236 protein-coding genes, 3 pseudogenes and 1 riboswitch (2 of these 240 cut by a window edge) are annotated in these 219,661 nt (G+C 61.1%); of the genes and pseudogenes, 123 read left to right on the top strand and 116 right to left on the bottom strand.

All coding sequences use genetic code 11. From position 1 onward, the window contains the following. Positions 1–591, top strand: the 3' portion of a protein-coding gene (locus tag AB8B33_RS13790; protein WP_439015817.1) for an agmatinase. It extends 321 nt beyond the left edge of the window; only the last 591 of its 912 coding nucleotides appear in the window; the start codon falls outside the window, past its left edge; the stop codon is at positions 589–591. A gap of 46 nt (positions 592–637) precedes the next feature. Here AB8B33_RS13790 and plsY read toward each other — a convergent pair whose 3' ends face one another. Further along, the gene (gene plsY / locus AB8B33_RS13785) at positions 638–1,297 is read right to left on the bottom strand and encodes a glycerol-3-phosphate 1-O-acyltransferase PlsY (RefSeq protein ID WP_439015816.1); all 660 of its coding nucleotides are present in this window, start codon (positions 1,295–1,297) and stop codon (positions 638–640) included. Positions 1,298–1,474: 177 nt separating this feature from the next. Here plsY and AB8B33_RS13780 point away from each other — a divergent pair, with 177 nt between their 5' ends. Beyond that, positions 1,475–2,983: a winged helix-turn-helix domain-containing tetratricopeptide repeat protein gene (locus AB8B33_RS13780; RefSeq protein WP_439015815.1), complete on the top strand. Its 1,509-nt coding sequence runs from the start codon at positions 1,475–1,477 to the stop codon at positions 2,981–2,983. A 136-nt stretch (positions 2,984–3,119) separates the two neighbouring features. Further along, on the top strand, positions 3,120–3,548 hold the full coding sequence (locus tag AB8B33_RS13775; protein ID WP_439015814.1) for a L,D-transpeptidase: 429 nt from the start codon (positions 3,120–3,122) through the stop codon (positions 3,546–3,548). A 5-nt stretch (positions 3,549–3,553) separates the two neighbouring features. Here AB8B33_RS13775 and AB8B33_RS13770 read toward each other — a convergent pair whose 3' ends face one another. Further along, positions 3,554–4,276, bottom strand: a complete 723-nt coding sequence (locus AB8B33_RS13770; RefSeq protein WP_439015813.1) for a Crp/Fnr family transcriptional regulator — start codon at positions 4,274–4,276, stop codon at positions 3,554–3,556. A 192-nt stretch (positions 4,277–4,468) separates the two neighbouring features. On the opposite strand from AB8B33_RS13770, the gene hemN reads away from it, so the two are divergent. The 8 genes from hemN (at position 4,469) to AB8B33_RS13730 (ending at position 12,244) form a co-directional block, all read left to right on the top strand. Next, positions 4,469–5,815 (top strand): oxygen-independent coproporphyrinogen III oxidase, encoded by a 1,347-nt coding sequence (gene hemN / locus AB8B33_RS13765; protein ID WP_439015812.1) that lies wholly within the window; start codon positions 4,469–4,471, stop codon positions 5,813–5,815. Positions 5,816–5,921: 106 nt separating this feature from the next. Next, complete coding sequence (locus AB8B33_RS13760; protein WP_007814022.1) at positions 5,922–6,200, top strand: acyl carrier protein; 279 nt, start codon at positions 5,922–5,924, stop codon at positions 6,198–6,200. Positions 6,201–6,315: 115 nt separating this feature from the next. After that, positions 6,316–6,813: a 3-hydroxyacyl-ACP dehydratase FabZ family protein gene (locus tag AB8B33_RS13755; RefSeq protein ID WP_113320665.1), complete on the top strand. Its 498-nt coding sequence runs from the start codon at positions 6,316–6,318 to the stop codon at positions 6,811–6,813. Continuing rightward, entirely contained in the window at positions 6,810–8,015 is a 1,206-nt protein-coding gene (locus AB8B33_RS13750) for a beta-ketoacyl-ACP synthase (RefSeq protein WP_439015811.1), read from the top strand. The genes AB8B33_RS13755 and AB8B33_RS13750 overlap by 4 nt, the downstream gene beginning before the upstream one ends. A 12-nt stretch (positions 8,016–8,027) precedes the next feature. Continuing rightward, on the top strand, positions 8,028–9,314 hold the full coding sequence (locus tag AB8B33_RS13745; protein WP_439015810.1) for a beta-ketoacyl-ACP synthase: 1,287 nt from the start codon (positions 8,028–8,030) through the stop codon (positions 9,312–9,314). Between the two features lie 57 nt (positions 9,315–9,371). Beyond that, positions 9,372–10,400 carry a zinc-binding dehydrogenase gene (locus tag AB8B33_RS13740; RefSeq protein WP_439015809.1) on the top strand — a complete coding sequence of 343 codons (1,029 nt, stop codon included), beginning with the start codon at positions 9,372–9,374 and terminating at the stop codon, positions 10,398–10,400. Between the two features lie 4 nt (positions 10,401–10,404). Then, a complete protein-coding gene (locus tag AB8B33_RS13735) occupies positions 10,405–11,340 on the top strand; it encodes a lipid A biosynthesis lauroyl acyltransferase (RefSeq protein WP_439015808.1) in 936 nt (311 codons plus the stop codon). 199 nt (positions 11,341–11,539) lie between these two features. Next, positions 11,540–12,244, top strand: a complete 705-nt coding sequence (locus AB8B33_RS13730; RefSeq protein ID WP_439015807.1) for a PAS domain-containing protein — start codon at positions 11,540–11,542, stop codon at positions 12,242–12,244. A gap of 2 nt (positions 12,245–12,246) precedes the next feature. On the opposite strand, the gene AB8B33_RS13725 is transcribed toward AB8B33_RS13730, so the two are convergent. From AB8B33_RS13725 to AB8B33_RS13715, 3 genes are all read right to left on the bottom strand, one after another. Beyond that, entirely contained in the window at positions 12,247–12,609 is a 363-nt protein-coding gene (locus AB8B33_RS13725; protein ID WP_439015806.1) for a VOC family protein, read from the bottom strand. A 1-nt stretch (position 12,610) separates the two neighbouring features. Further along, positions 12,611–13,009, bottom strand: coding sequence for an SRPBCC family protein (locus AB8B33_RS13720; RefSeq protein WP_113320658.1), 399 nt, complete (start codon positions 13,007–13,009; stop codon positions 12,611–12,613). A gap of 62 nt (positions 13,010–13,071) precedes the next feature. After that, complete coding sequence (locus AB8B33_RS13715; protein ID WP_439015805.1) at positions 13,072–13,857, bottom strand: DUF6597 domain-containing transcriptional factor; 786 nt, start codon at positions 13,855–13,857, stop codon at positions 13,072–13,074. A 155-nt stretch (positions 13,858–14,012) separates the two neighbouring features. Here AB8B33_RS13715 and gndA point away from each other — a divergent pair, with 155 nt between their 5' ends. The 3 genes from gndA to AB8B33_RS13700 all read left to right on the top strand — a co-directional run bounded on the left by gndA (position 14,013) and on the right by AB8B33_RS13700 (position 16,715). Then, positions 14,013–15,443, top strand: coding sequence for an NADP-dependent phosphogluconate dehydrogenase (gene gndA, locus AB8B33_RS13710; protein WP_439015804.1), 1,431 nt, complete (start codon positions 14,013–14,015; stop codon positions 15,441–15,443). Between the two features lie 84 nt (positions 15,444–15,527). Next, positions 15,528–15,926: a VOC family protein gene (locus AB8B33_RS13705; RefSeq protein ID WP_113320676.1), complete on the top strand. Its 399-nt coding sequence runs from the start codon at positions 15,528–15,530 to the stop codon at positions 15,924–15,926. Between the two features lie 324 nt (positions 15,927–16,250). Further along, complete coding sequence (locus tag AB8B33_RS13700) at positions 16,251–16,715, top strand: histidine kinase (protein ID WP_439015803.1); 465 nt, start codon at positions 16,251–16,253, stop codon at positions 16,713–16,715. Between the two features lie 206 nt (positions 16,716–16,921). Here AB8B33_RS13700 and AB8B33_RS13695 read toward each other — a convergent pair whose 3' ends face one another. After that, on the bottom strand, positions 16,922–18,784 hold the full coding sequence (locus AB8B33_RS13695) for a tetratricopeptide repeat protein (protein WP_439015802.1): 1,863 nt from the start codon (positions 18,782–18,784) through the stop codon (positions 16,922–16,924). Positions 18,785–19,067: 283 nt separating this feature from the next. Here AB8B33_RS13695 and AB8B33_RS13690 point away from each other — a divergent pair, with 283 nt between their 5' ends. Further along, positions 19,068–19,454: a hypothetical protein gene (locus AB8B33_RS13690; protein ID WP_439015801.1), complete on the top strand. Its 387-nt coding sequence runs from the start codon at positions 19,068–19,070 to the stop codon at positions 19,452–19,454. Positions 19,455–19,501: 47 nt separating this feature from the next. On the opposite strand, the gene AB8B33_RS13685 is transcribed toward AB8B33_RS13690, so the two are convergent. Beyond that, on the bottom strand, positions 19,502–20,542 hold the full coding sequence (locus AB8B33_RS13685) for a LacI family transcriptional regulator (protein ID WP_439015799.1): 1,041 nt from the start codon (positions 20,540–20,542) through the stop codon (positions 19,502–19,504). 455 nt (positions 20,543–20,997) lie between these two features. On the opposite strand from AB8B33_RS13685, the gene AB8B33_RS13680 reads away from it, so the two are divergent. The 11 genes from AB8B33_RS13680 to AB8B33_RS13630 all read left to right on the top strand — a co-directional run bounded on the left by AB8B33_RS13680 (position 20,998) and on the right by AB8B33_RS13630 (position 33,999). Beyond that, positions 20,998–22,233, top strand: a complete 1,236-nt coding sequence (locus AB8B33_RS13680; protein WP_037099253.1) for an ABC transporter substrate-binding protein — start codon at positions 20,998–21,000, stop codon at positions 22,231–22,233. A gap of 209 nt (positions 22,234–22,442) precedes the next feature. After that, positions 22,443–23,348 carry a carbohydrate ABC transporter permease gene (locus AB8B33_RS13675; protein WP_113320652.1) on the top strand — a complete coding sequence of 302 codons (906 nt, stop codon included), beginning with the start codon at positions 22,443–22,445 and terminating at the stop codon, positions 23,346–23,348. A 4-nt stretch (positions 23,349–23,352) separates the two neighbouring features. Further along, positions 23,353–24,285, top strand: a complete 933-nt coding sequence (locus AB8B33_RS13670; RefSeq protein WP_439017251.1) for a carbohydrate ABC transporter permease — start codon at positions 23,353–23,355, stop codon at positions 24,283–24,285. 4 nt (positions 24,286–24,289) lie between these two features. After that, the gene (locus AB8B33_RS13665) at positions 24,290–25,381 is read left to right on the top strand and encodes an ABC transporter ATP-binding protein (RefSeq protein WP_439015798.1); all 1,092 of its coding nucleotides are present in this window, start codon (positions 24,290–24,292) and stop codon (positions 25,379–25,381) included. A 126-nt stretch (positions 25,382–25,507) separates the two neighbouring features. Beyond that, on the top strand, positions 25,508–27,973 hold the full coding sequence (locus AB8B33_RS13660) for a beta-mannosidase (RefSeq protein WP_439015797.1): 2,466 nt from the start codon (positions 25,508–25,510) through the stop codon (positions 27,971–27,973). A gap of 39 nt (positions 27,974–28,012) precedes the next feature. Continuing rightward, positions 28,013–28,777, top strand: coding sequence for a sugar phosphate isomerase/epimerase family protein (locus AB8B33_RS13655; protein WP_439015796.1), 765 nt, complete (start codon positions 28,013–28,015; stop codon positions 28,775–28,777). A gap of 8 nt (positions 28,778–28,785) precedes the next feature. Beyond that, a complete protein-coding gene (locus AB8B33_RS13650; RefSeq protein ID WP_439015795.1) occupies positions 28,786–29,919 on the top strand; it encodes a Gfo/Idh/MocA family protein in 1,134 nt (377 codons plus the stop codon). A 288-nt stretch (positions 29,920–30,207) separates the two neighbouring features. After that, positions 30,208–31,239 carry an L-glyceraldehyde 3-phosphate reductase gene (gene mgrA / locus AB8B33_RS13645; protein ID WP_439015794.1) on the top strand — a complete coding sequence of 344 codons (1,032 nt, stop codon included), beginning with the start codon at positions 30,208–30,210 and terminating at the stop codon, positions 31,237–31,239. 90 nt (positions 31,240–31,329) lie between these two features. After that, positions 31,330–32,943: a glycoside hydrolase family 43 protein gene (locus AB8B33_RS13640; RefSeq protein ID WP_439015793.1), complete on the top strand. Its 1,614-nt coding sequence runs from the start codon at positions 31,330–31,332 to the stop codon at positions 32,941–32,943. Positions 32,944–32,951: 8 nt separating this feature from the next. Next, positions 32,952–33,452, top strand: coding sequence for a GNAT family N-acetyltransferase (locus AB8B33_RS13635; RefSeq protein WP_439015791.1), 501 nt, complete (start codon positions 32,952–32,954; stop codon positions 33,450–33,452). A gap of 214 nt (positions 33,453–33,666) precedes the next feature. Continuing rightward, positions 33,667–33,999, top strand: a complete 333-nt coding sequence (locus AB8B33_RS13630; protein WP_439015790.1) for an RcnB family protein — start codon at positions 33,667–33,669, stop codon at positions 33,997–33,999. An 88-nt stretch (positions 34,000–34,087) separates the two neighbouring features. On the opposite strand, the gene AB8B33_RS13625 is transcribed toward AB8B33_RS13630, so the two are convergent. The 3 genes from AB8B33_RS13625 to AB8B33_RS13615 form a co-directional block, all read right to left on the bottom strand. Then, positions 34,088–34,264 (bottom strand): hypothetical protein, encoded by a 177-nt coding sequence (locus AB8B33_RS13625; RefSeq protein ID WP_310387356.1) that lies wholly within the window; start codon positions 34,262–34,264, stop codon positions 34,088–34,090. Beyond that, positions 34,261–35,466 (bottom strand): zinc metallochaperone GTPase ZigA, encoded by a 1,206-nt coding sequence (gene zigA / locus AB8B33_RS13620; protein ID WP_439015789.1) that lies wholly within the window; start codon positions 35,464–35,466, stop codon positions 34,261–34,263. Before zigA ends, AB8B33_RS13625 begins: the two co-directional genes overlap by 4 nt. A gap of 243 nt (positions 35,467–35,709) precedes the next feature. Beyond that, on the bottom strand, positions 35,710–36,711 hold the full coding sequence (locus AB8B33_RS13615) for a zinc ABC transporter substrate-binding protein (protein WP_439015788.1): 1,002 nt from the start codon (positions 36,709–36,711) through the stop codon (positions 35,710–35,712). A gap of 102 nt (positions 36,712–36,813) precedes the next feature. On the opposite strand from AB8B33_RS13615, the gene znuC reads away from it, so the two are divergent. Genes znuC through AB8B33_RS13600 form a run of 3 tightly spaced genes read left to right on the top strand, consistent with a single transcriptional unit; the run spans position 36,814 to position 38,988 of the window. Next, entirely contained in the window at positions 36,814–37,785 is a 972-nt protein-coding gene (gene znuC / locus AB8B33_RS13610) for a zinc ABC transporter ATP-binding protein ZnuC (protein ID WP_439015787.1), read from the top strand. Further along, positions 37,778–38,593, top strand: a complete 816-nt coding sequence (gene znuB, locus AB8B33_RS13605; RefSeq protein ID WP_113320639.1) for a zinc ABC transporter permease subunit ZnuB — start codon at positions 37,778–37,780, stop codon at positions 38,591–38,593. The genes znuC and znuB overlap by 8 nt, the downstream gene beginning before the upstream one ends. Then, on the top strand, positions 38,590–38,988 hold the full coding sequence (locus tag AB8B33_RS13600) for a Fur family transcriptional regulator (RefSeq protein ID WP_007814087.1): 399 nt from the start codon (positions 38,590–38,592) through the stop codon (positions 38,986–38,988). The genes znuB and AB8B33_RS13600 overlap by 4 nt, the downstream gene beginning before the upstream one ends. A 33-nt stretch (positions 38,989–39,021) precedes the next feature. Here the strand turns inward: AB8B33_RS13600 and AB8B33_RS13595 are convergent, their stop codons facing one another. Both AB8B33_RS13595 and AB8B33_RS13590 read right to left on the bottom strand, forming a co-directional pair. Continuing rightward, positions 39,022–39,288: a hypothetical protein gene (locus AB8B33_RS13595; protein WP_439015786.1), complete on the bottom strand. Its 267-nt coding sequence runs from the start codon at positions 39,286–39,288 to the stop codon at positions 39,022–39,024. Between the two features lie 202 nt (positions 39,289–39,490). Further along, on the bottom strand, positions 39,491–40,237 hold the full coding sequence (locus tag AB8B33_RS13590; protein ID WP_439015785.1) for a phosphotransferase family protein: 747 nt from the start codon (positions 40,235–40,237) through the stop codon (positions 39,491–39,493). A 207-nt stretch (positions 40,238–40,444) separates the two neighbouring features. Here AB8B33_RS13590 and AB8B33_RS13585 point away from each other — a divergent pair, with 207 nt between their 5' ends. Then, entirely contained in the window at positions 40,445–41,185 is a 741-nt protein-coding gene (locus AB8B33_RS13585; protein ID WP_439015784.1) for a gamma-glutamylcyclotransferase, read from the top strand. Between the two features lie 82 nt (positions 41,186–41,267). Here AB8B33_RS13585 and AB8B33_RS13580 read toward each other — a convergent pair whose 3' ends face one another. Continuing rightward, positions 41,268–42,299 carry an aldo/keto reductase gene (locus tag AB8B33_RS13580; RefSeq protein WP_113323930.1) on the bottom strand — a complete coding sequence of 344 codons (1,032 nt, stop codon included), beginning with the start codon at positions 42,297–42,299 and terminating at the stop codon, positions 41,268–41,270. A gap of 152 nt (positions 42,300–42,451) precedes the next feature. Between AB8B33_RS13580 and AB8B33_RS13575 the strand changes: the two genes are divergently transcribed. Both AB8B33_RS13575 and AB8B33_RS13570 read left to right on the top strand, forming a co-directional pair. Next, on the top strand, positions 42,452–43,060 hold the full coding sequence (locus AB8B33_RS13575; protein ID WP_439017250.1) for a TetR/AcrR family transcriptional regulator: 609 nt from the start codon (positions 42,452–42,454) through the stop codon (positions 43,058–43,060). Between the two features lie 334 nt (positions 43,061–43,394). Beyond that, entirely contained in the window at positions 43,395–43,721 is a 327-nt protein-coding gene (locus AB8B33_RS13570; protein WP_439015783.1) for a hypothetical protein, read from the top strand. Positions 43,722–43,810: 89 nt separating this feature from the next. On the opposite strand, the gene AB8B33_RS13565 is transcribed toward AB8B33_RS13570, so the two are convergent. From AB8B33_RS13565 to AB8B33_RS13555, 3 genes are all read right to left on the bottom strand, one after another. Continuing rightward, positions 43,811–44,779, bottom strand: coding sequence for a DMT family transporter (locus AB8B33_RS13565; protein WP_439015782.1), 969 nt, complete (start codon positions 44,777–44,779; stop codon positions 43,811–43,813). A 110-nt stretch (positions 44,780–44,889) separates the two neighbouring features. Then, positions 44,890–46,377 carry a L,D-transpeptidase family protein gene (locus AB8B33_RS13560; RefSeq protein ID WP_439015781.1) on the bottom strand — a complete coding sequence of 496 codons (1,488 nt, stop codon included), beginning with the start codon at positions 46,375–46,377 and terminating at the stop codon, positions 44,890–44,892. A gap of 190 nt (positions 46,378–46,567) precedes the next feature. Beyond that, the gene (locus tag AB8B33_RS13555) at positions 46,568–47,509 is read right to left on the bottom strand and encodes a LysR family transcriptional regulator (RefSeq protein WP_439015780.1); all 942 of its coding nucleotides are present in this window, start codon (positions 47,507–47,509) and stop codon (positions 46,568–46,570) included. Between the two features lie 85 nt (positions 47,510–47,594). On the opposite strand from AB8B33_RS13555, the gene AB8B33_RS13550 reads away from it, so the two are divergent. Then, positions 47,595–48,308 carry an SDR family oxidoreductase gene (locus AB8B33_RS13550; RefSeq protein ID WP_439015779.1) on the top strand — a complete coding sequence of 238 codons (714 nt, stop codon included), beginning with the start codon at positions 47,595–47,597 and terminating at the stop codon, positions 48,306–48,308. A gap of 4 nt (positions 48,309–48,312) precedes the next feature. Next, a complete protein-coding gene (locus AB8B33_RS13545; protein ID WP_439015778.1) occupies positions 48,313–48,687 on the top strand; it encodes a VOC family protein in 375 nt (124 codons plus the stop codon). Between the two features lie 80 nt (positions 48,688–48,767). Here AB8B33_RS13545 and AB8B33_RS13540 read toward each other — a convergent pair whose 3' ends face one another. Further along, positions 48,768–49,418, bottom strand: a complete 651-nt coding sequence (locus AB8B33_RS13540; RefSeq protein ID WP_439015777.1) for a dihydrofolate reductase family protein — start codon at positions 49,416–49,418, stop codon at positions 48,768–48,770. Between the two features lie 213 nt (positions 49,419–49,631). On the opposite strand from AB8B33_RS13540, the gene AB8B33_RS13535 reads away from it, so the two are divergent. Beyond that, positions 49,632–50,390 carry an alpha/beta hydrolase family protein gene (locus tag AB8B33_RS13535; RefSeq protein ID WP_439015776.1) on the top strand — a complete coding sequence of 253 codons (759 nt, stop codon included), beginning with the start codon at positions 49,632–49,634 and terminating at the stop codon, positions 50,388–50,390. A gap of 21 nt (positions 50,391–50,411) precedes the next feature. Here the strand turns inward: AB8B33_RS13535 and AB8B33_RS13530 are convergent, their stop codons facing one another. Next, positions 50,412–51,038: a TetR family transcriptional regulator gene (locus tag AB8B33_RS13530; protein WP_113323904.1), complete on the bottom strand. Its 627-nt coding sequence runs from the start codon at positions 51,036–51,038 to the stop codon at positions 50,412–50,414. A 91-nt stretch (positions 51,039–51,129) separates the two neighbouring features. Here AB8B33_RS13530 and AB8B33_RS13525 point away from each other — a divergent pair, with 91 nt between their 5' ends. Beyond that, positions 51,130–51,786 carry an O-methyltransferase gene (locus AB8B33_RS13525; RefSeq protein ID WP_439015775.1) on the top strand — a complete coding sequence of 219 codons (657 nt, stop codon included), beginning with the start codon at positions 51,130–51,132 and terminating at the stop codon, positions 51,784–51,786. A gap of 78 nt (positions 51,787–51,864) precedes the next feature. After that, entirely contained in the window at positions 51,865–52,731 is an 867-nt protein-coding gene (locus AB8B33_RS13520; RefSeq protein ID WP_439015774.1) for an SDR family oxidoreductase, read from the top strand. 15 nt (positions 52,732–52,746) lie between these two features. Here the strand turns inward: AB8B33_RS13520 and AB8B33_RS13515 are convergent, their stop codons facing one another. From AB8B33_RS13515 to AB8B33_RS13500, 4 genes are all read right to left on the bottom strand, one after another. Then, positions 52,747–54,231, bottom strand: a complete 1,485-nt coding sequence (locus AB8B33_RS13515) for a DHA2 family efflux MFS transporter permease subunit (protein WP_439015773.1) — start codon at positions 54,229–54,231, stop codon at positions 52,747–52,749. Positions 54,232–54,489: 258 nt separating this feature from the next. Further along, positions 54,490–55,626 (bottom strand): hypothetical protein, encoded by a 1,137-nt coding sequence (locus tag AB8B33_RS13510; RefSeq protein ID WP_439015772.1) that lies wholly within the window; start codon positions 55,624–55,626, stop codon positions 54,490–54,492. A 123-nt stretch (positions 55,627–55,749) separates the two neighbouring features. Further along, positions 55,750–56,013 (bottom strand): DUF982 domain-containing protein, encoded by a 264-nt coding sequence (locus AB8B33_RS13505; protein ID WP_007817636.1) that lies wholly within the window; start codon positions 56,011–56,013, stop codon positions 55,750–55,752. Positions 56,014–56,679: 666 nt separating this feature from the next. Beyond that, on the bottom strand, positions 56,680–56,880 hold the full coding sequence (locus AB8B33_RS13500) for a hypothetical protein (protein ID WP_439015771.1): 201 nt from the start codon (positions 56,878–56,880) through the stop codon (positions 56,680–56,682). Positions 56,881–57,100: 220 nt separating this feature from the next. On the opposite strand from AB8B33_RS13500, the gene AB8B33_RS13495 reads away from it, so the two are divergent. Beyond that, positions 57,101–57,274, top strand: a complete 174-nt coding sequence (locus tag AB8B33_RS13495; RefSeq protein WP_310387318.1) for a hypothetical protein — start codon at positions 57,101–57,103, stop codon at positions 57,272–57,274. Between the two features lie 134 nt (positions 57,275–57,408). Further along, positions 57,409–57,639 (top strand): hypothetical protein, encoded by a 231-nt coding sequence (locus tag AB8B33_RS13490; RefSeq protein WP_113323897.1) that lies wholly within the window; start codon positions 57,409–57,411, stop codon positions 57,637–57,639. Between the two features lie 14 nt (positions 57,640–57,653). Here the strand turns inward: AB8B33_RS13490 and AB8B33_RS13485 are convergent, their stop codons facing one another. The 6 genes from AB8B33_RS13485 to AB8B33_RS13460 all read right to left on the bottom strand — a co-directional run bounded on the left by AB8B33_RS13485 (position 57,654) and on the right by AB8B33_RS13460 (position 61,653). Beyond that, a complete protein-coding gene (locus tag AB8B33_RS13485; RefSeq protein WP_439015770.1) occupies positions 57,654–58,289 on the bottom strand; it encodes an NrsF family protein in 636 nt (211 codons plus the stop codon). Further along, positions 58,276–58,842, bottom strand: a complete 567-nt coding sequence (locus tag AB8B33_RS13480; protein ID WP_439015769.1) for a sigma-70 family RNA polymerase sigma factor — start codon at positions 58,840–58,842, stop codon at positions 58,276–58,278. Before AB8B33_RS13480 ends, AB8B33_RS13485 begins: the two co-directional genes overlap by 14 nt. Positions 58,843–59,053: 211 nt before the next feature. Then, complete coding sequence (locus tag AB8B33_RS13475; RefSeq protein ID WP_439015768.1) at positions 59,054–59,581, bottom strand: DoxX family protein; 528 nt, start codon at positions 59,579–59,581, stop codon at positions 59,054–59,056. Continuing rightward, positions 59,574–60,395, bottom strand: a complete 822-nt coding sequence (locus AB8B33_RS13470) for an HvfC/BufC family peptide modification chaperone (protein WP_439015767.1) — start codon at positions 60,393–60,395, stop codon at positions 59,574–59,576. Before AB8B33_RS13470 ends, AB8B33_RS13475 begins: the two co-directional genes overlap by 8 nt. After that, positions 60,382–61,308 carry an MNIO family bufferin maturase gene (gene bufB / locus AB8B33_RS13465; protein ID WP_439015766.1) on the bottom strand — a complete coding sequence of 309 codons (927 nt, stop codon included), beginning with the start codon at positions 61,306–61,308 and terminating at the stop codon, positions 60,382–60,384. Before bufB ends, AB8B33_RS13470 begins: the two co-directional genes overlap by 14 nt. A gap of 30 nt (positions 61,309–61,338) precedes the next feature. Then, complete coding sequence (locus tag AB8B33_RS13460; RefSeq protein ID WP_018115181.1) at positions 61,339–61,653, bottom strand: BufA1 family periplasmic bufferin-type metallophore; 315 nt, start codon at positions 61,651–61,653, stop codon at positions 61,339–61,341. A gap of 634 nt (positions 61,654–62,287) precedes the next feature. Between AB8B33_RS13460 and AB8B33_RS13455 the strand changes: the two genes are divergently transcribed. Further along, positions 62,288–63,193 (top strand): LysR family transcriptional regulator, encoded by a 906-nt coding sequence (locus AB8B33_RS13455; protein ID WP_439015765.1) that lies wholly within the window; start codon positions 62,288–62,290, stop codon positions 63,191–63,193. Here AB8B33_RS13455 and AB8B33_RS13450 read toward each other — a convergent pair. After that, the gene (locus AB8B33_RS13450) at positions 63,182–64,132 is read right to left on the bottom strand and encodes an alpha/beta fold hydrolase (protein WP_439015764.1); all 951 of its coding nucleotides are present in this window, start codon (positions 64,130–64,132) and stop codon (positions 63,182–63,184) included. The two genes, AB8B33_RS13455 and AB8B33_RS13450, sit on opposite strands and share 12 nt — an antisense overlap. 232 nt (positions 64,133–64,364) lie before the next feature. On the opposite strand from AB8B33_RS13450, the gene AB8B33_RS13445 reads away from it, so the two are divergent. The 3 genes from AB8B33_RS13445 to AB8B33_RS13435 all read left to right on the top strand — a co-directional run bounded on the left by AB8B33_RS13445 (position 64,365) and on the right by AB8B33_RS13435 (position 67,063). Beyond that, a complete protein-coding gene (locus AB8B33_RS13445) occupies positions 64,365–64,805 on the top strand; it encodes a VOC family protein (RefSeq protein WP_113183435.1) in 441 nt (146 codons plus the stop codon). 83 nt (positions 64,806–64,888) lie between these two features. Continuing rightward, positions 64,889–66,202, top strand: coding sequence for an epoxide hydrolase family protein (locus AB8B33_RS13440; protein ID WP_439015763.1), 1,314 nt, complete (start codon positions 64,889–64,891; stop codon positions 66,200–66,202). An 84-nt stretch (positions 66,203–66,286) separates the two neighbouring features. Further along, positions 66,287–67,063, top strand: coding sequence for a hypothetical protein (locus AB8B33_RS13435; RefSeq protein WP_439015762.1), 777 nt, complete (start codon positions 66,287–66,289; stop codon positions 67,061–67,063). A 140-nt stretch (positions 67,064–67,203) separates the two neighbouring features. Here AB8B33_RS13435 and AB8B33_RS13430 read toward each other — a convergent pair whose 3' ends face one another. Genes AB8B33_RS13430 through AB8B33_RS13420 form a run of 3 tightly spaced genes read right to left on the bottom strand, consistent with a single transcriptional unit; the run spans position 67,204 to position 70,163 of the window. Beyond that, the gene (locus AB8B33_RS13430) at positions 67,204–67,956 is read right to left on the bottom strand and encodes an ABC transporter ATP-binding protein (RefSeq protein ID WP_439015761.1); all 753 of its coding nucleotides are present in this window, start codon (positions 67,954–67,956) and stop codon (positions 67,204–67,206) included. Next, entirely contained in the window at positions 67,950–69,020 is a 1,071-nt protein-coding gene (locus AB8B33_RS13425) for a FecCD family ABC transporter permease (RefSeq protein ID WP_439015760.1), read from the bottom strand. The genes AB8B33_RS13430 and AB8B33_RS13425 overlap by 7 nt, the downstream gene beginning before the upstream one ends. A 6-nt stretch (positions 69,021–69,026) precedes the next feature. Then, positions 69,027–70,163, bottom strand: coding sequence for an ABC transporter substrate-binding protein (locus AB8B33_RS13420; protein ID WP_113321306.1), 1,137 nt, complete (start codon positions 70,161–70,163; stop codon positions 69,027–69,029). A gap of 114 nt (positions 70,164–70,277) precedes the next feature. On the opposite strand from AB8B33_RS13420, the gene AB8B33_RS13415 reads away from it, so the two are divergent. Next, positions 70,278–71,063, top strand: a complete 786-nt coding sequence (locus AB8B33_RS13415) for a methyltransferase domain-containing protein (RefSeq protein ID WP_439015758.1) — start codon at positions 70,278–70,280, stop codon at positions 71,061–71,063. Between the two features lie 26 nt (positions 71,064–71,089). Here the strand turns inward: AB8B33_RS13415 and AB8B33_RS13410 are convergent, their stop codons facing one another. The 4 genes from AB8B33_RS13410 to AB8B33_RS13395 form a co-directional block, all read right to left on the bottom strand. Further along, a complete protein-coding gene (locus AB8B33_RS13410; protein ID WP_439015757.1) occupies positions 71,090–72,958 on the bottom strand; it encodes an ABC transporter ATP-binding protein in 1,869 nt (622 codons plus the stop codon). A 134-nt stretch (positions 72,959–73,092) separates the two neighbouring features. After that, on the bottom strand, positions 73,093–73,512 hold the full coding sequence (locus AB8B33_RS13405) for a GFA family protein (protein ID WP_439015756.1): 420 nt from the start codon (positions 73,510–73,512) through the stop codon (positions 73,093–73,095). Positions 73,513–73,796: 284 nt separating this feature from the next. Next, the gene (locus tag AB8B33_RS13400) at positions 73,797–74,270 is read right to left on the bottom strand and encodes a VOC family protein (protein WP_439015755.1); all 474 of its coding nucleotides are present in this window, start codon (positions 74,268–74,270) and stop codon (positions 73,797–73,799) included. A 96-nt stretch (positions 74,271–74,366) separates the two neighbouring features. After that, on the bottom strand, positions 74,367–74,576 hold the full coding sequence (locus tag AB8B33_RS13395) for a DUF1127 domain-containing protein (RefSeq protein ID WP_439015754.1): 210 nt from the start codon (positions 74,574–74,576) through the stop codon (positions 74,367–74,369). 99 nt (positions 74,577–74,675) lie between these two features. Here AB8B33_RS13395 and AB8B33_RS13390 point away from each other — a divergent pair, with 99 nt between their 5' ends. Continuing rightward, positions 74,676–75,548, top strand: a complete 873-nt coding sequence (locus tag AB8B33_RS13390) for a LysR family transcriptional regulator (protein WP_439015753.1) — start codon at positions 74,676–74,678, stop codon at positions 75,546–75,548. An 18-nt stretch (positions 75,549–75,566) separates the two neighbouring features. Here the strand turns inward: AB8B33_RS13390 and AB8B33_RS13385 are convergent, their stop codons facing one another. The 6 genes from AB8B33_RS13385 to AB8B33_RS13360 form a co-directional block, all read right to left on the bottom strand. Beyond that, positions 75,567–76,559, bottom strand: coding sequence for an SDR family oxidoreductase (locus tag AB8B33_RS13385; RefSeq protein ID WP_439015752.1), 993 nt, complete (start codon positions 76,557–76,559; stop codon positions 75,567–75,569). 136 nt (positions 76,560–76,695) lie between these two features. Further along, a complete protein-coding gene (locus tag AB8B33_RS13380) occupies positions 76,696–78,771 on the bottom strand; it encodes a PAS domain-containing protein (protein WP_439015751.1) in 2,076 nt (691 codons plus the stop codon). Next, a complete protein-coding gene (locus AB8B33_RS13375) occupies positions 78,737–80,245 on the bottom strand; it encodes an ATPase domain-containing protein (protein ID WP_439015750.1) in 1,509 nt (502 codons plus the stop codon). The genes AB8B33_RS13380 and AB8B33_RS13375 overlap by 35 nt, the downstream gene beginning before the upstream one ends. Before the next feature lie 142 nt (positions 80,246–80,387). Then, on the bottom strand, positions 80,388–81,548 hold the full coding sequence (locus AB8B33_RS13370; protein ID WP_439015749.1) for a M20 aminoacylase family protein: 1,161 nt from the start codon (positions 81,546–81,548) through the stop codon (positions 80,388–80,390). Positions 81,549–81,550: 2 nt separating this feature from the next. Continuing rightward, complete coding sequence (locus AB8B33_RS13365; RefSeq protein WP_439015748.1) at positions 81,551–82,786, bottom strand: Zn-dependent hydrolase; 1,236 nt, start codon at positions 82,784–82,786, stop codon at positions 81,551–81,553. Continuing rightward, positions 82,783–83,982, bottom strand: a complete 1,200-nt coding sequence (locus tag AB8B33_RS13360; RefSeq protein WP_439015747.1) for a diaminopropionate ammonia-lyase — start codon at positions 83,980–83,982, stop codon at positions 82,783–82,785. Before AB8B33_RS13360 ends, AB8B33_RS13365 begins: the two co-directional genes overlap by 4 nt. Positions 83,983–84,086: 104 nt before the next feature. Here AB8B33_RS13360 and AB8B33_RS13355 point away from each other — a divergent pair, with 104 nt between their 5' ends. Continuing rightward, positions 84,087–84,563, top strand: a complete 477-nt coding sequence (locus tag AB8B33_RS13355; protein WP_007818262.1) for an Lrp/AsnC family transcriptional regulator — start codon at positions 84,087–84,089, stop codon at positions 84,561–84,563. Positions 84,564–84,612: 49 nt separating this feature from the next. Here the strand turns inward: AB8B33_RS13355 and AB8B33_RS13350 are convergent, their stop codons facing one another. Further along, complete coding sequence (locus AB8B33_RS13350) at positions 84,613–85,449, bottom strand: hypothetical protein (RefSeq protein WP_310387263.1); 837 nt, start codon at positions 85,447–85,449, stop codon at positions 84,613–84,615. Between the two features lie 285 nt (positions 85,450–85,734). On the opposite strand from AB8B33_RS13350, the gene AB8B33_RS13345 reads away from it, so the two are divergent. Further along, positions 85,735–86,295 carry a winged helix-turn-helix transcriptional regulator gene (locus AB8B33_RS13345; RefSeq protein WP_439015746.1) on the top strand — a complete coding sequence of 187 codons (561 nt, stop codon included), beginning with the start codon at positions 85,735–85,737 and terminating at the stop codon, positions 86,293–86,295. Positions 86,296–86,325: 30 nt separating this feature from the next. Beyond that, positions 86,326–86,853 (top strand): AAA family ATPase, encoded by a 528-nt coding sequence (locus tag AB8B33_RS13340; RefSeq protein ID WP_439015744.1) that lies wholly within the window; start codon positions 86,326–86,328, stop codon positions 86,851–86,853. A gap of 54 nt (positions 86,854–86,907) precedes the next feature. On the opposite strand, the gene AB8B33_RS13335 is transcribed toward AB8B33_RS13340, so the two are convergent. Next, on the bottom strand, positions 86,908–87,498 hold the full coding sequence (locus AB8B33_RS13335) for an SMI1/KNR4 family protein (RefSeq protein ID WP_439015743.1): 591 nt from the start codon (positions 87,496–87,498) through the stop codon (positions 86,908–86,910). A 143-nt stretch (positions 87,499–87,641) separates the two neighbouring features. On the opposite strand from AB8B33_RS13335, the gene AB8B33_RS13330 reads away from it, so the two are divergent. After that, positions 87,642–88,451: a pirin family protein gene (locus AB8B33_RS13330; RefSeq protein ID WP_439015742.1), complete on the top strand. Its 810-nt coding sequence runs from the start codon at positions 87,642–87,644 to the stop codon at positions 88,449–88,451. Between the two features lie 15 nt (positions 88,452–88,466). Here AB8B33_RS13330 and AB8B33_RS13325 read toward each other — a convergent pair whose 3' ends face one another. Next, a complete protein-coding gene (locus AB8B33_RS13325) occupies positions 88,467–89,228 on the bottom strand; it encodes a sulfite exporter TauE/SafE family protein (RefSeq protein ID WP_439015741.1) in 762 nt (253 codons plus the stop codon). 291 nt (positions 89,229–89,519) lie between these two features. On the opposite strand from AB8B33_RS13325, the gene AB8B33_RS13320 reads away from it, so the two are divergent. Then, positions 89,520–90,149, top strand: a complete 630-nt coding sequence (locus tag AB8B33_RS13320; RefSeq protein WP_439015740.1) for a carbonic anhydrase — start codon at positions 89,520–89,522, stop codon at positions 90,147–90,149. A 57-nt stretch (positions 90,150–90,206) separates the two neighbouring features. Continuing rightward, on the top strand, positions 90,207–91,013 hold the full coding sequence (locus tag AB8B33_RS13315) for a class I SAM-dependent methyltransferase (protein ID WP_439015739.1): 807 nt from the start codon (positions 90,207–90,209) through the stop codon (positions 91,011–91,013). Positions 91,014–91,154: 141 nt separating this feature from the next. On the opposite strand, the gene AB8B33_RS13310 is transcribed toward AB8B33_RS13315, so the two are convergent. Next, complete coding sequence (locus AB8B33_RS13310) at positions 91,155–92,498, bottom strand: NAD(P)/FAD-dependent oxidoreductase (protein WP_439015738.1); 1,344 nt, start codon at positions 92,496–92,498, stop codon at positions 91,155–91,157. Positions 92,499–92,745: 247 nt separating this feature from the next. Between AB8B33_RS13310 and AB8B33_RS13305 the strand changes: the two genes are divergently transcribed. From AB8B33_RS13305 to AB8B33_RS13285, 5 genes are all read left to right on the top strand, one after another. Beyond that, complete coding sequence (locus AB8B33_RS13305) at positions 92,746–93,480, top strand: glycosyltransferase family 25 protein (RefSeq protein WP_310387245.1); 735 nt, start codon at positions 92,746–92,748, stop codon at positions 93,478–93,480. Between the two features lie 313 nt (positions 93,481–93,793). Next, complete coding sequence (locus tag AB8B33_RS13300) at positions 93,794–94,936, top strand: glycosyltransferase family 4 protein (protein WP_439015737.1); 1,143 nt, start codon at positions 93,794–93,796, stop codon at positions 94,934–94,936. Beyond that, entirely contained in the window at positions 94,914–95,846 is a 933-nt protein-coding gene (locus AB8B33_RS13295; RefSeq protein ID WP_439015736.1) for a glucosamine inositolphosphorylceramide transferase family protein, read from the top strand. Before AB8B33_RS13300 ends, AB8B33_RS13295 begins: the two co-directional genes overlap by 23 nt. A 123-nt stretch (positions 95,847–95,969) precedes the next feature. Next, positions 95,970–96,734: a sugar phosphate isomerase/epimerase family protein gene (locus AB8B33_RS13290; protein ID WP_439015735.1), complete on the top strand. Its 765-nt coding sequence runs from the start codon at positions 95,970–95,972 to the stop codon at positions 96,732–96,734. Positions 96,735–96,903: 169 nt separating this feature from the next. Further along, a complete protein-coding gene (locus AB8B33_RS13285) occupies positions 96,904–98,148 on the top strand; it encodes a glycosyltransferase (protein ID WP_439015734.1) in 1,245 nt (414 codons plus the stop codon). 14 nt (positions 98,149–98,162) lie between these two features. On the opposite strand, the gene AB8B33_RS13280 is transcribed toward AB8B33_RS13285, so the two are convergent. Further along, entirely contained in the window at positions 98,163–98,429 is a 267-nt protein-coding gene (locus AB8B33_RS13280) for a hypothetical protein (protein ID WP_439015733.1), read from the bottom strand. Continuing rightward, entirely contained in the window at positions 98,426–98,665 is a 240-nt protein-coding gene (locus AB8B33_RS13275; protein WP_439015732.1) for a hypothetical protein, read from the bottom strand. Before AB8B33_RS13275 ends, AB8B33_RS13280 begins: the two co-directional genes overlap by 4 nt. 217 nt (positions 98,666–98,882) lie before the next feature. On the opposite strand from AB8B33_RS13275, the gene AB8B33_RS13270 reads away from it, so the two are divergent. After that, entirely contained in the window at positions 98,883–99,284 is a 402-nt protein-coding gene (locus AB8B33_RS13270) for a GFA family protein (RefSeq protein ID WP_439015731.1), read from the top strand. 376 nt (positions 99,285–99,660) lie between these two features. Here AB8B33_RS13270 and AB8B33_RS13265 read toward each other — a convergent pair whose 3' ends face one another. Beyond that, the gene (locus AB8B33_RS13265) at positions 99,661–100,653 is read right to left on the bottom strand and encodes a calcium-binding protein (protein WP_439015730.1); all 993 of its coding nucleotides are present in this window, start codon (positions 100,651–100,653) and stop codon (positions 99,661–99,663) included. 870 nt (positions 100,654–101,523) lie between these two features. Here AB8B33_RS13265 and AB8B33_RS13260 point away from each other — a divergent pair. The 3 genes from AB8B33_RS13260 (at position 101,524) to AB8B33_RS13250 (ending at position 104,045) form a co-directional block, all read left to right on the top strand. Beyond that, complete coding sequence (locus tag AB8B33_RS13260; protein ID WP_162747951.1) at positions 101,524–101,700, top strand: hypothetical protein; 177 nt, start codon at positions 101,524–101,526, stop codon at positions 101,698–101,700. Between the two features lie 331 nt (positions 101,701–102,031). Beyond that, a complete protein-coding gene (locus AB8B33_RS13255; RefSeq protein WP_439015729.1) occupies positions 102,032–102,337 on the top strand; it encodes a UBP-type zinc finger domain-containing protein in 306 nt (101 codons plus the stop codon). A gap of 10 nt (positions 102,338–102,347) precedes the next feature. Beyond that, a complete protein-coding gene (locus AB8B33_RS13250; protein WP_439015728.1) occupies positions 102,348–104,045 on the top strand; it encodes an FAD-dependent oxidoreductase in 1,698 nt (565 codons plus the stop codon). On the opposite strand, the gene AB8B33_RS13245 is transcribed toward AB8B33_RS13250, so the two are convergent. After that, a complete protein-coding gene (locus tag AB8B33_RS13245; RefSeq protein ID WP_439015727.1) occupies positions 104,035–104,997 on the bottom strand; it encodes a LysR family transcriptional regulator in 963 nt (320 codons plus the stop codon). The two genes, AB8B33_RS13250 and AB8B33_RS13245, sit on opposite strands and share 11 nt — an antisense overlap. 221 nt (positions 104,998–105,218) lie before the next feature. Here AB8B33_RS13245 and AB8B33_RS13240 point away from each other — a divergent pair, with 221 nt between their 5' ends. After that, on the top strand, positions 105,219–106,382 hold the full coding sequence (locus tag AB8B33_RS13240) for a mandelate racemase/muconate lactonizing enzyme family protein (RefSeq protein WP_439015726.1): 1,164 nt from the start codon (positions 105,219–105,221) through the stop codon (positions 106,380–106,382). A 276-nt stretch (positions 106,383–106,658) separates the two neighbouring features. Continuing rightward, on the top strand, positions 106,659–109,868 hold the full coding sequence (locus AB8B33_RS13235) for a hypothetical protein (RefSeq protein ID WP_439015725.1): 3,210 nt from the start codon (positions 106,659–106,661) through the stop codon (positions 109,866–109,868). Between the two features lie 152 nt (positions 109,869–110,020). Here AB8B33_RS13235 and AB8B33_RS13230 read toward each other — a convergent pair whose 3' ends face one another. Next, positions 110,021–110,293, bottom strand: coding sequence for an alpha/beta fold hydrolase (locus tag AB8B33_RS13230; protein WP_439015724.1), 273 nt, complete (start codon positions 110,291–110,293; stop codon positions 110,021–110,023). A 479-nt stretch (positions 110,294–110,772) separates the two neighbouring features. On the opposite strand from AB8B33_RS13230, the gene AB8B33_RS13225 reads away from it, so the two are divergent. The 4 genes from AB8B33_RS13225 to AB8B33_RS13210 all read left to right on the top strand — a co-directional run bounded on the left by AB8B33_RS13225 (position 110,773) and on the right by AB8B33_RS13210 (position 114,294). Further along, complete coding sequence (locus tag AB8B33_RS13225) at positions 110,773–111,015, top strand: hypothetical protein (protein WP_439015723.1); 243 nt, start codon at positions 110,773–110,775, stop codon at positions 111,013–111,015. A 77-nt stretch (positions 111,016–111,092) separates the two neighbouring features. Further along, a complete protein-coding gene (locus AB8B33_RS13220; protein ID WP_439015722.1) occupies positions 111,093–111,683 on the top strand; it encodes a DUF1003 domain-containing protein in 591 nt (196 codons plus the stop codon). A 16-nt stretch (positions 111,684–111,699) separates the two neighbouring features. Beyond that, complete coding sequence (locus AB8B33_RS13215) at positions 111,700–112,143, top strand: pyridoxamine 5'-phosphate oxidase family protein (RefSeq protein WP_439015721.1); 444 nt, start codon at positions 111,700–111,702, stop codon at positions 112,141–112,143. A gap of 396 nt (positions 112,144–112,539) precedes the next feature. Continuing rightward, positions 112,540–114,294 carry an acetolactate synthase 3 large subunit gene (locus AB8B33_RS13210; RefSeq protein WP_439017249.1) on the top strand — a complete coding sequence of 585 codons (1,755 nt, stop codon included), beginning with the start codon at positions 112,540–112,542 and terminating at the stop codon, positions 114,292–114,294. Between the two features lie 42 nt (positions 114,295–114,336). Here the strand turns inward: AB8B33_RS13210 and AB8B33_RS13205 are convergent, their stop codons facing one another. Beyond that, entirely contained in the window at positions 114,337–114,993 is a 657-nt protein-coding gene (locus AB8B33_RS13205) for a glutathione S-transferase family protein (protein WP_439017248.1), read from the bottom strand. A gap of 21 nt (positions 114,994–115,014) precedes the next feature. Further along, positions 115,015–115,656 (bottom strand): dihydrofolate reductase family protein, encoded by a 642-nt coding sequence (locus AB8B33_RS13200; protein ID WP_439015720.1) that lies wholly within the window; start codon positions 115,654–115,656, stop codon positions 115,015–115,017. 90 nt (positions 115,657–115,746) lie between these two features. Between AB8B33_RS13200 and AB8B33_RS13195 the strand changes: the two genes are divergently transcribed. Further along, complete coding sequence (locus AB8B33_RS13195; protein WP_113321379.1) at positions 115,747–116,265, top strand: winged helix-turn-helix transcriptional regulator; 519 nt, start codon at positions 115,747–115,749, stop codon at positions 116,263–116,265. Positions 116,266–116,283: 18 nt separating this feature from the next. On the opposite strand, the gene AB8B33_RS13190 is transcribed toward AB8B33_RS13195, so the two are convergent. Next, entirely contained in the window at positions 116,284–116,874 is a 591-nt protein-coding gene (locus AB8B33_RS13190; RefSeq protein ID WP_439015719.1) for a TetR/AcrR family transcriptional regulator, read from the bottom strand. A gap of 158 nt (positions 116,875–117,032) precedes the next feature. Here AB8B33_RS13190 and AB8B33_RS13185 point away from each other — a divergent pair, with 158 nt between their 5' ends. After that, positions 117,033–117,791 carry an SDR family NAD(P)-dependent oxidoreductase gene (locus AB8B33_RS13185; RefSeq protein ID WP_439015718.1) on the top strand — a complete coding sequence of 253 codons (759 nt, stop codon included), beginning with the start codon at positions 117,033–117,035 and terminating at the stop codon, positions 117,789–117,791. 59 nt (positions 117,792–117,850) lie between these two features. Here the strand turns inward: AB8B33_RS13185 and AB8B33_RS13180 are convergent, their stop codons facing one another. Next, positions 117,851–118,750 carry an SDR family oxidoreductase gene (locus tag AB8B33_RS13180; protein ID WP_439015717.1) on the bottom strand — a complete coding sequence of 300 codons (900 nt, stop codon included), beginning with the start codon at positions 118,748–118,750 and terminating at the stop codon, positions 117,851–117,853. Between the two features lie 181 nt (positions 118,751–118,931). Between AB8B33_RS13180 and AB8B33_RS13175 the strand changes: the two genes are divergently transcribed. Then, positions 118,932–119,762, top strand: coding sequence for a helix-turn-helix transcriptional regulator (locus tag AB8B33_RS13175; protein ID WP_439015716.1), 831 nt, complete (start codon positions 118,932–118,934; stop codon positions 119,760–119,762). A gap of 16 nt (positions 119,763–119,778) precedes the next feature. Here the strand turns inward: AB8B33_RS13175 and AB8B33_RS13170 are convergent, their stop codons facing one another. Both AB8B33_RS13170 and gcvA read right to left on the bottom strand, forming a co-directional pair. After that, the gene (locus AB8B33_RS13170; RefSeq protein WP_439015715.1) at positions 119,779–120,900 is read right to left on the bottom strand and encodes a metallophosphoesterase; all 1,122 of its coding nucleotides are present in this window, start codon (positions 120,898–120,900) and stop codon (positions 119,779–119,781) included. 132 nt (positions 120,901–121,032) lie between these two features. After that, a complete protein-coding gene (gcvA, locus tag AB8B33_RS13165; protein WP_439015714.1) occupies positions 121,033–121,926 on the bottom strand; it encodes a transcriptional regulator GcvA in 894 nt (297 codons plus the stop codon). Between the two features lie 117 nt (positions 121,927–122,043). Between gcvA and AB8B33_RS13160 the strand changes: the two genes are divergently transcribed. From AB8B33_RS13160 to AB8B33_RS13150, 3 genes are all read left to right on the top strand, one after another. Beyond that, positions 122,044–122,748 (top strand): SDR family oxidoreductase, encoded by a 705-nt coding sequence (locus AB8B33_RS13160; RefSeq protein WP_439015713.1) that lies wholly within the window; start codon positions 122,044–122,046, stop codon positions 122,746–122,748. A gap of 339 nt (positions 122,749–123,087) precedes the next feature. Then, positions 123,088–123,873 (top strand): class I SAM-dependent methyltransferase, encoded by a 786-nt coding sequence (locus AB8B33_RS13155; protein WP_439015712.1) that lies wholly within the window; start codon positions 123,088–123,090, stop codon positions 123,871–123,873. Positions 123,874–124,355: 482 nt separating this feature from the next. Then, positions 124,356–124,571: a hypothetical protein gene (locus AB8B33_RS13150; protein ID WP_310387183.1), complete on the top strand. Its 216-nt coding sequence runs from the start codon at positions 124,356–124,358 to the stop codon at positions 124,569–124,571. 36 nt (positions 124,572–124,607) lie between these two features. Here AB8B33_RS13150 and AB8B33_RS13145 read toward each other — a convergent pair whose 3' ends face one another. The 4 genes and pseudogenes from AB8B33_RS13145 to AB8B33_RS13130 all read right to left on the bottom strand — a co-directional run bounded on the left by AB8B33_RS13145 (position 124,608) and on the right by AB8B33_RS13130 (position 128,212). Beyond that, on the bottom strand, positions 124,608–125,381 hold the full coding sequence (locus AB8B33_RS13145; protein ID WP_439015711.1) for a class I SAM-dependent methyltransferase: 774 nt from the start codon (positions 125,379–125,381) through the stop codon (positions 124,608–124,610). Positions 125,382–125,384: 3 nt separating this feature from the next. Beyond that, positions 125,385–126,147 (bottom strand): annotated as a pseudogene (locus AB8B33_RS13140) (ABC transporter ATP-binding protein). Continuing rightward, complete coding sequence (locus tag AB8B33_RS13135) at positions 126,144–127,169, bottom strand: FecCD family ABC transporter permease (RefSeq protein ID WP_439015710.1); 1,026 nt, start codon at positions 127,167–127,169, stop codon at positions 126,144–126,146. Before AB8B33_RS13135 ends, AB8B33_RS13140 begins: the two are co-directional and overlap by 4 nt. Before the next feature lie 11 nt (positions 127,170–127,180). After that, positions 127,181–128,212 carry an ABC transporter substrate-binding protein gene (locus AB8B33_RS13130; protein WP_439015709.1) on the bottom strand — a complete coding sequence of 344 codons (1,032 nt, stop codon included), beginning with the start codon at positions 128,210–128,212 and terminating at the stop codon, positions 127,181–127,183. Between the two features lie 177 nt (positions 128,213–128,389). Then, positions 128,390–128,659, bottom strand: a riboswitch (cobalamin riboswitch). 137 nt (positions 128,660–128,796) lie between these two features. Between AB8B33_RS13130 and AB8B33_RS13125 the strand changes: the two genes are divergently transcribed. Further along, entirely contained in the window at positions 128,797–129,141 is a 345-nt protein-coding gene (locus AB8B33_RS13125) for a YidB family protein (protein ID WP_439015707.1), read from the top strand. Between the two features lie 81 nt (positions 129,142–129,222). After that, entirely contained in the window at positions 129,223–129,681 is a 459-nt protein-coding gene (locus AB8B33_RS13120) for a hypothetical protein (RefSeq protein WP_113321362.1), read from the top strand. Positions 129,682–129,711: 30 nt separating this feature from the next. Here AB8B33_RS13120 and AB8B33_RS13115 read toward each other — a convergent pair whose 3' ends face one another. The 4 genes from AB8B33_RS13115 to AB8B33_RS13100 are packed head-to-tail and all read right to left on the bottom strand — an operon-like array spanning position 129,712 to position 131,674. Beyond that, entirely contained in the window at positions 129,712–130,332 is a 621-nt protein-coding gene (locus AB8B33_RS13115; RefSeq protein WP_113321363.1) for an ATP-dependent Clp protease proteolytic subunit, read from the bottom strand. 48 nt (positions 130,333–130,380) lie between these two features. After that, positions 130,381–130,749 (bottom strand): hypothetical protein, encoded by a 369-nt coding sequence (locus AB8B33_RS13110; RefSeq protein WP_113321364.1) that lies wholly within the window; start codon positions 130,747–130,749, stop codon positions 130,381–130,383. Beyond that, positions 130,746–131,060, bottom strand: coding sequence for an ArsR/SmtB family transcription factor (locus tag AB8B33_RS13105; RefSeq protein WP_439015706.1), 315 nt, complete (start codon positions 131,058–131,060; stop codon positions 130,746–130,748). The genes AB8B33_RS13110 and AB8B33_RS13105 overlap by 4 nt, the downstream gene beginning before the upstream one ends. A gap of 53 nt (positions 131,061–131,113) precedes the next feature. Further along, positions 131,114–131,674 (bottom strand): TetR/AcrR family transcriptional regulator, encoded by a 561-nt coding sequence (locus tag AB8B33_RS13100; RefSeq protein ID WP_439015705.1) that lies wholly within the window; start codon positions 131,672–131,674, stop codon positions 131,114–131,116. 155 nt (positions 131,675–131,829) lie between these two features. Here AB8B33_RS13100 and AB8B33_RS13095 point away from each other — a divergent pair, with 155 nt between their 5' ends. The 7 genes from AB8B33_RS13095 to copD all read left to right on the top strand — a co-directional run bounded on the left by AB8B33_RS13095 (position 131,830) and on the right by copD (position 137,757). Further along, positions 131,830–132,711 (top strand): NmrA family NAD(P)-binding protein, encoded by an 882-nt coding sequence (locus AB8B33_RS13095; RefSeq protein ID WP_439015704.1) that lies wholly within the window; start codon positions 131,830–131,832, stop codon positions 132,709–132,711. A gap of 242 nt (positions 132,712–132,953) precedes the next feature. Further along, a complete protein-coding gene (locus AB8B33_RS13090; protein ID WP_113321368.1) occupies positions 132,954–133,361 on the top strand; it encodes a hypothetical protein in 408 nt (135 codons plus the stop codon). A gap of 88 nt (positions 133,362–133,449) precedes the next feature. Continuing rightward, positions 133,450–134,823 carry a PepSY-associated TM helix domain-containing protein gene (locus AB8B33_RS13085; protein ID WP_439015703.1) on the top strand — a complete coding sequence of 458 codons (1,374 nt, stop codon included), beginning with the start codon at positions 133,450–133,452 and terminating at the stop codon, positions 134,821–134,823. A gap of 13 nt (positions 134,824–134,836) precedes the next feature. After that, complete coding sequence (locus tag AB8B33_RS13080; protein WP_439015702.1) at positions 134,837–135,772, top strand: copper uptake system-associated protein; 936 nt, start codon at positions 134,837–134,839, stop codon at positions 135,770–135,772. Beyond that, positions 135,769–136,365, top strand: a complete 597-nt coding sequence (locus tag AB8B33_RS13075; protein WP_439015701.1) for an SCO family protein — start codon at positions 135,769–135,771, stop codon at positions 136,363–136,365. The genes AB8B33_RS13080 and AB8B33_RS13075 overlap by 4 nt, the downstream gene beginning before the upstream one ends. 139 nt (positions 136,366–136,504) lie before the next feature. Beyond that, entirely contained in the window at positions 136,505–136,870 is a 366-nt protein-coding gene (gene copC / locus AB8B33_RS13070; protein WP_439015700.1) for a copper homeostasis periplasmic binding protein CopC, read from the top strand. Further along, positions 136,870–137,757, top strand: coding sequence for a copper homeostasis membrane protein CopD (gene copD / locus AB8B33_RS13065; protein ID WP_439015699.1), 888 nt, complete (start codon positions 136,870–136,872; stop codon positions 137,755–137,757). Before copC ends, copD begins: the two co-directional genes overlap by 1 nt. Positions 137,758–137,886: 129 nt before the next feature. On the opposite strand, the gene AB8B33_RS13060 is transcribed toward copD, so the two are convergent. Then, the gene (locus tag AB8B33_RS13060) at positions 137,887–138,075 is read right to left on the bottom strand and encodes a hypothetical protein (protein WP_439015698.1); all 189 of its coding nucleotides are present in this window, start codon (positions 138,073–138,075) and stop codon (positions 137,887–137,889) included. A 314-nt stretch (positions 138,076–138,389) separates the two neighbouring features. Here AB8B33_RS13060 and groES point away from each other — a divergent pair, with 314 nt between their 5' ends. The 4 genes from groES (at position 138,390) to AB8B33_RS13040 (ending at position 142,909) form a co-directional block, all read left to right on the top strand. Beyond that, positions 138,390–138,686, top strand: a complete 297-nt coding sequence (gene groES / locus AB8B33_RS13055) for a co-chaperone GroES (RefSeq protein WP_439015697.1) — start codon at positions 138,390–138,392, stop codon at positions 138,684–138,686. Between the two features lie 63 nt (positions 138,687–138,749). Then, a complete protein-coding gene (gene groL, locus AB8B33_RS13050; RefSeq protein WP_439015696.1) occupies positions 138,750–140,375 on the top strand; it encodes a chaperonin GroEL in 1,626 nt (541 codons plus the stop codon). 372 nt (positions 140,376–140,747) lie between these two features. Next, on the top strand, positions 140,748–141,572 hold the full coding sequence (locus tag AB8B33_RS13045; protein WP_439015695.1) for an arginase family protein: 825 nt from the start codon (positions 140,748–140,750) through the stop codon (positions 141,570–141,572). A 419-nt stretch (positions 141,573–141,991) separates the two neighbouring features. Further along, a complete protein-coding gene (locus AB8B33_RS13040) occupies positions 141,992–142,909 on the top strand; it encodes an MBL fold metallo-hydrolase (protein WP_310386708.1) in 918 nt (305 codons plus the stop codon). Between the two features lie 147 nt (positions 142,910–143,056). Here the strand turns inward: AB8B33_RS13040 and AB8B33_RS13035 are convergent, their stop codons facing one another. The 3 genes from AB8B33_RS13035 to AB8B33_RS13025 all read right to left on the bottom strand — a co-directional run bounded on the left by AB8B33_RS13035 (position 143,057) and on the right by AB8B33_RS13025 (position 144,815). Continuing rightward, positions 143,057–143,482: a GFA family protein gene (locus tag AB8B33_RS13035; RefSeq protein WP_439015694.1), complete on the bottom strand. Its 426-nt coding sequence runs from the start codon at positions 143,480–143,482 to the stop codon at positions 143,057–143,059. 32 nt (positions 143,483–143,514) lie between these two features. Next, on the bottom strand, positions 143,515–144,147 hold the full coding sequence (locus tag AB8B33_RS13030; RefSeq protein WP_439015693.1) for a DapH/DapD/GlmU-related protein: 633 nt from the start codon (positions 144,145–144,147) through the stop codon (positions 143,515–143,517). 176 nt (positions 144,148–144,323) lie between these two features. After that, entirely contained in the window at positions 144,324–144,815 is a 492-nt protein-coding gene (locus AB8B33_RS13025) for a hypothetical protein (protein ID WP_113323953.1), read from the bottom strand. Positions 144,816–145,210: 395 nt separating this feature from the next. On the opposite strand from AB8B33_RS13025, the gene AB8B33_RS13020 reads away from it, so the two are divergent. Next, positions 145,211–146,986, top strand: a complete 1,776-nt coding sequence (locus AB8B33_RS13020) for an adenylate/guanylate cyclase domain-containing protein (RefSeq protein WP_439015692.1) — start codon at positions 145,211–145,213, stop codon at positions 146,984–146,986. A 174-nt stretch (positions 146,987–147,160) separates the two neighbouring features. Then, entirely contained in the window at positions 147,161–148,090 is a 930-nt protein-coding gene (locus tag AB8B33_RS13015) for an alpha/beta hydrolase family esterase (RefSeq protein ID WP_439015691.1), read from the top strand. On the opposite strand, the gene AB8B33_RS13010 is transcribed toward AB8B33_RS13015, so the two are convergent. After that, positions 148,081–149,292, bottom strand: coding sequence for a TCR/Tet family MFS transporter (locus AB8B33_RS13010; RefSeq protein ID WP_439017247.1), 1,212 nt, complete (start codon positions 149,290–149,292; stop codon positions 148,081–148,083). The two genes, AB8B33_RS13015 and AB8B33_RS13010, sit on opposite strands and share 10 nt — an antisense overlap. A 23-nt stretch (positions 149,293–149,315) precedes the next feature. Next, positions 149,316–150,218, bottom strand: coding sequence for an NADP-dependent oxidoreductase (locus tag AB8B33_RS13005; RefSeq protein ID WP_439015690.1), 903 nt, complete (start codon positions 150,216–150,218; stop codon positions 149,316–149,318). A 205-nt stretch (positions 150,219–150,423) separates the two neighbouring features. Here AB8B33_RS13005 and AB8B33_RS13000 point away from each other — a divergent pair, with 205 nt between their 5' ends. From AB8B33_RS13000 to AB8B33_RS12985, 4 genes are all read left to right on the top strand, one after another. After that, a complete protein-coding gene (locus tag AB8B33_RS13000) occupies positions 150,424–151,116 on the top strand; it encodes a TetR/AcrR family transcriptional regulator (RefSeq protein WP_439015689.1) in 693 nt (230 codons plus the stop codon). A 203-nt stretch (positions 151,117–151,319) separates the two neighbouring features. After that, positions 151,320–151,646 (top strand): PadR family transcriptional regulator, encoded by a 327-nt coding sequence (locus AB8B33_RS12995; RefSeq protein WP_113323948.1) that lies wholly within the window; start codon positions 151,320–151,322, stop codon positions 151,644–151,646. Beyond that, positions 151,643–152,215, top strand: coding sequence for a DUF1700 domain-containing protein (locus tag AB8B33_RS12990; protein ID WP_439015688.1), 573 nt, complete (start codon positions 151,643–151,645; stop codon positions 152,213–152,215). The genes AB8B33_RS12995 and AB8B33_RS12990 overlap by 4 nt, the downstream gene beginning before the upstream one ends. A gap of 30 nt (positions 152,216–152,245) precedes the next feature. After that, positions 152,246–152,953, top strand: a complete 708-nt coding sequence (locus tag AB8B33_RS12985; RefSeq protein WP_439015687.1) for a GIN domain-containing protein — start codon at positions 152,246–152,248, stop codon at positions 152,951–152,953. A gap of 239 nt (positions 152,954–153,192) precedes the next feature. Here AB8B33_RS12985 and AB8B33_RS12980 read toward each other — a convergent pair whose 3' ends face one another. Together AB8B33_RS12980 and AB8B33_RS12975 are read right to left on the bottom strand one after the other, a co-directional pair. Continuing rightward, positions 153,193–153,837, bottom strand: a complete 645-nt coding sequence (locus tag AB8B33_RS12980) for a pyridoxine/pyridoxamine 5'-phosphate oxidase (RefSeq protein WP_439015686.1) — start codon at positions 153,835–153,837, stop codon at positions 153,193–153,195. 195 nt (positions 153,838–154,032) lie between these two features. Continuing rightward, entirely contained in the window at positions 154,033–154,551 is a 519-nt protein-coding gene (locus AB8B33_RS12975) for a DUF6428 family protein (RefSeq protein WP_439015685.1), read from the bottom strand. 42 nt (positions 154,552–154,593) lie between these two features. Between AB8B33_RS12975 and AB8B33_RS12970 the strand changes: the two genes are divergently transcribed. From AB8B33_RS12970 to AB8B33_RS12940, 7 genes are all read left to right on the top strand, one after another. After that, positions 154,594–154,950 (top strand): ArsR/SmtB family transcription factor, encoded by a 357-nt coding sequence (locus AB8B33_RS12970; protein ID WP_439015684.1) that lies wholly within the window; start codon positions 154,594–154,596, stop codon positions 154,948–154,950. Then, positions 154,947–155,477: an arsenate reductase ArsC gene (locus AB8B33_RS12965; protein ID WP_439015683.1), complete on the top strand. Its 531-nt coding sequence runs from the start codon at positions 154,947–154,949 to the stop codon at positions 155,475–155,477. Before AB8B33_RS12970 ends, AB8B33_RS12965 begins: the two co-directional genes overlap by 4 nt. Then, complete coding sequence (gene arsN2 / locus AB8B33_RS12960) at positions 155,477–155,920, top strand: arsenic resistance N-acetyltransferase ArsN2 (RefSeq protein ID WP_439015682.1); 444 nt, start codon at positions 155,477–155,479, stop codon at positions 155,918–155,920. The genes AB8B33_RS12965 and arsN2 overlap by 1 nt, the downstream gene beginning before the upstream one ends. Beyond that, the gene (locus AB8B33_RS12955; RefSeq protein ID WP_439015681.1) at positions 155,917–156,621 is read left to right on the top strand and encodes an aquaporin; all 705 of its coding nucleotides are present in this window, start codon (positions 155,917–155,919) and stop codon (positions 156,619–156,621) included. Before arsN2 ends, AB8B33_RS12955 begins: the two co-directional genes overlap by 4 nt. Continuing rightward, entirely contained in the window at positions 156,618–157,046 is a 429-nt protein-coding gene (gene arsC, locus AB8B33_RS12950; RefSeq protein ID WP_439015680.1) for an arsenate reductase (glutaredoxin), read from the top strand. The genes AB8B33_RS12955 and arsC overlap by 4 nt, the downstream gene beginning before the upstream one ends. After that, on the top strand, positions 157,021–158,214 hold the full coding sequence (arsK, locus tag AB8B33_RS12945; protein WP_439015679.1) for an arsenite efflux MFS transporter ArsK: 1,194 nt from the start codon (positions 157,021–157,023) through the stop codon (positions 158,212–158,214). The genes arsC and arsK overlap by 26 nt, the downstream gene beginning before the upstream one ends. A 219-nt stretch (positions 158,215–158,433) precedes the next feature. Then, positions 158,434–159,981 carry a DHA2 family efflux MFS transporter permease subunit gene (locus AB8B33_RS12940; protein WP_439015678.1) on the top strand — a complete coding sequence of 516 codons (1,548 nt, stop codon included), beginning with the start codon at positions 158,434–158,436 and terminating at the stop codon, positions 159,979–159,981. A 121-nt stretch (positions 159,982–160,102) separates the two neighbouring features. Here the strand turns inward: AB8B33_RS12940 and AB8B33_RS12935 are convergent, their stop codons facing one another. Further along, positions 160,103–160,582: a Rap1a/Tai family immunity protein gene (locus AB8B33_RS12935; protein ID WP_439015677.1), complete on the bottom strand. Its 480-nt coding sequence runs from the start codon at positions 160,580–160,582 to the stop codon at positions 160,103–160,105. 167 nt (positions 160,583–160,749) lie between these two features. Continuing rightward, positions 160,750–161,211 (bottom strand): MarR family winged helix-turn-helix transcriptional regulator, encoded by a 462-nt coding sequence (locus AB8B33_RS12930; protein ID WP_439015676.1) that lies wholly within the window; start codon positions 161,209–161,211, stop codon positions 160,750–160,752. Positions 161,212–161,325: 114 nt separating this feature from the next. Between AB8B33_RS12930 and AB8B33_RS12925 the strand changes: the two genes are divergently transcribed. Next, positions 161,326–161,703 carry a nuclear transport factor 2 family protein gene (locus AB8B33_RS12925; RefSeq protein WP_113323960.1) on the top strand — a complete coding sequence of 126 codons (378 nt, stop codon included), beginning with the start codon at positions 161,326–161,328 and terminating at the stop codon, positions 161,701–161,703. 82 nt (positions 161,704–161,785) lie between these two features. Here AB8B33_RS12925 and AB8B33_RS12920 read toward each other — a convergent pair whose 3' ends face one another. Next, positions 161,786–162,460, bottom strand: coding sequence for a TetR/AcrR family transcriptional regulator (locus AB8B33_RS12920; protein ID WP_439015675.1), 675 nt, complete (start codon positions 162,458–162,460; stop codon positions 161,786–161,788). Between the two features lie 136 nt (positions 162,461–162,596). On the opposite strand from AB8B33_RS12920, the gene AB8B33_RS12915 reads away from it, so the two are divergent. The 3 genes and pseudogenes from AB8B33_RS12915 to AB8B33_RS12905 all read left to right on the top strand — a co-directional run bounded on the left by AB8B33_RS12915 (position 162,597) and on the right by AB8B33_RS12905 (position 165,410). Beyond that, on the top strand, positions 162,597–163,337 hold the full coding sequence (locus tag AB8B33_RS12915) for an SDR family oxidoreductase (RefSeq protein WP_113323936.1): 741 nt from the start codon (positions 162,597–162,599) through the stop codon (positions 163,335–163,337). Between the two features lie 152 nt (positions 163,338–163,489). After that, positions 163,490–163,636: pseudogene (locus tag AB8B33_RS12910) on the top strand (nuclear transport factor 2 family protein); the annotation flags it as partial. Between the two features lie 250 nt (positions 163,637–163,886). Further along, complete coding sequence (locus AB8B33_RS12905) at positions 163,887–165,410, top strand: hypothetical protein (protein WP_439015674.1); 1,524 nt, start codon at positions 163,887–163,889, stop codon at positions 165,408–165,410. Between the two features lie 81 nt (positions 165,411–165,491). Here the strand turns inward: AB8B33_RS12905 and AB8B33_RS12900 are convergent, their stop codons facing one another. The 5 genes and pseudogenes from AB8B33_RS12900 to AB8B33_RS12880 all read right to left on the bottom strand — a co-directional run bounded on the left by AB8B33_RS12900 (position 165,492) and on the right by AB8B33_RS12880 (position 168,781). Next, positions 165,492–166,262 carry a glucose 1-dehydrogenase gene (locus AB8B33_RS12900; protein WP_113323959.1) on the bottom strand — a complete coding sequence of 257 codons (771 nt, stop codon included), beginning with the start codon at positions 166,260–166,262 and terminating at the stop codon, positions 165,492–165,494. A gap of 167 nt (positions 166,263–166,429) precedes the next feature. After that, positions 166,430–166,621 (bottom strand): annotated as a pseudogene (locus AB8B33_RS12895) (gamma carbonic anhydrase family protein); the annotation flags it as partial. 75 nt (positions 166,622–166,696) lie between these two features. After that, positions 166,697–166,969, bottom strand: coding sequence for a hypothetical protein (locus AB8B33_RS12890; protein ID WP_113323958.1), 273 nt, complete (start codon positions 166,967–166,969; stop codon positions 166,697–166,699). 178 nt (positions 166,970–167,147) lie between these two features. After that, complete coding sequence (locus AB8B33_RS12885) at positions 167,148–167,924, bottom strand: molybdopterin-binding protein (protein ID WP_439015673.1); 777 nt, start codon at positions 167,922–167,924, stop codon at positions 167,148–167,150. Continuing rightward, complete coding sequence (locus AB8B33_RS12880; RefSeq protein WP_113323933.1) at positions 167,921–168,781, bottom strand: cytochrome b/b6 domain-containing protein; 861 nt, start codon at positions 168,779–168,781, stop codon at positions 167,921–167,923. Before AB8B33_RS12880 ends, AB8B33_RS12885 begins: the two co-directional genes overlap by 4 nt. A gap of 235 nt (positions 168,782–169,016) precedes the next feature. On the opposite strand from AB8B33_RS12880, the gene AB8B33_RS12875 reads away from it, so the two are divergent. Further along, positions 169,017–169,715: a DUF1223 domain-containing protein gene (locus AB8B33_RS12875; protein ID WP_310386632.1), complete on the top strand. Its 699-nt coding sequence runs from the start codon at positions 169,017–169,019 to the stop codon at positions 169,713–169,715. Positions 169,716–169,795: 80 nt separating this feature from the next. Here the strand turns inward: AB8B33_RS12875 and AB8B33_RS12870 are convergent, their stop codons facing one another. The 4 genes from AB8B33_RS12870 to AB8B33_RS12855 all read right to left on the bottom strand — a co-directional run bounded on the left by AB8B33_RS12870 (position 169,796) and on the right by AB8B33_RS12855 (position 176,861). Beyond that, positions 169,796–170,326 (bottom strand): gamma carbonic anhydrase family protein, encoded by a 531-nt coding sequence (locus AB8B33_RS12870; RefSeq protein ID WP_439015672.1) that lies wholly within the window; start codon positions 170,324–170,326, stop codon positions 169,796–169,798. Between the two features lie 10 nt (positions 170,327–170,336). After that, positions 170,337–171,029, bottom strand: a complete 693-nt coding sequence (locus AB8B33_RS12865) for a fumarylacetoacetate hydrolase family protein (protein ID WP_439015671.1) — start codon at positions 171,027–171,029, stop codon at positions 170,337–170,339. A gap of 91 nt (positions 171,030–171,120) precedes the next feature. After that, entirely contained in the window at positions 171,121–173,145 is a 2,025-nt protein-coding gene (locus AB8B33_RS12860; RefSeq protein ID WP_439015670.1) for a CHASE2 domain-containing protein, read from the bottom strand. After that, positions 173,145–176,861, bottom strand: a complete 3,717-nt coding sequence (locus AB8B33_RS12855) for a FecR domain-containing protein (protein ID WP_439015669.1) — start codon at positions 176,859–176,861, stop codon at positions 173,145–173,147. The genes AB8B33_RS12860 and AB8B33_RS12855 overlap by 1 nt, the downstream gene beginning before the upstream one ends. 178 nt (positions 176,862–177,039) lie before the next feature. Here AB8B33_RS12855 and AB8B33_RS12850 point away from each other — a divergent pair, with 178 nt between their 5' ends. After that, positions 177,040–177,579, top strand: coding sequence for a Pycsar system effector family protein (locus AB8B33_RS12850; RefSeq protein WP_113325328.1), 540 nt, complete (start codon positions 177,040–177,042; stop codon positions 177,577–177,579). Positions 177,580–177,616: 37 nt separating this feature from the next. Here the strand turns inward: AB8B33_RS12850 and AB8B33_RS12845 are convergent, their stop codons facing one another. Continuing rightward, positions 177,617–178,453, bottom strand: coding sequence for an SDR family NAD(P)-dependent oxidoreductase (locus AB8B33_RS12845; RefSeq protein WP_439015668.1), 837 nt, complete (start codon positions 178,451–178,453; stop codon positions 177,617–177,619). Between the two features lie 265 nt (positions 178,454–178,718). Continuing rightward, positions 178,719–179,642 carry a LysR family transcriptional regulator gene (locus tag AB8B33_RS12840; protein ID WP_439015667.1) on the bottom strand — a complete coding sequence of 308 codons (924 nt, stop codon included), beginning with the start codon at positions 179,640–179,642 and terminating at the stop codon, positions 178,719–178,721. A 146-nt stretch (positions 179,643–179,788) separates the two neighbouring features. Between AB8B33_RS12840 and AB8B33_RS12835 the strand changes: the two genes are divergently transcribed. Then, positions 179,789–181,255 carry an MFS transporter gene (locus AB8B33_RS12835; RefSeq protein ID WP_439015666.1) on the top strand — a complete coding sequence of 489 codons (1,467 nt, stop codon included), beginning with the start codon at positions 179,789–179,791 and terminating at the stop codon, positions 181,253–181,255. A gap of 113 nt (positions 181,256–181,368) precedes the next feature. Here AB8B33_RS12835 and AB8B33_RS12830 read toward each other — a convergent pair whose 3' ends face one another. Continuing rightward, entirely contained in the window at positions 181,369–181,887 is a 519-nt protein-coding gene (locus tag AB8B33_RS12830) for a DUF992 domain-containing protein (RefSeq protein WP_439015665.1), read from the bottom strand. A 149-nt stretch (positions 181,888–182,036) separates the two neighbouring features. Next, positions 182,037–183,074 carry a tRNA dihydrouridine(20/20a) synthase DusA gene (gene dusA, locus AB8B33_RS12825; RefSeq protein WP_439015664.1) on the bottom strand — a complete coding sequence of 346 codons (1,038 nt, stop codon included), beginning with the start codon at positions 183,072–183,074 and terminating at the stop codon, positions 182,037–182,039. A 361-nt stretch (positions 183,075–183,435) separates the two neighbouring features. On the opposite strand from dusA, the gene AB8B33_RS12820 reads away from it, so the two are divergent. Beyond that, positions 183,436–183,639: a hypothetical protein gene (locus tag AB8B33_RS12820; protein ID WP_007818518.1), complete on the top strand. Its 204-nt coding sequence runs from the start codon at positions 183,436–183,438 to the stop codon at positions 183,637–183,639. 39 nt (positions 183,640–183,678) lie between these two features. Here AB8B33_RS12820 and AB8B33_RS12815 read toward each other — a convergent pair whose 3' ends face one another. Next, positions 183,679–183,891, bottom strand: coding sequence for a hypothetical protein (locus AB8B33_RS12815; RefSeq protein WP_439015663.1), 213 nt, complete (start codon positions 183,889–183,891; stop codon positions 183,679–183,681). Positions 183,892–184,086: 195 nt separating this feature from the next. Between AB8B33_RS12815 and AB8B33_RS12810 the strand changes: the two genes are divergently transcribed. The 3 genes from AB8B33_RS12810 to AB8B33_RS12800 all read left to right on the top strand — a co-directional run bounded on the left by AB8B33_RS12810 (position 184,087) and on the right by AB8B33_RS12800 (position 186,630). Beyond that, a complete protein-coding gene (locus AB8B33_RS12810; protein ID WP_007818517.1) occupies positions 184,087–184,281 on the top strand; it encodes a hypothetical protein in 195 nt (64 codons plus the stop codon). 201 nt (positions 184,282–184,482) lie between these two features. Then, positions 184,483–185,181, top strand: coding sequence for a hypothetical protein (locus AB8B33_RS12805; protein ID WP_439015662.1), 699 nt, complete (start codon positions 184,483–184,485; stop codon positions 185,179–185,181). Positions 185,182–185,286: 105 nt separating this feature from the next. Then, positions 185,287–186,630, top strand: coding sequence for a hypothetical protein (locus tag AB8B33_RS12800; protein WP_439015661.1), 1,344 nt, complete (start codon positions 185,287–185,289; stop codon positions 186,628–186,630). A gap of 133 nt (positions 186,631–186,763) precedes the next feature. Here AB8B33_RS12800 and AB8B33_RS12795 read toward each other — a convergent pair whose 3' ends face one another. From AB8B33_RS12795 to AB8B33_RS12785, 3 genes are all read right to left on the bottom strand, one after another. Then, the gene (locus tag AB8B33_RS12795) at positions 186,764–186,973 is read right to left on the bottom strand and encodes a hypothetical protein (protein WP_439015660.1); all 210 of its coding nucleotides are present in this window, start codon (positions 186,971–186,973) and stop codon (positions 186,764–186,766) included. Positions 186,974–186,975: 2 nt separating this feature from the next. Beyond that, a complete protein-coding gene (locus tag AB8B33_RS12790; RefSeq protein ID WP_439015659.1) occupies positions 186,976–187,110 on the bottom strand; it encodes a hypothetical protein in 135 nt (44 codons plus the stop codon). 189 nt (positions 187,111–187,299) lie between these two features. Next, positions 187,300–187,644: a hypothetical protein gene (locus AB8B33_RS12785; RefSeq protein WP_439015658.1), complete on the bottom strand. Its 345-nt coding sequence runs from the start codon at positions 187,642–187,644 to the stop codon at positions 187,300–187,302. A 303-nt stretch (positions 187,645–187,947) separates the two neighbouring features. Here AB8B33_RS12785 and AB8B33_RS12780 point away from each other — a divergent pair, with 303 nt between their 5' ends. Further along, on the top strand, positions 187,948–188,157 hold the full coding sequence (locus AB8B33_RS12780) for a cold-shock protein (RefSeq protein WP_007826441.1): 210 nt from the start codon (positions 187,948–187,950) through the stop codon (positions 188,155–188,157). Between the two features lie 120 nt (positions 188,158–188,277). Beyond that, positions 188,278–188,448 (top strand): hypothetical protein, encoded by a 171-nt coding sequence (locus tag AB8B33_RS12775; protein ID WP_310386614.1) that lies wholly within the window; start codon positions 188,278–188,280, stop codon positions 188,446–188,448. A gap of 225 nt (positions 188,449–188,673) precedes the next feature. Here AB8B33_RS12775 and AB8B33_RS12770 read toward each other — a convergent pair whose 3' ends face one another. The 4 genes from AB8B33_RS12770 to AB8B33_RS12755 form a co-directional block, all read right to left on the bottom strand. Next, positions 188,674–188,925: a hypothetical protein gene (locus AB8B33_RS12770; protein ID WP_310386612.1), complete on the bottom strand. Its 252-nt coding sequence runs from the start codon at positions 188,923–188,925 to the stop codon at positions 188,674–188,676. A 72-nt stretch (positions 188,926–188,997) separates the two neighbouring features. Next, the gene (locus tag AB8B33_RS12765) at positions 188,998–189,240 is read right to left on the bottom strand and encodes a hypothetical protein (protein WP_439015657.1); all 243 of its coding nucleotides are present in this window, start codon (positions 189,238–189,240) and stop codon (positions 188,998–189,000) included. A gap of 225 nt (positions 189,241–189,465) precedes the next feature. After that, complete coding sequence (locus tag AB8B33_RS12760; RefSeq protein WP_025669006.1) at positions 189,466–189,744, bottom strand: hypothetical protein; 279 nt, start codon at positions 189,742–189,744, stop codon at positions 189,466–189,468. Between the two features lie 240 nt (positions 189,745–189,984). Then, positions 189,985–190,326 carry a hypothetical protein gene (locus AB8B33_RS12755; RefSeq protein WP_113325342.1) on the bottom strand — a complete coding sequence of 114 codons (342 nt, stop codon included), beginning with the start codon at positions 190,324–190,326 and terminating at the stop codon, positions 189,985–189,987. 228 nt (positions 190,327–190,554) lie between these two features. Between AB8B33_RS12755 and AB8B33_RS12750 the strand changes: the two genes are divergently transcribed. Next, on the top strand, positions 190,555–191,934 hold the full coding sequence (locus AB8B33_RS12750) for a pyridoxal phosphate-dependent decarboxylase family protein (protein WP_439015656.1): 1,380 nt from the start codon (positions 190,555–190,557) through the stop codon (positions 191,932–191,934). Positions 191,935–192,564: 630 nt separating this feature from the next. On the opposite strand, the gene AB8B33_RS12745 is transcribed toward AB8B33_RS12750, so the two are convergent. From AB8B33_RS12745 to AB8B33_RS12720, 6 genes are all read right to left on the bottom strand, one after another. Continuing rightward, complete coding sequence (locus AB8B33_RS12745; protein WP_439015655.1) at positions 192,565–193,446, bottom strand: glycoside hydrolase family 108 protein; 882 nt, start codon at positions 193,444–193,446, stop codon at positions 192,565–192,567. Positions 193,447–193,837: 391 nt separating this feature from the next. Then, complete coding sequence (locus AB8B33_RS12740) at positions 193,838–194,062, bottom strand: hypothetical protein (protein WP_439015654.1); 225 nt, start codon at positions 194,060–194,062, stop codon at positions 193,838–193,840. A 376-nt stretch (positions 194,063–194,438) separates the two neighbouring features. Next, positions 194,439–196,955 carry a CHC2 zinc finger domain-containing protein gene (locus AB8B33_RS12735; protein ID WP_439015653.1) on the bottom strand — a complete coding sequence of 839 codons (2,517 nt, stop codon included), beginning with the start codon at positions 196,953–196,955 and terminating at the stop codon, positions 194,439–194,441. Between the two features lie 91 nt (positions 196,956–197,046). Continuing rightward, positions 197,047–197,475, bottom strand: coding sequence for a hypothetical protein (locus AB8B33_RS12730; protein WP_439015652.1), 429 nt, complete (start codon positions 197,473–197,475; stop codon positions 197,047–197,049). An 85-nt stretch (positions 197,476–197,560) separates the two neighbouring features. After that, entirely contained in the window at positions 197,561–197,773 is a 213-nt protein-coding gene (locus AB8B33_RS12725) for a hypothetical protein (RefSeq protein WP_007826425.1), read from the bottom strand. Further along, positions 197,766–197,993, bottom strand: coding sequence for a hypothetical protein (locus tag AB8B33_RS12720; RefSeq protein ID WP_439015651.1), 228 nt, complete (start codon positions 197,991–197,993; stop codon positions 197,766–197,768). Before AB8B33_RS12720 ends, AB8B33_RS12725 begins: the two co-directional genes overlap by 8 nt. A 284-nt stretch (positions 197,994–198,277) precedes the next feature. On the opposite strand from AB8B33_RS12720, the gene AB8B33_RS12715 reads away from it, so the two are divergent. From AB8B33_RS12715 to AB8B33_RS12705, 3 genes are all read left to right on the top strand, one after another. Then, entirely contained in the window at positions 198,278–198,898 is a 621-nt protein-coding gene (locus AB8B33_RS12715) for a helix-turn-helix domain-containing protein (RefSeq protein WP_439015650.1), read from the top strand. Positions 198,899–198,906: 8 nt separating this feature from the next. Next, the gene (locus tag AB8B33_RS12710; protein ID WP_439015649.1) at positions 198,907–199,740 is read left to right on the top strand and encodes a DUF3883 domain-containing protein; all 834 of its coding nucleotides are present in this window, start codon (positions 198,907–198,909) and stop codon (positions 199,738–199,740) included. A 178-nt stretch (positions 199,741–199,918) separates the two neighbouring features. Further along, complete coding sequence (locus AB8B33_RS12705; protein ID WP_439015648.1) at positions 199,919–201,700, top strand: PAS domain S-box protein; 1,782 nt, start codon at positions 199,919–199,921, stop codon at positions 201,698–201,700. 232 nt (positions 201,701–201,932) lie between these two features. Here the strand turns inward: AB8B33_RS12705 and AB8B33_RS12700 are convergent, their stop codons facing one another. From AB8B33_RS12700 to AB8B33_RS12690, 3 genes are all read right to left on the bottom strand, one after another. Continuing rightward, positions 201,933–202,655, bottom strand: coding sequence for a hypothetical protein (locus AB8B33_RS12700; protein ID WP_439015647.1), 723 nt, complete (start codon positions 202,653–202,655; stop codon positions 201,933–201,935). 306 nt (positions 202,656–202,961) lie between these two features. Next, entirely contained in the window at positions 202,962–203,495 is a 534-nt protein-coding gene (locus AB8B33_RS12695; RefSeq protein ID WP_439015646.1) for a DUF1269 domain-containing protein, read from the bottom strand. 186 nt (positions 203,496–203,681) lie between these two features. Further along, positions 203,682–204,020 (bottom strand): YciI family protein, encoded by a 339-nt coding sequence (locus AB8B33_RS12690; protein WP_113325353.1) that lies wholly within the window; start codon positions 204,018–204,020, stop codon positions 203,682–203,684. A 192-nt stretch (positions 204,021–204,212) separates the two neighbouring features. Between AB8B33_RS12690 and AB8B33_RS12685 the strand changes: the two genes are divergently transcribed. From AB8B33_RS12685 to AB8B33_RS12665, 5 genes are all read left to right on the top strand, one after another. Beyond that, on the top strand, positions 204,213–204,845 hold the full coding sequence (locus AB8B33_RS12685; protein ID WP_439015645.1) for a CatB-related O-acetyltransferase: 633 nt from the start codon (positions 204,213–204,215) through the stop codon (positions 204,843–204,845). 199 nt (positions 204,846–205,044) lie between these two features. Further along, on the top strand, positions 205,045–207,906 hold the full coding sequence (locus AB8B33_RS12680; protein WP_439015644.1) for a PAS domain-containing protein: 2,862 nt from the start codon (positions 205,045–205,047) through the stop codon (positions 207,904–207,906). A gap of 179 nt (positions 207,907–208,085) precedes the next feature. Beyond that, positions 208,086–208,328 (top strand): DUF1902 domain-containing protein, encoded by a 243-nt coding sequence (locus AB8B33_RS12675; RefSeq protein WP_113325354.1) that lies wholly within the window; start codon positions 208,086–208,088, stop codon positions 208,326–208,328. 4 nt (positions 208,329–208,332) lie between these two features. Next, positions 208,333–208,527: a type II toxin-antitoxin system HicA family toxin gene (locus AB8B33_RS12670; protein ID WP_113015249.1), complete on the top strand. Its 195-nt coding sequence runs from the start codon at positions 208,333–208,335 to the stop codon at positions 208,525–208,527. Positions 208,528–208,670: 143 nt separating this feature from the next. Continuing rightward, a complete protein-coding gene (locus tag AB8B33_RS12665; protein ID WP_439015643.1) occupies positions 208,671–209,321 on the top strand; it encodes a hypothetical protein in 651 nt (216 codons plus the stop codon). Positions 209,322–209,336: 15 nt separating this feature from the next. On the opposite strand, the gene AB8B33_RS12660 is transcribed toward AB8B33_RS12665, so the two are convergent. The 4 genes from AB8B33_RS12660 to AB8B33_RS12645 all read right to left on the bottom strand — a co-directional run bounded on the left by AB8B33_RS12660 (position 209,337) and on the right by AB8B33_RS12645 (position 211,884). Next, positions 209,337–210,146 (bottom strand): transglutaminase-like domain-containing protein, encoded by an 810-nt coding sequence (locus AB8B33_RS12660; protein WP_439015642.1) that lies wholly within the window; start codon positions 210,144–210,146, stop codon positions 209,337–209,339. 65 nt (positions 210,147–210,211) lie between these two features. After that, positions 210,212–211,111 (bottom strand): transglutaminase family protein, encoded by a 900-nt coding sequence (locus AB8B33_RS12655; protein WP_439015641.1) that lies wholly within the window; start codon positions 211,109–211,111, stop codon positions 210,212–210,214. Between the two features lie 76 nt (positions 211,112–211,187). After that, positions 211,188–211,433: a hypothetical protein gene (locus AB8B33_RS12650; RefSeq protein ID WP_007826392.1), complete on the bottom strand. Its 246-nt coding sequence runs from the start codon at positions 211,431–211,433 to the stop codon at positions 211,188–211,190. Between the two features lie 310 nt (positions 211,434–211,743). Then, entirely contained in the window at positions 211,744–211,884 is a 141-nt protein-coding gene (locus tag AB8B33_RS12645) for a hypothetical protein (RefSeq protein WP_007826389.1), read from the bottom strand. A gap of 180 nt (positions 211,885–212,064) precedes the next feature. Between AB8B33_RS12645 and AB8B33_RS12640 the strand changes: the two genes are divergently transcribed. Both AB8B33_RS12640 and AB8B33_RS12635 read left to right on the top strand, forming a co-directional pair. After that, entirely contained in the window at positions 212,065–212,265 is a 201-nt protein-coding gene (locus tag AB8B33_RS12640; protein WP_439015640.1) for a hypothetical protein, read from the top strand. Between the two features lie 243 nt (positions 212,266–212,508). Then, entirely contained in the window at positions 212,509–213,132 is a 624-nt protein-coding gene (locus AB8B33_RS12635) for a LysE family translocator (protein ID WP_439015639.1), read from the top strand. 39 nt (positions 213,133–213,171) lie between these two features. Here AB8B33_RS12635 and AB8B33_RS12630 read toward each other — a convergent pair whose 3' ends face one another. Next, on the bottom strand, positions 213,172–213,555 hold the full coding sequence (locus AB8B33_RS12630) for a limonene-1,2-epoxide hydrolase family protein (protein WP_439015638.1): 384 nt from the start codon (positions 213,553–213,555) through the stop codon (positions 213,172–213,174). A 12-nt stretch (positions 213,556–213,567) separates the two neighbouring features. Then, the gene (locus AB8B33_RS12625; RefSeq protein ID WP_439015637.1) at positions 213,568–214,167 is read right to left on the bottom strand and encodes an NADPH-dependent F420 reductase; all 600 of its coding nucleotides are present in this window, start codon (positions 214,165–214,167) and stop codon (positions 213,568–213,570) included. A gap of 122 nt (positions 214,168–214,289) precedes the next feature. Between AB8B33_RS12625 and AB8B33_RS12620 the strand changes: the two genes are divergently transcribed. Then, complete coding sequence (locus AB8B33_RS12620) at positions 214,290–215,219, top strand: LysR substrate-binding domain-containing protein (RefSeq protein WP_439015636.1); 930 nt, start codon at positions 214,290–214,292, stop codon at positions 215,217–215,219. Here AB8B33_RS12620 and AB8B33_RS12615 read toward each other — a convergent pair. The 4 genes from AB8B33_RS12615 to AB8B33_RS12600 form a co-directional block, all read right to left on the bottom strand. Then, complete coding sequence (locus tag AB8B33_RS12615; protein WP_439015635.1) at positions 215,180–215,494, bottom strand: hypothetical protein; 315 nt, start codon at positions 215,492–215,494, stop codon at positions 215,180–215,182. The genes AB8B33_RS12620 and AB8B33_RS12615 overlap by 40 nt on opposite strands. 160 nt (positions 215,495–215,654) lie before the next feature. Then, on the bottom strand, positions 215,655–216,881 hold the full coding sequence (locus tag AB8B33_RS12610) for an HlyD family secretion protein (protein WP_113325364.1): 1,227 nt from the start codon (positions 216,879–216,881) through the stop codon (positions 215,655–215,657). A gap of 2 nt (positions 216,882–216,883) precedes the next feature. Continuing rightward, a complete protein-coding gene (locus tag AB8B33_RS12605; RefSeq protein WP_439015634.1) occupies positions 216,884–217,594 on the bottom strand; it encodes a hypothetical protein in 711 nt (236 codons plus the stop codon). Between the two features lie 188 nt (positions 217,595–217,782). Then, on the bottom strand, positions 217,783–219,661 hold the 3' portion of the coding sequence (locus AB8B33_RS12600; RefSeq protein ID WP_439015633.1) for a catalase. 236 nt of this gene lie beyond the right edge of the window; only the last 1,879 of its 2,115 coding nucleotides appear in the window; its start codon lies off the right edge, out of view — the gene reads right to left on this strand; the stop codon is at positions 217,783–217,785.

Raw genomic sequence — 219,661 nt, 5'->3', positions numbered from 1 at the left:
CTATCGGCCGTACCGATCCTGCTCGGGGGAGACTGTTCCGTGACCTTTCCCTTCCTCGCTGGCTTTGCGGATCAAGGGCCGGTCTGGGTCCTGCAGATCGACGCCCATATCGACTGGCGCGACGAGGTGCATGGCGAGCGCTACGGCTATTCAAGTCCGATGCGTCGGGCGAGCGAGATGCCGCATGTCGCCGGCATGGTGCAAGTCGGTCTGCGCAGCGTCGGCAGCGCGCGCATCGCCGAGGTGGAAGCGGCGCAGCTTTATGGCAGCCGCTTTGTCACTGCCCGCGAGATCCACACAGTGGGTGTCGAAGCCGCTCTCCGGCATATTCCCGAGGGAGCGCGGGTGGTCGTCACGCTCGATTGCGACAGCATCGATCCCGGCATCATGCCGGGCGTGGCGGCGCGTACCCCTGGTGGCCTCACCTACACACAGGTGATCGACTTGATCGCCGGCCTCGGCAGGCGGGCGAGAATCGCCGGGTTTGACCTGGTCGAGTTTTATCCTCCGGCTGATATCGACGGCTTGTCGGCGCTGACCGTGTCGCGCGTGCTCGTCAATGCGGTCGGCGCCATCGTCAGGCAGGATTGAAACGCTTCTTGCTCTCACGGCAATTGGTATCGGTGCATTTTCGATTCTAGGCGACTTTGCCCAGACGTGGCTCCGTCCCAGCCAGCAGCCGCCTGATATTGGCGCGATGGCGCACAATCACGTAGATGCCGCCTGATATTACCAGCAGCCGATAGGGCAACGGTTGCTCCAGGCCGCAGACGAGAGCGATGGCCGTCAACGCTGCCAGCATCGAACTCAGGGAAACAATGCGGAAGGCGGCCAGCGCAAGGCAGAAAACCGCCGCGGCACCCAAACCGACGGGCCAGGACATTGCCAGCAACACGCCGAGCCCTGTCGCAGCAGATTTGCCTCCCATAAAGTTCAGCCAGATCGAACGGCCATGCCCCAACAACACGCCAAGACCGGCCAGGCAAACAATCCAGGGCTCCGCGCTTTGCAGGTCAGGTGCTGTCGGCGGCGTGCCCGATGGTACTGTCGAGAGCCAGAGATAAAACCAGCGGGCAAAGACGACTGCTGCGACACCTTTCAGCACATCGATCAGGAGAACCGCCAAAGCAGGCCATTTACCGAGCGTTCTGAGTACGTTCGTTGCTCCGGTGGATCTGGAGCCATGCTGGCGGATATCCATGCCCTTGAGCAGTTTGCCCGCCAGATAGCCCGTGGGCAGGGAGCCGAAGAGATAGGCGACCGCCAGTCCCACCAGACTTGCTATCCAGAAAACCATGGGTGTACCTCGACGCTCTTTTTTCAGCCGGTAATTATCTGATCGAACACGATTAAACCAGTCGCGCCTCGGATGCCACGCGCCTAAGCGGACGAAATTGTCCGCGGGAATGCCGAGATCGAATGGCATCAGGCAGGACGGTTCCAACCCGGCATGAAAGCCTCTAGGATGCGCGCCATGCAGGGAGCGCGCTTTGCCTTTGGTCCGTTCGTGCTTGATCCGGAGGCGGGAACGCTTCTTCGGAACGACGATCCCGTTGCCGTCGGGCACCGCGGCGTAATGCTGCTTGCCGCGCTCGTCGGGCGGCCCGGCGAAATTCTGGCCAAGACCGAGCTGATGGATGCGGCCTGGCCGGGCACGGCCGTCGAGGAGGGCAACCTCACCGTCCAGATCGCGCAGCTGCGCAAGCTGCTGGGTCCTGCCGCTGACGGTGGTGAATGGATCTCGACGGTTCCGCGCATCGGCTATCGCTTCACCGGCGCCATAAAACAGCTCGGCAGCGGGAGGCGAAAAGCTTTGGCGCTGCCCGACAAACCCTCGATTGCCGTACTGCCCTTCGTCACCGTCAGCGGCGATCCGGAGCAGGAGGGTTTTGCGGATGGCCTGACCGAAGACCTTATCACCGATCTTTCCCGGACCTCGGGCCTCTTCGTCATCGCCCGCAATTCGAGCTTTGCCTATAAGGGAAAGGCGATGGATGTGCGTGATATCGCCGAGGAGCTTGGGGTGCGCTATCTGCTCGACGGCAGCGCAAGACGGGCGGCGGAGCGCGTGCGCATCAACGCCCGGCTCGTCGATGCCGAAAGCGGCGATCATCTCTGGGCGGAGCGTTTCGACCGCGGCCTGGACGATATTTTTGCCGTTCAGGACGAGGTCACCGGCAAGATCGTCGAGGCGCTGCTTGGCCGGCTGCGTCCACCGCCGCCGCGTAACCGCCCCAAGAGCCTCGAAGCCTATGATCTCTGCGTGCGGGCGCGCACGCTGATGGATGATGCGCCGCAAAGCGCGCGGGAAACGCAGCTGATGCTGACACGGGCGATTGCGCTCGACCCTGACTATGCCGAGGCCCATCGGTGGCTTGCGCTGAACCATTGGATGGGATGGGTGCATAGCGGTGGTCCAACCGAAGCCAATCGCAGCGTTGCCCTGGAATTGGCGCGCAAGGCCGTCGCGCTCGATCCGAACGATGCCGGCTGCCGCTGGGTGCTTGCTTACCTGCTTGCCTATGAGCGCAGCTTCGCGGAAGCCGATGCGGAATTCGAAAAGGCCATCGCGCTCGATCCGAATGAGGCCGATACGTGGGCGGCTCTGTCAGATATTTCCGTTCTCGCCGGGCGGATCGACGAGGGCCTGGAGCATATCGGCAAGGCGTTTCGGCTGAACCCGTTTCCGGCCAGCTGGTATTATTTGACACTCGGCCAAGCGCAATATGCTGATGGCAACTATGAAGCCGTCGTCGAGACGCTGCGCCGGGAGGAAACCTATCGCACGAGCTCACGCCGTTTCCTGGCGGCAGGTCTTGCCCAGCTCGGCCGGCTCGATGAGGCCCGTGCAGAGGCGGAGCTGTTCCTCGTCGCAAACCCGCATTTCACGATCAGCCACTGGATCGCGATGGAACCGTTCCGGGACGCAGGGACGCTCGCACATTTTGTCGACGGCTATCGCAAGGCCGGCTTTCCCGAGTGACGCCAGTGCCGCAACCGGCCCCGGTTTGTTAGAAATGTGATTACCATTCGAGTTAAAGCAAAATAACAAGTATTGCCGTAGTCTCTTCTCTCGTTGGGCGAAAATAAGCCTTTAAAGGTTCGATAGAGGGACGACCATGAAGACGTTTTTTGCGGCTGCTACGGCAGTGTTGTTATTGCAGTTTTCTCCAGTTGCGGCTCAGGCTGCTACGCTGGTTGCCAATATCAGCCTCAGCAAGCAGACGATGACTGTTACCGAGAACGGTTGGGTGAAGTATCGCTGGAAGGTTTCGACGGCGCGCAAGGGTTATACCACGCCAACCGGTTCCTGGAGCGCCAAGTGGCTGTCTCGCGATCACCGCTCCAAGAAATACGACAATGCGCCGATGCCGTTCGCCGTGTTCTTCAATGGCGGTTATGCCGTTCATGCTACTTTCGAACGCAAGCGGCTCGGCACGCCGGCCTCGCATGGCTGCGTCCGTCTCGACCCCAACAATGCGGCCCAGTTCTTCTCGATGGCGCAGGAAAACGGCCTTGCCAATACCCGCGTGGTGATCACGCGGTAAGCAAATCAGGCGCTAACCAGGCGCTCGAGCTCATCCATATCGGGAACGGTGATATGACGGCTGTTCTCGATCTGGATGACGCCCTGCTTGCGCAATTTGGTCATCTGGCGGCTGACGGTTTCGATCGTCAGCCCCAGGAAATCGGCGATCTCGCTGCGTGAGAGCGGCAGGTCGAAGGCCGCGCTGCTGGTCGTTTCCGGCTCGGCATGCGTGGCGACGAGATAGAGAAGGTTTGCGACCTTTTCCTGGGCCGTGCGGCGGCCGAGCGTCAGCATCCATTCCCGTGCAGCATCCAGTTCCTTCAGCGCCTGAGCATGCAGGTTGTGCTGCAGTTCCGGTGTATCTGATATCATCCGGTCGAGCAGACGGCGGGGGAAGACGCAGATTTCCGTCGGCGTGGCTGCCTCGGCCGACAGCGTGCTCTCGGGCACGAAGGGGCGGCCGATGAAATCGGGGGCGAATTGCAGCCCGACGATCTGCTGGCGCCCATCCGGCATCACCTTGCAGAGCTTCACCACGCCATTCATGATGTTGGAATAGGACAAGACTTCTTCGCCTTCCGCAACAATTTCGCTTCCCGCATCGATCTTGCGGCGCATGGAGTGCTTGCAGAGCTCGCGAAGCTGGGCTGATGTCAGCGCGCTGCAGACCACGCCGTGGCGTGCCTCGCAGACCCGGCAGGCTGCGGGAATACTTATGTCTGGATCTTCACTGCGCGCGATATCCATGTCGATGCCCCGATCCGACCATTCGGCCTCGCGTCTGTGATACGCTTCGGCCCCCAGGTCATCTATCCCGATTTCTTGCGGTTACGTCTTGATCTTTATCAATTCCGTCTCGAATCCGATTTGATCCAGGTCAAAGTTTCCTCTTTTCAGCAGGTTTATTTGAGGGAAGTCTCGTTAAGGGGAATCCCCGCCTTGAAAACCGACTTGCTGAAGAAATATTCCGGCCCCGTACCGCGCTATACGAGCTATCCGACAGCGCCGCAATTGAACGCAAGTATAGGTGCCGGCGAATATGCGCTGTGGCTGGACGAGATCGCGCCCGGCACTGCGGTTTCTCTCTATGTCCATATTCCCTATTGCGACCGGCTCTGCTGGTTCTGCGCTTGCCATACGAAGCAGACGCTGCGCTATGAGCCGATCGCCGCCTATCTGCGCTCGCTGAAGGACGAGATAGATATGGTGGCGCAGCTGATCCCCGAGGCGCGCATCACCGCGCTGCATCTTGGCGGCGGCTCGCCCACCATGCTGAAACCTGGGGATATGATCGGCCTCATCGGGCATCTCAAGACGCGTTTCCGTTTCGAGGCGGATGCGTCCATCAGCGTGGAGATGGACCCCAACGATCTCGATGAGGCGCGTTACGAGGCGCTTGCCGAGATCGGGCTGACGCGGGCAAGCCTCGGCGTGCAGGATTTCGATCCTGTGGTCCAGCAGGCGATCAACCGGCTGCAGACATTCGAGCAGACTAGGGGCGTCGTCGATGCCGTCAGGGCGAGGGGCGTTCGCTCGGTCAATTGCGATCTGCTCTACGGGTTGCCGCATCAGACGCTTGCGAGCCTAGAGTGTACCGTTTCCAATATCGTGACGCTCGATCCCGACCGCATCGCGCTCTTCGGCTATGCGCATGTGCCGTGGATGAAGAAACATCAGACGATGATCCCTGAGGAGACTTTGCCCGATGCGGCAGAACGCTTCCGGCAAATGGGTCACGCAGCCGCGATGCTGTGCGCGGCCGGCTACCAGTCCGTCGGCATCGACCATTTCGCCAGAGTCGACGACGGGCTGGCGGTCGCCGCGCGGGAAGGGCGCCTGCACCGGAATTTCCAGGGCTATACGGAGGATGAGGCGCCTGTGCTGATCGGGCTCGGCGCGTCTTCGATCGGGCGGCTGCCGCAAGGCTATGTGCAGAACATGCCGGCAACCGGCGAATATCAGCGCATGGTCGATGCCGGCGGACTTGCCGTGGTGCGCGGGATCGCACTTTCCGATGACGACCGGCTACGCGGGCATGTGATCGAGCGGCTGATGTGCGATTTCCGTTTTTCCTTCCGTGACCTCCGAGCGAAATTCGGGGCTGCGGCCGAGCCGCTGATTACGGAGGCGCGGCAGATTGCGGCGCTGGATCAGGATGGCCTCTGCGCCGTCGAGGCGGACGGTTTTTGCGTCACGGAAACGGCAAAAGTCTTTAGCCGGGTGGTCTCTTCCTGGTTCGATGCCCATCTCGGACAGGCCAAAGGGCGCCATTCCATTGCTGTTTAGGCAACACCTGCCCGCCAAATTGGCTTGCAACCGGGACGAAAGCATTGGCTTTTGAAATGGATTTGCCTATGAGGGGGAGAATCTTCATTTCCAAGAGGTAGAGCGAGTGACCGCTACATTCGATAAAGTTGCCGACATCATTGCTGAAACCAGCGAGATCGACCGCGCAACGATCACGCCGGAAAGCCACACGATCGATGACCTCGGTATCGACAGCCTCGACTTCCTCGATATCGTTTTCGCCATCGACAAGGAATTCGGCATCAAGATTCCGCTCGAAAAGTGGACGCAGGAAGTCAACGAAGGCAAGGTTTCCACCGAAGAATACTTCGTGCTGAAGAACCTCTGTGCCAAGATCGACGAGCTGCGCGCCGCCAAGGCTTGAAGCAACATCATCATCTTTTTTTCACGCCCTGCCGCCATTGATATGGCGGCCGGGCGGTTTTGTTCCTAAGTAGGCCTTCCGACGGGCTTAGTGCGCGTCGCGCCGGAGAAGTCTGATGCTGCTGGAATATTTCCAGATGATTGACCGCGTCGAGGCGGTGGACCTTGAGAAGCGCACGCTCGTTGCGCGCTCGGTCGTGCCGGCCAAGAGCCCCGTTTTCGAGGGGCATTTTCCAGGCATGCCGCTCGTCCCTGGCGTGCTTCTCATCGAAACCATGGCGCAGGCATCAGGCATGCTGGTGCTGGCCGCCACCGATTTTACGTCAATGCCCTTCCTGATGTCGGTCGATGGCGCCAAGATGCGCACCTTCGTCGAGCCGGAAGCGGTGCTCGACATCGAGGCTTTCCTCGAACATGACGGCTCCGGTTTTGCCGTCACCAAGGCAAAGATCACCAGCGGCGGCAAGAAGGTCTGCGATGCGCAGCTCAAACTGCGCACCATGCCTTTCAGTGAAATTCCGCTCGGCGATATCGTGAAGAAACGTGCCGGCGAGGTGGGCCTGATGGACGCCATCGCTGCGCAGCGGGCGAAGGCCCAGGGGGTGAGTGAATGAGCAAGGCCGCCAATGACGTCGTGATATCAGGCATCGGCATCGTGACCTGTCAGGGTGTCGGCAAGGATGCGCATCTGGCGATCCTGACTGCCGATGCCGCACCTGCGACCGTTATCGAGACCGAGAAGTTCAGGCCTTATCCGGTCCATCCGCTTCCTGAGATCGACTGGTCGCAGCAGATCGCCAAGCGCGGCGACCAGCGCCAGATGGAAAACTGGCAGCGGATCGGCGTTTTTGCAGCGGGTCTGGCGCTCGATGATGCGGGCTTCAAGGACAATCTGGAAGCCTGCGGCACGATGGACATGATCGTGGCGGCCGGCGGCGGCGAGCGCGACATCAATGTCGATACGCTGATCGTCGATGAGGGCCTGAAGCGCAACGACCGCGAGTTGCTGCTCAATGAGAAGCTGACGACCGAACTGCGGCCTACGCTGTTTCTGGCACAGCTTTCCAACCTGCTTGCCGGCAATATTTCCATCGTTCACAAGGTCACCGGCTCCTCGCGCACTTTCATGGGTGAGGAAGCTTCCGGCGTTTCCGCCGTCGAGACGGCCTTCTGGCGCATCAAGTCAGGCGAATCCACCCATGCGCTTGTTGGCGGCGCCTTTGCGGCCGAACGCCCGGACATGATCCTGCTGACGGAAGCAATCGGCGCGCATACGCGGGGTGAGTGGGCGCCGCTTTGGTCGCGCTCCGGTCTTGAGGGCGGCGGCATGATCACCGGTTCCGCCGGCGCCTTCCTGGTGTTGGAATCGCGCAAGCATGCTGAAGAGCGCGGCGCGCATATCTATGCGACAATCGGTGCCGTCGAAGGCGACCGCGGCAATCGCGCTGCGGGTAATTTCGAAGTGCGCCTGGAGCGGCTGCTGAAACCCGCTGCCGGTCTGGCCCCCGAAACTACGGCGATCTTCTCCGGCTCGACCGGCATGCATGAGCTTGCCGCCCGCGAAAAGGCAGTGCTTGAACGTCAGCTTCCGGGTGCTGCGATCCGCGGCTTCGCCGGCGTTTCCGGCCACACGATCGAGGCGCAGTTCACGCTCGGCCTTGCGCTTGCAGCGCTTGCGATCGACGCCAAGGCCAAGGTTCCGCCTTTTGATGCCGCGAACGAAGCGCCGATGAAGGCAAGCACGAAGGCTGCCGTCGTAACCACTGTCGGACATCAGCGCGGCGAAGGCGTTGCCGTTCTTTCCGCAGAAGCGTGAGGAGTGACTGAAATGACAGCGTCCGCTTACAGGGATCATCTCGGCCGTCCGATCATTGCGGTCACCGGCATGGGTATCATCACCTCGCTCGGCCAGGGCCTCAGGGATAACTGGGCAGCTCTTTCGTCAGGTACATCGGGCATTCACGACATTACCCGCTTCCCGACGGACGGCCTTTCGACGCGCATTGCCGGCACGGTCGATTTCATCGACATCCCGGTGCCGAACGCCGTCGAGCGCTCCTATGCCTTTGCGCGCGAAACGACCATCGAAGCGCTTGCCGATGCCGGTATTTCCGGCGATTTCAACGGTCCGCTGTTCCTGGCTGCACCGCCGATCGAGCCGGAATGGAGCGCCCGTTTCGAGCTTGCCGACCGTTCGCCGGCCGCCGACCATCCGGGCGATGCCTATGAGCGGTTCCTCGCTGCCATGCGCCAGCGTCCCGATCCGGCCTTCCATGAGGCGGCGCTCTTCGGCGCGATTTCCGAGCGATTGTCCGACCGGTTCGGCACGCGCGGCCTGCCGGTCACGCTGTCGACGGCCTGTGCATCGGGTGTGACCGCCATCCAGCTCGGCATCGAGGCGATCCGCCAGGGCCGCACCGACCGGGCGCTGACGGTTGCGACCGACGGTTCGCTGAGTGCGGAAGCGCTGATCCGCTTCTCGCTGTTATCTGCTCTCTCTACCCAGAACGATCCGCCGACCAAGGCTTCCAAGCCCTTCAGCAAGGATCGCGACGGTTTCGTCATCGCCGAAGGCGCGGCGACGCTGGTGCTGGAATCCCTGGAATCGGCAATTGCCCGCGGCGCCAAGGTGCTCGGCATCATGAAGGGTGCGGGCGACAAGGCCGACAGCTTCCACCGCACGCGCTCTTCGCCCGATGGCGCCCCGGCGATCGCGACGATCCGCGCAGCCCTTGCCGATGCCGGCATGAGCGAGGACGATATCGGCTATATCAACGCCCATGGCACCTCGACGCCTGAAAACGACAAGATGGAATATGGTTCCATGTCCGCCGTCTTCGGCGAGAAGCTGGTCGGCATTCCGGTGTCGTCCAACAAGTCGATGATCGGCCATACGCTGACGGCTGCCGGTGCGGTCGAGGCGGTCTTCTCGCTGCAGACGATGCTGACCGGCACGCTGCCGCCGACGATCAACTACAACAACCCGGATCCGTCGATCGTTCTCGATGTCGTGCCGAACAAGAAGCGGGAAGCCCAGGTTTCGGCCGTGCTTTCCAACTCTTTCGGCTTCGGCGGACAGAATGCCAGCCTTGTCATGGCGCTCGAACCGGCTTAAGCGGTTCCCGACAATCCAACCGATAAGAAAAACGCCCCAGAGGCGAGAGGTTTTGCCATGCGCGCTTTGCAACTGATCGATGACCGCAAGCTTGAGATCACCGACCTGCCGGAACCGGACGCTCCTGGCACCGGCGAAGTGACATTGCGCGTCAAGGCGGTTGCGCTCAACCATATCGATGTCTGGGGCTGGCGCGGCATGGCTTTCGCCAAGCGCAAGATGCCGCTCGTCATCGGTGCGGAAGCTTCCGGTGTGGTTGAGGCCATCGGCCCCGGCGTGGCGAATGTCCTGCCCGGCCAGCTCGTGGCAATCTATGGTGCGCGCACCTGCGGCCTCTGCCGTCCTTGCCGCGAAGGCCGCGACAATCTCTGCGAACACGTTTCCGGCGTGCATGGCTTCCATCTCGATGGCTTCGCGCAGGAGAAGGTGAACCTGCCGGCGCGTCTCCTGGTTCCGGCCCCTCCCGGTGTCGATGCGATTGGTGCGGCGCTTGCGCCTGTCACTTTCGGCACGGTCGAGCACATGCTGTTCGACAATGCCAAGCTCGAGCCCGGCGAAACGATCCTTGTCCATGCCGGCGGCTCCGGCATCGGCACGGCTGCGATCCAGCTTGCCAAGAAGATCGGCTGCACAGTCATCACGACCGTCGGCTCCGACGACAAGATCGAGAAGGCCAGGGCGCTCGGCGCCGACCACGTCATCAATTACCGCACCGACCGTTTCGAAGGGGTGGTGCGCAAGCTCACCAAGAAGAAGGGCGTCGATGTCGTCTTCGAACATGTGGGCAAGGATACCTGGGCGGGCTCGATGCTTTGCATGAAGCGCGGCGGGCGTCTCGTCACCTGCGGCTCGACCTCGGGCGTTTCGACCGAGATGAACCTGATGATGCTCTTCCAGCAGCAGCTGAAGCTGCTCGGCTCCTTCGGCTGCCGCATGGAGAACATGGCTGATGCCATGCAGAAGATGGGCCGCGGCCTCGTTCATCCCGTCATCGATACGGAAGTCAGCTTCGACGATATCGACCGCGCCCTGGAGCGCATGGAAACCCGTCAGATCTTCGGCAAGATCATCCTGAAGATGGACTGACCGAGTGAAGCTTTTCGTCACCAGGATCGTTCTGGCGCTGAGGCGTTTCCAGCAATGGCTGGTGGCGCAGCTGATGTTCGGCTTCCTGAACCTCCTGAAGCTTTTTCCGGCCGATGGTGCCATGCGCTTTGCCGACTGGATGACCCGCCAGATCGGCCGGCGGCTGAAGCGCCACAAACTGATGCTCTACAATCTACGCCGGGCTTTCCCGGAAAAGAGCGATGCGGAGCTTGAGGAAATCGCGCTCGAAAGCTGGGGCAATATGGGCCGGCTTGCGGCCGAATATGTCTTTCTTGACCAGCTCTTCGATTTCGATCCTGAAAGTGCCGAGCCGGGCAGGGTGGAGGTCTCAGGCATTCCGATCTTCCTGGAGCTGCGCGACAATCCGCGCCCCTTCATCGTCTTTACCGGCCATACCGGCAATTTCGAGCTGCTGCCGGTCGCGGGCAATGCCTTCGGTCTCAGCGTGACCGTGCTCTTCCGCCCGCCGAACAATCCCTATGTGGCGCAGAAGGTCTTCGATTTCCGCAGCGGCCGCATGGGCAAGCTGGTGCCTTCGCATGCTGGCTCTTCCTTTGCGCTCGCTCGTCAGCTGGAAGCAGGGCAGGGCGTTGGCGTCCTCGTCGACCAGAAATTCAGCCGCGGGTTGAAGACGACATTCTTCGGCCTGGAAACCAAGACCAATCCGCTGCTGCCGAAGCTGGTGCGCCAGTTCAATTGCGAGGTCTATCCGGCCCGCTGCATCCGCCTGCCCGGCAATCGCTACCGCCTGGAGATCGAGCCGAAGATGGAGATGCCGCGCGACGAGAAGGGCAATCTGGATCTTCCCGCCACGGCACAGATGATGAACGACAAGGTGGAGAGCTGGGTGCGCGAATATCCGGCTCAGTGGCTCTGGTATCACGACCGCTGGGATATCAAGCGTTCCGTCAGTCTGTAAGATTCTGCCTGTAAGATTTTGCTCCTGATTTATAATCGGTGAAAAGCGACAGGTTCAGTTCGGTTGAAAATGAGCACGGTTCATGTTACGCGTCTCTACTAGGGCGCGCAAAGCACCTACCGCAGGGCGTAGTCTTTTATTAAGCATAGGCCTCGACCGGTTTCGGAACGTTTCTCAGGAAATGGATATTGGGGGTATCTTGCTTGAGCTGTTCAGGGCCTTTTCCTTGCGCTGCGCGCAGATAGAGGAAGCGATAAGGCTAGGGGATGATGGGCGCGTGGAGGCGCTCGACCGCGATATCCAGCCGCTGGTCGAGGCGATCCTCTCATGCAGGGCCTCCAGCCTCATCGAAGTCTATATGCAACTTCAGTTTGTAAGCTACCTCATCGCGCAGGATGCCGATGACGCGGCTTTCGTGACGCAATATTCCGCCGTGCTCTCCTATCTGCTCGACCGCTATTTCGGCGCCCATGCGCCGGACTGGCGCGTGCCGCTGCCGGTGGACGTGAAGCTCAGGCAACCGCCAGCCTATATTCCGGATACCGATAACGGTCAGTTCCTCAATGCGGCCATCCTGCAGACGCTGCCGGACCGCGTGGCGGTGCTGACGAAGGATTACCGCTATCTCTATTCCAATCCCGTCAATTGCGCCCACCTCGGCAAGAATGCCATGCAGCTCATCGGCCGCCATATCGTCGAGTTCATCGGCGAAGAGCGCTTTGCCAGCGAGGTGAAGGAAAAGCTCGACGCCTGCTTCGACGGCATGTCGGCGGATTACACCTACGCGCGGGATGAGCGGCACAATCGCTGCCGCATGGTGCCGCTCCATGACGCAGCGAAGAAGGTGATCGGGGCGCTCATCACCATCCAGAATCTCGGCACCACGGCAACGGCGGACGCCTGATTTCAGTCTTTGCTCCAGACGGCAAGTTCGTAGCCGTCCTTGTCGACAAAATGGAAGCGCCGGCCGCCGGGAAAGGCCGTGATCGGTTTAGCTATGGTGCCGCCGGCCTTTTCGACGCTTGCGAGCACGTCTTCAAGCTTTTCGGCGTAGAGGATGACGAGCGGGCCGCCTGCGGCACGCACCGGGCCGAGATTGGTGAAGCCGCCTTTCAGCCTTCCATCGTCGAACTCGCAGTAGCTCTCCCCGTAATCGGTGAAGCGCCAGCCGAAGGCCGCGCCGTAGAAGGCTTTTGCCGCACCAATATCGGCGACGTTAAACTCGACATAGTCGATGCGGCGGTCATTTTGAGCGTCGTTGCTGGCCATCTTATTTCTCCATCATCGATTTCAGAGCCGCCAGATCCTTCTGGATATGGGCGGCATCGGCGGCGAACTGTTCGTCGGTCATGCCCGGCAGGCGCAGCAGCGTGAACATCACCTCGCAGCCATCACCATTCGGCACGATGCGCAGCGCGTTATAGACGCGCAGGCCGGATTCGATAGTGACGGTATGGTCGATGACGCCGAATTCGTTCGGCGGCACGAAGCTTACCCGGACGCTGCCGAGCGGGCCGTGGGCGATCCAGTCCTCGCCATCGGGTTCCAGGCCGCTCGCAAGGCCCGAGGCCCAGAGCGGCATGTTCTCCGGCCGGCCGGCGAAATCATAGACATCGCGCCAGTCTCTTTTGATCGTGATGTGGACGATGCGGGCGGGCATTGTGTTCATCGGTCTGTCCTTTGCTTTGCGTCAGACTAGCAGGCCGGCACGGGCCGTCTTGAACAAAACGGTCAGCGGGTCGTCAATTGAGCGAGCATGGCGGATGGCGTCAGTGTCGTCAGGTCGCCGATCTCGCGCGTCATATGCGCCTGGTCGGAAAAACCGGCTTCGAGGGCGAGAGCGGTAAGGGACAGGGTCTCACTTGCGCGGCACAAGGCCATGAAACGCTGCAGCCGGCGGATGCGTTCCAGCGTCTTGATGCCGTAGCCGAAATGGTGGTGGGCGCGGCGGCGCAATTGCCGTTCGCCGATATCGAGCCTCTGCCGCAGGTCGCCGATACGGCCTGATCCATCGTCAGCAGCGGCAAAGATCATGCGAGCCTCGGGGTCCGGCTCCGCTTCTTCCCTTGCCAGTTCACTCAACAGGGTGGCGAAGAGCGAGAGGGCGGTAGCCTCATCCGAACAGTCGGACAGGTGCGGTTCGAGGTGGGCAAACTTCTCAGGCGCGAGATCGCTCAGGGGCATGGAGAGGCCGGTGATCTCTGACAGAGGCAGCTTCAGCCAGGCGGCGCCGGCGCCCGGTGCGAAACGCGCGCCGATAATGCGCATGCCAGGCGTCATCGGAGGGAAGGCGGCAGTGCGGTCCGGCCCGACAACGAAGAGGCGGCCATCTGCGAAAAGCAGGTCGCAATAGCCATCAGGTACGATGGCGACCGGGCTTGCGGTTCGAATCTCATGCGACCAGAGGCAGTGGAAATGCGGGGCGAGTACCAGCGAGGGCGCGTATTCACGGTAGCGCCCGGCTCTCTTTGCGAGCAGCGGCCTGATATCGCTTTGCCTTGCTGCAGCAGCAGTCATTCCGGCCTCCCAAACAGATGCATATGGTGCTCCCCTGGCCATTCGAAAAGCCTGTTCCGACAGCCTTTTTTCGACCCGAATCGCGGTCTTCGACCTTGCCGTTTGGCCGAGAGAGTGCCACAACATCGCACCATTTCACTCATCGGAGGTTTGTCGTGGAAAAGGCAGAAATCGGACTGATCGGCCTCGCCGTCATGGGTTCCAACCTGGCTCTCAACATTGCGGAAAAGGGCAACAAGATCGCGGTTTTCAACCGCACGCCTGAAAAAACGGATGAATTCTACGAGAGCGCCGGCGATCTGAAGAAGCAGATCATTCCCTGCAAGACGATCGAGGAGTTCGTCGAGGCGATCCGCCCGCCGCGCCCGATCATCATCATGATCAAGGCGGGCGATGCCGTGGACCAGCAGATGGAGGCGCTACGCCCGCATCTTCAGAAGAACGACATCATGATCGATGCCGGCAACGCCAACTTCCGCGATACGGTCGCCCGCTTCGACCGCCTCAAGGATACCGGCCTGACCTTCATCGGCATGGGCGTTTCGGGCGGTGAGGAAGGTGCCCGCCACGGCCCGTCGATCATGGTCGGCGGCACGGAAGATTCGTGGAAGCGCGTCGAGAAGGTTCTGACCTCGATTGCCGCCAAGTATGATGGCGACCCCTGCGTCGCCTGGCTCGGCAATGATGGCGCCGGCCATTTCGTCAAGACGATCCATAACGGCATCGAATATGCCGACATGCAGATGATCGCCGAAATCTACGGCATCCTGCGCGATGGCCTCGGCAAGAGTGCTGCGGAGATCTCCGGCATCTTCGGCGCGTGGAACAAGGGTCGCCTGAATTCCTACTTGATCGAGATTTCCGAGAAGGTTCTGGCCGCCCAGGATCCGATCTCCAAGACGCCGATGGTCGACATGATTCTCGACAAGGCCGGCCAGAAGGGCACCGGCAAGTGGTCGGCGATCGAAGCGCAGAACATGGGCATTCCGGCAACCGGCATCGAAGCCGCCGTCGCTGCCCGCAGCCTGTCGTCGATGAAGGAACAGCGCGTCGCCGCCGAAAAGATCTTCGGTGATCTCGGTGCTGCCTTCCCGATCGCCTATGGCCCCGAGTTCAACAAGGATCTGGAACTGGCGCTGTTTGCCGGCAAGATCGGCGCCTATGCGCAGGGCTTTGCCGTCATGGCGGAAGCCTCCAAGGAGTTCAACTGGTCGCTGCCGATGCCGACGATCGCCCGTATCTGGCGCGCCGGCTGCATCATCCGCTCGCAGTTCCTCGACGAGATCACCAAGGCGTTTACCGATGCGCCTGACGCTGCAAACCTCATCGTCACGCCGGCCTTCTCGGGCATGGTGAAGGAATCGATCCCGGCGCTGCGCCGCGTCGTGACCGCAGCACTTGCCGCCGGCCTGCCGGTTCCGGCGCTTGCCTCGGCGCTCAGCTATTTCGACGCCTACCGCCAGGGCCGCGGCACCGCGAACCTGATCCAGGCGCAGCGCGACTTCTTCGGCGCCCACGGCTTCGACCGCCTCGACGGCAAGGACTTCCACCATGGCCCCTGGGGCAGCGGTGCATCGACCTTCTGAGGTTTGTCAGGATAAAGATGAAGAGCCCGGCCATCGTGCCGGGCTTTTTGCTATAAGGCCGACGGCGGACGGGAGGTTTTCGACATGCTTCACCATGCATCCTTCGGGGTTGGCAATATCGAGAGAGCCGCGCGGTTTTACGATGCTGCGCTCGGCGCGCTCGGCTATATCAGGGTCTGGGAGGACTTGCGTCCCGGCGAGGTCGGGCAGGCTGTCGGTTATGGCGTGCCCGGTGGTGGCGACAAGCTGGCGCTCAAATCGGTGGAAGCGGGGCAGGGCGCGCCAGGTGCCGGTTTCCATCTCGCCTTTGCGGCACCCGACCGGCAGTCGGTTATCGCCTTTTATGCGGCAGCCCTTGCCAATGGCGGCGTGGATAATGGCGGGCCGGGGCTTCGGCAGCATTATGGGCCGAATTACTTTGCGGCCTTCGTGATCGATCCCGACGGGTATCGTGTGGAGGCGGTTTTCAATCAGGCGGAGTGACGGTTGCTCGGCTGAGAGGTGCCACTGTGTTATCCGTTACCTCGCGCTGCAAGTGTGTACGCAATCGCCCTAATTGCTGCCGATTCGAATTGGCACTAATATTAGGTGTTAGAACTATTAGCAGTGCGTACAGGCTTTAGCAGCAATGTCATAAGGCGCTGGTCTCACCATCAGACGCTTGCACATAGTCCTTATCGGGTAATCCTCTTGTTCAGGCGGGGAACTGCTCAAGAATCGGCTGTTGTTCCCGACGTTTGACTAGTTCCATAAAGGACTAACTGCGTGGCGTTGCGTTGTTCCTTTGAACCGAGAGGGAGACACGGAATGTCGGACAGGAAAAGCTCTGACCCAAACGAGATGCCGCCGAGCGCGCAGGATCTGCGCGATCTTCAGGAGGCGATGAAGCAGAAGGCGACGCGAGCGACGGAGGCGAAGGAGAAAAGTCATTTCGACCTCGTCAATGATTTTATGTTCAAGCATGTCACCGAAAACGAAATCCAGATCGTGCGGCGACTGGTCGATAATGCCCTGAGGGACGGAAAGACGGAAGCGCTGGTCTATCAGTTCTCGTCCGACTACTGCACCGACAGCGGCCGCGCCATCAATAACGGCGCCGATAACTGGCCGGAAACGCTGCAGGGAAAAGCTAAGGAATTCTACGAGCGCTACGAGAAATACGGGCGGCCGCAGGGCTATAAGCTGAAGGCTGTCGTCGTCAATTTTCCGAGCGGCATGCCGGGCGATGTCGGCTTCTTTCTCAATTGGGAATCCGAAAAGCCCAAGCAGTAAACAGGCGGGCCATCTACAGCCTCGTCGTGCCGAGAGCATAGTTCACCAGCCGTTTCCTGGGCTCCGTGCTCCCGGCATATGACCTTGCCTTTCCGGTGCTTTGACACGCCCCGATCGCCGTTTGCGAGCCGTCGACGCGGGGAGCAGATGGCAAAAATTCACGTGCCGATATCGAGGGGCTGAGCGCACAGACCGTCCAATGAGCCTCATTGGGAAAGGCGTGCGACGAGCTCTTCCTTTTTCTTGAAAGCGTCGGGGATGCTGCCGTTTGCAAGCGAGGCATTGCAGTCATCCAGCGCCTTCTGCAGTTCGCCGAGTTCCATATAGGCATAGCAGCGATTGTTATAGCTTACTGCGACAGTGTCCTTGGCAGTGACGGCGGTATCGTAGAGGTAGGGATACCTGTTGAGAAGGTCGAGTGCGCCTTTGTTGTCCTTTCGGTTGAAGTAGATCATTGAAAGCTCGATCGCTGCCTGCGCGCGCCTGTCGTCTTGCGAGTTCGCAACTTCGGTCAGGTCGTCTATGGCCTTCTGGTCGTTCTTCATCGCCTGATACACGAGCCCGCGCCAGTAGCGCGCCTCGATACCACTTTCGGGATCAGCGGTAATCTGCGAGCACTCGTCGAGCGCGGCATCATATTGCTTGAGCTGATAGTTGCCGAAGCAGAGGTAGATCCGGTTATAGGCCTTGCCGTCGAGTGCCAGCGCCGCCTTTGCCGCATCGACCATCTCGGACGGCTGGTGGTATTTCGAATACATCCCGGCGAGCGTTTCATAGATATCGGCGACGGCCATGTCCTTCTCTTCCGGTGTCGGGAATGAAGCGGCCCCTATATGCGACAGGGCTTCCTTGTATTTGGTGACGGCATTGTCGTAGAAGCCTTTGTAGTACCAGGATCTCGCGACAAGCTTGTCGATGAGAAAATTGTGATTTCCGTCGCCCGACTGCACGAGGCGCGGATCAGCGCCATAGCTATCGGCCGCAATCTGCAGCAAGCGACCGGAGTAGGGCTCTCCGCCCGATTGTGAGATCATATCGGACAGGATGTCACCGACAGCCGCGTTGGTTTCATACCGGTTCATCTGGCCGAACTGCTGCAGAGCCTTTGCCGCGTAGGCCTCCAAGCCCGGCCGAAGGGTTTGCTTCATGAAATCCTGAAAGCAGGAAACATAGGCGTCTCCCCGTTTGCCGTAACAAGTCGTTCCTGCCGTTTCGAACAGATATCGGTACAGCTGCAGGGGCAGCAATTTCAGCGGCGAACCTTCCGGTGCGTTTGCACCATAGCGATCGACGAAGGCGTACATCATGTCGATGTCGCCACCCCATTTGGGCTGCAGGGTCGACAAGACGATCTGATATAGCGGCATGTAGTGCGGATAGACCGCTATCGCCTGGTCGAGCGCGTCGCTCAACTGCGATGTCACGCCATAACCGCGCAGCATGTTCACCTGCAAATACAGGCCGTAGGCCGAGGTCGGGTCGAGCTTCAGAACCTGGCTGACATCGGCGGCGCCCTTTTGCAGGATGCTGGCAAAGGCGGCCTGTGACTGCTTGTCGGTTTCCGTGCTGAACCTGTGGCCGCGCTTATACCATGCGAGATCGTAGTAATATTGTGCGCGCACAAGGCGTGGAAGCGGAGCCAGTGGAGCGTGATCCACCCAGGCCGAAAGGTCGCGTTCGAAGGATGGGTCACTTAGGTCGGAAACGGCTTTGACGAAGTCGTCGAAAGGATAGAACGTCCATATCTTGGCGCGGCTTGCCGCAAGCGTGTCGCTTGAAATCCTGGTTGCGGTGGCAAAATCACCCTGCTTGATGGCATCCTGCACAAGTTTGGCGCGGATGAAGGGTAGCTTGTCCCGTCGACCATCCGGACGTGCGGCGCTGGCCTGCGCATCCTGACTGCTGTCGGCAACACCGCGCAAGGACCAGTCCGATACTTCCAGCTTCGACAAGGCAGCGGAAGGCATGAACCGCTCTCCCACCCATATGCCGGTCATCAGGATGCTCACACCGGCGACGGCCAGCAGGAAAAGCATCAATGGATTTCGTCCTGCGTTGATCGTCGCCATGTCGTCCAGCTCAAGGGAATATGTGCCCGACGAACTTATTGGAGCGCCGAAATCGGAATATTCCGCAAGCGTACGTTGTATCAAGAGGGGCATTGCTGCAAGGGTCGGGCAGGGTTCCTGCTGCTATTGTTGCCGGTTAAGCAAACAGTTCGTTTACGTCGGCTTGTCGTGAGTCGAAGATCACGAGGCCGGTCAGCGAGTAGCGCTTGGCCGGGAGGGTGGAAGCAGAATGGTTACACGGTACTTTCCAATAGAGATCGACCCCAAATATCCATGCACGGGGATGACGCTTTACGACCTCCGGCACAGCTATGTGGATGGACGTGAAGACGACGGTTGTCCTCTGACGGCCTATTTCTCACTGCCAGGGCTGGACGAGACGCTCTTGAAGATCCACTTTTCTCACGTGGATATCGTCCGGGTGCTGGATGAAGTCTTCCTCTCAACAGAAGAAAACAGCGAAATAACCGGTCTCGTGCGCTATCACTTCGCCTACCGCGTTGAAAACAGTCACTTCTGGAACTCGCAGTCCGAATTCTACCGAGATCTCCGGCCTGACGCCGTGCACTACCGATTTGTTACCGGCAACGCATGCCTGGATGTCATTACCACCGACGAGCCGAGCTTCGACTTCGTTCCATTCGCCGATGCCACCGGAGCCTCAGGCTGACCGTGAGGGGCGCGTACGGCAGATCCACGGACGTTTTGTGGCTTTCCCTACCGCCCGTCCGGCCATTCCGGCTTGCTGATACTCTGCAACAGTTCCGCATCCACGCCATCGATCCGCGCGATCACCTGCTTGGCCATCTCGCGGCCGGCGTGGCGGACGTCTTCGTAGGCGGTGATGATCTCGGGGCGGATCCAGTTGAGGATCGGGGCGGATTGCTTGGAGACGAGGTCGACGTCGTGGCCGAGGCGTTTGCCGGCGGCTTCGATGCCGGCGTTGACGGCGATGGTGGCGCTGCCGGCTGACGAGACGATGCCATCAGGTGCGCCGGGGGAGCGCATCAGCTGCTCCACGGCGTCGCGGATCTCGGCGAGCGGGGCGTCGATATTGGCGCGTAGCGGCACTTCCTCGGCGCCATAATCGTGCAGGCCGGTCTGAAAGCCGATGCGGGTATGGGTGTAATAGGTGAGCTTGCTCGGCGGCTGCAGCAGGGCAATGCGCTTGCGGCCGCGGTTGACGAGCTTCTGCACGGCCTGATGGGCGTAAGCCTCGTTGTCGAAATCGTGGTAGGGGTGCACGAGGCCGGCATCGGTGCGGCCGTGGGCGGTAAAGGGCATGCCGCTTTCGGCGAGCAGGCGCACGCGCGGATCGTCAGGCTCGACGCGCGAGATGATGACACCGTCTGCGGAGCCTGTGTCGAGGATATAGCGCACCGGCAGCATGGGGTCCTTGCTGTGCGAATGCGGGGTGACGACGATGTGGTAGGGCGTGCCGGTCAGCACTTCGGAAATGCCGAAGACCATCTGGCTGGAAAAGCCCATGATCTCCTCATCGATGCTGAGGACGAGGGCAATTACGTTGGTCTTGCCTGTTCTCAGGCGCACACCGGCCCGGTTCGGCTGATAGCCGAGCTGGCGGGCGACCATACGCACCCGTTCCTTGGTTTCAGCGCCAATATCCGGTGCATCTTTCAGTGCCCGCGATACGGTCGTAACGCCAAGGCCCGTCATGAAGGCGATCGTCTTCAATGTCGGGCGCTCGCGCGGAACGGAACCGGATGCCGCTCCGCCGAAATTTCCGTTGTTTTCCATCCCTTTAGGCCCGCCTCACGCGATTTGCTTCGCCTTATAGAGACTTTTTGCTGCGCTGTAAGTACGCCGGCGCTGAAAAAGCTCTCCTCCCTGAGCGAGACAATCTGTAACGATACAGTAGAAATGTCGAGCCTTTTTTCTGATCAACGTTGCATAGTGGTGCTCTCTGGTTGAATCGCATGTCCGGCGCGCGATTTTTTGCACCCGCGAAATGCCGAAAGGCCGGAATTGTCAGATTAATCAAAAATTAAATAGTAAAATCATTATTTTAACATAATGCCGCAATTGCGAAATCGCTTGCTTACGCTTTTCTTATTGAGCAAAGGCGGAACTGGTGATTGCCCTCATAGGCTGTAATTCTGCGTTTCACAGAAAATTTTGCGAGCGGGCGGTTGCGCGGATAAATCGATTGCTCTAAGTTTTTCCGGCAACGTTTCAGTGAGGGAGGAGAACTCATGAAAATCCGTATGATGGCGGCTGTGCTTGCCGCTTCCGTAGCCATTCCGTTTGGTGCCGCCAAGGCAACCGATCTCGAAGTCACCCATTGGTGGACCTCGGGCGGTGAAGCTGCCGCTGTGGCTGAGCTGGCAAAGGCATTCGATGCCACCGGCAACCACTGGGTAGACGGCGCAATCGCCGGTTCCGGCAGCACCGCGCGTCCGATCATGATCAGCCGCATCACCGGCGGTGACCCGATGGGTGCGACCCAGTTCAACCACGGCCGTCAGGCCGAGGAACTCGTCCAGGCCGGCCTCATGAAGGATCTGACCGATGTGGCGACCGCAGGCAAGTGGAAGGAAATCATCCGTCCGTCGACCCTGCTCGATTCCTGCACGATCGACGGCAAGATCTATTGCGCCCCCGTCAACATCCACTCCTGGCAGTGGCTGTGGCTGTCGAATGCCGCCTTCCAGAAGGCCGGCGTTGCGGTTCCGAAGAACTGGGATGAATTCGTCGCTGCCGCTCCGGCTCTTGAGAAGGCCGGGATCGTTCCTCTTGCAGTCGGCGGTCAGGGCTGGCAGGCAAGCGGCGCCTTCAACGTTTTGATGATCGCCATCGGCGGCAAGGACAACTACCTGAAGGTCTTCAAGGACAAGGATGCCAAGGTGGCAGCCGGCCCCGAGATTGCCAAGGTCTTCAAGGCTGCCGACGATGCACGCCGCATGTCCAAGGGCAGCAACGTGCAGGACTGGAACCAGGCCACCAACCTCGTCATCACCGGCAAGGCCGGCGGCCAGATCATGGGTGACTGGGCGCAGGGCGAATTCCAGGTCGCCAAACAGGTTGCCGGCAAGGACTATACCTGCCTTCCGGGCCTCGGCGTGAACGAGATCATCTCGACCAGCGGTGACGCCTTCTACTTCCCGCTCCAGAAGGATGCCGAGAAGGCGAAGGCTCAGGACGTGCTTGCCGCCACACTTCTCGACCCCAAGACCCAGGTTGCCTTCAATCTGAAGAAGGGCTCGCTGCCGGTTCGCGGCGACGTCGATATCTCGGCCGCAAACGACTGCATGAAGAAGGGTCTCGATATCCTCTCCAAGGGCAATATCGTTACCAGCTCTGATCAGCTCGTTTCGCCCGATACGACAAAGCAGATCGAAGACCTCTTCGCCGAGTTCTTCGCCAATAACACGATGACGCCCGACGCAGCGCAGAAGCGCTTCGCCGACATCATCGCCGCCGCCGACTGATCCTCGGTCCTCAAGCCCATCAGGTCCGGTCCTGCATGTTGCAGGGCCGGATCGCGCCGCCCGGATCTCTGATCCTTCCGGCGACGGCACGCCACGCCCGGCTGCGATCGCGCCAAGACCGCATGGCGGTTGCGACAGGGGCGGGAAGGGTGGCCGTCTTCGGATGGAGCCCCGATCACCGAAGCGACTGTGCTTCAGGAGGAAACTCAATGACAGGTCAAGCGAAAGCCGGCCGACCGTTTAAACTATTTCGCAATCTGAATTCCAAGATTGCCTCCATTCCCATGATCCTCACCTCCATGGTCATCTTTCTCGGTGGCACGATCTGGACGGTGGTTTATTCCTTCACCAATTCCAAGCTTCTGCCGCGATTGAACTTCGTGGGCATCGAGCAATATCAGCGTCTCTGGGCCGCTCCGCGCTGGGTCGTGTCCATCGAGAACCTGGCGATCTACGGCATTCTGTCGCTGATCTTCAGTCTGGTCATCGGTTTCATGCTGGCGGCTCTCATGGATCAGAAGATCCGTTTCGAGAACACGTTCCGCACGATCTTCCTCTATCCCTTTGCGCTGTCCTTCATCGTCACCGGTCTCGTGTGGCAGTGGATCCTGAACCCGGAATTCGGCGTACAGGCGGTCGTGCGGTCACTGGGGTGGACGAGCTTCAGTTTCGACCCGCTCTATACGTCGGAAATCGTCATCTACGGGGTGCTGATCGCCGCCCTCTGGCAGGGCACCGGCCTCGTGATGTGCCTGATGCTCGCAGGGCTTCGCGGCATCGACGAAGATATCTGGAAGGCTTCCCGCGTCGATGGCATTCCCATGTGGCGGACCTATCTCTTCGTCATCATTCCGATGATGCGGCCGGTCTTCATCACCACGCTCGTCATCATCGCCAGCGGCATCGTCAAGGTCTACGACCTCGTCGTCGCCCAGACCAGCGGCGGTCCGGGCATCTCGTCGGAAGTGCCGGCGAAATACGTCTACGACTACATGTTCCAGGCACAGAATCTCGGTCAGGGCTTCGCAGCTTCGACCATGATGCTGCTGACAGTGGCGATCATCGTCATTCCCTGGGCATATCTGGAATTTGGCGGAGGGCGCAAACGTGGCTGACAATATCGCTCTCAAGGCCGTCAACGGCGGCGACACTCCCTTCGAGAAGAAGTCGGTTTCCGGTCCGGCCGGGCCAAAGCCGCGGCCGGTGGTTTCGGCCCGCAACATCATCGTCTACGGCTCGCTTTTTGTGGCCGCCGTCTATTACATGATCCCGCTCTACGTGATGGTCGTGACCTCGCTCAAGGGGATGCCGGAGATCCGGCTCGGCAACATTTTCGCGCCGCCGATGGAAATCACCTTCGAACCCTGGGTCAAGGCCTGGGCGACGGCCTGCACCGGCCTCAACTGCGACGGTCTTTCGCGCGGTTTCTGGAACTCGGTACGCATCACCGTTCCCTCGGTCATCGTTTCGATCGCGATCGCCTCGGTCAATGGTTATGCGCTGGCGAACTGGCGCTTCAAGGGATCGGAATTCTTCTTCTCGGTCCTCATCATCGGCGCCTTCATTCCCTATCAGGTAATGATCTATCCGATCGTCATCATCCTGCGCGAAATCGGCATCTACGGATCGCTCACCGGGCTCGTCATCGTGCATTCGATCTTCGGCATGCCGATTCTGACGCTGCTCTTCCGCAATTACTTCGTGTCGCTGCCGGAGGAACTCTTCAAGGCGGCGCGTGTCGACGGGGCGGGCTTCTGGCAGATCTTCCTGAAGATCATGCTGCCGATGTCGCTGCCGATCTTCGTCGTCGCGATGATCCTGCAGGTGACCGGCATCTGGAACGACTTCCTGTTCGGCGTGGTCTTCACCCGGCCGGATACCTATCCGATGACCGTGCAGCTCAACAACATCGTCAATTCCGTCCAGGGCGTGAAGGAATACAACGTCAACATGGCGGCAACGATCCTCACGGGACTCGTGCCGCTCATCGTCTACTTCGTGTCGGGGCGGCTTTTCGTCCGCGGCATCGCCGCCGGCGCAGTGAAGGGTTGATCTCATGAATATGAATGCAAGCGTTTCCATCAAGGATCTGTCGCTGAATTTTGGCGCGGTCAGCGTGCTGAAGGATCTCAACCTTGATATCGAAGACGGCGAATTCCTGGTGCTGCTCGGCTCGTCCGGCTGCGGCAAGTCAACCTTGCTGAACTGCATCGCCGGCCTGCTCGACGCTTCGGAAGGGCAGATCTTCATCAAGGGCAAGAACGTCACCTGGGAAGAGCCGAAGGACCGCGGCATCGGCATGGTCTTCCAGTCCTATGCACTTTATCCGCAGATGACGGTTGAAAAGAACCTCTCCTTCGGCCTTCGCGTCGCCAAGGTGCCGCAGGTCGAGATCGACAAGCGCGTGGCACGTGCCTCCGAGATCCTGCAGATCCAGCCGTTGTTGAAGCGCAAGCCCGCCGAGCTTTCCGGTGGTCAGCGCCAGCGTGTGGCGATCGGCCGTGCTCTGGTGCGCGATGTCGATGTCTTCCTCTTCGACGAACCGCTGTCGAACCTCGATGCGAAGTTGCGCTCGGAACTGCGCGTCGAAATCAAGCGTCTGCACCAGTCGCTGAAGAACACGATGATCTACGTCACGCATGACCAGATCGAGGCACTGACGCTGGCTGACCGTATCGCCATCATGAAGAGCGGCATCATCCAGCAGCTCGACGATCCGACGACGATCTACAACAAGCCGCGCAATCTCTTCGTCGCCGGCTTCATCGGCTCACCATCGATGAACTTCCTGCACGGCGAGTTGATCAAATCGGGTGACAGCATCGCCTTTACCGCCAATGGCGTCAATTTCTCGCTCGCCGCCTATGACGGCTACGACAAGCTGCAACCCGGCCGCAAGGTGGTGCTTGGCGTTCGCCCCGAACACATCAAGGTCAACGAGAATACCGGTGGCGAAGAGCATGACGCCACCGTCGACATCGAGGAACCGATGGGCGCGGACAATCTTCTGTGGCTGAAACATGCCGGTCACACGATGTCGGTACGCATCAACGGTGCGCGCCGCTTCAACGTCGGAGCCAAGGTGAAGCTCAGCTTCGACATGTCGCTCGCCTCGGTCTTCGACGCCGAAAGCGAACTGCGCCTCTAGAAAGTTCTGCGGGCGGCGCCGGAAACAGTGCCGCCCGATCCTCCAATCGGCCGTCAGGCCAGCCAAAATTCGGCCGCAGTCCGGCTTGTCCGGCACTCCCAGGAGCGGCCCGATCAGGATAAGACTATGACATCCTTGCCGAAGAACGGTTTCAACATCGAACTTTCGGGCTCGTGGCAACTTGCCTCCGCCGATGGCGAGATCCGCAGCGTCATCACGCTGCCGGGCGACGTGCACACCGCGCTTCACCGCGCGGGACTGATTCCGGATCCCTATTTCGGCCGAAACGAGGAAAAGGTGCAGTGGGTCGCCCAGCGCGAATGGGTGGTCGAGCGCAGCTTCACGCTTCCTGATGCCGAGGGCGACTGGTATCTCGACATCGACTACCTCGACACGGTCGCCAGCGTTCACGTCAACGGCTTCCTGGCGCTCGAAGCCGATAACAGCTTCCGCCGCTACAGGCCGGATGTTTCGAGCATGCTGAAGAAGGGCGAGAACACGATCCGCATCGTCTTTGCCTCAAGCATTGCCACCGGTGCCGAACGGCAGAAGAAGCAGCCCTTCTACATTCCCTATAGCACCGGCAACTCGCCGATCCCTGACGGCAACATGCTGCGCAAGCCGCAATGCCATTTCGGCTGGGACTGGAATATCGCCATTGCCCCTCTCGGCCTCTATGGCACGGTCGCGCTGAAGAAGCTGGAGACGGCGCGCATCGAGCATGTGCTGACGCGCCAGACGCATAATGCCGATGGCTCGGTGGAACTGCAGGTGACGGCGACGCTCTACGCCAAGAATGCCGGCATCGCCCAGCTCTATTTCGATCTCGATGGCGAGCGTGTGCGGCTCGATGTTGGCGTCAACCCCGGCGAGGCTGACATCAACCACGTCTTCCAGATCGACAATCCGCGTCTCTGGTGGCCATCCGGCAGCGGCGAGCAGGCGCTTTATACGCTCACCGTCGAGCTTGGCTCCGACAGCGTGACGAAGCAGATCGGCTTGCGCACCATCGAGCTGATCACCACGCCCGATGCCGCCGGCAGCCGTTTCGCCTTCAAGGTCAATGGTCACGAAATCTTCTGCCGCGGCGCCAACTGGATCCCGGCCGACGCGCTGTTCTCGCTCTCGTCGCAGGAGAAGACCGAGGACCTGCTGCAATCGGCCAAGGCCGCCAACATGAACATGATCCGTGTGTGGGGCGGCGGCTTCTACGAGCACGACTGGTTCTACGATATCTGCGATCGCCTTGGCCTGATGGTCTGGCAGGACTTCATGTTCGCCTGCAACCTTTATCCCTCGACCGAAGACTTCCTCGAGAATGTCGCCGTCGAGGTGGATTACCAGGTTCGCCGGCTGTCCTCGCATGCCTCGATCGCGCTCTGGTGCGGCGATAACGAGCTCGTCGGCGCGCTCACCTGGTTTGAGGAGTCCCGTAGGGATCGTGACCGCTATCTCGTTTCCTACGACCGCCTGAACCGCACCATCGAACAGTCTGTGAAGAAGGCGATGCCTGGCGCCCTGTGGTGGCCGTCGAGCCCGGCTTCCGGTTATCTCGATTTCGGCGATGCCTGGCATGCCGACGGTTCCGGCGACATGCATTACTGGTCGGTCTGGCACGAGAACAAGTCGTTCGACAATTACCGCTCGGTGCGGCCACGCTTCTGCTCGGAATTCGGCTTCCAGTCCTATACGTCGCTGCCCGTCATCAAGACCTACGCCGACCCCAAGGACATGAACGTGGCATCGCCCGTCATGGAGCTGCACCAGAAGAATGCCGGCGGCAACGAGCGCATTGCCGGCACGATGTTCCGTTACTTCCGTTTCCCGAAGGATTTCCCGAATTTCGTCTATCTCAGCCAAATCCAGCAGGGTCTGGCGATCAAGACGGCGGTGGAATATTGGCGCTCGCTGAAACCCCATTGCATGGGCACGATCTACTGGCAGCTCAACGACACCTGGCCTGTGGCCTCCTGGTCGAGCCTAGACTACGGTGGCCGCTGGAAGGCAATGCACTATCTCGTCAAGCGCTTCTTCCAGCCGGTGGCGGTTGCCGCCATTCCGTCCGACGACGGCAAGTCGATCCGCTTCTCGCTGGTCAATGATACGCTTGCCGAGGTCAGCGCCGATCTCGCCATCTCCATCCTGACGATGAAGGGCGAACGCAAGTACCTGAAGAACGTGCAGGCCATGTGCGCGCCGGATGCGGCCTGCACTGCAGCGACGCTCGACATTTCCGAGATACCCCCCGGTACGCTGCTTGCCTGGCACTTCACGGCCTCGAACGGCATGGGCGGCGAGGGGCATTTCGTCAACGGCACCTACAAAGCGCTGGAACTGGAACCGGCGGGCCTTTCCGTCATCCGCGAATTCGTCGACGAGAACGGCTCGATCGATATCGACGTCACCGCCAAGGGATTGGCGCTCTTCGTGATGATCGAGACGGACGTGGACGGCAAATATTCCGACAATGCCTTCGACCTTGCAGCTGGCGAAAGCCGCCGCATCACCTTTACGCCGGCAAAACCGCTCGAAGAGGGCAAGCTGCCGGAATTCCGCTTCTACGACCTGCATTCCTGCCAGTCGGCAGATTGATCTTACGTGAGAACGGGCACGAGGCCCGAGGAGGATGACATGACCAAGCTCAGCTATCAGCTTTATAGCGCCCGCAATTTCCCGCCGCTGTCGGCGATCTTTGAAAAGCTCGGCAAGACCGGCTACGGCGAAGTCGAAGGCTTCGGCGGCATTTATGCCGAACTCGACGAGGCCGGTCTGAAGAACCTGCGCGCCGAACTCGACAAGAACGGCCTCGTGATGGCGACTGGCCATTTCAGCCCCGATTTCCTCGACGGCAATGTCGAGAAGTCGCTGCAGATCGCCAAGATCCTCGGCATGGATTCCATCTATGCGCCGCACCTGATGCCCGACCAGCGCCCGACGGATGCTGCCGGCTGGCTCGCCTTCGGCAAGCGCCTGCAGGAAATGAGCAAGCCCTACAAGGATGCGGGCTATGAATTCGGCTGGCACAATCACGACTTCGAATTCGTGAAGCTTTCCGACGGCTCGCTGCCGATCGAGCGCATCTTCGAAGGCGCGCCAGGCATCACCTGGGAAGCGGATATCGCCTGGGTCGTTCGCGGCGGTGCGGATCCCTATGCCTGGGTCGAGAAGCTTGGCTCCCGTATCAGCGCTGTCCACGTCAAGGACATCGCACCGGCTGGCGAAGCCACTGACGAAGGCGGCTGGGCCGATGTCGGCCATGGCACGATCGGCTGGGCGAAGCTGCTTCCGGTCGTCAAGGCAAAGACCAAGGCCAAGCATTTCGTCGTCGAGCACGACAACCCGAATGATATCGACCGCAACATCACGCGCTCGATCGCTTCCTTCAAGACCTACTGAGGCAGACCATGACCAAGGAACTTGGCGTCGGCATCATCGGATGCGGCAACATCTCCACCACCTACTTTTCACTCGCACCGCTCTTCAAGGGGCTGAAGGTGCTCGCCTGCGCCGATATCAATGTGCAGGCCGCAAAGCATCGCGCCGAGGAATATGGCGTGACTGCACAGACGATCGAAGAGCTTCTCGCCAATGACGAGATCGACGTCGTGGTCAACCTGACGATCCCGGACGCGCATTATCCGGTATCCAAGGCTGCACTCGAAGCCGGCAAGCATGTCTATTCGGAAAAGCCGCTGGTTCTCTCGCTCGAGCAGGGCGAAGACCTTCGCCGCATCGCCAAGGAGAAGGGGCTTTCCGTCGGCTGCGCCCCGGATACTTTCCTCGGCGGCGCGCATCAGCTTGCCCGCAAGTTCGTCGATGACGGCGGTATCGGCCGCATCACGTCCGGCGCCTGCTACGTCATGGGCCCGGGCATGGAAATGTGGCACCCAAACCCGGACTTCTTCTTCCTGCCGGGCGGCGGCCCGATCCTCGACATGGGTCCGTATTACATCGCCAATCTGATCAACCTGATCGGACCGGTGAAGCGTGTTGCTGGCTTGACCTCGATGGCGTCGGAAACCCGCACCATCACCAGCCAGCCGCGCAACGGCGAGACCATCCCGGTCAAGACGCCGACGACGATCCAGGCGCTGCTCGAATTCGTCTCGGGTGCCACCGTAACGCTGACGGCGAGCTGGGATGTCTGGTCGCACCGCCATGCCAATATGGAGCTCTACGGCACGGACGGATCGCTCTACGTGCCGGATCCGAACTTCTTTGGCGGTGTCGTCGAGGCAAGCGGCCGCGACAAGGACATCAAGGCACTCGGCGCCTGGGATCACCCGTTCGGCAAGTTCAACCAGGAAAGCCCGAACGGCCCGCGCGCCAACTACCGCACGGCCGGCCTTGCCGACATGGCCATGGCGCTGATCGAGGGCCGCGATGCACGCTGCTCGCTCGACCGCACCCTGCACGGCGTCGACATCATGACCTCGATCCTGAAGTCGGGTGCGGAAGGCCGGTTCGTGGAGCTCAAGACGACCTGCACACAGCCGGCGGCTCTCGGCATCGAAGAGGCGCAGGCGCTGTTGAAGTAAGGTGAGGGCTGCGCCGTGCGCTTGTCGCGCGGTGCGCTCGGACAATAATCTCGTCATGTCAGGCCAGGCCCTGACATGACGGTGTCGGCTGACAGGGCTTGCCATCAGGCAGCGTCAGTGAGTGAAGCTGTCGAGAACACGCGCCACGCGCTTGCCGTATCGGCGTGCTTAATCCAATAGTGCCGTCGCGCTTTGCCTGACATGAGGGCGGCGACGTTTTTAGCTTTCGACTGCCGCTTGGTGCGGGATACGAAAGAGAAGCACTTTTACAGGTTGAGGAGACCTCAGATGAGCTGGCAACCGGCCGAAGACCGATATTCGAAGATGAAGTATAACCGCACGGGCCGTTCCGGCCTGAAGCTCCCGGCCGTTTCCCTCGGCCTCTGGCACAATTTCGGCGGTGACACCCCGCATGACCGCAAGGTCGATATGTGCCGCACGGCCTTCGATCTCGGCATCACGCATTTCGACCTCGCCAATAATTACGGCCCGCCTCCCGGCAGCGCCGAGACCGCGTTCGGCGAAATCCTGCGCACCGATTTTGCTGGTCTCCGCGACGAACTGATCATCTCGTCCAAGGCAGGTTACGACATGTGGCCGGGTCCTTACGGCGAGTGGGGCAGCCGCAAGTATCTGATCGCTTCCTGCGACCAGAGCCTGCAGCGCATGGGTCTCGACTATGTCGATATCTTCTATTCGCACCGTTTCGATCCGGACACCCCGCTGGAAGAGACCTGTGGCGCGCTTGACTATATCGTGCGTTCCGGCCGCGCACTCTATGTCGGCATTTCCTCCTATAATTCGCAGCGCACCCGCGAGGCGGCCGCGATCTTGAAGGATCTGGGAACGCCTTGCCTCATCCACCAGCCGAGCTATTCCATGCTCAACCGTTGGGTCGAGGATGACAAACTGCTCGATACGCTCGACGAGGTCGGCATGGGCTCGATCGTGTTCTCGCCGCTCGCCCAGGGCATGCTGACGACGAAATATCTCGGCGGTATTCCCGCCGACAGCCGTGCGGCACAGAACCACTTCCTCAAGAAGGATTTCATCCGCCCTTCGATCATCGACAATATCAGGAAGCTCAACGAGATCGCCGAGAAGCGCGGCCAAACGCTGGCGCAGATGGCGATCGCCTGGGTGCTGCGCGGCGGGCGCGTGACCTCGGCGCTGATCGGCGCCAGCCGCTCCTCTCAGATCGTCGATTGCGTTGCCGCACTCGACAATCTCGAGTTCTCGGCAGAGGAGCTGAAGCAGATCGATGTCTATGCCAAGGAGGCCGACATCAACCTCTGGGCCAAGTCCGCAGAGCTGGATTAGTTTTGATCGCCCGGGGCAAAATCCCGGGCGTTTTTCTGTTATAATTTGATGTACGTGCAGCAAAAATTGTTGCTCAACGGAGGAGCCGCCATGATCCGCAATCCCATCTTGCCTGGATTCAATCCCGATCCGTCCATTTGCCGCGTCGGCGACGACTATTACATCGCGACCTCCACCTTCGAATGGTATCCGGGCGTGCAGATCCACCATTCGCGCGATCTGGTGAACTGGAAGCTGGTGCGGCGGCCGCTGGAGCGGGCCTCGCAGCTCGACATGCGCGGCAATCCTGATAGTTGCGGCATCTGGGCGCCATGCCTTTCCTATGCCGACGGACAGTTCTGGCTCGTCTATACCGACGTCAAGCGCTTCGACGGCAACTTCAAGGATGCGCATAACTACATCGTGACTTCGCCCACCATCGAGGGCGAATGGTCCGAGCCCATCTATGTCAATTCCTCGGGCTTCGATCCGTCGCTCTTCCATGACGAGGACGGCCGCAAGTGGTTCATCAACATGCAGTGGAACCACCGTACAGAAAGCTATGGCGGCTCGCCGAAATCGCCGGCCTTTGATGGCATCCTGCTGCAGGAATGGGACCCGCAGACGAAGACGCTGAAAGGCCCGATCAAGAATATCTTTGCCGGCAGCCCGCTCGGCCTCGTCGAAGGGCCGCATCTCTTCCGCAAGAACGGCTGGTACTATCTGACGACCGCCGAGGGCGGCACGGGCTATGACCACGCGGTAACGATGGCGCGTTCGCGCAATATCGACGGCCCCTACGAGCTGCATCCGAACCGGCACCTGATCACGTCCAAGGACAATCCGGAAGCGGTGCTGCAAAGAGCAGGGCACGGGCAGTACGTCGAAACATCAGATGGCCAGGTCTATCACACACATCTCTGCGGCCGGCCGTTGCCGCCGAAGCGTCGCTGCACGCTGGGGCGTGAGACGGCGCTGCAGAAATGCGTCTGGCGTGAGGATGGCTGGCTCTACCTCGAAAACGGCACGACGGTTCCTGATGTCGAGGTGCCGGGGCTTGGCGGTGCTGTGCGGGCGGAAAAGCCGATGCGCAGCGAATATTCCTTCGATGGCGGCAAGCTGCCTGATGATTTCCAGTGGCTGCGCACGCCGCAGCCGGAGCGCATCTTCAACCTCACGGACCGTCCCGGCCATCTGCGGCTGATCGGCCGCGAAAGCGTCGGCTCCTGGTTCGAGCAGGCGCTTGTCGCCCGCCGGCAGGAGCATCACAGTTTCCGCGCCGAAACGGTGGTGGAGTTTGCGCCGGATACATATCAGCAGGTGGCAGGCCTGACGCACTACTATAACCGCCACAAGTTCCATGCCGTCGTGGTGACGCTGCATGAGAAGCTCGGCCGCTGTGTCACGATCTTCTCCTGCGATGGCGACTATCCGAACGGCCGCATGACGTTCCCCGCCGATGCGGGCGTGGCGATCCCGGCCGATGGCCGCGTGCAGCTTTCCATGGAAATCCGCGACAACGACCTGCAGTTCTTCTGGCAGACGGAAGGCAAGGGCGCCTGGCAGCCGATCGGCCCGGTTCTCGATGCCGGCGTCGTCTCGGATGAAGGCGGGCGCGGCGAGCATGGCTCGTTTACCGGCGCCTTCGCGGGCATCCTCGCTTTCGATACGTCGGGCCGGGCAAAGACGGCCGATTTCGACTGGTTCAACTACGAGGAACTGTGAGGGCCGCGATGGCAGGCGATATCCGCATCGAGCCGATGAGCGAGGAGCATATCGAGGGCTTTCACCGGGTTCTCGATACGGTGGCGCGCGAGCGGAAATATCTGAGCCTTCTCCAGGCGCCCTCGCTGGAGGAGACGCGCAAGTTCGCGCTGGCCTCGATTGCCGCGGGCAATGTGAACCTCGTCGCTGTCGATGGCGGCGAGGTGGTCGGCTGGTGCGATATCCGCAGGCATTTCTTTCCTTCGCATGTCCATCGCGGCTCGCTCGGCATGGGCCTGCTTCCCGCTTATCGCGGGCAGGGACTCGGCCGCCGCCTCATCGAGGCGGCGATAGCGGGCGGGCGTGAGGTGGGTATGGTGCGCATCGAATTCGGCGTGCATGCCGATAATGCGCGGGCGATCCGGCTTTATGAGAGGGTTGGCTTCGTGCGGGAAGGGGTGAGCCGCGATGCCTTCTGCGTCGATGGCGAGTACACGGATGTCATCAACATGGCGCTGATCTTCCGGTAGGCGGCCATCACGCCGCAATGCCATTCTCATCACGCCTGATTACATAGTCGTGATCTCTGGCGGCATGATCTCGCCATCACATATTAGTGTGAAATTAGGATATTAGGAATCCGGCATAAGCTACCGATTTCATTACAGATATTTAATTTTATTTTCAGATTTCGTTCATTTTCGAAGACGTAGTTTCGGGGCGTGTTCAACACGAGGAAGCCCCATGAAAAAGATTTTTGCAGCTCTTCTTTCCGCCTCTTTCCTGCTCTCGCCGATCGTCGCATCGGAAGCAAGTGCGGCCGATCACCGCCGTCCGCCGGTCGTCGTCCACAAGAAGGTCGTCGTCGAGAAAAGGGTCGTCCGTCGGCATCACTGGTCCAAGGGTTACCGCATGTCGGCTGCCGAGCGCGGCCGCTACGGTGAAGTCCGCGACTACCGCCGCTACCGCCTGGCACCGCCGCCGCGCGGCTATCACTGGGTGAGGGCCGATAACGACTACCTTCTCGTCGGCGTCGCCACCGGCGTGATCACCAGCATCATCGCCGCCAATCGCTGAGCTCACGCAGGAACTCGAAAAAGGGGCGGCTTCGGCCGCCCTTTTTTGTTTTGTGAGGCTCGGCGTCCCACGACGCAGCGCTCAATGCCTAATCCTGCTTTCGCGACGAAATCACACGCTCGGCGATCATGCCGAGCAATCCCTTCGGCTTTGGCGCCTCACTCTCCGCATCCCCATAGGTCAGCGGATGCAGCCCCTCGATCGGCGGCAGCGGTTCGCACTCGATGCACAGGCACCGGTAGGGTTTGATTGCCGCTGCCCTCATGCTGCCTGCCGGCTCCAGCTGACGAACGGATCGGGCAGATTGCGCCAGCGCTCCGGCGTGAAGGCATCGCTTTCCACCAGACAAGCATCGAGCTCCCGCTTGATCCAGGCCTCATCCATCGGGTCGGCGCCGATGAAGACGATTTCCTGCCGGCGGTCGCCCCAGACGGGGTCGAGGTAGGGGCTGATGGCGCGCAGGAAGGCGGTTTCCTGCGGCCATTGCTCGCGCGGGACTGCCGCCCACCAGAGGCCCATCTTGCCGGTGCGGACGATGGCGCCCGCCTGGCTGACCTCGCCGACATGGTGCGGGCGGGTGGCGAGCCAGAAGAAGCCCTTGGCGCGCACCACTCCCGGCCAGGTGCGGTCGAGAAAGGCCTGGAGTTTTGCGGGGTGGAAGGGGCGTCTCTCGCGGTAGACGAAGGAGCGGATGCCGTATTCCTCCGTTTCCGGCACATGGTTCTTGAAGCCGTGCAGCTCCTTGTACCAGAGCGGATGGGTCTCGGCTTTATCGATATCGAAGCGGCCGGTGCCGAGCACATCCTTCAGCGATACCTTGCCGAAATCCGTCTCGATGATGCGGGCATCGGGGTTGAGGCCGGTGATGATCTTCCGGGCCGCATCGTGTTGCTCTTCGCTCGCCGTGCCGATCTTGTTCAGCACGACGATATCGGCGAATTCGATCTGCTCGACGAGCAGGTCGACGATCGTCCTTGTGTCGCCGTCGCCGGCGGTTTCGCCGCGGTCGGCGAGGAAATCGGCCGAGGCGTAATCGGCGAGCAGGTTGGCGGCATCGACGACGGTCACCATCGTATCGAGGCGGGCGACATCCGAGAGGCTTGCCTCATTCTCGTCGCGGAATTCGAAGGTGGTGGCGACGGGCAAGGGCTCCGCAATGCCGGTCGATTCGATCAGCAGGTAATCGAAGCGGCCCTGCTCGGCGAGCTGGCGCACTTCCTTCAGGAGGTCATCGCGCAGCGTGCAGCAGATGCAGCCATTGGTCATTTCCACCAGCTGCTCCTCGGTGCGGGAGAGATTGGCGCCGCCGTCCCGCACAAGGGCGGCATCGATATTCACCTCGCTCATATCGTTGACGATGACGGCGACGCGCATGCCCTCGCGATTCCCGAGAACATGATTGAGCAGCGTTGTCTTGCCGGCGCCGAGGAAGCCAGAGAGCACGGTGACGGGAAGTCTCTTGTCCATTGTAACCTCGCATAACGTTATAACGTAACATATGTATTTAACAAAAAAAGGCGGAACGGGGGTGTCGCCGCCTTCTTTCGCCGCAGCGCTCGCGGGGAGAGCTGCAAGTCAGGCAGGGCGCGGAGGCGCACTGTCACTGTTTCCTAGCGCATCCCGGGGGCAAGATCGGCGCCGATCTTCCGCCAGGCCCATGCATTCCGAGTGGCGCATGATCCGTATCGAAAATCGTTTCCGATTTTCCGGTCATGCGCTGGCAAGGCAGTTCTTCATGCTGTCGGCGATGCCGCGCATGAGGGTGAAGTAGAGATCGGGGCCTGCGGGCAGGGTGGCGGCTTCTGGGTCCAGCACGCCTGATTTCGCCTTGGTGCCCTCGATGACGACATCGACGAGGCGCGGTTCGAATTGCGGCTCGGCGAAGACGCAGGTGGCGCCGAGATCACCGACCTTCTTGTGGATCTCCGAGACGCGCTCCGCCCCCGGAATGGTCTCCGGGCTGACGGTGATCGAGCCGGCGACGCGGATATGGTAGCGGTGCTCGAAATACTGATAGGCATCGTGGAAGACGATGAAGGGCTTGTCCTTCACCGTCGACACCGTCGCGGCGATTTCCTTGTCCAGCTCGTCGAGCTTGTCATCCAGCGCCTTGGCATTGGCCTCATAGGTCAGCGCATTGGCGGGGTCGGCGGCAACCAGCGTGGTGGTGATCTCGGTGGCCATCGCCTTGGCATTCATGGGGTCGAGCCAGAGATGGGTGTCGAAGGCGCCATGGTCGCCGTGGTCGTGGTCATGATCTGCCTCGGCATGATCGTGGTCGTGACCGGCTTCGGCATGTTCGTCAGCGGAAGCATTATCGTGCTCGTCGCCATCATCGTGCGCCTCAAAGGCACCGCCTTCGCGGAAGGGCAGCTTCACGAGACCCGGCGCGTTGTCGAGCCGGGCGACAATGGCGTCGGAGCCCAGCGATTCTAGCGGCTTTTCGAGGAAGGCTTCGAGGCCGGGGCCGACCCAGAAGATCACCTTGGCTTCCTGCAGGGCGCGGGCATTGGAGGGTTTCAGATTATAGGTGTGCGGGGAGGCGGCGCCATCGACGATCAGCTCCGGCTTGCCGACGCCCTGCATGATGGCCGAAACCAGCGAATGGACCGGCTTGATCGAGGTAACGACGACGGGTGCATCGGCCGCCTGGAGGGACCCGGCGAAGAGGAAGACCGGGATTGCGAGGGTAAGGCCCACCGCCAGTTTCATCAGCATGCTCCGCTTGAATTGCAATTGTTATGTTATTACATCAATTGCGTTATGCTATAACGTGTGCAATAGCAGGACGCAACAGCACTTTCGGAAAATTTGATGCTCTCTCCCGCAAATAACCCCGCTGGCAGCGCCGCCGGTATCCGGGCCGAACCGCTGGTTTCGCTTGAGAATGTCGGCATTCGCCGCAGCGGCCGGTGGCTGGTGCGTGGTGTGGATTTCTCCGTTTCGCGCGGCGAAATCGTCACGCTGATCGGCCCGAACGGCTCCGGCAAATCGACGAGCGCCAAGGCTGCGATCGGCGTGCTGAAGCCGGACGAAGGCAGGGTGGCCCGCATTGCCGGCCTCAAGGTCGGCTATGTGCCGCAGAAGCTTGCGGTGGACTGGACGTTGCCGCTTTCCGTGCGCCGGCTGATGACGCTGACCGGGCCATTGCTCGAGGCCGATATCATGGCCGCGCTCGAAGCCGCTGGCATGGCGCATATGCTGGATGCGCAGGTGCAGCATCTCTCCGGCGGCGAATTCCAGCGGGCGCTGATGGCGCGCGCCATTGCCCGCAAGCCCGATCTTCTGGTGCTCGACGAGCCGGTGCAGGGGGTGGATTTCGCCGGCGAGATCGCCCTTTACGAGCTCATCAAGTCGATCCGCAATACGACCGGTTGCGGCATCCTGCTGATCTCGCATGATCTCCATGTCGTCATGGCGGAGACGGATACCGTCATCTGCCTGAATGGCCATGTCTGCTGCCGCGGCACGCCGCAGGCGGTGAGCCAGAGCCCGGAATATGTGCGTCTCTTCGGCAGCCGGGCAGCGCCGACGCTTGCCGTCTACAGCCATCATCACGACCATACGCATCTGCCTGACGGACGCGTGCTGCATGAAGACGGCTCGGTGACGGATCATTGCCATCCCGAAGATGGGCATCACCATGACCACGGGCACGATCATGCGCATTCGCACGATCACGCGGACGCTCATGCCCATGCGCACGCTGACGGGGATCATGCCCATGCGGAGGCTCATGCCCATTCGCAGAGCGGGGCCAACAACGGGGAGAACCGTCATGCTTGACGATTTCTTCGTGCGCGCCATTCTCGCCGGTGTCGGCCTGGCGCTGACGACGGGGCCGCTCGGCTGCTTCATCATCTGGCGGCGCATGGCCTATTTCGGGGATACGATCGCCCATTCGGCGCTGCTCGGCGTGGCGCTCTCGCTGCTCTTCGATTTCAACCTGACGCTTGCCGTCTTCGTCGTTGCCGCCGTCGTCTCGATCCTGCTGCTCTTCCTGCAGAAGCGCCAGGCACTGTCAGCCGATGCGCTGCTCGGCATCCTCTCGCATGCCACCCTTGCCATCGGCCTCGTCATGGTCGCCTTCATGAGCTGGGTGCGCATCGATCTCATCGCCTTCCTGTTTGGCGATATTCTGGCGGTTTCGACTGTTGATATCGCGCTAATCTGGGGTGGCGGCATCTTCGTGCTGGCGGCAATCGCCTGGCTCTGGCGGCCACTGCTCGCAGCCACCGTCAATCCGGAACTGGCGGAAGCCGAGGGCTTGCAGCCCGAGCGGGCGCGGCTGTTCTTCATGCTGCTAATGGCCGTCGTCATCGCCATTGCCATGAAGATCGTCGGCATCATGCTGATCACTTCGCTCTTGATCATTCCGGCGGCAACGGCGCGACGCTTCTCCTCGACGCCGGAACTGATGGCCATTCTCGCTTCGCTGATCGGCGCGGTCGCCGTCGTCGGCGGGCTCTTCGGCTCGCTGACCTACGACACGCCGTCCGGCCCGTCGATCGTGGTGGCGGCCCTCATTCTCTTCATTCTGAGCCTGCTTCCCGCCTGGCGCGGGCGCAGGGACCTGCAAGGACAAGGCTCATGAACGCACCTCAGCTCACCCGCAATCAGTCACTCGTCTTCGATGTGCTCGAAAAGGCCGAGGGGCCCCTCAGCGCCTATACGATCCTCGACAAGCTGCGCGACCAGGGTTTTCGTGCGCCGCTTCAGGTCTACCGGGCGCTGGAAAAGCTGCTCGAATATGGCGTCGTGCATCGGCTCGAAAGCATCAACTCCTTCGTTGCCTGCGCCCATCCCGGCGAGGATTGCCACAGCCACGGCATCGTCGCCTTCGCAATCTGCGAAAGCTGCGGCCAGGTGATCGAATTCCACGATCATGAGGTGGATCACCGGCTGATGGGCTGGGTACGCAGCCAGAAATTCAAGCCGGCGAAGACGACGATCGAGATCCGCGGTACTTGCGAGGCTTGTGCTGCGTGAAGCAGCAGCGGCAGCTGGGCATAGGGCCCATGCTTAGTGGATTGTCGTTTCGTCGGGACGGATAAAATCGGCCTGTCCGACCATCTTTATCGCTTCAGCGATCCGGTTTGCCATCTCATCGGCATCGCCGGAAATGGCATCGTAATTCTGCAGAAGATCGGCAAGGTTTTCCATTGCCTGCGACAGGCTGTTACCTTCCCCGTGGGTGATCGGCGAGGCGTGGAGCATATCGCTGAGCTTCTGCAGCAACTGCTCTATCTCTTCCCGCGTCATATCGTCGATTCCCTTGGTCTCAGCCACGACCGCCCCCAACGATCTTTCCAAAATCTGCTTGAAATTGCGATTGCTAATCACTTGCATTAGCAAAACATAATTGCGAGTTATTCGCAACGGAAAACGAAGCATTTGAGACGGCCATCGAAATCAGCAGCCCTCTTAAGCCTGATGTTCTCAGGCGGGCAGGGCCTCGCAATGCGCTGGGCCTTCTTTGAAAGGGACCTGCCTATGCCCCTACGGGGGCGAGTGCTGCGAGATGCAGCAAGTCTTCATTCTCTTCGGGCACACCCTCTGCAAGACGGGCGGCGGCGATGACTGGCAGCCAGGTGAAGATCTCGTCCGGAGATAACTCAGCCGCCTTTGCATAGATGACGACATAGGCTTCGGCGATTTCCGGGAGCACGCGGCGCATCAGTAGATAGGTGCGGCAGACATCGGCGGCCGGGTTGCCGCTGCAGGCGTCCAGCCAGTCGACGATCATGGCGTCGTCGCCGGAGCCCAGGATATTCCAGGGATGGAAGTCGCCGTGGCACACGCGGTCGCCGTCAGGCAGGGCGGCAGTCAGAAGAAGCAGTCGGTCGCACAGGTCCGGTGTCAGAAGTTCGGCGCTTTCGATATTGGCCGACAGCCTTGATTTCAGCGAGGGAAGGCCGGCGCCGGGTTCGTTGTGCAGGCGTTGGTGGAGCGTTGCCATCTCCTTGATGGCTGAGAGCGGCGGTTCCGGCATCATCTCATCGGCAAGGCTTAAGCCCGGCGCGCGATCCATCAAGAGGCCCCAGCGGCCGTGATAATCGCCGACGACGTGGACCCTCGGTGCGGGCAGCGAGAGCCGCTCGGCGACGGCCAGATTGGCGGCCTCGCGGAAGGCCGGGGCCTTCGGGCGGCCAGGCCTGTAGAGCTTCAGCGCCAGAGTGCCATGTTCATAGACTTCCGCTTCCTTGCCGGCGCCGAGCAGACGGCCGATTTCGCTCATGTCGGGCTCCCATTTCCCGGAGTGTCATCCAGAGCGATGTGGTGCTGATCTTTGTGGTGGGAAGAGGGAGGGTGAAGATGGCTCTGATTGTTCCGGTTGTGGAGACACTGTGTCTGCGCCGGCGGGCTTTATCCCGCGCCCAAGGCGTGGATGATGGCGGCAAAGCGGGGGCCATTGCTGATGTCCATGGCCGGGAATTGGAGTGTCATGACCATCAACAAGAAAAGCTCAGATGCGATCGCCTGCTGCGGCGAGGAAATCCTGTCGCGCGAACTGCTGCTGAGCGGCACTTTCGCTGACCTGATTGCCGGGGAGGCGCCGACGCTCCGGCTTTTGAGCGACGAGGAGCGGCGAGCGTCGCTCGCATCGATGCTTGCCGATCGGCCGGAGGGCGATGTCTGGATTTTCGCCTATGGCTCGCTGATCTGGAATCCGATCATTCTGAGCGTCGAAAGCCGGAAAGCCCGCATCGAGGGCTGGCGCCGGTCCTTCTGCCTTGCAACCGTCTCCGGGCGCGGCTCGCCCGACAATCCGGGCCTCGTGCTCGGGCTGGATGCGGGCGGCGCCTGCGACGGCGTGGCTTTACGTTTGGAAGAAGACGATGTCGTGCACGAACTGGAGATTTTGTGGCGACGGGAGATGGTGGCCGAGGCCTATATTCCGCGCTGGGTCGATCTGCTTGATGAAGAGGGCGCCCGTTTTGGAAGCGGCATCGCTTTCACCATGAACCCGCAGGCAAACACCTATGCCGGCGGCCTTTCCAGGGAAGCGACCGTTCAGCGGCTTGCGACGGCCGCAGGCAGCATCGGCAGCTCGGCCGACTATTTGTTCCGCACGCGTGACGGGCTGCGGGCGCTTGATATGTGGGACGAGCTTCTGGAAGAACTCGCCGTCGAGGTGGAAGAAGCGCAACGCAGGCTGCAGCAATTGCCCGCCGCGGACGTTTGATCAGCCGCGACCTAACCCGGCCTCGACCACATTGCCGATGTGCTGAAGGCCCCGCTGGAATAGCGGAGCCTTCGCAGGCTTGTCAGGCGGCGGAGCGCTCGGAAAGCGGGCGGCGGCGCAGGCCGGCGGTCTTGATGGCCGGGGTCTGGTAGTTGGCTTCGAGCGGACCGGTTTCGGTGCCCGGAGGGACAATGGCGTCGATCGCGTCGAGGATTTCGTCGGTCAGGCGCACTTCGGCGCCGGCCAGGAGATCATCCAGCTGTTCCATGGTGCGGGGGCCGAGGATCGCCGAGGTGACACCCGGATGGGTGGTGACGAAGGCGAGCGCCATGTGGGTGAGCTTGATGCCTGCCGACTCTGCCAAGGGAATGAGCTGCTCGACGGCATCGAGGCTGTTTTCGTTCGACATCTGCTTGGGGAAATAGGCAACGCGGGTGCTGTCAGGCTGGGCCGCACCCCGGCGGTAGCGACCGGTCAACATGCCCATGGCGAGCGGGCTCCAGACAAGGGCACCCATGCCGTAGCGTTCCAGGGTCGGCAGGACTTCGCGCTCGATGCCGCGATGGAGGATGGAGTAGGGCGGTTGCTCGGTGCGGAAGCGGGCGAGGCCGCGCTTTTCTGCGACCCATTGCGCCTCGATGATATCGGAGGCGGGGAAGGTGGAGGAGCCGATGGCGCGGATCTTGCCTGCGCGCATCAGGTCCGTGAGGGCCGAGAGTGTTTCCTCGATATCGGTATCGGGCGCCGGGCGGTGCATCTGGAAGAGATCGATGTAATCGGTCTGCAGGCGGCGGAGCGAATCTTCCACGGCGCGGTAGATCCAGCGGCGCGAGCTGCCCTGCTGGTTTGGATCCTCTCCCATCGGGATGAAGCATTTTGTGGCGAGCACGATCGTGTCGCGGCGACCCTTCAGCGCCTTGCCGACGATTTCCTCGGATTCACCGCGGCTGTACATATCTGCGGTGTCGATGAAGTTGATGCCGGTATCGAGTGCCTTGTGGATGATGCGGATGGAGTCGTCATGATCGGCATTGCCGATGGCGCCGAACATCATGGCGCCAAGGCAATAGGGGCTGACCTTGATGCCGGTGCGGCCTAGGGGACGGTATTGCATCTTCGTTTCCTTTAATCTGGCCATGCCCTCGCGGGCATGATTGGAATCTGGCAAAGTCCTGTTGAACAGGTTATAACAGCGCATCCGGAACGCGGTTCCGTTTATACGGAACAATGTTCCGCTTTGCAAGAGGTGTTGATGTGACTGACGGGATGGACAGCCCGGGTGAGGCGCGTGAGGCTGATGGCGGCCATGAAAGGCCGGTACGGGCGGATGCGCGGCGCAACCTCGATCTGCTGCTGAAAGCCGCATTGGATGTGTTTGCCACCTCGGGCGTGGATGCGCCGGTGCGCGAGATCGCGGAAAAAGCGGGCGTCGGCGTCGGCACGGTCTATCGCCATTTTCCCCAGCGCTCGGATCTCATCAAGGCGGTGGTGCGCAACGAGGTGGATGCCTGCGCCGGATCTGCCGCCACCCTTGCCGCCGAATATGAGCCGGGAGAGGCGCTGTCGCGCTGGATGCAGCGCTTTGCGGATTTCATAATGGCCAAGCGCGGCCTTGCCGCTGCACTCCATTCCGGCAATCCAGCCTATGAGGCGTTGCCGATCTATTTCGACCAACACATGATCCCGGCTCTGCAGGGCCTGCTGGATAGGGCTGTTGCGGTGGGGGCGGCACGCGGCGATGTGGAGGCAAGCGAACTCATCCGCGCCGGCGCGCAGCTTTCCAATCTCGGGCAGGGGGATGATCCGGCGGCGACGCGGCGGATGATTGCGCTGCTGGTGGATGGGCTACGTTATGGGGCGGGGGTGAAGAGGTGAGATCGTGCAGCGTGGCTAAAAGGATTGTCACGCCGCGTGTCGGTTCCATCGGATATTTCGATGATGACAGACAATGTTTCGACTACATCAAGTTTGCCACGGGACGCATGGCGTGTTCGCCGGATGGTAGCCGCTTGCCTGCTTGGCACGGCATGCGCTGTCTACATTCGGATCTTCGATTTTTGGCCATTAGGCGGAGGCGGTCTCGCTGGCGAATTGCGGGGTCTGCTCGACTTCCCGGGTTCTCTACTGCTGTTTCTGCCCACATATTTCATGGTTTTCATTTGGATTGTGAGCGCGATTGTTGCTTTTGTTCCGACGACATATTCGCCTCATGGCGAGCAACGTGATTGCCACTGCACTTGCTTTTGGTTGCCTTGCGACGGTGATCGCCTTGCCGATTTTCGATCCCTGGTTTTGGTACGTCGTCATCAATAAACCACGGCTTGAAGCTCTCGTTGCAGCAAATCAAGCCACCGGAACGAGCCCGAGATCTGCGATCATCGATGGGTGGGATGTATCAACCGGCTTCGCGGGGGTAAGCCCCAATCACTTTATCGCTTTGATTTATGATGAAAACGATGGGGCAGATATTGAAGTTTCCGATGCGATACGGAAGCATCTCTATAGCCATTTTTACAGGCGGGATACCTATCAGTGAGCGTCGGCCCTCAGATTTTAATCTCGTCGCCTGCGACACTGTCTGAGCACTATCCGAGGCCGGCGAGCGCATGACGTACCTTCCGTGCGTCACTTCTGGTTGGCCGGGGCCGCCTTCGGTTTCAGCAGGATGATGAGCAGCAACCCGGCGATGATGAGGGCCGCACCTTCGAGGTGGTAGCGCTGCAATTTCTCGCCGAGGATGAAATAGGCGAGCACGGCGATGAAGATCGTCTGGATGTAGAGGAGGACGCCGGCGCGGGCGGCACCGAGCGCCTCGATGCTGCGATTGAAGAGGTAATACATGACCGCGCCGCCGGGGATCGCGATATAGGCGAACGCGATGAGGCCGCTGACGTTCAGTGTGGAGCGTTCGTCGGAGGCAAGTTCGTAGAGATAGAAGGGCAGCGCCGTCAGCGCGGCGAAGCCTAGCAGCAGGACGAGCAGCGCTAGCCGGTTCAGATCGAATTTCGCCTTGCGCAGCAGCACCGTATAGAGGCTGAAGCAGAAGGCGCCGGCGACGATCCAGAGTTCGCCGGGATTGAGATCGAGGCGCAGCAGAGCGTCCGGGCTGCCCTTGACGATGATGACGACGATGCCGAGGAAGGCGAGGATCGAGCCGGCCACCTGCCAGCTTCCCATTGGCTCTGACAGCATCAGGCGGGCGAGGATCATGGTGATGATCGGGATCAACGCGATGATGATGCCGGCGGTGGTGGCGTCGGCATGTTCGAGGCCGACGAAGATCAGGCCCTGACAGATGGCAAGGCCCATACCGCCGATGAAAAGCAGTTCCAGGCCGCGCGCCCGTATCAGCGCAAGCATGTCGCCGAAATGGTGGCGCACGATCGGCAGCAGGATCGCGAAGGCGATGAGCACGCGCCAGAAGCAGAGCGCCCAGGGCGGCATTTCGGCGGAGACCCATTTGGCTGCGATGTAGACGCCGGCTGACAAGAGCCAGCAAAGGACACCTACGGAATAGGCTCCTGCAAGCGAACCGCCTGCGGCCTGTTCCGTCCCGACAGTATCACGATGGACTGCCAAGACATGTATCGCCATCGGCATGTTATGCCACAATTGACGGGCGCTGCACAGGTGAGGGCGGTGTGGTTTCGCCGTCTGCTTGCGCAGCAAGGCCGTCGGCTCAGGCCTTGATTCTCTCTCTCTCTTTACGATTGAGCGCGGCTCACAGTCGTTGCCGAAATCGCCGTCAAGGTCTCCGCATCACGGCCGTAGATGTCGTCGAAATAGTGGATGACGCCATCGTCTGTCGGCCATGCGGTGAAATAGGAGACGTAGACCGGAACCTGTTCCGGCACCGGCATGTCCTTCTTTGCACCGTCGGCGATCTGCTGATCGACGAACTCGACCGAGGTCTTCAGGACAGCGGCGGCCATCGCCTTCGGGTTTTCCAGACGCACGCAGCCATGGCTGAACATACGGTCCTGCGAGGCGAATTTACCGCGGGCGGGAGTGTCGTGCATGTAGATGTCGTGCGAATTCGGGAAGAGGATCTTCAGCTGGCCGAGCGCATTGTCAGCACCCGGCGGCTGGACGACGCCGATATTTTCGAGCGGCTGCGACCAGTCGACCTTGGCGGACGGCATCGTCTTGCCCTTGACCGAAACCACGTAGCCTTCCTTGTCCAGGTAGGCAGGATCGCGCTTCAGGTGCGGCAGCATCTCGTTGCGGATGATCGATTGCGGCACGCCCCAGTCAGGGTTGAATTCCACCGTCTTGATCGAGGCGTCGAAGAAATTCGTCTGGTGGTCCTGCTGGCCGATCACCGCTTTCATCGACAGTGTCAGCGTGCTGTTTTCATAATAGTAGGCCATGTAGGCCGGCTGGTTGATGAAGACGTAGCGCTCGGGGAATTCCTGCGGCAGCCAGCGCATTTCCTCCATGGCCACGATAACCTTGTTGATGTTGACGGCGCTGTCGCCGCCCTGGCCTGATGTGCGCAGGTAGTGCAGTTCGGCCGCGAGTTGGGCGAATTTCGGATTGCTCGGCAGCAGGCGGTCGAAGACCACCATCAGATCAGGCGTGGCCGAGAGCTGGGCGATCGTGCCCTTCAGATCGACGGGCTTGCGCTTGAAGTCATAGTAGTTCGACAGCTTGTTAGGATCGATGCGGCCCCGGAAATTGTCCTGAAGGAACATCAGCATCTTGGCTGAGAGGGAGGCTTCGAACTCGGCCAGCGCTTTCGCGCGGTCGCCTCCTTGAGGAGGGGCGACAGCATAATCGCCGGCATTCAATCCCCAGTCATCGGCCTGTTTCAGAAGGCTCAGGGCCTGTGCGGCTTTGGGGGTCGGTCCCTTGCCGTCGACCCAGATGAGCTTTGCCTTCGGCTGGGCGTAATAGGCCTCGACCGCATCGGCGATGTCGTTGTTCATCGAAACCGTCAGGCCGCCCATTTCATTCAGCACCTTGGCCTGATTGCCGCTGACTGAATCAAAAAGCGCCGACAGCGACGCGCCCGTATCCTGCCGGACGATATGCGCGGGGCGGCGGGCCGGAACCGTATAGTTGGGCTTCGGGCTGGCCTGCGTGACGGGCGGCGCCGGCAGCGGCTCGGCGCGCACGGCAATTGCACTTCCCGAGAGCGCCAGCAGACCGGCGAGCGGTGCAATCCAGCGGGAAGATGTTTTCAGCGGCATTCTGGCGTCCTTGAAACCTGATTGAAACACTGTCTCGCCGCGCAGTCTTGGGGCCAGCGCGTGCGGGCAGTCTGTGTGGGGGCATTGGCTGACTAAAGCGCCAACAATCGGGCAGAAGATGGGCATTCCCTGTGTGTGGCAAGCCCACTTAAGGCAGAAGTGGTTGGAACGAAATCACTTTTTCGACAGATCAGCCGTGATCCGTGGACACTTCTGCCGGCGATGCCTTGCGCAGCCGCTGCGACAGGAAATCGATGCAGAGGCGGACTTTGGCTGCGGCCAACCGGCTGTGAGGGAAGACGACGTGGATCGGGGCTGCGGCCAGCTTTGCGCCCGGCAGAACAACCTCCAGCGCGCCGCTGTCGATATCGTCCTTGATATCCCAGATCGACTTCAGCACAAGCCCGGCACCGAGAAGCGCCCAGCGATGGGCGAGTTCGCCATTGTTGGTCGTGAGCTTGGCTGTGACATTGGCGCTGCGCCCATCCGCAAAGGTCCAGTGCGTGTTGGGCGGGTCTCCGAAGGCGATGACGTCGTGGGCGAGCAGATCGTCGATCGTCTCGGGGCGGCCGCGGCGATCGAGATAGGCAGGGGAAGCGCAGATGACACGACGGTTGGGGGCGATCTGCCGGGCGATCAGGCTGGAATCGGACAGTGCGCCGAAACGAACCGCGAGATCGTAGCCGGCCTCGACGATGTTCACCAGGCCATCCTCGGTATCGAGATGGACGGTGAGATCGGGATGGGCCTGCTGGAATTCATGCAGGATCGGCGCGAGCCAGCGGCGGCCGAAGGCATAGGTGGCGGTTACTTTCAAAAGGCCACTTGCCGTATCCCTACCGCTCGTCGCCTCGGTTTCGGCATCGTCGATCTCGGTGAGGATTTTTGTGCTGCGTTCGTAGAAGCGCGCGCCTTCTTCGGTAAGAGATAGGGAGCGCGTCGTTCTGTTGACGAGACGGACGCCCAGCCTCTCTTCCAGTCGAGACAGCTTGCGGCTGACGACGGTCAGCGAGAAGTTCAGCTCGCGGGCCGCGCCCGAGAGACTGCCGGCCTGAACCACACGCACGAAGACGAGCATGTCGAGGAAATTGTCGCTCATACTCTTGCTGATATCGCAAGAGATAGTCGACAACAACACCTATTCCGGCAAGAGCGTTGTCGCGCTAGCTTCTCCTCATCGAAACCACGGCGGCATCGCCGCAAACTGGAGAGAGCAGATGATATCCCTGGCCAAACAACGCGTTCTCGTCGTCGGCGGAAGCTCCGGCATCGGCCTTGCCGTTGCGCAACAGGTTGCCGCTGCGGGAGCGGAGGTGACGATTGCCTCGCGCTCTGCCGACAAGCTTGCTGAAGCAGCCCGGTCGATTAGCGAGAAGGTCGAGACGGCAGTTCTGGATACGGGCGACAATGCCAGCGTCGAGGCATTCTTTGCCGCTCACGCCACTTGGGATCATATCGTCATTTCCGCGGCTCAGACGGCAAGCGGGCCGGTGCGCAAGCTTCCGCTCGATGATGCGGCGCGCGCCATGGACAGCAAGTTCTGGGGCGCCTATCGCGTTGCACGCGCTGCCCGCCTTGCCGAGCGTGGCACGCTGACCTTCATTTCCGGCTTCCTCAGCGAGCGCCCGTCTGCTTCGTCGGTGCTGCAGGGGGCGATCAATGCGGCGTTGGAATCGCTGGCGCGTGGTCTGGCGCTGGAATTGTCACCGGTTAGGGTCAATGCGGTTTCGCCCGGAATGATCGACACGCCGCTCTGGTCGAAGATGGATGAGGGCAACCGCAATGCGATGTTCGAGCGCGTCGCTGGCAGCCTGCCGGCAAAGACGGTCGGGCAGGCCTCCGATATTGCCAATGCCGTGCTCTTCCTGATGGTGACGCCTTTTGCCACAGGATCGACGGTACGTGTCGATGGCGGCGGGGCGATCGGGTGATGCCATGCAGCTCGACCATGTGACGTTACGCACGGCGGATCTGGAAGGGACAAGGCAGTTCCTGCAGGATCTGCTGGGGCTGACGGTCGGCTACCGTCCGGATTTCGGCTTTGCCGGCTACTGGCTCTACAGTGGTGATGGGCCGATCGTTCACCTCATTCCCGGCGGCGGCAGGGCTGTCGGCCGGGACGCAGAGACAATCGACCATATCGGCTTCCGCCTCGAAGGTTATGAGGCCTTCCGGCAGAAGCTCGACAGGAACGAAATTCCCTATTCCACCATGGATCTCGCCGAACTCGGCGAACGGCGCCTCTTCGTGCGCACACCTGGCGCCATTCTGCTGGAACTCGTTTTTCGCGAAGGTGGGATGTCTGATTGAACAACTCAGGGCCCATCGAGGACAATGCGTCGCGCGCGAATGACTGTCATCGGCGTTTTGTCCTGCCGCTGGCGGCACGGCTACTGCCAGGTCCGGCGGCGTTCGAGCTCGGCCTCGGACGGTTGATCGGACACGAACGAGCCGGTTTGGACTGCGCCGTTCCGCTCATAGGTCGCGACGACGATGCCGGTGCTCGACACCACCGATCTCGTGAGCTTGAGGGCACCCGGCGCCGCGCCGCCCTCGAACAGCCGCTTTCCCTTGCCGAGGAGCAGCGGGAAGGTCAGCACGGTCATTTCGTCGATCAGCTCGTTGGCAAGCAGGGTCTGGATGAGATTGCCCGATCCCTGGATGAGCAGGTCCGGCCCGTCCTCCGTTTTGATCTTGCGTAGAGCCGCGACTATGTCGGGTCCAAGCGATTGTGAATTCTGCCAGGTGAGGGTTTCAGGCCGATGCGTCGCGACATATTTCACAGCGGGATTGAAGGCCTTGGCGATGTCGTCGTCCTGATAGGGCCAGTAGGCGGCGAAGATGTCGTAGGTCCTGCGGCCGAGCAGCAGGGCAAAGGGCTTTGCGAAGAGCTCGCCGATCACGGATCCCATCGTGTCGTCCGCATAGTGGAATACCCAGCCACCAAACCTGAAACCGTTGACGGGGTCCTCGTCAGGGCCGCCGGGTGCCTGCATGACGCCGTCGAGGCTGACGAATGTGGAAGCGATGATCTTTCTCATGGGTGTCTCTCCTCTTGGTGATCCGCGCCATCAGGGCCAGATCTCGGCCTGAGGACGAAGCAAGCGACAGCATGCCGACAAATCCTGAGGAAATTTATGGGAGACTTGCTGGTCTGCATATGCGAGGTTCGCCGGGCGGAGCGGCTGGCGGCCTCAGTGGTGAGGTCCGCCTCCTGTCTTGTCTCACCATTGGACGTGAATGCGAGGGTGAAAATGCCTGATGTGACACGCCACCTCATCGATAGGGGTGACGGGGCAAGTGTGGAGCTTTTTCAAGCGCAGCCCGAGAGCCAAGCGCCTGCGGGCGCCATCCTGTTCGTCCACGGAAATCAGGGCGGCCGCCTCATCGGCGCGAAAGAGGCCGTCGATACCGGCACGCTGCTTCGGTTCTGTTCCGGTTTGAATATCACGGCGGCGGCGATCTCTCAGCCGGGCTTCGGGGCTTCAGATGGACCGGCCGATTTCTGCGGCCCCAACACCCAGCAGGCGATCATGGCCGCGCTCTCCTTCCTGCGGGAGCAGCCTTGCGTCGATCCTGGCCGCATCGTTCTCTATGGCAACAGTCGGGGAGCGATCGCCTCGGCCATGGTCGCGGCCCAGGTTCCCGATCTCAGAGCCGTCATCCTGCGCAGCGGGGTCTACGACCTCAAGGCTGTCTATGAGTCCAGTTCGAAAGGCTTGCGGTGGGCGATCGAGCAGGAAGCCGGCCTGTCGAACGAAGCCTTCCTGGCGCGCTCGGCCCTGCATCACGCGCCGAAAATCCGGGCGGAAACCTTGTTGCTGCACGGGAGGCTCGATGAGCGTGCTCCCGTTGCCCAGGCCGAGCTGTTCTCCGATGCGCTGTCCGACGCAGGGGTGTCGGTCATGCTCCACGTCTTCGAATGTGGGCACGAGATTCCCCGGGAATATGCGCAGGAGGCGCAGCGCTCGTTCCTGCAAAGGATGTTCGATCCGGTTGTGACGTACCATTGAGCCGTTGAGCGGCCTCAACAGTTAGCCCAGGCTGCGGAGGTAGGCGCAGAACATGTCCGCCATCGCGTCTGCGAAGGCTGAGATTTCGCTCTCGTCATGCGCGGCCTCGGAAAATTCCTTTCCGACCGTGCTCATCGTCGTCATGATCAGGTCTCCGGCCGTGGTCCGGATTGCGTGTGATGCATCGGGCAGCGCTTCGCGCATGAACTGCTCGATAATGGGGTCGTCAGCCTGTCGTGCCTCCTGCGCTTCCGGGGCGTCGCGATAGAGGGGTGCTGCATCGTTCAGCGCCACCCGGACGGCGGCTTCCTCGCATTCGGAGCGAATGAAGGTGTGGACGAGGGACCGCAGCCGGTCGAGGGGCGGGCGGGCGCTGTCGTTCAAGACTTCGCCCAAAAGATGCGAGGTCTGCCGCCATTCGTCGCTCTGCAGCCGGAACAGGATCGCGGCCTTGTTGGGGAAATATTGATAGAGCGAGCCGACACTGACGCCCGCTCTTTCGGCCACCCGGGCGGTCGTGAAACGCTGCGCGCCTTCCTGCGCCAAAACCTGAACAGCGGCCTGCAGAATGGCGTTTACAAGTTCGTTCGAGCGCGCTTGTCTCGGCGCTTTTCTTGAAGAAATTCCGTGGCTTGGACGATCGGCCATACCGGCGCTCCGCAAATGCGATTAGCGAATGCGACGGATTATTCGTATTTTCATTTCGAAAGCAAGCCATCCGAAATGAAGGATTTCTCTGATGAACACTCTCGCAAGCGCACCGCTCGCGCCACTTCTCGATCAGCTGTTTGCCGAGGCTGACAAGGCCGCCAGCCCGGCCATGGCTGCGCTCTCCCGCGATGAGCGGGAGCGGCTCATGCACAGCAAGACCGAGTATCTCGATTTCTACGAACGCATGAAAGACCTGTGGCTGCCCGTTTCGCGCCAGACCGGAGAACTGCTCTACATGCTGGCGCGCAGCACCAATGCCAGGACCATCGTCGAATTCGGCACGTCCTTCGGCATCTCGACGCTCTATCTTGCCGCTGCCCTTCGCGACAATGGCGGCGGGCGGCTGATCAGCAGCGAATTCGAGGTTTCCAAGGTCGCGCGGGCGCGACAGAACCTTGCCGAAGGCGGCCTTGGCGATCTCGTCGAGATCCGCGAAGGCGATGCGCTCCAGACATTAAGCACCGATCTTCCAGATAGTATCGATCTGCTTCTGCTTGACGGAGCGAAGTCGCTCTATCCGGAGGTACTGGCGCTGGTCGAAAGCCGGCTTCGGCCCGGCGCGCTCGTCATCGCAGACGATGCCGATTACTGCCCGCAATATCTCGACCATATCCGGTCGCCCGCAGGCGGATACATGTCCACGTCGTTTGCCGACGACATCGAGCTGTCGATTCGCGTGGCCTGACTTCGACTAGTTCCCGCACAACCACCCCAACTTCAAACAGGGCTGCCCGATGGGCGCCCGGCAATGGAGATCGTAGCAATGCACATATTCGTAACGGGTGCGACCGGCTGGGTCGGCACCGCCATCGTCGAGGAGCTGATCCGCGCCGGTCACAAGGTCAGCGGGCTTGTCCGCTCGATCGCAAAAGCAAAGGCCATTGCGATCATCGGCGCAAAGCTCGTTCCGGGATCGCTCGATGACCTCGACCTTCTTAGCGATACCGCCTCCAAGGCCGATGCCGTGATCCATACCGCCTTCAACCATGACTTCTCGAAATTTCTCGACAATGCGGCGCAGGACGAGCGCGCCATCCATGCGCTCGGAAACGCGCTTGCCGGATCGGATCGTCCGCTCATCGTCACATCCGGCCTGTTGGGCTTTCCGCTGGGTGCAAAGGAAGCGGACCTGCCGAACCCGGCATCGCCTCGCAAATCGGAAGCCGCCGCCCGGGCACTTGCCGGGCAGGGGATACGCGCGGCCACGATGCGGCTTGCCCCAAGCGTGCACGGCATCGGCGACCATGGCTTCATCCCGATACTGGTGCGCATTGCTCGTGAGACCGGCGTGTCCGCCTATCCGGATGACGGAAGGAACTGCTGGTCGGGTGTGCACCGGCTGGATGCGGCCCGCCTCTACCGTCTGGCGTTGGAAAGCGGCGTGACCGAAGCGGCCTATCATGCAGTCGCCGATGAGGCAGTGCCGTTCCGGCAGATCGCCGAGGTGATTGGACGCCAGCTCGGCCTGCCGGTGGAGTCTCGCCCTCACGAACATTTCGGCTGGTTTGCCAATATGGCGGCGACGAACATGGCGGCTTCCAGCGCCCATACACGCTGGTTGCTCGGCTGGCAGCCGACCTGCCGAAGCCTCATCGATGATCTCGACCAGCCTGGCTATTACGCGCGCTAGGCTCGCCGGAAGCGTTCAATGCCCGCCCATCGGCTGTCCCTCAGGCTGGTTGGGCGGGCGTCTCACGTAAAGGGACGCCGCCACGGCCGCGAGCGAAATCAGCGCGCCGACGAAGAAGGCGGACTGCATGCCGCCGACGGCTGCCGTTGCGGCATCTGCCTCCCCTTGAGTCAGGATACCGGCGCGCCAGGTCATGATGGCGACGTAGAGCGTGGTGCCGGCGGCGCCGGCGACCTGCTGGGTGGTGCCGATGATGGCGCTGCCATGGGAATAGAGTTTCGGCGGCAGCGAGCCGAGGCTGACGGTGAAGAGCGGCGTGAACATCAGGGCAAGGCCGATGCTGAGCACGATATGGATGGCAAGCACCACCCAGACCGGGGTCGTCGTGGAGATGAAGGTCAGGCTCCACATCACGCCGCTGAACAGGATGGCGCCGGGGATGACGAGGCGGGCAGGGCCGTAGCGGTCGAACAGCCTGCCGACGAAGGGGGCGCAGAGGCCCATGATCAGGCCGCCGGGCAGAAGCAGCAGGCCGGTCGTGAGCGTCGTCTGGCCGAGCACGGACAGAAGATAGATCGGCAACAGGATGAAGACGCCGAACATCGACATCATCAGGATCGCCATCATGCCGGCGGCGATCGTGAAGGTCTTCGTCTGCAGGGTGCGCAGGTCCAGCAGCGCCCGCTCGTGCTTCTGGAGATGAAGCTGCCGCCAGACGAAGATGGCGATGATAGCGGCACCAGCGACAAGCATGACGCGGGGATCGAGAGGCGTCGCACCCGCTTCGGGCGCTCCGAGCTCGCTGATGCCGAAGACGAAACTGCCGAAGCCGATGGCCGAGAGTACGACCGAGATAACATCGAGCGGCGCCTTCGACGGCACGGTGACGTTTTCGATTTTCGAGGCGCCGAGCGCGAGAGCCGCAAGCGCGATGGGCAACACCAGCAGGAAGAGCCAGCGCCAGTCGAGTGAAGAGAGGATGAGGCCCGAGATCGTCGGGCCGATGGCGGGCGCCACGGATATGACGATCGAGATATTGCCCATCGTCTTGCCGCGCGAATGCGGCGGCACGAGATTCATGATCGTCGTCATCAGCAGCGGCATCATAATCGCCGTGCCCGAGGCCTGGACGATGCGGCCGACGACCAGCATGGGGAAGCCGGGGGCAAGGGCCGAAACCAGCGTGCCGGCGGAAAAGAGCGACATGGCGAGGATGAAGACCGGACGCGTGTTCAGCCGCTGCAGGAGATAGCCAGTCACGGGGATGACGGTGGCCATGGTGAGCATGAAGGCCGAGGTCAGCCATTGGGCGGAGCTTGCCGGAATCTTCAGATCGGCCATCAGGTGCGGGATCGCCACACCCATGATGGTTTCGTTGAGGATGACCACGAAGGCGGAGACGAGCAGCAGGCCGATCACCAGCCTGTTGCGGGCACTATGGTCTTCGACCGGCAGTTCGGCCTGTTCTTCGATCTCTGAAAGCAAGGGTTCACTGGTCATGGTGTTCCTATATCCATATCTGAAAGAAGGAATTCTGCCTTAAGACGAAAGTGCCGGGCTGATTGCGACACCGGATACGCATATTTCCTATGTCTTTATGCTGTCGCTTGGATGCAAGGCGATTTTTAGCGGAGGCGCGTGGAATTCGGGTGTGTTTTGTGAGGGAAGGGCGCTGCTCTGTCGGGTTTTTCTCTACTACGTCGTTTCGATTCGATAGGGTGTGCCACAGCACAACGCAAACCGACATCCTGCATCGGCTTACTGCGCCGCAGGCAATCCCCATTCTTCCAGCGAAAAGGCTTCGGCTGGCAAGCGCATCTCCGAGAGAGCGACAGGGCGGCGGCGGAATGATGTGGCGGTGTAGGGGAAGGCCAAATTCATTCCGCTGATATCAAGCTTGAGCGGCAGCCCGTCGCCTGTGAGGCACTCGCTGTTTCCGGCGTCCTGAACTCCCGGCATCAAATCAAACCATTCGCAGGTCTCGCCGAGGATTGTTTCGCTCTTGCCGAGCGCTGCCTTTCCGGTTGCCTCATCGAATTTCAAAGGCGGGGAGCCGTCGTCTGCTGGACGTCCGGCCATGAGCCTGCGATAGCCGCTTGCCTGCCGATAGGAGATGCCCTGATCTTCGCGCTTGCTCCAGATCCCGATGCTGACGGAGCCGCCGCGGTCCCGCTGTTCCCGATAGTACCAGGGATAATGCCGCAACAACCGCATGGTTGAGCCGCCTACGCTCTCCAGCGTGATGTCGAAATCGGGCTGGGAGGGATCGGTATTTTCGCTGCGGATCGGTTTGAGCCAGAATTCCGGAGTCAGGATTTCCGATGGCGGATAGATCTCCGCGGGAGTGACGGGGCGGCGGTGGAGCCTTGCAAGGCGGGTGTGGTAGAGCGGCACGTCATTCGGGGTCAGCAGCCTTGTTTCGATGACGATGCCATCCTCGGTGGCGCAGTTTTGCTCGCGGGCGATGAATGTTCCGGGCGAGGGCGGCTTGCTCGCCGTTTGGAGCCATGTACAGTGCTCGCCGGCAATGGTCGAGACTTCTTGGAGTGGTTGAGGCGTTTCTGTCTTCGTGGCATCCGGTTTGCGGTCGCGAAGAAGAAGCTCCAGGAACGTGATCTCACCATCCGCCTGCCTGCTCCAGCGCAGAACGGGATCGTTCCTATCAGGCCCGAAGCCGATGCTGGCCCGTCCACCCCGCAGCGTCTCGCTCAGAAACATGCCGTCGTGATGGATAATCGTGACGGTCGGATCGACCTGGACTCCGTTCTTGTCGAGCGCCTGCATGACGGCGACATAGTCCGGCTGGAGCGGGGAGACATCTAGGTTCGACTGCGCAACTGCGGCCTTCGTTAAGGCCATGCAGGCGATTGCGCCAATGATTGCTGCTGTCTTCATTGTTTCTCGGGTCTTCGAACCTGTGCGCGTCATCGCGCCGCCGGCAGCAGATGACGGTTTTGCCGAGAAAATCAATGCGGTCTATGTCTTTTGCCTCGATGGACGCCCGTCAATGGATGCCGATCAATGGACAATGGTCAGCGCGGCGATGCCCGCTTCGTCTGCGGCACGCAAAAACGCTTCCCGGAATTGTTCCGGTGCAACGTCTCCACAGATGGCGTCGATGCAGGCTTTGACGGCGATCATATATTCCTCGCCATCATCGAAAGGCCAGTCCCGGATCAGCAGGTATGCGGCGTCGCCGAGCGTACGCACGACGGTGTGCGTTTCCCGACCGCGCAAAACCAGCCCGACCGGCGCGAATGCCGATGACGTGTTCCAGTTCATTGTCCTCGACCCCTCAAGGCACGGAGATTGAGACCCTCCAACACACTATACGCGTGAATTATGAAATTCGGAATTGCGGAATGCGTGAATGTTGAGCACGTGACTTATTTGCCGCGGGCAAAAGAAAGGGTGCTCTACGACCTGATGTCGGAGCGCCCTGTGGCTGCATCGGCGTCAGTTGCGGCGGAGGCCGATGGCAAGCAGGTTCAGAAGACCGCATTTGGAACGAAATGGCAACGCCCGGTGCCGGACTGCGCCCGTATGCGGCCTGCAATCCACAGGGTTTCCACAGCTTATCCACAGGTGCGGCCTAATCTCCTCCAACGCTTTCAACGACATATGCCCGAAAGCAATCCCGCTGCTCCAGATGGGTGATGTGACCGCCAGACGACACCGGGAATATCTTCAGGGCAAACTGCCCGAAAGGCCACAATGCCGGGCTATGGTGGCCCTCCCTCCTGGAGCGCTAGGCGGCGGACGCTCGGAGGTGGGAGGCGGCAGGCGTGCATGAGGGCCTGCCGCCTTCATCATCAGGCGTTTGAGACAAATCGGCGGATTTCAAGAAGACTTTCGAGGCTCGCGCCGTCGCAAAAAAAAGACCCGCTCACTTGGGAGCGGGCCTCAGGGGTGCCCGGAGTCGGACGGGCATCGGCAAAAAACGGTCAATCAGATATAGGCCGCGGCATCGACGCTCCAGGTATCCGGCATCTTCGACGTCGCAAATCTGCTGTCGTTTGCAGGACGGGCGTGCTGACGGGCGGCAGCGTCGAGCAGGGCCGCAAAGGATGCCAGGCTGATCTTGTCGGCGCGAAGCATCTGGCGGATCAGCGGATCTCTCAGCATTTCCGATGGGGTCATCTCGTGCATGGTATCCTCCAGGAATTGGTTTCCCAACGCTCAAAGCATCTTAAGTCCGTATTGCTATCAATGCATGTCGCGACGATGGCGAAAAGACGGTAAATGAGGTTCATTCGGGTTAGCTCCAATGTGGGATTGGTCTGCCATTTTGTCGGATGCTACCGTAGCGCCTGCGAAGTGAACCGTAGGGGAGGACGGGCGTATGGAAGCAAGACACGGGGAAGCAAGAATGTTCGACGAGATCATCGTGGGTCTGAACACGCTCGAGGCTGAGATCGCCACGATCAACACCAAGCCCCTGCCTCTCATGGATCTGAAATATGCTGAGGCCGAATTGAAGGCCAGGCCCGCAAAGGTGCGCAAGCGCCTCGGCAAGACGAGAACGGCGAAATCCAACGCGTGACATCACGCTTTGGCAACGCAATTTTGACCATGAGCGTATTTTCTGACGTTCACTCACATTTTGCCGATTGCATGTCGCTGGGAAAACCGCTTTCTTGTGATCCACACCCCTAATTTAGAGATATCCTGACCGCAATGAACCGTTACGACATCGAGCGCCGGAACGGCGACGACTGGACTGTCATCGACCGGCTGACGGGCGCACCCGTGCCGCATCTGCCGGAAAAACTCGGAAGCAGGCTTGAAGCCCAGGCGCTTGCCGATTTTCGCAACCGGCTGGCCATCCCGCAACAGGAGCGCATTCGCTCCCGCCTCGATACGCTGCGGCTCGCCTGGCAGGCGCTGACGGGCAAGCGGACGCGCTAGAGCGACGCGCGTCGCTACCAGCGGAGGATTTTTCTGCCCAGCAGGAATCCGACTGCCGTCGCCACCAGGATGCCGATCGAATACCATGTCGCCAGAAACAGCGGGCTGTCGTCGGGGCAGTGCCAGGCATAGATGGCGGCCGCAATGCCGCCGGCGGCAAGACCTGCCACCGCACCCGCCGTGCCCGGATTTTCAGGGGCGCCCTGGCGGACCGAATAGAGGATGGCGGCAAGCGGCGCGATCGAAAGGGTCGGCACGTAGAACAGGCAGAAGGCGGAGAAATGCCCCTCCATGCTGCTTGCCCAGTTCGCCTGCGGCACGACGAGGAGTTCGGTGGCGATGCCGGCAATCAGAACTGCCAGCGGCAGGATGAGCGTCAGGGCCGCCGAGCGCAGCGAGACGCCCGGTTTGCCGATCCGGAAGGCGAGGCGGGTGGCCGTCACGGCGATCAGCAGGGTGGTGCCGAGCTTGAAAAGGACCCGCGGCGTCGCGATCATCTCGGCCATGTTTCTGCGGATGCCGATGGTGGAGATGAGAAGTGCGGCTGAAATCACCACGCCGATGACCAGTGCGATCATGAAGACGCGGCCAAAGCGGATGCGGACGCGCGCATCCTTTGCCAGCATGTTGATCAGGTCATCCGTTTTCACGCGTGTTGCTCCGATAGAGGGCCGCCAATCCTTTGAGCGCCCTGTGCAGCGCCACTCGCACGGCGCCTTCCGTCATCTGTAGCCGCTCGGCCGTTTCGCGGATACCGGCGCCGCCGAGCGAGATCGACCGCACGATTTCGCGCTGCGGGTTGCGCAGGCCTTCCAGCATGCGGTCGACGTCGATGCGGTCGGCGCCATCCTCCTGGTGGTCGGCTTCCAGCGTTTCCATCACGTCCTCGATCGGCACGCTGACATGGCGGCCGCGCCGGCGCAGGCTGTCAATCAGCTTGTTGCGCACGATGGTGGACAGCCACGGGCCGATCGGCCGTGAAATATCCCAGGTTCCGCGCTTCAGGTGTACTGCCAGCAGAACTTCCTGCACCACGTCTTCCACCTCGCTCGGCGGGGCACCGAACTGGTCGCAGCGCCTGCGCGCAATCGAACGCAGATAGGGTGTTACGGCCTTCAGGAAACGGTCATAAGCCAGCGCGTCGCCGGCGATTGCCGCGCGCATCCAGGCTGCCCATTCCTCTTCGCGGGCCGAATATTTCATCCGCTACTCACCTCTACGCACGGGGCCACGTGTTTGTTACCGTCATCCTGAAAATTTTGATGACGCGGCACGTGAGGCAGAGCCGGCGTCGGCGCCTATTGAGCGCATCGGCGGGCAAACGGCAAGAGTAGTGCGGCAACAAAGCGCAAAAGCCGCCCGGCGCGATAAGGAGCCGGGCGGGTGTTTATGTGGATCGCTGCTGCGGTGAATTCTAGCTGTTGGCAGCGCCAGACATCCGCGCGATCAGATGGTCTAGCGACAGGCGGCCCGGCCCGTAGCGCATGATGGCAAGCGCCATCGCCGCCCAGGTGATGTGGATGGGCCAGCCATCGGGAACGGTCAGCTCCACGATGCAAGTCATGAACAGCAGGCCGAGGCCGGCAAAGCGGGTGGCGAGACCGAAGAGGAGAAGCGTCGGGAAGATGATCTCGCCGCAGCCGGAGAGGAAGGCCATGACCGCAGGCATCGGGAAGGGGTAAGGCCCGCCCGGCAGATGCAGCATGAATTCCTGGGTGAAGAGGTCGATTGCCGTATCGTTCAGCTGCAGGAAGCCATCCCATTTCAGGATGCCGGAACGCCAGAAGGGAACGGCGAGCGCCACGCGGATGACAGCCTGAACGATATCGGGCTGGGCGACGGCGCGGACAAGTCCGTCAGCCGTCACTACCAACCTTGCTAGCGGGGAGAGAGCGCCGTGGCGAGGCTCATTGTGCGGCATGGAATCAAGCATATCAGACATTGAAAATCTCCATTTCGACATGGGAGAAGGCCCTGATAGTAGAAAAGGCACGGGCTGCGATCATCTCGCTGATCATGCCGGAGAGATCGAAGGCCGGCTCCGCCTCGAGCCCCGCCGCGACGGCTGCCGCAAGGCATTCGCCTAAGAGCAGCGCGCCGAGGAAGGCGGTTCCGCCCGGCGGCAGGTGGCGAACCGTCACCTCGTCGTCGATGCGCGTGATCAGACCTTCCTCGGGCCGGTTCTCGACACGGCCGACCGGCCCGTCGCCGCGGTTCATGGCGAAGATGGTCACGGCGGGATAGGCCGATGCGATCAGCCGCGTCGATGGATGCGGCTGGAAGGTTACGGCACCGAGTTCTTCCGGCGGTACGGCCGCAGGGGCTTCCGGCTTGAGCGCTGGCGCATCGGCGGCGTGATAGGCATCCAGCCAGGCGCGCTCGACGCGTGCCACATCCGACAGCCAGGGCATGTCCTGCGCGTATTCGTAGCGGTCGATGAAATCGGGGAAATCCCGGCCGTATTCGAAGAGCAGCGGCGAGTTGGGCGGTGTTTCGCGCACGTGAAAGCGGGCCATTGCGCGGAAGAAATCCGCCCCGGTGATGCGTTCGACTGCCGGGAAGATCGACGACAATGCGGCAATCAGACTGACGGTCACGTTGTTGCGGTAGACATTGTAGCGTTTCTCCGCCCGCTTGCCGCGTGGGCCTGTCACCAGGTCAGGGGCCGGTGCATCGGGAGCAAGCAGGGCTGCGGAAAACTGTCCCGCGAAGTCAGGCGCGGATCGGCGCATGGGCAGGATATCAGCCGAGGGCATGGAAGGTCTCCCGGTCACTGGCGTGCCGATCAAGGATCGCCTGTGCGGCCAGCGCCTCGGCACGCAGCACCGGCCAATCGGGGATCTTGCTGTCCCATTCGATCAGGGTCGGGATCGGTCCGCAGCTGTTTATGACGATTTCATAGAGTTGCCAGACGGCATCGGCGACCGGGCCGTCATGGCTGTCGATCAAGAGCAGTTCGCCTTCGTCATCCTCCTGTTCGGCATGGCCGGCGAGGTGGATCTCGCCGACACCGGACAGCGGAAAATCGCGCAGGTATTCCAGTGCTGAAAAGCTGTGATTGGTGGCGGAGACGAAGACATTGTTGATGTCGAGCAGCAGGCCGCAGCCGCTGCGCCGGGCGATCTCGCGGATGAAATCCGTCTCGCTCATGGAGGATTCCGCAAAGAGTACGTAGGTGGACGGGTTTTCGAGCAGGATCGGCCGGCCGATGGCGTTCTGCATCTGATCGACATGATCGCAGACATGGGCAAGCGTTGTGGCGGTATAGGGCAGCGGCAGCAGGTCGTTCAGATAGGTATCGACATGCGTCGACCAGGCAAGATGCTCGGACACCAGCGCCGGTTCGTAACGGTCGACGAGGGTCTTGAAACGCTTGAGATGATCCTTGTCGAGCGGCTGCGGGCCGCCGAGCGACATGCAGACGCCATGCAGTGAAATCGGGTGGTCGCGGCGTACCCTTTCGAGTGCGCGATGCGGCGGGCCACCGGCGCCCATGTAATTCTCGGCATGGACTTCGAAGAAACCCTGCGGGCCTGATACGGCTGAGATTGCTGCAAGATGTTCCGGCTTGAAGCTGGTACCGGCCTGGCCGGCGAGTGAAAGTGTCGGAAAGCGGAGGGTGCTTTCCGTCTCCATGGGAAGGTTGTTCGTCATGCTGACGTTTGCCATGTTCGCCTCCGCTTTCCTGAGCTTTTGGGCTTAGATGTCGCGTGTCAGCGGCTTCAGCGAGCCATGACGGCCGCCGGGAATATCGAGCGAGGCGCAGGTACCGCCCTGGACGAATTTCCACGAATTGCCCTGGAAATCCTTGACCGAGGTGCCCTGGCATGTGGTGCCTGGACCGGCAGCGCAATCGTTCTGGCCCTTCAGCGCAACGCCGTAGCACTTCTCCTTGTGAGCTGCGGTTGCAGCAGCGGCCTCAGCCTTGGTCAGCGGGGCGGCACTGGCCATCGTGGCAAGAGCGGACGTGATCGCGCCGGCAAGAAGGGCGGTGCTGATGGAAGTCTTCAACATTGGTAGTCTCCGTTGCTTGAAACGCCCCTGTTTCAGCGGGGCACGTCCGGTATTCGCAAGGAGAGGGCGGGTTGTTACAGGCGAGGTGGTAACGAACGCGTGATGGGATTCGGGGGGATGTGCGGGCCGGCTGTTTCTATCGGCGAGGGAATATAATATTCGGTGATGTGCCGTGGAACACCCCCTCTGTCCTGCCGGACCTCTCCCCCACAGGTGGGGAGATTGGCTGGGCGCGCCGGTTTCCCCAAACAACAAACGTTGCAAACTGCGCAACGTCAATGACGTGCGAAGGTCGACCCACTTGCCAATCTCCCCACCTGTGGGGGAGATGCCCGGCAGGGCAGAGGGGGGTATCCCACGGAAACACCTCACTTTTCTCGCGCCAACAAGGTGCTGATGCAGAAGAGAGGATAGGAAAACCGAGGGGAGACGTTCCAGTTCCTCGTCACCCGCTTTCCGGGGGATCGGGTGGAGCTTCTCGCCTGACCGTTGTTGGATATCGATCGATACTATCGGCTGGGGTTCCGAAGGTTTAGGATTTTGCCGGGGGAAGGCTTCGGGATGAGGGCGGCGTATCGCGCGGCCCGTGGATGCCGGTGATCGGCTGCCTCTCCCTGTGACAGGATGGGCAGGGATGGATCGGCTGGAAGCCATGCGCGTGTTGCTTGCCGTTGTCGATGCCGGCAGTTTGTCGGCGGGCAGCAAGCGGCTGAATGCGCCGCTGCCGAGCGTCAGCCGCAAGGTGGCCGAGCTGGAGCGGGCGCTCGGTGCCAGCCTCGTCATCCGCACCAGCCGGAAGCTGCAGCTCACCGATGCCGGGCGCGATTATGTGGAAGCGGCGCGCAAGATCATTGCAGAACTGGAGGAGGCGGAGCGCCGGGCCTCCGGCGAATATCAGCGGCCGCGGGGAACGCTGACGATCACCATGCCGGTGGAATTCGGCAACCGTTATGTGCTGCCGATCGCGCTCGGTTTTCTGGCTGAGCATCCGGAGGTGTCTCTCAACCTTCTGTCGCTCGATCGCACCGTTCATCTCGTCAGCGAGCAGGTGGATATCGCCATCCGGCTGGGGGCGCTGGCAGACAGTTCGCTCTATGCCGCCAAGGTAGCCGAATTTCGGCTGCTGACCTGCGCGAGCCCCGATTATCTCGGGCGTTGCGGATGTCCGCAGCATCCGGGCGAACTGCCCGATCATGACGGTATTATCTTCAATAACAGGACCTTCTTCTGGACCTTCGATATCGATGGCCGGCCGGTGGAGGTGGTGCCGCGCCATCGCATCGAGGTCAATACGGCGGCGAACTGCGTTGCCGCCGCTGTCGCTGGAGCCGGTATCGCCAGGCTTTTCGACTACCAGGTCCCCGGCGAACTGGCCTCCGGGGCTCTGGTGCCGATCCTTAATGATTATGCCGGGGCGCCGCAGCCGATCCATATCGTCTATTCGCGCCAGGGCTTTCTGGCGCTCAAGGTGCGCTCCTTCATCGACTGGACGCTGCCGCGGTTGCGGGAGGCCTGCCGGACCTATGGCTCAATCCAGTAGGGCGCGGATTTCGGCAACAACCCGTTCCGGCGCCTGCAGGTGCGGATAGTGGCCGATGCCGGGCAGGATATCGAGTGTCGCGCCGGTCCTCTCGGCGAATTCCGCGCCCATCCGGCTGTCGATATAGATATCCTTTTCGCCCCAGATCACCTTTACCGGCGTCTTGAGCGTTCCAAGGTTTGCTTCAAGCAGATCCTGATCGCGGGTGAAGGCCGCATAATAATGGTAGAAGGCATCGGCGGAGGTGAGGGCGCCATGGCTCCAGCCTTGGACCATGTCTTCCTTGACGCCGGCGGCGAGATCGAACTGCCTGTCGTCAGGCAGGCCACGCCGGTAAGCGTTCTCAAGGATTTCGTCGCTCGTCTGGTTCATGGCGGCGCGGGTCTTGGAAGCCGCCGGCTCGGCCTTCAGGTTCTGCAGGCGCTCATGCATATAGGCCGGCCGGTTGAAGGGGGCGAAGTCGCCGACGATGATGCGCCTTGCGATATCGGGCTCGTCGAGGGCCAGGAGCAGGGCGGGCAGGGCGCCGATATCGGCGGCGTAGATCGTCAGTTTCGATCGGTCGATGCCGGCTTTGTCGATATAGGCCTTCAGCACGCCGGCATAATCACGCGGTGAATAGGAGAAGTTTTCGGCTGCGGGCCGAGATGACAGGCCGTATCCCGGCCAGTCGAAGGCATGCACCTCGAATTCGTCGCCGAGCGCGGCTGCAATGTCGCGCCAGACGAGCGAGGTTTCGGGAAAGCCGTGCAGGAAGAGCACGGTGCCTTTCGGCGCCGGATTGTGCACGACGAGCCGCCGCAGCGTGATATCCCCGCCGATGGCAATGGTGCCGATTTCAGGCTTTTCGGCTTCGGTCGTGCCGGCACTTACGGGGGTGAGTGTGGCGCCCGTGATTGCAGCGGCTACGAGCAATGGTCCAAGTGATGATGTCAGCATATCCGTTGTCCTTCCTCTTCGGCGGCCATACTCGCTCAGAAGCCGCATGGCCGCGATCGGGGTGAATTCTCGTTGACAAGGATCGTGCATCGCGCCTGCCGTCGGTAGACCGCGGCCATGAGAGTCTGCCTCTCATTTTCCCTCGGTACCGGGCGATCGGCCCGGGCCGTACATCATCGCCATCAGCGACGCCGGGGGATGGCCCCGCGTCCCCAAGAAAGGATGATGAGACATGAATGATATGACCGTAAATCTGACAATCGCTCAGCCCGAAAGGGTGCGCGGTCTGCCGGGTCACTCGACCGTTGGCACCGACAATCTCGAGGCTGCGGGGGAATTCTACGACAAGCTCATGGCCGTCTTCGGCATCGGCCGTTTTCTGGTCCAGCCGGGCCGGGCCGTCTATTACGGCGAGCGCACGCTGGAATTCGGCGTCGTGAAGCCTTTCGACGGCAGGCCGGCACGTGCCGGCAATGGCAGTATGGTGGCCTTCGAGGCGCGTTCCCGCGCAAAGGTGCGCGAGGCTCATGCAACGGCACTACAGGCCGGCGGAACGGATGAGGGAGCGCCAGGCCCGCGCGGGGAGAATGGCGAAGGGCCGTACTGCGCCTATTTCCGCGACCCCGAAGGCAACAAGTTCCTGGTCTACCGCGCCGGGCCGGACGAAGCCTGAGATCGCTTCCGGCGCATTTCAGGCGCAAGATGTCAGGCGTCCGAAATGCGGCTGCGAACCTTCCGATGGAATGGAGGCAAGTCATGAAATCAGGGCAATCAATCGCAAGACTAGGCATGTCACGGCGTTCGCTCTTGTTTGCGGGCGCGGCGGCCGGGTTGACGGCGGTGCTGTCGTCGCCTGCGGGCGCGGCCGATCCCGTCGATGCAGAGGCGCTCGCCCACGGAATCCGGCCGTTCCGTGCCGATATTCCCGAGACCGCGCTTGCCGATCTCCAGCGTCGGCTTGCCGCCACCCGCTGGCCAGACGGCGAGACCGTGCGCGACCGTTCGCAGGGGGTGCAGCCGGAGAGGCTGAGGGCGCTGGTGGATGAGTGGCAGTCTTCCTACGACTGGCGCAAAGCCGAGGCGCGGCTGAACGGTTTTCCGCAATTCGTGACCGAGATCGACGGCATCGATATCCATTTCATCCATGTCCGCTCCCGCCACGAGAATGCGCTGCCGCTGATCATGACGCATGGCTGGCCGGGATCGGTGTTCGAGCTGCTTAACGTGATCGGCCCGCTGACCGACCCGACCGCCTATGGCGGCACGGCTGACGATGCCTTCCATCTGGTGATCCCCTCGATCCCCGGCTTCGGCTTTTCCGGCAAGCCCAAGGAGACGGGTTGGAACCCGCAGCGCATCGCGACCGCCTGGGACACGCTGATGAAACGGCTCGGTTATACCAGCTATGTTTCGCAGGGCGGCGACTGGGGCGCGATCATCAGCGATGCGCTGGGGCGGCAGGCGCCGGAGGGGCTGCTTGGCATCCACGTCAACAGGGTCGAGCGCGCGACCACCTTTCCGCCGGATGCGGCGCAGGCGCTGATGAGCGGGGCGGCCGCGCCCGACAGCTTGTCACCAGAGGAGAAGCTGATCTTCATGGAAGCCCGGGATTTCCTCGCCAATGGCTTCGGCTACGCTGCGATCATGGGAACCCGGCCGGAAACGATCGGCTACGGGCTTGCGGATTCTCCCGTGGGGCTTGCGGCCTGGCTCTATGACAAGATCGCCGACTGGGTGTTTACCCCCGGAGATCCTGAACAGGCGCTCGGCAGCCAGGCTATTCTCGACAATATCACGCTCTACTGGCTCACCAATACCGGGCCTTCGAGCGGGCGCATCTACTGGGAGAATGTCGCGGCCGGCGCAAAGCTGGAGCCGGTCAAGGTTCCGGTCGCGGTCACGGTCTTTCCCGGCGAGGTTTACCGGCCGCCGCGACACTGGCTCGGCAGAGCCTATCCGCAGTTGATCTATTACCACGTGGCTGCAAAAGGCGGGCATTTTGCGGCTTGGGAGCAGCCGGAACTCTTCGCCCAGGAAGTCCGGGCCGCGTTCAGGACATTGCGCTCATAGGCAGATCGCATTTCCGCGAGCGCTTGGGAACATCGAGCTTTTTCGACCGTTTGCGAAGAGGAACGACCTGGAGGAGGAATCCCAATGAGTAATCTCCATAATGACAGCGCCCCCGAATTCTCAGGCGGCGGGGGCCGCAGTACGCTGACCGCTTTCTTCGACAGCCGCGATGACGCCGACAGGGCGATCGACCGGCTGAAGAACCTGGGTATCACCGGTGTCAGAATGATGCGAGGATATGAAGCGGATGGCGACAAGGCAGGCGTTGCCGGCGACGACCGCAGCGGTTTCTGGTCGAAGCTGGAGGACTGGCTGTTTCCGGATGAAGACCGGTCGGTCTATGCCGAAGGCCTGCGCCGGGGCGGCTTTCTGATCTCCGTCGAGGTCGATGATGCCACCTACGGTATCGCATACGACATTCTCGATGACGAAGGCTCCATCGATATGGACGAACGTGCGGACCTCTGGCGCGCAGAGGGCTGGAATATCAGCAAGTCGAACGAGGCTTTTGCAGCCTCGAAATATGATGCAAGCCAGGCTCGTGAAGCTGATGATGCCGAGCGTGCCCGGCAGGCAAGTGCTGTGCAGGATGACGTCTTTGCAGCCGGTGCGGCCGGTATGGCCGGCCCGGCCACGCCGATGGGACGTCATACCCGCCGGCTCGATCCGAATTCCCCGCGCGTTCGTGCCTATGATCTCAACGACGAGGCACCGCTCGATCAGGAGCTGCGTGACGACATCATGCCGACCGGACATCACCGCACGGTGGAGGAATCCACGGAGCGCGCAGAGCGCGAGCTTCGCCAGGCTCAGGACGTGGACGGCATGCGGCAGGAGCAGACGCTGCCGCGCGGTCGATAATGGTCTGAAACATGGGCGCGCCGGATTTCCGGCGCCCCCTTAGAGCGGCGGAAGGAAAACGGAATCATCTCTGCCGCTTTAAGGTTTTTGTTCAAGCATTGGATTATCCGAAGGCCGCTTCATACTTTGCGCGACATGCCTTAATGCGCGGTGCCGTCGACGATGACGTGATCATGATCCCTGGAGCATTTCTCGATGCGGGCATGGATCTTGTAGACTTCGCGCAGCATGTCGACGGTGACGACCTCGCGCGGCTTGCCGCAGGCGCGCATGCGGCCGTTCTGGATGATCAGTACCTTATCTGCGAAGCGCAGCGCCTGGTTCAGGTCGTGGATGGCGATCAGTACGATCATGCCGCGCTTGCGGGCCTGGCGCTGCATGAAATCAAGCACTTCCACCTGACGGTGAAGATCGAGCGCGCTGGTCGGCTCGTCCATCAGCATGATCTCCGGCTCGCGCACGAGCGCCTGGGCGATGGAGACGAGCTGGCGCTGGCCCCCTGACAAGGCGCCGAGATCGCGGAAGGCAATCGCCTCGATGTTCAGCGCCTTCATGACGTCGTCGATGAGCCTGAGATCCTGATCGCTGACGCCCCAGGACTGGCCCTGCTTGCGGGCAAGCAGGATCGATTCATAGACCGTCAGCACCGCATTGGCCGAGGTGTCCTGCGGCATGTAGCTGATGGCGTTCTTTGTCTTTGCGCCCTCGACCAGCACGTTTCCCGGACCTTTCAAGAGGCCGGTGATGCGCTTGAAGAGGGTGGACTTGCCGGCGGCATTCGGGCCGATCACGGCGACGAGTTCGCCGGCATTCATTTTCGGTGTCGTCACGTTTTCGACGAAGAGTTTGCGGCCGTGATAGGCGCCGACCGATTGCAGCTGAAGCGCTACCATGAGCGACTCCTGTTCGAGAGGATGAGCGAGAAGAAGAAGGGCACGCCGACCAGCGCCGTGATGATGCCGATCGGGAAGACGACGCCCGGAATGATCGACTTCGAGACGACAGAGGTTAGCGAGAGCAGCAGGGCGCCTGAAAGGATCGAACCCGGCAGGAAGAAGCGCTGGTCTTCGCCGAGGATCATGCGGGCGATATGCGGGCCGACGAGGCCGACGAAGCCGATCGTGCCGACGAAGCTGACGGGAACGGCCGCCAGCAGCGAGACGATGAGCATCGTCTCCAGCCGGATGCGGCGTACATTGACGCCGAAGCTCGCCGCCTTGTCCTCGCCGAGGCGGATCGCCGTCAGCGCCCAGGCATGGCGGGCAAAGAGCGGCAGGGCGAAAAGCAGCACGGCAAGCGTGATCCAGATCTTCGGCCAGGTGGCCTTGGTGAGGCTGCCCATGGTCCAGAAGACGACGGCCGAGAGCGCCTGTTCGGAGGCGAGGTATTGCAGGAAGGCGAGAGCCGCATTGAAGGTGAAGACGAGCGCGATGCCGAGCAGCACGACTGTTTGCACGGACACGCCGCGCGCCTGTGAGATGAAATGGATGAAGAGCGTGGCGACGAGCGCCATGATGAAGGCATTGACCGGTACCAGCAGGCCTGCCGCAACCGGCAGGATCGGCACGCTGGTGACGATCGCGAGTGCGGCGCCGAAGCTTGCGGCGGCGGAAATGCCTAACGTGAAGGGGCTTGCCAGCGGATTGGCAAGGATCGTCTGCATCTGCGCGCCGGCGACCGAGAGCGATGCGCCGACGACGATCGCCATGACGGCGACCGGCATGCGGATATCCCAGACGACGGCGCGGATCTGCGCCGAGACGGAGTCGGGATAGAGGAGGGCGGTCACGACCTCATCGAGCCCGTAGCGGGCCGGCCCCCAGGCGAGATCGACGGCGAAGGACAGGCAGAGCGCTGCCGTCATGGCAAACAGGATCACAAGCTTGCGGCGGGCGAGGGCGCGGTAACGCGCCCTGCCTGCTTCGACCTCGATCGGGGCGACGGCGATCTCTGCCATCTCGCCTTACTTTCCGGCCTTGGCGTCGACCCAGTAACCCGGCTGATAGGCGACGGGCAGAAACTTCTCGTGGAATTCCTTGAAGGTCGCGTCCGGGTCGAGATCGGCAAAGAGGTCCGGGTGGAACCACTTGGCCATCTGCTGCACGGCGACGAACTGGTAGGGGCTCGTGTAGAACTGGTGCCAGATCGCATGCACATTGCCATCAGCAACCGCCTTGGAGCCGGTGAAGGCCGGGTTCTGGACAAGGGCATCCAGCGCCTTGCGGCTATCGTCGATGGTGGCGGCAGCGGCCGGGCCGACATTGACGAAATCCTTGGCATCCTTGGTCTGGCTCCAGTTCGAGCCTGTCACTACGACGACGTCAGGATTGGAGGCGACGACCTGTTCGGCATTGATCGAGCCGGTGTAGCCCGGCAGGAAATCGGAGCCGAGATTGTGGCCGCCGGCCCAATCCACCATCAGGCCGAAATTGTCGGGGCCGAACGTGCCGCAGCACTCGACGAGGCCCGCGGCGCGATACATGAAGACATTAGGCTTCTTGGGGTTGGCTTCCTTCAGCTTGTCGGTGACGCGTGCCATCTGCTGCTTCCAGTAGGCAGCGACGGCCTGGGCGCGGTCTTCATGGCCGAAGAGCTTGCCGAGGATCTCCAGGCTCGGCTCGGTATTGGCGAGGATGTGCTCGCGGAAATCGATATAGACGATCTTCACGCCGATCTTGTTCAGCGTGTCCTCGAGCTTTACCTCGTCGGCGGCCTTCTTGTTGCCGATCGGCAGCAGCATGACATCGGGGTGAAGCGCCACAACCGTCTCGGTCTGCAGCGTGCCATCCGTCAGGTTGCCGAGGAAGGGCAGGTCCTTACCCCTAGGGAATTTCTCGACATAGGCGTTGAAGCCATCCTTGTCGGTCGTCCAGAGATCATTGCGCCAGCCGACGATCTTGGCGAAAGGATCGTCCTTCTCGATCGGGGCGACGGCATAGAGCATGCGGCCTTCGCCAAGGATCACGCGCTCGACCGGCTTGTCGAAGGTGACCTCGCGGCCCGCCACATCCTTGATGGTGAAGGGATCGGCAAAAGCCGAAAGCGGCAGCAGGCCCGCAACCGCAACTGCGGATACCGCAAGCAATTTCATAAATTTCATCTGGAAACTCTCCCCGTCCTTGGTAATGTCCCGAGGCATAGAAAAATTGACTTTTGGAATCAAGTTTTATGTTTTAGAGCTTTTCCAAAGTAGTGCCGTGCCGAGGTGAAGATGATGGACACGATGAACACAAATTACTCTATTCGCGATGAAATCCGGGACTTCTGGTCGGAAAGGGCGGCGACGTTCGACGAGAGTGTCGGCCACGAAATCTTTTCCGAAACTGAGCGTAGGGGCTGGCAGCGGCTGATCCGCAAGCATCTCGGCGAGGGGCAGGAGCGGGCAGCACTCGACCTTGCCTGCGGCACGGCGGTCATTTCCCACCTCATGCATGGGGCGGGCTTCAAGGTGACGGGGCTCGACTGGTCGGATGCGATGCTGGCGCAGGCGCGTGCCAAGGCGAAGAAGCGCGGCACCGATATCCGCTTCGTCTCGGGCGATGCGGAAAACACCATGGAGGCCAAGGAAAGCTACGACGTGATCACCAACCGCCATCTCGTCTGGACGCTGATCGATCCACCCTCGGCCTTCCGCGAGTGGTTCTCCGTGCTGAAGCCCGGCGGCAAGGTCCTGATCGTCGACGGCAACATGGGCAAGGAGACCTGGGTCAAGGGCCTGCAGAAAGTCTGGACAAAGCTGACCGGCAAGGCGCCGGCGAGCCACATGAAGCCCGAGATGATGGCCCGCCACCAGGCCATCCGCTCGCGCGTCTATTTCTCCAAACAGATGCCGGCCGAAGCGATCGTCGAGCTGCTGCGCCAGGCGGGCTTCGACAATATCGTCGTCGACCGCAAGCTCTCCGATATCCACTGGGCGCAGGCGCGCAAGATGCCCTTCCTGCGCGGGCTGGAGCGCATGGTGCAGGACCGCTTCGCGATTTGCGCGACGAAGCCGGACTGAGCTCCGGCAGCCCCCAGGGGAGCCAATTATTCCGACGTTGTCTCCTCAATCTCCTCCGGAATGAAGCCACCGGTCTGGCGTTTCCAGAGGCGCGCGAAGAGGCCGTCGCCTTCGATCAATTCCTCCGGCCGGCCTTCTTCGATGATGCGGCCGTGGTCGAGCACGACAATGCGGTCCATGCTCGATATGGTGGAGAGGCGGTGAGCGATGGCGATGACGGTTTTGCCTTCCATCACCAGGTTCAGACGCCCCTGGATCGCGGCTTCGGATTCGCTATCGAGGGCCGAGGTTGCCTCGTCCAGCACCAGGATCGGTGCATTCTTGAGGAGTACGCGAGCGATCGCCACGCGCTGGCGCTGGCCGCCCGAAAGCTTGATGCCGCGATCGCCGACATAGGCCTCGTAGCCCTTGCGGCCCTCGCTATCGGCGAGATCGGCGATGAAGATATCGGCGCTCGCCATTTTCGCGACACTCTCGATCTCCTCTTGCGTCGCCTCCGGCCGGCCGTAGCGGATGTTGTCGCCGACCGAGCGGTGCAGCAGCGCCACATCCTGGGCGATGACGCCGATGGCGCGGCGAAGGCTCGACTGGGTGACTGAGCGGATATCCTGGCCATCGATGAGGATCGCTCCGTCCTTGATGTCGTAAAAGCGCAGGAGCAGGTTGGCGAGTGTGGTTTTGCCGGCGCCCGAGAGGCCGACAAGGCCGACTTTCTCGCCGGGCCGGATCGTCAGCGACAGATCATCGATAATGGACTTGCCGGATTTGTAGGCGAAGCGGACATGCTCGAAACGGACTTCGCCCGATGTTACAGCGAGCTCCTTCGCATCCGGCAGGTCGGTGATGGTGGGCGGCGTCGTCATGACCGGCATGGCATCCTTGATGGTGCCGATCGCCTGGAAGATTTGCTGGCCCATCTGCAGGAAGGTGAAGATCTGCGTCGACAGCCGGTTCAGGATATAGACCGCGCCGACGAACTCGCCGACCGTGAGGAAACCGTTGACGAGGCCGGAGAAGCCGATCGATAACATGCTCAGCCACAGCAGCGTGTTGAGCACGACGACCGTCAGTTCCGATGTGCGGTAGATGCGCTGTTCGCTGTGCTGCGTCTGCACGGCCGTCTGGATGGTCCGGCGGATGGCACCCGCCTCGCTGTCTTCGGCTGCGAACTGCTTGATCATCTGCATGTTGGTGTAGAGATCGGTGATGGCGCCGGCGACCAGGCTGCGCTGCTTGGCGGTGCGGCGCGAGCGCTCGACGAAAACAGGCACGATCCGGACCGTGAAAGCCACATTGAGCGCGATCCAGATGACGACGGGCAAGGCGAGCTGCCAGGCGAGCGCGCTGAGCAGGATCACCGAGCCGATCAGCTGCATCAGGAAGCGCGGGATGGACTGGAAGGCGGCAATGATCTGCTGCTGGACGGCGGACGCCACCTGCGACAGGCGTGAGGAGACCTGCCCGGCATAGAGATCATGGAAGAAGGCGAGATCTTGCCGCTCGACCGCCTTGTGGCCCTGCCACTGGATGGCGGCCGGCATGCCGACACCGAGCGTATGGGACTGCAGGGTGTTGAGCATGAATGAAACGATCGGCATGACAGGGAAAATCAGCAGGCCGAGGATGGTCAAAAGCAGCCATTCACTCTGCAGGAAGGCGGAGGCACCCTGCTGTGTCACGCCATCGACAATGACCGAAAGTCCCCAGACGATCGACAGATTGATCGCCTCGAACAGCATGGAGGAAAGGGCGAGCACGATCAGCACGCCGCGAAACATCGAGATGAAGTGCAGGAGCACCGTCAACGGCCCCTTCGACGGCAGCGGACGGTAGGGGATATCGAGCGGCCGGATCAGCGTTTCGAAGGGACGGTAGATCGCATCTGAAATCGACATAATCGACTTAGGCCTCTCGGGTGCAACATCGGGAAGAGGACGGCGTATCGGGCGACGCGGGCTGCATGGAATCATCTTCCGGCTGCAATCTCAATTAGAAATTTTGGAAATCTTTGTGATCACAGGGCGAAGTATCAACTTGACCCCCGCGCAACGCTGCCTTGCTGGAAGTGCTCGTCGGCAGCGACGATCTGCACCCAATGGTGTTTGGACTGCTCGAAGATCGATTTGGTGGGCGCCGGGAATTGGCTCACGTCGGCCAAAGCTCCCAGGGCGACGCCGAGCATGGAGGGCAGGTTGTCGGCCTTCCAGTAGACCGACGAGCCGCAGTTCGGGCAGAAATAGGAATGCACCTTTCCGCCGCTTGCCGCATCGCGGGTGTATTGCTTGCCGAAGCCACACACGGTGACGGCTTCGGCCGGATAGAAGGCGCCGGCGCCGAAGGGGGCGCCTGTTCGTCTCTGGCATTCGATGCAGTGACAGGCGATCACCACATTTGGTTTCTCCGGCAGCGCCAGTCTGAGCGCGCCGCAACTGCATTGGGCATTGGCCATCGGGAGACTCCTGTTTCGCGAGGGGGGAAGATTTCGGGGTTTGTGGGGAGATGCCGGGGCGCGGAGCTGAATTCGCTCACCTTGAAATGACGGCAGTGCCGTCAGCGGCGGCACCTTTCCGGAAGTGCCATAAGCGAGAGATCAAGCCGACACGCCGATAATAGACCATGCTCGAAGCGATTCTGCTCGGAAAGCCGATGCCCGTGGAACAGGCCCGGCTTTTGTTCGACGGATCAGACCAGTCGGCCTGGCATCGTGATCCTGCAATTGCAGGACCTGCCGCCTCAGCCGCGACGAGCTGCCTCTATTGCCGCGACGTCGATCTTGCGCATGGTCATCATCGCGTCGAAAGCACGCTTTGCCTCGGCCCCGCCTGCCTGTATCGCTTCCATCAGGGCGCGCGGTGTGATCTGCCAGGAGACGCCCCATTTATCCTTGCACCAGCCGCATTCGCTTTCCTGGCCGCCATTGCCGACGATTGCGTTCCAGTAGCGGTCGGTTTCTTCCTGATTTTCCGTCGAGATCTGGAACGAAAAGGCCTCGCTATGCTTGATCGAGGGGCCGCCATTCAGGCCGATGCAGGGAATGCCGGCAACCGTGAATTCCACAACCAGCACCTCTCCCTGCTGGCCGGCCGGATAGTCGCCGGGGGCGCGATGAATGGCGCCGACTTTGCTGTCCGGAAAGATCCCGGCGTAAAAGCGGGCGGCCTCCTCGGCGTGCTTGTCATACCAGACACAGATCGTGTTCTTGTGCATCGCGCGGTCCTTTGGTGTTTTCCCCTGATGGCAGTGACATAAGGGACAAAGCGGTTTTCTCCAGTCCAAGCGCGCCATTTTAAAAAATTGCGGCTGCTATCCCCAGAACCATGATTTGTTGACCTCCGTCCTCGCCTCTGATGGGGTGAGGCCGATATCGCGGAGCGCGTCGTCGGACAGGCAGGAGAGCGCCAGCCTCTCGCGGCGCTTGTTCAGGTAAAGGCGGATGCCCATCAGGCAGCGGCGTACGACGCCACCGGTCGGGGCGCGATCTAGAGTTCTCGATATTTCCACGTTAGTCGTCATCAGGCATCTCCAGCACTCGTCTTGGACGCCTCAAAATGGACTGGCACATGCCCGCAAGGAAGCTTATGGTTCTTATGCAATCCATAAGGAATTTTTCTGATGCTGAATCTCGACCAGCTTGCCGCCTTCGTCAGCGTCATCGATCTCGGTAGCTTTACGGCTGCTGCCGAAAGAGCGGGCCTGACGCAGCCGGCCGTCAGCCTGCAGGTGAAATTGCTGGAACAGAGGATGGGGGTTCGGCTGATCGAGCGGGTCGGCCGCCGGGCGCAGCCATCTGCGGCGGGCGTCGAACTGCTGGCCCATGCGCGCCGGATCCTCGGCGAATGCGCGTCGGCCGAGGAGGCGATGACGCCTTACAGGCAAGGTGCGGTGGGGCGCGTGCGGATCGGCAGCGGCGGCACCGCCTCGATCCATCTGCTTCCCCGCGCGATCGCTGCCGTCAAGAAGCGCATGCCCGGTCTGGAAATCGTGGTTCGTGTCGGCAACACTGACGAGATGGTCCGCGATCTCGAAACCAATGCGCTCGATATCGCCGTCGTGACGCTGCCGGCGTCCGGCCGCTCCATAGAGGTCGAGCCCTTTTATGAGGACGAGCTTATCGCCGTGGCTCCCAAGGGGAGCGCGATGCCTGAGGGTGGGCCGACGGCTGATTTCTTCACGGACAAGATCATGATGCTCTATGAGGGCGGCAATACGCGCCGGGCCACCGACGAATGGTTTGAGGCTGCGGGCATCAGGAGCCAGCCCACCATGGAGTTCGGCAGCGTCGAGGCGATCAAGGAACTGATTGCGGCGGGACTCGGATGGTCGATACTTCCGGGGCTTGCCCTGAAGCGTGACCGGGGCCGGTTCGTGACGTCACCCGTTCAGCCGCCGCTCGTGCGCCAGCTCGGCATGGTCATCCGGCGCGACAAACATCTGACGCGGGGACTGCGCGAGGTGATGAAGTGCCTTCGCGCATTCGAGGCGTAACGGCTTTTGACTAAGCTGTCATGCGGCAGCTCCGAGAGCGCTTTGCTCGGCGCAGATCCGATCGATCAGGGCATCGAAATCGCCCTTCGGTGGGCGGCCCTTCGCGAAACGCTGCTTCAGGTGCATGATCGGCTCTTCCAGAATTTCGTCCAGGCTTGTGGCGCAGGTGAAATCGCCGGCTACACTCTTGACCTTGGAATTATCGAAAATCGCTGTCCAGGCCTTGTCGCCAGTCAGCGGGCCGATCCATTCCGGATTATACTTGACTAGCGTGTCTGTCGGCACATGGACGATCTTCGCCTCGACGCCCAGCAACCTGGCGATCGCCTTCTGGATGTGATCCCAGATATGGGCGTGGTCGTTGGTGATGTGGAAGATATCGTGCAGCGCCTTCTGCTTGCCGAACAGGCCGACGAAGGGCACGGCGAAATCGACCGAACGGGTCAGCGTCCAGGGCGTATGGCCGTCGCCAGCAACGATGGTCGGCTCGCCATCCAGCATGCGCCGCGCCATGACGTCGCTATCGCCCATCATGATGGGCAGGCCGGTGCGGACGGTGTGGCTGGGGCGCACAATCGTCCAGGCGAGCTTGTCCGCCTTCTTCAGCAGCTCCTCGCAGGCGATCTTGGCCTGGCTATAGGGCCAGTAGGGGTTGATTGCCGGTGTTTTCTCTTCTGTGATCACATAATGGCGGGCCGGCTTTTCATAGACCGACGCTGACGAGATGAAGATGTGCTGGCCGCAATGGCCGGAGAAGATCTCGATATCGCGGGCGATCTGATCCGGCGTGAACGCGATGAACTGGGCGACGACGTCGTAATTGGCCTTGGCGAGATCGGCATAGGCTGATGATCCAAGCTCGCCGACGATGGAGATGACGCCCGCGGGCAGGGGATCGCCTCTCAGGCCGCGGTTGAACACGCTGACATCATGGCCTTGAGCCACGGCGCGCTCGACGCAGGGATAGGAAATCTGGCCGGTGCCGCCAATGAAAAGGATCTTCAAAGCCATAAGGGATCTCCGTGTCGGATGGGGCAGGATTATCGATAATCTTCATAGCGCGAAAGCGATGAGCCGTCTTCTGCAAAATGGCCGGCATGGTGACGCAGCAGGCATTTGCGTGTCGGCAACCGGTTTGCAGGCCTGCTCAGGGCGCGACCATCAGCTTGCCGATCTCCTGGGCCAGTTGATCCTGGGTGTAGGGCTTTCCGAGCTTGGCGACGTCAAGGTCTAGCCCGGGCGGGAGTTCGGCATATCCCGATGCAATGAGGATCGGCAAGCCGGGGGCTATGGTGCGGACGGCTTTGGCGAGGTCTCCGCCCGTCATGCCGGGCATGGAGTAATCGGTGATCATCAGATCGAAGTCCGCGCCGCTGCCCAGGCACTCGAGAGCTTCTTTCCCCGAATGGGCCTCGACCACTTCATGGCCGAGATCGGTGAGCATATCGGCAGAGCTCATGGCGATCAGGATGTCGTCGTCGACGAGCAATATGCGCTTCGGGCCCGAGACCTTGTCTGGGTCCGCCGGCATCGCGTCATCAGGCTCGGTATGGACGCTGGCCGATGTGGAGACGGGGATCCACAGTTCGGCGGTCGTGCCTTTGCCGGGCATGCTTTCCAGTTTCAGGTCGCCCTTCAACTGCAGTGCCAGACCATGGATCATGGAGAGCCCGAGGCCAGTTCCCTTCCCGAGCTCCTTTGTCGAAAAGAATGGCTCGATCGCCTTTTGCAGCGTTTCCTTGTCCATGCCATAGCCGTGGTCGGCGACAGTCAGGACGACGTAGCTGCCGGCGGCAAGCTCATCGGTCGGCGCAATCTGCTCCGCCTCCTTCAGCTCGATGCGGATCGTGCCGCCATCTGGCATCGCGTCGCGGGCGTTGACGGCAAGATTGAGCAGGGCCAGCTCGATCTGGTTGGCATCGGCCGAGACGAGAGGAAGATTCTCGGGAACCGTGGTTTCGATCAGGACGGTGGAACCGACGGAGCGCTTCAGGAGATCCGCCATGCCGAGCACCAGGGCGCGCATGTCGACCGGGTCAATGCGCAGGTCCTGTCGCCGCGCAAAGGCCAGCAGTCTCTGGGTGAGGGAGGCGCCGCGTTTCGCTCCCTGCAGGGCGCCGTCGATCAGGCGGGCGGCCCTGATGTCGTCTCCGACATATTTACGCAGCAGTTCAAGGTTGCCGAGGACGGCCATCAGCAGATTGTTGAAGTCGTGCGCCACGCCGCCGGTGAGCTGGCCGATCGCCTCCATCTTCTGGGCCTGGCGAAGCTGCTCTTCGGCGCGCTCGCGCTGGCTGACTTCCGCCATCACCGCGGCATGCGCCCGCTCCAGCTCGCGCGTGCGCTCGGCGACCTTTTCCTCCAGTATTTCATTGAGCTGCCGCTGGTGCTCCTCGGCCTTCAGCCGCGCCGTGATGTCGGCAGAGACACCCACCATCTTGATCGCCTTGCCGGAGCGATCCTTATAGAGCTGCGCCCGGATTTCGGCCCAATGAACGGAACCATCGCTCCAGATGGTCCGGTATTCGATGGAATAATCCGCGCCGGTTTCAACGGTCTTGCTTACTGCCGCCTCCATGCGCTCCCGGTCTTCGGGGTGAACGGAGCTTAGCAGATCCTTGTAGGTAAACGGGTCTTCGGGACGGCGGCCGAAAATGGCCTTGCAGGTCGACGAGGTCGTCAGCACGCCTGACGCAAGGTCGAGTTCCCATGCGCCGAGCCGCCCGGCTTCCAGAGCCGTCTGAAGCCGGCGCTCGCCTGCATCGAGGGCCTCCATGCGCAAACGCGCATCGTACTGCCGCCGGCGTCCGCGCATGGCAGAGCGGGCAACGCTGATGAAGGTGGTTGCGTGGAACGGGCGTTCGACGAAGCTGACATTGCCAAGGACCTCTGACAGCCTGGCGGCTGCGGGATTGCGCTCGGGACCGCCGCCCCTGTTTGTCAGGATGATGAAGGGCAGATCGGACCAGCTCGGCTGCTGCTCGATCCAGGCGGAGATGGCGCGCAGATCGGCGGAACGCAACGCCTCTTCAGTGACGACAGCAAAGGCGACGTCGTCATTAAGGCTTTCGACCAAGGAGGATAGATCGGTCGTCGCTTTTGGTTGTACGCCCGCTTCCTGCAGGAGCGAAGCTGCAATCTGCGCATCACGCCCGATTGGAGCGTGGATCAGGCCGATGGCATCGCTGTTAGGAATGGTGGCCGTCCTCGTCTGAGGTTTCAAGAAGCGGCTGTCTTTCTCCGATGAATGTCGGAACGCCGCGAAGCACGCCCTGGAAACCGGAGAGCGGCTCGCCGAGGGTCAGCCCTTCATTGGTGATGTGGAATTCTCTGATAGTCTCTTCGTGGCTGCCGGTGCGTTTCTTGATGACGGAAACCGCGCGGCGCACTTTTCCGAGCGCCTCGAAATAGCGCAGCAGGACCACGCTATCGGCGAGATAGGTAACATCGACCGGTGATTTCATGTCGCCAACGAGGCCGTGCTGGGCAACGGTGAGGAAGGTGTTGGCGCCCTGGCGGTTCAGATATTGGAGAAGCTCATGCATGTGAAGGATGAGCGCGTTTTCCTCCGGCATCGATGCTTGATAGCCGTTGATACTGTCGATGACGACGGTCTTGGCGTCGTAGCTGGCGACCCGATCCCTGACACGTTGCACAAACTCTCCGGGCGACAGCTCGGCGGCATCCAGTTGCTCGATATGGATCAGTCTGTCGTCGTGCATCTTCTCCAGATCGATACCCATCGATCTCGTGCGCGAAAACAGCAGCCCAAGCTCTTCATCGAAGATAAAAACAGCCGCCTTTTCGCCGCGCTTGACCGCCGCATCGACGAACTGCAGGGTAAACAGGCTCTTGCCCGTACCTGCCGGGCCGATCAGCAGCGTGCTGGAGCCGCGCTCGATCCCGCCGCCCAGGAGATCATCGAATTCCTTGATACCGCTCGAGAGGGTCGTTCGCTCGAAGCCCTTCTTGTGCTCGATTGCGCGCAGCCTTGGAAATACCGCCACACCGCCGGTCTTGATGACGAAGTCGTGGTATCCGCCGCGAAAGGACTGGCCGCGATATTTGATGACCCGCAGCCGCCGACGCTCCGAGCCGTAATCGGGTGCAAGCTGTTCGAGATGGATCACGCCATGAACGACACTGTGAACGGTCTTGTCGAGATTATCTGACGTCATGTCGTCGAGGAGCAGGACTGTGGCATCCGACCGGGCAAAGAAATGCTTCAGCGCCAGGATCTGCCGGCGATAACGTAGCGAGCTTTGGGCGAGAAGCCTGATTTCCGAGAGGCTGTCGATGACGACCCTCTGCGGCTTTATCCGCTCGAAGGCCTCGAAGATCAGCTTGGTGGTCTCGCCCAGCTCCAGGTCCGACGAATAGAGGAGGCTCTGCTGCTGATCGGCGTCGAGCAGGCTTTCGGGCGGCACGAGTTCGAAGATTTTTATGCCGTCGCCGAGTTCCATTCCATGCGAGGCGGCGCTGTCGCGCAACTCTTCCTCGGTTTCGGAAAGACTTATGTAAAGGCAGCTCTCACCGAGATCAGCGCCTTCAAGTAAAAACTGCAAGGCGATGGTTGTTTTTCCGGTGCCGGGCGAGCCTTCCAGCAGGAATACATGACGACGTGTAAACCCGCCGAATAATACATCGTCCAGTCCTTCGATTCCGGTCTCCGCCTTCTTGCTCAAAACTTGGTCCATGCCGTCTCCTATATCAGCCAAGGAGTTAGGGCAGGAGGCTCAAGGAGCAAGACTGCTGATGACGTTGATTTGCGAAACGGGATTCGTCCCGATCGGTAACCGCGCCGGCGGCGTCGACGGCGGAAAGGCTTGGAGCCGCCGGTCAGGCGCCGCTTTGCGGCAAGCGCCGGCGGACGATGCCGGCGTGGAATTTTGCGCCGTAAAGGAGCCCGTCATCGTTGAAATCGAAGGTCGGATTGTGGAGCGGCGCGGAGGCCTCGCCATTGCCGAGGAAGACGAAGCAGCCGGGAACGACATCGAGGAAACGGGCGAAATCTTCCGAGGCCGTCATCGGTTCCTTTCGGACCTCGATGCTGGCGGGCGTGAAGATATCGCGGGCAGCAGCGAAAGCCTCTTCGGTGAGGGCAGGGTCGTTCAACAGGGGGATGAATTCCCTTGTGTAGGTGACTTCGGCCGAGAGATTGTAGGTCAGTGCGGTGCCTTCGGAGATGATGCGCATCTGCCTTTCGATTTCGGCGCTGACGTTGGAGTGGAAACTTCTAGCATCTCCAAGAATGCGGGCGAGGCCCGGCAGGGCGTTGCGGGTGCCGTCGGTCAGGAGTTCGGTGACGGAGACGACGCCGATATCGGTTGGGTCGAGGCGGCGGGAAACGATGGTCTGCAGGTTCAGGACCAGGGCGCAGGCGGCGACCAGCACCTCGTTCGTCGCATGCGGGCGGGCGGCATGGCCGCCGGTGCCCTTGAGCGCGATCTCGAAATTATCCTCCGCCGACATGAAGGCGCCGGGACGCGTCTGGAAATGGCCGACGGGCAGGCCCGGCAAGTTGTGGATGCCGTAGATCTCGTCGAAGGGGAAGCGCTCGAAAATGCCGTCCTCGATCATCGCGAGTGCGCCCTTGCCCCATTCCTCGGCGGGCTGAAAGATGAAGCGCACAGTGCCGTCGAAACCGCCTTCTCCGGCGAGCATTCTGGCCGCACCGAGCAGCATGGCGGTGTGGCCGTCGTGGCCGCAGGCATGCATGACGCCCGGGTTGCGCGAGGCATAGGGTCGGTCGGCCTGCTCGGGAATGCGCAGGGCGTCCATATCGGCTCTCAGCGCAATCGAGCGGTTGCCGCTGCCGCGTTTCAGTGTGCCGACGACGCCCGTGCCGCCGATGCCTTCCGCGACATCATCGAGGCCGAATTCACGGAGTTTTTCGGCGACAAAGGCCGAGGTCTGCTTTTCCTCGAAGCCGAATTCCGGGTGGGCATGGAGGTGGCGTCTCCAGGCGCGCATGTCCGCGACCAGTTGATCGAGATCCATCGCTATTCCTCCTGCGCCAGTATGCTGACGACATCGAGCAGGATGTTGGCGCCTGCGACGAGATCGTCATGAGAGGTAAATTCCCTCGGATTATGGCTGATGCCGCCCTTGCTCGGTACGAAGATCATGGCTGATGGCGCGATGCGGGCGATCATCTGGGCATCGTGGCCGGCGCCGGAGGTCATGCGCTTGCAGGGCAGGGCGCGGGCTCTGGCGGCGTCTTCGATCGCGGCGACGATCTGTTCGTCGAATTTGACCGGCTCGAAGCGGGCGAGCCGCTCCACCGATATCGTAGCCTGCTCTTCGACAGCGAGGCTTTCGAGGAAGCGGGCAAGGGCTGCCTCTTCCTCTCTCAGCCGATCCTCATCCGGGTCGCGCAGGTCGACGGTGAAGATTGCCCGCGAGGGGATGACGTTGATAGCGTTCGGCTGGAACTCCAGGCAGCCGACGGTCGCGACCGTCGGTGTGTTCGATGCCATGGCGCGCTCGCGCAGGAAAGTGATGACGCGGGCGCTCGCATGGCCGGCATCGCGGCGCATCGTCATCGGCGTGGTGCCGGCATGGTTGGCGTCACCCTCGATCGTCACGCGCTGCCAGGAAATGCCCTGCAGGTTTTCCACCGCGCCAAGCGGGATGCCCTCGCGCTCCAGCACCGGACCCTGCTCGATATGGAGTTCGATATAGGCGTGGGGCTTCAGGAAACCCGGCTCTTTCTCACCGGCATAGCCGATGCGTTTCAGCTCGTCACCGAGCAGTGACCCGTCGGTTCCTGTTGTCGCAAGCGCTGTCTCTACATCAAGTCCACCGGCATAGACGAGCGAGCCCATCATATCGGGCGCATAACGCACGCCTTCCTCATTGGTGAAGGCCGCGACGGCGATAGGGCGGGAGGGGATGAAGTCTGATGCCTTCAGCGTTTCGATGACCTCAAGGGCCGACAGCACGCCGTAGCAGCCGTCATAGATGCCGGCGTCTATGACGGTATCGATATGCGAGCCGAGCAGCGGCGGGCGATCCTCCGTGCCAGCGGGCGCCCAGATGCCGAAAATGTTGCCGATCCGGTCGATGGCGAGTTCCAGTCCGGCAGCCTCGATCCAGGTGACGAGGCGATCGCGGCCGAGCTTGTCCGTGTCGGAGGCGGCAAGGCGCACCAGCCTGCCATCGGCATCGCGACCGATCGCGCCGAGTTCGGCAAGCCGGCCGAGGAGCCTCGATGGATCGATGGATGTGTTGCTCATGCTGCACCTCGCGACAGGACCGCGTCAGGCGAGCGTCCGACGATTTCCTGATATCGGCCGGGATCGGTGGCGCCTTCCGTGTTCACCGCGAAGATGCGCGAATCCGCGCCGAGGGAAAGGGCGGCTTTCGCCTCGGGATCGGCGAGCGCCTTCAGGAGACCGGCAAGGCCGACGCCGCCGCTTTCGCCCGAGACGATGGCGGGATCGCTGCCCAAGGGGTTGGCAAGCTGCCGCATGATGGAGATCGCATCCTCCTCATCGACGGTCATGAAGGCATCGGCGGTGCGCGACAGGATGCGCCAGGCGACGAGGGAGGGCTCGTAGCATTCCAGCATCGCCATGACGGTCGGTTCGCCATGGGCAATGGTGACCGGATGGCCGGCACGCGCGGTTTCGAACAGGCAGGCGGCACGGGCGGGATCGACGACGGTGAAGACCGGACGCTGCGCGCCCAGCACAATCGCCAGATGGCCTGCGACGGCAGCGGCGATGCCGCCAACACCGGACTGGATGAAGACATGGGTGGGCGGCTGCGGCATCTGTTTCAGCGCCTCGCGCACCAGCGCCGTATAACCCTGCATGACGAGGCCGGGGATGCGCTCATAGCCGGGCCATGAGGTGTCGGACACGATGGTCCAGCCGCGTTCTTTCGCGACGCGGGTGGCTTCCTTCACGGAGTCGTCGTAGCTTCCCGCCACCCGGATCATCTCTGCCCCAAAGCGGGCAATCGCGGCGACGCGTTCGTCGCTTACACCGGCATGGACAAAAATCGCCGCCCGCGCACCAACGAGGGATGCACCCTGGGCGACCGAGCGGCCATGATTGCCATCGGTGGCGCAGGCAAAGGTCATGGCTTCCGCGAGTTTTCGCACGTCCGGAGAGTGCAGTTCGGCCATGCCGATCTTTCGTCCGAGCCTTGCCTCGGCGGCCTCCAGAACGAGGCGAATGACGGCATAGGCGCCGCCGAGCGCCTTGAAGCTGCCGAGCCCCAGGCGTTTTCCCTCATCCTTCACATGGATCGCAGCAACGCCTGACGCGGCTGCCAGCGCCGGCAGGGAGACGAGCGGTGTTTCGGCATTGTCGTCGCGGTGGCGCAGGTGGTCTTCCACGCCTGCGACAGCGGCAATGCCGAGCGTATCGGCATCTGTCGCTTCGAGCTGATGTCGATAATCGCTTGTCGTGTTGAGGATGAACATGAAGGCCTCGCTGCTCTTTCATGGAAACATATTGCAGTGCCGACGAAAATTGCGCTGATATTAAGAGCCGTTTTTGCAAGTTTGTTTCATGAGGGCCGCCGCCCATGCCTGTCTCTTCGACATCCGCGCTCGATGCCTTCGACCGCAAGATCCTTGAGATCCTCCAGCGCGACAATACCACGCCGCAAAGGACGATCGGCGAGGCCGTCAACCTGTCGGCGCCATCCGTGCAGCGGCGCATCAGGCGGATGACGGAGGAGGGCGTCATCAAGGCCAATATCGCGGTGATCGATCCGGCCGCCGTCGGCCAGGCGATCACCATCTTTGTCGAGGTCGAGGTCATTAGCGAAACGGCGGAGCAGATCGAGGCAGCCAAACGCGAATTCGCCGCCGCCCCGGAAATCCAGCAGTGTTACTACGTGACGGGGGAAGCCGACTTCGTGCTCGTCATCACCGTGCCCGCGATGGCCGATTACGAGGCGCTGACGCGGCGGCTATTCTTCGGCAACAACAATGTGAAGCGGTTTCGGACATTCGTCGCCATGGATAGGATCAAGGTAGGTCTCAGCGTTCCTATCTGAGGAGGCTCCGGGCCAGTGGATCGCGCCTAGACCCGGAGATATTTCGCCGTCACACGGCAATTGCCGCCGCGCCTCGCGTGCGCCTCAGCAATTGGCGCAGTGACAGGGCGTGCAGGACGAGAGACGTGGGAACGGTGAAGGCCGGAATGATGGCAGTTGGGTAGGTGCCTGTCGTCAGATTGGGATGATCGAGGGCGAGCTGCTGCAGGGGGCCGGGGGTGGTAAGGGCACCCATCGTGACCGCGACGACCAGATCGGCTATGCCGAAGAGGTTCCAGAACAGAGCCGCCCGGGTGCTGCCTGGCCGGCCGCTTGCGAGCATTGCTGCTGTCGGTAAGGCCATCAGCCCGGTGATCACGTCACCCGTGCCGGCAGGAAGGGCGAAAACGCCCGGCGTCGTCCCGGCCAGCCAGTTGGCGAGGAACACGCCGCCGATCACCCTGTAGGCCTGGAGGCCGATCAGCCAGTTGGCGGGCATAACATCGAGCAGGACACCGATCCGGTCTGAGCGCGACAAAAGCGTGATCACGATGGCCGTCGGCACGACGATCATCAGCGGCAGCAACGGGATTGAGACTGCTCCCGGCAGGAGAAGGCCATCGGCGACAATAATCCAGGCTGCGCCGTGCCAGAGGGTGAGCGGAATGGCGATCGCCAGCCAGGTCCATGTCCGCTCAGATGCCGTGAGGGAGGTGCGCGACAATCCCGCCCAGGTTCCGCCGAGCACGATGAGGTGCACTGCGATGCGCGCGACGATGATGGACAGGTCCGAGCGTTGAAGCTCCGGTATTGCGACAAGGGCAGCGAACCAGAGGCCTGTTGCGACTGCGCTGCCGGCGAATGCAAGTGTCGGGCTGGTGAAGTTAGCGGTGGTGTTCGGCGCCAAGGTGAGATCCTCCCGTTTTGGCAAAACCGGTGATGCGTTGCAGCAATCGGCGCCCGATCCACATCGAGCTTCAGGCCTGCGCTGCATTCATTCGGAGGCGTGTCACGCGCCAAAGACATCGTAACTCTTATAATAAGAGTAACTGGTCAGGCAAGCGAATTATCCGCCCGGTTTGTCGCAGGGCGGTTGTTTGCCGGGCTTTCTTGAAACGGCCGTTCCGGCAAACTAATGTGGCTCTCATGATCAGAGGAGCCAGGCGATTTCACGGGCTTCGGAAAGGGTTCGATGCGTTCGAAGGGTTTCGATGGAATGGTATGCTCGATCGCCGGCGTCATGGCGGCGATCGGCGATCGGTGGGGTATGCTTATCTTGCGCGATCTTGTCTGTGGCCTCAGCCGCTATGAGGATTTTCGCCAATCGTCTGGCGTGACCAATGCGACGCTCAGTGACCGGCTGAAGCATCTGGAAGCCAATGGCCTCATCGAGCGGCGGCGCTATCAGGTGAACCCGGAAAGGTTCGAATATCTCCTGACCCGGAAGGGCTGGCAGATCGCGCCCATCATGCCGGTGCTCGCCCAGATCGGCGACAGCCTCGGTATGTCAGGTGCATCGGGACCGCCCATGACCTTCGTCAATCGCAAAACAGGGGCGGAGATACGCTGGGGTTTCATCGATCAGAAGACCGGCGAACCGGTGAGCCCCGTGGATCTCGACATCAAGGAAGGGCCTGGCGCGGATGACGCAGTTCGGTGGCGATTGTCCCACGCCGGGGCGCGCCGTCAGGCGCTCGATGATATTCTTGCTGCCTCGGGCGAGGCAACGGATGTACAAAAATCGGATTCGTGAAGTCCATCAGCAAGCGGGAGGTGCCAATTCATGCTGATCATTTTCGGCGGTTTGCCGGGTTCGGGGAAGACGACGATTGCGCGTGCCCTGGCGAAGGAGCTTGGGGCCGTCCATCTGCGTATCGATACGATCGAACAGAATATCCGGGCCTCGGGCATGTTGAGGTCGGAGGTCGGCCCGGCAGGTTACTTGGTCGGATACGGGATTGCCGAAGACAATCTCACGCTCGGCAACATTGTCGTTGCGGATTCCGTGAATCCCCTGAAGGTGACACGGGATGCCTGGCTGTCGGTCGCAGCGCGATCAGGTGTGCCGGCCGTTGAGATAGAAATCATCTGCTCGGACCGGAATGAACATCGCCGACGGGTGGAAACGCGGGCAAGCGATGTTCCGGGGTTGGTAAAGCCTCGCTGGGAAGAGGTGACTGCACACGACTATGAGGCTTGGGGGCAAAGCCCCGTCACCATCGACACTGCGAAGCAGGGTGTGGATGAGGCTGTTGTCGCGTTGCTATCGAAGCTTGAAACTGGCCGCTATCAGAAAACACGGGAGGTCTGATATTGGCCGCCTAGGGCTTTGTATCTGTGGGAATGATCGGAACGGTGCGAAGCCTCAGGTCAGTCGGGCATATTTTTCGAAGAGGTCGGAGAAGTTCGTCGCGATCCGATAGTAGTAACCGCTCTCGATGAAATAATCGATCGCTTCGTCAGCGGATTTTCCGGCGATGCCGCCGCTGCGCATGCCATGGAAAAGCTCGCCATCGGTGTACATGATCGCGCCTGTATGGTTGCCTTCGGTGAGTTCGACGAGGGTGCAGAAGTCGCCGCCGAGGCCGACGACATGTGCGAAGGGGGTGAAACCGTAGTCGTGGAAATCCATGTCCGGGGCGAGTTCCTCGAGATCGAAATACGGATGCCCGTTGCCGATGCCAAACAGGGTGTTGATGTCCGAGAGAACGAAGGCATCGCGCTGCGCCTCTGCGGGCAGGGTGGCGATGGTGGTGTGGGGGATATGATAGTCAAGGCCGTTTTCCCGCATCAGGAAATCGCGATAGCCATCGGAAAGACTGACCTCGTGCTGCGTCTCGAATGCCGAGAGCCGCGCTTCATCCGCGCCGCCATAGCGGGCTGCGACGAGAGGGGACTTCGCAAATCTGGCGAGGGCGTCAGGGCGCCGGAACGGAATTGTGTTGTCGTTGCTCACGATGGGTTTCCTTGTTGCAAGTACGGCGCAGGCATTTAAGGCCGGGGCGGGACAGGTCAATGGCAGGTCGCTTCATTGACCTCTGACGGTATCAGGGTGCTAATGGAGCGGTATCGTCACTGCTTGCAGGCAAGGAGGACGCGATGCTGCTCAAGGGGGAACGTACCTTCGTTGTGCGCGACACGGGAGGGTTTGTCGTACATGTCAACATGCCGGGATGGATAAAGCCGAAGCCTGGGGATCATGGGCATGGGCCGCTGGCGATGGTGGTCGAATCCATCCTGCATCCGGGGCGGCTGATCGCCATGCACGAGCACCGCAATGACGAAATCATATCCTGGGTGCCTGAAGGCGTGATGCGCCATGAAGACAGAGCCCGCGGCCGGCTGGTTTGCGACAGCGGGCATCTGATGGTGATGAATGCCGGGCGCAGCTTCTGGCACTCCGAGGAAACGCTGGCCTCCGATCCGCCGCTGCGCATGCTGCAGATCCTCGTGCGGCCCGATGCTGTCGATCTCGAACCCGGCATTCAGTATGGGGCAATGCCTGACAGCGCGCCCAATCGCTGGCGGCACCTTGTCGGGCCGGAAGGGGGCGATGCGCCGTTTTTCGTGCGCAACCGGATCGATTTCTTCGATATCCGGCTGGAGGCAGGCGTGCGGGTGGATTTCCCGCATAAACAGGGGTGTGACCTCTATTTCTATGTGTTCAGCGGCGCGGTTCTCGCCGGCGAGGAGGCGTTTGGCGAAGGCGAGCAAGGGCTGCTGCTGTCGGATGAGGTGTTGAGCGTGGAGGCGACGAGCGCCTGCGTGATGGTGGCCTTCCTGCTTGATCCCCGGTCTCCCGTCACGAGGCAGGGGACGATGGCCGACACCAGGAAGATCCCGCCGCCTGTCGTGATCCGCCTCGTGAAACGGTGGCAAGGGTTGAAGCGGCTGTGGCTGCGGAAGTGAAGATAGGGGCGGACCTCAGCTCCAATATTTGACGGCATAAACAACAGTCATGACGGCGCCGGTGAGGATGACGAACCAGCGGACGACGATGGCCGGCAGCACCCGCACGAGGTAGCCACCGAGATAACCGCCCACCAGGGCGCCTGACAGCATCGTCAACGTTTCGGGCCAGTGGACGGCGCGCTGGACGATGAAGATGACAACGGCTGCCATACTGACCGAGGTGGCGAGCAGGTTTTTCAGCGCCTTGACGCGGCGGATGTCATTGGGATCGGCAATCGAGAGAACCGCCGTCAGGATGACGCCGAGGCCGGCGCCGAAGAAACCGCCATAGATCGACGAGAGGCCGAGGACGGAAAGGCCGAGACCGCGCGAGGGCTCGGCATCGCCGCGCCTTGCCTCGACCCAGGCGGCGATGCGCGGCGAGAAGAGGAAGAGCAGGGTGGCGATGCCGATCAGGGCTGGAACCGGCAAGACGAAGAGCCGCTCGGGCAAGGCAAGCAGCAGCAGCGCGCCGACGGCACCGCCGACGAGGCAGACGAGGACGGATGACCAGAGTTTGGCGTCCAACGGTAGGACCTTGCGACGATCGGCGAGGACGGCGAGCAGATGGCCCGGCACGATCGCCACCGCATTCGAGGCATTGGCAGTGACGGGCGGCAGGCCGGCTGCGAGCATGGCGGGGAAGGTGAGCAGCGTGGCGCCACCGGCGAGCGCATTGATCACGCCACCGGCTATGCCTGATACAAACAGCAATAAAACGATCGCTGGTGTCATTGGCTTGCTCCCCATCTCCCCAATGTGTCTTTCGATGCATCAGGGGCATCGCGGGGACAAGCCGCCGATAGCCTCGAGGTGTTCGCGCCGTGAAATATTCCAGGGGACTCGCTATCTGCGGACAACGGCCGGTCGTGCCTCACCCGTTTGGGTGACTTGCGCACCGTGGGCGCTCGCGCTGCCATGCGGAAACGGGGCTCAAGTTTCGGCATATCAATCGCGGGACCAACCTTGGGAGGGGAAGATGCATGATCTTACGCAGCACTCCGGTGTGGCAGTGCATTGGGAGGTGTGGCGGCAGTAGCGGCCGGGGCTGTCACCTCATCCGCTGGGCCGGCATCGGCACAGAGCACCTTGGCGCCCGATGATGCGCTGAAGGCGATGATGGAGGGAAACAGGCGCTTCATCGACGGGCGTCTCCAGTCTCTCAACGAGGACCTTTCGATCCTCAAGGCGAAGACGGCGGAAAAGCAGGAGCCTTTCGCGGCGGTGCTCTCCTGCGCCGATTCACGCGTGCCGGTGGAGTTTGTCTTCGACCAGAGCATTGGCCAGCTTTTCGTCGTGCGTGTCGCGGGAAATATCGCCACGCCCGAGATCATCGCCAGCCTCGAATATGGTGTGGCCGTTCTTGGCGTCCGGCTTCTTATGGTGCTCGGCCATACCAACTGCGGCGCGGTGAAGGCGACCATCGACGGCAAGGCCGTGCCCGGCCAGATCGGCGCCCTCTATGCGCCGATCTGGCCGGCGGTGAATGCGGCGGGCAACGACCTTGGGGCGGCCATCGATGCGAATGCGAAGATGCAGGCGACGCTGATCAGCCGAAGCTCGACCGTCATTGCCGGGGCTGCCAAAGAGGGCAAACTCAAGGTCGTGGCGGCGCGCTACGATATCGCCAGCGGCGTGGTTTCGCTGCTTGGTTAGTGGGTGCGTTTTCTTGCTGAATGGGATAGGTCTACGCCGATCAGCGCGGAGATCGCCATGTCCGGTGACACCCTTGCCCGTCCATTCGGCCGGCAAGCCTTTGGCCTTAGCCCTGAAAACTATCACTTAGCCCGGCCGCCTTATCCGCCGGCGGTGTGGGATGTGCTGCGGCAGCGGGCCGGATTGCGATCAGGTATCTCGATACTGGATATCGGTGCGGGAACCGGGCTTGCCACGGAACATCTTCTTGAACAGGAGCCGCGGCGGCTTCTGGCCGTCGAGCCGGACAGGCGGCTTGCGGAATTCCTGCGTGCGCGGCTGCATCGCCCCGAACTCGAGGTAGTCGAGCAAGCCTTCGAAGAACTGATCGAGGCGCCGCAATCATACGACCTCGTGGTGAGTGCGACGGCATTTCACTGGCTCGATGCCGTCCCGGCGCTCAGGCGTATCCATGCGCTGCTTTGCGATGGCGGCGCCGTCGCTCTGATCTGGAATGTCTTTGGCGACAGTATCAGGCCCGATCCCTTTCATGAGGCGAGTGCGCATCTCTTTGCCGGGCATCGCCCAAGCCCGTCTGGCGGAGGGACGACGCAGACGCCTTACGGGCTCGATAGCGAGGCCCGGCTCAGGGATTTCGAGGAGGCCTCATTCCACTGCGATCCGCCTGCCATGTTCGAGTGGACGCTGACGCTCGATCCGCCCGCGGTGCGGCGGCTCTACGCGACCTATTCGAATGTCGTGGCATTGGAGGCGGAGAAGCGCGAGGCGTTGCTGGACGCGCTGGAGGATCTCGCACGGAGTGATTTTGGCGGCGTCGTCACCAGAAATATGACAACGTCGATTTTCATCGCCAGGCGGACGTAGGGCTGGAGCGTCTTCTGCTGGAAAATCGAGGGAAGACGGCGTCCGTCTTCAGCCCATTGCGCTGACGGGCGGGTATCGAAACTCCCGGACAATTCTGGCGCACGGCCGCAGGCCCATGATGGCGCGCAGGCTCGCGTCAGCTCAAATCGCCGGCCCCGGCCGGATGCGGCTGCCGTCGGTGAAGCGCGAGAGCCGGAAGCGGTTGAGATCGTGGCCGGTGGGATTCCCCTGGATCAGGTCGGAGACCACGCGGCCGATGCCGGGGCCGATGCCGAAGCCGTGGCCGCTCATGCCGGTTGCGACGAAGAGGCCGGTGATGGCCTCAACGCGGTCGACGATCGGCACGATGTCGGGCATGGCGTCGATCATGCCGGCCCAGGTCGTCTTCAGGCGGACGGTTTCGAATTGCGGGAAGAGGCGCTGAAAATTGCGGCTGATGGCATCGAGGCTGGATTGTTCGGGGGCGGGGTTCAGCACGCGCATCCGCTCGAACGGGCTCTTGACATCCGCCGTCCAGTTGCGCGGGGTCGACCAGCTGTCCGGGTAACCTTCGGGGGCTGCCGCCGAATAGCGGGTGCCGAAGGGGTGGGCCATGAGCGCCGGCATATATTTCATGGCGTGGCGGAACGCGTCGGGGCCGAGATAGAGGCGGTGGCTTGCCGGCGCCAGCGTGTAGCCGCCATCCTGCCTGCGGCGGAAGGCGGCATCCGCTCCGCCTGCGGCACCTGCGTGGATTTCGGCCAGGGGCTCGGTTGCTGCGACGGTCGCCCGGACAGCAAGCTGCGGGATGGAAACGCCGTGTTTTCTGAGGAAGAGCGACGACCAGGCGCCGCCTGCGACGAGCACCGTCGAGGTCTCGATGCGGCCGGCCTCGGTCCACACACCGCTTACCTCGCCGGCGGAGATATCAAGGGTTCGCGCCGCGCAGTTTTCGATGATCGTGACACCCAGACGGGCGGCGAGCCGGGCAAGGGCAGGGACGGCGAGCCATGGCTCGGCGCGCAGGTCCGATGGCGTCGTCATCGAGCCGGCAAATTTGCGGGAGATGCCTTTGAACAAGGAGGCCGTCTGCCTGCTGTCGAGCAGGCGGGTGTCGAGATCGTAGGCGCTCGCGAGCTTCATGAAGGTTTCGAAGCCGGCCATCTGTTTGTCGGAGTTGGCGAGATAGGTGACGCCGGTCTCGTTCAGGCCGATATCCTCGCCGCATTCTGCCGCGAGCTCCTTCCACAGGCGGCAGGCTTCGATGACGATCGGCAGTTCGTCGGCATCGCGGCCCTGCTTGCGGATCCAGCCCCAGTTGCGGGAGGACTGCTCGGCAGCGATGCGCCCCTTCTCGATGAGCGTCACGGAGATCTTGCGCTTGGCCAGAAACAGCGCCGTCGTCACACCGATGACGCCGCCGCCGATGATGACGACGTCGGATGTCTTTGGAAGCGGGCCATGATGCTGGATGGGATCGTTTAGGGAGAAGGGGAAGGCTGGCAAGCTATGCGTCCTGAAGGGCTGATCGATAGGTATGAGTGCTAGAGGCTCCGGGGCGGCAATTCAAGCTGATGTCATCGCGGTTCTGGGCTTGCCCTTGGCCGATCAAGGAGAAATTTGTTGCCGACATTGCTGCCATGCCGCGACGGCAGGTTGCACAGCCGGCGGGGGAAGTGCTAGGCGAGTTTGCCGGGAAGCTTGGCCTCAGGGGGAGGCCCGGCTGCTTTGAGCTGCAAACCACGGTTGGACGATGACGACCCGCATTTATGTGATTAATCTCGACCGGTCCACGGATCGGTGGAATGCATTGTCCGATCGGGCCAAGGCCCTGCAGTTCGACCTTATTCGCATTGCCGGCGTCGATGGGCGGGAGATTGCCGCAGATCAGCGGACGGCCTGTGATGAGCGCGCCTTTCAGCGCAACAATGGCCGGACCATCCTGCCGGGCGAATATGGCTGCTACCGGAGCCATCTGAAGGTGCTCGCGGCTTTCTTGGAAACGGGCGAGGCCGCCTGCATCATCGTCGAGGACGATGTCATTTTGTCTGCCGACCTCATTGCGCGCGCCGAAGCAGCACTTGCGGCGGTGCCCGGCGCCGATGTGATCAAGCTCTTCAATCACCGTATCGTCGGCTTCAGGCCTGTCGCCACCTCGGCTATCGGCGATGAGATCGGGCGGGTAACGCATGGTCCGCAGGGGTCGGCAGCCTGCTACGCGGTGACGCGGATGGGCGCCCTGAAGCTCCTCAAGACGGTCGGCGTCATGCGATTTCCCTGGGATATCGAACTGGAGCGCGGCTGGGCATCCCGAGCGCGGGTCTACACGACCCGCCAAAACGTGACTGTCGTACAAGAGGGCGGCTCGAATATCGGGACGCGATCCGTCTACAGGGCCACCAAATTTCCCTGGTGGAGGCGATTGCCGACCTATGCGATCCGCATCGCTGAGACGGTTCGCAGAATCAACTATGCATTGAAAAAATAAGGCGCCGGGACGGAAAGCCCGGTTTTCAGGGCGGCTTTGTCGTTGCCCTTAAAGTCCATCTCAAGACTTTTTTTGGCACTTTAGCAGGCTGTTTTATCGGTGTTACGGTCGTGCATAATACTGCCGCAATTTTTCAAGAGTTACATCAGCAAGTTACCCCAAAAATGGTCGTTCTGTGGCGTAAAACTTTACGATTCTGTATAGTTACACAGTCTTGTTTGCGCTGGATCTCCGATGTAGATCATCGCCGAAACCTATCGAGAAGTGTTCCGCCAACATATCAACTCGGTCGGACATCGATCTGAGGTGTATCTTGAGTGCTCGAAACGATTTCGTGGGTGAGTTGCACCCGCGTGCCTATGAGGCTGCCGATCCCGTAGCGTCTCATAAGTTGAAAATCCTGCATGTCTTGTTCTCCTCCAGAGTTGCTGGATCGGAACGATACTGCGCTGACCTCGCCAACGGGCAGGCTGCTCTTGGACATGAGGTTCACGTTGCCGGACGATACGGTTCGCCGATTGCTGGTCTGCTCTCGAAAGAGGTTGTTTTCCACGGCTTCGCGATCCCGTTTCTGCGGGGCCTGAGGCTGCGGCGGCTGATGGGCAGGACAGGCATCGAGATCGCGCATGGGCATCTCAGCCATGGCTGCAAGGCACTTGCCGCAGCGCCTGACAGCGTCGCCAGGATCGCGACCCTGCATGTCGGCTACAAGGCCAAGCAGCACGCCTGCCTCGAGGGTGTGATCTGCGTCAACACCGCCCAGTCGACGCGGCTCGGCACATTTGACGGCCAGTCGACGCTGATCTCCAACTGGCTGCCCGATGTCAAATCGGCCGAGAGCTTCGACCTGCGTGCGCAGCTGAATTTGTCGCGCGAAACACGGCTCGTCGGCAGCGTCGGGCGTCTGCATCTCAGCAAGGGATATGATGTGCTGGTGTCTGCCTTCCGGCAGTCGGCACCCGGCAATGCCGCTCTCGTCATCGTCGGCGAGGGGCCGCATCGCGCTGCGCTGGAAAAGCTCGCCAAGGGCGATAGCCGCATCCATCTGCTCGGCCATTGCAACAATGTGGCGGGGTTTCTGCGCAATCTCGATCTTTTCGTTTCGCCGTCGCGAGAGGAATCGGCGGGGCTTGCGATCCTCGAAGCCATGCAAGAGGGACTGCCGATCATCGCCACGGCGGCCGAAGGCCCGTCGGAATATCTGCGCGAGCATCCGGTCACGCTGGTGGCACCCGGCTCTGTCGAGGAGCTCACCGAGGCGCTTGCCGATGTGCTGCGGGAACAGCCTGTTGTCCGCCTGTTGCGCGTAGGCTACGACTTGGCTCCTTTCTCTCGTTCGGCAGGTATTGCGAATGTTCTCGATTTCTATTCCCGGGTTGCCCGCGGAGCCGCAGTTCAGGCTGCGCCCGATATCGATCAGCCGCGGTTGATCTATGCGTCTGAAGCCCAAGAGTGATTTCTGGCAGGTGGGCATCGTGCCCGCATCCGCTGAGGTGCTGCTCGATGCCGAGACTTTGGCCGATTGTTCCGATCGAATTACATGGCTGCCCGATCCGGGACCATGGCGATATCTGGCCGATCCCTTCGCCGTGAAGAAGGGCGACAGCCTGCACGTCTTCGTGGAAGCCTATGACTACCACACCAAGCATGGCTTCATCGAGCGCCACGAACTGGTGGGGCCGGACCTGCAATGGCGCGGCAGGGCGGTGGTGCTCACCAAGCCTTTTCATCTCTCCTATCCCTTCCTGATCGAGCAGGATGGCGAGGTGCTGATGATGCCGGAAAGCCATAAGGCGGGGGAGGTCGCGCTTTACCGCGCCCGCTCGTTCCCCGATGACTGGGTGCGGGAAACGGTGCTCCTGACCGATTTGCCCGCTGCCGAGGCCTGTCTCATTGAGCATCAGGGCAAGTGGTGGATGTTTTACACGCTTGTCGGCGCCGGCGCGCGTGACCAGCGCGAACTGCATATCGCCTTTGCCGACAAGCTGACCGGCCCGTGGAAGACCCATCCGCAAAATCCGGTTCTGGTGGATCGCTCCGGCGCCCGGCCGGGCGGCACGCCCTTTATCGGCGCCGATGGGCAGATCATCCTGCCGGTTCAGGATTGCAGCGTCAGCTATGGCGGCGGCCTGCGCTTCCTGCGCTTCAGCCTGCTCAGCGAAACGCATGTGACCTGCGCGCATCTACCGGCCCAATTGACCGGCGGTCTCGCCACTGCCGATTATCCCGACGGCCTGCACACATTTTCTGCCTGCGGAGACCTGACGCTGATCGATGTGAAGCGTATCGACAGATCCTTCGGCCGCCATATCGTCAACCTGAAACGCAAGCTGCTGCCGAAGCCCGCCTTGTCCGCATTGGGGTGATATCGCCCGTTTTGCGCTCGCAATCTGCGCCGACACGGGTGAAACTGGACCCCAGCGGATTCGATGCGGAGGAACGGTCGGGATGCCTTGCCGGCAAGAGCGACAATGGCCTGGAGATGAGCGATGACGAAGCCGATGCTGTCGTTGCAGCTCTATTCGATGCGCGGCCTTGGAGATCTCGGCACGCAGCTCGACAAGGCGGCGAGCGCCGGTTTTGGCGCTGTCGAGCCGCTCGAAGGGCATTTGCGTGACGCGAATAACCTTCAGGCCGGGCTTGTCAGGAATGGGCTGACGGCACCATCAGCCCATGTCGGGCTGGAGGCGCTGCGCAGCGAGCGGCAGCGCTTTGTCGATGCCTGCCAGCAATGCGGTATCGGGCAGCTCTTCGTCCCGCATCCGGCACCGTCTGCGATGAAAGAAACGAAGGCGGCATGGCAGCGGATCGGCCATGAGCTGGGTACGCTTGCTGAGCAGATGAAGGAAGCGGGCATCGTGCTCGGCTATCACAACAAGATGGCAGGCTTCGACCGCACCATTGGCGGGCGCTACGGATTCGAGCTGATGTTCGATGCGGCCAAGGGCAGCCCGCTCACCTGGCAGGCGGATATTGCGTGGCTGGCGCGCGCCCAGCCGAATGCGGTCGAATGGATCAGGCGCTATGCCAGCGTGCTGGTCTCGGTGCATGTAAAGGATCAGGCGCCTGATAATGTCGATCCGGAGGAGGGCGGCTGGGCCAATGTCGGCTCCGGCGTGCTCGTCTGGCCGTCGCTGTGGCATGCGGCTGTCGCAAGCGGGGCGCGGCTCTTCGTCGTCGAGCACGATAATCCACGGCAGCCCTTCGAATTTGCGGCGCGCAGCTATGCCTATCTCAGCCGGTTTGTGACGTAGAACACCGGCCTTTGCCTGCCGCTGATCGCTGAAAATGTGGGGAGGGGATGCGGCCGGGAACAATCATCATCCCTGCTATGCCTTTAGATATGGCGCAGGGGGGACTTGCGGCAAGCCCCTAGAGAGCGCGTAGAACGCTCAACCTGATCAACAGCATCGGGAGATGAGCATGCGTGTATTGCTATCCACATACGGATCACGGGGAGATGTGCAGCCATTGGCGGCGCTGGCGGTTGCCTTGCAGACAACAGGCGCCGAGGCGGTGGTCTGCGCGCCGCCGGATGCGGAATTTGCCGAGCTGCTCGACCGGCTCGGCGTGCCGCTGGCGCCGGCCAACGCGCCCGTGCGGCAATGGGTGAGCGAGGTGATGAAGACTGCAGAGCGCAACACGCGGGAGCGTTCGGCCGACGGCATTTCGGAGCGGGCGGCCGGGATATTGGCGGGACAGTTCGAGGCGCTGTCAGCGGTTGCGGAAGGATGCGATCTCATCGTCGCGGCAGGGCTGTTTCCGGCGATGGCGGCGGCGCAACTGGTGGCCGAGCGGGCCGGCATCGGCTATTTCGGGGCGACATTCTGCCCGATCTTCCTGCCGTCGCATCATCACAAGCCGCATGAATTCAAGGGCCGTCCGCATCCGCCCGGCGTGACCGACAACAGGGTTCTCTGGGACTATGATATCGAAACGAAGAACGTGATCTTCGGCGGAGCCTATAATCGGCTGCGTGCATCGATGGGCATGGCGCCGGTGGACAATGTGCGCGATCCGGTTCTGACCCGCCGGCCGTTGCTTGCGGCCGATCCGGTCATCGGGCCGCTGCTTGCGACGGATCTGATCGACGCAGTGCAGACGGGCGCCTGGATGTTCGATGACGACCGGCCGCTGCCGGCGGCGCTGGAGGCCTTTCTCGATGCCGGCGAGCCGCCCGTCTATGTCGGTTTCGGCAGCATGCCGATGCATGCGCTGAAGGATGCCGCGGGCGTGATCCTTGCGGCGATCCGCGCTCACGGGCGGCGTGCGGTGCTGTCGCGCGGCTGGGCCGGGCTGGTGCCTGATGATGGCGCAGGCGATTGCTTCGTCATCGACGAGGCCAATCATCAGGCGCTCTTTCCGCGGGTTGCGGCAATCGTCCATCATGGCGGAGCAGGGACAACGGCAGCGGCAAGCCGGGCGGGCGTGCCGCAGGTCGTCGTGGCGCAGATTGCCGACCAGCCCTATTGGGCGGGCCGCGTTGCAGCACTCGGCATCGGCGTGGCGCATGAGGGAACGATACCGACGCCTGAGACCTTCTCCGCCGCGCTTTCTGCGGCGCTGCAGCCTGATATGCGCCAGCGCGCTGCGGCCGTCGCCCCCGCGATCCGAACCGATGGGGCGATAGTGGCGGCAAGGCTGCTGCTTGCCTCGGCCGGCACATAAGCGGGAGAACACGGTCAATCGCGCGGCAGCCTGCCGAGCAGCAGCTGGTTTCCCGTGTGGTTGCCGCAACCGATGCATTTCAGGCGAGGGCCGATCCTCGCCAGCGATATGTCCTTGCCATAGCGGTAGGCGAGCATGCGCCGGTCGATCCGCGTCTCGTGCTGGCAGGCCGGGCAGCGGGCGTGGAGGACATACCATTGCGGCAGGGTGGCGAGCGTCTCCCTGTCGGTTGCGACCTCCTCATGGCTGGCGACGAGATCGATGCTGCGGCGGTGTTTCATGTCGGGTCAAAGGAGGACCTGTCGAAGGTGGGCCGCCAGCCGCGGGTCATGCCCCGGCTCATGGCGCCTTCGGCAAGCGCAAGCTGTTCGCGCAGGTGGCGGCAGTCCTGCAGAAGCGTGGCGATGGCAGCCTTGGCATCCTCGTCGTGCCAGGAGAGCACGGCCTCGACCTCCCAGCTCAAATCTTCGTTTCCGATCACATTACCATCGGTTTTTGGGGCCAATTGCGGACGCATGTTCTCATTCTCCTTGCAGAGCATTTCAGTTCAGGATTGTCGGGATGGCGACCGCAGCGCCAGGAATGTTCTTATTATGTTCTCATTCTGGCGGGAGTCAAGGGCTGTGGTCAGGCTGAGCGCGGAGAAGCGAATTGGGTCGGGCGCGGTTTGCGGACATCACGTGATTGGGGCAGGATAGGCTCATAGCAACAAACAGGGATGGAACGGTGCGCTGATGCTGATCGGCTCATGTCATTGCGGCAAGACAGGCTGGACGCTGGAAGGCGATCCCGGTTCGATTACGGCGTGCAACTGCACGCTCTGCCGGCGCTATGGGGCGCTCTGGGCCTATGATTACGAGGGCGAGCGGATCAGCATGAACGGCGAGACCGGCTCCTATACGCGGACCGGCCGGGAGACGTCGTCGCTGGAAATATTGTTCTGCCCGACTTGCGCCTGCGTGCTCAGCTGGCGCGGCTTGAGGCTCAACAGGGCTGGGCGCCGGCGCATGGCGGTCAATTTGCGCCTGGCGCCGCCGGATCTCGTTTCCGATCTGCCGATCGATCATTTCGACGGGCTGGAAACGTTTGACGACCTTCCGTCCAAGGGACGATGCGTGCGCGATCTCTGGTTCTGACGGACGCAAAACCGCTGCACAAATTTTGCTGGAATTGCGCTAGACCAGTCCGTGACCTCCGATAAAGATCGCCGCGCACAGGATTAAAATCGCGGCGACCGCATGGAACCGGGAAAACCCATGTCCTCCATGCGGTGGAGCCTCTGCACCATAGCCGAGGCTGCGATGGTCTTCTTCGAAGTTTGACAGCAAATCGCGCATTTCATGCCCCCAAATATCCGGCCCAAACATTTGTCAGGCCAAGGGAATCAGCATGCGCTTGTTCTGATGATTTGGGCAGATCGCCAAAGGTTCAATCACCTTCCGGTGGATACCTCATCACCCAGCGGAAACGGCCGGTGAAACCGGCCGTTTTGAGATATGCGGCGCGCGCCCGTCAGACGAGCAGGGAGCTGTTTACCAGGACGTCGGTATTGTCGAAGAACGTCTTGTTCACACCGATGAAAGCAATGTCCTGGGCAGCATGGGTCGTGCCGGCGCCATCGGCGTCGTAGGACAGAACACCGGTCGCGGAATTGTAGATCAGCTCGGGGCCACCCTTGGTGCCGCCAGCGCCCCACTTGTTGACGATTTCGAAAGAGGCGGCATCCAGCACGCCATTATTGTCCAGATCGAGGCCGGCGAAGGCAGGGCCGAGCTGGATCTTGTCGTCCGCATCGAAGTCCCAGACGAAGTCCTTGTTGGCCATGCCCATTTCATCGAAATGGAAAGTGTCGGCGCCGCCCTTGCCGTAGAGGCTGTCGTTGCCGGCGCCACCGGCGATGAGATTGCTGCCGGCATTGCCGGTGATCATGTTGGCAAGGTCGTTGCCTGTCGCGTTGATATCCGCCGTGCCGTTCAGGCGGAGGTTTTCGACAGGTCCCTGGTCATGCAGATCCACGCTGACCGTCGTCCAGATCGTATCTACGCCGCCATCGGGAACGGTGAGCAGCGGCCCTGAATAAATCGCGACGCGATCACCCGTATCATCGAATATGTAGGTGTCGTTGCCCGTCGTTTCGAAAAAGGCGTCGGCCCCGCCTTTGCCATCCAGCTTGTCGTCGCCCGCATTGCCGACCATTCGGTCACCGAAATTCGAACCGATGACCGAGACATGTTCGACGTCGGGCTGAATGAAGAACTGGCCTGCGTAACCGCCGTCCGCGTGGGTCAGGTACATGATGGATGTGAAGGTGCCCGGCCCGAAATTCGTGAAATCGACGTCGAGAGCTCCCATCGGCTGAAAGTTCAGGTAGGCGGAATCCGTTCCTGCGTCGCCGTAAAACGTGACATCGATCTGGCCGGGAAAGTCATGAGGAGGCGCAAAGATCAGCGTGTCATTATCCGCTCCTCCGAAAATATCGTCTGTTGCTTCCAAGAGGTCCGGCAAGTCGAAAGTCGACGTCGCGATCCGAAAGGTGTCGTTGCCTCCACGGCCCAAGTAAACATCGCTGTTCTCGAATATAATTCCCGCCTCTGGAATTATTATAAGAGTAGAGCTTTGCGTGCGAAACACATCATCTCCAGGCGTGCCCTCGTAGATACCCATGCGTCTTCCTCCGTTTGCTGCGATCTCAGGATATTGTTGAATAGTTCTTGCTGGGGCAAGTGAAACTACCATGACGGTCACTCGCTCCTCTTAGCTGGCATCCTATCAGGTTATAGGGCGAACTGCTACTTTGGATTGATTTGCGTGAGGGGAACCCGTTCTCGATGAGGGCGGATCATGCAGGTTGGTGCGGCCATGCTCCGCGATGTCGGTGTGGCTGACCGAACAATCGGTCCGCGACCCCACCGCCGCCAATATGCCGGAAGCATGCTGGCCGGAGCTCGTGAGGACTAAGGTGCTGCTGCCGGCGGAGCGGCAAGTATAATTCTTTCGATGCTATCTGTTCTATCCGTCTCGCCTATTTTCCACCTTTTTGCTGTGTGGGTGACAATAGTAGATCGGCTAATTTTGCGATAATAATAAAAATAAGGAAGTTATTATGTGTCGATGTATACAGAATAGGTCCGAAATTATGGCCTTAAAAGCTGCCGCAGAAGGGAAACTATGAGGATATACTGTCTTGTCGTTGCGCTTCATCTCAGCCTGCTGATGTGGGTTGGAGCCTACTATAGCGCTCAAGGACTTTATCTCACATTCAGCGCCTCGCATTCCCAGACTGTTGCCTTCGCTTCACCCGACATCGGCGCGATCCGTACGGATGCCCGATGACGACGACCCTACGACAAACCAAGAAACAAGAAAAAAACCACCATGAGACCGCTAAATTCCCTCCTGATCGTCTATCTTGGCCCGCCGCTGATGGCAGCTGCGCTTCTTCTGTTCACTGTGTCGTGGCTCGGGGATAAACCATTCGACCCAGGTCAGGATACGGTGACCGCCGTGCGAAAAGGCGGCAGGATCGGCAGTCAGAGCGAGATGTTTCGGTAATTGGGGGCGTCGCGCCGCCATCGCCAACGGGAAAAAATTGAGAAGGGCCGCCAAGTGGGGCCCGGAGACCCTTCTCCGGCTGGTAGGTGCAGCATCCAGCGGGGGCAAAATACAAGCAGCGGCTGTTTCCGATAGTGACTGCGGTCACAACATGGCAATATTTTCTAGCGGAAGATGAACTAACCATCTCTGCGTGCATTGCGGGCGCCGTCTCTACCTTGATGCTAGTCGACGAAGATATGGTTCTACACATGCGTATGATAGAGAAAATCGTCTCCTGATCTATCTTCCTTCCGGCAGGCGCGGACTTCCATAACCACAGGAGAACCAGATGTCGGGATGTAAGCATGTTGCAGCCGTTCAATCCGTAGAGCCCAGGACGCTTGGCTGCGAGGAATGCCTGGAGGATGGACAGGAATGGGTCCATCTGCGGCTTTGCCGGGAATGCGGCCATGTGGGGTGCTGCGATCAGTCCATCGGAAAGCATGCGACGGCGCATTTCCATGCCACGGGACATCCCATCATTGAAGGGTACGATCCGCCTGAGGGCTGGGGCTGGTGCTATCTCGACGAGACGATGGTGGAACTGCCGGATCAGACGCCGCAGCGCGGCCCGATCCCGCGCTATTATTATTGAGCGTGCCGAAATGAGCTCCGACAGCCTCGAAACCCGCCGTCACCAGATGTTTCCGGTGCTGAGTGCCGCACAAGTTCAAATGGCGACACGCTTTGCCAGCAGTGGCCCGCATTCCTTTGCCCCCGGCGAGATCGTGTCCCAGATCGGTGACAGGCATTCGCCCGCATGGCTGATCCTCTCCGGCGGCCTCGATGTCTTCAGGCACGACGGGCTGTCGATGCCGGAAGCGCTGATCACGAGCCATGGCACAGGGCAGTTTTCGGGAGAGGTCAGTCAGCTCTCCGGACGGCCCGTGCTTGCAGGCGGACGTGCCGGGCCGGAAGGATGTGTGGCGCTGGCATTCGATGCCGCGCATCTGAAGGCTCTCATCATAGGATCGGCCGATATCGGTGAGATCATCATGCGCGCCTATATCCTGCGGCGTGTGGAACTGATCAATTTCGGCGGCGCCGGTTCGGTCCTGATCGGCAATCCCGGAGAGCCCAATCTGGTTCGCCTGCAGGGCTTTCTGACCCGAAGCGGCTATCCCCATGTCGTGCTCGATGCGGCCTCGGACCACGAAGGCCGGGGCCTGGTGGAGAGGCTTGGGATACTGGCGAGCGAATTGCCGCTCATGGTCTGCCCCAACGGAACGGTACTCAAGCATCCGACAGACGCTGAAGCTGCCTGCTGCCTCGGCATCACGCCGGAGCTCGATCCGGCAATCGTCTACGATGTGGCAATCGTCGGAGCAGGTCCATCGGGTCTGGCGGCTGCGGTCTACGCGGCATCGGAGGGGCTCAGCGTTATCGTCATCGACGCACGTTCGATCGGCGGACAGGCCGGCAGTTCCTCGCGTATCGAAAACTATCTCGGCTTTCCGACCGGAATTTCAGGCCAGGCGCTCGCGGGCCGCGCCTTCAACCAGGCGCTAAAATTCGGGGCGGAGATCGCCTTGCCGCTCGATGTCGACGAACTGATTCCGGCCCCGGCCGGCAAACGCAAAACCGACCCTATGGTATTGCGGATTGGCGGAGACAGGACGGTCAAGGCGCGAACCGTCGTCATCGCCTCGGGCGCCAGGTACCGCAGGCCTGATATTTCCGACATAGCGCGCTTCGAGGGCGCCGGCATTTCCTATTGGGCATCTGCAATCGAAGCGAAACTATGCGAAAACGACGATATTGCCCTGGTTGGCGGCGGCAATTCGGCCGGCCAGGCGATCGCATTCCTGGCACCGCGGGTCCGGCGTCTCCACCTGGTGATCCGCCGAAGCCTGACCGAAACCATGTCTACCTATCTGATCGATCGCATTGCGGCACTGCCAAACGTGGAGATGCATCTCGGATGCGAGCTGACAGCGCTGTCGGAAGATCTGCATGGTCGCCTGGCGGCAACCATCACGGATCTCAGGACGCAGTCCGGGAAGAACTACAATCTTCGCCGCGTCTTCATGTTCATCGGCGCCGACCCGAATACCGACTGGATCAAGTGCCGCATCAAGACGGATGACAGGGGGTTCATAAGGACCGGTACGACCTTCAGCCCTGATGTCGAAGAGGAGCTGGGAAGGCGCTCCCTGCAACTGGAAACCAGCCTGCCGAACGTCTTTGCGATCGGCGATGTCCGGGCCGGATCGACAAAGCGGGTTGCCGCAGCCGTCGGCGAAGGGGCTGCCGTCGTCAGCGATATTCACGCGGCGCTGAGACAGGCTGCGCTCATGAAATGATCTGCTGCCCGAGCGGTACCGTTGCAGACAGCGGCCGGCGGTTTGCACGCCAATCCTTGCCCTGAACCAGGGTCCAGAAGCTCTCGGCAATGTCAGTCATGCGCGCCCGTGGTCTGATCAGCACGATCTTGACGTCGACTGCCCAGTCCGCCGATCCGGCTGAGGTCAATCTTCCATCCGGTCCCATCTCGTCGGCTGCCAGGCTCTCCGGTATCCAGGCGACGCCTTTTCCCTCAATGGCGAGCGCCTTCAGCGCCATGGCCAGATGGGAAGTGAAGACTGTCGAGAGGTGCAGCTGCCCTGTGTGGGCGGAGAGGGCGGACGAGAGGATGCGGCCCATTCCGGATGTTTCTTCGAAGGCGAGATGCGGGATTGTGCGATCCGTTGCCTCCGAGATGCTTTGGAGCGGCCGGCCATCCCGGTCCCGCCCGCTGACGGGGATCAGGCGGTCGGTCGCAAGCGCCACATGCCTGTAGGCATTCCTGTCGAGGCGGATCCTGCTGTTCTGGTGGTCGTGACAGAGCAGGAATTGGGCGCGGCCTTCCGTCATGATCCGCTCGCACTCGTTCATATTGTCCGAGAGGAGGCGGATCGGCATCGTCGATGCCTCGTGGCCGAGGGCCTGAATCCAGCCGGGGAAGAAGATGAAGGAGAGGGCGTGGGTGGCGGCGAAGGTCACGGTCGAGGTCGCCGCACGCATCTGCTCGAGATCACTGAAAACGCGCTCGAGCCGTGCAGCGATATCGTTTGCCGCCTCCAGCATGGCCTCGCCTGCAGGGGTCAGCTTCAACCTGTGCGTCGAGCGATCGACGAGTTCGGACCCGCACCAGTCCTCAAGAGACTTGATGCGGCGCCCAAAAGCCGGCTGGGTGATGTGGCGCTTCTCTGCTGCTCTCGAAAAGTTCAGCGTTTCGGCGAGAGCCTGGAGATCGGCGAGCCAGGCGGTTTCCACGATGGTTCATCCGTTTTTCTGATGCTTAGGGAGCATTGACAGAACGGCATCGTTCCAAGGATTTCAAGCTATTTCATGGTGATTTTCGGTGAAACGGGAAATCTGCAGTGCCGGTCCGGCATTGAAAGAACCCGGATCGGCATTGGACGGTGAGGGCGGATTTCGCCTAAATCGTTCCTATGCGAGGGCAACGGCCCTCAGATCCGGACTGGGAGACTGCCATGCGTATCATCGATGTCCGCGAAGTGACGAAGCCGATCGCGTCGCCGATCCGCAACGCCTATATCGACTTCAGCAAGATGACGGCGAGCCTGGTGGCCGTCGTCACCGATGTCGTGAGAGACGGGCGGCGCGTGGTTGGCTACGGCTTCAACTCCAATGGCCGTTATGGCCAGGGCGGCCTTATCCGCGAGCGCTTCAGGGATCGTATTCTGGAAGCGGCGCCGGAAAGCCTCGTGAATGATGCCGGCACCAATCTCGATCCGCACAGGATCTGGGCGGCGATGATGAAGAATGAAAAGCCCGGCGGTCACGGCGAGCGCTCGGTCGCGGTCGGGACGATCGACATGGCGGTGTGGGATGCCGTTGCCAAGATCGAGGGCAAGCCGCTCTTCCGGCTGCTGGCCGATATGAAGGGCAGGGAGGCTGACCCGAAGGTCTTCGTCTATGCGGCCGGCGGATATTACTATCCCGGCAAGGACAACAGCGCCTTGCGCAAGGAGATGCGCGGCTATCTCGACCGCGGCTACACCGTGGTCAAGATGAAGATCGGCGGTGCTTCGATCGAGGAAGACCGCGGCCGCATCGAATCCGTTCTCGAGGAGATCGGTTCTGAGGCGCAGCTTGCCGTCGATGCGAACGGCCGCTTCGATCTTGAGACCGGCATCGCCTATGCCAAGATGCTGCGCGACTATCCGCTCTTCTGGTACGAGGAAATCGGCGACCCGCTCGATTATGCGTTGCAGGCGGCCATCTCCGAATTCTACGATGCGCCGATGGCAACCGGCGAGAACCTCTTCTCGCATCAGGACGCCCGCAACCTGCTGCGCTATGGCGGCATGCGTGCGGATCGCGATTACCTGCAGTTCGATTGCGCGCTGTCCTACGGGCTTGTCGAATATCTGCGCACACTCGACGTGCTGCGGCAGTTCGGCTGGTCGCCCTCGCGCTGCATTCCGCATGGCGGCCACCAGATGTCGCTCAATATCGCGGCTGGTCTCGGCCTTGGTGGCAATGAGAGCTATCCCGATCTCTTCCAGCCCTATGGCGGATTCCCTGACGGCGTTCGGGTGATCGACGGCCATATCACCATGCCGGAGCTGCCGGGTATCGGCTTCGAGGGCAAGTCTGATCTCATCAAGGTCATGCGGGAGCTGGCGGAGTAACATGGTCAAGCCGGCGTAGTTTTACCTGCGTGCTTGGGACGATCGCATGTATTGTCGGCTTGTGCAAACTATGGTAGTATTAGCGTTTCTTGATAAAACTCTCTGGGGGTGACAGCGATGCGTAGAATTGCTTTGGCATTCATCCTGCTTTTATCCGTTATCGCATCTGCGGTGCCTGCGGGTCCCGCATTTTCGGCCGGTGCGTGCGACCCCAACGCTACGAGTTGCTGAGGGCATATTTCAACGGCCTGAAGCTAAATATCCGGGAGGTTGCGCGTGGTCGATACGTCCGTCAACGTCTGGCCTGCGGACGTTCCCACGTCGCTCTGGAGCTATCATCGGCTGGAGCCGGAGCGCGATTTGTTGCCATTCATGGGCTTACGCCTGGAATGGAATTTCGTCCTGGCTTTCATTTTCGGCGCGGCACTGGTTGCCGTGTTCGCCTGGCAGCGGTTTCGGCAGCCCACGTCCCGACCGGATGAAGTCGACTATGAGGTGCTGAAGAGGTTGGCGCCGACGCAATTGCGCGGCATCGATGCCATGCGGCAGGCCTATTTCTATTATGCGGGCATTCTGATCGCGATCTATACCGCGCTCACCTTTTTCGGAGGGCTGATCTTCAAGCTGGCGAGTACCATTCCGATGGCGGGACTGGAAGTGAATATCGGCCGCGATACGCTGACGAGCCCCACCTGGCCGCTGACGCTGGCCATCGGCATGGCCGGATTTGCCCCTCTTCTGAAGCCGGTGGAAATCGTGGAAACCTGGCTGAGACGAAAGGTACACGGCTGGGCTGGAGTTCCGATGCAGCTCAAGGAGCGAACGCGTCGCCTTCTGTTGACACTCGACAAATATGTCAGGCCGATTGTGGAAGAGGAGATCCAAAAGCAAAAAGATCCATCCGAGTCCAAGAGATATCAAGCTAGAGCAAGCTCTTCCAACTCCGACAAGAAGACCGAGAGGCACGCGGCCGGCGTGGCTTCCCCAAAGGAGAAATCCGACCCGGATCCCACATTGCGTCCATCCATTGTGGACAAGTTGGGCGAGGTAAAACCGTGGATGAAAGTCCTCCTGGAACGGAGCGGCAATTATAATTCCCTTATCCGGAAATGGGCCGAACTTGAAATTATGGTCGAGGCGATGCGGAATCCCGGTTCCTGGCCCGACACGCTCATTCTCGACGAATTGCAGCCTTTGTCGCACGAGCAACGGCTGGTAGCGGAGCGTGCATTGCTCGCTTTACAGGACTTTCTCGACAGCGACATCCCAAAGGACGGCAAGAAAGACCTCTGGGACGCAGCTTCCCGCGCGCAGACGGGCGATCAGAAAACGGAAAATGAGAATACCGAAGATCGAAAAGAGGCGGACGAGCAGAAAGCGGGGAAAGAGAAAGAGACAATAAAAGATGCAGAGGCTCGTCGGCGTCGGCAATTGGAGATGATGCTCAACGATATCGTCGCCAAGATCGACAAATCCCGGCTTGAACTGGCAGCAATCCTTGCCGTCTATGCCGAGCGAAGCTGGTATCAAAGGGAGACAGGCGAGACCGCCGACAGTGAGATTTCGGCGTTGGAGGCTGCCGTCAAGGAAATCGTTCCGCCGGAGCAAACTGCGGAGACGGGTTTCTGGGTCCTGATCCTGCTGCCGCCGATCTTTTGCATATACGCTCTGACGACGCGCCTCGGGCTTCACTCACCGTTGGCCAGCGTCGAACTGACAGCGATGGCGGTCTTCGCCACCGCCGCCCTGGAAACGCTGCAGGTTGCAATCATCTTCTGGCTGCCGGTCATCGTCGTGACGGCGCTCAGGCAATATCTGGCTGATACCGACAGGCGCCGGCATCTCAGACATCTCCAGACACGCAGGCGATCGGCCGAACGGATGATCTATTACGTTGCCCTTGCCACTGTCGTCGCAGCCATCGGTCTCGCGCTTCTCGCGGCGTTTTGGACGGCCCTGATCGCGGAGAATCCCACCCGGTTTCGTGCTCTGCTCTTCGTTCGTCCGCAGTCGGCATTCGCTACCTTCATTCCGAAGAGTGTTTGTGCCGGCATCTTCGCATTCCTTCTCGTCCGCGCATCGGAACGTTGGGCGCTCGACAAGTCGCGAGCGATCATGCTTGGCGCCGCTGCCGCGCTATTGATGGCGGCAATCATATTCGGCTTCAGCCTCGCCTGGCAATCGGGATGCCTGTCCGATGCCGTCTGCACGCCGTACGAAACCCTAAGAAAGAAGTATCTCGACCCCGATAGATCCATCTTCTACCGTTTCTACAATCTCACCGATCCACTGGTCTGCTTTGCTGTTGTTTTCGTCGCCTTGACCCATGCCGCCTGGCCAAGGCCGAAGCAGAGTCAACAAAGTGGTGCGAAGGATAAGAAAAGTGAGGCGAAGGATAAGAGGTCAGGGGTTGGGCGACGCGCGACGAGGACCGCAACCTTCCTTCTTCTCTCGACGAGCCTTGCCGTGAGTTTCGCTTTGAGCGGCGCAGCTTTTGCCGATCCGAGCGGCGACGAAATCCAGCGTGTACTGGCGGGATTTCGCCGTGATGCGGAACCCTTTTCATACTCGGCGGGGCCGTCCAGCACACGGCACTATCGCGGCTACGCCGCTGATCTCTGCTACAGTATCTTCGACGATTCCCCCTATATTCTTCTCGAGGTCGAGGTAACTGCTGCAAACCGGTTCGACAACTTTCTGGTCAGCCGCCGCAAAGGAACGCAGCAGATTGACATTCTTTGCGACCCGACCACGTTGCGGTATTCGCGAAATGACCAGGAAATAGACGGCTATTTTTCGCCCATTGTGTTCGTCACTGGTGTTTCCTACATGGTCAGGCCGCTGCGCGACGCGCATACTGGCACCGATCTCGCCTATGTCGAGAACACGACGGCCGAACAGGTCGCCATGCGTGCGTGCGATGTCGACTACTTCGGAACGCCTCCGTCCAATCTGGGGATGAAGGATTGCAAGACGCCATTACGTGATTGTCCCGATCGCAAGCCGGCATCGAAAGACACACCATCGGTCAGGCTCTGTTCATTCGAGACCCATGATCAACTGACACAATGGTTCTGCGAGAAAGGTGCTCTGCGCAAACAGGTCTATTTCGGAGACCGGGAAATCATTAAAGCGAAATTTGAGTCATGGAAAACAGCCGCGGACTGCTCGGGCGATGATGTCGAACCGCCCGGAGACTTCTATACCTATGAGCCCTACGCCCTTCTTGTTTCTCGCGACCGGCCGGAGCTTGCCCGCTTCGTGCAGCGGCGCGTCTATGATTTCTTCTCGCATCGTGAAAAAGCGATCGGTCTTTTCAGGACCTATTTCCCGGGCGTTCAAATGTCGCCGATGATGGCGGATCTCATTCTTTTAAACGGTATCGACGACCCGATATATGCGACGGTGCCGAGCTATTTGTTCGATCGGAATTCAGACAAGCTCGCGCACGAGGTGCCGCTTTGTATGGGTTATGATTGCCAGTGATATCGGTGTTCCAGCCGGTCTGCCGGATTTGCGGCCTATGGTGCCGAACAGCACGTTCAGCATCATCACGTTGAGGTTGGAAAGATCGGCGAATTTGGCAGCCACGCTCCTTCCTTATGAGGGCGCGGCCACGACCGCGCCCTCGGGAAATGTCAGGCGTCGATCGCGGCCGCGGCACTGGCGATAAAGTCTGCGACCGCTTCGGGCTGCGACAGCATGGGGACGTGGCCGCTTTGCAGGACAAGCGTCTCGCCCTTCATGTGCGCGGCGGAATCGCGTTCCACGGCCGGCGGGATCGTTTCGTCTTTGGCCGCAATCAGGTACCAAGAGGGCTTGGAACGCCATGCGGCCCGGCTGATCTTGTCGCCAACGCTTGCACGGCATGCCGGTAGCGACAGCAACGGATATTGCTCAGCCGATGCCATAAGCAATAGGGGATGCAGAGACGCGTTGGCGGCCTGCCTGTCTGCGATAGCTCTAGCGGCCATGAAAGTCCAACACACGTCACCCCAATTCCAGGTGACGGGCTTCATGGTGTTTTTCGCCGAAGATAACAGGCGCTGTAACGTAGAATTGTTGCGCAGTCGCCGGAGCGTGCAGAGACAAAAGGAAGATTGTTCGTATAACCTGACGCGATTTTCTTCGCTATTTTATTTTCTGATTTTAGAAAAGTCTCTAATTTCGATATATAATATTTATTTTATGAGAATAATCGAAGAACGTGCTATGATTTGTTTTTCTATCTATGAATTTTCCTTTCGGCCGGCACCCATCGAACAGGCGGGGAACCTGCTGCAGAAGCGCGGATCATAACGTTCGTGCCGTCGACCTCCCAGGGGGCAATGGCCGCAAAGAACAGCGTCTCGGCCAGACGCGGATAACGAAAATGATTGGCGAGATAGATATGCAATCGGCACGATATGGAAATAAGGATCTGAGGTTCGCAAGGCTCCACGCCGTGAAGGCGGAGCAGCGCATCACCGGCCAGGAAATCGTCGTTAAAAGGCTGCGGCTGACGGGGAGGCCGCTGGATGTCGAAAATGCGCTGTTGGGCAGGCTCTACGATCGCAAGAGACGCGTTATCTACCATTTGAAGCGTATCGAAGATTCCCTCGATGTGACATCGCAATCCGAAGTGACACCGTAATCTGGGATCAATGCCGGCGGCTGATCGGCCATATGTCGTGGTCCGGTGCCGGCCGGTGCATTCGACGGGAGAACATCATGTCGGCCGGCACTGTTGCTGAAATCTCCGACGAGGCAATCGGTTCCGGCGCGAACAGATACCTCGGCAAACCTTTCGAGCTCTTAACCGAGCGCGAACGGGCCGTCTTCCGGCGACTGATCTCCCGGCACGCGATTGCCCATGATTCCAATCAGTCCTTCGATGCAAAGCTGACACCGTCGCAGCGGCTGGCCGACAAGGTGGCGGAATTCGGCGGTTCGTGGACCTTCATCATCCTCTTCGGGATCGCCCTTGCAGTATGGGTCGCCGGCAATCTGCTGGCCGCAACGCGCGCCTTCGATCCCTATCCCTTCATATTCCTCAATCTCATCCTCTCCATGCTGGCAGCCGTGCAGGCGCCGGTCATCATGATGAGCCAGAATAGGCATGCCGCCAAAGACCGGGTGGATGCCGCGCACGACTACGAGGTCAATCTGAAGGCTGAGATCGAAATCATGGCGCTGCATGACAAGCTCGACGAGCTCAGAAATACCGATCTGAAATCGCTCGTCGCCCAGCAGCAGGAGCAGATCGCACTTCTGACGAAATTGATGCTCGGCCCGCCGGGTCAGCAACGGCAGGACCTTTAAAGTACCGGAGGCTAGCATGCAGCTGCGAGAAATGACCGATAATGCCTGCATCGAGTTTCTGGCGAACCACATGTTTGGCCATCTCGGGTGCAGCGGTGAGCAATATCCCTATATCGTTCCCATTCACTACGCCTATGAAGGACGCCGGCTGTTCATGTTTTCCATGCCCGGCCTGAAGATCGACCGTCTCAGGGCAAACCCCCTGGCCAGTTTCCATGCCGAAGAGCTCGGCCAGGACAGAAAGTGGAAAAGCGTCCTCGTTCACGGTCGTTTCGAGGAGCTGACGGATACGCCCGCGCACCGAGATGAACGCATCCATGCATGGTCGCTTCTGGAAAAGCGTGCCTTCTGGTGGGAGCCCGGATCTTTCAATTTTGGCGCCGATACGGATGAGCCGCTGGACGCCCCGATCTTCTTCAGCCTTTCGATCGAGGTGCTCTCTGGACGGGAGACGATCTGACGGTCCCGCGCGGCATGTTTCGCCTGCGGGCCGGGACGCCCCGGCAGCCAAGCCGGATCGATAACCCATCAGCCATCAACATCTGACAGGACGAACAGCGGGTCGGGCCGAACGCGCAGATGCGATTGACGGACCGCAAAATTGCGGTTAGCTCTTACGCCCATGAAAATCGCAATGGTTCTCGCAGTGGTGATATCGCGCATGGGCAGGACGGTGTAACCGTCCGGCATTAGCCACCCATGCGCCGAACACAAGGTCCCTGACGGGGCCTTTTTTTATGCCCCGTCGCACCCCCAATCACCTCATCAACGACGGAACATTGCTATGACCGGCGATAAGGCTAGCTTTACCCAAAATTCTCCCGAGACTTCCGCGAATATTCCCTCTGGCCGCCTGATGAACGGCGGCGAAATCGTTCTGCAGGCGCTGCGCGACAATGGCGTCGAGCACATCTTCGGCTATCCCGGCGCTGCCGTGCTGCCGATCTATGACGAGATCTTTCAGCAGGATGAGATCAAGCATCTGCTCGTACGCCATGAGCAGGGGGCCGGCCATGCCGCCGAAGGTTACGCCCGCTCGACCGGCAAGGTCGGCGTCATGCTGGTGACCTCTGGACCAGGTGTCACCAATGCGGTGACGGCGCTGCAGGATGCGCTGATGGATTCCATTCCGCTCGTCTGCCTGACCGGGCAGGTGCCGACGACGCTGATCGGCACGGATGCCTTCCAGGAATGTGATACGGTTGGTATCACGCGGCCTTGCACCAAGCATAATTTCCTCGTCGATCACATCGATGATCTGGCGAAGACGATCCATCTCGCCTTCAGGATCGCGACATCGGGCCGGCCGGGGCCGGTTCTGGTCGATATGCCCAAGGACGTGCTGTTTGCGAGCGGGCTTTATGTCGGGCCGGAGGAGATATCGGTGCCGGCGCGTTATCAGGCGAAGGCGGGCGGTAATCGCGAGGCGATTGCGGCGGCGGTTGCGATGATGGCGCGGGCTGAGCGGCCGGTGCTCTATACCGGCGGCGGCATCATCAATTCTGGGCCGGAAGCATCGCGGCTCTTGCGGGAGCTGGTGGAACTGACGGGCTTTCCCATCACCTCGACGCTGATGGGGCTTGGCGCCTATCCCGCGTCAGGACCGAACTGGCTGAAAATGCCGGGCATGCATGGCTCCTACGAGGCCAATATGGCGATGCATGATTGCGATCTGATGATTGCTGTCGGAGCGCGCTTCGACGATCGCGTCACCTCGCGCGTCGACAGGTTCTCGCCCGGTTCGAAGAAGATCCATATCGATATCGATCCATCCTCGATCAACAAGAACGTCGCCGTTGATATCGGGATCGCGGGCGATGCGGCCGCGATACTTTCGGAGATGATCGAAGCCTGGCGGGCGCTTCCCGAAGCGCCTGAGCGACGGCGGCTCGCGGGCTGGTGGGCCGAGGTCGAAGAGTGGCGGGCGCGAAACTCCTTCGCCTATGAGAGGCGCCGTGAGGAGATCATGCCGCAATATGCACTGGAGCGGCTGCATGCGCTGACCACCGATCTCGACCCGATCGTGACGACCGATGTCGGCCAGCATCAGATGTGGGCGGCGCAACTCTTCAGCATCGAGGGGCCGAACCGATGGCTCACTTCTGGCGGGCTCGGCACGATGGGATACGGGTTGCCGGCGGCCATCGGCGCGCAGATTGCCCATCCCGGGCGGCTGGTTCTCGGCATTGTCGGCGATGGCTCGGTGCAGATGACGCTGAAGGAGCTTTCGGCGGCGATGCAGCATCAGGCGCCGGTCAAGATCTTCATCTTGAACAATGCGCAGCTCGGCATGATCCGGCAATGGCAGCAGATCCTGCACGGCAATCGGCGAGATCGATCCTATTCCGCCTCGCTGCCGGATTTCGTCAAGCTGGCGGAAGCCTATGGCGCGGTGGGCTTGCGCTGCGAGAGGCCGGATGAGCTGGATGCGAAGATCAGGGAAATGATCGCCATCGACCAGCCTGTCCTGTTCGACTGCCGTGTCGCGGCGCTCGAAAACGTCTATCCCATGGTTCGCAGCGGCCGGCCGCATAATGACACGCTGTTTGGCGAGGATGTGCGTGCGGCGGAAGCGGAGGGCGAATTCGGCTTCAGCCAGGGGCTCGTCTGATCGTCTGCAATGGATTGGCCGGTGTCGTAGGATACCGGCCAATCAATCCCGGTCAGCCGGCGCCCCGAGCGGGTAGAAGTGGCGGTAGGGGCGCGCTTCATCGAGTGCGCGGGCATAGCTCGGGCGCTGGAGCAGGCGGGCGCGATAGGCGCGGGCATCCTGGAAATGCTCGGGGATCGGATGCGCCCAGTCGGCATAGAGCAAGGCCGGGGCGGCCGAGCAATCGGCGAGACTGAAGGTCTCGCTGGCCACCCACTGCCTGCCCTTCATATGCGCGTCGAGAATGCCATAAGCGGTTTCGAGCGCCTGGCGCCAGTGGACATAGCCGTCATCGGGCTCGACCTCCCGGCCGAGAGCGGCATTGACCATGCGCTGCTGGGGATATTGCAGGTAATTATCGAAGAAGCGGTCCCACATGCGCACCTTGATGGCTGTTGCCGCATCCTTGGGGATGAACGGTTGGTCGCCGGGGCTGAGCGCGTCGATATATTCGATGATGCTTGTTGCTTCGAAAATGAAGTCGCCGCCGTGCTCAAGGATCGGAAAACGCTTGATCGGCCACTTTGCCGAAAACTCCGAGGTGATCGGCTCGCTTCCGTCGAGAAGCTTCACCTCGAAGCCCATGTTCTTCTCGTAGAAGGCGGTCTTCGCCTTCTGGGAGTAGGAGGAGAGCGGGTGCAGGTAGATCACCAGCGGCATGGCGGCGGACATGGGCAAGCCTCACTTCGAGAGCACGACATGCGCGGCCAGTTCCGTCATCTCGTGGGATTTGACGGAGAAGCCGAGCGCCGGCAGGTCGATACCCTCAAACATGGCTTCGCCCTTGCCGAGGACAACCGGAGAGATAGCGAATTGCATCTCATCGATCAGGCCGGCCTTGAGATACTGGCGCACGGTGCTGACGCCGCCGCCGATCTTGACGTCCTTGTCGCCGGCTGCAGCCTTGGCCTTTTCCAGCGCTTCCTCGATGCCGCCGGTGATGAAATGGAACGTGGTGCCACCTTCCATGACGATCGGCTCGCGGGCGTAGTGGGTTAGGATGAAGGTGGGCGCGTGATAGGGCGGGTTCGGCCCCCACCAGCCTTTCCACTCTTCCTCAGGCCATTCGCCCCTGATCGGGCCGAACATATTGCGGCTGAGGATGAAAGCGCCGAAGCCCGCCATGCCTGCCGCACCATACTGGTCATCAACGCCAGTCGTGCCGTCGTCCTTGCCGATCATGGTGCGGAAGGTGCGGGTGGGGAAGAACCATTGGTGCACCGCCATGCCGCCTTTGCCGAGCGGATTGTCGATGCTCTGGTCGGGACCGGCGCCGAAACCATCGATAGAAAGGGAAAATGCAGCAACACGTACACGTGCCATGTCAGCCTCCATCTGGTTGCATTTTGAAATCAGTTGAGTTGTTGCATAACTGATCCTATGATGCAACTGGTTTTTCTCATGGAGTCGGATATGAATATCGAAATACGGTCGGGCTGCCCGATCAATCTGACGATGGAGGTGTTGGGCGATCGATGGAGCCTCGTCATCATCAGGGATATCATGTTCGGCAATCGCCGTCACTTTCGCGAGTTGCTGACGCAGTCGGAGGAGGGTATCGCCTCCAATATCCTGGCGGCACGTCTCAAGCGGCTGATGTCCTATGGGCTGATCACCAAGCTCGACGATCCCTCCCACAGCCAGAAATCCATCTACAGCCTGACGGAGGCCTCCATCCAGCTCGTGCCGATGTTTGCGATGATCGGCGCCTGGGGGCGCAGGCACCTACCGGTCAGCGAGGATCTCAGCATCCGCGCGGAGTTGCTGGAGGAGGGTGGGCAGCCGCTCTGGGACGAGTTCATGGAGGATCTCAGGAGGATCCATATCGAGGACCCGATCGGTGGGGCGAATGGATCAGTCAAATCGCCGGTTCTGGCGCGACTGACGGCGGCCTTTCTGGAGGTGCGCGCCAAGATGAATGCGGCAGGATAGGTTTCCGTCCACCGAGGTTCAGGATGATTTTGCCGGCCAAGTGGACAGCGCATGGTCGGCAACGGCATTCAGCATGTCGCGGCTGAAGCCGGCTTTGGCCTGTACCGCCATGCCGTGGGTCATCGCCATCACGAATGCCGCAAGGGCTTCCGTGTTCACCGTTTCCGGCAAATCGCCTTCCGCCTTCGCCCGCTCGAAGCGCTCATGAAGCTGTGCCTGGCCAGCGGCGCGGAAGTCGATCAGCGCCTGTCGCACGGGTTCGGTTTCATCCGATCCCGCCACCGCGCCATTGATGCCGAGACAGCCCGTATGATTGGGAAAACGCGTATTGAGATCGACCGCATTGTAGAGGATGTGGGCTGCGACCTGGCGCGACGTGGGGAGCTTGAGCGCTTCCGGAAGATAATCCAGATATCGCTCGGAATAGCGATCCAGCGCGCGCCGGAAGAGCGCTTCCTTGTTGCCGAAGGCGGAATAGAGGGCGGGTCTTTCGACGCCGGCAGCCTCTGTCAGGTCAGCGTAGGACGCTCCCTCGTAGCCCTTGCGCCAGAAAACGCATAGCGCCGCATCGAGCACTTTCTCCATGTCAAATTCGCGATGGCGTCCCATCAGATCAACTCGGCCAATTTCATAATGATCGTTATTAAACCACTTGACAGGCTTTGTCTACATTTCATACCAATCGTTACCGTAACGGTCGTTACGGAAAAAACTACTCTGCCTGCCGATAGGGGCGGGTGGTGCTTTGACGGGTAGAAAGGACACTCATGTCTGAGATTTTGAAGGGAAAGGTCGCGCTCGTGACCGGTGGGTCGCGCGGGCTTGGTGCTGCGGCAGCTGAAGCGCTGGCGGCGCAGGGCGCGGATGTTGCGATCAGCTATGTGGCTTCTGCCGCCAAGGCGGAAGCGATGGTGGAAAGGCTGCGGGCCAGGGGTGTGCGGGCTCTGGCGATCCAGAGTGACCAGGCCGACATGACGGCGGCCAAGCCGTTGATCGACAAGGTGATCGCTTATTTCGGCAAGCTCGATATCCTCGTCAACAATGCGGCAATCGCTGTGCAGGGCAAGACAGTCGATGATCCCGAGCTCGATGTGGTCAACCTCGATCGCCAGTGGCAAATCAATGTGTTGGGCGCGGTGGCGGCCACGCGGGCGGCGGCACCTGTCTTGTCTGATGGCGGCCGGATCATCTTCATCGGCTCGCTGTTCGGCACGCGCGTGCCGTTTCCCGGCGTTGCCGATTATGCCGGTACGAAGGCTGCCCTCATCGGCTATGCGAAAGGCGTCGCGCGCGATCTCGGCGGCCGCAACATCACCGTCAATGTCGTCCAGCCCGGCGTGATGCCGACCGACATGTCTGCCGAAGTGCTGGGAGACAGCGTGCCTGACGCGCTTCTGGACCTGCATCCTATCAGGCGCATTGCGACGCTCGAGGAAGTCTCGGCGCTCATCTGCCATCTGGCGGGGCAGCATGGGGGGTACATGACCGGCGGCGTCATCGATGTGGCTGGCGGCCTTGGAATCTGACGACAAGAGGTAGGTTGCGCCTGCGGAACTGAAAGACGTCCCGCAGGCGCAAGTTCGGCTCAGGCTGCGAGAGCGCTGTAATCCATCGCGTCGAGATCGGCGATCAGGCCCGGTCCAACAGGCTTCCAGCCGAGGATGCGGCGGGTCTTTTCGCTGGAGGCGGGGAAGTCCAGGCCGGCGAACATGCCCATCCAGCCGAAATGCTCGGACGCCTTGTCCGGCGCGATGGAGACGACGGGCAGTTTCAGGCCGCGGCCCAGCGCCTCGGCGATCTCGCGCATTGAGACACCTTCCTCATCGACGGCATTGTAGCGGGCGCCGGGTTCAGCACGTTCGATGGCCAGCCGGTAGAGCAGGGCGACATCCAGCAGGTGGCCGGCGGGGAAGCGGTTGCGACCTTCGCCGACATAGGCGGAGGCGCCCTTTGCCCTCGATATTTCGATGAGTGGCGAGACGAGGCCCTGCTTGAACGTGTTGTGGACCTGGGGAAGGCGCATGACAGACACGTTGACGCCGGCATCCAGAAGTGCGTTGCCGGCAAGTTCGGAAGCGATGCGCGGGTTGGGATGCTCGATATTGAAGACATCCTCGCTCGCGAGCTCTCCGAGGTGTGCATTGCCGATGCCGGTGCCTGATGTGATGAGCAGCGGGCGGTTCGAGCCCTTGAGAGCCTCGCCCATTGCGGCAATGACGCGGCTGTCCTTCTGGCAATTCTCGACGAAACGCGAAAAATCATGGTCGAAGGCCGTATGAATGACGGCGTCGGCCTTTTCGGCGCCGCTGCGGACGCTTTCAGGCTCTTCCAGCGACCCCTTGTGAACTTCGACGCCTGCCTCTTCGAGCGCTTTTGCGCCGGCGTCCGAGCGGGCCATGCCGATGACATGATGGCCCGCTTTCAGGAGTTCGGGGACGATGGCCGAGCCGATGAAGCCGGTGGCGCCGGTGAGGAAAATGCGCATGGGTATCTCCTTGTTTCAAAGCATGCCGCTGCACGCTTTAAGTCCTTGTTTTTTCGTATGTCGTTATCGCAAAACCGCTTCACACTTTTGCGCGACAGGCTTTACAGACCCCAATATTGCGCTATGTTTTATGCTGTTAAAGTAGTGACGTTATCCTATTATAATTGCTAACAGGGACAGTATGAGCACCGACGGCAACCCCCTTGGCACCTTCCTTCGCGACCGCCGCTCGCGCCTCGATCCGGCCGTGTTCGGATTCTCGGGCCGCCGGCGCACGCCGGGCTTGCGACGCGAGGAGGTGGCGCAGCGCGCCAATATCAGCCCCACATGGTACACGTGGCTGGAGCAGGGGCGCGGCGGCGCACCGTCGTCCGATGTTCTCAACCGGATCGCAAACGGGCTGATGCTGACCGAACCGGAGCGCGAGCATCTCTTCATGCTCGGCCTCGGCCGCCCGCCCGAGGTTCGCTACCGCGCCGTCGAAGGCATCAGCCCGCGCCTGCAGCGTCTTCTCGATACGTTTGAAGTCAGCCCGGCGCTGGTGCGCACCGCGGCCTGGGACATCGTTGCCTGGAACCGCGCGGCCACCATTGTCATGACCGATTACGGCAAGCTCGCACCTGAGGACAGGAATGTCCTGCGTATGCTGTTCTGCAACCCTGGTGTCCGGAACGTCCAGCATGACTGGGAAACAGTGGCCCGCTTCGTCGTCGGCGCCTTCCGGGCGGATGCGGCGCGCGCAGGGGCTACTTCGGAGATTGCCGAACTGGTCGAGGAACTCTGCCTCGCCAGCCAGGAGTTCAAAGCGATCTGGCAGGAGAACGAGGTGATCGCCCATGGCGAAGGCACCAAGCGGCTGAGACATCCTGTTCTCGGCGATATCGAGCTGGAATATTCGGGCTTTGCCATCGACGGCAGGCCCGATCTCAACATGGTCGTCTACAATCCTATCGATCCCGATGTGGTCGAGCGTATTCGCAGGCTGGTACGGGAGAAGAACGGCCGTCCCTGACCGAGGCGCAGCGGTTTCAGGAATTATTCCTGCGCAGCGTGAACACCGTCAGTTCCGAGGGCCGGCCCAGCCTGAGCGCAAAGCCGGGCCAGAGCGCGGTGCCGTTGTTGACATAGAGCTGCATGCCGCCGACCTGGTAGTGGCCGGAGACGAAGCCGCCGTTGGCGCGGGCGACCAGCCGGTCGAGGCCGAGGATCATGCCGCCGTGGGTATGGCCTGACAGCTGCAGGGCAATGCCGGATTTGGCCGTCTCGGCTGCCATTCTTGGCTGATGGTCGAGAAGAATGATCGGGGCTTCGGCCGGAGCGTCTTTCAAGGCCGCGGCAAGATCGGGATTGGGCATCGATCTGCCGAAGGCCGCAAGATCCGTCACGCCGGCAATGACGATGCGGCCCGCCTCGCGCTCGATGACGGCGTGCTCATTCATCAGCATGCGCATGCCAAGACTGGCGTCGTGCTGCATCCAATCGTCGTAGCCGAAATAATATTCGTGATTGCCGGGGATGGCGAAGATGCCATCGGGCGCCTCGAGTTTCGCCAGGGGGGCGACATCCGCACGGCGTTTTTCGAGGCGGCCGTCGATGAAATCGCCCGTCACGACGATCAGGTCGGTTTTCAGATCATTGGCCTTCTTCACGAGCGCTTCGGCCCAGGACGCCGGAAAGAGGCGGCTGAGATGCAGGTCGGTCAATTGCAACAGGCGGTAGCCGTCGAAGGCGTCGGGAAGATCCCGGATTGCTATCTCGACATTCTTCACGGGTGGAATGCGCACGGCTCCAGCGACGCCGAATGCGGCCAGGGCTAAGGCCGCGAGCCCGATAATATAGCGCACCTCAGGGGGCACGGCCGGAAATTGTCCCTCGACGAAAGCAAGGACAAGCGAGACGGCATCGAGCGCGATCTGGAAGACGGCCAGCAGGAGCGTCGCACCGAAGAGGAAATTCAGCACGATAATCAGCGGGCGCGGATATTCGGGCGCGAAGACGGAGCCTGACGAGATACGGTTCAGCAGCACCTGCTGGGAGGCGACCAGGAGCACGCCGGCAAGCAGGGCCTTGGCAGGCCATATCCACGGCAGGGGCAGGATGAAGCGGAGGAGGACCACCAGCCAGGGAAGCCCGAGAATGAAATGGAACATTAAATAGGCCTGTGATTATCGATGCTTATCGGAGGGAATGAAGAGACTGAATCTGGTGTCTCTGGCGTCATGCGCAAGGGGCTCGTTGTTCTTCATGTCCACCAGCCCGACGCCGGTCCCATGAGCGAGTGCTCAGCCTGCCTTCTGCGCCTCAGTGAACAACCAGCCGATCACGGTTTCCCGCGCAGGAGATTTCCGGTAGCGGGGCCAGACAAGGTAGATGTCCGAAGGGCCGCGCAGCCTGGCTTCGAAGACACGCACCAGCCGGCCCTTGGCCAGATCGTCGGTGACGAAGCCGCCATTGGCGAGAACGATGCCCTGTCCGGCAATTGCCGCCTCGATGGCGTGCGAGGTCTGCGAAAAGCTGATGCCCTTGAAGGAGGGGCTGCGGCTGTTGGTGAGATGGCGCTCGACGAATTCCGGCCAGAGATTGTGGGCATCGTGCAGCAGCGGATAGGCCGCAAGCTCCTCGGCCGTGCGCGGTGCATCCCGGCCGGCAAGCAGCAGCGGGCTGCAGACGGCAATGACCTCCTGCTCGAACAGGAGTTCGGCATTCAGGCCTGGCCCGAAGGGCGGGTGGCCATAGCGGACGGCGAGGTCGACACCATCGACCACGAAATTCGAGATGCGCTCGGTCGCCAGAATATGCAGATCGAGATCGGGGTGCAGAGCGGTGAAGTCGGGCAGGCGCGGGATCAGCCATTTGGATGCAAAGGTCGGCGTCGTGCTGATGGTGAGCTTGATCGCCTGTGGCTTCAGCTCGTCTGTTGCGCGGGCGATGATCTCGAAGGCGCGCCTTATATCGGCGATGTAGCGCCGGCCCTCGGCCGTCAGCGCCAGCGTGCGGGGAAGCCGCTCGAACAGGGCCATGCCGAGCTGCGCTTCGAGCCCGCGAACCTGCTGGGCGACGGCGCCCTGCGTGACGCCGAGCTCTTCGGCGGCGAGCCTGAAGTTCAGGTGGCGCGCCGCGACTTCGAAGGCTCTCAGGCCATTGAGGGAGGGAAGCTTTCCCGGGATATCGCTCATCGAGTAGTTTTTCTACTGCCATAAAAGAGGAGAACTGTTTCGCGCTCGCGTGGCGGAGATGGTATAGTGCGTGCAGACATCGATCAATCGACGATATCACTTCAGGAGGGCACCGAAATGTCAGTAGAAAAAGTGGCTGTTATCACCGCAGGCGGCAGCGGCATGGGGGCCGAAAGCGCGAGACGCCTTGCGTCCGATGGATACAAGGTTGCAATCCTGTCTTCCTCCGGCAAGGGCGAGGCGCTGGCCAAGGAGCTCGGCGGTGTCGGGGTGACCGGTTCCAACCAGTCGAACGACGATCTGAAGCGGCTGGTCGATGCGGCGATGCAGGCCTGGGGCCGTATCGACGTTCTCGTCAACAGCGCCGGACATGGACCGCGCGCAGCGCTGAATGAGATCACCGACGAGCAGTGGCATACGGGCATGGACGTCTACCTGATGAACGTCATCCGCCCGGTGCGGCTGGTGACGCCGATCATGCAGGCGCAGAAGAAGGGCGCGATCGTCAATATCTCCACGGCCTGGGTCTTCGAGCCGTCGACGATGTTCCCGACCTCGGCGGTCTTCCGCGCCGGCCTTGCCGCCTATACCAAGCTCTTTGCGGATACCTATGCGGCCGAGAACATCCGCATGAACAATGTGCTGCCCGGCTGGATCGACAGCCTGCCTGCGACCGAAGAGCGGCGCGAGACCGTGCCGATGCAGCGCTATGGCACGAGCGCCGAAGTGGCGGCGACCATTGCGTTTCTGGTGTCCGATGGGGCGGGGTATATTACCGGCCAGAGCCTGAAGGTCGATGGCGGGTTGATGCGGTCTGTTTGAGCGGCAGGGATGGGTTGCTGAGGCGGGCCGTGGCCCACGTTCTTCTCGGATAAGCTCTACACAAGGTGTTTTCTCGATAAGAGAGAACACCTTTTGATTGTGCGCCGAGGGGGATTGGATTTGGCAAACATGATTGGCCCAGCAGACCTGATCGATTTTCATTCCGGTCTTAAGGCGTCGGACCTCAAGAACTGGAAACACGTGCCTGCGTCGGCTGTCGTTCAGCCGACGGCGGAAATGAGCTGATCTCGAGGCTCGCGCTGCGGTTTGTGCGAATGCCGCTGCGGATGGCAAGCGGACGTAGAAGCAAAGATTGGAAGGACGTGAAGGACGATGAGCATGAACACAAACGATGTCGCCACCCATTGGGAAAGCAATGCGGAGACTTGGACGATCTATAGTCGTGCTGGTTACGACAAATATCGCGACGCACTTAACACGCCCGCCTTTCTGGACATGTTACCCCCGATCGCAGGTCTGACGGGACTTGATCTCGGTTGTGGTGAAGGCACCAATACCCGCGCAGTAGCCCAACTTGGTGCCCGCATGACCGGGGTGGACATCGCACCTACCTTCATTCGCTATGCCCGCCAAACGGAGGCACAGGACCCACTCGGTATCGACTACGTGGTTGGCGACGGCCAGAGCCTTGACTTTCCGGAAGGGAATTTTGATTTCGTCACCGCCTTTATGTCGCTGATGGACATGGCTGACCAGCAAAAAGTTTTGGGGAGCCTTCACCGCATTCTGAAGCCCGGTGGGTTCTTGCAGTTTTCGATTCTGCATCCATGTTTCGTTCCGCCGACCCGCCGCAATATCCGCGATGAGAGCGGCTCTGCAGTTGCCGTTCAGGTTGCCGACTATTTCGATGAGACCGACGGGCGCATCGAGCGCTGGCTGTTTTCCGAGATTCCAGCTGAAGAGCGTGCAGCGCTGACACCCTTTTCGGTGCCGCGTTTCCATCGCACGCTGACAAGCTGGGTATCCATGATCGTCGGTGCCGGCTTCATAATCGAGGCGTTTGGCGAACCAATGGCATCGCCGGAAGTCGCCCTTGCCGAACCTGTAGTAGCCGATACCCGCGTTGCGCCAATCTTCCTACACATCCGAGCACGCAAACCGTGAAAGCTCGTTGATGGCTCGGATATTCGATCTCCGTCATTTCTTGGTTATGCCGAAACCTGTGAGCCGGATGCTCCCCACTTCCGGCTCATCTGGATAGATGTCGGCGTTATGCGGCGCTTTATGGTTCGACCGCTGACAGGAATCAGATGCTCGATCCACCAATATCTCTGCCGGCTGCAGCAACGCGCTGAGATATTGAACAGCGACGGCACCTATTCGCCTGAGATGTTCAAATAGGTGCCGACAGTTCTTTTGGGTCAACAGGGCGAATATTAGCGCCGCCGTTCTGTCATGTGGCCTCCTTGATCACCGTCTCCCATTGCCACGACGGTACGCCGCTCAAAGCCGGCCGCTGCCAATGGCTTCCGTCTGTGGCGGCTGATAGTCGAGGGCAGGGGCAGCTTGAACTATTCGGCTCTGCGCTTATTGTCAGGCGGTGGACATTGCGCCCATGCCCGCGACGATCGAGAAGGCCCGAAGCCATGCAGAAGTTCACTGTGTCCATCACGCGAGAGATCGAGGCCGATACCGCCGAGGAGGCCGCGCTTCTCGTCTATCAGGAGCTTGCCAAGGACGCGGCACCGCTTCGCTATCTGGTCGCGGACGAGACGAAGAGGACGAGAACTGTGACACTCGATCGGGCTAAGGCGGACGAATTCGCCGCTGTCGATCATACTGCCGATCCCGGCAACTGGTAGGCGGTGGCTGACAGGTCAGCCCCCATTCGCAACGGATCAGGGCCGCCGGCAGGTCAGGATGAAACGGCGGTAGACCAGGGTTCTAAGCTTGTTTCTGAGGTTGGCATTCTTCCTCTGCGCCCGGGCGATCGGGGCATGGGAGTGCAGTTCGATGCCTGTAAAGCCCGCCGATGTCAGAAGCGGCAGCAGCATGTCGGGACGCAGGCCGGAGCCGAAGGGCAGGGCTGACATGATGCGGGCGCGGCGGGTGCTGAGCGCGCCGTCATAGTTGCTGTCTGCACCGATGAGGCGGTCGACACATGTTATCAGCAGGCTGGCGATGCGGCCGGTCGGTTTCGGGCTTGCCCAGTCGCCGTCGAAGACGAGCAGCAGGCCGCCTGGTTTGAGGATGCGGAACCATTCGGCAAAACTTTCCTGCGGCCGGGTCAGCGTCCAGACCAGGTGGCGGCAGATGATCGCGTCGTAGTGTGCATCCGGCTCCAGGGTGTTTTCGGCGTCCGCCAAGATGAAGCGCAGGCGCTCCTTGCCGGCGTGTTTGGCGCGGGCAACCTTCAGCATCGCTTCGGAGAAATCGAGCGCGGTGACGTCATGGCCGAGATCGTGGATCAGGCGGGTCACTTCGCCAGTGCCGCAGGCAAGTTCCAGCACGCGCTTGGGCTCAGGGCCGAGGGCATCGCGGATCGGCTTCTGCCAGGCATCGGCCTCCGGGCCGGGGGCGATCTTGTGGCCGAAGGCGAGGTCGAAGGTTTCCGAACGTTTCGACCAGTAGTCGCGGATCTCTTCCTTCAGATCGAAATTTACGCCATCCATCTCTCAGCCCATCCGATACTGGATATGTGTGCGGCCATGCACGGCCGATCTTTCGATATGGGCGCGCACGCCGAAGACGCGGGCGATCAAGGCTTCGGTGAGCACCTCCTCGGGCGTGCCTGCGGCCACGACCTCGCCCTTCTGCAGCACGGCCAGATGATCGCAGAACATCGCCGCCAGATTGAGATCGTGGAGCGCGATGATGGAGGTGAGGCCGAGTTTGGCGACCAGCGCCAGGATATCGAGCTGGTGCTGGATATCGAGATGGTTGGTCGGTTCGTCGAGCAGGAGTTCGCTTGGCGTCTGGGCGAGCGCTCTGGCGATATGCACGCGCTGGCGTTCGCCGCCTGACAGTGTCTGCCACAGCTGGCCGGCGCGCTCGCCCATGTCGACGCGGGCGAGCGCTTCCGCAACGGCGGCATCGTCATCGGGTCCCCAGGAGGAGATGAGGCCGCGATGCGGCGTGCGGCCGAGGCGGACGATATCGCGCACGGTGAGCTGCGTGTCGGTCGTCGACTGCTGTTCGACGAAGGCGATGCGGCGGGCAAGGGCAGCGCGTGAGGCCGGAGACATCGTCGTCGCCAAGGCGGATGATGCCGCTTTTGACCTGCCGCAGCCGGCAGATCAGGCGCAGCAGGCTCGATTTGCCGGAGCCGTTCGGCCCGAGCAGGCCGAGCACCTTGCCCCTTTCGACCGATATGCTGATGCCATTGACGATGATGGTATTGCCGGCGGCATAGGTGACCTTGTCGACTGATATGCTCATGCGCTTCTCCGCACGCGATAGAGGATGATGGCGAAGGCCGGTGCGCCGAAGAGCGCGGTGACGACGCCGATAGGCAGGATCTGCTGGGGAATGATGATGCGCGAGACGATGTCGGCGCCGACCATGAAGATCGCTCCGCCAAGCGCAGTCGCCGGCAGCAGGCGGCCATGCGCGGGGCCGACGAGGAAGCGGGCGGCATGGGGAATGACGAGACCGACGAAGCCGATGGAACCGACCATGCTGACCACGCCTGCCGTCATCGCCGCTGTCACGCCGAGCAGGGTGAACTGCACGCGGCGCACGGCGATGCCGAGGGAGGCTGCGGCATCCGTGCCGAAGGCGAAGGCATCGAGCGCGCGCGCATGGGCAAGACAGACGACGAAGCCTGTCAGCGCGATCGGCACGGAGAGATAGACATCCGGCCAGCGCACGCCACTGAGCGACCCTAAGAGCCAGAAGAGTACGCCGCGCGCCTGTTCGGCATTGGCCGAGGTGGTGACGATATAGGAGGTCAGCGCGTTGAAGAGCTGCGAGCCCGCCACGCCGCAGAGAATGATGCGCTCGCTGGTGCCGCCCGCGCCCGCCGCCAGAATGCCGACCAGAAGAAAGGCGATGACGGCGCCGATGAAGGCGCCGCCGGAGAGGCCGAGCACGCCATAGCCGAGGCCTAAGATCATGACGCAGACGGCGCCGGTGGAGGCGCCGGCGGAAATGCCGAGCACATAAGGTTCGGCGAGCGGATTGCGCAGCAGGGCCTGCAGCACCACGCCGCAAAGCGCGAGCGACGCCCCGGCGCTTGCCGCCACCAGCGCGCGGCTGAGGCGGTAATCCCAGACAATGCCCTGGTGGATGCGGCTGAGTTCGAATGCCGTGCCGAACAGGCGGTTGGAAACCGCCTTTGCCGTGGTGGCGAGCGGGATCGATATCTCGCCGATCGATACGGCGAGGCTGACCATCAGGCCGAGCAGGAGGAAGGCGGCGATGGTGAGCGCGGCAAGCGCCCACCATTTCCTCTGTGGCAAGGCAGCCTGGCTCACTGCGCCAGACCGGAGGCGGCGATGCCCTTTGCCAGGATTTCGATGCCGTCGATCGTGCGGATCGTCGGGTTCATCGACTGCGCGTCCATCATGATGAAGCGCTTGTTTTTGACGGCATCGAGCTCCCTTGTGACCGGATCGTTTTCCAGGAAATCCACCTTCACCTTGGGATCGTCGGCGGCATAGCGGCGGCGGTCCATGGTGGCGATGACGATGACGGCGGGATTGGCCTGCGCAATCGTTTCCCAGCCGACGAGGGGCCATTCCTCTTCAGTCGTCACGACGTTCTTTGCGCCGAGCGTCTTCAGGATATAGGCCGGCGCGCTGTTCTTGCCGGCGATGAAGGCATCGCCTTTCACCTCCTTGCTGGAGAACCAGAAGACGACGGGCAGGTTCTTGGCTGCCGCGCCTGAAACGGAGGCAACGGCCGCGGCCTCGCGCTTCTTCAGGTCGGCGATCAGTTTATCGCCCCGGTCCTTCACGTCGAAGATTTCGGAGAGTTCGGCGATTTCCTGATAGATCAGGTCCATCGTGAACAGCTCCTTGCGCACGCCGTCTCCGCCATCGGTGTTGATCTTGGCGACGCAATCGGCCGGCGCGATATAGGTGTTGATGCCGAGGTCTTTGAATTGCTCGCGCTTGCCGACGGAGCCTTGGGCGCCGACATGCCATTCGAATTCGGCAGCCACCAGATCGGGCTCGGCACCGACGACGGATTCGAAGCTCGGGTCGTTGTCGGCCAGGCGTCTGATCTTGCTGTTGGCCTCGGCATATTGCGGCAGGACCGGGCCGACCCAGACGGCGGTGCCGGCGATCTTGTCGGCAAGGCCGAGCGAGAGGAGCACTTCGGTCATGCCCTGGCCGATCGAAACGATCTTGGCCGGTGCCTTCTCGAAGGTGACTTGCTGGCCGCAATTGCTGAGGGTGAGGGGATATTGGGTGGCGGCGAAGGCGGGTGCTGCAAGGTCGGCCAGGCAAAGGCTGGCGAGCCCGAACGCAAGGGAAAAGCCTGGAATAATCTGGCGCATTGGAAACTCTCGATCGGAAGGAAAAGGGCCAGCAGACGCCGGCGCGCGCAGATGCGTGAGCCAAACGTGGAGGAGGGCTAGCGGCGGGTGGTCCAATCGGGACGGATCGCGTGCGGCAAGCGGCAGGAAATAAGGTCAATCATATCTGCTCCTTGTCCAGGCATCCCCGCCTGGCTGATTGGATTGCGATTGACGGCAGGTCTCCTGGCTCGCGGATGTCAGCCGGTCATCTGCCTTCCCGCGCTTGCGCGCAGTGGCACTTGGAGTGACCAGCTCGCCGGTGATGTCCTGGAATGAACGACGAGGCATTCATTCCGGATATAACCGGCAATCCGCTTACAGTTGCGGGGGCAGCCACGGTCTTGGTCCCTTTTGGGTCGTCCGCACCGTGTTCCCTATTAATCCCCTCGAAGTTCTCCTCGGGGAACCGTCTCCCCCGACTTAGGACGTCACCATGGGCAACGTCAAGCAGGGCCAGCGAGAAGTATTGTTTGCGGAGGGAAGGCTGTCGTTTCGCAAATCCGGAATGACAGAAATTTTACCTCATGCTAATGTAGAATCCGCTGATGGGTGGAGGAGCAACCATGAGTATTTTCGACGGTTTAGGCGGTGTTCTCTCTGATGTGCTTGCCGGCAGGCAGGTCGATTACGTCGCGGTTGCAACCAGAATATTCGACAATGCCGGAGGGCTGCAGGGCATCGTTTCCCAGCTCAATTCGGCGGGCCTCGGCGAGCAGGTCTCATCCTGGATCGGCACCGGCCACAATCTTCCCGTATCGGCGGAACAGATCCAGGCGGCCTTGTCGTCCGATCAGCTGCGCGATCTCGCCGCCAAGTTCGGCGTCAATGCCGATGATGTGTCCAAGCTGCTTGCCGAGCATCTGCCGAAAGCCGTCGATGCGGCAACGCCCAATGGAACCGTTTCATAGGCTTCAAAGACTTGGGGTCTCAAAGATTTGGGGCCCCAAAGACGTGCATGCCGTGAACTGCCCCCAACACGAGGATATCCCATGATTGCGAGATTGCTTGTGCCCGCTTCCGCCGGAGCGTTGATTGCCGCCGCCTTCTTCGTTTCTCCGGCCTCCGCGCTGACCATGAAGGAATGCAGCGCCAAATATCAGACGGCCAAGGCCGATGGTTCGGCCAAGGACATGAAGTGGAACGACTTCCGGGCGAAGTTCTGTGGCGCGGATGCGGCCGCCGAAGATGCTGCCGATGACAAGGCAGTGGCCGCAACGACGGACAAGGAGCCCGCAAAGCCGACGGTCAAGGCCCCCAAGGGCGTGACCATGCCGAAGGCGATCGACAAGAAATACGCCAGCGAAACGCCTGCCAAGGGCCGGCTGCATACCTGCGTCGACAGCTATCATGCCAACAAGGATGCCGGCACGCTCAACGATCTGAAATGGATCCAGAAGGGCGGCGGCTATTGGAGCCTTTGCAATACGGCATTGAAGGCCGGTAGCTGAGGTTTAGGCTGGCGAGGGCGGGGCGCATGGCTATTGCGCTCCTACCTCTGCCACATCCTCTCGATCCGTCAGGATGCGGTCGATCAGCCCCCATTCCAGGGCCTCTTCAGCCCTCATGAAGCGGTCCCGATCCATCGCCTGCTCGAACTCTTCATAGGATCGCCCGCAATGCTCGGCATAGAGGCTGGTCATGAGCTGCTTCGTCTTCCTGATTTCCTCGGCATGAATGAGCATATCGGACGCCTGGCCCTGGAAGCCGCCGAGGGGCTGGTGGATGAGGATGCTGGCATTCGGAAGGGCATATCGCTCTCCCGGCTGGCCGGCCATCAGCAGGAAGGAGCCCATCGAGCGGGCCGTTCCCATGCAGAGCGTGTGCACCGGCGCGCGGATGAAACGCATCGTGTCGTACATGGCAAAACCGCTGGTCACGACGCCGCCCGGCGAATTGATGTAGAGGTTGATCGGCTTCTTGGGATTTTCTGCCTCCAGGAACAGAAGCTGGGCGCAGACGAGGGCGGACACGCCGTCGTTGATCTCGCCGTTCAGAAAGATGATCCGCTCACGCAAGAGGCGGGAATAGATGTCGAAAGATCGCTCCCCTCGGGAGGATTGTTCGACGACCATGGGGACGAGTTGCATCGCTTCGCGCATCGGCGAACTCCAATCTTTCAGAATTGATAAGCGGGAAGGCCTGCCGCGTCAGGCGGCGAGCATCATAGTCTGGCTGTTGCTGTTGGCGACCGATCTCGTGAGACGCTCGAAAGTGGCATCAGTCAGCTCGTGGACAATCCGCAGGCTGGTTCCGCCGGATGCATTCGCGGCGATCGTGAAGGTGACGGTGCTTTCGAGATAGGGTGGGGCATCGTCGCGCAATCGGTAGCGGATTTCCTTGCCCGGCGTCTCCGCGAGCGATTGCGGATCGACAAGCGCTTCCTTCGGCAGCCATTTCTCCCGGAATTCCGCAATGCTGATCGCCCGCCAGACCTTTTCCGGCGGCGCATCCAGCTCGTATCTCTGTTCGAAGCCGGTTTGTTGCTTGGTCTGTATCTCGGTCTTCACCTCGTTCATTGGTCCATATCCTTCAGCAAGAGCTTGAGAGCATCGATGCGGGCTGGCCAGTAGGCGCGATATTTCGCCAGCCATTGGGCGATGAGGGTGAGCCCCTCGGGATCGACCTCGTAATTCACGAAACGGCCCTCCCTCTGTTCGCGCACAAGCCGTGCCGAACGCAGCACGGCGAGATGCTGGGACATGGCCGGCTGGCTGATATCCATGCCCTGGCGAAGCGCGCTGGCATTCATGCTGCCGTTCGCCAGCTTCTCGAAGATCGTGCGGCGGGTCGGGTCGGCGAGCGCGCGAAAAATGTCGTGTTCCATCATGACAACACATAAGCATACACTTATGAGATTCGCAAGTGTGTCGTATGGGCAGGTCACTCCGCCCGGTGCAGCTTCTGCCGGGCTACATCCAGAATCTCATCGGCCATCTCTTCATCGGTCACAATACGCGCCAGCGTCAGCGCGCCGACCAGCATGGCGAAGGCGGCCATTCCCTTGCGGCGGCTGGCCTTGGTACCGGCGGGGCCGGAGCTGAAGACGGAGAACATGTCCTCGATCACTTTGGTGGCCGCTTCTCGCGCCTCCGGGCCGGAGCGGGCGAGCTCGCTGCCGAGGGAGGAGATGGGGCAGGAGGGCACGGCCTTGCCGCCGGCCCGGGTGGCTTCGATATAGGCGTTGACGACATCGTCGAAGCTGGCCTCGTCGCGCACTTTGCGCATGCTTCCGGCGACCTGATCTCCAGCCTTTTCCAGCGCTTCGGCGACCAGATGATCCTTGCTTTCGAAGTGGCGGTAGAAGCCGCCCGGCGTCAGGCCGGCAGCGGCCATGATGTCGGCGACGCTTGCTTCAGCAACGCCCGAACGCCTGATCTCGTCGGCTGCGGTGGCGACGATGGTCTGGCGCGTCCTTGCCGCCTCCTCGTTTGATTTTCGCATTTCCGGTCTCCAGCACCTTGACAATTTAGATTGTATCCAACATCTAATTAGATGTCACTCGTAATCTAAATTTCAAGGGCGGGCGATTTGTAACGGGCGAGCCTTGTGGTTCGCTCCGGCGCAATCCTGCGCCCTTTTCACAACTGGAGAAGACCATGTCCAAGACCTATCTCGTGACCGGAGCCACAGGCAAAACCGGCAAGCATACGACCCGCATCCTCCTGGAAAAGGGCCACAAGGTGCGTGCGCTCGTGCATCGGGAAGATGCGCGTTCTCAAGCACTCGCCGAGGCGGGGGCGGAGGTCGTGGTCGGGGACCTCACCGACCACGATGCCGTCATCAGCGCGGTCGCGGGCGTGAATGCCGCCTATCTCTGCTATCCGATCCGCCCGGATCTCATCGATGTGACGGCCTATTTTGCCGATGCCGCACGGCGGGCAAAACTGGAGCTCATAGTCAACATGTCGCAGATTTCGGCGCGCGAGGTGGCGAAAAGCCATGCTGCCCGCAACCATTGGGTCGCCGAGCGCGTACTGGACTGGTCGGGTGTGCCGACCGCCCATATCCGCCCGACCTTCTTCTCCGAATGGCTGACATTCCCCTGGGTGAGCGACGTCATTGCCAATGAGGGCGTGATCGAGCTGCCCTATGGCGAGGGGAGGCATGCGCCTGTTGCTGGCGAGGACCAGGCGCGGCTGATTGCGGCCATGCTGGAAAACCCGGCCGAACACGCCGGCAAGATCTATCCGCTGTTCGGTCCGGTGGAGCTCAGCGAGGCGGAGATCGCCGCAAGGATGAGCGAAGTGCTCGGCCGCAAGATCGGCTACCGGCCGGCGACTGACGAAGCCTATACGGCGCGCCTGAAGAGTTTCGGCCTTGACGATTTCATCATCCAGCACTTCCTGTGCATTGCCGAGGACTGCCGCAACGGCGTCTTTGCGGGGACCAACAACGTCATCGAGCAATTCACGGGAACGCCGCCAATGACGGTGGAGGCTTTCGTCGAGCAAAATCGCGCCGCCTTCGATCGCGCTTAACTCGGGCAACCGGCTGGCCTCAAGGCCCAGATGGAACTGGCGCATCTGACCGACGTGGATGCGTGTAGCGGGATTTCGACGGATGGGGCGACCTTGCTTCCGTCCCATCCGTCACCATTCAATCCGGCTGCCTGAGCCGCTATGATCCGTCGTCCGGTCATGAATGTCGCATTGAGCTTTGCGCGAGATGCCGCTATCACGGATTCGATGCTGAGGTAGGGGCCTCGCGGCGCAGGGGAACGATGCAACATCGTCTGGACAGGATCGAGCAATGGCTGGTGCGCATTCTGTGCGCCATCGCGCTCGTCTTCGTCGGTCTTGCGCATCAGGTTCCAGCAGCTGCCGAAGATGCTCTGAGCCCTGCGGCGCTTGCCCAATATGTGCTGCCCGACGGCACGCTTCCAACGCTCTGCGTCACCGTTGTCGACGACCACGGCAAGGAGCATGGCAAGATTGCGCATCTCAATCCGTGCGAAGCCTGCCGTATCGGCGCTTCCGTCGTGCTGCCGCAGCCTGCCGATATCACCGGTGCGCGCATCGGCTTTACGTTCAAGGTGGAGCTGCCGCGCCGCGTCGAGGCCTTCCATCGCGAGCTCTTTCCGCCGAATACCGGGCCGCGCGCCCCGCCTGCAAATCCGATCCTTGCCTGAACCCGCGTCGTGGCTCTGGCCGTGATGCGTCTTGCAATCATGGCCGGGCCGCATTGACGCCGCCGGCCGAGGATTCGGATCCACTTCCATGTCTATCACCACTGCCACTGAGGCGGCAGAGAACGCCGTACCAGGCGTTTCGCTCTATCGCGCCATCTGGCGCTGGCACTTCTTTGCCGGCCTGCTGGTCATTCCTTTCCTGCTGAACCTTGCCATTACCGGCTCGCTTTATCTCTTCAAGGACGAGATCAGCGATACGGTCTTTGCCTATCGTTATATCGTCGAGCCCGCCGGCGAGGCGCGGTCGCCGCAGAAGATTGCCGATATAGCGGCGGCTGCCGTTCCGGGCTCGGTTGCGAACTCCTACAGGGACCCGGCCGGGCTCGGCCGGTCAGCGATCGTAACCGTGTCTTCGGATGCCGGCCAGACGCTGGTTTTCGTCAATCCCTATGACGGCAAGGTGCTGGATACGGTGGGCTCCACCGAGGAGTTCAACTATGTCGTCAAGCGCATCCACAGCCTTGCGCTGTTCGGCGGCTTGCCCAACAAGCTGATCGAGATCACGGGCGGTTTTGCCATGGTGCTGGTCGTGACCGGCATCTATCTCTGGTGGCCGCGGCGGCAGACGGGTGGGGTGGTGACCGTGCGCGGCACGCCTTCGCGGCGGGTCTTCTGGCGCGATCTCCATGCGGTGACCGGTGCCTTCGCCGGTATCCTGATCTTCTTCATGGCGATGACGGGCATGCCCTGGTCCGGCTATTGGGGCGCCAATGCCAACGCCTGGCTGACAAGCCACGATCTCGGCTATCCGGTGCAGCTGTGGGATGCCGTGCCGAAATCGCAGAAGGTGACGGAGGATATCCTGCCGAAGGCCGGCTGGATCGTCGAGAAGGCGCCGGTGCCGCTGTCGGAGATTGCGGCGGCGCAGTCGAAGAAGCCGATCGGGCTTGATCGGGCGGTGGAGATCGCACGCGGGCTCGGCATGGCGCCGGGCTTCGATCTCGCTATCCCCGGCAGCGAGACGGGTGTCTATACGGCGGCGGTCTATCCCGAGGATCTCGCCAAGGAGCGCACTCTCCATATCGACCAATATTCCGGCAAGGTGCTCGTCGATCTCTCCTTCGGCCAATATCCCTTCCTCGGCCAGGCGATCGAGTGGGGCATCAATGTACATCAGGGGCAGGAATTCGGGCTCTTCAACCAGCTGCTGATGCTCGCGACCTGCCTCGTCATCATCCTCTCCTGCGTGACCGGCATCGTCATGTGGTGGAAGCGGCGGCCGGCTGGGCGGCTCGGCGTGCCGCCCATGCCGCCGCGGCGCTCGGTCTATCTCGGGCTCTGGACTATCGTGCTCGCCTTCGCCGTTGCCTTTCCGATGAGCGGATTGGTGATCCTGCTGATGATCGCCTTCGACCAGGTGGTGATCCGCTTCGTGCCGCCGCTGAAGCGCGCCTTTGCCTGAGGAGGAGATGATGATGAAGACGATTGTTTCTCTCTTCGTTGGCGTGATGATTGCGACGGCTGTGGTGGCACAGGAGCCGACGATCAGGATCGACCATGCGGCCTCGCATTCCATGGTGCCGGGCGCCAAGGTCGGCGACGGCTACCTGACGATCACCAATACAGGCAGCGAGCCGGACCGACTTGTTGCCGCAAGCTCGGATCGGGCGAAGACCGTGCAGTTGCACCAGATGACCATGGCAAACGGCATCATGACCATGCGTGAGCTGAAGGGCGGGCTTGCCATTCCGGCCGGGCAGACGGTGACGCTGGAGCCCAATTATCATCTGATGTTCCAGAACGTCGAAAAACCCTTCAAGCAGGGCGAGACGATCCGGGCGGTGCTGAGCTTCGAGAAGGCTGGTGAGATCACGGTCGATTTCGCTGTCGGCAAGATCGCTGGACCGCTGAACGATGTCGGCGGGGCCAGTCACATGGATCATGGCGGCATGGACCATGGCAGCATGGACCATGGGGCGATGGATATGCCTGGCATGGAAGGCATGGACATGTCGGGGCCGCCGCCTGAAGAGGCCATTCCAGCGACGCTTAAGACGATGTTCGAGCGGCCGGACAAGCCGCTGACCATTCTGCCCGTGGTCGTCAGGAATGACTGGGCGATCGCCGGCTGGCAGCAAGATGGGCGGGGCGGACGCGCGCTATTGAAGAAGGGGCATCATGGCTGGAGCGTTTTTCTCTGCAGCGGCGACGGGATCAGGCAAGCGGCGGCGCTGGAGAAGGCCGGGCTTTCGGCTGACGATGCCAAGGCGCTGGCGGCGGATCTCGCGGAGGCTGAAGCCAGGCTCGACCCCAAAGTGCTGGCGCTGTTTGCGAGCTTCGAAGGCACTGTCATGATGGCGGGCGAGGCTGGTGATGCCGGTCAGGGCGGCCATGAGGGGCATGGCCAATGAGCGCGCGCACCCTTGCCATTTCAGGCTTTGCCGCAAGTGCGGTCTTCATCGGCGCGCTCGTCGCACTGATGGTGTCGCTCTATCTTTCGGAGCCGCGCACCGGGCCTTTCAATACGCATTTTTCTCTTGTCGATGATCGGGGCAATGCGGTCGACCAGTCGATCTTCCTGGGGCATCCGGCGCTCGTCTATTTCGGCTATACCCATTGCCCGGAGGCCTGCCCGACGACGCTCTACGAGGTGGCCGACTGGCTGGTGACGCTCGGCGATCAGGGCAGGGCGCTGAAGGCCTATTTCTTCTCGATCGATCCGGAGCGCGACACGCGAGAGGTGATGCATGATTACGTCACCGCCTTTTCCAGCCGCATCACGGGCATTACCGGTGAGCCGGCGGAGATGAGGAAGGTCTCCGACGGCTGGTTCATCCATGCGTCGAAGCTGCCGAGCGAAGACGGCAATTATCACATGAGCCACACGGTTTCGCTGCTGATGATCGGCGCCGATGGGCGGCTGAAGGGGTTGATTCCGTACGGCACGGATCGGGATGAGGCGCTGGCGAAGATCCGTGATGTGTTGCTCGGCGGAGGGGTGTGAGATGACGGCCCTTCGAACAAAGCGCAAACCCCAGCAGCAAATTGCAGCATCGCCCGGAATAAATCCGCTCTCCGACTGTCTAACCAGGCAAGGGCCAAACGCCATCGCCTGTCCCAATGAAACCGAAAGGCATAATCTGATGTCTCAACTGACCCGCATTCTCTCCGTCGCCGCCATCGCGAGCATCGCCCTAGCCGGCCAGGCTTTTGCGCATGCGCATCTGAAAAGCTCCGCACCGGCCGACAAGGCTGCCGTCGCGTCCCCCAGCGAACTCGATCTCACCTTCACCGAGGAACTGACCCTCAAGTTCAGCGGCGTCACCATCACCGGGCCGGACAAGACAGAGATCAAACTCGGCGACGCCATGCTCGAGGATGGCGGCAAGGTGCTGATGGTGCCGGTGTCTGATAAGCTCGCGCCCGGCAGCTATACGGTCGACTGGCATGTGCTTTCGACCGACGGACACAAGACGAATGGCGCGTTTAGCTTCACCGTAAAGCCCTGATGACACCTGATACCGCCAACATCGCCTGCCGTTTCGTCTTCGACGGGGCCGTCCTGTTTCTCTGGGGCAGCGCCGCCTATCTGTGGCTGCTCGTGCCGCATGGCTTGAGCGGCTGTATCTGGGCGAAGCTCCGGGCCGTGCGTGTTGCCGCGGTGGCGCTGGCTGTCATTGCAACAGTGGTGGTGCTGCCGGTGCGCTGCGCCATGCTCGGCAATGGCTGGGCGGATGGGCTGGACGGGGATGTGATGATATCAGTGCTGACGGGAACCTCTGTCGGCACTGCCTGGGCCTGGCAGGCGGTGTTTGCCGCGCTTCTCCTTACGGTGACATTGCTGCCGTTACGGCAGAAGGTTGCCGCTACGGCTGTCGTCTCCGCGCTTCTTCTCTGCGGCCTGTCGCTGACCGGCCATGCGGCCATGAATGACGGGTGGCTGCGGGTGCTGCACCGGGCGAACGACATGGTGCATGTGCTCTCGGGCGGCGCCTGGGTCGGGGCGCTGATCCCCGTGGCGCTCGTGCTTTCCCGGCTTGGTGATAGCGCGGCAGGGGCGGATGCCCTGACAGCGTTGATCCGTTTCTCGACGGCGGGGCATGTGGCGGTGGCGCTCGTCATTTTATCCGGGGTTGCCAATAGTCTGCTGATCATCGGCGGCTTGCCGCTTGACTGGAGCGTGCCGTATCAGCGGCTGCTTTCCCTGAAGATCGCGCTTGCCTTGCTGATGATGCTGATTGCCGTCGTCAACCGTTATGGGCTGGTGCCGCGCATGGGGCGGTCGCACTTGGCCGGGAAAGCGCTGGCGGTGGGGACCCTGGGGGAGCTCGTAATCGCCGCCTGCGTTGTGGCGCTCGTCGCCTGGTTCGGGACGCTGGAACCGTTTCCGGGATAGGGCGCTGCTTAACGCCACCTTCCGGAGCTAAGCCGGAAAATGCTCATCCATCCATAAACGGGCAAGGACGAAGTCGAGGTCATCTGGAGCCCATTCGCGGCGATCAGGCTGCCGCGAAGCCTTCCATTCTCAAACGCGCTTGGTTGGCTCTCTTATTGCTGCCTGCTCGATGCTCAGTTGGTCGCGGAGTTTGGAGAGCTCTTCATGCTTGACTTCCTTGATGTTCGGGGAGGCCATTTCCGCGTCCAGTTTCTTCAGACTTGCTTCTATCTCGGCAGATCTGACTTCGTTTTCACTCTTTTTCCGGAATTCGATCATATCGCGTCTCCTTGGGTGGCCGATATCAGGCAGATTTGAGCTCTTCTTGGTGCACGAGGTTCGCATGGCGACCGCAACTATTCCGGTTTCGAATTCCATCGACGCCAGACGTTCGATCCTTAAAAAATTTAAATAAGATCCAAAAGATTTTAAACAAGTGGGCCGCACCGATCCGCAGTCATTCAAGGCCCGGTGGAGATCACGCTCTCGGATTCTACCAAAACACGAATCTCACTAGCACTCTCAACGCAAGACTGCTAAAACGGTTCATCGGGATTGGCCATTCGGCTGCGATCCCGTCGAGGAACCCCACAATGACAGAGATTAATTTTCGGCCGTTACACGACCGCGTCGTCGTGCGCCGGATCGAGGCTGAAGCCAAGACCAAGGGCGGCATCATCATTCCTGACACGGTCAAGGAAAAGCCGCAGGAAGGCGAAATCGTCGCCGTCGGCACCGGCGCTCGTGACGAGTCCGGCAAAATCGTTCCGCTCGACGTCAAGGCCGGCGATCGCATCCTGTTCGGCAAGTGGTCCGGCACCGAGATCAAGATCAACGGTGAGGATCTGCTGATCATGAAGGAAGCGGATGTGATGGGCATTATCGCCTGATCGTCGACCGCATCCCTATTCTGTTTTATAGTGATCATTGGGCGATCAGCCCGGGAGGTTTCCATGTCTGCCAAACAAATCATATTCGGCCGCGATGCGCGCGAAAAGCTGCTGCGCGGTGTCGATATTCTCGCCGATGCGGTGAAGGTCACGCTTGGTCCGAAGGGCCGCAACGTCGTTATCGACAAGTCCTTCGGCGCGCCACGCATCACCAAGGATGGCGTCGCCGTCGCCAAAGAGATCGAACTGGATGACAAGTTCGAAAACATGGGCGCGCAGATGGTCCGCGAAGTTGCTTCGAAGACCAACGACATTGCCGGCGACGGCACCACGACCGCCACGGTTCTCGCACAGGCCATCGTTCGCGAAGGCGGCAAGGCTGTTGCAGCCGGCATGAACCCGATGGACTTGAAGCGCGGCATTGATCTTGCCGTTGCTGCTGTCGTCAAGGATCTGCTTTCCAAGGCCAAGACGATCAGCACGTCGGAAGAAATCGCCCAGGTCGGCACGATCTCGGCCAACGGCGAGACGGATGTTGGCCAGTACATCGCCGATGCGATGCAGAAGGTCGGCAACGAAGGTGTCATCACCGTCGAAGAAGCCAAGACCGCTGAAACCGAGCTCGAAGTCGTCGAAGGCATGCAGTTCGACCGCGGCTACCTGAGCCCGTACTTCGTCACCAACCCGGAAAAGATGGTTGCTGACCTCGAAGACGCTTTCATCCTGCTGCACGAAAAGAAGCTCTCGAACCTGCAGTCCATGCTCCCGGTTCTCGAAGCTGTCGTTCAGACCGGCAAGCCGCTCCTCATCATCGCTGAAGACGTCGAAGGCGAAGCTCTTGCCACGCTCGTCGTCAACAAGCTGCGCGGCGGCCTGAAGATTGCCGCTGTCAAGGCTCCGGGCTTCGGCGATCGCCGCAAGGCCATGCTGGAAGACATCGCTATCCTGACGGGCGGCACTGTCATCTCCGAAGACCTCGGCATCAAGCTCGAGTCCGTCACCCTCGACATGCTCGGCCGCACCAAGAAGGTTTCGATCTCCAAGGAAAACACGACGATCGTCGACGGCGCTGGCGCCAAGTCCGACATCGAAGGCCGTGTTGCCCAGATCAAGGCCCAGATCGAAGAAACCACCTCTGACTACGACCGCGAAAAGCTGCAGGAACGTCTTGCCAAGCTCGCTGGCGGCGTTGCCGTTATCCGCGTCGGCGGCTCGACGGAAATCGAAGTGAAGGAAAAGAAGGACCGCATCGACGACGCTCTCAACGCGACGCGCGCTGCTGTCGAAGAGGGTATCGTTCCGGGCGGCGGCACGGCCCTGCTGCGCTGCTCTATCGTTCTTGACGTCAAGGGCGAGAATGACGACCAGAATGCCGGCGTCAACATCATCCGCAAGGCGCTCCAGTCGCTGGTTCGCCAGATCGCCGAAAATGCTGGTGATGAAGGCTCGATCGTCGTCGGCAACATTCTCAAGAGCAATACAGACAACTACGGCTACAACGCCCAGACGTCTGAATATGGCGACATGATCGCCATGGGCATCGTCGACCCGGTCAAGGTCGTTCGTACGGCGCTGCAGAATGCGGCTTCGGTTGCCGGGCTTCTCGTGACCACGGAAGCCATGATCGCCGATATACCCAAGAAAGATTCCGCAGCAGGCGGCATGCCTGACATGGGCGGCATGATGTGAAGAAGTCGTTCCAGAAGCGCGTTCGCTGACACAAGACGTTGGCTGACACAAGGCAAGGGGGGCTCCGATTGATCGGGGCCTCCGACGTCCGGTTGGGCCGGTCGTCGTGCGCGGCCGTAGCGCTCCGGCAGATCGCGCCATGGCGCACTGGACCACAGCACCCGAAAGATGCCGTTCGTGGGGGAACTCGTGATCGCGGCCTGTGTTGTCGCGCTCGTTGCCTGGTTCGGGACGCTGAAGCCGTTTCCGGGGTAGGGCACATTGCTGAACCCCCAGACGACATGGGTGCAACGCGGCGCTTGCTGACCTTCTCGCTTTCCACACGGAAACCAGTTAAACGGGTGGGAACAACACGTTGCGAGGTTGTAAGCGATGGCTGGAAAAGTAGAATATACCGTGTTCCAGGGACGCGCAGGAGATCACAACGACCTGGCGATGCCGGGTGCGAAGGCGATCGGCGAGGAATTGGAACGCCGAACCGGCATTTCTCCTGCAGTGATCGGCACCCCGGAGCCCGCCGTGAATGGCGGTTGGCGCGAAGAGCTTGATGCGGCCCTGCCGTCGCTCAGAGAGTTGCAGTCCCGATTTGACGAGGTGTTGGCCGCAGGCGCGGCGTCGATCGCTGCCACCAGCCGTTGCGCGGTTTCGCTGGCAACCCTTCCAGCCGTTGCGAAGCACCATCCCGCGGCCTGCATCGTGTGGTTCGATGCACATGGCGATCTCAATCCACCGGAGGCCAGCCCTACCGGATATCTCGGCGGGCTGGCGCTTGCGGGGCCACTTGGCCTTTGGGATTCCGGTCTCGGTGCGGGTTTAAGCTTTGATCAGGTCGTTCTCGTCGGTCAACGTGACCTCGATCCGTACGAACTGGATCTGATCGCGAAACACGACATCCCGCATATCGAACCAGGAGCCGATCTCGCGACCGACCTTGGGAGAGCGATCGCCGGTCGCTCCGTCTATGTGCATTTCGACTGCGATGTCTTGGAGCCCGGCATCGTGCCGACAGATTACGAATGCGAAGGCGGCTTGTCGCTGGATGATGTGCGAGCCTGCTGCAAGGTTATCGCAGAACATGACTTCGTCGGGATAGAAATTGCCGAGTTCCAGAACTCGTGGGAAGCTGGCGGCCCGCCAGTCTCACCGAGCGCTCTGCTCGATGCCCTGGAGCCGGTTTTGACAAAGAGCTCCCACTAAGCGAATGGCAGCTTAGGTCCTGAATCCGGTCGCCATCCCTGCTGCGTGGCTCATCCTGAAAGCAGACGTGCGAGCGTGGCTCCAATGGTAAGAGCCTGATTTCATTTGTTGTTTGAACGGCGTTCCGGCTCTTTTTTTAACATGATCGAGAGGCGACATACGGTCAGCCGCCCCGTCTTAAACGTAAGTTTGGATTACGGGCGCGTGAGGGCGGCTGTAGTTGTTAGGGGCCGCCACCAAAGAGCGCTCGAAAACGGAAACGTCTGGAAACGTGAGGTTCGAGCGCCGGATCCATGCTGGTATGCGACATCCGCGTATTACCGAATGGACAGTGACAGGCTGGTGTCCACGCAACACAGGAGCGCGTCATGTCGCAGTTAGAAACAAAAGCCCGTAGCACGGGTCCGCAACAGACAAATATGTCCTCGCAGAACAGTTCGGCTCCCGGTGGAGCAAAGCCCGGCGAGCTGGTTCCGTCGCGCTATGCGCTTGATATCGGCGACATCGAGGTGATGGTGGTCAGCGATGGGGTTCTGCCGCTGCCAACCGCGATGTTGGGACACAACGCCGACCCGAAGGTGCGGGCCGGCTGGCTGGGCGACATGTTCCTGCCGCCGGACGCTTTCGACTGGTCGCTGAACGTGGTCGTGGTGCGTAGCGGCGCACAGACCATCCTCGTCGATGCGGGGCTCGGGATCGACCCGGACTTGAACCTGCCGCGGGCCGGACAGTTGATCAAGCGACTGGAGGCCGCAGGCATCGATCTTGGTTCCGTGACCGACGTGGTGCTGACCCACATGCACATGGACCATGTTGGCGGGCTGCTCGTCGAAGGGGTGAAGGAACGGCTGCGTCCGGACCTGCGCATCCATGTGGCCGCCGCCGAGGTCAAATTCTGGGAGGCGCCCGATTTCTCTCACGTCTCAATGCCGCCGGGCTTTCCGGACGCGCTTCGGGCAGCCGCCAAGCGGTTCGCCAAGGAGTACCAAAACCAGCTGCGGCTGTTCGATGAAGAATACGAGGTGGCGCCGGGTGTCGTCGTCTCCCGCACCGGTGGCCATACCCCCGGGCACAGCGTGGTCCGCGTGGCCTCCGGCGGCGACAAGCTGATGTTTGCCGGCGACGCCGTGTTTGCGGTCGGGTTCGAACATCCCGACTGGTTCAACGGTTTCGAACACGACCCCGAAGAGGCGGTTCGCGTTCGTATCCGACTTCTGCGTGAGCTCGCGGCGACCGGCGAACTGTTGGTGGCCACGCACCTGCCGTTCCCGTCCATCGGCCATGTGGCGGTCGACGGCGAAGCCTTTCGCTGGGTGCCGATCTTCTGGGACTACTGACGGGGTCGTGTCACGCCGCACCAGCTGAGCGTGGCACATATCCGGCTCAATCAGCGAGGCCCGGCGAATGCCTGGGCCTCGTTTCATTTTGGCGGCCGTATGCCGCTGGAGCCGCTTCCGGGGCAAGAGCGCTCGCCCGGCATGATCTCACTTTGTCGGCTCGAAGCGAAGTATGCCGGCGACCCTCGCCTTGGTGCCGGAATCCGAGGGGTGGGAGACGCCATCCATGACCTGCACGTCCGGAAAGTCGAAGGGGCTGATACCCTCGATGCAGGCGACATTGATGCCGAACTGGCTCGGATTCGAGCGGCGCTGGTGATGGGTATAGATGCCACAGGTCTTGCAGAAATAATGCTTCGCCGTGCGGGTATTGAATTGATAGAGCGTCAGGTTGTCTTCGCCCCGAATAAATTCGATATCCTTGAGATCGGCTGAGACGGCGATGGCGCCGCGCATGCGGCAGTAAGAGCAGGTGCAGCGGCGGATCGTGTTGAATTCGTCCGCCAACCGGAGCCGGAATTTGACGCGGCCGCAGTGGCAGGCCGCATTATGCTCATGTCTCTCGTCGCTCATGATCCGCTTGTCTCTCTCAATGAATTCCCAAACTAGGCCCAGCGCTCGCAAAAGGCTTCGATATCGCTGGACTGAAAATCGGCGAGCCGTGCCATGATGGTCTCGAACGGCCAGTCCCACCAAGCGATCGCGGCAAGTTTTTCCGCAACGTTTCGCGAGAAGCGCTCGCGCAGGAACCTGGCGGGAACGCCGCCGACGATCGTATAGGGCGCAACGTCCTTGGTCACCACCGCGCCTGCCGCGAGCACGGCGCCGTCTCCAACCGTCACACCCGGAAGCACGATGACGCCATGGCCGATCCAGACGTCATTGCCGATGATGGCGCGGTCCGCCTTTCGCTCGGCGAAGAAGGAGTGATCGCGCGCGGCGTCTGCGGAGTAATATTCCGGGCAATAGGTGAAGCGGTGCATCGACGGGCGGTCCATCGGGTGATTGGGTGCGCCGGTCCTGACTTCTGCGGCGATGGCGCAGAATTTCCCGATTGTTGCATCGCTGACGATGCAGCGCTGTCCGAGATAGGAGTAATCCCCGAGTTCGACCGTGTGCAGGGAGGTATTATCCAGGATCTCGCAGCATTTGCCGATGCTGGAATCCCTGAGGGTAGCGGTCGGGTGGATGACGGTTTCGGCGATCTTGGGGCGGTTCGGCTGGGTGGTCGAGTCCATGGGCAGTCTCCGGATTTCGGTCTGCCTAATCGGGAACGGTGAAGGATATGTGACGCAAGAACGCCGCGATGATCGGCGCACGTGTTCAATGGGCCATGGGTTGCCAGTCCGCCGACCGTGCCGAAGATTTCTGCGCAGAAGGCGTGATCCGCGTCCATTGCGCTCGCGCTATTCCCTCACAGCCCGAAAATGATCTGGCAGGTCGAGGTGTTCGACGGAAAGAACCCGTCTTCGCCAACCGGAACGACCCTGTCGCTCAGCGGCTTCACCCGCGTGATCATTCCGGATTTTGCGGTGACGGCGACGGTGCAGGACACTTCCTGATCATGTTCCGGTGAGAAGATCCGCTTGGTGAGGACCATGTTACCGATGTATTCCGTCTGGTCATAGGTTCTTGCGGGTATCCGCACCATGCGCGATCGCTGCCAGGTCAGCACGGGCGCTCCGCCTGCAACGCTGCGGTCCGTCGGCGCCCCGAACTTGTCTTCGAATTTCGCGATCGGTTTGCCGCGCCACTGGCTGTCGATCTTGGTATAGGGGGCGGTCAGGGCGGTCCCGAGGTCATCCGAGAGCTTGGCGGCTCCAGCCTGAAGAGTTTTGGCTGCGCCGCAGCCGCAAAGCAGCATCGGCAAGGCGGTGACGACAACAAGCTTTTTCAAAAGTCTCATTTCAAAATTCCGACTTCATAATGATTTCGATCACAGCGATTTTGGCCACAGGCATTTGCGATGACGACTGATTAGCAGCCGGCTATTAACAGGCGCCAAAAACTATCGGTAAAATTGAATATCGAAAAATACGCATAACTTCTGGCGGTATAAATGCCTCTGGCCAAGCCCTATGCCCTTGCGTTTGCACAGCCCGGGCGCTTCCTGTGCTCGGCAGGTTTGGCAGTGCGCCTCAAAGCTCAGTCTGCTTGGGGCCTACAGGAGTTGGAGCACCGCGATACGCCATGCCAAAGGTGGTTGTTCATCGGTCCCCTTTGCGACAAAACTCTATGAATTTGGCGAAATCCGCGCATATTCATCCAACGGTATGATACGCCGCCGGAGCAATCACTGCTGTGGATCGAAAGCTCGCAGCCATCCTTTCCGCCGATGTTGCCGGTTTCAGCCGCCTTACGGCGCTGGACGAGGAGGGCACGGTTCGTGCTCTCAACGCGTGCCTCAGTCAGATCGCCGAAATAGTGGGCGAGCATGATGGCCGCATCTTCGGCACTGCGGGTGACGGGTTTGTCGCCGAGTTCGCAAGCGCTGTTCAGGCTATCCGGTGCTCGGTCGAAATCCAGCGACGCCTCTCGAGCAATCCAAAAGACATCCCTGGGGATCGCCGCCTGGAGTTCCGCATCGGCGTCAATCTGGGTGACGTCATTGTGTCGGGTGACGATCTGCTTGGCGACGGCGTCAATATCGCCGCGCGCCTGCAGGAGATGGCGCCGCCGTCAGGCATATGCATTTCCGGGTCGGTACGCGAGCATCTCTATGGGAAGGTGCCGTTTACGCTGACGAGCCTTGGCGAACGCTCTATGAAGAATATCCCGAGGCCGATTTCCGTCTTTCGGGTCGACTGGCTGCAGGAGGCGGCTGAAAGCGGGGAGGCCGGGCAAGGGCCAAGGTCAACACCATCACTTGCGCCCCGCTTCGGCAGAGACCAGCCGTCGATCGTCGTCATGCCCTTCGACAATCTCAGCGGTCAGGGCGATGAGTATTTCGTGGATGGGGTCGTGGAGGAAATCACCGCGGCGCTCTCGCGCGTTCGGGAATTCTTCGTCATCGCGCGCCAGTCCGCCTTCACCTACAAGGGACGCTTCGTCGACGTGCGTGACCTCGGCCGGGAACTCGGCGTCAATTACGTGGTCCAGGGTACGGTTCGGCGGGGAGGAGACCGGCTGCGGATATCCGTGCAGCTGGTCGATACCGAGACGCGCATGCAGTTCTGGTCAGAGCGTTATGAGGGCGCGGCCGAGGACATATTCGAGCTTCAGGACAGGATCGCGGCTCAGGTGACCGGCGCCATCCATCCGGCCATCCAGAGTGCCGAAACCGAGCTGTCGAAGCGCAAGCCACCCAGCAGCCTGCGCGCCTATGATCTTGTCATGCGCGCCTACCCGTATCTCTGGGGCCAGAGCAAGGCGACGAACGAGCGGGCAATACCGCTGCTTCTGGATGCCATCGCGATCGACCCTGCTTACGGCCGCGCCCACGCATTTCTGGCATGGTGCTACGCCCAGCACCTTGGCTACATCTGGACCGAAGAACCGGAGCGGGATCTGGAGCGGGCTTTAAAATCTGTCGAAGCCGCAGTGGGCTCCATCGATGATGATCCGACCGCGCTGACCGCCGTCGGCGGGGCACTCAGCCATTGCGGCGATCAGGAGCGGGCGGCGGCCTATCTTGAACGGGCGCTGGCGCTCGACCCGAACAATGCCTGGGCATGGGCGCGCTATGGCTGGGTTGCAAGCTACAAGGGCGAGACTGGCGCGACGGAGCGGTTCGAACGGGCGCTGACGCTGAGCCCGGCAGACCCGCTCGCCTTCAATATGCGCATGGGCATGGCCCTGTCGCTCGCCATGGCAGGCTCCCTTTCGCAGGCCGTCGCTATTGCCCGGGAGGTCGTCAACAAACATCCCGACGTGACCTGGTGCTACCGGATGATGGCGGCCTGGGCGGCGATGAGCGGCGACGTGAAGACGGCCCGGTGGGCTGCGGGCAAGCTCATGGAGATCGAGCCGCATTTTACGATCGAGCGTTATTTGTCGAGGCCTGTGTTTCAGGGGGTGCCGCAATGGGCGGCCCAGACCGCCGAGGGTTTGCGACAGGCGGGCTTGCCTGAGCGCTGAGGGTGTTTTCGATCTTGCGGGAAACCGATGGGACGGGAGCGGACTTCGCGCCTCGTCCACGATCCGCCGGAAGCGACATCGTGTCCCTAGGCGTCGCTACTTTCGGTCATTGCCAGCGACACCGAATGACTTATGTTTCGTCGCTGTATTTTCGTTCGAAAGCGGGAATGTTTCATGTGCCGCGCATTGCTCCGCCTGCCATTCGCCGCCTTCCTTTTTCTTCTCGGCTGGACGGCCGCTCATGCCGATGAAGTTCTGACTTACAAGTGGCAGGGCGTGGACCGCACGGCGATCCTGCATATTCCCAAGGGAGCGGAAGGACACCCCGCACCGCTTGTCATCGTGATGTACGGGTCAGACGACAAGGCCGTGAATTTCCAGAAAAACAGCGGATTTGATGCTGTCGCTGACAGCGAGAACTTCGTCACCCTTTATCCGGAAGCGATCGACGGTGCCTGGAATATCAAAAACAGGAAGCCTGTCATCAATGGCGAGCCGGTTGATGACATCGGCTTTTTCCGCACCATGATAGACGATCTGGTGAGCCGGAAGATTGCCGACGGCACAAGGGTCTATGCCACGGGCTTCTCGTTCGGCGCGCTGATGACCTATACGCTGGCCTGCGCGCTTCCTGACAGGGTATCAGCGATTGCTCCCGTCGCCAGCGCGATAAACGAAGCGCAGGTCGAAGACTGCAAGCCCGGCCACGCCATGCCGGTCATGATGGTGAACGGCACTGATGATGACGTGCAGCGCTACGATGGTTATATCCGCTCATTCGGTAGGCTGCTTTCCGTTCCGGAGACAACGGAATATTGGCGCCGGATCGATGGGTGCACCGGGGAAAATGCCACGGCGCTGCCGCATCTCGACCCGCATGACCTGACCCGCGCCAGTCTGGTCCAATGGTCCGGATGCCGGGCCGATACGGGAGTTCAGTTGTATCGCGTCGAAAACGGCGGCCATTGCTGGCCCCGTCTCGCCAAGTCCGATACCAGCTCCGGTCATGATGATCCGGTAGATGGACCTCGTTTCGGGGGATGCAGCGGCGATATCGAGACAGCGGTTGAGGTGTGGAACTTCTTCAGGGAGTTTCACCGCTGATGATCGAGACATTCACCACGGGTTCTCGTGCTCATCAGCACCAGCGGCACTGCGATCGCGTAGAGGGCGATCACCGAGAGCCAGATGCCGCCCGGCCAGTTCTGTCGCGTCACGAAATAGAGGGATGAAAAGCCGAGCGGCGCGATGATGGAGGCGAGGGAGACGGTGGAGGCGAGCACGCCCTGCAGTTCACCTTGGCGGTCGGGCTCGACCGTGCGGGTGGCGAGCGCCTGGAAGGCGGGATTGCCGATGCCGACGAGGGTGAAGACCGGCATGATGGCGAAGATCATCCAGCCCTGGTTGGCCAGTGCCATCACGAGGAGGGCGATCGCGGCGGCGGCGATGCCTGTCATGACCGACCAGCGCTCGCCGAGCAGGCGGGTTGCCGGCCCCGGCAGGAAGGCTTGGCAGAGGGTCTGGCAGATGCCGAAGGCGCCGAGCGACAGGCCGATCCAGAATCCGTTCCAGCCGAAAGTGTCAAAGCCCCAGAGCGCCCAGCAGGTGCCGTAGGATTCGCCGGCGGCGCTGAAGACGAAATAGACCAGCACGATGGGCAGCAGCCCTTTCATCGAGACGATCCATTTCAGCGGCCGCAGCGGGTTCAGCGTGGCGAGATCGATCTTCTGGCGAGACGGTGTGCAAGATTCAAGTGTGCGGGATTCTGGCAGGACGAAGAGGGCAAGCAGCAGATTGCAGGCGTTGAGTACGGCGGCGGCGATGAAGGGCAGGCGCAGCCAGTAATCGCCGAGCAACCCGCCAAGGACCGGGCCGATGATGAAGCCGGCGCCGAACATGGCGTTGAACAGGCCGAAGCGGCGCGCGCGCTGATCGGCAGGCGAAATATCGGTGATATAGGCCGAGGCGACCGACATATTGGCGCTGGTGAGGCCGGCGATGGCGCGGCCGATCAGCAGCAGAGTGAGGGATGACGCAAAGGCCATGATGGCGTAATTGATCGCGGCACCGGCAAGCGAGATCAGCAGCACGGGGCGCCGGCCGATCGTGTCGCTGAGCGCGCCGAGCACGGGGGCGAAGACGAACTGCATGGCCGCATAGAGCGCCGTCATGAGGCCGACATAGAAGGCGATGTCCTGCGTCTGGGTCACGTCCTGAAGAAGGTGGGGCAGGATGGGGAAGATCAGCCCAATGCCGACGGCATCGAGGCAGATGGCGGTGAAGATGACGACGAGCGGTTTGTTCATGCCAGATTTGTTCATTGAGGAACTCATGGAGAAATGACGAGTTTGCCGGTGACGCGGCCGGCGGCGCTGGCGATCTGCGCTTCGGCCGTCTTCTCCAGCGGAAAGGCCTGCTCGATGCGCAGGCGGAAAAGGCCCTTGGAATAGAGCCGGGCCACATCGGCCAGGATCCGTTCCGGCTCTTTCGGCGGGCCGTGGGAGAATTTCGCGCCGTACTCCTCGGCCGAGAAATCGGCGACGGAGAGGACGCGGGCGGGATCGCCTGTGATCGCGATCAGTTCGGGGATGATACCGGAGCCGGCGACATCGATGGCCGCGTCGATGCCATCGGGCGCAAGCTGCCGCACCCGCTCAGTGAGGCCGGGTCCGTAGGTCGTCGGGATGGCGCCGAGTTCCCTGAGGTAATCGTGTTTCTGCGGGCTCGCGGTGCCGATGACGGTGATGCCCCTGACGCGGGCGAGTTGGATCATGGCGGAGCCGATGCCGCCTGCGGCACCGCTGACCAGCAACGTCTCTCCGGCTTTGACGAAGAGTTCGTCGAGGCTGCGCCATGCGGTCTCCGATATGACGGGGAGGGCGCCGGCGATCTCGAAGGGCAGGTCATCCGGCTTGTGGACCCAGTGCGTGAGGACGGCATGTTCGGCCATCGTGCCGTTGCCATAACCGAAGACGGCATCGCCGACATAGGTACTGGAGACATCGGGGCCGACCTCATCGACGATACCGGAGGCTTCGACGCCGAGGCCTGAGGGAAAGTGCACCTCCTCGAAGGCGCGATATTGCCCTTCGCGGCGCTTCCAGTCGGACGGGTTGACGCCGGCGGCGCGCACCGCGATCCGCACTTCGCCGGGACCGGGATGCGGTGCCTCGATCTCGACGATTTCGAGGACTTCGGTGCCGCCATAGCGGCTGAATTGAATAGCTTTCAAGTGTTTGTCCTTTCGGGGGCAGCGGATGCAGGGCACAGCCATGCCGTTCGCGGTCACGAGCACGGCAGCGCGCTTCCACGGGGACAGGTTTAACGGATCTATGCTGTACTTCATCCAAATATGTACTGAGTATAGTAATAGGATCTCGGGCACTCGCTGTCAAGATTGATGTACTCAGTACATAAATCCTGCTATTGGGAGCGCCATGCCGAAGCCATCAGATAAAACACCCTCAGCCCCTTCAGATGTGGAAGTCTCGGATTCAGGGCCGCTGGACCGGCGATCCCGCAAGCGCCTCGCCACGCGCCGCGCCATCTCGCTTGCCGCCGACCGGTTGTTTTTCGAGCGCGGTTTCGAGAATGTGACGGTCGATGAGATCGCTGCCGCTGCCGATGTCGGGCGGATGACCGTGTTCAACCACTTCCCCCGCAAGGAGGACATGTTCTTCGATCGCGACGAGGAGGCGCGCGAGACCCTGCGCGAAGCGCTGCGGCAGCGCGACGGCAGTGTTTCACCCATCGAGACCTTGCGCCTGCTCGCGCATCAACTCGTCAGGCAGCAGACGCCTTATCTGTTATTTTCCACGGCGAGCCAGGGCTTTATCGAGACAGTGGAGAACAGCGAAACGCTGAAGGCGAGGGCGCGGGCGATCCGCGACGAGATCGCTCGGGAATTGGCGGTGGCGCTCGCCGAATCCGTCGGCCAAGACCCCGCTGATACGACCGCCAAGCTCGCGGCCGCCATGCTGTTGGCGAGTTGGAGCGTCGCTTTCATCGAGGCGCACCGGACTTTTCGGCAGGGGCGGGATACGGTGAAGGCGAAGGCTGTCTTTCTCGCGCTCGTCGATCAGGGGAGTGCAGGTGTAAAGGCGGCCATGGCGGGCACGGCTTACGCCTGATTCTGCTGGAATAAAAATGGGTGCTCCACGTCTGCGGGGGAGTGTCCTGTGAGCTCGGCTCAACCGACGTCGATACCAAGCGCAAGTCTGTTTTCAGGTGAAGCCGCCGCATCAAGGTCTTGACCGGTCGCGTCAGAAATTTTCGACACTACCTTGTATAAACAGATAGCTTGTTATATCTAATCTTTAAAGCAGAGGTATCCATGACCGACTCGATCCAAGTTCAATTGCGGAAAGGCGCCCTCGACCTATGCGTACTGGCCGTGCTTTCACGCGGCGAGAGCTATGGCTACGAAATCGCCAGCACACTGGTCGATGCCGTCGGCATGGGGGAAGGCACGATCTATCCGCTGATGCGCCGGATGCAGAATGACGGCCTGGTGGCCACCCGTATCGTCGAGTCGAGCAGCGGGCCGCCGCGCAAATATTACCGGCTGACGCCACTCGGCCAGACGATATTCGAAGCTCATCGCCGTGACTGGCGCTCCTTCGCTGACGCAGTCGATAAACTTCTCGAGGATTTGCCATGACGAGGGATGCCTTCTTACGCACGCTGAGACTGGGACTTGCCGGTCTGCCGCCTCAGGAGATCGAAGAGATCGTCGGCGACTACGCCGCCCATTTTGCCGAATCCAATGCCTCTGGCCGCAGCGATGAGGAGGTCGCGGCTGCGTTGGGCGATCCGGCCAGAACTGCCAGGGAATTGCGCGCCGACGCCGGACTGCGCCGTTTCGAAGCGCAGTGGAGCCTGTCGAACCTTGCGGGGGCCGCGATGGCGCTCGCCGGCCTTGCGATCGTCGACATTCTTTTCCTGCTGCCGTTGCTGATCGTCACCATTGCGGTTGCGACCGGCCTTGCAATCGGGCTGGCAGTCATCGGCGCAGTCGGTGTGAAGATCATCTTCACCACATTGCTGTTCCAGTTCGGTGAACCAGTGACGGCAGTCGTCGCGCGCCTGTTTATCGGCGCCGGGCTTTTGAGCTGCCTGCTGGGTGGCGGTGCGTTGCTGCTGATGGGACTGGGCGCGGGCATACGCGTGCTTGGCCACTATGCCCGGCTACACTTCCGCCTGGCTCAGGTGGATCAGGGCCGCGTTTGAATTCATCACAGTGTGTGAGGGAACTGGACAATGATCGGAAAATTGGCATTCGTCGCCACGGCGGGAACGATTGGTGCAGCCGTCTTTTTGGCGCTGGGTATCGGGCTTTCCGGCCGGGATTGGACCGATGCAAGGCAATTGTGGAATGCGACGCAGTCCACCTGCGGATCGACCGCCTCTATCAGGCAGAAGATTATTTTACCGCTTGCCGCCGGCGACGGTTTGACGATCGATTTGCCAGCTTCAGTGCGCTATCAGCCCGGAGATACGGCGGAAGCTGTCGTGAGCGGCGATCCAACGCTTCTCGACCATGTGCGGCTGGAAGGCGGCAGGCTGAGCCTGGATTGTGATCCGGGCTGGTTTGCGTCCGGGCTCGATGTCAGCGTCTCCGGACCGGCGATCACCGACTGGAAATTGCTCGGCAGCGGCGACCTGACCTTATCGCAGATCAATCAGCCTCAACTGCGGCTGAGCATCCGCGGAAGCGGCAGCGTTGCCGCGACTGGAACGGCCGATACGGTCGGCGTGGATATTTCCGGTTCGGGAGCGGCGCGGCTGAAGGATCTGACCGCCAAGTCCGCACAGATCCTGATCCGCGGCAGTGGCGACGCGCAAATGACTGCAAAGGCGAATGCGGACATCTCGATATTCGGAAGTGGCGATGTCCAGCTGTCCGGTAACCCAGCCATTCGACGTTCGGAGATAAGAGGCAGCGGCCGCATCGTGCAAGCGCCGTGACAGGCGTGGCCTGATGGTGCGGCCCTCCCGCCCATCGGCCGGAATCAAAAGGGCGCTCGACCCTTGCGGGGAGCGCCCTTGTCCTGTGAACTCGAACGCGGCTCGACGAACGTCAATACCAAGCGCAAGTCCGTTTTCAGGTGAAGCCGGGATATGATACGTGGCGAGGCGGATTGCAAGGGGCGGGATTCAGATTCTTCGATATTTTGCGTCTGATCGCACCCGCGCAGGTCTCGGGCTCATGGCCAGAGCCGCTCGCGCAGCCAGCCGGGCTTTTCCCGCCGGTATAAGAGCCGGTGATGCAGCCGGTCTTCGGCGCCCTGCCAGAATTCGACCTCATGCGGCATGACGATAAAGAGCTGCCAGTTCGGTGCGACGATATCGGGATCGGCGTGGACGCGTTTGGCCTGTTCGTCGATCGCGGCGTCGAGTTCCCGGCGCGATGGCAGCGGCTGGCTCTGCCGGCCGGCGAGTGCCGCGGCCCTGGCGCTGAGCGAGCGGGCGCGGAAATCGGCGGATCGCTCCTGCTCGCCTGCGGGAAAGGCGATACCGCGCAGCCGCACCTGCCGGCCGAGCGCCGGCCAGTAGAAGGTCAGCGCAACGTAGGGGTTGACGGCGATCTGCCGGCCCTTTGGGCCATTGTCTGATGTGGCGAAATGCCAGCCCCTGGCGTCGAGATTCTTGAGGATGAGAACGCGGGCGTCGGGTGCGCCATTTTCGTCTGTTGTCGAGAGCACCATGGCATGCGGCTCGCGGACACCTGATACGATGGCATCGCGCAGCCATGACGAGAAGAGGTCGCGCGGATCGTCTGGTGTGGCATCCGCATCGAATGGGGGGTAGGGGCCGGCGAGTGAGACCAGCTCGCGCAATTCATCCTTCATGGCATCACCTCTCGGGGTCCTTGCGGGAACGGCCCGGCCGGCGGACGCGGCTCCTGCCGAGCCGGCCGCGTCATCGCGCTGTTGTTCCCTGATGGAAATCATCGTTTCTCTGGCGTGGATGAAACACAATCAGGCGCAGCATGGAAACCGATATGATCGAACACTCAATGTTCAGAAAATGCACATTGCAGTCGCTCAGCCGCAGCACTTGGCGGCGCTGCTCGGGCCGCAGCAGGAGCTCGATTGGCTTTGTTCGGCGAGCCATCGGTCGCGCGGCTTGCAGCTCGCCGGCCGCGGTGCAAGCTCGACATGGACGGCGCCGGCGCGAAGCGTCGGCATTGCCGCGCAATAGAGCTGCATCGGCTGAACGCCGTCGCTGACTTCGAATGTCAGCTTGGCCGAATCATCAAGCTTCACATGCTCGGTGACCTTGCGGATGATCGCATGGAATTTGCCTGATGGCATATGGGTGCGATCGTCCTCTTCGATATCCCAAAGCTGAATGAAGATCTCGCTCCAGGCTTCCGGATTGGCTCCGCAGTCCAGCGCCTGGAACTGCCCGGCCTTGACTTCGGTGACATGATAGCCGGGCTTCACCGGGCGGCCGTCATAGTAAAAAACCAGCGGTGAATCCTTGGCGCCGGAGAGGATGCTCATGAGTTCGCCGAGGGTGATATCGTCCTTCTGCATTTTGCTGTTGTCGATCGCGTTCATCTGCGTTATTCCTCGTTTCAATTATTCAAGGATTGTTGAAATATGGATCAACGTCAAGCCCTGATCGCATTCGGCGCATTGTCGCAGGAGACGCGACTGCACATCATCCGCATGCTTGTCGTCGCCGGCCCTGACGGCATGGCGGCCGGCGCGATTGCGGAGAAGCTCGAGGTGTCGCCGTCGAACGTATCCTTCCATCTGAAGGAACTGGAACGCTCCGGCCTGATCGCGCAGCAGCGCGAATCCCGTTCGATCATCTACACGGCGAATTACGATGCGCTCGGCGGCCTTATCCGCTTCCTGATGGAAGATTGCTGCTCCGGTCATCCGGAAATCTGCGCCCCGGCCGCGGAAGTCGCGGCCTGCTGTACCCCTAAAATGGAGGAGAAACTGCAATGACCATCGATCGCGTCTACAATGTGCTCTTTCTCTGCACGGGCAATTCGGCCCGATCGATCCTGGCGGAATCCATCCTGAATACAGAAGGCAAAGGCCGGTTTAGGGCTTATTCGGCCGGCAGCCAGCCGAAGGGCGAGGTCAATCCGCATGCGCTGAAGGAGCTTGAAGTGCTGGGTTATCCCACAACAGGCTTCCGCTCGAAAAGCTGGGATGAGTTTGCTGAAGCGGGTGCGCCGGAGATGGATTTCATTTTCACGGTCTGCGACAGCGCCGCCGGCGAGGCTTGCCCGGTGTGGATCGGCCATCCGATGACCGCCCATTGGGGCGTCGAGGATCCGGCCGCCGTAGAAGGCAGCGAAGTGGAAATAGGCCGCGCCTTCGCCCAGGCAGCCCGTTTCCTCAAGAACCGCATCATGTCCTTCATCAGTTTGCCGCTCGCCTCGATCGACAAGCTCGCGCTGGAATCGCACCTGCGCCAGATCGGTTCGATGGAAGGCGCCAGCATCAAGCAGCCCAGGGCAAGCTGATGGGTTTCGATCTTGATCAGCAGCCCTTGGAAGGCCATGACGAAAGCCTGCGTGCCGCACTTTCCGGCGCCGGGCTTCCGGTCGATGATCTCACAGATGCCGGCCGCAGCTTCTATCGGTTTTCGCGTGACGGCGAGACGATCGGCTTCGGCGGGCTGGAACTCTATGGCAAGGCGGCACTCCTGCGATCCATCGTCGTGCTGTCCGATCGGCAAGGCTTCGGTTTCGGCCATGCGATCACGCTCGGCCTGCTCGATGAGGCTCACAGGAAAGGTGCTGATGCTGCCTATCTGCTGACGGAATCGGCCGCCGCTTTCTTTCAATCGCTCGGCTTTCGTCCGATTGCTCGCGATGAAGCGCCCGCCGCCATCCTGACGACGCGCCAGGCCGCAAGACTGTGCCCGGCATCCGCCGCCCTGATGGTCCGGAGCCTGCCGGCATGAGTGCGGTATTTCCTCTGTCGCGGCGGTTGGTCGCCGAAGCGCTCGGCACCATGTTGCTCGTGGCAACCGTCGTCGGTTCCGGCATCATGGCCGATAACCTGACGGACGATACGGCACTTGCGCTGCTCGGCAATGCGCTGGCAACGGGGGCAATGCTCGTCGTGCTGATCAACGTTCTCGGCCTGATCTCCGGCGCGCATTTCAACCCTGTTGTTTCGATGGTCTTCGCGCTCCGGCGTGAACTGCCAGCCTCGTCGCTTCCGGCCTACATCATCGCCCAGATCGCCGGCGGCGTTGCCGGCACGATGCTTGCGCATTGCATGTTCGCACTGCCCTTGCTGCAGGCTTCGGAAACCGTACGATCAGGCGGGGCGCAATGGCTCTCCGAAGCGACGGCAACCTTCGGCCTGGTCTTCGTCATCCTCGCCGGCATCAGGTTTCGCGCCGATGCGGTGGCGTGGCTGGTCGGCCTTTATATCACTGCCGCCTACTGGTTCACCGCGTCCACGTCGTTTGCCAATCCGGCAGTCGCGATTGCCCGATCGTTGACGCACACATTTTCCGGCATCCGCCCGATCGATCTGCCGGGCTTCATCGTCGCCGAAGTCCTTGGTGCATTGCTGGCGCTGATGCTCGCGGGATGGCTGCTGATGGATGCCCGCAATCCTGAAACCCTCACCAAGACGGAATCCGTCTCATGACTATTGATGTTACGATCTATCACAACCCGGAATGCGGCACGTCGCGCAACACGCTGGCGATGATCCGCAATGCGGGCATCGAACCATCAGTCATCGAATATCTGCAAAACCCGCCGTCGCGCGACGAGCTGGTGAAGATGATTGCGGATGCCGGTTTGAGCGTCCGCGGTGCGATCCGCGAAAAGGGCACGCCCTATGCCGAGCTTGGCCTCGACAATCCCGATCTGACGGACGAGCAACTGCTCGATGCGATGCTCAAAGACCCGATCCTGATCAATCGCCCCTTTGTCATCACGCCCCTCGGCACGCGCCTCGCGCGGCCTTCGGAAGTGGTTCTGGACATTCTGCCCGATACGCATAAAGGCCCGTTCACCAAGGAAGACGGCGAGCAGGTTCTCGATGCTGATGGTAAGCGCCTTGTCTGAGCGCGTGCCGGTCTCTGCCATTATCGCACTCGGCATTACCCAGATCATCGGCTACGGCACCCTCTATTACAGTTTCAGCATTCTTGCTTCCGATATGGCTGCTACGTTCGGCTGGTCGAACGAATGGATTTTCGGGGCGCTTTCAGTTGCACTTTTGACCGGCGGCCTGACGGCACCGTGGCTCGGCGTGCTGATCGACAGGATCGGGGCAGGGCGGGTGATGACATCGGGCTCGGCGGTTGCTGCGCTCGCGCTCGTTGCCTGCGCCTATGCGCCCGGCAAGGCTTCCTATGTCGCGGCCCTTATCGCCATCGAGGTTGCCGCCAATTTCGTGCAATATGGGGCTGCCTTCGCGCTACTCGTACAACTGCGGCCGCGGGTCGCCTCGCGCAGCATCACCTATCTGACGCTGATTGCCGGTTTCGCCTCGACGATCTTCTGGCCGATCACCACGGCGCTGCATGTCGCCCTTTCATGGCAGAACGTCTATCTGGTCTTTGCCGCCCTCAATATGGCCGTCTGCGTGCCCCTTCATGCGTGGCTTTCACGGGGTGCGGCCGAGCGGCGGGCAACGGCATCAACAGCTGCCCCGCATGTGGAAGGCATTCTGCCGCCGGCGCGCCGCCGCCTTGGATTCGGCCTGATGGTCACGGGCTTTTCGCTGATGTCGCTCGTCGGTTCGGCGATGCTGGTGCATATGGTGCCGCTCTTGTCAGGACTGGGGCTCGGCGGCACCGCGGCGCTGGTGGGCACCTTGTTCGGCCCCTCGCAGGTCGGTAGCCGGCTGATCAACATGATCTTCGGCAAGGGGCTGCCGGCGCTCTGGCTGGCACTGATTTCGGCGATACTAATCCCCGGCAGCGTGCTGGTGCTTCTGCTGACGGCACCCTCAGTGGCGGGCGCGATGCTCTTTGCCATCATTTTCGGCATGGGCAACGGCCTGCTCAGCATCGTCACCGGCACGCTGCCGCTGCAGCTTTTCGGCAGTGATGGCTACGGCAAGCTGCAGGGCAAGATGATGGCGGCGCGGCTGATCCTTTCCGCACTTGCTCCCTTCGTCCTGGCCTTCGGCATGGCAAATATCGGCATTGCGCCATCGCTCGGCATCACTGCTGCCCTCGGAGGGCTCTCGATTATTGCCTTTCTTCTCATCGCAGCAGCGCGGTAGCGGTATCTGCCGAACACCACCTCTTTGTGATCACGGCAGTCGCAATCCTCCCATTATGCTTTGGCATGCCACTCCATGCCCTGCTATTGTCCGTCGTCGATGCGTTGACCCTGACATGTAGATCAGGGCTGAGAACGATGCTCTATATCTTTGTTTTTCACGCAATTCCGGACGCAAAACCGCTGCGCACTTTTGCTGGAACCGCTCTAGGACCATTCCATGCCCGACCGGTCTGAACTCGTTTTATCGGCAGCTCCATCTCACCTCAGATGGATCGGCTTTCTGGCGATGTGCCTCGGCATGTTCATGGCGATCCTGGACGTTCAGGTCGTCGCGACATCGCTTCCGACCATCCAGTCCGCGCTCGATATCCATCCGGATCAGATGAGCTGGGTGCAGACCGCCTATCTCATCGCCGAAGTGGTGGCGATACCGCTGACGGGTTTTCTCACCCGCCTGCTGACGATGCGCTGGCTCTTCGTGACGTCGCTGTCGCTGTTCGTGATCGCCTCGGCGGGCTGTGCGGCGAGCGACAGTTTTGGCGGGCTCGTCGCCTGGCGGGTCATTCAGGGCTTTTCCGGCGGCACGCTGATCCCCTCGGTGTTTTCGGCGGTCTTCATCCTGTTTCCCGATGAGCGCCAGGCGCTTGCGACGACGATTGCCGGCGTTCTTGCGGTTCTCGCGCCGACCGTCGGGCCTATCGTCGGCGGCTGGCTGACGGAGACCTATTCGTGGCACTGGCTGTTCCTGATCAATATCATTCCCGGTATTGTGGCAGCGCTCGTCGCCATGCGCTCGCTTCCTCGGGAGGGCGTCAACCTCTCCGAGCTGTGGCATCTTGATGCCCTGTCACTGCTGCTGATGGCGGGGAGCCTTGCCGCACTCGAACTCGGCCTCAAGGAGGCGCCGACGAGCGGCTGGACCTCGCTTTATGTCGCTGGCCTTATCGGCCTGTCGGCGGTCTCGGGATTCGTGTTCGCATGGCGCTCGCTGCGCCGACGCATACCCCTGGTCGAGCTCCGGAATTTCCGCGACAGGAACTTTCTGGCCGGCTCGGCAATGAGCTTCATTCTCGGCATCGGCCTCTTCGGCTCGGTCTATCTCATGCCTGTGTTTCTCGCCTTCGTGCGTGGCCACAATGCTCTCGAAATCGGCATGACGATGCTGGTGACGGGCATTGCCCAGCTCGTCACCGCGCCTATCGCGGTGGCCCTGGAAAAGCGGATGGATGCCCGGTTGCTGTCTGCGGCGGGCTTTACGCTCTTTGCCATCGGCATCGGCATGAGCGCCTTTCAGGATCCGCAGACCGATTATGACGCGATGTTCTGGCCGCAGATCATCCGCGGCATCGCCATCATGTTCTGCCTGCTGCCGCCGACGCGGCTCGCGCTCGGCACTTTACCGCCGGAGCGCATTCCCGATGCCAGCGGCTTGTTCAACCTGATGCGCAACCTCGGCGGCGCAATCGGCATCGCGCTGATCGACACTGTTGTCTACACCCGCTCGGAACCACTCGGGGACGGCATTTGGAACCGGCTGAAAGCGGGGGATGTGGACGTTGCGGCATTCGTCGGTGCGCCACTGCAGGCGATTGCGGGGCATCAGGGAGAGTTCGATGCCGATACGACGTCGATGCTCGATCCGCTGGTGCAGACGGCGGCAACCGTTCAGGCGCTCAACGAGGCGTGGATGGTGGTTGCGGTGCTGACGGCTTGTGCGCTGCTGTGGGTGCCGTTTGCGAAGAAGGTGGCGGCGACGGCCGGGTGAAGGGCAGGGTGGTGACCGGATGACGCGCGAGTATTGCGGGTTCGAAGCAGTCTTGTTGCCATCTATGTCGATCGAGATCTAAACTTCAACGGGCTTCCATCTTTCGCGGCGTTTCCCGCACTTATCCGCAATTTTCATCATTGCCTTTACAGACGCCGGGTTCTTCCACCCATTCCGCGGCGGGGCATGGATAGGCATCGGCGAGTGCCCAGCCGATCAGGGATTGCGCGTTCACTTTTTGAAATTCCGGGTGCGCATCACCGTAAGCGACAATCGTTTTTGCCATCCTTGCCGATGAAACCGTGTGACTGACGCAGAAGACGGGCCGATCGGCTGCGCCCTTGAAGAGATCCCTATTGAGGGCCATGGTGTCGTACGCTGCATCTATCGAACCCTTGCATAGACCGGCGTGAAAATAGTCTTTCGCAGTCATGCCTTCGAAATCCTCGTTCAATATTCGAATGTAAGGATTGCAATCGTTTAGCAGCATTTCACCCGTTTCAGCCTCCCAGATGACTTCTCCGGGCCGTGGATCGGCTGCGCTGAATGAAGGAGAAAAGGTCACAAAAAAAGCGAGCAAAATTGTTAGTCGAAATCGCATTGTTAAATCCGCACAACTATAGTCGAGTGACTTATTCCGATATCCCAGGTTGCCGTCAACACCAGTTTCGCCTGCCTGCGTTTTTGCCCGCGAATGTGGTTGTAAATTGCCAGCGCGGTTGATTTAGGCGCGATGGGTTTTGCTGTTGGCTGCAATGTAGCCACCAGTCACGGATAGCGTCGGGGCGGATCGGCACTCGCAATTTTATCCAGATTTGCAATCAACCGCGTCAGCAAGGTTATGAGTTGTTCCGTCTCCGCGTGTGTGAAGCCATTTAGCGCCTCACGATTCCCCTGAAACAAGGTCGCGATTGCTTCGGGCATGCGTTCCTGCGCGGCCTCCGTCAACATGATGTGGCTGCTTCGACCGTCCGCCGGGTCGGATGTGCGCTCGATCAAGCCATCTCGCTCCATGCGCGCGAGCATTTGCGCCATCGGCGGCTGTTCCACTTTGGCGAAACGGGCGAGGTCGCGCTGCGTGCTTGCCTTGCCGTTTTTCAGCGCCACCAGAACCGGCAATTGCCCGATGCCGAAGCCGAGCGGTTTCAGACGTGACTCGCTGAGGCGGGCGAAGCCTCGCGCCGCGAGGCTGATGAGATGCCCCGGCGTGAAAAGCACGTCTTCACTCATTCCATTTGCTCCTTGCCTGCCGTTGACTATAAACTACATATGCACATATGTAACTGCGCTGGCCGTGTTGGTCAATGTCGGTCGAACCCCGCTAGGTTGTGGAGAGGAAACAGCATGTCGGAAAAACAGACGCAGCTGATCAAGCACATCTATGAGCGCTTCAATGTGCGGGATATCGACGGAGTGCTTGCGGCGTTGGCACATGATGTCGCCTGGGCGAACGGCATGGAGGGCGGCCATGTTCATGGGCGCGAGGCGGTTCGGGATTACTGGACACGCCAATGGGCGATCGTCAGCCCGCATGTCGAGCCGGTCGCATTTCGGCAGGCGGACGATGGTGCCATAGAGGTCGAGGTGATCCAGACGGTATTCGATCTCGATGGCAAGCCGCTGGAGGGGCAAAGTCATGGCCTGAAGGACAAGACTGTGACGCACATCTTCCGCATGGAGGGCGACAGGATTATCCGCTTCGACATCGGCGAGGCGGATTAAGCTGAGAAGGGCGGTCATCTCGCGTCGGCTTACGCCATGTCTGCCGCCTCATGATCACTTCCGGCTCATGCCGGTCGTCGCGCTATGATCGTCCTCCCGTGCGGGCGTCCCATCCGAGCATCGAGACCTCGGCCACGGATTCCAGTTCGCTGCGGCTTGCTCCATCGCGGGCGAGGATCGACATGCCGTTCTGGACGGTCTGCATGAAACGGGCGAGGCCGTGGATGTCGGTCGAGGCTGGAATTTCACCTGCCGATACCGCCTGGCTCAGGCGCCGTTTCAGAAGGTCGAGCGTGACGGCGCGGGCGGTTCGCACCAGTTCGCCGAGTTCGGCATGGCCTTCGCTGCCGACCGAGGAGAGGGACACCATGCAGCCGAGGGGAATATCGACGACGGAGCCGGTCAGGACCGCCGCCGAGTCCATGAGAAGCGCCTTGACGGCTTCGCGCGCCGTGCGGGCGGCGCGAAAGCCTGCCCAGATAAGCGCCTCGTTGGTCTCGTGGTAGTAGTCCAATGCCTCGGCATAAAGCGCCTCCTTCGAGCCGAAGGCCGCGTAGAGGCTTGGCGATCCGATGCCCATCGCCTCGGTAAGGTCGCTGATCGACGTCGCCTCGAAACCCTTTTCCCAGAACAGGCGGGTCGCCTTGGCGAGCGCAGCTTCCCGATCGAAGGCGCGCGGCCGCCCGCGGGTGCGGGTGGCTGTCGTCTCGTTAGCTGTCGTATCCTGGGCTTGCGGCGTCTGGTCGGATTTCTGCATCGGTCACTATATAAACCCGCCGGCGCGCCTCGACAACGGTTCGAGATATTTTGTGTCGATCGATACAATACTCTTGACGGGTGTGTTCAGCGTCCCTAGCTAATTCTGTGTCGATCAATACAGAAAGGGACGATTGATGACTGAACTCGCTGGAAAACGTGCTCTCGTGACGGGCGCATCGCGTGGGATCGGTGCCGCCATTGCGGTGGCGCTCGCCGAAAAGGGCGCCGATGTCGCCATTACCTATGAACGCTCGGCCGATCGCGCCGCCGAGGTCGTTCGCGCTATCGAGGGCAAGGGCAGGCGGGGATTTGCAATCCAGGCCGACAGCGCCGATCCGGCGGCCGTGAAGCGCTCGGTGGAGGAGGCGGCTCGCGCGCTTGGCGGTCTCGACATTCTCGTCAACAATGCCGCCATCGCGCTTTACGATACGATTGCCGGCTTCAGCGTCGCGCAGATCGATGCGCTGCTTGATGTCAATGTGCGCTCGCCGGTGCTCGCCGCGCAGGCCGCCATTCCCCATCTGCAAGCCGGAGGCCGCGTCATCAATATCGGCTCGGCCGGCGCCGAACGCATCGTTGGAGACACCGGCACGGTGTATTTCATGACGAAATCCGCGCTGCAGTCCTTCACGCGCGGTCTCGCCCGCGAACTCGGACCTCGGGATGTGACCGTCAACCTGATCCAGCCGGGATCAACCAATACGGAGATGAACCCGGCCGACGGGGAATTTGCCGACTTCCAGCGCGCCCTGATACCGCTCGGCCGCTATGGCGAGCCGCAGGATGTAGCCGCTGCGGTGGCCTTCCTGGCAAGTCCTGCCGCAAGGAACATCACGGGCGCCGTCCTCAATGTGGATGGTGGCTTGAACACCTGAGGGCGCTGACAGTGGCAGGAAGAGGCTGGCCGATGCCGGCCTTTTCCGCATCCTTCAAAGGCGCTGGCAGAGGAGATGCATGCCATAGGTCGCCGCCCGCCTTATCGGCAATGGTCGATCCCCCCAGCGCAAGCTGATCCGGTAGTCGGCAGTCAGTCGAGGTGATCCAGAAGATATTCGATCTGAATGGCCGGCCGCTGGAGGGGCAAAGTCATGGCCTGAAGGACAAGACTGTGACGCACATCTTCCGTATGGAGGGCGACAGGATCGTTCGCTTTGATATCGGGGATGCAAGCTAGGTCGTGAATGGTGGCAGCTGCGTCAAGTTGCGGAGGAAAGTGCTGCCAGGGGCCATACAATCTGGATGTTTTCAGGGAAAGCCCGATACCCGGGCAGCCGTGGTCGTTGCCAGAGCCGTCTGCACCTTTTTCTAGAATTGATCGGCGGTCCATGCTATTTGTGCGTTCAGCATTTATTTGCATTCGTCCATTTCAAAGCATCCGATGATTCAACCCAAGCTGCAGAGCATGTCTGGGAAAGGTCTTTGCTATGCGACCGACGGAAATCGATGTCACCTTCGCGCTTTTTCAGCTGCAGGTACGCACCACCGAGGACTCCGGGGGTGACGAGCCTTACATGTGGATACTGGGTTTCAAGGCCGATGCGGATACGATCGGTGCGCCGCCGCCCGGCAGCATATTGCCTTCGGTCGGGGTAAAGACATTCGAGGGCGCTCCGGCGAGCCCGTGGCTGCTTGGCACCGGTGATGTGAACGCGCCGGCGACGCTGCCGATACCGGCGGCGTTGGGGACGCGGTCATTCCGTCTTCGGCCAGCCTTGCTGCCGATAGGCGGCTGGTTTCCAGGTCTGGCAGGAATGGTCGCCTTGCTCTGGGATCAGGACGCATTCTCGCCCAGCACATCGGAGGCGGGGCACAAGAAATTCAACAAGGTGTTCGGACCTGCGCTGTCAGCCGAGCTGACGAAGCTGATCGCCGGCGGGTACGACAGCGAATTGTCGCGCGACGCGAACGGCATGGTGGTGGCCCCGATAGACGGGATCCAGACGCGGCTCGACCGGCTGGGAGACGCTGCCGCACGCAAGAACGCGGTCAAGGCGATCACCGGGGCGGTGAAGGACGCAATTTCCGGCCCACTGCGCGATGCGCTATCCGATGCCGCCGGGCTGGACGAGATTATCGATCCTGACGACCTGCTCGGCATCGATGCGGTGGTCTTCCTAGGAAACGAATTGAGCGCGGCGGCGCGTGACTTCGAGATGAAGTTTACCGACGACGAAGCCGACTATCTCGCAAAGGGCCACGCGTCCGCGACGCCCGTCAATCTGGCAAGGCTGGATTCGGCAGTGACTTCTGTCGAGCGGCGGCTCGATCGCCAAGTTCAGGTCAAGATGCGGGTCTGCTGGTTCCCCGAGAAACAGTATAGCGCGCTGGCCTACCGACTGAAGACGACGACACGTTACGACCTTCACCTGCTGAAGGGCGGACCGATCTCGGAGGTGCGCTGGTTCATCGACGGCCAATTGCTCAAGGACGGCGACGGCAGCGTCACTGTCATGTTCGAGGCGGTGGATGCCTATGTCGGTCCGCCGCAGGACCAGCTTTCGAGCTTCTATACCGGCGGCAATGGAACGCTGAAGTACCGTACTGCCGGCTCTGTCCTGGAGGTGTGGAACGAGGACGGCAACGGGGTTTACTTCGGCAAGGTGCGCGCCGTCTTCGCCTTCGTGGGCGATCCGCCGCTGACGCCGCCCGGCGCTTCGCCGACTGAGGAGGACTGGGCTCGCCGCGGCTACGACCAGACCGACGACCTCAGCGTCATGGCGGTCGAGCTGGTCATGGATGCCGCCTATGAGGCTGATATCAAGCAATGCAAGCGGATCGTGGGGGAAATCGACCGAAAGCACATCGCAGTCAATTTCGGCAAGCTGTTCGTCAATCCAGGCGATCCCCCGCCTTTCCGCCAGGACTTTCTCGATCGGGTGACCGCGCAAGCGAGCGTGACGAATGCGGCCGGCGTGGAAATCACCGTGCGCCCAAAACTGCAGCGATAGGCCGCCAAACCCAGGAGGGGAGGCAGCACGAGTAGTTGCTCTCGTTTGCATAAGACTTTTGCTGCAGGAGCCGCCTCGGCCTCAGGCGACGGACCATCCACCGTCCACCAGCAGGTTCGCGCCGGTGATCAGGCTCGCAGCCGGTGATGCAAGGAAGACTACGGCACCCACCACATCATCGGTTTCACCGATTCGACCGAGTGGAATGTGACCGAGCGTCGCTTTGCGATTGTCGGCATCGGATAGAAAAGGTGCTGTACCGTCGGTGTGAATGAACGTCGGCGATACGGTATTTACGGTGACATCGTAGCGTGCCCATTCGGCTGCAAGGCAGCGCGTGAGGTGATTGATTGCCGCCTTGCTCATGCAATAGATTGCCTCGCCACGCAGTGCCACGGTACCGGCCTGTGAGCTGATGTTGATGATCCGGCCCCCATTGCGCTTGATCATGTGACGGCCCACTGCCTGCGTCATCAGAAAGGTGCCCTTGATGTTGACATCGAGTATCTCGTCAAGGTCCTTCTCCTCAACGAGTTCCGCGAGATTACCCGGAGCCACGCCGACGTTGTTGACGAGAACGTCGATCCGACCGAACGTAGCAAGCGCCGCGTCGACGGCTTGTGCGATATGGGCCTTATTGGGAATGTCCAGTTCGACAGGGAGAACTTTTCGTCCCGCGCCCTCGATTTCGGCAACCAGGTCCGCCGAGGCTGCGACATCACGGACACCCAAAACAATATCGGAGCCTGCTGCGGCACAGGCAAGTGCGCAAGCCCTACCGATGCCACGGCTCGCTCCCGTCACCAAAGTCACCTTGCCCGCAAGGCTGAAGTCCGGCGCGTTCTTCTGCATCATGATGCCTCCCTCGATGAAGCTCATTTATGGCAGCGTCGGCGTGCGGATGCCAGATGTTCCGCGCATACCAATGAGCTTCCCCGGCGTCTCGGGCAGCCCGACCGTTGCTTGCCCCACGGATTGCGCCGACGCATCAGGGCTGCTTTGCCCATATCCGGCACAAGCTAATCGATCCGCTCCAGATCCCGCGCAAAGCGCTGCCAGTTGCCGACATGTTTCTTCGCGGACTGAGTGATCTTCGCGACCGCCTCGTCGTCCAGCGTGCGGATGGCCTTGGCGGCTGAGCCGACGATCAGGGAATTGTCGGGGAATTCCTTGCCTTCGGTGATGAGGGCATTGGCGCCGACGAGGCAGTTGCCGATCGTGCAGCGGCGTTCATGCCGATGCCGGCACGGGCAGCCCCAGGGCCGCCCGCATCGCTCTGACACGCTTCACATGTTGCTCATGCTTTTCATGGCTTTTTCCATGTGCATCTTGCATTCTTCCATCTTGTTGGCCTTCATGGAATCCTTGGCCATCATCATTTCCTTGGACGCCATTTCCTTTTTTGTCTTCATGGCAGGATCCTTCATGGCATCCATGTTGGCCTCCATTTTCATCATCGAAGCCTTGTCGCATTTCGCCGACATCATCGCGTCCTCTGCAAAGGCGGGCAGCGCGAAAGCCGCTGCCAGAACGATTGCTGCTACTGTGCCTTTCAACATGACCTTCTCCTCCTTGTGGGCGCCATTGCCCTTTGCAAGACTGTCGCGCGGCAAGACTGTCCGCAGGCACGGGTGCCTAGAGTGTTTCCGTTTTTCTTCGAATCACGGAAACACTCTATCTCTTTGTTTTCACGCAATTCCGGACGCAAAACCGCTACGCACTTTTGCTGGAATTGCTCTAGATTCCCGCGTACCACTCGTAGCCCCGGTCTTCCCAGAAGCCGCCCTTGCCGCCCCACAGGCCGGCGAAGCTGTCCTTCATCTCGATCCGCATCAGGTATTTGGCATGCTTGTAGCCAAGCTGGCGCTCGACGCGCAGGCGAAGCGGGGCGCCGTGGGCGACCTCCAGATCCTTGCCGTTCATCTGGTAGGCGAGGATTGTCTGCGGGTGGAAGGCGTCGATGAGATCTATGCTCTCGTAGTAGGTTCCGCTGCCGTCCAGCGTCTGTTCGAGCTGATCTGCGCAGTAGAAGACGGCATAGCGGGCCTCAGGCTTCAGCCCCACGCTCTGCAGGAGCGGTCCAAGGGGCGCGCCCGTCCACTTGCCGATGGCGCTCCAGCCCTCGACGCAGTCGTGACGGGTGATCTGGGTGCGTGACGGCAGCTTCTTCAGATCTGCGAGCGAAAGCTCGACGGGACGCTCTACCAACCCGTCAATCTTCAGTCGCCAGTCGGCGAAGCCGGTTGCCATCATCTGCGCATAGGCTTCGCTGTCTGGCTGGCTCGTACCGTTCGGCCGGAATGTCGGCGAGATATCGGCTTCGGAATATTCGCGCGCCAGCTTGTCCTTGGGAACGAGTAGCCGCTGGCTTTTCATCGTCAGCGTCTCGGCCATTTCGAGAACGGACTGGACATTGGAGTTCTGGACGACATCGTCGCAGCCGGTGAGGCCGAAAGCGCCGAGGCCGGCAGCCGATCCGATCAACAGGCGGCGGCGTGTGATGGAGAAGGTCATCGATCGTCCCTTTCGGTTTCGATCACGTAACGGCCCGTTATCATCGAGCGCATGTTGTTCCAGAGGCCGGACAGGATCACCATGGCGATATGCACGAAAACGAAGAGGACGATCGACCAGGCGCAGATGAAGTGGATCGACCGGGCCGTTTGCCTGCCGCCGAAGAGGTCGAGCAGGAAGGGATAGCCGGCATCCATGCCGGGTGACATGGTCAAGCCCGTTGCAAACATCAGCGGCAGCAGGATGAAGATGACGATCAGGTAGGCGAGCTTCTGCAGCACATTGTAATGCTTTGCCTTTTCACCTCTGGGGAAGCGCAGGCGCGCGTGGTCGGCGATCTCCTGCCCCAGATGGTGCGGCGAGATCTCTTCGCCGCTCGGCGCGAGATCGCGGCGGAAATGGCCTGACAGAAAGCCGATGAGCGCATAGATCGATCCGTTGATGACGAAGAGCCAGGCAAAGAACAGATGCCAGCGGCGGCCGGTTGCGAGATCCTGATAGCTCGGAATGGTGATCCAGGAAGGGAAGCCACGCTCGGTCGCGTCATCGCCCGTTCCCGAAACGCCGAGAATGCCTGTTGTCGTGATCTGCAGATTGCCGATGCGAAGCACGCCGCGCGTGCCGCCATCCTCATCGACGGCACTTATCGACAGCCAGGACGGATCTGCATCCGCACCGTACTGGCCCCAGTAAAGCGCCGGGTGGGCATTGAAAATCTGCAGCCCGCTCATCAAAAGAAGGCTGAGACAGAGAACGTTGATCCAGTGTGTCACGCGGGTCGCCAGCGAGTGCCGGCGGATGACTGTGGTCATCGGGCCTGTTGGAGTGGCCTGGCTGTGATCGTCGAGTGTTGCCATGATCGTTTTCGATGTCCGGTACCGTCACGCCCCTACAGCATGTACGTAGGCGAAGCGGGATTTGTTACAGGCGTCCCGAAGTTTTTTCTTTGCAGCCGGGAACCTGCCGGCGGGAAAGGCTGGCGGCGCGGCTTTCCGGACATCCGGCCGACGCCGTCACAAGTGCGTGAAGCTGTAACGAATGGCGTTCCACCTGCGAAGAAGAACGAGATGCAGATCATCAGGGAGCACCGCCATGAAACATTCAGTTGCGTTCAATCTTGCGATCATCGCAGCAGTCTTTGCTCTTGGTTCCACCGTTCAGGCCTCCGCTGGGCAGTCGCCTGCAGTCGTCGAACTGTTCACCAGCCAGGGCTGTTCCTCATGCCCTCCGGCCAATGCCAATCTCGTCAAGCTCAGCAACGATCCGAACGTGCTCGCCTTGAGCTTCTCGGTGACTTATTGGGACTATCTTGGATGGAAGGACATTTTCGGGAAGAAGGAATTCACCGACCGGCAGGTAACCTATGAGCCCGCACTCGGCCAATCCGGCCCTTTCACGCCGCAGATGGTGGTCAACGGCCACCAGTCGACCGTCGGCTATGATCTGAACGAGATCTGGCGCGTGATCGCGTCCGAGCCCGCGCCGTCCGGCCCCGGGATCGCGCTAGCCCGGAACGTGGCTGTCATCGACGCTGCGAAGGGCCGGACCGCCGCTGCCGACGTGTGGCTCGTCCGCTATGCTCCGGGCACCGTGCAGGTTCCGGTCGCCAGAGGCGAGAATGCCGGCGAGACATTGCCGCACGCCCATGTCGTGCACGAGTTGACGCGTCTCGGCACCTGGGACGGCAAAATGTTGAAGCTGCCGATCCCGGCCGCAGCTGGCGACCTGAAGAGCGCCATCATCGTCCAGGAGCCGAAAGGCGGCAGGATTCTCGCCGCAACGACCGACTGAAAACCGGCTCACTGCCTGATCCTCCCGCGGTCGCCTGCGATCCCGCGGTCGACGGTAGTCGATCCGCCCGCGGTCGATTTTCAATCGATCCGCTCGAGATCCCGTGCGAAGCGCTGCCAGTTACCGACATATTTCTTCGCGGATTGGGTGATCTTGGCGACCGCCTCATCGTCCAAGGTGCGGATCGCCTTGGCGGGCGAGCCGACGATCAGGGAGTTGTCGGGGAATTCCTTGCCTTCGGTGATGAGCGCATTGGCGCCGACGAGGCAATTGTTACCGATCCTGGCGCCGTTCAGGATCGTGGCGCCCATGCCGACAAGGGAGTTGTTGCCGATCGTGCAGCCATGGATGATGGCGTGGTGCCCGATGGTGCAATCCTCGCCGATCGTAGTTGGGAAGCCGGGGTCTGTGTGGACCATGACGCCTTCCTGCAGGTTGGTGGCCTTGCCGATCACGATGGGTTCGTTGTCGCCGCGCAGCACTGCGCCGAACCAGATGCCGACCTCTTCGGCAAGCTCGACATGGCCGATCACATGCGCGTCGGGGCCGATCCAGAAGGTGCCGTGGGGTGGCAGTTTTGGTTTCAGGCCTCCGAGCGCGTAGATCGCCATTTCCGTCTCCTCAGACCACTTTCAGCGACAGTGTCGCGATGCCGTCGACGCCGCAGGAGATGCTGTCGCCCTTGTTGATGGCGGCGACACCCGCCGGCGTGCCGGTCATGATGACATCGCCGGGGGCGAGAACGAAGAGTTTCGAAAGCTCTGCAATGATTTCCGGGACTTTCCAGATCATCTGGTTTAAGTCGCCATCCTGCTTTTTGACGCCATTCACCTCCAGCCAGACACGGCCGTTGGCGGGATGGCCGAGGCGGCTTGCCGGGACGAGGGACGAGACTGGGGCGGAATATTCGAAGGCCTTGGCGAGCTCCCAGGGGCGGCCGAGCTTCTTGGCTTCGGCCTGCAGGTCGCGGCGGGTGAAATCGATGCCGACGCCGTAGCCATAGATGCAGTCGAGCGCCTTTTCGGCTGAAATATCGGCGCCGCCGGCCTTCAGGGCCAGCACGCATTCGACCTCGAAATGCACGTCATTCGACAGCGGCGGATAGGGGAAATCCTTGCCGGCGAAGAGATTGTCGGCATTCTTCTGGAAGAAGAAGGGCGGCTCGCGGTTCGGATCATGGCCCATTTCGATGGCGTGATCCGCATAATTGCGGCCGACGCAATAGACGCGGCGGACCGGGAAGGCCTCGGCGCTGCCTTCGACGGGCAGGAGAACCGGCTGTGGCAGGGGGATGACAGTGGCGGGAAGGGACATGGCGGGACTTCTTGGCTGATTGATCTGGCGAGTCTGGCGACATCGTAAAGCATGTCGCGCAAAACCGCTCCACACTTTTGCTGGAATTGCTTTATGGGGCCGCGTCGTCCTGCGCGAGGTTGCTGCGCATCAATGCGTAATAGGCCGAAAGCTCCGGAATGGCTTTCGACAGGGTTTCGAAGGCCGCATCGGAGACGGTGAGCCGGCCCGCATATCTGGCTTCGAGGAAGGCGTTGTGATCGGGGAGCACCGCGCGGTGCGAGCCGTAGAGCACGGTGAAGACAGGCGAGGGGACGGTGCGGCCCTTGACGATGATGCGGTCTAGCTCGACCACGGTGTAACGCTCGCTGACGAGGCGGGCGGTTTCCTCGCCGAGCAGCAGGGCGACGCCGTAATTCTTCGAAGCACCTTCCAGACGAGATGCGAGATTGACGCTGTCGCCGAGGCAGGAATAGTCGAAGCGGCGGGTGGAGCCCATATTGCCGACGATGCAGTCGCCGGTGTTGATGCCGACGCCCATTTTGAGGATATGCAGCGGCCGGCCGGTGGCGGCGGCTTCGCGCTCCAGTTCGCGGTTCAGTGTCGCGATCGCATCCTGCATGGCAATCGAGGCCTTGACCGCATGCAGGGCATGATCGGGGTCATCGAGCGGCGCATTCCAGAAGGCCATGATGCAATCGCCCATATATTTGTCGATCGTGCCGCCGTGATCCATGACCACATCCGATAGCGGCGTCAGCAGGCGGTTGATCAGCGCCGTCAGCTGCTCGGGATCGTCCTTCATGGTTTCGGCAATGGTGGTGAAGCCGCGCACATCCGAAAACAGGACCGAGAGCGTGCGCCGCTCGCCGCCGAGCTTCAGCTGCGAGGGATCGTTCGACAGGCGCTTGACGAGATCGGGCGAGATATATTGGGCGAAGGCCAGTGTGATCTGGCGCTTCTGGCGGCGCTCCTCGGTATAATCGAAGGCGGCCTGGCCGAAGGCGACGGCCACGAAGGCAACGGTCGGCCCAAGCGGCGAGACGAAGACATGGCCGAAGCGGATGCCGGCATAGCTCGCTGCCGCAAAGGCGAGCACGGCGGCGGCGGTCGCGACCAGCGTGCGCCAGCTCGTGGACTTCCAGACCGTTATCGCGGCCAGAATGACTGATATGAGGATGCAGATTGCGACCGGCAGCAGGCCGGCTTCTGATATCGCCAGACCGTGGACGATATTGTCGTAGATAGTGGCCTGCACCTCGACGCCGGAGATCAGCTTGCCGGTGTGCACGGTGTAGGGCGTGGCATAGGCATCGGCGCCGCCCTGATCGATCTCGGGGGCGTTCTGCAGGCTGAGGCCGACCAATACGACGCGACCCTTGAAGATATCGGGCGGCAGGAAATTCTTCGGGTCGAGCGCTTGATAGTAGGAAACGGTGGGATAGCTGCGGGCCGGGCCGAAGGACTGGATGAGGGAGCCTGCCGGCAGATGCAGCGCCTTGATGCCCGCAGCCTTGGCGAGCTCCATGGCAAAGCCATCCTCATAGGATGGAATATTGCGGAAGATGCCGTCGCCATTCAGGGTAATGGAGGCGATGCCGGTGCGCGCGCCGGCATCCGTCATCTGCGGCAGCGGCGTGGTGCGCAGCAGCTGGTCGGCCTGGGGCGTCTTGATCAACGTTTCATCGCCGGCGAGCACGACATCGGGGCCGACGGCAGCGGTGATGGCCTCATCGTTTTCTGCCGTCGAAGGCTCGGCCATGATGATATCGAGCGCTATGGCTCTTGCGCCGGCAGCGCGCAGCTGTTTGACGAGCTCGGCATGCAGGCTGCGCGGCCAGGGCCACTGGGCGTTGATATCGGCAAGCGCCGGTTCGTCGATCGCCACGATGATCGGGCCATCGGCCGGCGGTGTTGGGTCATCGACCGTCGAGAGATAGTCGAAGGTGCGCAGCTCCGTCAGCGTCCAGGCGGGCAGGCGCGAGATCAGCGAAATGGTGATCAGCGTGACCAGCGCCAGCACGAGAAGACGGATGCCGCGGCTCGAGAAGGGCCAGCCGGGCGGGCGCTGCGACGAGCGCGTCTCGATCGGGCGCTCTGCCTGAAGCCGTTGCAGGGCGGCCGGGCGCGCCATCATCAGAAGCGGATCTTCAGGCTGCCCTTGAAGGCGCGGCCCCAGCCGGGCACGCCGGGGGTGATCTCGAAGTCCTCGTCGAGGAGGTTGTAGGCTGCGGCTTCGAGCGCGATGCGCTTGTCGAAGGGCTCCCAGATCAGATGCGCGTCGAGGCTCCAGTAATCGTCGAGCTTGGTGCCGAGATCATCGCCATCGCGTTCGCCGATATAGTTGGCGGCGAGCGTCGCCTTGACCTTGGCCTCGTTGACCCAAGTCAGTGCGATCTGGCCGGAATTCGTCGGAATATAGGGCAGGTTGCCGCCGAAGTTCGGCTCCAACGGGTCCTTGTTCTCGGAATCCATGTAGGCATAGGTGGCGGAAAGGCCGAAGCCGTTGCCGAGCGCGAGGTTGGCGGTGACGGCGGCACGATCGATGCTGCCGCGCGACAGCGGCAGGCTGTCGACCGCCGGAAGCGCGATCAACGGCAGGTCGATCGAGAAATCATGCAGTTCCTGATGCTGGTATTCGACCGAGGTAAAGAACTTGTCGGTCCATTCGGCATCCCACTCCAGCGCCACCGTATCGGCATAACCGTCAAAGCCGAGCGAATATTGATTGGCCTGCAGGCCGAGGATACCGACCGGCGCCAGTGTCGGAACGCCTGTATCCAGGCTCTGGCGCATGAAGGCTGCGCGCAGCCAGTGGTTTTGGACCGGCGTCCAGGCAAGGCCGAAGCGCGGCTCCAGCCGGCTGACATCGACGCCATCGCCTTCGAGCCGTGTGCCGAAAAGCGCATATTCGCCCTTCAGATCCGGCGTGATCTCGTGCAGGACATCGACATAGGCGCGGCCGATATTGACGCGGTTGCTCGCTTCATCGGGGCCAACAGTCACTTCATCGACAAACCCCGGCACGAGGGTGTCGAGATGGAAGAAGCTTTCGTTCCTGGCATCGATCCAGCCGCCCTCAATGCCATATCGCCATGTCAGCGTATCGTCGCCGATGCTGTGGCTGATTGCGGCAATATAGGTCTTGGATGACGTTTCCTGGTTTGCTTCTGCGAACGGAAACAGATCGGGCGGCGGAGCGCCGGTGATGGAGGAGGCGTCAAAGGTAAGATCATAAGCTATTTTTGCCTTGCTCTCGGAATAGAGGAGCGCGGCGTTGAGCACGTTCCTGTAGCCGAAAGTGTGGCTCCAGCCGATGCCGGCATTTGTCGTTTCGGCTTCGTCGTAGCGGTTTCTGTAAAGCGGCAAATCCTCTGTCGGGATCGGAATCCCGAGCGGAATGAAGAGTTCGTCGTTCAGGCGGTCGGTTAGCGCAGTGCTGGTCGTCAACGCGTTCAGGGGGCCGTAGCTCTTGGCGTGATTGACGAAGCTGACGACTCGGTCATCTGGCGTCAGCGTCGCCGTCAGGTAGGCGTTGCCCGTCAGAAGTTTCTTTTCCAGCTTGAACCCGCCGAAATCGCGGTAGTCACCGTCGAGCGCCAGCTCTTCCCATGTCAGGTTGCCGAAGAAACTGATCGGGATCGTCTCGTTAGAAAATCCCTGTATTTCTGCCTCGCCGGTGCGGCGAGTGTGGCCGTCGACGCTGTTGATACCGCCGCCGACGGAGCCTTCGATGAAGGGCGTGCGCAGGATATTTGCCGAGCGCGAGCGGCCGGAGAGCATATGCGGATCGAGCAGAAGGCCCTGGAAGAGCGAGGAGAAGCTCGACGTATTGGCGCGGTACTGGCTGACGCTGTCATCGCTGAAGCTGGTGGCGTTGACGAAGGGGAAGATGCTGCCCTTGATCGACTGGTCGGTATAGCCGGTGCCTTCGAAGGGGTTGAAGACGGCATCGCCATAGTAGCGGCCCCAGGCATCCAGGCCCTGCAGGCGGAAGGCGTTGTTCAGCGTCGAGCCGGCATCCTCATTGGCGCCGAGGCCGATATAATCGCCGCCTCGGGCGCGCGAGCGGCGCAGGAATTCCTGGGCATTCCTGATCGCGCCATCGGCATTGTAGTCGTCGATATCGACGGCGGTGCGGAAGGAGGAGATGACTGGATCGTTCTTGTCCAGTCGGTCGGCATTGTCGAGCGCCTGGTTGAAGGGCAGGCGGTCGCCCTTTTCGTAATGGGCGGCGGCAAGCATCAGCTGCGATTGCGAATGGGCCGGATTGGCTGTGCTGGCGGCAAGCAGGTCTTCCAGCGCCTTGTCGCGCTCGCCTGTCTGCAGGTAGTAGCGACCCCGGGCAAGAAGCGCGATATCGAAGGAGGGATCGACGGCGAGCGCGGTATCGATCTCGCGCTTGGCTTCCTTCATGCGCGACTGGTCGAGATAGAGGATCGCGAGATTCGCATGCGGCACGGGATCCTGCGGATCGAGTTCGATCGCCTTCAGGAATGCCTTTTCGGCTTCGCCATGGGCATCGCGGGCGCTCTGCAGCAGGCCCATGGAATTGAGCGAGCCGGAAGCGCCAGGCGCAAGTTCGATGGCGCGGTTCAGGTCTGCGAGCGCACCCTTGATATCGCTCTCATAGGCAGCCTTATAGCCGGCACGGGCGGCAAGGCCGATCGGATGATCGGGATCGAGCGCCAGCGAGCGATCGGCCGCTTCCTTCATCTGCACCCGGTCATCGATGAGCTGGGCAAGCTGGGCGCGCATCGCCGGCAGGGTGGGATCATTGGGATAGCGCTTTTCCGCCTGCCTGATGATCTCGATGGCGGCACGCGGATTCTGCAGGAAACCCACCGTATAGGCCTGCATGATGGCGCCATAGACGCCGACGGAGGCCGCCGGCGGCTGCTCGACATGGGCGGGGTCGGCGAGCGAGCGGGCGAAATAGCCGCCATATTGCGCCATGTTGCGTCTATCGGCATCGAGATGCGGCGCGGCCTTTTCAAAAAGCCTGGCAGCATCGGCGTAGCGCTTTTCGGAGCCAGCGATGGTCGCCTCGATCAGGTCGACGCGCGCCTGCTGGGCGACGGTCAGCTTGCGGCCGCGCAACGCCTGCAACGTTGCAGCTGCAACCTGCCGTCCGTCAAAGGCGCTCTGCAACTCTGCGAGCGTCAGCCAGTCTTCCGTCGTGCGCCGCTCGGGCGGCAGCGCCATCACGCGGCGGCGTTCGGACGCCATGCGGCCAGCCGGCAGCGGCGAAGTGGGCATCAGCCCGAAGCCATCGCGCAGGTTCAGATAGAAAAGCATCTGTTCGCGATCGTCAGGCGTGACGATGACGAGCTTGCGGGGCGCCTGGCCGATGGTGGCCACAGCCCCTTCGCCTTCGTTGACATCGACGCTGCCCTGCGGGTTCGTGAGCGAGACGCGGCCTTCGAGCACGATCATCGAGGTCTTGGCGCCCTCGACGGTCATGGTCCAGTCCGTGCCGCGGATAGCGGCCGCGGCGGCGGGGGTTTCGACCGTCAGGCCCTGACCGCCGCGCTGCGCGCGGGCCCAGATCGTGCCGGACTGCAGGTTGAGGATCGTGTCGCCGGTCTGCGACATCTTCTTGACCTGCAGCGCGGAATTGCGGCCGAGGCGGATCTGTGTGTGATCGGAAAAGAGAATGGCGAGCTGGCCGGTGGCATTGGTGCGCAGCACGTCTCCATCCAGGAGGTCCTGGTTGAGGTCGACGACGCGCCAGTTGCTGACATCGACGAAGCGTACTTCCTCGCCGGTCTTGCGGGCGATGACCGAGCCTGCAACCGGGGTGGGGCGCTGCAGCGGCTCGGCTGCAACCGGAAATGAAAGTAATGTTGACATGAGCGCAAGAGATGTACTTGCGCACAGAAAAGACCTCAGCCCCGACATTTCAGATACCCCCGCATCTTTTCCCCCTTTGGCCAACCGCGGTGTAAAAGTCAAGCTGACTGCACATGTGTTCTTGCTTTCGTAAGCAAGTGTATTATTAGGGAAACACTATTGCGGGGTGGGATTTCCTTTGAGCGAGTTTGAAAATTTTGCGGAGCTGCCCTCCAGCTCTCCGTCGACAGAGGATATTGGCTCGGAATATTTCGACCATATCAAGAAAATCAACGACATATTCTATGATCAGATCAAAATATCGGATCAGAAGGCCGCTTATATCTTTACTTTCATGCTCGCCTTTCTTGTGAGCTCCGTCGAAGTAAGGGCAGTCTTCACCTGGGCGCGCTATGCGCAGGGCACCCCGCAGGCCATTCTCTTCTCCGGGCTCCTGGCCGCAGCCTCGGTCTTTTCGATTCTGTCGGCCATCCTCGTGGTACTGCCGCGGCGGCTCGACAAATCCACATCGATGTTCTGGGGGGCATGGCCCAGACATCGCGATACCTTCTTCGAGGCGGCGATCCGGCGTGACGAGCGCTATCTCTTCGACCAGTATGTGGAAAATGCCGACATTCTCTCGCACATCGCCCGGAGCAAATACCGGTTCGTGACGATTGCCTTTCGGGGGCTGATGGTGACGGTCGTGGCTTATGTGTTGTTGCTGGTGGCAGCCTGAGTCCAAGGTCCGGTTTGCCGTCGCTGCCAGCATCACTTCAGCTTTTGGCAAAGTCCGCCGCGGTGAGGGGAACAGGCTTATAGCCGTTGATGTCGGCGATATCGTATTCCTGGCCGAGCTCGGCCGCGACCAGGACTTTTCCGGATTTCGACACCAGCGCCGGGTCTCGCCAAAGTCCCGATATGACGTGGCCGATGAATTGCGGTGACTCGGAATTGGACAGGTCGAAATATTCGGCGTTCTGCATCACGGCTTCGGTGCGCACCAGGCCGGGATAGAGCGCGACAGCGGCGACATGGTGCGGGCGCAGATCATGCGCGAAGTCTGCAGCCATCTTGTCGGCAGCAGCCTTGGCCATCCCATAGATCGCGTTGCCATCGTAGAATTGCCCTGCCCAGAATGAGATATTGACGATCAGGCCGCGCTGCGCCGAGATCATGAGAGGTGCGACTGCACGCGACATCATGAAAGCCGCCCTCAGCGCGGTGCCCATCATCGCGTCCCACCGCCAGAGGGGCTGCTCCCAGAAGGCGCGGGGCCAAGTAAAATCGCCATCCTCAACCATGTTTTCATAGCCGGGCCATGCATTGTTCACCAGAATATCCAGCCTGTTGCCGGCTCTGATCTCTTCGGCCACGCGCTCGGTCTCAGTGTCCTTGCTGTGGTCGCACTGATGAATAAGAACGCGCCCGGGCAGGTTCGCAGCCTCGAGCTCGAGCCCTTCCAGCGATCCCGCGCGTATGCCTTCAAGGCTCGCCTCGGAACGCGTCCTGCCGGTAACGTGCACCGTGGCTCCCTCGGCGAGCAGGGCAAGCGCAATCCCGCGGCCGACACCGCGGCTTGCACCCGTTACCAACGCGATGACATCTTTCATGTTGGCTAACCTCCTATACAGTGGCTGTTTTCAGGCGCGGCTGGTGAGCGCGCATTTGGACTGCGGTATATCTGGGGGCCTGGCAAAGTACGGCGCCGCCGTGTGATTGTGCATCAAACATTGAGTGCGGCAAACCGCCTACAGTTTTCTTTCCAAGTAGCGTGGCACGATTTCGCTCATTGGCGTTTGCCAGATCGTAGACGAAGCGTCTGTTCCCGGTACTTCGTCGGCAAGCTAGGACCGATCGCACGGAAGCGTTGCCGCCCTAGCTTTTTTTCATTGTGAACGGTCGAAAGACTTCAGGTTTAGCCGCAAGCTCCTCAACGACGGTATCCACAAAAGCGCGGACCTTCGGCAGAAGCTGTCGGTTGGAGGGCCAGAGGAGGGAGAGGGAGCCGAATTGTGCCATGCATGAGGTGAGAACGGGAACCAGGCTGCCGTCTTCGATCCGAGGTCGTGCCACATAGACCGGCAAGTGAACCAATCCCATATCATCCAGAGCTGCTTGCAGTGCGGCATCCGAATTGTTGATTGTCAGGCCCCGCGGTAACATGAAACGGTCGTGAGCGGGCGCGAAAGCCCACGGTGCGATCCGGCCGCTGGACGGGTATTTGAAGTGGATGCATGCGTGTCGCGCGAGGTCGTTTGGCGTTTCGGGCTGTCCATGACGACCAAGATATCTGGGGCTTCCGCAAATCACGAAATGCTGCTCGCCCAAAGGCCGTGCGATCAGCCCTGAATCAGCCAGGTCGCCGCTGCGGATAGCAACATCAATTCCTTCTGTGACCAGATCGACGACGTGGTCCTCAAAATCGATATCCAACTCGATTTCCGGAAATTTCGCTGCGAAAGCCGGCAGAATGGGCATTAAAAGATGATGGCCCACAATGTGGGGAACGCTGACCCGGAGGCGGCCTCTCGGCCGTTCCCTGCTTTGAACGATGGTCGCTTCGGCATCGTTCAAGTCGTTGATGATGTGCTTGCAGCGTTCGTAAAAAAGAGCCCCTTCCTCCGTCAGACTGACGCTTCGGGTCGTGCGATTGAATAGACGTACGCCCAGATGGCCCTCGAGGCGCACGATCGCCTTTGCAATCGCGGACGGCGAAATGCCGATAATGCGGGCCGCAGCCACGTAGTTTTGTTGCTCAGCAGCGTAAATGAAAGCTGCGATGCTCGTGAGGCTTTTCATCTGTACCTGCATTGAGGAAATTTTGTCCGTTGAGAAATGAAATGCTCCCCAATTGATCGATATTCAAGAAAAAATATCATGCACGTCAACGACGTACCGACCAGGTGATGGTTTTGCGGGAACGCAACAGCAAAACGGAAACTCAAATGAGTGTGGCAACAGTTGAAGTCGGAAAAGCCGGATCGTGGTCCTCCCTTGCGGTTCTTTTGACGGGATGTTTTCTGACTATTCTCGACCTTTTCATCGTCAACGTGGCATTGCCTGACATTCAGCGCGAGCTTCACGCTTCAAACGCGGAACTACAGCTCATAATGGTGGCTTATGATGTTCCGTTTGGCGCAATGCTCCTGAATGGCGCGCGTTTGGGGGATCTCTTCGGACGTCGTCGCCTATTTCTTTTTGGCATGGCGACCTTCGCACTTGGTTCCCTATTGTGTGCCCTTGCACCATCTCCATGGCTGCTTATCGGCTCACGTGTGATCCAGGGCATCGGAGCGGCGCTTATGATGCCGCAGATCTATGCATCGGTGCGGCTCCTTTTCGAGGGCGATGCTCGCCGGCGAGCCTTCGCGATAATGGGAGCCGTGCAAGGCGTGGCAGGCGCGGCATCGCAGGTTATCGGAGGGTATCTGATAGCAATGGACGTCGGCGATCTTGGCTGGCGTCTTGTCTTCCTGGTCAATCTGCCGGTGGCGCTCTATGCGCTGGTCGCGGGACGGTGGATGATCGTTGAAACGAAAGAAGCCTTGTCGAGCAAGTTGGATATCGGAGGCGCGGCTCTGGGAGCTTCGGCACTCAGTCTGTTCCTGTTCCCGTTGATGGTCGGGCGTGAACATCACTGGCCCTGGTGGGCGATTGTCGGACCTTTCATGTCGCTGCCTCTGTTCGTTTATTTCGCCTGGTATGAGATCCAGCTGGCCAGAAAAGGCGGCGTCCCGGTCATTGATATTTCGCTCTTCACAAGGAATGGATTTACATTGGGAATTATCACGGCCTTCCTGTTTTTCTCCACGATCAGCTCCTTCTCGCTGTCCTTGACGATATTTTTGCAGGTCGGTCTCGGACGAAGCGCCCTTGAGGCTGGCGCAATTTTCGTTCCGTCAACGGTCGCCTTCTTTGCCGGTTCCCTTTTGTCGGAGTCCGTCGCGAAGAGATTGGGCCATTGGGCCGTGTTTCTCGGCATGCTCGTCTACACGATTGGTTTGCTCTTCTCGGTCACTGTCGGTTTTGACGGCGGGGATGACACTCTCATGCTGGGCATTTCGCTGATCCTCAACGGGTTGGGCCAAGGCATCGTAATCCCGCTTTTCCTCAATTTTATCCTTTCGACCGTGTCGAACGGCGAGGCCGGCATGGCATCCGGAGCCTATAGCACCATGCAAACAGCCGGCGCTGCCTTTGGAATTGCTATCGTCGGAAACATCTTTTTCAGTGTTCTGGACAGCGTTGGCATGATGCCTGGTTCGGCCCTTACGTCTCTGGAGCAGTTCGGATACGCCTTTGCGGTCGCGACGATTTACAATCTGATCGCCGTGATCCTCAGTCTTGTTCTTTTCGCGTGGCTTCAAAGCACATTGTCTCGTCAGGCATCCCCTCTGCATTCGAGCGAGTAACCGGTCATTGGAACTCCTCGCACGGCGGCATGGAGCCCAATGAACAGCGCTGGTGAAGTGGAGACATTCGTTGGATGAAGCGGCGGCGACCGGTTGGCCGCCGCCTGTCCGGTCTAGCGCGTTGCCTTCAGCTGGAGGCGAGAGACGCCTGCGGCCAGATTCACGCCAGTTCCGGTTTCGCCGCTAAGCGGCTGCAATGCGAAATTCTTCGAATTTCCGCCCACCAGGGCATTTGCCCCGAGGCCGACGCCAACGGACGCGCTGGCCGATGCGCCGACATAGGTGCCGGCGAGAGCGCCATCGCCGACGCGCGTGGGCGCGGTGTTGAGGACGATCCAGCTGAGATAGGATTTGCCCGTGACACCGACATCGAGACCGAGCTTGCCGATCGTGCCTGTATAATGCTCGACCTTGCCGGTGTTCTGCTTGAAGCTGCAGTCGATTGCCTTGCTCGAGCCGACGATCATGCCGACGCCGCCGGCGACTTCGCAGGAAAGGGTCCCGAGACGTTGCCTCGGCTCATTTACGACCTGCTGGGCGGCATGTTTCGGTTGCTTGTGCTGGCTCGCGGCCTCGGCCACGGGTACGAAACCGAGGGAAGCGGCAGCGGCCAGGATGACGAGATTCTTCATGAGTGTTTCCTTCCATACTCTTTTGGGGGACCGTGATAAACGCGTTCAACCCCACTTCGTTCAAACGTCGAAAGGAAACGGACCGGGCTGCAAGCCCGATCGGTCGGCAAATGGTTGCTCTAATGGTTCGGATCGATGCCTGATGCCGCTCAGGCGCTGACGGCTTCCGTCGAGCCGGAAAAATCGACCGCGGCGAAGGCTGCGGCGATCACTTCCGGGCCGGCATTCGGCTTTGCGGCATCGGTCGACAGGATCTGGCGGTAGCGGCGGGCGCCCGGCAGGCCGGTGAAGAGGCCGACCATGTGGCGGGCTATATGCTGCAGGCGGCCGCCCGACGCGATATGGCGCTCGGCATAGGCCATCATGCGGTCGCGCAGATCGTTCCAATCTGGCTCCGAGGCCGCTGCGCCGTAGAAGCGCTGGTCGATCTCGGAAAGGATTGCGGCGTTCTGATAGGCGGCGCGGCCGAGCATGACGCCATCGACATGGGCGAGGTGGGCCTGCGCCTCATCCAGCGTGCGGATGCCGCCATTAATGCCGATGAAGACATCGGGGAAGCGGGCCTTCATGCGGTAGACGATCTCGTAATCGAGCGGCGGGATCTCGCGGTTTTCCTTGGGGCTCAGGCCTTTCAGCCAGGCCTTGCGGGCATGGATCCAGATTGCGTCGGCGCCGGCATCGAGCACGCGGGTCATCAGCGTAGGCAGAGCCTCTTCCGGCTCCTGCTCGTCAACACCGATGCGGCATTTGACGGTGACCGGGACCTTCGCGACCTTCTTCATGGCGGCGATGCATTCGGCAACCGTTTCAGGCGTCAGCATCAGGCAGGCGCCGAAAGTGCCGGACTGGACACGATCCGACGGGCAGCCGACATTGAGATTGATCTCGTCATAACCATAGGGCTCGGCAATGCGCACGGCCTCAGTGAGCTTGGTCGGATCGGAGCCGCCCAGCTGCAGGGCGACGGGGTGTTCGGTGCCATCAAAGGAGAGCAGGCGCTCGCGGGGGCCATGGATGATGGCATCGGCGACGACCATTTCCGTATAGAGCAGGGCGTTGAGGCTGATCTGGCGGTGGAAATAGCGGCAGTGGCGGTCCGTCCAGTCGATCATGGGCGCTACGGCAAAGACCGGCGCCTTGAAATAGCGCTGGTTTGCTTCTGAAACAGCCGTCTTTGCCGTGGTCATGATCTCAAGTCTTCTTTCGTCCGGTCGTGGGTCCCGTGGCCTCATGTCGTGGCAGAGGCCCGATCCTGCAAGCTCTCGTTGGCGAAACGCCGGGGCGGGGGCGGGAATGGGACGAGGGCTTATACATGAGGCATGGCGATAAAGCGAGATGGGTGTTGGGGCGCCGGGCGTCATCTTCCTGGAGGCCGCTTCCCGCACTTGACCCAGGTGCCGTTTTCCGGGAAGGCAACGGAGGACGATGCTGATATTATGATGTCAGGATCGAGCAAAGCCAGAAGGCCGCAGACGCATCCATCCAACCGACCTTGCAAAGCGGATCGATGGTCGCCACGCAGCCGCAGCGAAGGAGTGCATCAGCCTCATGACGGACGATAGCGCAGGGATCAAGGCATTGCTTGCAATGCCCAGGCGAGACAACAGCGCCTATCTGGAAACGCTTCGCCTGGTGCGGGAGGCGTTCGCTGAGGCCGAGGCGGAATTTGGCGGCAAGGTTATTGCGATGACAGACAGCGCCCGAGACGAAGCTGGAAATATCGTCATCATGACCGTGATCAGGGCGGCATAGACAGGCATCAGTGGAATAAAGTGAGGCCCGAGCAGAATGCTACGGGCCTTTTTTATTGGAACGCCTGATATCGCGCAGCGCTTGGACAGGAGGCGAAGGTAAAGCGAAGGAGAACAGGGGCGAGAAGATCGCCTGAAAAAGAGAGGCAATTGAACCAAAACCCTTCTGCCGCGTTTTTGCCACATATAGGAGGATTTCGATGGACAACCTGCTTCTGATCGCCACCCTTTGCGGCCTCATGTCTTTCGCCATGGTCTGGCTCCAGACGAGAGAATAGTTTTCTGCGTCAAAGACTTGGCGCTTTCCTGTCTTTTTGCCGGCACCGCTCTTCCCGCGCCGGAATCCCATCCTTTGTACTGCCGTGAATCGATAGTCTTGACTTCTCCGAAAATGAGAACAAAATAAGAACAAATAAACGTTCTCATCTATGTTCTGATGGAGAGTTCGATGGCAGCAAGCCCGAGTTATTCAGGAGCAGCAGACAAGGCCATGGCCTTTGCCGCGCAGTTGCGCGCAGACCGCGAGCGCCACGAAGCGCGCAGGCGGGAAGAACAACGCCGCATCGAGGCGATGCGGCCGATCAACAAACATGTGCTGAAGGTGTTTGGCGGGCAGCAGCTGGCGCTGAAGCTGAATAGCTGAGCCATAAGATATGCCCTGCGGCAATAGAGACGTTGCGGTCAATAGTGGTCGCGGGGTGTGGCTGATGCGATGGGATATATAGGGTACTGCTTGTGAGGTGCCTCGCTTATTTCTCTGATATTTTTACCAGTTTTTGAACGGGTTGTGGACGGTTCGCAATTTCAGACATAGAAGATTTGCAACTATTCAGGGTGGGGTTTCATGATGAGAATAAATTGGGCTCTGTCCGCAATCGCGGCCGGTGTCGTCGTCATTTCAATCTTTGCGACAAGTGATGCCGCGATGGCGCAGAGTGCCAATGCGCCGGCTGCCAAGGCAGAGGACAAGGCGAGCGATTATGACGATCCTTTTGTTGAAGCCATGCTCGCGGACCACCCGGCTGAAGTGCGGGCGATCAACAGGAAGCTTGTTGCAGGTGATCGCGAGGGGGCGATAGAGGCCCTGACCGACATCTATACGGAATACGGGTTGTCGGCACTTGGACGCGCCAGCGATGCCTATGCGATCGATGTGGCTAGGAAGGCAGGCGCGGTCGTTGATGTGCTTTCCAGCTGGGAGCCTGAGGGTTGCAGGTACTTCGTATCTTTTTCGGCGCATCCCGACGGAAACTCCGTTCCAGAGATTACTGACCGCATCCGGAATTTTCGACAAGCCCAGCTTCTTGCCTATGAAGATGGAAAGTCGCGGGCGCCGGTCGCGAGATTGTCTTCAATCGAGTTTCTGGATTTGGTGAATGAGTATCTTGGAGTGAGCAACATCGAGATGAGCCTGTTTCTCATTCCCGAGAAGGTTCCGGATGCGCAGATGTGCTCGATCCTGAAGAGATATTGGAACGTCTCGGGCGTGCCGGAAGCCCGCAGAGGCGACTGGGCGAGGGATGTCATTTCAGTCAAGCAATAGGGTCGCGTGTGGGCTGTCGCCGCCGGTGACGCCGCGCATGCTGCCCGGCAAAGCGGCACAACTGATGGTCTTTGATAAAGAATTGCAACTATTGGGGTGGGTTTCGTGAAAAGATTATTATCGCTGCTGGCTGCCGTCGCGTTCCTCGCATCGGGCGCAATCGCGCAAGATGCCAAGGAAGATCCTGTGGATATGGTGATCCGATTGACCGGACGGATAAATCCTTATCTACAGGCCATTTATCGGGATCACAGGGATATCGTACTGAAAGTCTACGCGGAGACGGGCCGTCAGAAATGGGTTGAACAGAAGAAAACCCTTGCGACGGTCATCGACAGGTATGGCACTCCGGCCCTCTCGCGCGCAGGCGACAGTGCCGTGATTGCAGTCATGGACAAGACGGCCGCGCTTGCCGATATCGTGGCCGCCAAATATCCCGAAGGCTGCGAGTATTTCTTCACCGGCAATATGCCTGACTGGTATTCCGTTGTGGAAGTCAGAAACGGTCGGATGGATGATCTGCGAGCGAAAACCTATGCTTATGAGGATGGGAAATTCCGCGCTCCGGTTGCCTTGATGTCCGGCAAGGAGCTGTACCGGATCATGACGCGGTACCTGGGAATGACCGGGAGCGAGATAGACAAGGTGCTGAAAGCTCCTGCCGGGGTGAGCGACCAAGACATGTGCTCGATCGCAAAGAAACTCTATAACGTACGCGCTTTGCCAAAAGAGCTGCAGGGCGATTGGGGCAGGGCGTTGCTCTCGCTGGGTCCGTCCCCGGAGAAGCAAAAGCCTGCCGCAGATGCGAAGCCCGCATCGGACTCGGCTGCGCAGGAAACGAAGGCTGGCTCCTTCGAAAAGGAGATGCAGGTTCTCGCTGGTATCAATCCTTTCGTTCACGCGGTCTTCATGGATCACGAGGATGAAGCGCGGCAGCTGTTTGCCAAGGCCGAAGCCTCGGGGGGCAATATCGATCCGCGAGCGCAAGCAGCTGCCATGGTGGCCAAATACGGCAATCCTGCGCTGTCGCGGGCAAGCGATGCCATTGCGATCGATGTCTTGAAGAAGACGGCTGCGCTCAACGAGGCTCTTGCGCGATACTATCCGCAGGGCTGCAAGGATCTTATGAGTATGCGGGTGTCTCAGACCGCGCAGGCCGTTCCACAGATCAAGGAGAGCTATTGGCAAGTTATGGAAGCCAAGCGCCTGGCCTATGAGGACGGGAAAATGCGGGAGCCCGCGACCGTTACGCTGACCGCTCAGGACATCGTGCAAATGATCACGCAGCGCCTGGGCGTGACCATGGACGAATTGAATAAGCTGACGAAACTTGCCGAACTCAGCGACGAAGAGGCTTGCTCGATAACGATGAGGCTCAACACGATCGATCCCGTTCCAGAGGCGCAGCGCGGCAGCTGGGCGAGGGCCGCCATGTCATGGAGCGGCTGAGTCTTGCCGCTGGGAGCCGTTTCACCGCCCGATATCGGCGGAACTTGCGGGCGGGTACGCCAAATCACGCTCGCAGGTCCTGTTAAGCCAGCGAGCGTGAACGGCAGTTGCGACAGACGACCGGTCTTGCGCCTCAGCGACCCTGGAAGATCTTGACGAGCTTCGGGGTATAGCGACGATTGCTGAGGTCGAGCGTGTCCTGATAGGTGGCGCGACCGGAGACGAGGGCCTTCAGATACCGGCTGCAGGCAACGCGCGGGGCATCCTTCTCCGATACGTTCATGACGACAGCTGCGTTGCGATGCCAGGCGGCATCGGTTGCACTCATGCGCTTGGTGCACATGTTCAGAACTTCGGTCCGTGCCCGCCCCGCGGGCTGCCCTGCAGCATCGTCACCGTTGCATCGTATTCCTGCTCGGTCGGCGCGCAGCCGGCGAGAAGTCCTGTGGCAAGCAATATCATTGCAATATAAGCACGCATGATTATCCCTCAATATAATGCGGCAGCGTTTGTGCTGTGATGGCGAGGATTCCTTATTTTGATTCTCGCTTCGCGGGAATTATACTTTTGGGATTTTTCGATTTATTCTAAACAGAGTTGAAAATTGCGGGCGTGATGACGCGCGTGTGGCAGCGGTGTTGTCAATGTACCCCGAGGTGCGGATGCCGGTTATTTGCGCGCAGCGGTTTCTTCCGTCGCATCAATGATGATGCTGGCTCCTGCCTCATCGATGATGATGCTGGACGGCGGCAGGCCCTGGATTGCGAAACGGCTTTCAAATTCGGTATTCCCGGTTTGCCGCAGGATCTGCTGCCTGTCCTGCATGATCCTTATTGCTGTCAGCAATGCTTCTTCGCGGCGCATGCCGCGTCTGAAGAGAGCAAGTGCCTTGCTGGCAGCCTGTGCGAACAGCTCCGGCGCTGCGGCTTCGTCATATCCGGCGCTTTTGAGTACGCGTGAAAGCAGGTTGATATCGTCGCCGTCGAGAAAGGTCTGATGGATGGAGGAAGACATCGCGTCCTCCTTTCGGTCGGGGCCAGGGTGTGGATGCCCTTAACCAACAGCGCCCGGAAAGATGGCTGCTGACCAGCCAACATGCGCCTGTTTTACCAGCGCGGCAACGGGCGAAAACCAAATAAAAATAAATGTAACCTTGTTATGAACACAAACATAGCCTATCTCTTCAAAATCGAATTTGCTTCGTTAGCTTCGTTTTTGCGCAAAGGCGCATTGGCTAATCTTTCCTCTCAAGCTCGACCATTTACGGCCCGCATCCAGCGGGCGCAGTAATTCTATGCGATTGAAAGGAAAATCGTTATGAATACAGGTATTGTAAAGTTTTTTAACACGGCAAAGGGCTTCGGCTTCATCTCGCCTAAGGATGGCTCGCCTGACGTGTTCGTTCATATTTCTGCTGTCGAACAGTCCGGCATGTCCTTCCTGCGTGAAGGCCAGTCCGTGAGCTTCGATCTGGTGCAGGACCCCCGCAGCGGCAAGAACGCCGCGCAGAACCTCGCCTCTGAATAAACAATCGGCTCGCACCCCCGCTTTGACCACGGATGTACTGGCACTGCGGACTTGCGAACCCTGGAAAGGTCGGGCCAGCCCCGGCCTTTTTATTTGCGAGCAACTTTCCGGGAGAGAAAAATGAGCAAGACAGACGCAGCACAGCTGCTTCGACGTGCAGAGCGCCAGCTGGCCAACACCAGCGGCGGCGGGCACCTTGGAGGCACGAATTTCGGTCAGGCGCTGGACGCCAAGACGTCGTCAGCCAAAGACAAGAACGATAAAAGCCGCAAGCCACAGCGCGGAAGATAAGCCCGGCGGGCCACCCGCCAGGTCAAAAAAAAGCGCTCAGCCATACGAGGTGGCTGAGCGCTTTTTTATTGCCGCCGCACTGGGTCTACAGCTTCTCATAAAAAATCCGCGGCCGCGCCTCAATATCCAAAAATTCGGACTATCAAAATTAAAGGACACCGGCTTTGCAGCCGGTCGATCGGCGCGTCAACCGCAGGCCAGTCCATCCCCGCCGACAGCAGCGGCTCAATGCTTGCTGTTGTTGCGAGCCGGATGGGCCATCTGGAAATTGCCAAGGAGGGTGATCGCCTCCATGACGACAGCGTTGGTCGTCGGCGAAGGATCATGCGCCAGTATCTGCGCATCGGCGCGCAGGCGTTCGGCCAGACAATCCATGGCCTTGTACGCCTCGTCGCCCTGCTGGCGGGCAATCACGGCTGAGAATTGCAGCGCGTCGCTCAGAAGCTTGAGGGTCTCCAGGCGTTCTTCGAGCGACATATCGTTTATCGGAGGCTGGGTGGTCATGGCCGTAAAAGCCGAGCTTGCGGGGTCATGGGAGATGACACCGGCTCACTGATACCGCGAGCGGCGGACGGCAGGCTTGGGTTTGGGTTTTGCCGCGACAGGCTCGCCCACTTCCTGAAGGCTGCTTGCCTCACGCTCCAGCCGCAAGGCGCGCAGCTTCGCCGTCTTTGCATCGCGCTGGCGCGCTTCGGTCGCCATGATTGCATAGGCCGCGTGAGGCGGTTCCTCGGCCTTGCGGGCTGCCGGCCGGCCCGGTTGTTTGAAAAAGCGCTCTTTGGTGGCTGCCATGGTGTTTCCTAGCGCCGGGGGACAGGCCCGCAACGGGCTTGTCGAGAGAGGGGATTTGGCTCGGCGCCGACGCGCGCTAGGACAAACTTTATCCTATCCAAACTAGGCTTTCGGCGGGCTTTTACAAGGGCCGCCGCACCCCCTCCGGATGCGGCTCGGCGCTTCCCTCAGGTCGACTGTTGGGGGAAAGCAAGCGACCCATTGGGATCGCAAGCGACCTCGTGGTCAATGCAATGTCGACTTGTTGCCCGAATGGCTCAGCTCAAAGCGCCCGAGCAGGTTCATAGCTTCGGCAATGACATCAATGGCGACCTCGGAGCGATCGGTCGATATTGCAGCACCATCGCGCAGCAGCCTGTCGGCCAGTTCCTCCAGCGGCTTGCAGAGCATGTCGCCTGCCTGCCTGGCGACGATCGCCGAAAAATGCAGCGTCTGGCTCAGCCGCCGCAGCGTATCGGCGCGCTCCTCCGTACTCATCTCTTCAATACGCTTCGGTTTTTTCATGCGCTCTCCTTCGAAAGGTGGCGCATCCAGATGGCGACGCGGTCGCCGAACAGGCCATTAGGGGTAATCTAGAGCATTTCCGTTTTTATTCGAATCATGAAGATGCTCTATCTCTTTGTTTAACGCAGTTCCTGACGCAAAACCGCTGCGCAGTTTTGCCGGAATTGCTGACGCCGGCGATCACGCCCGCTTTGTCGTCAAAATATCGGGCGTGAAGGGCAGGGGTGACAGGCGGTCAGCCTATCGGCCCTGGAAGATCTTGATCAGTTTCGGGGTGTAGCGGCCATTTTTGATGTCGAGCGTATCCTGATAGGTTATGCTGCCGGAAACGATCGCTTTCGTGTATCGGCTGCAGGCAACTTTCGGAGCGTCCTTTTCTGCCACGTTCATCACGACAGCGGCGTTATGGCGGGCCTTCTTGTCGGAAAAGCCGAGGCGCCTTATGCACTCGTCCAAAAGCCCGTTTCTCTCACGCTCGCTGCCTCGCAACACTCTGACAGCTGCATCATATTGCTTCTCGGTCGGCACGCAGCCGGTGAGCAATCCGGTGGCGATCAGTGTCATTGCAATATAGGCGCGCATGATTATCCCTTAATTATGCTGCTGACAGCGCTTGTGCTGTGACGAGAAGGGCATCTTTATTTTGATTCTCGCTTCGCGGGAATTATGTTCTTTGCATTCTTCAATTTATTCTAGATTCGGTTGAAAATTGCATGAGTGTGGGTGATGCGCGTATGGCGGCGGGGCTGAAGGCTCTTGTTGCCGATGTCGGGGAGGACCCGCCTTTCGGTGGGGATGGAGGATAATGAGATGCAGGCATTGGAGACGTCCGATCGCGAACTCAACGCCCTGATGGCGGAGGCGATGGCCTTTGCCGGCGATTACTGGGCCTCGCTCGAAGAGCGGCCTTCCTATCCCATGACCAGCAGTGCCGAGACGGCGCGGCTTTTCGATCGGCCCTGGCCGGATGCGGGCAGGGGCAGAGCGGTTCTCGATGACATAAGGGCGATGGCCGAGCATGTGCGGCCCTCGACGGGGCGGTTCTTCGGCTACGTCGCGGGCTCGGGCGAGCCGGTCGGCGCTGTCGGGGATTTTCTGGCCTCCGTGTTCAACCAGAATGTCACCTCCTGGCGCTCGGCGCCGGCGGCTGTCACCATCGAGCGCGCCGTCATCGGCTGGCTGGCGGAAGCGATCGGCTGCGACGGCTATTCGGGAAGCCTTTGCGGTGGCGGCTCGATGGCCAATCTCATGGGGCTGGCGATCGCGCGGGAAAGCAAGCTGCCCGCCAATGAGGAGGGTGCGCGGCCGGGTGTCGTCTATGCCTCGCAGGAGGTGCATATGTCGATCCCCAAGGCGATGGCGCTCTTGGGTCTTGGCCGCAGCAACCTTCGCCTGATCCCCGTCGATGCGGATTTCCGCATGCGGACCGATGCGCTAACCGCGGCAATCGCCGATGACCGGAAGGAGGGCAGGGCGCCGCTTGCCATTGTCGCCAGCGTTGGTTCGGTCGCGACAGGGGCGATCGATCCGCTGCGCGAGATTGCCGGCATTGCTAAGGCCGAAGGCCTCTGGCTGCATGTCGACGGCGCCTTCGGTGTGCTGGCGGCTCTTGCCACGCCGGAAAAGTTCGACGGGCTCGATCTTGCCGACACGATCTCGCTCGATGCGCATAAATGGCTTTACCAGCCGATCGATTGCAGCTGCCTGCTTTACCGCGAGCGCGATGCGGCGCGCAAAACCTTCTCCCACAGCGGCGACTATGTAAAAATCTTCAACCAGGATCCCGGCGAGGCCTTCGCCTTCTTCGACGAAACGATCGAGCTTTCCCGCCGTTTTCGGGCGCTGAAGCTCTGGCTGTCCCTGCAATATCACGGCCGCGAAGCCTATCGCGAGGCGATCGCCCGCGATCTCAGGCACGCCCAACTGCTCGCAACCGCCATCCAGTCCCACGAGGAGCTGGAACTGCTGGCGCCGGTGCCGCTCAGCGCCGTCTGCTTTCGCCATCGCAGCAAGAGCAACGAGGCCATTCTGCAGCGGGTGATTTCGCGCGGACGGGTGTATCTCTCGAATGCGACGATCAACGGGGAGTTTGCGCTGCGGGCGTGTTTCGTGAACCACCGGACGCGGCCGGAGGATGTGGCGGAGATTGTCGCTGAGGTGGTGGAAGCGGCGAGGGAGGTGAATGAGTGAGGTATTGGAAAACAGGATGGAAGCATAAGTAGCTTAGCCCCCTCATCACGCCAGGCGGTCGCAAGGTGCAGACGAGATATAAGAGCACGGAAACCGTGCTTTTACGCGGTATTTGTGACGCTGAGGGCTGCTAGAGCTAACCTCATCCACTCAAATGAAGATTGCCTATCGTCGTCATTGTGACTGGTCGAAGCATAAGAACTTCCAGAGAGCAATGCGTACTCGTCGCATCGCTCACAAGTGGCACCCAGTTGTAGTTCCATCTGGGATAGTCGCGGGCAATTTTCTCAAACTGCGGAATCTGTCTAGACGTTGAGTAGTCCATCCAGCTGATCAGATTACCGTCGACCCTTCAGAGCTCTCGCAGTTGTTTTTGAAACGCGCGACGAATGGCGTGTTTATGGGCCGGTCGTTTGGAGTTGTTACCTGAGGAGAGCAATTCCCCTTCAAAGAACTGCCTGAATTTCACATATTCCTCCAAGTCACTTGTCTGAAGATATTCCGCGATCAAACGAGCAATTCGAGATATTGTCGAGTATCATCAACCATCCTTTGCAGGCTAAGGCGTGTTATCGCTCAATTGCAGTAGTGACTGATGCGGAAGCATTTGCGTAGACTAGAGCGAAGGCTTCAGGACTCGACGTTGCTGCCCAATGCTCGCTCGGCCATCTGCCCATACGCCTCCGCACGCTCCTTCGCCCGCACCGCCTTCCACACCAGCACGCCCGCCACGACCAGCCCAATCAGCATCACCGCGCCAAGCATCAGCAAATTCGGCTCTGTCGGCAGCACTGCACCTGTGCCCGCGCCACCCGACGCCGAGACCGCAATCGCCGCACCCGCCTTCCGCAGCGTCGCGGCAGCCTTCCCCGCCTTGCTTGCCTCATCCGCCAGCGCCGCCTTAGCATCCACGCCCGGCTGCCCGCGGAGATACATCGCCACGGCCTTCGCCTCGATCTTCGCCACGCGCGCGGACCAGCCCTTGCCGTAGGTTTTCCAGATAGCGAGGCTTTGCATGAAGCTCAGCCGTCGGGCGCAGAGGGCCTTGATTTCCTTGGTGCCGGCGGTTGCGGCCTTGGCGCGGGTGAGGGGGCCGGGTTTGCCGTCGGCGGGGGCGCCGATCACTGACTGGGCGTCGCGCAGGGCGCGGGCGGGGCCCGAGTTGACGGCGTAGTCGAAGGTGGCGAGGTCGAAGCCTGGGGGAAGAGTGTCGCCGCCGATTTCGTCCCAGTACTTCGCCTTGTAGATGGGTTTGACGTCGTCGAGTGTCAGATTGCGGATGTCGAGGGCGGGGAAGGCGGCGGCCGAGATGCCGTATTTGGTGCCTTTCAGCGTGCCCTTGCCGATCTTGCCGCCGGTCCAGTTGCCGGGGTCAGTACGTTCCATGGAGAGGCCGCCTTCGGATTGCAGGGTGATCGAGAGGCATTCGGGGAAGTTCGCGCTGGTCATGCCGCGTTCCTTTTTTAGTGGATCGCGACAAGTTTCTGATGGCAACAGTTGTGCCTGTTGCATGACGATCTCCGGCGGAACGCCTGACAATCAGGCTCACTCACGCACTCTCTCCGGGGCGATCGGGATGGCTCACATCGCCATTTGAGTGCACTGATTTCCTGACGGACGAGTGACCGCCGCCTCCGTTACAGGAGAACAGAGTGGGGCGCGGCGGCCGGCTTTTGAGGGCCTGTAGCAGAACCACGAGCCTGAAAGATCGTTCCAAAAAAAAGCCTAATCAAATAGGGCTATGGGACGGTTCGCAGGACTGGAATGTCGCGCCGGGAAAGCCTGTGCAAGGCAGGCAAGTTCTTCCATGACGGTCGACAGGCGATCACCGTTGCCTTTTGCGACCGGGGGCGGAAAAGTGCAGCGTTTCGCTCAGCAACAGCCGAGCCTCGAAGCTACAGGCTTATGGGTCCTGCAATTCGCCTCTTTCGCGAAGCTTCAAGATGCCGAGCTGGATGACTTTTATAAGATCGGCCTGCAGGGGGCCGTGACTCTCCTGATATTCTTCCAGGGTCGGCTTGGTGACGGTCACATAGGCGAGCGCCGACACGTGATCATCCTTCACCGCCTGGGCGCCGAGATCCCAGATGCGGTCAAACAATATGCGGTCGAGATCCTGGCGTGACATGCTATTTCTCTTCCATTCCATATTTTCTTATTGGCCATATCTTCTCATTGGCCATGTCTTCTTGCCGGCCTTAACGCTGACGCCGCGGCAAGAGCGGACTGCAGGCGATCAGCCAAAAAACAGCGGCCGAGGCTCAGCAAGCGCGACACTGACGGCAAAGCCCACCACATAATGTGGTTCTCGGTTGGGTACCGGGCGCTCGTGGTTCGGAACGAGCCTGCCGCAGGGGGTGGGTGGGCTTCAAAAAGCACAGCTTCGCGGGCTGGATAGAAGAGCCGACCACTTATGCACATGGTCACATCTCCCAGCGGAAGGCGAGTCAATTTTTACGCGAGACTGTTATGGCCGTTGATCGAAAATCCGGCCGCTCCTCGCCTCAGAAGACGTCGGCGTAACTGGTCGATCCCATCAGCATGCTTTCCTTCAATATCACGCCATGTGCCACCGTGCCGGTCGCAAACCGCACCAAGCGCACATCGGGCATGGATTTCAGGCGCTGGGAGAAGGTGTTGACGGGCGGCAGGAAGCTTTCGCGGTAGCCCTGGTCGATCGCCCATTTGCGGAAATCCTCGAAGAGTTTTGCGGTGCGCAGCCAGCCGCCGGCGGGTTCGCTCAATGCCGGCTCGACGCGGATATCGAACCATTCGTTGAGCGGGTCGAGCAGCAGCCAGGCGTTCAGCGCCTCCTTCGAGCTTTCGGGCATGGTGTAGCCGCCGTTGCGCTTCAGCCGCTGGGCGCCCGACACGGCAAAGCCGAGCAGCAGTTCCAATTCTTCCCTTGCGATGCGCTCGGCAATATCGGGGATGACCTCATGCTCGGGAATGCTGCGGTTGAACTGGATGACGACGAGGCGGCGGCGGAGCCCCCGGTCGATACCGCCATTGAAGCGCGGCAGGGTGTTGGTGGTGAAGCAGTGCAGCGCGCGGGGAATGAAGCTCTGGACATCCTTATAGAGGCTGCGGCCTTCGATCGGGTTGCCGGTGACGGCAGCCTTGAATTCCTCGCCTGAAATGGCCGCCGCGCTCAGCTCGTCGGCGACGTTCGCCGCCTTGCCGGCGAGATTGATGATGCGCTTCTCGTCATTGAAGAAGGCGGGCGAGATGGAAGAGACGGCGCCTTCAGGCAGCAGCGCGCGGAAGAGCGCGGCGATGGTGGATTTGCCGTTGCTGGCGGTCTCGCCGAGCAGGATGAAGGCCTTTGGCTGGCGGATGCGGGTGGCAAGGCCGAAGGCGGCAGCACCCAGCATTTCGGCCACGAGGCTGATCTTGTCGGCAGCATCAGGATCGCCCTGAAAGGCGCCGCAGAGCAGCTTGTGCAGCAGCGAGCCCTCAGGCGGATGGCTTTCGGTGTGCAGGTTATAGCCCGCGGCGATTGTGAAGCGGAAGCGGTCATCCGGGTCATGGGGGCGGCAGATCACCTTGCCGGTCTCATCCAGCGTGATGGTGCAGTTCAGCGCGTTGACGCCGATGGTGGGATTGCCGAAGAAGCCGGCCTCGGCGGTGCGCGTGCCGAACTCGTTGACGACGCCGTCAATCATGTGCCTGCCGAGCTTCAGCGGCTTTTCCTTCGGGCCGATGCCGACAGCATCGAAGGCATGCATGGCAAGGCGGATCTTCTGTTCGGGAATGGGGCGCCAGGCGGAGGGGCCATAGGCCCAGAATTTGCCGTCGGCGCGGACGATCCGCCCGCCGCAGGCCTTTGCCAGATGCTCGTTGAAGATGCGCGCCAGCCAGACTTCGGAGCCGAAAGGCTGGCTCGGAAACCATTCCGGCATGCGGTCTATGCCATCGGCGCCCGGCGGCGGCGCCTTCGGTACGTGCTGGTCCTGCTCTTCTGCTAATGGTGGCGGCTCGACTGGGGTGGGCGCATGGCGGCGGATGGTGGCGCGCATGAAGGCATCGAGCTCAAGGCGCGTCCAACCGGCATCGACGGCATCGGCACTATCCCAGCCGCGGCAGGGAAGGTGACCCGCCTGCCAGTCGGAATAGGTGAAATGCCTGAGATCAGAGGCGGCTCCAGCATCGGTAAAACCTGTCAGCCGGACGCGTGCCCCGAGGGTGGAGAGAATGGCGGCGATCTCGTCTGCCGTCGAAAGGCCGGGCGCATCGAAATCCGGCCAGATCACCACATCGCGGCCTGATAGCGGCGACCAGTCTGTGTGTTTGACGCCCTGCGTGCCGCCGGCCCAGGAGAGCACGGTGCGGCCGGATTTATACGCCAGCCGGTCGCGGCATTTTTCGCCCTCTACGACGATGACCTGCTGCGTCCTGCCGAGAGTTTCGAGCCCATAGAGCGGGCGCGGCTTGGGAAAGGGGTAGCGGCACCAGGTCTCCTTGCCGTCGGGCAGACGGGCGAACATGACCATCGGCGTTTCCTTGCCGCCGTCGGAGAGATCATGGCGCAACACATAGCCGATCAGCGTGCCATCGGCCTGCCGATAGGGAAAGACCATGGAGGGAGAAAATGAGCCCCATTCGGAGCGGTCGCCCTTGCGCTTGGGATTGTAGAGGCGGATGCGGGCGCCTGATCTGACAGGCTCGGATGGAGGCGTAAGCGGCGTGATGCCCTCGTAAGGGTCGCGCACCTGCGGCGCACGCGGGGTTATGTTCGGCCTGATATGGCCGCCATCGAGGATCCGGATGGCTTCCGCGAGATCGACGCCCTTGATCTGCCGCACGAAATCCAGGACATCGCCGCCGGCGCCACAGCCGAAACAATGGAAGCGCTCGATGCCATCCTGCCCTCTGAAGATGGTGAAGGAGGGCGTCTCCTCGGCATGGAAGGGGCAGCAGGCGACATGCTCATGCCCGTTCCTCTGCAGCCTGCAGCCATAGTGCGCCGCTGTCTCGGACAGCGACACATCGCGGCGAAGCCGTTCGAGATCTGATGGCATGTTGCGGCTCTTGCAATGATGTTGTCATTATCGCAACACGGCCGGCGCGATACGGGCGGCGGCCGTGGTCTTTTCACGTATCTGGGGGGATTTAGCGGGTGGTGGTGCTCGGGAATTTGCCTTCCAGCACCAGCCGGTAGCCGCGGCGATAGCCGACATTGGCAATGCCGATGCCGGAGCCTTCGAGTTTCTGGCGCAGGTGGCAAAGGGCGACCTTGAAGGCGAGGTACATCCTGTCCGGCGAGGGGCCGCCATCGGGATCGTCGATATACATGGCGGTGAAGATGCGCTCGGTGATGACGGGCAGGCCCTTGCCCTTCCAGACCGCCTCGAAGATGCGCCCTTCCATCGGCGTGATGCCATAGTGATCGATGACGATCTCGGGCGCGGGAATGGTGACCGGCTGCTTGCAGCAGGGGCAAAGCAGCGGCTTGGTGATGGTGAGCGGGCCAGCCGTCTGAGGGGTAGCGGCAGGCGGGGTGGCGGCTTTCCCGGCCGGTCGTGTCGTGATGGTCTGCATGTTCATCCTCACTGGTTTTCTAGTGCGAGCCGCCTCACCGGGCGGGCCGCGATGTCGTGACGTTGCGAACTGATTTCGGATGCGCTTACGGCTGGGCCATCACCATCGCGCGGATGCGGTCTTCGAAGAGGGCAAGGCGGCGCAGCCGGTTGGCGAGATGCACGAGGTCGTCGACCGCTTCGTCATCGATGAGCAGCAACGCCTCGCCGGCGGCCGCCCCGCCATGCATGACGCAGCGCCCGACCAGCGCATCGATCAGCTCCGATTGCGCCAGCATGGAAAGCGGCTCCTTACGCATCCTCCTCCTCCGGCATCAGATCGGAGAGGGTGAGCGAAACACCATGGCGTCTTGCCGCCCGCAGAAGCATCAGCTGGTCGCGGCCGTTGATGAGGCCGCGCTCATCGCGCAGCGCCCGCGAAATCTTGGAGCGGTGGCGCTTGAGCTCGGCTGCAAGCTCGCTCGGCGTCAGCGCCAATTTGGCGGCAACCTTCTGCCAGGGCGTCGGGGCCTTTGCCATGCTGATCTTCCCTCCTGCCATGCGGCTTTTGTTGTTGTAGCTGAGATTATGTTGTCGAAATCGCAACGTCAATCTCAAATAGGAAAAAATACCTATATTTTGCGTATCGGCCTTTGAGCGAGCGCTTTTCGGCTGAAAGGCGAGTCTTGTTGCAACTTGAACAGATCAACCATGTCAAAGGTTGACGGAAAAAAGCCCGGTGCGGTTGCTTGCACCTCGTTGCGTTTTTTGCAACAAATAAGCAACGCTGCATATGTGCAAGGGGACGCTGATGGGGGAACTCGATGGCTGAGATCGACGGCAACTGGTTTCACAACCAGCTTGATGACAGGGGGCAATCGCTGCGCGCGCTCGCCCGTCATCTCGGCAAGGATGCCTCCGCCGTCTCCCGCACCTTCTCGGGCAAACGCAAGATGACGATGGAGGAGGCCGCCGAGATCGCGTCCTTCCTCGGCGTATCCGTGACCGCGGTCATGCACCATGCAGGAATCACGCGTGAAGGCGAGGGGCTGGGGCCGAAGATCCTGCTCTCGGCCGTGATCGGCGAGGATGGCGAGGTCCGTTCGCTTCCCGAGCCGCAGCCTCTGCCGCAGGCCGTGCTCGACAAGGCACAGCTCTCGATCGGCGCCGGCCGCAACCGGCGGATCATCGCTGCGCAGGTGCGGGCCTCCACCGGCGCGCTGTCGATCTGGGACGATGCCGTGCTGCTCTTTGCGCCGACCGATGGCATCGAGCCCGGCGCAATCGGCGCGCTTTCGATCTGCGGCCTGGCCGGCGGCAAGCAGATCCTCGCCAAGCTCGACCGCGCCCGCAAGACCGGCGAGGCGAGGGTGGTTTCGCCTGATGGCGGGATCGGGGAGGCGGTGCTCACGACGGCGACGCCGGTGTTGGCGTTGATACCGTAGGGGGCATGATGGCGGACGGCCCCTGGAGTGACGAAGAGAATGCGCTGATCGTTGCGGATTATTTCGCAATGCTTGCCGACGACCTTGCTGCTCGGCCTTATAATAAGGCCGAGCACAACAGGCAGCTCCAGGCGCGGATCGGCCGGACGCGAACATCAATCGAATTCAAGCACCAGAATATCAGCGCCGTGCTGAAGGGGCTCGGCGAGAACTGGATCAATGGTTACAAGCCGGCCTTCAATTTTCAGATGTCGCTCGTGGATGCCGTGGTGCGCTGGTTTTCGCAGAATGACGGCTGGTTGAGGCTGGCTCTCGGCGGACAGGCGCTATCCGGGCTGCGTGAGCAAACTGCACTCTGGGTCGGGCCGCCGCCGACGCTTTCCAACGAGGCTCCGCCGCAAGAGCTGGAGCAAATGCAATTCATCGCCCGCAAGTTCGATGTCGCCGGCCGCGATGAGCGCAATCGCAGTCTCGGCCGAGCCGGCGAGGAGCGGGTGCTGGCGCATGAGCGTGCGATGCTGACCAGCGCCGGCCGTGACGATCTCGCCCGCAAGATCCGCTGGATATCAGAAGAAGATGGCGATGGTGCCGGCTTCGACATTGCCAGCTTCGAGCCGGATGGACGGTCGCGCCGTATCGAGGTGAAGACGACGAATGGGTGGGAGCGCACGCCCTTCCACATCAGCCGCAACGAGCTTTCAGCTGCGGAGGAATGGCGCAGCGAATGGTGCCTTTTCCGCCTCTGGAATTTCTCGCGTGATGCCAAGGCCTTCGAGCTGCGCCCACCGCTGGAGGCGCATGTCTCGCTGACGGCGATGTCGTTTCAGGCAAGCTTCCTCTGAACTGCCGCTGACGCATTCCGCGCTCAATGACCTCCCTTGGAAATAGCCCGCCCAGCGCTAATTCATGGTGCAGGAATGGCCGGTCATCATGTGCGGGCGATCGCGGCTGTCGATGCATCTGCGTTCAGTCATGCGCGGGCGGCTGATGGGGATAGGAGCGGCGTTGAAGGCGGGTTGGATGGACATTGAGTCAAATGGCTCCGTTCGGGCGGGAATGGCGGAGAGCGATAGTGAACATCCCTACCGGGCTCTCTTCGATTCCATCGATGACGGTTTCTGCACCATAAAGGTGCTGTTCGATGACGAGGGCGGCGTGCGGGACTATCGTTTCCTGATCACCAACCCGGCCTTCGAGCGGCAGACGGGGCTGACCCGGGCCGACGGGCGGACGATGCGGGAGCTTGCGCCCGATCACGAGGAATTCTGGTTCGACATTTACGGCCAGGTGGCGCTGACGGGCGAGCCCGTTCGTTTTGCACATCAGGCCGATGCGCTCGGCGGGCGCTGGTACGAGGTCCATGCTTTCCGCATCGGCGTGGTCGAAGAGCGGCAGGTTGCCATCATCTTCCGCGATATCAGGGACAAGAAGCAGGCGGAAGCGGCTCTGCGCGAAAGCGAGGTGCAATATCGAGCGCTGTTCGATTCCATCGACGAGGGCGCCTGCATCATCGAGCGGCTGCCTGTCGGCGCCGATGGGCTGCGCGACTATCGTTATATAGCCATGAACAAGGCGATGCAGGCGATGTTCGGCATCGCCGATCTCAGCGGCCGCACGATCCGCGAATTCTTCCCCGACGAGGTGGAGGACTGGTACGACGATTACGACCGGGTGCTGACGACGGGCGAGCCCGTCCGCTTCGTGCGGGAATCCGAGCCGCAGGAGATGGTGCTGGAAATGTTCGTCTCGCGCATCAGCGAGAAACCACCGCGGGTACTTGCCGTGATGCAGGATATCACCAAGCGCAAGCGGGCGGAGGAGGCGCTTCGGCGCAGCGAGGAGCGTTCACGCGCGCTCGTCAATGCCAGCTCCGATGTCGTCTTCCGCATGAGCCCGGACTGGCAGGAGATGCGCCAGCTCGATGGCCGCGGCTCCCTCTCCGATGTCGAGGGGCCGACGGTGCGCTGGATGGACGATCATCTTTTTCCCGAGGATCTGCCGCAGATCCGCATGGCGATTGCCCACGCCATCCGCGAGCGGCGGCCCTTCGAGCTGGAACACCGCGTGCGCCGGGCCGATGGCGAAGTGGGCTGGACCTTCTCGCGTGCCATTCCGGTCTTCGATGCCAGGGGCGAGATTGCCGAATGGTTCGGCATGGCCGCCGACGTGACCGAGCGGGTGCACGCCCGCCAGCGCCAGCAGATGCTGAACCACGAGCTCGGCCACAGGCTGAAGAATGTTCTGAGCCTCGTGCAATCGATCGCCAACCAGACCTTTCGCCAGGCCGACAATCTCGCGGAAGCTGCCGAGACCTACAGCTCGCGCCTCGTCTCGCTCGGGCGCGCGACCGATATCCTGACGGAGACCGCCTGGGCGGATGCGAGTCTGCACAGCCTCGCCCAGGCCGGGCTGATCTCTGTCGGCGATTTCAGCGAGCGCATCCGCATCTCCGGCCCCGATCTCGACCTTGCGCCCCAACAGGCCCTGATGCTGACGCTGACGCTGCACGAGCTTGCGACGAACAGTTTGAAATACGGCGCGCTGAGCCTTGAGACGGGGTTGGTGGAGTTGACGTGGGGCGTGAAGAAGGATGCCGCTGGTGAAGGGCAGTTCACGCTGGAATGGCGGGAAAGCGGCGGGCCGGAGATCAGTGCGCCCAAACGCGAGGGATTTGGGACGCGGATGATCGGGCGGTTGCTGCCGGCTTCGTTTCAGGGGAAGGCGGAGTTGAGTTATGAGGCGGCGGGGTTTGAGTTTATGTTGGAGGCGCCGTTGGGGGAGGTGATTAAGGTGAGGCGGTGAGGGGGCTACTGATCCAGCTAGGATCGAGCGCTCTAGAATCGAGAGATGTAAATCTTGCGCCTATCGCTGATTACGCACGTCCGGCAGAGGGAGATGTCTGAGACTTTGTCGGAAAGATAATTGAATGGCTTCGTAATTCCCGATGACGTGGCATCCCGACCGACTAAGCGACGCCCGCAGGCGATCAGATGCCGCCGGTTTCAAAGTTGCATCTACCAGCCTTGGCGGATGCTCATTTCGGAGCCTGAGATTTTTGGGATAAATATTCGTGCTGCCATACTCCGAAATGATGCAGAAATCGCTCTTTGACAGCGAGTATTTCGGGAGCTTCTGTGTTGACTGCGTTGCAGACAATAACCGCACCGTAGGCAAGGTGCATTGCCAATTCTTCTAATACTGCGCGGAGTCGTCCCTCATCAGAAAATGGGCCGATCCGCGTAAGGTTGTTGGGCGATATTATATGATATCCATACGGGTTTACGTGTGCCGCGTTCTCTGAGAAGAGCTTGTATGTCTCGGCGCGACGCTGACCCTTGAAACCGTCAAGTACGTCGAGACGTTCTCTGACGCGGACCGGTTTGAAATTCTTACTTCGCTCTTTTTCCGACATGGAGAGCCATTCGGATAGTGAGCTGGCCTCCCGAGAAAAGAGGTCAAGGAGAAAGTAGATTTCGATAAGATCGCGCACCATCGTTAACGCGGGTTGAAAGTAACCGCACCTCACGAGTCGAAGTGCCGCCGCTCCGCTGTTGAAGCTTCTTATCGCAAGACGCAGGATCGTTAGATCCTCGTCACTCTTCTCCTTGTGGAATTCCGGGAGACCGGAAAGGCACTCAAGCGATGCGTTGATTAGGGCGACATGAGTGCTCAAGTCGTGATCTTGGATAATCATGCCATCATGCGTGGCAACAATAGCAGCTTCGTCTACCAGATACTCCGGAACCTTGCGTGGCATCTCTATTTTGCTCCCGACAGCACACCCTAACCGCGGTTGATTTTCGCTGCTAGTTTTAGATTTTGAGTGCTTTGGTTGTGAAACTCAACCTGACTGGTCGTGCCCTACGCGCCATCATTGCCGGCGCTGCTGTTGTGGCGGTCGGTTTTCCGGTGGCTGCTGGGATTGATTCCGACGGTGGCTGCGTGCCCCTCGCGGTCACCTGCGTAACGGAGCTTGTTGTAACGCGGTCAGCATAGCTGCGATTGGCGATTGTGCTGCCGGGCGTGAGGTTTGCGCCCGGCACTTTCGTTTTGTGATGACAGTTCAGGCCGCAGGCGTCGCCACCGCCGGCTCCGACGCCAGCGCCTTGCGCAGCTGCTCTTCCTGCTCCGGCGAGAGCGAGGAGCGCAGGATGGTAGCGTGTTCGCCCTTGAATTCGGCCAGCACCTTTTCCGGCTGCACCTTGCGGAGCAGCAGGAAGAGGGCGGAGCTGTTGATGGGGATGGTGTCGGCGAGTTTCTTGATGAGGTCGTCGTCGATGCCGTAATCGGTCATCGATCCCGCAAGCGCGCCGGAGCCTGCGCCGAAGGCGCCTCCGAGGACCATGCCGGCGAGGGGATTGAGGAAGAGCAGGCCGACGAGCGAGCCCCAGAGCGCGCCGGAGAGGCCGCCGCTTGCAGCACCGGCGGCCGTGAGATTGACGCTCTGCTTGAGGCGCACCTTGCCGGCGGGGTCGCGCACGGCGATGACGGCATCTTCGAGATCGACGAGATATTCCTTCTCAAGCTGGACGAGCCGATTGAGCACGGCATCCGCCTTGTCGGCGGTATCGAAACCAAGCACCACGAGTTCTGACATGGCTTTCCCTCCTGTTGGACCACAGATGCGGCAGATAGGCGCTGGCGGCGCTCTGTCCATAAGGCGGCCGCCATTTGCTATGGCTTTTTGCTTAGGCAATTCCGGACGCAAAACCGCTGCACACTTTTGCTGGAATTGCTCTACCACTCGCATGTGAGAGGGCGATGAAGGGTGGGGCCGGTGCCGTCAGTTGAAGCCGCGCACCTCGACCGGCGCGCGGCAGGCGATGGCGGCCTTGCGGCCCCAGGCGAGCGCCTCGTCCATATCGGCTGCTTCCAGCACCCAGAAGCCGCCGATATGTTCCTTGGTTTCGAGGTATGGTCCGTCGGTGACGAGCAGCTTGCCGTCTGGCTGCGCGCGCACCGACATTGCCTTGCTGACCGGGTTGAGGCCGCCGACAAAGAGCCTGACGCCGGCGGCCACCATCTCTTCGTTCAACACGTCGATATCGCGCATCGTCGCATCGTCTTCCTTGCAGGGGGCGTAATCGTCGGGGAGGTGGATGGCGACGAGATATTGGGGCATCTGCTTCTCCTGTGATGTCAGGCTGGCCGGCTGGCCTGGCTTCATTCTACAGACGAATGGGCGGAACGGAATTCGACAGGTCGTTCGAGAGATTTTGGATCCTGCGGGCGGATCGGCTATAGGGAAACCTGCTTCCGGATTCCGCCCGGCGGCGGCGCTCGCTGCCGCAAAACCCTGCGCAAAGGTCTTCTCATGCCGCTTCTCGATGCGAATTCAGCCTTTCCCATCACCCATCCCGATGGCAGGGTTTCGAAGACGACGATGTATTTGAAGAATGTCATCGATCATCCGCGTATGGAGATCGGCGATTACAGCTATTTCACGCATTACGGAAAGCTGGAGGAGACGGCCGAGATCCTCGCACCCTATCTGGGGCGGGGTTGCCGGGAGCGGCTGGTGATCGGCAAGTTCGTGCAGATTGCCCGCGGCAGCTATTTCATCACCAGTTCGGCCAATCACCCGATGGGCGGCATCACCACCTATCCGTTCCGCATCTTCAAGCCGGAGACCTTCGGCTACAAGGATCTGCCGGTGAAGGATACGGTTGTCGAGCACGATGTCTGGATCGGCCACGACGCTGTCATCATGCCGGGTGTCACGATCGGCGCGGGCGCGATTGTCGCCGCCGCCTCGGTCGTCACCCGCGATGTGCCGCCCTATGCTGTGGTCGGCGGCAATCCGGCACATATCATCCGCATGCGCTATCCTGTCGAGGTCATCAGCGAGATCCTCGACCTTGCCTGGTGGGACTGGCCGATCGACAAGATCGAAGCTAATCTGCCGGCGCTGGAGAGCGGCGATCTCGCGGCGCTGAAGCGGGCCTGAACGGCCAGGCGATGCCTGCGACCGCCGGCGCCCTTCCAATTGTCCTCGGCGAGATTATCCTCGACACAGACGGAATGTTGCAATCTTCTGACATGATGGGATCAGGTCGAACCATGCTTTCATGCGGCCGGACGCCAATGGCCGATAGCGGCCACGTCGCCAATCGTTTTCAACCCGCGCCCGATGGCGGGATGCGCGCATGCTGATGCCGGATCTATACCGCCGGCACCTGGCACTTGCCGTCGTCGCCTGCCTCGTCGGCATAGCCGTGTCCTGGCTGAGCATGACGCCTTTCGGCCTGCTCGGTCCCGTTGCCGCTGCTTTTCTTTGTGCGCGCGGCGTTGCTGCGAGGCTCACCTATGCCGTCCTGGCGGTGGCCATGCTTGGCGCGCTGCTGGCGGCGCTGCTCGATGCCGGAATGCGCGAACCTGCTTTGTCATGGGCGGCTTTCTTTGCGCTTTCGCTGTCTCTCGGCCCGCTCGTTTCGGTCAACGCGCCTGAAAGGGCCGATGCCGATGCCGTGCGGGCGGCCAAATCGGTCGAGCGGCTCACCGGCGTTGCCTGGGCCACTGATGCCTCGGGCGCTTTCCTCTACGTGACCCCCAGTGTGCTTGCCTCTCTCGGTCTCGGCCTTGAAGACTTCAATGCACCTGACGACGACAAGGAATTCGGCTGGAAGCGGGCGATCCACCCTGACGATTATGAGGTTGCCGCGGCCCTCTGGCGGCGCTGCCTGCAGACGGGCGAGCATTACAGCGTGGATAGCCGCATGCTGCGCCCGACTGGCGGCTACGGCTGGACGCGCAGCACGGGGCAGCCGCTGCGCGACGGCAATGGCGTCATCACCGGATGGTACGGCACCGTCATCGATGCCGAGAGCGCGCCCCTTGCCGGCGGGATGGCGGCTGGTGGTTCTCCGGCCGATATGGCGGAGGTTCATCCGCATGACAGGGCGACGGTGGAGCAGGCGCGTGCGCGGGCTTTCTTCCATGGCATTCCCCAGGTCAGCAGCTACCGGAAGCTTCAGCCCGACGGAAGCTACCGGTGGGTGGAGTTTCGAGTGGAGCCGAAATATGGCACCAGTGTCGATGTCGATCCGGCCGTCGCGCGGCAGGATGAGCGGTGGACGACGGCGAGTTCTCTGGGCGAGACCGGGGAAGCGGTGCGCGCCGCACTTGCCATCGAGAACCTCTATGGCGGCGCCTGGGCAATGGATGCATCGGGACAATTCACCTATGCAACGCCGACCGCACAGACCTCGATCGCCATGGTGCTCGAAGACCTGAACCTGCTTCTCGACGGCAAGCTCTTCATCGAGGGCGGACGGCAGGGCTGGCAGCGCGGCGTGCATCCCGATGACAGCAAAGAGGCCGGCGAGACGCTGCGCCATGCGCTGCGGACCGGCGAGCACTGGAATTTCGAATACCGGGTTCTGCGCGCCAATGGCGCCTATGTCTGGCACCGGGCGGCGGCGCGGCCGACGCGCGACGGGCAGGGGCGCATCACCGGATGGTATGGCGTGACTGTCGATATCGACGCCTACAAGCGCACGGAGGCAGCACTTCGCGAACGCGAGCGGCAGCTGCAACAGCTCATCGATACCGTGCCGGCTCTGATCTGGAGCGCGACGGCGGAGGGACGGCCGATCTATGTCAACAAGCCTTTCACCGAGGTGACGGGTGCCACCCTGGAGGAGATGATCGGGCCTGACGGACTGCCCTCGCTCAGCGTCATCCATGCAGATGACCGGGAGGCGGCGCGCCGGGCGATACTGCATTCCTTCACCACCGGGGAATCCTATTTCGTGCGATACCGTCAGGCCCGCGCCGATGGCGGCTATCGCTGGACCGAGACGCGGGCGGAACCGCTGAGGGACGAGGCCGGGGTCATCCTGCGATGGTACGGCGTCAGCTCCGACATCCACGACCTCGTCACCACCCAGGAAGCCTTGCGCGAGAGCGAGCGCTTCCTGCGGCAGCTGGTGGAAACCCTGCCGGCAATGATCGACTGCGCCGACCCTGATGGAGAGCCGGTCTTCCGCAGCCAGCGGCTGCGCGAATTTCTCGGCTACGATCTCGAACAGCTGGACGGGACTGGCAAATCCCGGCTTGCCGGCACGCTGGATGCCGGCATCCATCCCGATGATCTGGCCGGGGTGAAGGAGAAATACGCCCATTCGCTGGCAACGGGCGAACCCTATGCCCGCAGGCATCGCCTCAGACGTTTCGATGGCGAATATCGCTGGGTGGAAACGCGCGCAGCACCGATGCGCGATGCCGAAGGCGCGATCGTGCAGTGGAACGTCGTCTGCCTCGATATCGACGGCGAGGTGCGGGCGCAGGAGAAGCTGCTCTCGGCGCAGGAGAGCCTGGCGCGGGCGAGCCAAGCGGCCAGCCTCGCGGAGCTCTCGGCCTCGATCGCGCATGAGGTCAATCAGCCGCTCTCGGCGGTGATGAGTTCTTCAGACGCCTGCCGGCGCTGGCTGATGGCGGAACCGCCGAATATCGAGCGGGCGCAGAAAACGCTGGAGCGCATCATCGTCAGCGCGCATTCGGCAAGCGATGTCGTCACGCGCGTGCGCGCCCTGTTCAAACGCGCCGAGGACAAGAGGGATTGCGTCACACTCGGCCGTGTCATCACCGAGGCGGGCGATCTGTTGGCCGAAGAGGCCATCAGGCGCGGCGTCCGCGTCGATATCGACGGCGAGGATGTTGTGCTCGGCATTGCGTTCGACCGGGTGCAGATCCAGCAGGTTGTCATCAACCTCATGCGCAACGGCATGGATGCGATGGCCGATGTTGCCGACGACAGGGTGCTTGAAGTGAGCGTGCACAGGGCGGACGGCATGATGCGCATCGAAGTCAGCGACCGGGGCGCGGGTATCGAATTTCCCGACAAGATATTCGAGCCGTTCTTTTCGACGAAAGAGCAGGGCATGGGCATGGGGCTCGCCATCTGCCGCTCGATCGTCGAGGCGCATGGCGGTCAGCTGTGGGCGGAAAAGAACGAGCCGCGCGGGACGAGGTTCATCTTCACGCTGCCGGATGAGGTGGTGGCGTGAGGGGGGTGCATTCACGTGTTTTGAGCGAAGAAGAGGGGCTACAAAACCTGACCGCAAGAGTCGCTCCACTAAAAATTCACTTTCTTTCCGCTACATATGTACACTATGACACCTAGCGGGCCACATTGACGGCGCGCGAAGGTGTTGGACAATCATGTCCGATTTGGAGAACTCATCGTATGAAGCACGTATCGATCGTTGTGCGCGCGGAGTGGGATGAAGAGGCGGCCGTCTGGATCGCCAGCAGTAACGACATCGACGGGCTGGCCGTTGAGGCCAATAGTCTGGAAGCTCTTGAGCCCAAGGTGATCGCTGCCATAACGGATCTTTTCGAGCTGAACGGGTTTACGTCCGATCTGCCGGAAATCCCTGTTCATATCATGGCCGAGCAGCTCGTTCGCATCCCCAATCCCAGCTACTGACCGCATGGCTGGCTATCTCAAGGAACTCAAAGAGTTACTGTCGAAAGCCGGCTGCACATATGTTCGGCCGGGAAAAGGCGACCATGAAATCTGGTTCAGTCCGATTTCAAATCGCCATTTCACGGTCGATCATGGTGTCAAGTCCCGCCACACTGCCAATGAGACGCTGAAGCAAGCGGGTCTTCCGAAAGCGTTTTAAAGCCAGACGAAGTGGCAGCGGTCTGAGGCGTGCCGCTTGCCCCGGGCGAACCTTCGTTGAGCAAACCTTCGTTGGATAGCGGGGCGGTGCGCGCGGATCTATTCCTCTGATTGCTTCCAGCATCAGAAGAAGGCTTTGGCATCATGAACACGACAGAGACACGGATGCTTGCGGGCGTCTCGGTTCCGAGTACTGCCATCATCGATCGGGCGATGGACTATGCGCGCACGGACTGCGAACCCTATCTCTTCAATCACGTCATGCGATCCTGGCTGTTTGCGGTCCGGATCGGGCAGTTGCGGGGGATCGAGCACGATGGCGAAGTCGTGGCACTCGGCACGCTGTTGCATGACATCACCCTCAACGAGCGCTTTGCGGGGCCGCGCCGGTTCGAAGTGGAGGCAGCGGATCTGGCGCGCGGCTTTGCCGTCGATGCCGGGCTCGACCGGCGCCGCGCCCAGATGATCTGGGATGCCGTCGCGCTGAACTCGACGCCTTCGATCGGTCTCTACAAGGAGGCCGAGATTGCGCTTTGTACGACCGGCGTTTGCCTCGATGTCGTCGGCTTCCAGTACAGCCTCATTCCGGCGGCCGAGATGAAGGCGATCGTCGCGGAATTTCCCCGGCTCGGCATGAAGAAGAAGATGACCGGCTGCTTCTGCCATATCGCCAGGACGCGGCCCGAAACGACCTATGACAATTTCGTGCGGGATTTCGGCGAACGTCTCGTGCCCGGCTATGCGGTGGCGACATCGTCGGTCGATCTCATTGCGCAGGCGCCTTTTGAGGAGTGAGGGGAGCAAGCCACCTCAAACCGGCATCTCATCCGTAATCACCTCGAAGCGCTTGAGGATCGCGGGGCCGAAGGCCGTCGACATGGCGACGTCGGTGGCGTCACGGCCGGTGGCCATCAGGATACGGCCGATGCGCGGCGCATTATGGCGGGCGTCGACCGTGTACCAGCGGCCGCTGAGATAGACCTCGAACCAGGCGCTGAAATCCATCGGGTTCGGATCCTTGGGCACGCCGATATCGCCGAGATAGCCGGTGCAATAGCGCGCCGGGATGTTCATGCAGCGGCAGAGCGTGACGGCGAGATGGGCGAAGTCACGGCACACACCTGTGCGGTCGGTAAAGCCGCCGAAGGCGGTGCGCAGCGGGTCGGCCTTCTGGTAGTCGAAGGCGATGCGCTTGTGGGTGAAATCGAGGATCGCCTGGACGCGCGGCCAGCCGAGCGGTGTTTTGAAAAAGGTCTTCCAGGCGAAATCGGCGAGACGGTCGGTATCGCAATAGCGGCTGCCGAGCAGGTAGACGAGCACATCGTCGGGCAGATCGTTGATGTTGTGCTGGAGCGCACCTTCGGGAACGGGATCCGGCAGGCCGCTGTCATAGATTTCGAATTCGGTGGAAATGGTCGTCAGGCCCGGCGGTGCGACGATACGGGTGCAGGCATTGCCGAACGTATCGGTGTAGCCCCAGGCCTCGATCGGCCGGTCGAAGCTCAGCACCTGTTCCGTCAGGAGATCCACCCTGCGGGACGGGTGGATGTTGAGGACCAGCAGCATGGGCGTTTCATGCTCGCATTCATAGCCGATGTGGAAGCCTGCACGTATCTTCATGGGGCGTGGTCCTTTGAAACAGCGTTTGTCCTGCAGGCGAATGCATCAGCGGGCCAGGCGTTCCGTCACCTGGCCTTTGCGGTATCGAATTCCTGTTCCGTGGTGACGTTGACCTGCACCTTCATGCTGTCGAAATCGCGCGATCCGCCGTCATAGCTGCCCGACAGCGGCACGGCCTGGCGCGGGTCGCGGGCCACGCCGACGCGGATCAGGTCGCGGTTTCCGACGATGCCGTTTGTGGGATCGAACTCTACCCAGCCCGCACCCGGCAGATAGACCTGGCACCAGGCATGCGTCGAGCCGCCGCCAAGTGTGATGGAGCCATCGCGATCGGCGACATAGACATAGCCGGTGACGAAGCGGGCGGCGAAACCGAGGGAGCGGGTCGCCTCCATCATCAGCAGCGCAAAATCGCGGCAGGTGCCGCTGCGCAGCCGAAGCGTGTCGCGCGGCGCCTGCGTGCCGTGCTCGAAGCGCCTGACATAGGTGAAGCTCTCGTGGATCGCGTAGCAGAGCGTCATCAGGATATGGCCGGTGCGCGCCTGATGGCTCAAGGGCACGAATTGCCGCGCCCATCTGCCGACTTCGTCATCGGGATCGGGATAGTGCCTGACGATGGTGCGCTCAAGATCGATCGCCTCGTCCTCGTCATAGGCGAAGGGAAAGCTCAGCGCCTTGCGGTCGATCTCCAGATCGAGCGGAACCTGCGCCGTATGCTCGAGACGGATGACGGTCTCGAAGCGCAGTTCGGCGGAGGCGGCTGTGATATCGACGAGTGCGATGCAATTGCCGAAGACATCGTGGATCCAGCGCACGGATGCCGGCCCCGGAGAGACATCGAGGCTGCAGCTCAGAAGCGTTTGGTCGAAGCTGTCGCGGGGGCGGAACATCAGCCGGTGCTGTCCGAAATACACCGGCCTTTTGTAATGGTAGGATGTGATGTGGCGGACGGAGAAAATCGTCATCCTGCCTCCCTATTTTCACGACGCGGCACTGACCATGGGGAAACATGACCGCGGTGAAAATATCCGCGGGCGCCCGTCACTTCTCTCTGCGCGAAAGCGGATAGGCGGGCGCATCGTAAAGCATGCGGATCTGCTTTTCGTCGAAGCGGGCTTCATTCACTTCCAGCACACAGCCGCGCAATTGCGGGCCGGGCAGGTCTTCCATGGCAAAACGCACCGCTTCCGCGGCTGTTTCGAAGCGCTTATAGCGGGGGCCTCGGGAGCTGCGCAATGTCTTGCCGGTGTAAAGCCCGGCTTCGATCATATAGTCGAATTCTGCCACTTCATGGTCCTTGCTCGTTCCTGATATGGCCGAGCCATCCGGGTATCAGAGTCTTCCTGGTTCGACGGTTTCAGGATGAAACAGCGGGGAGGGTCGACCGCGTTATCGCGCGTTGGCGGCGTTCATCCTGCCGTTGTTCGCGCTGTCTCTGCTGCAGTCGCTTGCGCACATCCTGGAGCTTTCCGGCGTCGGAGGCTTTTTCGGGTTGCGGCGGACGGAAGAGATTTTCCGCTGCACGTTTGTCTGTGGTCATATTGCTATCCTTGACGATGGGCGGGACAGCCGAGCGGCCGTCGCGCCGGAGCGGGCGTTATTTCTTCTTGTCGCTGCCCGTGGTGCTGCTTGCCATCTTGACCTGCGTGCCGGGTGCGGCGGCAGGTGCAGCGGTGGCAGAGCGGTCTTTCTTCGGTTTTCGGACTTCGCGGTTGCTGCGGACTTGGCCTTTCGCCATGGTTTCCTCCTTGTGTGGGATGCGGGACAGATCAGGTATTGCGACCTGCCGCCGGCTGGCGGCGCGGTCGCTGCAGCATCAAAGGGGCAGGGGCCCGATGCCGGGACGCTCGTCCTGAGAGGCTGCCGATGTGGAAAGACGCGATTGCCCCTGGGGTTGCCTTGGGGAATACCGAGATGAATGAATGCGCAGCGCATTTGTTCCCCGGCCGGCCTGCGGCCCACGGCTGAAATCGGGAAAAGCCACGAAACTGCTGGCGGATTCGAAACGATCGCTCTGCTGTTCGCCGGCGGCATCTTCGGCACGATTGAGAATGCCGAGCGCTACATTCTCGCGGTAGGCAAATGCGCCGGTTCGGATGAGATTGCGCGACAGACTTGACGGATAAAAATCGGAAGACATCGTGTCCTCCTTTCGTTGGGGCCAGGGCTAACGCCCGAACCGGCAGCGCCCTTGAAGTGGCTGCCAGCAATTGGAATCCTGCGCTTATTCGCTGCGCGGCGCAAGGCGTTTTTCGCGGGATAGGGATCGCGGCAGCTGTCGCGGCGTAAACTTTTCGAATATTGCACCGGCGGCCGAAGCCGTTAATTTGAACGCGGGTATTTCAAGCAACGGAAATCGAAGATGAGTATCGCTGTTTTGACGACTTATGTTCTTGTCGTGCTCGGGCTGATGGTGATTCCCGGGCCGGCGACACTGCTGGTTCTCGCCCGATCGGTGAGCGGCGGCCGGCGGGCTGGTATCGCAACGGGGCTTGGCATTGCGGCCGGCGATCTCATTCATGCCACCATGGCGACCTTCGGCCTTTCGGCCCTGCTTGCGACTTCGGCGCTCGCCTTCGAGGTGGTCAAATATATCGGCGTAGCCTATCTCATCTATCTCGGATACCGCGCCTTCATCGAAAAGTCCGGCAATCTCGATATGACGGCGGCACCCGAGATCAGCCCCGGCAAGGCCTTCCGGCAGGGGATATTCACGGAAATCCTGAACCCGAAGACGGCACTGTTCTTCCTCGCCTTCCTGCCGCAGTTCATCCATCCCGAAAGCGGTTCGGTGATCGGGCAATTCGCGCTGCTCGGCATCATCTTCGTGGCGTTCAGCATCGGCGTGACCTCGGCGCTCGCGATCGGCGCCGGCTCGGTGCGCGGCTGGCTGAACAGGAACCGGACGATCGGCCGCTGGCAGGGCAAGGTCATCGGCTCGATCTATATGGCGCTTGGCGTGCGGCTGGCGTTTCAGCAGCAGTGAACGGCGCCCCGGCCACTGATATGCCCGGGGTTTGAGTTGCTACCGCTTTATCGCAGCCAGTTGCCGTTCGAAACTCCCCAGATCGAAATAGTCGCGCCAGACGGTGATTTCGCCATTCTCCACCATGATCGTGCCCATGACTGGCAGGGTGATCCGGCCGCCGCTTTCGTGGGTGAAGATATCGATGCGCTCGTTCAGCACGACGTTGCCTGACGCGGCGATTTCCGTAAGCTGCCAGTCCACCTTGAAGGCGGTGCCGATGCCGAAATCGGCGTGGAATTTGCGGACGTTTTCGCGGCCCACGATATCGGGCAGGGGCACGTTGTCGTAGAGCACGTCGTCGGCGAGCATGGCGAGCGCCTCCTCGATGCGGTTGGCGCTCCAATGGGCGAAGAAGGTTTTTGCGGTTTCGAGCGGTGACATGACGCTTCTCCTTCAGCCGAACTTGACGAGGTTCAGGGCCGGCAGCGGGCCGCCGGGGAATTGCGTCAGGCTGCCGCCGACCTTGAGCGTGCCGAGGTCGATGCCGGCAAAGCCGAGGCGGGTTATGAGATCTGCGACTTCCGCCTTCGCCTTGATATCATCTCCCGAATAGAAGAGCACACGGTTGCCGCCTTCGGCCTTGGGGTCGGCGGATACGAGGTTGGCCAGCAGGTGGTTGAAGGCCTTGACGAGGCGGGCGCCGGGCACGAGGCCAGCGACGATTTCGCTCGACAGGCGGCCGCCTAGCTCGGCCGGCTTGAAGAGGGGGCCCTCGATCGGGTTGTTGGCATCGATCACGATACGGCCCGCCCAATCCGGCAGGCCGGATAATGCGGCCGGCAGCTTCGACCAGGGCACGGCGATGAGGACGATATCGGCCTTTGCCGCCTCTTCGATGGTGCCGGCGGTGATGTGAGGGGCGAGTTCGGCGGTGAGTTCGCCGAGGGTTTCAGGACCGCGGCTATTGGCGATGGTGGCGGAGATGCCGTTGCGGGCGAGAGCGCGGGCGAAGGCGGAGCCGATATTGCCGGCGCCGATGATACCGATGGACATGGCAAGTTTCCTTTCTGGATGTCGCGTTGGTTTCGATGGAGCCAATATCGCGATGTCATTCCCCTTTGATTAGACGGTAGTGGGTGGTATCACTTTCAAGTCTTTGTTGAAGGTGATCGACGATGGAAAGCCTGGCGAACCTGGAATCCTTCGCGCGCAGCGCCGAGCTTGGCGGCTTTTCGGCGGCGGCGCGGCGCCTCGGGCTGACACCGGCGGCGGTCAGCCGCAATGTGGCGGCACTCGAAGACAATCTGAAGCTCCGGCTCTTTCATCGCAGCACGCGCAGCCTGACGTTGACGGAGGCGGGCGAGCGCTTTCTCCTCGCCATGCGCGATCATCTCGAGGGGCTGCAGGGGGCGATTGCCGAAATCTCCAACGAGCAGATGGAGCCGGCAGGCGTGCTGAAGGTCAGCCTGCCGCCGGGTTTAGGCACGGGCTATATCCTGCCGATGCTGCCTGATTTCATGAAACGCTATCCGCTGGTGCGGCCGGAATGGATGTTCGAGAACCGGCAGGTGGATCTGATCGGGGAGGGTTACGATGCGGCAATCGGTGGCGGCTTCGAGCTTGCCTCGGGCGTGGTGGCGCGGCCGCTTGCGCCGGCCCATCTCGTGGCGGTGGCATCACCCGCCTATATGCAGGGCCACGTGCCGCCGGTCGATCCGGCCGGGCTTGCGGGGCTCGACGGCATCGTCATGAAATCGATCAATACCGGGCGCATTCCGCAACGGCAGATGCGTAACGCTGCGGGAGAGGAACAGCCTGTCGATCTCACGCCAAGGATCGTCGTGAACGACCCCGCCGCCATGCGCGCTGCGGCCCTTCTCGGGCTCGGCGTGACGCTGCTTTCCAAGCCCGATGCGCTTGCCCATCTCGACAGCGGCGAACTGATCCGGCTCGTTCCCTCCTGGTATGTCGATATCGGGCCGATCTCGATCTATTACGCCAACAGGAGGCTGCTGGCGCTCAAGACGCGGGTGTTCATCGATTTCGTCATCGAGGGCTTTCAGCGTCAGCGGCTTGCCGAGCGTTTTGCCGGCAGCTTGGGTTGATCCTGCTTGTCGGGCTGGTAGCCGAGCACGAAGGCGATGACCTTCTCGGACGACATTTCGCAGGGCTTCAGCGTGCTGCTGCTTGCCTCCAGGAGATAGAGGTTGAAGCTGACGATATCGCCGCCGGCGAGATCCTCGGCATAGAGCCAGATGCGCTTGCCATCCGGCGAGGGCTTGACGGTCGCGCCCCAGCGGCCGGCTTCGAAGCTGCCTTTGCTGCAGCCCTCGGGGATAAGGGCAAGGGCACGGGTGAAGGCATCGTCTGCGGAGCGCACGGGTGTCTCTCGTGAGGGGGGTGCCCCATAAGTGGCTGGACGGGTAGCAGTCAGCAAGGCCGGAGGCGTCCGGCCTTTGCTTATATTGCCAACGGCAGGTATCGGGGACAGGCCGAGTATGTCGAAAGAGGCGTTGGCGGAGCAAGGCTACCGCCTCGCCTCAATGCCCCGTCAGCACCAGCGTCTGCACCGGCAGCAGCAGGGCCTGTATGCGCAGGATCATGGCGTGGACCACGCCGACCGTATCGATGACATGCAGGCCTATCCATTTAAACGTGCCGATATTGGGGTCGGCCAGCGCAGCGTGGTTGTTGGTATAGGCGTTGGCGATGCAGCTGCTGCCGGGCGGCAGGTCATCCAGGCCGCCGGCGAACAGGGGCTGCAGGAAGACGGTCAGGGTGCCGGGCTTTGCCAGTTGCGCAACATCGACGAGTTGGTCGGTGGGGCGCAGCTGGCCGGCGGCGATCACATCCTGCACCTCGGTGACGACGAGCGGGATGATGGTGAAGGGTTTGCCGACACAGGTGGCTTCTGCCACCATGCCTGGCCTCATCACCTGCGCCTCGATCTGGCCGAAGCCGGCTATCAGCGTGCCGCGGCCGGCTTCTTCAGGTACGAGGATGCCGGCCGGGCGTAACATGGTGTTCAGCACATCGCCTTTGCGCAGCGTGAACTGCTGGACGGTGCCGGCGACGCCAGCCTTGACGAATGTCTTGTCGAGCTCCACCTGCGCCTGCGCGAGTGCTGCCTGCGCACTTGCCTTCTGCGCCGGCAGAAGAATGTTGAGCTTGGTTTGCAGCGTCTCCTTGTTGGCATAGGCGGCGCTGACCATGCCGCGCTGGCTTTCCACGGTATTGGTGAGCCGGTCCACCTCGCGGCGGGCAACCGCATCGTTCTTCAAAAGCTGGGTCTTCATTTGCAGTTCGTCGATCGAGACCTGCAGGGCGCCTTCGGCCTGCCGGATCATGCCGTCGGCGCTGGCAAGCTCGCTCTCGGCCACCTTGGTTTCGGCCTCGACTTCGGCGATCTGCTTGTGCGCCACGTCGACGGCTGCCTTCTGGGTGGAATCGTCGAGGCGGAAGAGTGGCGCGCCGGCCGCGACCTTCTGGTTGACGCCGACATAGACCTCGTCGACCCGGCCCATGGATTCCGGCAATATGGTGACAGTGCGGAAGACGGCGGTGACGCTCTGCGTCGAGGGGTGGAAATAGAAGATCATGGTAATCAGCGAGATGGTGAGCAGCAGGCAGGCTGATATGCCCCAGCGCAGCTCGTACCACATGCTGTAAAGGGTGATCTCGCGGCCGATGCGCTTGCCTTGGACATAGCGCCGGTAGAGATAATCGGGGAGGATGGTCAGCATCGAGCAGAGCGTCAGTTCGAGCATGGTCAGATACTCCCTTCGCGCGGGCCGGTCTTTGTCGCCCCCTGGGCGGGCTGTGCGCTCGTCTGGCCGGGCGGCTGCGGATGGGCGGCGGCAGGCATGGGGGCAATCGGGGCGCTTGCGTGTGGGGCTGCAGTGACTGGAGCTGTGGTGACAGGAGCAGCGGTAACTGCGCCCGCTGGCACATTGGCGACTGGGACAGTGGCGCCCGGAACACCGGAGGCCGGCACGCTGGCGACCGGCAACTCATCGTCGACCTTTGCGGGATCGCGGCCGGAGAGCCTGAGCAGTGACCGGGCCATCGAATAGAGCGGGGTCGAAAAGTCGGGAATGCGGATGAAGGCGAGCAGCAGGCCGAGGATCCAGTAGATGTGGTTGTGGGTAAAGAGCGAGATCAGCGCCAGAACCGCGACGATTTCCATCTGCACTTTATTCGTCTGATGCGCGATGCGCTCAGGCACGGCATGGAGCTGGAAGTAGAGATTGCCGATGACGAGAACCATCACCAGGATCAGCACGATGACGATGACGAAGAGGTAGTCGGTCTGCCCCGGCGCGGTAATGAAGCCGGGCACATGGTCGGTCAGCGCGGCGTGGTAGGGTTGCGTCGCGGCCTCATCGGCTGCTGACGCTGACTGCGCGGCCAGAAATGCTGCCGCAACGGCCGCGGGCAGGTGGCCCGGATGTTGCCTTGTCCTGTTTAATCGGTCTCTCATGCCTGACTTCCCCCCGCATGGCATTTTAGTGTGGGCTGAAGTTTAGGCGCTTTGCGTGCAACACGAAAGTACGCAACAGTAATATCGGCGTAAATACACGCCGTCGGCCTTTCGGATAAGGCTTTCGGTTGAGAGGGCTGAAAGCAGGTGAGACGGTGCCGCGGGCAGGGGGCCGCGGCACGCATGCGTTAGTGGATCTTGACGGAAGGCTCTCGCGCCCAGACCCGTAATTTTCCAAGTTCAGCGACAAATGCCTTGATGTCCTTGGCCGAGCCGAGTTCCACTGTGCCTTCGTCGAGATCCTCGATGCCTGCCTTCTTCATGAGGGCCAGGACAGGTGTTGCGTAGCCGATGAACTTGCAATGGGCGAAGGCATCGGCAACGAAATCGCGCGCGGCGGATTCCTTCAGCAGGTCGGGCATTACTGCTTCCGCGGCGAGAATGGCGACCGCGTCATAGAGAACGGATGGTCCGCCATCGATCATCTGCTGGGCTTCAAGGAACGAACCGTCCGACAGGGTGACGCCACCGATCTTGGGGGCAATGATTTCGACCACGCCCTTTTCGCCGGTGATTGCGCCGGTGATAGCACCAACGAGAGCGGCATCCGATCCATCCGTCACGAGCAATCCGAGTTTGCGGCCCTCGAACCGTTTGGGTCCGCGCTCGATGATGCTGAGGGCGGCCGAAGGCTCCAGATCCTGACGGGTTGGCATGGCCGCGTCAGCGGGTTTTGGCATGTCGGCAATCCCGAGCGCGGCTGCCACCTTCGCCGCCAGCGTTTCGTCGATATTGAGCAGATGGGCGACCATCCGCTCACGGATGACGGGGTTTTCGACCTTGCTGAGTTCGAAAGTGAGGGCGGCGGCGATATGGCGCTGCTCGGGCGGCGTCTGGCTGATAAAGAACTGGCGCGCCTGGCTGTAATGGTCGGCAAAGCTCTCGGGACGCAGGCGCACCTTCTGGCCCGCTTCCTCAGCGGCGAAGGTGCGAAAACCCCTGGCGGGTGATTCCCGCGGGCCTTCGCCCGAGGAATTCGGCTCGTAATTTGTCCGGCCGACGGGATTGCGCATCGCCATGTGCCCGTCCTGCTGGAAATGGTTGAAGGGACACTTGGGTGCATTGATCGGCAGATGCGTGAAGTTCGGCCCGCCAAGCCGCTTCAGCTGCGTATCGAGATAGGAGAAATTGCGCCCCTGCAGCAGCGGATCGTTGCTGAAATCGATGCCGGGCGGCACGTTCTGGGTCATGAAGGCGACCTGCTCGGTTTCGGCGAAAAAGTTGTCCGGCATCCGGTCTAGCACCAGGCGGCCGATCGGCTGGACGGGCAGGATCTCCTCGGGAATGATCTTGGTCGGGTCGAGCACGTCGAAATCGAACTCGTCCGCGAATTTCTGATCGAAGAGCTGCACGCAGAGTTCCCATTCCGGGAAGTTGCCGGATTGAATGGACTGCCACAGGTCGCGCCGATGGAAATCGGGATCGGCACCATTGATCTTGACGGCTTCGTTCCAGACGACCGATTGCAGGCCGAGCTTGGGCTTCCAATGGAATTTGACGAAGGTGGATTCGTTCTTCTCGTTGACGAAGCGGAAGGTATGGACGCCGAAGCCTTCCATGAAGCGGAACGATCGCGGGATGGCGCGGTCGGACATGACCCACATGATCATGTGCATGCTTTCCGGGGTCAGCGAGATGAAGTCCCAGAAATTATCGTGGGCCGATTGCGCCTGGGGAAAGGCGCGGTCCGGCTCGGGTTTGACGGAATGGATGATATCCGGAAACTTGATGGCATCCTGGATGAAGAAGACCGGAATATTGTTTCCGACCAGATCCCAGTTTCCTTCCTGGGTATAGATCTTCACGGCAAAACCGCGCACGTCGCGAGCGAGATCGAAGGATCCCTTGCTGCCGGCGACGGTGGAAAAGCGCACGAAGGCCGGCGTCCTCTCGCCGGGGCGCTGGAAGAGATCGGCCCTCGTGTATTTCGACAGGGATTCATAGGTCTCGAAGAAACCGTGCGCCCCGTAACCGCGGGCATGGACCACGCGCTCGGGAATGCGCTCA

Origin of the sequence: Rhizobium sp. 768_B6_N1_8 (assembly GCF_051811225.1) — a bacterium.
Lineage (GTDB): Bacteria > Pseudomonadota > Alphaproteobacteria > Rhizobiales > Rhizobiaceae > Rhizobium.
Note: the sequence above shows the minus strand (reverse complement) of the source record. Positions and strands in the feature narration are given on the sequence as shown.

Bases quoted from the DNA above. Each gene is read 5' to 3' on its own strand.
- AB8B33_RS13305 (WP_310387245.1), top strand. From the start codon at position 92,746: ATGACGACCCGCATTTATGTGATTAATCTCGACCGGTCCACGGATCGG.
- AB8B33_RS13180 (WP_439015717.1), bottom strand. From the start codon at position 118,750: ATGCGCATTTTCCTCACCGGCGCCACCGGCTTCATCGGCTCGGCCATC.
- AB8B33_RS13295 (WP_439015736.1), top strand. From the start codon at position 94,914: ATGCGTCTGAAGCCCAAGAGTGATTTCTGGCAGGTGGGCATCGTGCCC.
- AB8B33_RS12965 (WP_439015683.1), top strand. From the start codon at position 154,947: ATGACCATCGATCGCGTCTACAATGTGCTCTTTCTCTGCACGGGCAAT.
- AB8B33_RS13270 (WP_439015731.1), top strand. From the start codon at position 98,883: ATGCTGATCGGCTCATGTCATTGCGGCAAGACAGGCTGGACGCTGGAA.
- AB8B33_RS12690 (WP_113325353.1), bottom strand. From the start codon at position 204,020: ATGCCCCAATATCTCGTCGCCATCCACCTCCCCGACGATTACGCCCCC.
- znuC (WP_439015787.1), top strand. From the start codon at position 36,814: ATGCTCTCTCCCGCAAATAACCCCGCTGGCAGCGCCGCCGGTATCCGG.
- AB8B33_RS13170 (WP_439015715.1), bottom strand. From the start codon at position 120,900: ATGTTCCATTTCATTCTCGGGCTTCCCTGGCTGGTGGTCCTCCTCCGC.
- AB8B33_RS13690 (WP_439015801.1), top strand. From the start codon at position 19,068: ATGACGCTTTACGACCTCCGGCACAGCTATGTGGATGGACGTGAAGAC.
- AB8B33_RS12940 (WP_439015678.1), top strand. From the start codon at position 158,434: ATGCCCGACCGGTCTGAACTCGTTTTATCGGCAGCTCCATCTCACCTC.
- AB8B33_RS12785 (WP_439015658.1), bottom strand. From the start codon at position 187,644: ATGTCTTCCTCCATCCATCAGACCTTTCTCGACGGCGACGATATCAAC.
- AB8B33_RS13525 (WP_439015775.1), top strand. From the start codon at position 51,130: ATGAACACTCTCGCAAGCGCACCGCTCGCGCCACTTCTCGATCAGCTG.
- AB8B33_RS13100 (WP_439015705.1), bottom strand. From the start codon at position 131,674: ATGCGAAAATCAAACGAGGAGGCGGCAAGGACGCGCCAGACCATCGTC.
- AB8B33_RS13590 (WP_439015785.1), bottom strand. From the start codon at position 40,237: ATGAGCGAAATCGGCCGTCTGCTCGGCGCCGGCAAGGAAGCGGAAGTC.
- AB8B33_RS13400 (WP_439015755.1), bottom strand. From the start codon at position 74,270: ATGCACAAGAACACGATCTGTGTCTGGTATGACAAGCACGCCGAGGAG.
- AB8B33_RS13750 (WP_439015811.1), top strand. From the start codon at position 6,810: ATGAGCAAGGCCGCCAATGACGTCGTGATATCAGGCATCGGCATCGTG.
- AB8B33_RS12900 (WP_113323959.1), bottom strand. From the start codon at position 166,262: ATGCAGAAGAACGCGCCGGACTTCAGCCTTGCGGGCAAGGTGACTTTG.
- AB8B33_RS13625 (WP_310387356.1), bottom strand. From the start codon at position 34,264: ATGAGGGCAGCGGCAATCAAACCCTACCGGTGCCTGTGCATCGAGTGC.
- AB8B33_RS13185 (WP_439015718.1), top strand. From the start codon at position 117,033: ATGTCTGAGATTTTGAAGGGAAAGGTCGCGCTCGTGACCGGTGGGTCG.
- AB8B33_RS12680 (WP_439015644.1), top strand. From the start codon at position 205,045: ATGCTGATGCCGGATCTATACCGCCGGCACCTGGCACTTGCCGTCGTC.
- AB8B33_RS13635 (WP_439015791.1), top strand. From the start codon at position 32,952: ATGGCAGGCGATATCCGCATCGAGCCGATGAGCGAGGAGCATATCGAG.
- AB8B33_RS13685 (WP_439015799.1), bottom strand. From the start codon at position 20,542: ATGGAAAACAACGGAAATTTCGGCGGAGCGGCATCCGGTTCCGTTCCG.
- AB8B33_RS13695 (WP_439015802.1), bottom strand. From the start codon at position 18,784: ATGGCGACGATCAACGCAGGACGAAATCCATTGATGCTTTTCCTGCTG.
- AB8B33_RS12640 (WP_439015640.1), top strand. From the start codon at position 212,065: ATGAATGCGCAGCGCATTTGTTCCCCGGCCGGCCTGCGGCCCACGGCT.
- AB8B33_RS13470 (WP_439015767.1), bottom strand. From the start codon at position 60,395: ATGCCCTCGGCTGATATCCTGCCCATGCGCCGATCCGCGCCTGACTTC.
- AB8B33_RS13030 (WP_439015693.1), bottom strand. From the start codon at position 144,147: ATGGACTCGACCACCCAGCCGAACCGCCCCAAGATCGCCGAAACCGTC.
- AB8B33_RS13370 (WP_439015749.1), bottom strand. From the start codon at position 81,548: ATGGATCTCGATCAACTGGTCGCGGACATGCGCGCCTGGAGACGCCAC.
- AB8B33_RS13575 (WP_439017250.1), top strand. From the start codon at position 42,452: ATGGACAGCCCGGGTGAGGCGCGTGAGGCTGATGGCGGCCATGAAAGG.
- AB8B33_RS13330 (WP_439015742.1), top strand. From the start codon at position 87,642: ATGCTGCTCAAGGGGGAACGTACCTTCGTTGTGCGCGACACGGGAGGG.
- AB8B33_RS13275 (WP_439015732.1), bottom strand. From the start codon at position 98,665: ATGCGTCCGCAATTGGCCCCAAAAACCGATGGTAATGTGATCGGAAAC.
- AB8B33_RS13155 (WP_439015712.1), top strand. From the start codon at position 123,088: ATGAACACAAACGATGTCGCCACCCATTGGGAAAGCAATGCGGAGACT.
- AB8B33_RS12815 (WP_439015663.1), bottom strand. From the start codon at position 183,891: ATGGCGAAAGACATGAGGCCGCAAAGGGTGGCGATCAGAAGCAGGTTG.
- AB8B33_RS13535 (WP_439015776.1), top strand. From the start codon at position 49,632: ATGCCTGATGTGACACGCCACCTCATCGATAGGGGTGACGGGGCAAGT.
- AB8B33_RS12985 (WP_439015687.1), top strand. From the start codon at position 152,246: ATGATCGGAAAATTGGCATTCGTCGCCACGGCGGGAACGATTGGTGCA.
- AB8B33_RS12665 (WP_439015643.1), top strand. From the start codon at position 208,671: ATGAACACGACAGAGACACGGATGCTTGCGGGCGTCTCGGTTCCGAGT.
- AB8B33_RS12660 (WP_439015642.1), bottom strand. From the start codon at position 210,146: ATGAAGATACGTGCAGGCTTCCACATCGGCTATGAATGCGAGCATGAA.
- AB8B33_RS13250 (WP_439015728.1), top strand. From the start codon at position 102,348: ATGAGCTCCGACAGCCTCGAAACCCGCCGTCACCAGATGTTTCCGGTG.
- AB8B33_RS13045 (WP_439015695.1), top strand. From the start codon at position 140,748: ATGGCTGGAAAAGTAGAATATACCGTGTTCCAGGGACGCGCAGGAGAT.
- AB8B33_RS13210 (WP_439017249.1), top strand. From the start codon at position 112,540: ATGAACGGCGGCGAAATCGTTCTGCAGGCGCTGCGCGACAATGGCGTC.
- AB8B33_RS13190 (WP_439015719.1), bottom strand. From the start codon at position 116,874: ATGGGACGCCATCGCGAATTTGACATGGAGAAAGTGCTCGATGCGGCG.
- AB8B33_RS12635 (WP_439015639.1), top strand. From the start codon at position 212,509: ATGAGTATCGCTGTTTTGACGACTTATGTTCTTGTCGTGCTCGGGCTG.
- AB8B33_RS12645 (WP_007826389.1), bottom strand. From the start codon at position 211,884: ATGGCGAAAGGCCAAGTCCGCAGCAACCGCGAAGTCCGAAAACCGAAG.
- AB8B33_RS13410 (WP_439015757.1), bottom strand. From the start codon at position 72,958: ATGTCGATTTCAGATGCGATCTACCGTCCCTTCGAAACGCTGATCCGG.
- AB8B33_RS12760 (WP_025669006.1), bottom strand. From the start codon at position 189,744: ATGAAAAAACCGAAGCGTATTGAAGAGATGAGTACGGAGGAGCGCGCC.
- AB8B33_RS12740 (WP_439015654.1), bottom strand. From the start codon at position 194,062: ATGTCACGCCAGGATCTCGACCGCATATTGTTTGACCGCATCTGGGAT.
- AB8B33_RS12860 (WP_439015670.1), bottom strand. From the start codon at position 173,145: ATGATGGCGCGCCCGGCCGCCCTGCAACGGCTTCAGGCAGAGCGCCCG.
- AB8B33_RS12765 (WP_439015657.1), bottom strand. From the start codon at position 189,240: ATGGCAGCCACCAAAGAGCGCTTTTTCAAACAACCGGGCCGGCCGGCA.
- AB8B33_RS13110 (WP_113321364.1), bottom strand. From the start codon at position 130,749: ATGAACGAGGTGAAGACCGAGATACAGACCAAGCAACAAACCGGCTTC.
- AB8B33_RS13740 (WP_439015809.1), top strand. From the start codon at position 9,372: ATGCGCGCTTTGCAACTGATCGATGACCGCAAGCTTGAGATCACCGAC.
- AB8B33_RS12675 (WP_113325354.1), top strand. From the start codon at position 208,086: ATGAAGCACGTATCGATCGTTGTGCGCGCGGAGTGGGATGAAGAGGCG.
- AB8B33_RS13640 (WP_439015793.1), top strand. From the start codon at position 31,330: ATGATCCGCAATCCCATCTTGCCTGGATTCAATCCCGATCCGTCCATT.
- AB8B33_RS12780 (WP_007826441.1), top strand. From the start codon at position 187,948: ATGAATACAGGTATTGTAAAGTTTTTTAACACGGCAAAGGGCTTCGGC.
- bufB (WP_439015766.1), bottom strand. From the start codon at position 61,308: ATGGCAAACGTCAGCATGACGAACAACCTTCCCATGGAGACGGAAAGC.
- AB8B33_RS12865 (WP_439015671.1), bottom strand. From the start codon at position 171,029: ATGTCCCTTCCCGCCACTGTCATCCCCCTGCCACAGCCGGTTCTCCTG.
- AB8B33_RS12655 (WP_439015641.1), bottom strand. From the start codon at position 211,111: ATGACGATTTTCTCCGTCCGCCACATCACATCCTACCATTACAAAAGG.
- arsC (WP_439015680.1), top strand. From the start codon at position 156,618: ATGACTATTGATGTTACGATCTATCACAACCCGGAATGCGGCACGTCG.
- AB8B33_RS13565 (WP_439015782.1), bottom strand. From the start codon at position 44,779: ATGGCGATACATGTCTTGGCAGTCCATCGTGATACTGTCGGGACGGAA.
- AB8B33_RS13150 (WP_310387183.1), top strand. From the start codon at position 124,356: ATGCAGAAGTTCACTGTGTCCATCACGCGAGAGATCGAGGCCGATACC.
- AB8B33_RS13125 (WP_439015707.1), top strand. From the start codon at position 128,797: ATGAGTATTTTCGACGGTTTAGGCGGTGTTCTCTCTGATGTGCTTGCC.
- AB8B33_RS13455 (WP_439015765.1), top strand. From the start codon at position 62,288: ATGGATCGGCTGGAAGCCATGCGCGTGTTGCTTGCCGTTGTCGATGCC.
- AB8B33_RS12820 (WP_007818518.1), top strand. From the start codon at position 183,436: ATGACGGACGATAGCGCAGGGATCAAGGCATTGCTTGCAATGCCCAGG.
- AB8B33_RS13035 (WP_439015694.1), bottom strand. From the start codon at position 143,482: ATGAGCGACGAGAGACATGAGCATAATGCGGCCTGCCACTGCGGCCGC.
- AB8B33_RS13105 (WP_439015706.1), bottom strand. From the start codon at position 131,060: ATGATGGAACACGACATTTTTCGCGCGCTCGCCGACCCGACCCGCCGC.
- AB8B33_RS13520 (WP_439015774.1), top strand. From the start codon at position 51,865: ATGCACATATTCGTAACGGGTGCGACCGGCTGGGTCGGCACCGCCATC.
- AB8B33_RS13660 (WP_439015797.1), top strand. From the start codon at position 25,508: ATGACATCCTTGCCGAAGAACGGTTTCAACATCGAACTTTCGGGCTCG.
- AB8B33_RS12855 (WP_439015669.1), bottom strand. From the start codon at position 176,861: ATGTCAACATTACTTTCATTTCCGGTTGCAGCCGAGCCGCTGCAGCGC.
- AB8B33_RS13650 (WP_439015795.1), top strand. From the start codon at position 28,786: ATGACCAAGGAACTTGGCGTCGGCATCATCGGATGCGGCAACATCTCC.
- AB8B33_RS13780 (WP_439015815.1), top strand. From the start codon at position 1,475: ATGCAGGGAGCGCGCTTTGCCTTTGGTCCGTTCGTGCTTGATCCGGAG.
- AB8B33_RS13090 (WP_113321368.1), top strand. From the start codon at position 132,954: ATGCAACATCGTCTGGACAGGATCGAGCAATGGCTGGTGCGCATTCTG.
- AB8B33_RS13095 (WP_439015704.1), top strand. From the start codon at position 131,830: ATGTCCAAGACCTATCTCGTGACCGGAGCCACAGGCAAAACCGGCAAG.
- AB8B33_RS12995 (WP_113323948.1), top strand. From the start codon at position 151,320: ATGACCGACTCGATCCAAGTTCAATTGCGGAAAGGCGCCCTCGACCTA.
- AB8B33_RS12720 (WP_439015651.1), bottom strand. From the start codon at position 197,993: ATGGCAAAGGCCCCGACGCCCTGGCAGAAGGTTGCCGCCAAATTGGCG.
- AB8B33_RS12835 (WP_439015666.1), top strand. From the start codon at position 179,789: ATGAGTGTGGCAACAGTTGAAGTCGGAAAAGCCGGATCGTGGTCCTCC.
- AB8B33_RS13580 (WP_113323930.1), bottom strand. From the start codon at position 42,299: ATGCAATACCGTCCCCTAGGCCGCACCGGCATCAAGGTCAGCCCCTAT.
- AB8B33_RS13015 (WP_439015691.1), top strand. From the start codon at position 147,161: ATGTGCCGCGCATTGCTCCGCCTGCCATTCGCCGCCTTCCTTTTTCTT.
- AB8B33_RS13680 (WP_037099253.1), top strand. From the start codon at position 20,998: ATGAAAATCCGTATGATGGCGGCTGTGCTTGCCGCTTCCGTAGCCATT.
- AB8B33_RS12870 (WP_439015672.1), bottom strand. From the start codon at position 170,326: ATGGCGATCTACGCGCTCGGAGGCCTGAAACCAAAACTGCCACCCCAC.
- AB8B33_RS13530 (WP_113323904.1), bottom strand. From the start codon at position 51,038: ATGGCCGATCGTCCAAGCCACGGAATTTCTTCAAGAAAAGCGCCGAGA.
- AB8B33_RS13375 (WP_439015750.1), bottom strand. From the start codon at position 80,245: ATGGACCAAGTTTTGAGCAAGAAGGCGGAGACCGGAATCGAAGGACTG.
- AB8B33_RS13700 (WP_439015803.1), top strand. From the start codon at position 16,251: ATGTCGGACAGGAAAAGCTCTGACCCAAACGAGATGCCGCCGAGCGCG.
- AB8B33_RS13040 (WP_310386708.1), top strand. From the start codon at position 141,992: ATGTCCTCGCAGAACAGTTCGGCTCCCGGTGGAGCAAAGCCCGGCGAG.
- AB8B33_RS13545 (WP_439015778.1), top strand. From the start codon at position 48,313: ATGCAGCTCGACCATGTGACGTTACGCACGGCGGATCTGGAAGGGACA.
- AB8B33_RS13445 (WP_113183435.1), top strand. From the start codon at position 64,365: ATGAATGATATGACCGTAAATCTGACAATCGCTCAGCCCGAAAGGGTG.
- AB8B33_RS12890 (WP_113323958.1), bottom strand. From the start codon at position 166,969: ATGTTGAAAGGCACAGTAGCAGCAATCGTTCTGGCAGCGGCTTTCGCG.
- AB8B33_RS12775 (WP_310386614.1), top strand. From the start codon at position 188,278: ATGAGCAAGACAGACGCAGCACAGCTGCTTCGACGTGCAGAGCGCCAG.
- AB8B33_RS13505 (WP_007817636.1), bottom strand. From the start codon at position 56,013: ATGAACTGGAACACGTCATCGGCATTCGCGCCGGTCGGGCTGGTTTTG.
- AB8B33_RS12755 (WP_113325342.1), bottom strand. From the start codon at position 190,326: ATGCGCGCCTATATTGCAATGACACTGATCGCCACCGGATTGCTCACC.
- AB8B33_RS12695 (WP_439015646.1), bottom strand. From the start codon at position 203,495: ATGTCAGAACTCGTGGTGCTTGGTTTCGATACCGCCGACAAGGCGGAT.
- AB8B33_RS13175 (WP_439015716.1), top strand. From the start codon at position 118,932: ATGAGCACCGACGGCAACCCCCTTGGCACCTTCCTTCGCGACCGCCGC.
- AB8B33_RS13205 (WP_439017248.1), bottom strand. From the start codon at position 114,993: ATGCCGCTGGTGATCTACCTGCACCCGCTCTCCTCCTACTCCCAGAAG.
- AB8B33_RS13230 (WP_439015724.1), bottom strand. From the start codon at position 110,293: ATGGCATCGGCTGAGCAATATCCGTTGCTGTCGCTACCGGCATGCCGT.
- AB8B33_RS13340 (WP_439015744.1), top strand. From the start codon at position 86,326: ATGCTGATCATTTTCGGCGGTTTGCCGGGTTCGGGGAAGACGACGATT.
- AB8B33_RS13600 (WP_007814087.1), top strand. From the start codon at position 38,590: ATGAACGCACCTCAGCTCACCCGCAATCAGTCACTCGTCTTCGATGTG.
- AB8B33_RS13675 (WP_113320652.1), top strand. From the start codon at position 22,443: ATGACAGGTCAAGCGAAAGCCGGCCGACCGTTTAAACTATTTCGCAAT.
- AB8B33_RS12805 (WP_439015662.1), top strand. From the start codon at position 184,483: ATGATGAGAATAAATTGGGCTCTGTCCGCAATCGCGGCCGGTGTCGTC.
- AB8B33_RS12925 (WP_113323960.1), top strand. From the start codon at position 161,326: ATGTCGGAAAAACAGACGCAGCTGATCAAGCACATCTATGAGCGCTTC.
- AB8B33_RS13290 (WP_439015735.1), top strand. From the start codon at position 95,970: ATGACGAAGCCGATGCTGTCGTTGCAGCTCTATTCGATGCGCGGCCTT.
- AB8B33_RS12905 (WP_439015674.1), top strand. From the start codon at position 163,887: ATGCGACCGACGGAAATCGATGTCACCTTCGCGCTTTTTCAGCTGCAG.
- AB8B33_RS12915 (WP_113323936.1), top strand. From the start codon at position 162,597: ATGACTGAACTCGCTGGAAAACGTGCTCTCGTGACGGGCGCATCGCGT.
- AB8B33_RS13215 (WP_439015721.1), top strand. From the start codon at position 111,700: ATGCAGCTGCGAGAAATGACCGATAATGCCTGCATCGAGTTTCTGGCG.
- AB8B33_RS13550 (WP_439015779.1), top strand. From the start codon at position 47,595: ATGATATCCCTGGCCAAACAACGCGTTCTCGTCGTCGGCGGAAGCTCC.
- AB8B33_RS12990 (WP_439015688.1), top strand. From the start codon at position 151,643: ATGACGAGGGATGCCTTCTTACGCACGCTGAGACTGGGACTTGCCGGT.
- AB8B33_RS13725 (WP_439015806.1), bottom strand. From the start codon at position 12,609: ATGGCCAGCAACGACGCTCAAAATGACCGCCGCATCGACTATGTCGAG.
- AB8B33_RS13560 (WP_439015781.1), bottom strand. From the start codon at position 46,377: ATGCCGCTGAAAACATCTTCCCGCTGGATTGCACCGCTCGCCGGTCTG.
- AB8B33_RS13705 (WP_113320676.1), top strand. From the start codon at position 15,528: ATGCTTCACCATGCATCCTTCGGGGTTGGCAATATCGAGAGAGCCGCG.
- AB8B33_RS13435 (WP_439015762.1), top strand. From the start codon at position 66,287: ATGAGTAATCTCCATAATGACAGCGCCCCCGAATTCTCAGGCGGCGGG.
- AB8B33_RS13395 (WP_439015754.1), bottom strand. From the start codon at position 74,576: ATGACGACTAACGTGGAAATATCGAGAACTCTAGATCGCGCCCCGACC.
- AB8B33_RS13220 (WP_439015722.1), top strand. From the start codon at position 111,093: ATGTCGGCCGGCACTGTTGCTGAAATCTCCGACGAGGCAATCGGTTCC.
- AB8B33_RS12930 (WP_439015676.1), bottom strand. From the start codon at position 161,211: ATGAGTGAAGACGTGCTTTTCACGCCGGGGCATCTCATCAGCCTCGCG.
- AB8B33_RS12630 (WP_439015638.1), bottom strand. From the start codon at position 213,555: ATGTCACCGCTCGAAACCGCAAAAACCTTCTTCGCCCATTGGAGCGCC.
- AB8B33_RS13085 (WP_439015703.1), top strand. From the start codon at position 133,450: ATGTCTATCACCACTGCCACTGAGGCGGCAGAGAACGCCGTACCAGGC.
- gcvA (WP_439015714.1), bottom strand. From the start codon at position 121,926: ATGAGCGATATCCCGGGAAAGCTTCCCTCCCTCAATGGCCTGAGAGCC.
- AB8B33_RS13225 (WP_439015723.1), top strand. From the start codon at position 110,773: ATGCAATCGGCACGATATGGAAATAAGGATCTGAGGTTCGCAAGGCTC.
- AB8B33_RS12715 (WP_439015650.1), top strand. From the start codon at position 198,278: ATGGCTGAGATCGACGGCAACTGGTTTCACAACCAGCTTGATGACAGG.
- AB8B33_RS13075 (WP_439015701.1), top strand. From the start codon at position 135,769: ATGAGCGCGCGCACCCTTGCCATTTCAGGCTTTGCCGCAAGTGCGGTC.
- AB8B33_RS13745 (WP_439015810.1), top strand. From the start codon at position 8,028: ATGACAGCGTCCGCTTACAGGGATCATCTCGGCCGTCCGATCATTGCG.
- AB8B33_RS12790 (WP_439015659.1), bottom strand. From the start codon at position 187,110: ATGCGTGCTTATATTGCAATGATATTGCTTGCCACAGGACTTCTCGCC.
- AB8B33_RS13195 (WP_113321379.1), top strand. From the start codon at position 115,747: ATGAATATCGAAATACGGTCGGGCTGCCCGATCAATCTGACGATGGAG.
- AB8B33_RS13385 (WP_439015752.1), bottom strand. From the start codon at position 76,559: ATGGCTTTGAAGATCCTTTTCATTGGCGGCACCGGCCAGATTTCCTAT.
- AB8B33_RS13390 (WP_439015753.1), top strand. From the start codon at position 74,676: ATGCTGAATCTCGACCAGCTTGCCGCCTTCGTCAGCGTCATCGATCTC.
- AB8B33_RS13480 (WP_439015769.1), bottom strand. From the start codon at position 58,842: ATGAAATATTCGGCCCGCGAAGAGGAATGGGCAGCCTGGATGCGCGCG.
- AB8B33_RS13495 (WP_310387318.1), top strand. From the start codon at position 57,101: ATGTTCGACGAGATCATCGTGGGTCTGAACACGCTCGAGGCTGAGATC.
- AB8B33_RS13365 (WP_439015748.1), bottom strand. From the start codon at position 82,786: ATGAGCAACACATCCATCGATCCATCGAGGCTCCTCGGCCGGCTTGCC.
- AB8B33_RS13325 (WP_439015741.1), bottom strand. From the start codon at position 89,228: ATGACACCAGCGATCGTTTTATTGCTGTTTGTATCAGGCATAGCCGGT.
- znuB (WP_113320639.1), top strand. From the start codon at position 37,778: ATGCTTGACGATTTCTTCGTGCGCGCCATTCTCGCCGGTGTCGGCCTG.
- AB8B33_RS12750 (WP_439015656.1), top strand. From the start codon at position 190,555: ATGCAGGCATTGGAGACGTCCGATCGCGAACTCAACGCCCTGATGGCG.
- AB8B33_RS13000 (WP_439015689.1), top strand. From the start codon at position 150,424: ATGCCGAAGCCATCAGATAAAACACCCTCAGCCCCTTCAGATGTGGAA.
- AB8B33_RS13500 (WP_439015771.1), bottom strand. From the start codon at position 56,880: ATGCACGAGATGACCCCATCGGAAATGCTGAGAGATCCGCTGATCCGC.
- AB8B33_RS12875 (WP_310386632.1), top strand. From the start codon at position 169,017: ATGAAACATTCAGTTGCGTTCAATCTTGCGATCATCGCAGCAGTCTTT.
- AB8B33_RS13720 (WP_113320658.1), bottom strand. From the start codon at position 13,009: ATGAACACAATGCCCGCCCGCATCGTCCACATCACGATCAAAAGAGAC.
- AB8B33_RS13240 (WP_439015726.1), top strand. From the start codon at position 105,219: ATGCGTATCATCGATGTCCGCGAAGTGACGAAGCCGATCGCGTCGCCG.
- arsN2 (WP_439015682.1), top strand. From the start codon at position 155,477: ATGGGTTTCGATCTTGATCAGCAGCCCTTGGAAGGCCATGACGAAAGC.
- copD (WP_439015699.1), top strand. From the start codon at position 136,870: ATGACACCTGATACCGCCAACATCGCCTGCCGTTTCGTCTTCGACGGG.
- AB8B33_RS13415 (WP_439015758.1), top strand. From the start codon at position 70,278: ATGGACACGATGAACACAAATTACTCTATTCGCGATGAAATCCGGGAC.
- AB8B33_RS13360 (WP_439015747.1), bottom strand. From the start codon at position 83,982: ATGTTCATCCTCAACACGACAAGCGATTATCGACATCAGCTCGAAGCG.
- AB8B33_RS13540 (WP_439015777.1), bottom strand. From the start codon at position 49,418: ATGAGAAAGATCATCGCTTCCACATTCGTCAGCCTCGACGGCGTCATG.
- AB8B33_RS13345 (WP_439015746.1), top strand. From the start codon at position 85,735: ATGCGTTCGAAGGGTTTCGATGGAATGGTATGCTCGATCGCCGGCGTC.
- AB8B33_RS13715 (WP_439015805.1), bottom strand. From the start codon at position 13,857: ATGACTGCTGCTGCAGCAAGGCAAAGCGATATCAGGCCGCTGCTCGCA.
- AB8B33_RS12745 (WP_439015655.1), bottom strand. From the start codon at position 193,446: ATGCAACAGGCACAACTGTTGCCATCAGAAACTTGTCGCGATCCACTA.
- AB8B33_RS13755 (WP_113320665.1), top strand. From the start codon at position 6,316: ATGCTGCTGGAATATTTCCAGATGATTGACCGCGTCGAGGCGGTGGAC.
- AB8B33_RS13160 (WP_439015713.1), top strand. From the start codon at position 122,044: ATGTCAGTAGAAAAAGTGGCTGTTATCACCGCAGGCGGCAGCGGCATG.
- AB8B33_RS13060 (WP_439015698.1), bottom strand. From the start codon at position 138,075: ATGATCGAATTCCGGAAAAAGAGTGAAAACGAAGTCAGATCTGCCGAG.
- AB8B33_RS13420 (WP_113321306.1), bottom strand. From the start codon at position 70,163: ATGAAATTTATGAAATTGCTTGCGGTATCCGCAGTTGCGGTTGCGGGC.
- groL (WP_439015696.1), top strand. From the start codon at position 138,750: ATGTCTGCCAAACAAATCATATTCGGCCGCGATGCGCGCGAAAAGCTG.
- AB8B33_RS13655 (WP_439015796.1), top strand. From the start codon at position 28,013: ATGACCAAGCTCAGCTATCAGCTTTATAGCGCCCGCAATTTCCCGCCG.
- AB8B33_RS13510 (WP_439015772.1), bottom strand. From the start codon at position 55,626: ATGAAGACAGCAGCAATCATTGGCGCAATCGCCTGCATGGCCTTAACG.
- AB8B33_RS12810 (WP_007818517.1), top strand. From the start codon at position 184,087: ATGGCAGCAAGCCCGAGTTATTCAGGAGCAGCAGACAAGGCCATGGCC.
- AB8B33_RS13665 (WP_439015798.1), top strand. From the start codon at position 24,290: ATGAATATGAATGCAAGCGTTTCCATCAAGGATCTGTCGCTGAATTTT.
- AB8B33_RS12885 (WP_439015673.1), bottom strand. From the start codon at position 167,924: ATGACCTTCTCCATCACACGCCGCCGCCTGTTGATCGGATCGGCTGCC.
- AB8B33_RS13285 (WP_439015734.1), top strand. From the start codon at position 96,904: ATGCGTGTATTGCTATCCACATACGGATCACGGGGAGATGTGCAGCCA.
- AB8B33_RS12705 (WP_439015648.1), top strand. From the start codon at position 199,919: ATGGACATTGAGTCAAATGGCTCCGTTCGGGCGGGAATGGCGGAGAGC.
- AB8B33_RS13775 (WP_439015814.1), top strand. From the start codon at position 3,120: ATGAAGACGTTTTTTGCGGCTGCTACGGCAGTGTTGTTATTGCAGTTT.
- AB8B33_RS13450 (WP_439015764.1), bottom strand. From the start codon at position 64,132: ATGCTGACATCATCACTTGGACCATTGCTCGTAGCCGCTGCAATCACG.
- AB8B33_RS13475 (WP_439015768.1), bottom strand. From the start codon at position 59,581: ATGTCTGATATGCTTGATTCCATGCCGCACAATGAGCCTCGCCACGGC.
- dusA (WP_439015664.1), bottom strand. From the start codon at position 183,074: ATGACCACGGCAAAGACGGCTGTTTCAGAAGCAAACCAGCGCTATTTC.
- AB8B33_RS12845 (WP_439015668.1), bottom strand. From the start codon at position 178,453: ATGAAAGATGTCATCGCGTTGGTAACGGGTGCAAGCCGCGGTGTCGGC.
- AB8B33_RS13200 (WP_439015720.1), bottom strand. From the start codon at position 115,656: ATGGCACGTGTACGTGTTGCTGCATTTTCCCTTTCTATCGATGGTTTC.
- AB8B33_RS13630 (WP_439015790.1), top strand. From the start codon at position 33,667: ATGAAAAAGATTTTTGCAGCTCTTCTTTCCGCCTCTTTCCTGCTCTCG.
- AB8B33_RS13430 (WP_439015761.1), bottom strand. From the start codon at position 67,956: ATGGTAGCGCTTCAGCTGCAATCGGTCGGCGCCTATCACGGCCGCAAA.
- AB8B33_RS12670 (WP_113015249.1), top strand. From the start codon at position 208,333: ATGGCTGGCTATCTCAAGGAACTCAAAGAGTTACTGTCGAAAGCCGGC.
- arsK (WP_439015679.1), top strand. From the start codon at position 157,021: ATGCTGATGGTAAGCGCCTTGTCTGAGCGCGTGCCGGTCTCTGCCATT.
- AB8B33_RS12955 (WP_439015681.1), top strand. From the start codon at position 155,917: ATGAGTGCGGTATTTCCTCTGTCGCGGCGGTTGGTCGCCGAAGCGCTC.
- AB8B33_RS13010 (WP_439017247.1), bottom strand. From the start codon at position 149,292: ATGAACAAACCGCTCGTCGTCATCTTCACCGCCATCTGCCTCGATGCC.
- zigA (WP_439015789.1), bottom strand. From the start codon at position 35,466: ATGGACAAGAGACTTCCCGTCACCGTGCTCTCTGGCTTCCTCGGCGCC.
- AB8B33_RS13120 (WP_113321362.1), top strand. From the start codon at position 129,223: ATGATTGCGAGATTGCTTGTGCCCGCTTCCGCCGGAGCGTTGATTGCC.
- groES (WP_439015697.1), top strand. From the start codon at position 138,390: ATGACAGAGATTAATTTTCGGCCGTTACACGACCGCGTCGTCGTGCGC.
- AB8B33_RS12725 (WP_007826425.1), bottom strand. From the start codon at position 197,773: ATGCGTAAGGAGCCGCTTTCCATGCTGGCGCAATCGGAGCTGATCGAT.
- AB8B33_RS13355 (WP_007818262.1), top strand. From the start codon at position 84,087: ATGCCTGTCTCTTCGACATCCGCGCTCGATGCCTTCGACCGCAAGATC.
- AB8B33_RS12735 (WP_439015653.1), bottom strand. From the start codon at position 196,955: ATGCCATCAGATCTCGAACGGCTTCGCCGCGATGTGTCGCTGTCCGAG.
- AB8B33_RS12935 (WP_439015677.1), bottom strand. From the start codon at position 160,582: ATGCGATTTCGACTAACAATTTTGCTCGCTTTTTTTGTGACCTTTTCT.
- AB8B33_RS12685 (WP_439015645.1), top strand. From the start codon at position 204,213: ATGCCGCTTCTCGATGCGAATTCAGCCTTTCCCATCACCCATCCCGAT.
- AB8B33_RS12920 (WP_439015675.1), bottom strand. From the start codon at position 162,460: ATGCAGAAATCCGACCAGACGCCGCAAGCCCAGGATACGACAGCTAAC.
- AB8B33_RS12880 (WP_113323933.1), bottom strand. From the start codon at position 168,781: ATGGCAACACTCGACGATCACAGCCAGGCCACTCCAACAGGCCCGATG.
- AB8B33_RS13570 (WP_439015783.1), top strand. From the start codon at position 43,395: ATGGCGAGCAACGTGATTGCCACTGCACTTGCTTTTGGTTGCCTTGCG.
- AB8B33_RS13460 (WP_018115181.1), bottom strand. From the start codon at position 61,653: ATGTTGAAGACTTCCATCAGCACCGCCCTTCTTGCCGGCGCGATCACG.
- AB8B33_RS13405 (WP_439015756.1), bottom strand. From the start codon at position 73,512: ATGGCCAATGCCCAATGCAGTTGCGGCGCGCTCAGACTGGCGCTGCCG.
- AB8B33_RS13770 (WP_439015813.1), bottom strand. From the start codon at position 4,276: ATGGATATCGCGCGCAGTGAAGATCCAGACATAAGTATTCCCGCAGCC.
- AB8B33_RS13490 (WP_113323897.1), top strand. From the start codon at position 57,409: ATGAACCGTTACGACATCGAGCGCCGGAACGGCGACGACTGGACTGTC.
- AB8B33_RS12730 (WP_439015652.1), bottom strand. From the start codon at position 197,475: ATGCAGACCATCACGACACGACCGGCCGGGAAAGCCGCCACCCCGCCT.
- AB8B33_RS12980 (WP_439015686.1), bottom strand. From the start codon at position 153,837: ATGAAGGATGAATTGCGCGAGCTGGTCTCACTCGCCGGCCCCTACCCC.
- AB8B33_RS12710 (WP_439015649.1), top strand. From the start codon at position 198,907: ATGGCGGACGGCCCCTGGAGTGACGAAGAGAATGCGCTGATCGTTGCG.
- AB8B33_RS13130 (WP_439015709.1), bottom strand. From the start codon at position 128,212: ATGCGCCAGATTATTCCAGGCTTTTCCCTTGCGTTCGGGCTCGCCAGC.
- AB8B33_RS13615 (WP_439015788.1), bottom strand. From the start codon at position 36,711: ATGAAACTGGCGGTGGGCCTTACCCTCGCAATCCCGGTCTTCCTCTTC.
- AB8B33_RS13280 (WP_439015733.1), bottom strand. From the start codon at position 98,429: ATGAAACACCGCCGCAGCATCGATCTCGTCGCCAGCCATGAGGAGGTC.
- mgrA (WP_439015794.1), top strand. From the start codon at position 30,208: ATGAGCTGGCAACCGGCCGAAGACCGATATTCGAAGATGAAGTATAAC.
- AB8B33_RS12605 (WP_439015634.1), bottom strand. From the start codon at position 217,594: ATGAGAGACCGATTAAACAGGACAAGGCAACATCCGGGCCACCTGCCC.
- AB8B33_RS13315 (WP_439015739.1), top strand. From the start codon at position 90,207: ATGTCCGGTGACACCCTTGCCCGTCCATTCGGCCGGCAAGCCTTTGGC.
- AB8B33_RS13440 (WP_439015763.1), top strand. From the start codon at position 64,889: ATGAAATCAGGGCAATCAATCGCAAGACTAGGCATGTCACGGCGTTCG.
- AB8B33_RS12620 (WP_439015636.1), top strand. From the start codon at position 214,290: ATGGAAAGCCTGGCGAACCTGGAATCCTTCGCGCGCAGCGCCGAGCTT.
- copC (WP_439015700.1), top strand. From the start codon at position 136,505: ATGTCTCAACTGACCCGCATTCTCTCCGTCGCCGCCATCGCGAGCATC.
- plsY (WP_439015816.1), bottom strand. From the start codon at position 1,297: ATGGTTTTCTGGATAGCAAGTCTGGTGGGACTGGCGGTCGCCTATCTC.
- AB8B33_RS13585 (WP_439015784.1), top strand. From the start codon at position 40,445: ATGACCATCAACAAGAAAAGCTCAGATGCGATCGCCTGCTGCGGCGAG.
- AB8B33_RS13115 (WP_113321363.1), bottom strand. From the start codon at position 130,332: ATGCGCGAAGCGATGCAACTCGTCCCCATGGTCGTCGAACAATCCTCC.
- AB8B33_RS13260 (WP_162747951.1), top strand. From the start codon at position 101,524: ATGAGACCGCTAAATTCCCTCCTGATCGTCTATCTTGGCCCGCCGCTG.
- AB8B33_RS12700 (WP_439015647.1), bottom strand. From the start codon at position 202,655: ATGCCACGCAAGGTTCCGGAGTATCTGGTAGACGAAGCTGCTATTGTT.
- AB8B33_RS13255 (WP_439015729.1), top strand. From the start codon at position 102,032: ATGTCGGGATGTAAGCATGTTGCAGCCGTTCAATCCGTAGAGCCCAGG.
- AB8B33_RS12770 (WP_310386612.1), bottom strand. From the start codon at position 188,925: ATGTCGCTCGAAGAACGCCTGGAGACCCTCAAGCTTCTGAGCGACGCG.
- AB8B33_RS12625 (WP_439015637.1), bottom strand. From the start codon at position 214,167: ATGTCCATCGGTATCATCGGCGCCGGCAATATCGGCTCCGCCTTCGCC.
- AB8B33_RS13425 (WP_439015760.1), bottom strand. From the start codon at position 69,020: ATGGCAGAGATCGCCGTCGCCCCGATCGAGGTCGAAGCAGGCAGGGCG.
- AB8B33_RS12830 (WP_439015665.1), bottom strand. From the start codon at position 181,887: ATGAAGAATCTCGTCATCCTGGCCGCTGCCGCTTCCCTCGGTTTCGTA.
- AB8B33_RS13025 (WP_113323953.1), bottom strand. From the start codon at position 144,815: ATGAGACTTTTGAAAAAGCTTGTTGTCGTCACCGCCTTGCCGATGCTG.
- AB8B33_RS12840 (WP_439015667.1), bottom strand. From the start codon at position 179,642: ATGAAAAGCCTCACGAGCATCGCAGCTTTCATTTACGCTGCTGAGCAA.
- AB8B33_RS12795 (WP_439015660.1), bottom strand. From the start codon at position 186,973: ATGTGCACCAAGCGCATGAGTGCAACCGATGCCGCCTGGCATCGCAAC.
- AB8B33_RS12970 (WP_439015684.1), top strand. From the start codon at position 154,594: ATGGATCAACGTCAAGCCCTGATCGCATTCGGCGCATTGTCGCAGGAG.
- AB8B33_RS13515 (WP_439015773.1), bottom strand. From the start codon at position 54,231: ATGACCAGTGAACCCTTGCTTTCAGAGATCGAAGAACAGGCCGAACTG.
- AB8B33_RS12975 (WP_439015685.1), bottom strand. From the start codon at position 154,551: ATGAACGCGATCGACAACAGCAAAATGCAGAAGGACGATATCACCCTC.
- AB8B33_RS12610 (WP_113325364.1), bottom strand. From the start codon at position 216,881: ATGCTCGAACTGACGCTCTGCTCGATGCTGACCATCCTCCCCGATTAT.
- AB8B33_RS13080 (WP_439015702.1), top strand. From the start codon at position 134,837: ATGAAGACGATTGTTTCTCTCTTCGTTGGCGTGATGATTGCGACGGCT.
- AB8B33_RS13145 (WP_439015711.1), bottom strand. From the start codon at position 125,381: ATGGATGGCGTAAATTTCGATCTGAAGGAAGAGATCCGCGACTACTGG.